The 230,686-nt window shown below is 55.6% G+C and carries 204 protein-coding genes, 7 tRNA genes and 1 riboswitch (2 of these 212 cut by a window edge); of the genes, 83 read left to right on the top strand and 128 right to left on the bottom strand.

Annotation, left to right across the window (positions count from 1 at the left end):
• The 12 genes from mutL to orn form a co-directional block, all read right to left on the bottom strand.
• On the bottom strand, window positions 1-1,096 hold the 5' portion of the coding sequence (gene mutL, locus K0H80_RS02870; RefSeq protein WP_220073032.1) for a DNA mismatch repair endonuclease MutL. 800 nt of this gene lie to the left of the window's left edge; the window shows 1,096 of its 1,896 coding nt (coding positions 1-1,096); its start codon is at window positions 1,094-1,096; its stop codon lies beyond the left edge, outside the window.
• Between the two features lie 9 nt (window positions 1,097-1,105).
• Window positions 1,106-2,425, bottom strand: a complete 1,320-nt coding sequence (locus K0H80_RS02865; RefSeq protein ID WP_220073031.1) for an N-acetylmuramoyl-L-alanine amidase — start codon at window positions 2,423-2,425, stop codon at window positions 1,106-1,108.
• On the bottom strand, window positions 2,412-2,885 hold the full coding sequence (gene tsaE / locus K0H80_RS02860) for a tRNA (adenosine(37)-N6)-threonylcarbamoyltransferase complex ATPase subunit type 1 TsaE (RefSeq protein WP_011864368.1): 474 nt from the start codon (window positions 2,883-2,885) through the stop codon (window positions 2,412-2,414). Before tsaE ends, K0H80_RS02865 begins: the two co-directional genes overlap by 14 nt.
• A 100-nt stretch (window positions 2,886-2,985) precedes the next feature.
• Window positions 2,986-4,464 (bottom strand): NAD(P)H-hydrate dehydratase, encoded by a 1,479-nt coding sequence (locus K0H80_RS02855; RefSeq protein ID WP_220073030.1) that lies wholly within the window; start codon window positions 4,462-4,464, stop codon window positions 2,986-2,988.
• Window positions 4,465-4,899: 435 nt separating this feature from the next.
• Window positions 4,900-5,355 carry a hypothetical protein gene (locus K0H80_RS02850; protein ID WP_220073029.1) on the bottom strand — a complete coding sequence of 152 codons (456 nt, stop codon included), beginning with the start codon at window positions 5,353-5,355 and terminating at the stop codon, window positions 4,900-4,902.
• 408 nt (window positions 5,356-5,763) lie between these two features.
• Window positions 5,764-5,864: transfer RNA gene (locus tag K0H80_RS02845), tRNA-Gly, on the bottom strand.
• 206 nt (window positions 5,865-6,070) lie between these two features.
• Window positions 6,071-6,177, bottom strand: a tRNA-Gly gene (locus K0H80_RS02840).
• Window positions 6,178-6,216: 39 nt separating this feature from the next.
• Window positions 6,217-6,292, bottom strand: a tRNA-Gly gene (locus K0H80_RS02835).
• 44 nt (window positions 6,293-6,336) lie between these two features.
• Window positions 6,337-6,412, bottom strand: a tRNA-Gly gene (locus K0H80_RS02830).
• A gap of 8 nt (window positions 6,413-6,420) precedes the next feature.
• Window positions 6,421-6,496 (bottom strand) — tRNA-Gly (locus tag K0H80_RS02825).
• A gap of 45 nt (window positions 6,497-6,541) precedes the next feature.
• Window positions 6,542-6,617, bottom strand: a tRNA-Gly gene (locus K0H80_RS02820).
• Window positions 6,618-6,803: 186 nt separating this feature from the next.
• Entirely contained in the window at window positions 6,804-7,349 is a 546-nt protein-coding gene (orn, locus tag K0H80_RS02815) for an oligoribonuclease (protein WP_144199752.1), read from the bottom strand.
• Between the two features lie 115 nt (window positions 7,350-7,464).
• On the opposite strand from orn, the gene rsgA reads away from it, so the two are divergent.
• From rsgA to K0H80_RS02780, 7 genes are all read left to right on the top strand, one after another.
• Window positions 7,465-8,520 (top strand): small ribosomal subunit biogenesis GTPase RsgA, encoded by a 1,056-nt coding sequence (rsgA, locus tag K0H80_RS02810; protein ID WP_220073028.1) that lies wholly within the window; start codon window positions 7,465-7,467, stop codon window positions 8,518-8,520.
• A 43-nt stretch (window positions 8,521-8,563) separates the two neighbouring features.
• Window positions 8,564-9,424 carry an archaetidylserine decarboxylase gene (asd, locus tag K0H80_RS02805; RefSeq protein ID WP_220073027.1) on the top strand — a complete coding sequence of 287 codons (861 nt, stop codon included), beginning with the start codon at window positions 8,564-8,566 and terminating at the stop codon, window positions 9,422-9,424.
• Between the two features lie 8 nt (window positions 9,425-9,432).
• A complete protein-coding gene (locus tag K0H80_RS02800) occupies window positions 9,433-10,323 on the top strand; it encodes a DMT family transporter (protein ID WP_011864362.1) in 891 nt (296 codons plus the stop codon).
• Window positions 10,324-10,447: 124 nt separating this feature from the next.
• Window positions 10,448-13,630 carry a mechanosensitive ion channel domain-containing protein gene (locus tag K0H80_RS02795; RefSeq protein WP_220073026.1) on the top strand — a complete coding sequence of 1,061 codons (3,183 nt, stop codon included), beginning with the start codon at window positions 10,448-10,450 and terminating at the stop codon, window positions 13,628-13,630.
• Entirely contained in the window at window positions 13,630-14,337 is a 708-nt protein-coding gene (locus K0H80_RS02790) for a glycerophosphodiester phosphodiesterase (RefSeq protein WP_220073025.1), read from the top strand. The genes K0H80_RS02795 and K0H80_RS02790 overlap by 1 nt, the downstream gene beginning before the upstream one ends.
• Window positions 14,338-14,831: 494 nt before the next feature.
• Entirely contained in the window at window positions 14,832-15,758 is a 927-nt protein-coding gene (locus K0H80_RS02785; RefSeq protein ID WP_220073024.1) for a D-2-hydroxyacid dehydrogenase, read from the top strand.
• 340 nt (window positions 15,759-16,098) lie between these two features.
• Entirely contained in the window at window positions 16,099-16,290 is a 192-nt protein-coding gene (locus tag K0H80_RS02780) for a bacterioferritin-associated ferredoxin (RefSeq protein ID WP_011864358.1), read from the top strand.
• 75 nt (window positions 16,291-16,365) lie between these two features.
• Here K0H80_RS02780 and parC read toward each other — a convergent pair whose 3' ends face one another.
• The 7 genes from parC to nudF form a co-directional block, all read right to left on the bottom strand.
• Complete coding sequence (parC, locus tag K0H80_RS02775) at window positions 16,366-18,633, bottom strand: DNA topoisomerase IV subunit A (protein WP_220073023.1); 2,268 nt, start codon at window positions 18,631-18,633, stop codon at window positions 16,366-16,368.
• Window positions 18,630-19,757 (bottom strand): PQQ-dependent sugar dehydrogenase, encoded by a 1,128-nt coding sequence (locus K0H80_RS02770; RefSeq protein ID WP_258406232.1) that lies wholly within the window; start codon window positions 19,755-19,757, stop codon window positions 18,630-18,632. The genes parC and K0H80_RS02770 overlap by 4 nt, the downstream gene beginning before the upstream one ends.
• Before the next feature lie 86 nt (window positions 19,758-19,843).
• Complete coding sequence (gene parE / locus K0H80_RS02765) at window positions 19,844-21,730, bottom strand: DNA topoisomerase IV subunit B (protein ID WP_011864355.1); 1,887 nt, start codon at window positions 21,728-21,730, stop codon at window positions 19,844-19,846.
• 48 nt (window positions 21,731-21,778) lie between these two features.
• A complete protein-coding gene (locus tag K0H80_RS02760; protein ID WP_220073021.1) occupies window positions 21,779-22,357 on the bottom strand; it encodes a YqiA/YcfP family alpha/beta fold hydrolase in 579 nt (192 codons plus the stop codon).
• Between the two features lie 194 nt (window positions 22,358-22,551).
• On the bottom strand, window positions 22,552-23,391 hold the full coding sequence (cpdA, locus tag K0H80_RS02755) for a 3',5'-cyclic-AMP phosphodiesterase (RefSeq protein WP_220044155.1): 840 nt from the start codon (window positions 23,389-23,391) through the stop codon (window positions 22,552-22,554).
• A gap of 9 nt (window positions 23,392-23,400) precedes the next feature.
• A complete protein-coding gene (locus K0H80_RS02750) occupies window positions 23,401-23,847 on the bottom strand; it encodes a DUF1249 domain-containing protein (RefSeq protein WP_011864352.1) in 447 nt (148 codons plus the stop codon).
• Window positions 23,844-24,452: an ADP-ribose diphosphatase gene (gene nudF, locus K0H80_RS02745; protein WP_220073020.1), complete on the bottom strand. Its 609-nt coding sequence runs from the start codon at window positions 24,450-24,452 to the stop codon at window positions 23,844-23,846. Before nudF ends, K0H80_RS02750 begins: the two co-directional genes overlap by 4 nt.
• Before the next feature lie 284 nt (window positions 24,453-24,736).
• On the opposite strand from nudF, the gene tolC reads away from it, so the two are divergent.
• Complete coding sequence (gene tolC / locus K0H80_RS02740; protein ID WP_041406334.1) at window positions 24,737-26,062, top strand: outer membrane channel protein TolC; 1,326 nt, start codon at window positions 24,737-24,739, stop codon at window positions 26,060-26,062.
• A 66-nt stretch (window positions 26,063-26,128) separates the two neighbouring features.
• On the opposite strand, the gene K0H80_RS02735 is transcribed toward tolC, so the two are convergent.
• Genes K0H80_RS02735 through K0H80_RS02725 form a run of 3 tightly spaced genes read right to left on the bottom strand, consistent with a single transcriptional unit; the run spans window position 26,129 to window position 28,343 of the window.
• Window positions 26,129-26,887 (bottom strand): TIGR04219 family outer membrane beta-barrel protein, encoded by a 759-nt coding sequence (locus K0H80_RS02735; RefSeq protein WP_220073019.1) that lies wholly within the window; start codon window positions 26,885-26,887, stop codon window positions 26,129-26,131.
• 4 nt (window positions 26,888-26,891) lie between these two features.
• A complete protein-coding gene (locus K0H80_RS02730) occupies window positions 26,892-27,863 on the bottom strand; it encodes a DUF2333 family protein (protein ID WP_220073018.1) in 972 nt (323 codons plus the stop codon).
• A gap of 12 nt (window positions 27,864-27,875) precedes the next feature.
• The gene (locus tag K0H80_RS02725) at window positions 27,876-28,343 is read right to left on the bottom strand and encodes a copper chaperone PCu(A)C (protein WP_220073017.1); all 468 of its coding nucleotides are present in this window, start codon (window positions 28,341-28,343) and stop codon (window positions 27,876-27,878) included.
• Window positions 28,344-28,392: 49 nt separating this feature from the next.
• Between K0H80_RS02725 and K0H80_RS02720 the strand changes: the two genes are divergently transcribed.
• The gene (locus K0H80_RS02720) at window positions 28,393-29,130 is read left to right on the top strand and encodes an enoyl-CoA hydratase (protein WP_220073016.1); all 738 of its coding nucleotides are present in this window, start codon (window positions 28,393-28,395) and stop codon (window positions 29,128-29,130) included.
• A gap of 15 nt (window positions 29,131-29,145) precedes the next feature.
• On the opposite strand, the gene K0H80_RS02715 is transcribed toward K0H80_RS02720, so the two are convergent.
• From K0H80_RS02715 to K0H80_RS02690, 6 genes are all read right to left on the bottom strand, one after another.
• Entirely contained in the window at window positions 29,146-29,505 is a 360-nt protein-coding gene (locus K0H80_RS02715; RefSeq protein WP_220073015.1) for a hypothetical protein, read from the bottom strand.
• An 18-nt stretch (window positions 29,506-29,523) separates the two neighbouring features.
• Entirely contained in the window at window positions 29,524-29,730 is a 207-nt protein-coding gene (locus K0H80_RS02710) for a PspC domain-containing protein (RefSeq protein WP_011864344.1), read from the bottom strand.
• Between the two features lie 180 nt (window positions 29,731-29,910).
• Complete coding sequence (locus K0H80_RS02705) at window positions 29,911-30,189, bottom strand: hypothetical protein (protein WP_220073014.1); 279 nt, start codon at window positions 30,187-30,189, stop codon at window positions 29,911-29,913.
• 286 nt (window positions 30,190-30,475) lie between these two features.
• Window positions 30,476-31,465 (bottom strand): tRNA dihydrouridine(20/20a) synthase DusA, encoded by a 990-nt coding sequence (gene dusA, locus K0H80_RS02700; protein ID WP_220073013.1) that lies wholly within the window; start codon window positions 31,463-31,465, stop codon window positions 30,476-30,478.
• A gap of 195 nt (window positions 31,466-31,660) precedes the next feature.
• Window positions 31,661-32,323: a single-stranded DNA-binding protein gene (locus K0H80_RS02695; protein ID WP_220073012.1), complete on the bottom strand. Its 663-nt coding sequence runs from the start codon at window positions 32,321-32,323 to the stop codon at window positions 31,661-31,663.
• A 72-nt stretch (window positions 32,324-32,395) separates the two neighbouring features.
• On the bottom strand, window positions 32,396-33,763 hold the full coding sequence (locus K0H80_RS02690; protein WP_144199796.1) for an MFS transporter: 1,368 nt from the start codon (window positions 33,761-33,763) through the stop codon (window positions 32,396-32,398).
• Between the two features lie 202 nt (window positions 33,764-33,965).
• On the opposite strand from K0H80_RS02690, the gene uvrA reads away from it, so the two are divergent.
• The 3 genes from uvrA to K0H80_RS02675 all read left to right on the top strand — a co-directional run bounded on the left by uvrA (window position 33,966) and on the right by K0H80_RS02675 (window position 39,975).
• Window positions 33,966-36,791 carry an excinuclease ABC subunit UvrA gene (gene uvrA, locus K0H80_RS02685; RefSeq protein ID WP_220073011.1) on the top strand — a complete coding sequence of 942 codons (2,826 nt, stop codon included), beginning with the start codon at window positions 33,966-33,968 and terminating at the stop codon, window positions 36,789-36,791.
• Window positions 36,792-36,974: 183 nt separating this feature from the next.
• Entirely contained in the window at window positions 36,975-37,928 is a 954-nt protein-coding gene (locus K0H80_RS02680; RefSeq protein WP_258406161.1) for a M20/M25/M40 family metallo-hydrolase, read from the top strand.
• A gap of 247 nt (window positions 37,929-38,175) precedes the next feature.
• A complete protein-coding gene (locus K0H80_RS02675; protein WP_220073009.1) occupies window positions 38,176-39,975 on the top strand; it encodes a DEAD/DEAH box helicase in 1,800 nt (599 codons plus the stop codon).
• A 69-nt stretch (window positions 39,976-40,044) separates the two neighbouring features.
• Here K0H80_RS02675 and K0H80_RS02670 read toward each other — a convergent pair whose 3' ends face one another.
• On the bottom strand, window positions 40,045-41,172 hold the full coding sequence (locus tag K0H80_RS02670; RefSeq protein ID WP_220073008.1) for an NAD(P)/FAD-dependent oxidoreductase: 1,128 nt from the start codon (window positions 41,170-41,172) through the stop codon (window positions 40,045-40,047).
• Window positions 41,173-41,405: 233 nt separating this feature from the next.
• On the opposite strand from K0H80_RS02670, the gene K0H80_RS02665 reads away from it, so the two are divergent.
• The 3 genes from K0H80_RS02665 to K0H80_RS02655 all read left to right on the top strand — a co-directional run bounded on the left by K0H80_RS02665 (window position 41,406) and on the right by K0H80_RS02655 (window position 44,086).
• On the top strand, window positions 41,406-42,233 hold the full coding sequence (locus K0H80_RS02665; protein WP_220073007.1) for a tetratricopeptide repeat protein: 828 nt from the start codon (window positions 41,406-41,408) through the stop codon (window positions 42,231-42,233).
• A gap of 79 nt (window positions 42,234-42,312) precedes the next feature.
• Window positions 42,313-43,137, top strand: coding sequence for a tetratricopeptide repeat protein (locus K0H80_RS02660; RefSeq protein WP_220073006.1), 825 nt, complete (start codon window positions 42,313-42,315; stop codon window positions 43,135-43,137).
• 94 nt (window positions 43,138-43,231) lie between these two features.
• Window positions 43,232-44,086 (top strand): tetratricopeptide repeat protein, encoded by an 855-nt coding sequence (locus tag K0H80_RS02655; protein WP_011864333.1) that lies wholly within the window; start codon window positions 43,232-43,234, stop codon window positions 44,084-44,086.
• Between the two features lie 42 nt (window positions 44,087-44,128).
• On the opposite strand, the gene K0H80_RS02650 is transcribed toward K0H80_RS02655, so the two are convergent.
• The 7 genes from K0H80_RS02650 to metB form a co-directional block, all read right to left on the bottom strand.
• The gene (locus K0H80_RS02650; protein WP_220073005.1) at window positions 44,129-44,500 is read right to left on the bottom strand and encodes a hypothetical protein; all 372 of its coding nucleotides are present in this window, start codon (window positions 44,498-44,500) and stop codon (window positions 44,129-44,131) included.
• A gap of 31 nt (window positions 44,501-44,531) precedes the next feature.
• On the bottom strand, window positions 44,532-44,756 hold the full coding sequence (locus K0H80_RS02645; protein WP_220073004.1) for a cysteine-rich CWC family protein: 225 nt from the start codon (window positions 44,754-44,756) through the stop codon (window positions 44,532-44,534).
• A gap of 73 nt (window positions 44,757-44,829) precedes the next feature.
• Window positions 44,830-45,891, bottom strand: a complete 1,062-nt coding sequence (locus K0H80_RS02640; RefSeq protein WP_434086634.1) for a c-type cytochrome — start codon at window positions 45,889-45,891, stop codon at window positions 44,830-44,832.
• Between the two features lie 10 nt (window positions 45,892-45,901).
• Window positions 45,902-46,492 carry a c-type cytochrome gene (locus K0H80_RS02635; RefSeq protein ID WP_258406231.1) on the bottom strand — a complete coding sequence of 197 codons (591 nt, stop codon included), beginning with the start codon at window positions 46,490-46,492 and terminating at the stop codon, window positions 45,902-45,904.
• A 133-nt stretch (window positions 46,493-46,625) separates the two neighbouring features.
• Window positions 46,626-47,516: a methylenetetrahydrofolate reductase gene (metF, locus tag K0H80_RS02630; RefSeq protein WP_011864328.1), complete on the bottom strand. Its 891-nt coding sequence runs from the start codon at window positions 47,514-47,516 to the stop codon at window positions 46,626-46,628.
• Between the two features lie 264 nt (window positions 47,517-47,780).
• Window positions 47,781-50,174 (bottom strand): bifunctional aspartate kinase/homoserine dehydrogenase II, encoded by a 2,394-nt coding sequence (locus tag K0H80_RS02625; protein WP_220073002.1) that lies wholly within the window; start codon window positions 50,172-50,174, stop codon window positions 47,781-47,783.
• Window positions 50,175-50,193: 19 nt separating this feature from the next.
• A complete protein-coding gene (gene metB, locus K0H80_RS02620) occupies window positions 50,194-51,360 on the bottom strand; it encodes a cystathionine gamma-synthase (RefSeq protein WP_220073001.1) in 1,167 nt (388 codons plus the stop codon).
• Window positions 51,361-51,584: 224 nt separating this feature from the next.
• Here metB and metJ point away from each other — a divergent pair, with 224 nt between their 5' ends.
• Both metJ and K0H80_RS02610 read left to right on the top strand, forming a co-directional pair.
• Window positions 51,585-51,899: a met regulon transcriptional regulator MetJ gene (gene metJ / locus K0H80_RS02615; RefSeq protein ID WP_011864325.1), complete on the top strand. Its 315-nt coding sequence runs from the start codon at window positions 51,585-51,587 to the stop codon at window positions 51,897-51,899.
• 78 nt (window positions 51,900-51,977) lie between these two features.
• Complete coding sequence (locus K0H80_RS02610; RefSeq protein WP_011864324.1) at window positions 51,978-52,718, top strand: sulfite exporter TauE/SafE family protein; 741 nt, start codon at window positions 51,978-51,980, stop codon at window positions 52,716-52,718.
• A 61-nt stretch (window positions 52,719-52,779) separates the two neighbouring features.
• Here K0H80_RS02610 and K0H80_RS02605 read toward each other — a convergent pair whose 3' ends face one another.
• Window positions 52,780-53,976: a conjugal transfer protein TraF gene (locus K0H80_RS02605; protein ID WP_220073000.1), complete on the bottom strand. Its 1,197-nt coding sequence runs from the start codon at window positions 53,974-53,976 to the stop codon at window positions 52,780-52,782.
• 512 nt (window positions 53,977-54,488) lie between these two features.
• Here K0H80_RS02605 and K0H80_RS02600 point away from each other — a divergent pair.
• From K0H80_RS02600 to K0H80_RS02565, 8 genes are all read left to right on the top strand, one after another.
• The gene (locus K0H80_RS02600; protein WP_220045201.1) at window positions 54,489-54,818 is read left to right on the top strand and encodes a c-type cytochrome; all 330 of its coding nucleotides are present in this window, start codon (window positions 54,489-54,491) and stop codon (window positions 54,816-54,818) included.
• 64 nt (window positions 54,819-54,882) lie between these two features.
• Window positions 54,883-56,595, top strand: coding sequence for a DUF3373 domain-containing protein (locus K0H80_RS02595; protein ID WP_220072999.1), 1,713 nt, complete (start codon window positions 54,883-54,885; stop codon window positions 56,593-56,595).
• A 44-nt stretch (window positions 56,596-56,639) separates the two neighbouring features.
• Window positions 56,640-58,046, top strand: coding sequence for a tetrathionate reductase family octaheme c-type cytochrome (locus tag K0H80_RS02590; RefSeq protein WP_220072998.1), 1,407 nt, complete (start codon window positions 56,640-56,642; stop codon window positions 58,044-58,046).
• A gap of 252 nt (window positions 58,047-58,298) precedes the next feature.
• Window positions 58,299-59,966, top strand: coding sequence for an ABC transporter transmembrane domain-containing protein (locus tag K0H80_RS02585; protein WP_220072997.1), 1,668 nt, complete (start codon window positions 58,299-58,301; stop codon window positions 59,964-59,966).
• Complete coding sequence (locus K0H80_RS02580) at window positions 59,963-62,062, top strand: peptidase domain-containing ABC transporter (RefSeq protein WP_220072996.1); 2,100 nt, start codon at window positions 59,963-59,965, stop codon at window positions 62,060-62,062. Before K0H80_RS02585 ends, K0H80_RS02580 begins: the two co-directional genes overlap by 4 nt.
• Window positions 62,055-63,380, top strand: coding sequence for an HlyD family type I secretion periplasmic adaptor subunit (locus tag K0H80_RS02575; protein WP_220072995.1), 1,326 nt, complete (start codon window positions 62,055-62,057; stop codon window positions 63,378-63,380). The genes K0H80_RS02580 and K0H80_RS02575 overlap by 8 nt, the downstream gene beginning before the upstream one ends.
• A gap of 9 nt (window positions 63,381-63,389) precedes the next feature.
• Window positions 63,390-65,243, top strand: coding sequence for a hypothetical protein (locus K0H80_RS02570; RefSeq protein ID WP_220072994.1), 1,854 nt, complete (start codon window positions 63,390-63,392; stop codon window positions 65,241-65,243).
• Window positions 65,204-72,787, top strand: coding sequence for a VCBS domain-containing protein (locus tag K0H80_RS02565; protein ID WP_220072993.1), 7,584 nt, complete (start codon window positions 65,204-65,206; stop codon window positions 72,785-72,787). Before K0H80_RS02570 ends, K0H80_RS02565 begins: the two co-directional genes overlap by 40 nt.
• 52 nt (window positions 72,788-72,839) lie before the next feature.
• On the opposite strand, the gene K0H80_RS02560 is transcribed toward K0H80_RS02565, so the two are convergent.
• Complete coding sequence (locus K0H80_RS02560) at window positions 72,840-73,265, bottom strand: hypothetical protein (RefSeq protein WP_220072992.1); 426 nt, start codon at window positions 73,263-73,265, stop codon at window positions 72,840-72,842.
• A gap of 265 nt (window positions 73,266-73,530) precedes the next feature.
• On the opposite strand from K0H80_RS02560, the gene K0H80_RS02555 reads away from it, so the two are divergent.
• Entirely contained in the window at window positions 73,531-74,688 is a 1,158-nt protein-coding gene (locus K0H80_RS02555) for a putative sulfate/molybdate transporter (RefSeq protein WP_220072991.1), read from the top strand.
• Between the two features lie 73 nt (window positions 74,689-74,761).
• Here K0H80_RS02555 and K0H80_RS02550 read toward each other — a convergent pair whose 3' ends face one another.
• Window positions 74,762-75,853 (bottom strand): alkene reductase, encoded by a 1,092-nt coding sequence (locus K0H80_RS02550; protein WP_220072990.1) that lies wholly within the window; start codon window positions 75,851-75,853, stop codon window positions 74,762-74,764.
• 127 nt (window positions 75,854-75,980) lie between these two features.
• Here K0H80_RS02550 and K0H80_RS02545 point away from each other — a divergent pair, with 127 nt between their 5' ends.
• On the top strand, window positions 75,981-76,898 hold the full coding sequence (locus K0H80_RS02545) for a LysR family transcriptional regulator (RefSeq protein ID WP_220072989.1): 918 nt from the start codon (window positions 75,981-75,983) through the stop codon (window positions 76,896-76,898).
• 67 nt (window positions 76,899-76,965) lie between these two features.
• On the opposite strand, the gene K0H80_RS02540 is transcribed toward K0H80_RS02545, so the two are convergent.
• Complete coding sequence (locus tag K0H80_RS02540) at window positions 76,966-78,342, bottom strand: ammonia-forming cytochrome c nitrite reductase subunit c552 (RefSeq protein ID WP_220072988.1); 1,377 nt, start codon at window positions 78,340-78,342, stop codon at window positions 76,966-76,968.
• Window positions 78,343-78,398: 56 nt separating this feature from the next.
• Window positions 78,399-79,610, bottom strand: coding sequence for an NnrS family protein (locus K0H80_RS02535; RefSeq protein ID WP_220072987.1), 1,212 nt, complete (start codon window positions 79,608-79,610; stop codon window positions 78,399-78,401).
• Between the two features lie 259 nt (window positions 79,611-79,869).
• Between K0H80_RS02535 and K0H80_RS02530 the strand changes: the two genes are divergently transcribed.
• The gene (locus tag K0H80_RS02530; protein ID WP_220072986.1) at window positions 79,870-80,211 is read left to right on the top strand and encodes a thioredoxin family protein; all 342 of its coding nucleotides are present in this window, start codon (window positions 79,870-79,872) and stop codon (window positions 80,209-80,211) included.
• 5 nt (window positions 80,212-80,216) lie between these two features.
• On the opposite strand, the gene K0H80_RS02525 is transcribed toward K0H80_RS02530, so the two are convergent.
• From K0H80_RS02525 to K0H80_RS02510, 4 genes are all read right to left on the bottom strand, one after another.
• A complete protein-coding gene (locus K0H80_RS02525) occupies window positions 80,217-80,744 on the bottom strand; it encodes a NifB/NifX family molybdenum-iron cluster-binding protein (protein WP_220072985.1) in 528 nt (175 codons plus the stop codon).
• 9 nt (window positions 80,745-80,753) lie between these two features.
• Complete coding sequence (locus K0H80_RS02520; protein WP_220072984.1) at window positions 80,754-81,038, bottom strand: DUF134 domain-containing protein; 285 nt, start codon at window positions 81,036-81,038, stop codon at window positions 80,754-80,756.
• 202 nt (window positions 81,039-81,240) lie between these two features.
• The gene (locus K0H80_RS02515) at window positions 81,241-82,257 is read right to left on the bottom strand and encodes a DUF2846 domain-containing protein (protein WP_220072983.1); all 1,017 of its coding nucleotides are present in this window, start codon (window positions 82,255-82,257) and stop codon (window positions 81,241-81,243) included.
• Between the two features lie 88 nt (window positions 82,258-82,345).
• A complete protein-coding gene (locus tag K0H80_RS02510; RefSeq protein WP_220072982.1) occupies window positions 82,346-83,698 on the bottom strand; it encodes a M24 family metallopeptidase in 1,353 nt (450 codons plus the stop codon).
• 145 nt (window positions 83,699-83,843) lie between these two features.
• On the opposite strand from K0H80_RS02510, the gene K0H80_RS02505 reads away from it, so the two are divergent.
• Window positions 83,844-84,473, top strand: coding sequence for a flavin reductase family protein (locus tag K0H80_RS02505; protein WP_220072981.1), 630 nt, complete (start codon window positions 83,844-83,846; stop codon window positions 84,471-84,473).
• 5 nt (window positions 84,474-84,478) lie between these two features.
• On the opposite strand, the gene dauA is transcribed toward K0H80_RS02505, so the two are convergent.
• Complete coding sequence (gene dauA, locus K0H80_RS02500; RefSeq protein ID WP_220072980.1) at window positions 84,479-86,176, bottom strand: C4-dicarboxylic acid transporter DauA; 1,698 nt, start codon at window positions 86,174-86,176, stop codon at window positions 84,479-84,481.
• A 529-nt stretch (window positions 86,177-86,705) separates the two neighbouring features.
• A riboswitch (glycine riboswitch) is annotated at window positions 86,706-86,825 on the top strand.
• Window positions 86,826-87,262: 437 nt separating this feature from the next.
• On the opposite strand from dauA, the gene K0H80_RS02495 reads away from it, so the two are divergent.
• A complete protein-coding gene (locus K0H80_RS02495) occupies window positions 87,263-88,636 on the top strand; it encodes an alanine/glycine:cation symporter family protein (RefSeq protein WP_220072979.1) in 1,374 nt (457 codons plus the stop codon).
• Window positions 88,637-88,990: 354 nt separating this feature from the next.
• Here the strand turns inward: K0H80_RS02495 and K0H80_RS02490 are convergent, their stop codons facing one another.
• Together K0H80_RS02490 and K0H80_RS02485 are read right to left on the bottom strand one after the other, a co-directional pair.
• Window positions 88,991-89,653 carry an arginine N-succinyltransferase gene (locus K0H80_RS02490; RefSeq protein ID WP_258406160.1) on the bottom strand — a complete coding sequence of 221 codons (663 nt, stop codon included), beginning with the start codon at window positions 89,651-89,653 and terminating at the stop codon, window positions 88,991-88,993.
• A gap of 224 nt (window positions 89,654-89,877) precedes the next feature.
• Window positions 89,878-90,630, bottom strand: a complete 753-nt coding sequence (locus K0H80_RS02485) for a hypothetical protein (RefSeq protein WP_220072977.1) — start codon at window positions 90,628-90,630, stop codon at window positions 89,878-89,880.
• A 245-nt stretch (window positions 90,631-90,875) separates the two neighbouring features.
• Here K0H80_RS02485 and K0H80_RS02480 point away from each other — a divergent pair, with 245 nt between their 5' ends.
• From K0H80_RS02480 to K0H80_RS02470, 3 genes are all read left to right on the top strand, one after another.
• Window positions 90,876-91,382, top strand: coding sequence for a hypothetical protein (locus K0H80_RS02480; protein ID WP_220072976.1), 507 nt, complete (start codon window positions 90,876-90,878; stop codon window positions 91,380-91,382).
• Window positions 91,383-91,543: 161 nt separating this feature from the next.
• On the top strand, window positions 91,544-93,136 hold the full coding sequence (locus K0H80_RS02475) for a bacteriohemerythrin (RefSeq protein ID WP_220072975.1): 1,593 nt from the start codon (window positions 91,544-91,546) through the stop codon (window positions 93,134-93,136).
• 111 nt (window positions 93,137-93,247) lie between these two features.
• A complete protein-coding gene (locus tag K0H80_RS02470; protein WP_220072974.1) occupies window positions 93,248-93,502 on the top strand; it encodes a DUF2999 family protein in 255 nt (84 codons plus the stop codon).
• 82 nt (window positions 93,503-93,584) lie between these two features.
• Here K0H80_RS02470 and K0H80_RS02465 read toward each other — a convergent pair whose 3' ends face one another.
• Window positions 93,585-95,612 carry a S9 family peptidase gene (locus K0H80_RS02465; protein ID WP_220072973.1) on the bottom strand — a complete coding sequence of 676 codons (2,028 nt, stop codon included), beginning with the start codon at window positions 95,610-95,612 and terminating at the stop codon, window positions 93,585-93,587.
• A 119-nt stretch (window positions 95,613-95,731) separates the two neighbouring features.
• Window positions 95,732-96,145, bottom strand: coding sequence for a hypothetical protein (locus K0H80_RS02460; protein WP_220072972.1), 414 nt, complete (start codon window positions 96,143-96,145; stop codon window positions 95,732-95,734).
• Window positions 96,146-96,422: 277 nt separating this feature from the next.
• On the opposite strand from K0H80_RS02460, the gene K0H80_RS02455 reads away from it, so the two are divergent.
• The 5 genes from K0H80_RS02455 (at window position 96,423) to K0H80_RS02435 (ending at window position 100,140) form a co-directional block, all read left to right on the top strand.
• Window positions 96,423-96,809, top strand: coding sequence for an ArsR/SmtB family transcription factor (locus K0H80_RS02455; protein WP_220072971.1), 387 nt, complete (start codon window positions 96,423-96,425; stop codon window positions 96,807-96,809).
• Between the two features lie 10 nt (window positions 96,810-96,819).
• On the top strand, window positions 96,820-97,068 hold the full coding sequence (locus K0H80_RS02450) for a thioredoxin family protein (RefSeq protein WP_220072970.1): 249 nt from the start codon (window positions 96,820-96,822) through the stop codon (window positions 97,066-97,068).
• Between the two features lie 27 nt (window positions 97,069-97,095).
• Entirely contained in the window at window positions 97,096-98,112 is a 1,017-nt protein-coding gene (locus K0H80_RS02445) for a permease (RefSeq protein ID WP_220072969.1), read from the top strand.
• 92 nt (window positions 98,113-98,204) lie between these two features.
• Window positions 98,205-98,834, top strand: a complete 630-nt coding sequence (locus tag K0H80_RS02440) for an excalibur calcium-binding domain-containing protein (protein WP_220072968.1) — start codon at window positions 98,205-98,207, stop codon at window positions 98,832-98,834.
• 34 nt (window positions 98,835-98,868) lie between these two features.
• Window positions 98,869-100,140 carry a hypothetical protein gene (locus K0H80_RS02435; RefSeq protein WP_220072967.1) on the top strand — a complete coding sequence of 424 codons (1,272 nt, stop codon included), beginning with the start codon at window positions 98,869-98,871 and terminating at the stop codon, window positions 100,138-100,140.
• Window positions 100,141-100,213: 73 nt separating this feature from the next.
• Here K0H80_RS02435 and K0H80_RS02430 read toward each other — a convergent pair whose 3' ends face one another.
• Both K0H80_RS02430 and K0H80_RS02425 read right to left on the bottom strand, forming a co-directional pair.
• Window positions 100,214-101,002, bottom strand: a complete 789-nt coding sequence (locus tag K0H80_RS02430) for a hypothetical protein (RefSeq protein ID WP_220072966.1) — start codon at window positions 101,000-101,002, stop codon at window positions 100,214-100,216.
• A 2-nt stretch (window positions 101,003-101,004) separates the two neighbouring features.
• A complete protein-coding gene (locus tag K0H80_RS02425; RefSeq protein ID WP_220072965.1) occupies window positions 101,005-102,171 on the bottom strand; it encodes a BamA/TamA family outer membrane protein in 1,167 nt (388 codons plus the stop codon).
• A 454-nt stretch (window positions 102,172-102,625) separates the two neighbouring features.
• Between K0H80_RS02425 and K0H80_RS02420 the strand changes: the two genes are divergently transcribed.
• Window positions 102,626-103,282 (top strand): Qnr family pentapeptide repeat protein, encoded by a 657-nt coding sequence (locus K0H80_RS02420; protein WP_220072964.1) that lies wholly within the window; start codon window positions 102,626-102,628, stop codon window positions 103,280-103,282.
• A gap of 95 nt (window positions 103,283-103,377) precedes the next feature.
• On the opposite strand, the gene K0H80_RS02415 is transcribed toward K0H80_RS02420, so the two are convergent.
• Window positions 103,378-103,740 (bottom strand): hypothetical protein, encoded by a 363-nt coding sequence (locus tag K0H80_RS02415; protein ID WP_239869589.1) that lies wholly within the window; start codon window positions 103,738-103,740, stop codon window positions 103,378-103,380.
• Between the two features lie 948 nt (window positions 103,741-104,688).
• On the opposite strand from K0H80_RS02415, the gene K0H80_RS02410 reads away from it, so the two are divergent.
• The 3 genes from K0H80_RS02410 (at window position 104,689) to K0H80_RS02400 (ending at window position 109,222) form a co-directional block, all read left to right on the top strand.
• Entirely contained in the window at window positions 104,689-105,063 is a 375-nt protein-coding gene (locus K0H80_RS02410) for a molecular chaperone DnaJ (RefSeq protein WP_220072962.1), read from the top strand.
• 30 nt (window positions 105,064-105,093) lie between these two features.
• Complete coding sequence (locus tag K0H80_RS02405) at window positions 105,094-105,891, top strand: NYN domain-containing protein (RefSeq protein WP_220072961.1); 798 nt, start codon at window positions 105,094-105,096, stop codon at window positions 105,889-105,891.
• 64 nt (window positions 105,892-105,955) lie between these two features.
• A complete protein-coding gene (locus K0H80_RS02400; protein ID WP_220072960.1) occupies window positions 105,956-109,222 on the top strand; it encodes a P-loop NTPase fold protein in 3,267 nt (1,088 codons plus the stop codon).
• Between the two features lie 460 nt (window positions 109,223-109,682).
• On the opposite strand, the gene groL is transcribed toward K0H80_RS02400, so the two are convergent.
• Window positions 109,683-111,332 (bottom strand): chaperonin GroEL, encoded by a 1,650-nt coding sequence (gene groL / locus K0H80_RS02395; protein ID WP_220072959.1) that lies wholly within the window; start codon window positions 111,330-111,332, stop codon window positions 109,683-109,685.
• A 56-nt stretch (window positions 111,333-111,388) separates the two neighbouring features.
• Window positions 111,389-111,679 (bottom strand): co-chaperone GroES, encoded by a 291-nt coding sequence (locus K0H80_RS02390; protein WP_011864277.1) that lies wholly within the window; start codon window positions 111,677-111,679, stop codon window positions 111,389-111,391.
• 227 nt (window positions 111,680-111,906) lie between these two features.
• Between K0H80_RS02390 and K0H80_RS02385 the strand changes: the two genes are divergently transcribed.
• The gene (locus tag K0H80_RS02385) at window positions 111,907-113,274 is read left to right on the top strand and encodes an MATE family efflux transporter (RefSeq protein ID WP_220072958.1); all 1,368 of its coding nucleotides are present in this window, start codon (window positions 111,907-111,909) and stop codon (window positions 113,272-113,274) included.
• A 16-nt stretch (window positions 113,275-113,290) separates the two neighbouring features.
• Window positions 113,291-113,962 carry a Qnr family pentapeptide repeat protein gene (locus K0H80_RS02380; RefSeq protein ID WP_220072957.1) on the top strand — a complete coding sequence of 224 codons (672 nt, stop codon included), beginning with the start codon at window positions 113,291-113,293 and terminating at the stop codon, window positions 113,960-113,962.
• 2 nt (window positions 113,963-113,964) lie between these two features.
• On the opposite strand, the gene K0H80_RS02375 is transcribed toward K0H80_RS02380, so the two are convergent.
• Window positions 113,965-114,909 (bottom strand): LysR family transcriptional regulator, encoded by a 945-nt coding sequence (locus tag K0H80_RS02375; protein WP_220072956.1) that lies wholly within the window; start codon window positions 114,907-114,909, stop codon window positions 113,965-113,967.
• Window positions 114,910-115,105: 196 nt separating this feature from the next.
• On the opposite strand from K0H80_RS02375, the gene K0H80_RS02370 reads away from it, so the two are divergent.
• From K0H80_RS02370 to K0H80_RS02350, 5 genes are all read left to right on the top strand, one after another.
• Window positions 115,106-116,188 carry an efflux RND transporter periplasmic adaptor subunit gene (locus K0H80_RS02370; RefSeq protein ID WP_220072955.1) on the top strand — a complete coding sequence of 361 codons (1,083 nt, stop codon included), beginning with the start codon at window positions 115,106-115,108 and terminating at the stop codon, window positions 116,186-116,188.
• A 3-nt stretch (window positions 116,189-116,191) separates the two neighbouring features.
• The gene (locus K0H80_RS02365; protein WP_220072954.1) at window positions 116,192-119,266 is read left to right on the top strand and encodes an efflux RND transporter permease subunit; all 3,075 of its coding nucleotides are present in this window, start codon (window positions 116,192-116,194) and stop codon (window positions 119,264-119,266) included.
• Between the two features lie 195 nt (window positions 119,267-119,461).
• Window positions 119,462-119,872 carry a c-type cytochrome domain-containing protein gene (locus K0H80_RS02360; RefSeq protein WP_220072953.1) on the top strand — a complete coding sequence of 137 codons (411 nt, stop codon included), beginning with the start codon at window positions 119,462-119,464 and terminating at the stop codon, window positions 119,870-119,872.
• A gap of 163 nt (window positions 119,873-120,035) precedes the next feature.
• Entirely contained in the window at window positions 120,036-120,431 is a 396-nt protein-coding gene (locus K0H80_RS02355) for a hypothetical protein (protein WP_220072952.1), read from the top strand.
• Window positions 120,432-120,483: 52 nt separating this feature from the next.
• A complete protein-coding gene (locus K0H80_RS02350; RefSeq protein ID WP_220072951.1) occupies window positions 120,484-120,867 on the top strand; it encodes a DUF6677 family protein in 384 nt (127 codons plus the stop codon).
• Between the two features lie 118 nt (window positions 120,868-120,985).
• Here the strand turns inward: K0H80_RS02350 and K0H80_RS02345 are convergent, their stop codons facing one another.
• Window positions 120,986-121,294, bottom strand: coding sequence for a hypothetical protein (locus K0H80_RS02345; protein ID WP_223294754.1), 309 nt, complete (start codon window positions 121,292-121,294; stop codon window positions 120,986-120,988).
• 309 nt (window positions 121,295-121,603) lie between these two features.
• Here K0H80_RS02345 and K0H80_RS02340 point away from each other — a divergent pair, with 309 nt between their 5' ends.
• Together K0H80_RS02340 and K0H80_RS02335 are read left to right on the top strand one after the other, a co-directional pair.
• Window positions 121,604-121,909, top strand: a complete 306-nt coding sequence (locus tag K0H80_RS02340) for a hypothetical protein (protein ID WP_220072950.1) — start codon at window positions 121,604-121,606, stop codon at window positions 121,907-121,909.
• 244 nt (window positions 121,910-122,153) lie between these two features.
• A complete protein-coding gene (locus K0H80_RS02335; protein WP_220072949.1) occupies window positions 122,154-122,408 on the top strand; it encodes a hypothetical protein in 255 nt (84 codons plus the stop codon).
• A 72-nt stretch (window positions 122,409-122,480) separates the two neighbouring features.
• Here K0H80_RS02335 and K0H80_RS02330 read toward each other — a convergent pair whose 3' ends face one another.
• The 3 genes from K0H80_RS02330 to K0H80_RS02320 all read right to left on the bottom strand — a co-directional run bounded on the left by K0H80_RS02330 (window position 122,481) and on the right by K0H80_RS02320 (window position 130,425).
• Complete coding sequence (locus tag K0H80_RS02330; protein ID WP_220072948.1) at window positions 122,481-124,880, bottom strand: zinc-dependent metalloprotease; 2,400 nt, start codon at window positions 124,878-124,880, stop codon at window positions 122,481-122,483.
• Window positions 124,881-125,097: 217 nt separating this feature from the next.
• Window positions 125,098-128,790 carry a response regulator gene (locus K0H80_RS02325; RefSeq protein WP_011864265.1) on the bottom strand — a complete coding sequence of 1,231 codons (3,693 nt, stop codon included), beginning with the start codon at window positions 128,788-128,790 and terminating at the stop codon, window positions 125,098-125,100.
• Window positions 128,791-129,030: 240 nt separating this feature from the next.
• The gene (locus K0H80_RS02320) at window positions 129,031-130,425 is read right to left on the bottom strand and encodes a PhoH family protein (RefSeq protein ID WP_144199915.1); all 1,395 of its coding nucleotides are present in this window, start codon (window positions 130,423-130,425) and stop codon (window positions 129,031-129,033) included.
• Window positions 130,426-130,790: 365 nt separating this feature from the next.
• Between K0H80_RS02320 and rapA the strand changes: the two genes are divergently transcribed.
• Window positions 130,791-133,697, top strand: coding sequence for an RNA polymerase-associated protein RapA (rapA, locus tag K0H80_RS02315; protein WP_220072947.1), 2,907 nt, complete (start codon window positions 130,791-130,793; stop codon window positions 133,695-133,697).
• 135 nt (window positions 133,698-133,832) lie between these two features.
• Window positions 133,833-134,717, top strand: a complete 885-nt coding sequence (locus tag K0H80_RS02310; RefSeq protein WP_220072946.1) for a DUF3530 family protein — start codon at window positions 133,833-133,835, stop codon at window positions 134,715-134,717.
• A gap of 11 nt (window positions 134,718-134,728) precedes the next feature.
• On the opposite strand, the gene K0H80_RS02305 is transcribed toward K0H80_RS02310, so the two are convergent.
• Together K0H80_RS02305 and K0H80_RS02300 are read right to left on the bottom strand one after the other, a co-directional pair.
• A complete protein-coding gene (locus K0H80_RS02305) occupies window positions 134,729-135,226 on the bottom strand; it encodes a YqhA family protein (RefSeq protein ID WP_220072945.1) in 498 nt (165 codons plus the stop codon).
• 171 nt (window positions 135,227-135,397) lie between these two features.
• On the bottom strand, window positions 135,398-136,207 hold the full coding sequence (locus tag K0H80_RS02300) for a crotonase/enoyl-CoA hydratase family protein (RefSeq protein ID WP_220072944.1): 810 nt from the start codon (window positions 136,205-136,207) through the stop codon (window positions 135,398-135,400).
• Between the two features lie 404 nt (window positions 136,208-136,611).
• Here K0H80_RS02300 and K0H80_RS02295 point away from each other — a divergent pair, with 404 nt between their 5' ends.
• Together K0H80_RS02295 and K0H80_RS02290 are read left to right on the top strand one after the other, a co-directional pair.
• Complete coding sequence (locus K0H80_RS02295; protein ID WP_011864259.1) at window positions 136,612-137,607, top strand: response regulator; 996 nt, start codon at window positions 136,612-136,614, stop codon at window positions 137,605-137,607.
• Window positions 137,608-137,620: 13 nt separating this feature from the next.
• Window positions 137,621-138,592 (top strand): GGDEF domain-containing protein, encoded by a 972-nt coding sequence (locus K0H80_RS02290; protein ID WP_220044081.1) that lies wholly within the window; start codon window positions 137,621-137,623, stop codon window positions 138,590-138,592.
• 77 nt (window positions 138,593-138,669) lie between these two features.
• Here K0H80_RS02290 and rraB read toward each other — a convergent pair whose 3' ends face one another.
• From rraB to K0H80_RS02260, 6 genes are all read right to left on the bottom strand, one after another.
• A complete protein-coding gene (rraB, locus tag K0H80_RS02285) occupies window positions 138,670-139,077 on the bottom strand; it encodes a ribonuclease E inhibitor RraB (RefSeq protein ID WP_220044080.1) in 408 nt (135 codons plus the stop codon).
• A gap of 24 nt (window positions 139,078-139,101) precedes the next feature.
• Window positions 139,102-139,836: a 1-acylglycerol-3-phosphate O-acyltransferase gene (locus K0H80_RS02280; RefSeq protein ID WP_011864256.1), complete on the bottom strand. Its 735-nt coding sequence runs from the start codon at window positions 139,834-139,836 to the stop codon at window positions 139,102-139,104.
• 235 nt (window positions 139,837-140,071) lie between these two features.
• Window positions 140,072-140,863, bottom strand: coding sequence for a metal ABC transporter permease (locus K0H80_RS02275; RefSeq protein WP_220072943.1), 792 nt, complete (start codon window positions 140,861-140,863; stop codon window positions 140,072-140,074).
• 60 nt (window positions 140,864-140,923) lie between these two features.
• Window positions 140,924-141,835 (bottom strand): metal ABC transporter solute-binding protein, Zn/Mn family, encoded by a 912-nt coding sequence (locus K0H80_RS02270; protein WP_220072942.1) that lies wholly within the window; start codon window positions 141,833-141,835, stop codon window positions 140,924-140,926.
• On the bottom strand, window positions 141,819-143,024 hold the full coding sequence (locus K0H80_RS02265) for a hypothetical protein (protein ID WP_220072941.1): 1,206 nt from the start codon (window positions 143,022-143,024) through the stop codon (window positions 141,819-141,821). The genes K0H80_RS02270 and K0H80_RS02265 overlap by 17 nt, the downstream gene beginning before the upstream one ends.
• Window positions 143,025-143,101: 77 nt before the next feature.
• Entirely contained in the window at window positions 143,102-143,362 is a 261-nt protein-coding gene (locus tag K0H80_RS02260) for an ABC-type zinc uptake system zinc chaperone (RefSeq protein ID WP_258406159.1), read from the bottom strand.
• A gap of 230 nt (window positions 143,363-143,592) precedes the next feature.
• Between K0H80_RS02260 and K0H80_RS02255 the strand changes: the two genes are divergently transcribed.
• Window positions 143,593-143,790 (top strand): hypothetical protein, encoded by a 198-nt coding sequence (locus K0H80_RS02255; RefSeq protein ID WP_220074045.1) that lies wholly within the window; start codon window positions 143,593-143,595, stop codon window positions 143,788-143,790.
• A 119-nt stretch (window positions 143,791-143,909) separates the two neighbouring features.
• Here the strand turns inward: K0H80_RS02255 and K0H80_RS02250 are convergent, their stop codons facing one another.
• Entirely contained in the window at window positions 143,910-144,245 is a 336-nt protein-coding gene (locus K0H80_RS02250; RefSeq protein ID WP_220072940.1) for a hypothetical protein, read from the bottom strand.
• A 124-nt stretch (window positions 144,246-144,369) separates the two neighbouring features.
• Here K0H80_RS02250 and K0H80_RS02245 point away from each other — a divergent pair, with 124 nt between their 5' ends.
• The gene (locus tag K0H80_RS02245; RefSeq protein WP_220072939.1) at window positions 144,370-145,992 is read left to right on the top strand and encodes a mechanosensitive ion channel family protein; all 1,623 of its coding nucleotides are present in this window, start codon (window positions 144,370-144,372) and stop codon (window positions 145,990-145,992) included.
• A 102-nt stretch (window positions 145,993-146,094) separates the two neighbouring features.
• On the opposite strand, the gene K0H80_RS02240 is transcribed toward K0H80_RS02245, so the two are convergent.
• The gene (locus K0H80_RS02240; protein ID WP_220072938.1) at window positions 146,095-147,789 is read right to left on the bottom strand and encodes a formate--tetrahydrofolate ligase; all 1,695 of its coding nucleotides are present in this window, start codon (window positions 147,787-147,789) and stop codon (window positions 146,095-146,097) included.
• A gap of 173 nt (window positions 147,790-147,962) precedes the next feature.
• On the opposite strand from K0H80_RS02240, the gene K0H80_RS02235 reads away from it, so the two are divergent.
• On the top strand, window positions 147,963-148,853 hold the full coding sequence (locus K0H80_RS02235) for an aldo/keto reductase (protein WP_220072937.1): 891 nt from the start codon (window positions 147,963-147,965) through the stop codon (window positions 148,851-148,853).
• A gap of 133 nt (window positions 148,854-148,986) precedes the next feature.
• Here the strand turns inward: K0H80_RS02235 and K0H80_RS02230 are convergent, their stop codons facing one another.
• Window positions 148,987-149,826: a MaoC/PaaZ C-terminal domain-containing protein gene (locus tag K0H80_RS02230; RefSeq protein WP_220073900.1), complete on the bottom strand. Its 840-nt coding sequence runs from the start codon at window positions 149,824-149,826 to the stop codon at window positions 148,987-148,989.
• A 202-nt stretch (window positions 149,827-150,028) separates the two neighbouring features.
• Here K0H80_RS02230 and K0H80_RS02225 point away from each other — a divergent pair, with 202 nt between their 5' ends.
• Window positions 150,029-150,811 (top strand): methyltransferase, encoded by a 783-nt coding sequence (locus tag K0H80_RS02225; RefSeq protein WP_220072936.1) that lies wholly within the window; start codon window positions 150,029-150,031, stop codon window positions 150,809-150,811.
• Between the two features lie 8 nt (window positions 150,812-150,819).
• Here K0H80_RS02225 and K0H80_RS02220 read toward each other — a convergent pair whose 3' ends face one another.
• Both K0H80_RS02220 and K0H80_RS02215 read right to left on the bottom strand, forming a co-directional pair.
• Complete coding sequence (locus K0H80_RS02220; protein WP_220073899.1) at window positions 150,820-151,452, bottom strand: chemoreceptor glutamine deamidase CheD; 633 nt, start codon at window positions 151,450-151,452, stop codon at window positions 150,820-150,822.
• A gap of 107 nt (window positions 151,453-151,559) precedes the next feature.
• On the bottom strand, window positions 151,560-152,444 hold the full coding sequence (locus K0H80_RS02215) for a TraB/GumN family protein (protein WP_220072935.1): 885 nt from the start codon (window positions 152,442-152,444) through the stop codon (window positions 151,560-151,562).
• Window positions 152,445-152,492: 48 nt separating this feature from the next.
• Here K0H80_RS02215 and K0H80_RS02210 point away from each other — a divergent pair, with 48 nt between their 5' ends.
• Window positions 152,493-152,804 carry a prephenate dehydrogenase gene (locus K0H80_RS02210; protein ID WP_144199949.1) on the top strand — a complete coding sequence of 104 codons (312 nt, stop codon included), beginning with the start codon at window positions 152,493-152,495 and terminating at the stop codon, window positions 152,802-152,804.
• 125 nt (window positions 152,805-152,929) lie between these two features.
• Window positions 152,930-154,702, top strand: a complete 1,773-nt coding sequence (locus K0H80_RS02205; RefSeq protein ID WP_220072934.1) for a bifunctional diguanylate cyclase/phosphodiesterase — start codon at window positions 152,930-152,932, stop codon at window positions 154,700-154,702.
• 14 nt (window positions 154,703-154,716) lie between these two features.
• On the opposite strand, the gene K0H80_RS02200 is transcribed toward K0H80_RS02205, so the two are convergent.
• The gene (locus K0H80_RS02200) at window positions 154,717-155,238 is read right to left on the bottom strand and encodes a DUF3016 domain-containing protein (protein ID WP_220072933.1); all 522 of its coding nucleotides are present in this window, start codon (window positions 155,236-155,238) and stop codon (window positions 154,717-154,719) included.
• Window positions 155,239-155,485: 247 nt separating this feature from the next.
• On the opposite strand from K0H80_RS02200, the gene K0H80_RS02195 reads away from it, so the two are divergent.
• A complete protein-coding gene (locus K0H80_RS02195) occupies window positions 155,486-155,797 on the top strand; it encodes a hypothetical protein (RefSeq protein WP_220072932.1) in 312 nt (103 codons plus the stop codon).
• A gap of 182 nt (window positions 155,798-155,979) precedes the next feature.
• Window positions 155,980-156,279, top strand: coding sequence for a hypothetical protein (locus K0H80_RS02190; RefSeq protein WP_220072931.1), 300 nt, complete (start codon window positions 155,980-155,982; stop codon window positions 156,277-156,279).
• A gap of 21 nt (window positions 156,280-156,300) precedes the next feature.
• Here the strand turns inward: K0H80_RS02190 and K0H80_RS02185 are convergent, their stop codons facing one another.
• The gene (locus tag K0H80_RS02185) at window positions 156,301-156,810 is read right to left on the bottom strand and encodes a DUF4240 domain-containing protein (protein ID WP_220072930.1); all 510 of its coding nucleotides are present in this window, start codon (window positions 156,808-156,810) and stop codon (window positions 156,301-156,303) included.
• Between the two features lie 265 nt (window positions 156,811-157,075).
• Between K0H80_RS02185 and K0H80_RS02180 the strand changes: the two genes are divergently transcribed.
• The 7 genes from K0H80_RS02180 (at window position 157,076) to K0H80_RS02150 (ending at window position 162,740) form a co-directional block, all read left to right on the top strand.
• Window positions 157,076-157,486 carry a hypothetical protein gene (locus K0H80_RS02180; protein WP_144199961.1) on the top strand — a complete coding sequence of 137 codons (411 nt, stop codon included), beginning with the start codon at window positions 157,076-157,078 and terminating at the stop codon, window positions 157,484-157,486.
• Window positions 157,487-157,740: 254 nt separating this feature from the next.
• Window positions 157,741-158,013 (top strand): HU family DNA-binding protein, encoded by a 273-nt coding sequence (locus tag K0H80_RS02175; protein WP_011864236.1) that lies wholly within the window; start codon window positions 157,741-157,743, stop codon window positions 158,011-158,013.
• Window positions 158,014-158,252: 239 nt separating this feature from the next.
• A complete protein-coding gene (locus tag K0H80_RS02170; RefSeq protein ID WP_220044063.1) occupies window positions 158,253-158,945 on the top strand; it encodes a TorF family putative porin in 693 nt (230 codons plus the stop codon).
• 328 nt (window positions 158,946-159,273) lie between these two features.
• Entirely contained in the window at window positions 159,274-159,447 is a 174-nt protein-coding gene (locus tag K0H80_RS02165) for a hypothetical protein (protein WP_011864234.1), read from the top strand.
• A 230-nt stretch (window positions 159,448-159,677) separates the two neighbouring features.
• Window positions 159,678-160,631 (top strand): HlyD family secretion protein, encoded by a 954-nt coding sequence (locus tag K0H80_RS02160; RefSeq protein WP_220072929.1) that lies wholly within the window; start codon window positions 159,678-159,680, stop codon window positions 160,629-160,631.
• The gene (locus K0H80_RS02155) at window positions 160,631-161,653 is read left to right on the top strand and encodes an ABC transporter ATP-binding protein (RefSeq protein ID WP_220072928.1); all 1,023 of its coding nucleotides are present in this window, start codon (window positions 160,631-160,633) and stop codon (window positions 161,651-161,653) included. The genes K0H80_RS02160 and K0H80_RS02155 overlap by 1 nt, the downstream gene beginning before the upstream one ends.
• Window positions 161,640-162,740 carry an ABC transporter permease gene (locus tag K0H80_RS02150; protein WP_011864231.1) on the top strand — a complete coding sequence of 367 codons (1,101 nt, stop codon included), beginning with the start codon at window positions 161,640-161,642 and terminating at the stop codon, window positions 162,738-162,740. The genes K0H80_RS02155 and K0H80_RS02150 overlap by 14 nt, the downstream gene beginning before the upstream one ends.
• 74 nt (window positions 162,741-162,814) lie before the next feature.
• Here the strand turns inward: K0H80_RS02150 and K0H80_RS02145 are convergent, their stop codons facing one another.
• Window positions 162,815-164,188 (bottom strand): alanine/glycine:cation symporter family protein, encoded by a 1,374-nt coding sequence (locus K0H80_RS02145; RefSeq protein WP_220072927.1) that lies wholly within the window; start codon window positions 164,186-164,188, stop codon window positions 162,815-162,817.
• Between the two features lie 203 nt (window positions 164,189-164,391).
• On the bottom strand, window positions 164,392-164,814 hold the full coding sequence (locus tag K0H80_RS02140) for a helix-turn-helix domain-containing protein (protein WP_220072926.1): 423 nt from the start codon (window positions 164,812-164,814) through the stop codon (window positions 164,392-164,394).
• Between the two features lie 77 nt (window positions 164,815-164,891).
• Between K0H80_RS02140 and K0H80_RS02135 the strand changes: the two genes are divergently transcribed.
• Window positions 164,892-165,377, top strand: a complete 486-nt coding sequence (locus tag K0H80_RS02135) for a DUF2938 domain-containing protein (RefSeq protein WP_220072925.1) — start codon at window positions 164,892-164,894, stop codon at window positions 165,375-165,377.
• Window positions 165,378-165,442: 65 nt separating this feature from the next.
• Here the strand turns inward: K0H80_RS02135 and K0H80_RS02130 are convergent, their stop codons facing one another.
• From K0H80_RS02130 to pmbA, 6 genes are all read right to left on the bottom strand, one after another.
• Window positions 165,443-165,691 carry a PspC domain-containing protein gene (locus tag K0H80_RS02130; RefSeq protein WP_220072924.1) on the bottom strand — a complete coding sequence of 83 codons (249 nt, stop codon included), beginning with the start codon at window positions 165,689-165,691 and terminating at the stop codon, window positions 165,443-165,445.
• Window positions 165,692-165,876: 185 nt separating this feature from the next.
• Window positions 165,877-167,106: an organoarsenical effux MFS transporter ArsJ gene (gene arsJ, locus K0H80_RS02125; protein ID WP_220073898.1), complete on the bottom strand. Its 1,230-nt coding sequence runs from the start codon at window positions 167,104-167,106 to the stop codon at window positions 165,877-165,879.
• A 3-nt stretch (window positions 167,107-167,109) separates the two neighbouring features.
• Window positions 167,110-168,120 (bottom strand): ArsJ-associated glyceraldehyde-3-phosphate dehydrogenase, encoded by a 1,011-nt coding sequence (locus K0H80_RS02120; protein ID WP_220072923.1) that lies wholly within the window; start codon window positions 168,118-168,120, stop codon window positions 167,110-167,112.
• A 35-nt stretch (window positions 168,121-168,155) separates the two neighbouring features.
• Complete coding sequence (gene arsB, locus K0H80_RS02115) at window positions 168,156-169,190, bottom strand: ACR3 family arsenite efflux transporter (protein WP_220072922.1); 1,035 nt, start codon at window positions 169,188-169,190, stop codon at window positions 168,156-168,158.
• 3 nt (window positions 169,191-169,193) lie between these two features.
• Window positions 169,194-169,541: a metalloregulator ArsR/SmtB family transcription factor gene (locus tag K0H80_RS02110; RefSeq protein ID WP_220072921.1), complete on the bottom strand. Its 348-nt coding sequence runs from the start codon at window positions 169,539-169,541 to the stop codon at window positions 169,194-169,196.
• 167 nt (window positions 169,542-169,708) lie between these two features.
• Window positions 169,709-171,049, bottom strand: coding sequence for a metalloprotease PmbA (gene pmbA / locus K0H80_RS02105; protein ID WP_220072920.1), 1,341 nt, complete (start codon window positions 171,047-171,049; stop codon window positions 169,709-169,711).
• 149 nt (window positions 171,050-171,198) lie between these two features.
• Between pmbA and yjgA the strand changes: the two genes are divergently transcribed.
• Entirely contained in the window at window positions 171,199-171,738 is a 540-nt protein-coding gene (yjgA, locus tag K0H80_RS02100) for a ribosome biogenesis factor YjgA (RefSeq protein ID WP_041406308.1), read from the top strand.
• 36 nt (window positions 171,739-171,774) lie between these two features.
• Here yjgA and K0H80_RS02095 read toward each other — a convergent pair whose 3' ends face one another.
• The 35 genes from K0H80_RS02095 to K0H80_RS01925 form a co-directional block, all read right to left on the bottom strand.
• Window positions 171,775-172,920 carry an ABC transporter permease gene (locus K0H80_RS02095; RefSeq protein ID WP_220072919.1) on the bottom strand — a complete coding sequence of 382 codons (1,146 nt, stop codon included), beginning with the start codon at window positions 172,918-172,920 and terminating at the stop codon, window positions 171,775-171,777.
• A gap of 2 nt (window positions 172,921-172,922) precedes the next feature.
• Window positions 172,923-174,089: an ABC transporter permease gene (locus K0H80_RS02090; protein WP_220072918.1), complete on the bottom strand. Its 1,167-nt coding sequence runs from the start codon at window positions 174,087-174,089 to the stop codon at window positions 172,923-172,925.
• A 12-nt stretch (window positions 174,090-174,101) separates the two neighbouring features.
• Window positions 174,102-175,073 carry an HlyD family secretion protein gene (locus K0H80_RS02085; RefSeq protein ID WP_220072917.1) on the bottom strand — a complete coding sequence of 324 codons (972 nt, stop codon included), beginning with the start codon at window positions 175,071-175,073 and terminating at the stop codon, window positions 174,102-174,104.
• Window positions 175,063-176,466 carry a TolC family protein gene (locus tag K0H80_RS02080; RefSeq protein ID WP_220072916.1) on the bottom strand — a complete coding sequence of 468 codons (1,404 nt, stop codon included), beginning with the start codon at window positions 176,464-176,466 and terminating at the stop codon, window positions 175,063-175,065. The genes K0H80_RS02085 and K0H80_RS02080 overlap by 11 nt, the downstream gene beginning before the upstream one ends.
• A 202-nt stretch (window positions 176,467-176,668) precedes the next feature.
• Window positions 176,669-178,117, bottom strand: a complete 1,449-nt coding sequence (tldD, locus tag K0H80_RS02075) for a metalloprotease TldD (RefSeq protein WP_220072915.1) — start codon at window positions 178,115-178,117, stop codon at window positions 176,669-176,671.
• A gap of 35 nt (window positions 178,118-178,152) precedes the next feature.
• Entirely contained in the window at window positions 178,153-178,986 is an 834-nt protein-coding gene (locus tag K0H80_RS02070) for a carbon-nitrogen hydrolase family protein (protein ID WP_220072914.1), read from the bottom strand.
• Window positions 178,910-183,244, bottom strand: a complete 4,335-nt coding sequence (locus K0H80_RS02065) for a YhdP family protein (protein WP_220072913.1) — start codon at window positions 183,242-183,244, stop codon at window positions 178,910-178,912. The genes K0H80_RS02070 and K0H80_RS02065 overlap by 77 nt, the downstream gene beginning before the upstream one ends.
• A complete protein-coding gene (rng, locus tag K0H80_RS02060) occupies window positions 183,244-184,746 on the bottom strand; it encodes a ribonuclease G (protein WP_220072912.1) in 1,503 nt (500 codons plus the stop codon). Before rng ends, K0H80_RS02065 begins: the two co-directional genes overlap by 1 nt.
• Before the next feature lie 97 nt (window positions 184,747-184,843).
• Complete coding sequence (locus K0H80_RS02055; protein ID WP_286670256.1) at window positions 184,844-185,431, bottom strand: Maf family protein; 588 nt, start codon at window positions 185,429-185,431, stop codon at window positions 184,844-184,846.
• A 2-nt stretch (window positions 185,432-185,433) separates the two neighbouring features.
• Window positions 185,434-185,922 carry a rod shape-determining protein MreD gene (gene mreD / locus K0H80_RS02050; RefSeq protein ID WP_011864211.1) on the bottom strand — a complete coding sequence of 163 codons (489 nt, stop codon included), beginning with the start codon at window positions 185,920-185,922 and terminating at the stop codon, window positions 185,434-185,436.
• The gene (mreC, locus tag K0H80_RS02045) at window positions 185,919-186,800 is read right to left on the bottom strand and encodes a rod shape-determining protein MreC (protein ID WP_220059723.1); all 882 of its coding nucleotides are present in this window, start codon (window positions 186,798-186,800) and stop codon (window positions 185,919-185,921) included. Before mreC ends, mreD begins: the two co-directional genes overlap by 4 nt.
• A gap of 134 nt (window positions 186,801-186,934) precedes the next feature.
• Window positions 186,935-187,984: a rod shape-determining protein gene (locus K0H80_RS02040; RefSeq protein WP_011864209.1), complete on the bottom strand. Its 1,050-nt coding sequence runs from the start codon at window positions 187,982-187,984 to the stop codon at window positions 186,935-186,937.
• Between the two features lie 165 nt (window positions 187,985-188,149).
• Window positions 188,150-190,894: a DUF8470 domain-containing protein gene (locus K0H80_RS02035; protein ID WP_491572522.1), complete on the bottom strand. Its 2,745-nt coding sequence runs from the start codon at window positions 190,892-190,894 to the stop codon at window positions 188,150-188,152.
• Entirely contained in the window at window positions 190,845-191,282 is a 438-nt protein-coding gene (locus tag K0H80_RS02030) for an MSHA biogenesis protein MshP (RefSeq protein ID WP_220072909.1), read from the bottom strand. The genes K0H80_RS02035 and K0H80_RS02030 overlap by 50 nt, the downstream gene beginning before the upstream one ends.
• Window positions 191,272-192,069, bottom strand: coding sequence for a PilW family protein (locus K0H80_RS02025; protein WP_220072908.1), 798 nt, complete (start codon window positions 192,067-192,069; stop codon window positions 191,272-191,274). The genes K0H80_RS02030 and K0H80_RS02025 overlap by 11 nt, the downstream gene beginning before the upstream one ends.
• Window positions 192,069-192,620 (bottom strand): type IV pilus modification PilV family protein, encoded by a 552-nt coding sequence (locus tag K0H80_RS02020; protein WP_220072907.1) that lies wholly within the window; start codon window positions 192,618-192,620, stop codon window positions 192,069-192,071. Before K0H80_RS02020 ends, K0H80_RS02025 begins: the two co-directional genes overlap by 1 nt.
• A complete protein-coding gene (locus K0H80_RS02015) occupies window positions 192,610-193,059 on the bottom strand; it encodes a type II secretion system protein (RefSeq protein ID WP_220072906.1) in 450 nt (149 codons plus the stop codon). Before K0H80_RS02015 ends, K0H80_RS02020 begins: the two co-directional genes overlap by 11 nt.
• A 145-nt stretch (window positions 193,060-193,204) precedes the next feature.
• Complete coding sequence (locus K0H80_RS02010; protein ID WP_220072905.1) at window positions 193,205-193,723, bottom strand: type II secretion system protein; 519 nt, start codon at window positions 193,721-193,723, stop codon at window positions 193,205-193,207.
• 17 nt (window positions 193,724-193,740) lie between these two features.
• The gene (locus K0H80_RS02005) at window positions 193,741-194,259 is read right to left on the bottom strand and encodes a type II secretion system protein (protein WP_220072904.1); all 519 of its coding nucleotides are present in this window, start codon (window positions 194,257-194,259) and stop codon (window positions 193,741-193,743) included.
• A gap of 89 nt (window positions 194,260-194,348) precedes the next feature.
• Window positions 194,349-194,963 carry a type IV pilin protein gene (locus K0H80_RS02000; protein ID WP_144200151.1) on the bottom strand — a complete coding sequence of 205 codons (615 nt, stop codon included), beginning with the start codon at window positions 194,961-194,963 and terminating at the stop codon, window positions 194,349-194,351.
• Window positions 194,964-195,057: 94 nt separating this feature from the next.
• A complete protein-coding gene (locus K0H80_RS01995) occupies window positions 195,058-195,549 on the bottom strand; it encodes a hypothetical protein (RefSeq protein ID WP_144200020.1) in 492 nt (163 codons plus the stop codon).
• A gap of 32 nt (window positions 195,550-195,581) precedes the next feature.
• Complete coding sequence (locus K0H80_RS01990; protein WP_220072903.1) at window positions 195,582-196,799, bottom strand: type II secretion system F family protein; 1,218 nt, start codon at window positions 196,797-196,799, stop codon at window positions 195,582-195,584.
• A gap of 2 nt (window positions 196,800-196,801) precedes the next feature.
• Complete coding sequence (locus K0H80_RS01985; RefSeq protein WP_220072902.1) at window positions 196,802-198,562, bottom strand: GspE/PulE family protein; 1,761 nt, start codon at window positions 198,560-198,562, stop codon at window positions 196,802-196,804.
• On the bottom strand, window positions 198,559-199,719 hold the full coding sequence (locus K0H80_RS01980; protein ID WP_220072901.1) for a tetratricopeptide repeat protein: 1,161 nt from the start codon (window positions 199,717-199,719) through the stop codon (window positions 198,559-198,561). Before K0H80_RS01980 ends, K0H80_RS01985 begins: the two co-directional genes overlap by 4 nt.
• Entirely contained in the window at window positions 199,716-200,621 is a 906-nt protein-coding gene (locus K0H80_RS01975) for an ExeA family protein (RefSeq protein ID WP_220072900.1), read from the bottom strand. Before K0H80_RS01975 ends, K0H80_RS01980 begins: the two co-directional genes overlap by 4 nt.
• A 4-nt stretch (window positions 200,622-200,625) precedes the next feature.
• Window positions 200,626-202,308 (bottom strand): pilus (MSHA type) biogenesis protein MshL, encoded by a 1,683-nt coding sequence (mshL, locus tag K0H80_RS01970; protein ID WP_220072899.1) that lies wholly within the window; start codon window positions 202,306-202,308, stop codon window positions 200,626-200,628.
• Window positions 202,309-202,635: an MSHA biogenesis protein MshK gene (locus K0H80_RS01965; protein WP_434086633.1), complete on the bottom strand. Its 327-nt coding sequence runs from the start codon at window positions 202,633-202,635 to the stop codon at window positions 202,309-202,311.
• Window positions 202,616-203,272, bottom strand: coding sequence for an MSHA biogenesis protein MshJ (locus K0H80_RS01960; protein WP_220044028.1), 657 nt, complete (start codon window positions 203,270-203,272; stop codon window positions 202,616-202,618). Before K0H80_RS01960 ends, K0H80_RS01965 begins: the two co-directional genes overlap by 20 nt.
• A complete protein-coding gene (locus K0H80_RS01955) occupies window positions 203,269-203,874 on the bottom strand; it encodes a PilN domain-containing protein (protein WP_220072897.1) in 606 nt (201 codons plus the stop codon). Before K0H80_RS01955 ends, K0H80_RS01960 begins: the two co-directional genes overlap by 4 nt.
• Window positions 203,875-204,753: an MSHA biogenesis protein MshI gene (locus K0H80_RS01950; RefSeq protein WP_220072896.1), complete on the bottom strand. Its 879-nt coding sequence runs from the start codon at window positions 204,751-204,753 to the stop codon at window positions 203,875-203,877.
• Window positions 204,754-204,989: 236 nt separating this feature from the next.
• Window positions 204,990-206,900, bottom strand: a complete 1,911-nt coding sequence (gene csrD / locus K0H80_RS01945) for an RNase E specificity factor CsrD (RefSeq protein WP_011864190.1) — start codon at window positions 206,898-206,900, stop codon at window positions 204,990-204,992.
• A 174-nt stretch (window positions 206,901-207,074) separates the two neighbouring features.
• Complete coding sequence (locus K0H80_RS01940; protein WP_144200046.1) at window positions 207,075-208,322, bottom strand: malic enzyme-like NAD(P)-binding protein; 1,248 nt, start codon at window positions 208,320-208,322, stop codon at window positions 207,075-207,077.
• Window positions 208,323-208,501: 179 nt separating this feature from the next.
• Window positions 208,502-209,272, bottom strand: coding sequence for a thermonuclease family protein (locus K0H80_RS01935; protein ID WP_220072895.1), 771 nt, complete (start codon window positions 209,270-209,272; stop codon window positions 208,502-208,504).
• A gap of 227 nt (window positions 209,273-209,499) precedes the next feature.
• Window positions 209,500-209,712 (bottom strand): 50S ribosomal protein L31, encoded by a 213-nt coding sequence (gene rpmE, locus K0H80_RS01930; RefSeq protein WP_011864187.1) that lies wholly within the window; start codon window positions 209,710-209,712, stop codon window positions 209,500-209,502.
• A gap of 180 nt (window positions 209,713-209,892) precedes the next feature.
• Window positions 209,893-210,669 carry a FimV/HubP family polar landmark protein gene (locus tag K0H80_RS01925; protein WP_220072894.1) on the bottom strand — a complete coding sequence of 259 codons (777 nt, stop codon included), beginning with the start codon at window positions 210,667-210,669 and terminating at the stop codon, window positions 209,893-209,895.
• Between the two features lie 277 nt (window positions 210,670-210,946).
• Between K0H80_RS01925 and priA the strand changes: the two genes are divergently transcribed.
• The 3 genes from priA to K0H80_RS01910 all read left to right on the top strand — a co-directional run bounded on the left by priA (window position 210,947) and on the right by K0H80_RS01910 (window position 215,603).
• A complete protein-coding gene (priA, locus tag K0H80_RS01920) occupies window positions 210,947-213,142 on the top strand; it encodes a primosomal protein N' (protein WP_220072893.1) in 2,196 nt (731 codons plus the stop codon).
• 122 nt (window positions 213,143-213,264) lie between these two features.
• Entirely contained in the window at window positions 213,265-215,010 is a 1,746-nt protein-coding gene (gene argS, locus K0H80_RS01915; RefSeq protein WP_220072892.1) for an arginine--tRNA ligase, read from the top strand.
• A gap of 14 nt (window positions 215,011-215,024) precedes the next feature.
• A complete protein-coding gene (locus K0H80_RS01910) occupies window positions 215,025-215,603 on the top strand; it encodes an SPOR domain-containing protein (protein WP_220072891.1) in 579 nt (192 codons plus the stop codon).
• A gap of 99 nt (window positions 215,604-215,702) precedes the next feature.
• Here K0H80_RS01910 and K0H80_RS01905 read toward each other — a convergent pair whose 3' ends face one another.
• Window positions 215,703-217,397, bottom strand: a complete 1,695-nt coding sequence (locus K0H80_RS01905) for a beta strand repeat-containing protein (RefSeq protein WP_220072890.1) — start codon at window positions 217,395-217,397, stop codon at window positions 215,703-215,705.
• A 594-nt stretch (window positions 217,398-217,991) separates the two neighbouring features.
• On the opposite strand from K0H80_RS01905, the gene hslV reads away from it, so the two are divergent.
• The 5 genes from hslV to K0H80_RS01880 all read left to right on the top strand — a co-directional run bounded on the left by hslV (window position 217,992) and on the right by K0H80_RS01880 (window position 221,787).
• Window positions 217,992-218,516 carry an ATP-dependent protease subunit HslV gene (gene hslV / locus K0H80_RS01900; RefSeq protein ID WP_011864181.1) on the top strand — a complete coding sequence of 175 codons (525 nt, stop codon included), beginning with the start codon at window positions 217,992-217,994 and terminating at the stop codon, window positions 218,514-218,516.
• 55 nt (window positions 218,517-218,571) lie between these two features.
• Window positions 218,572-219,897, top strand: a complete 1,326-nt coding sequence (gene hslU / locus K0H80_RS01895) for an ATP-dependent protease ATPase subunit HslU (protein ID WP_011864180.1) — start codon at window positions 218,572-218,574, stop codon at window positions 219,895-219,897.
• Window positions 219,898-219,973: 76 nt separating this feature from the next.
• A complete protein-coding gene (locus K0H80_RS01890; RefSeq protein ID WP_220072889.1) occupies window positions 219,974-220,369 on the top strand; it encodes a gamma-butyrobetaine hydroxylase family protein in 396 nt (131 codons plus the stop codon).
• Window positions 220,370-220,390: 21 nt separating this feature from the next.
• Window positions 220,391-220,825 (top strand): DUF3859 domain-containing protein, encoded by a 435-nt coding sequence (locus tag K0H80_RS01885; protein WP_220059698.1) that lies wholly within the window; start codon window positions 220,391-220,393, stop codon window positions 220,823-220,825.
• 95 nt (window positions 220,826-220,920) lie between these two features.
• Window positions 220,921-221,787: an AraC family transcriptional regulator gene (locus tag K0H80_RS01880; protein WP_220072888.1), complete on the top strand. Its 867-nt coding sequence runs from the start codon at window positions 220,921-220,923 to the stop codon at window positions 221,785-221,787.
• Window positions 221,788-221,911: 124 nt separating this feature from the next.
• Here K0H80_RS01880 and cyoE read toward each other — a convergent pair whose 3' ends face one another.
• The 7 genes from cyoE to K0H80_RS01845 all read right to left on the bottom strand — a co-directional run bounded on the left by cyoE (window position 221,912) and on the right by K0H80_RS01845 (window position 227,936).
• Window positions 221,912-222,838: a heme o synthase gene (gene cyoE, locus K0H80_RS01875; RefSeq protein ID WP_220072887.1), complete on the bottom strand. Its 927-nt coding sequence runs from the start codon at window positions 222,836-222,838 to the stop codon at window positions 221,912-221,914.
• Window positions 222,839-222,848: 10 nt separating this feature from the next.
• Window positions 222,849-223,175 (bottom strand): cytochrome o ubiquinol oxidase subunit IV, encoded by a 327-nt coding sequence (gene cyoD / locus K0H80_RS01870; RefSeq protein WP_011864175.1) that lies wholly within the window; start codon window positions 223,173-223,175, stop codon window positions 222,849-222,851.
• Window positions 223,172-223,798, bottom strand: coding sequence for a cytochrome o ubiquinol oxidase subunit III (gene cyoC, locus K0H80_RS01865; protein WP_220072886.1), 627 nt, complete (start codon window positions 223,796-223,798; stop codon window positions 223,172-223,174). The genes cyoD and cyoC overlap by 4 nt, the downstream gene beginning before the upstream one ends.
• A complete protein-coding gene (cyoB, locus tag K0H80_RS01860; RefSeq protein WP_220072885.1) occupies window positions 223,795-225,783 on the bottom strand; it encodes a cytochrome o ubiquinol oxidase subunit I in 1,989 nt (662 codons plus the stop codon). Before cyoB ends, cyoC begins: the two co-directional genes overlap by 4 nt.
• Complete coding sequence (gene cyoA / locus K0H80_RS01855) at window positions 225,783-226,733, bottom strand: ubiquinol oxidase subunit II (protein ID WP_220072884.1); 951 nt, start codon at window positions 226,731-226,733, stop codon at window positions 225,783-225,785. The genes cyoB and cyoA overlap by 1 nt, the downstream gene beginning before the upstream one ends.
• Before the next feature lie 140 nt (window positions 226,734-226,873).
• Window positions 226,874-227,272 (bottom strand): hypothetical protein, encoded by a 399-nt coding sequence (locus K0H80_RS01850; protein WP_041406303.1) that lies wholly within the window; start codon window positions 227,270-227,272, stop codon window positions 226,874-226,876.
• Between the two features lie 573 nt (window positions 227,273-227,845).
• A tRNA-Ser gene (locus tag K0H80_RS01845) sits at window positions 227,846-227,936 on the bottom strand.
• Between the two features lie 189 nt (window positions 227,937-228,125).
• Between K0H80_RS01845 and K0H80_RS01840 the strand changes: the two genes are divergently transcribed.
• Window positions 228,126-228,617: a type IV pilin protein gene (locus K0H80_RS01840; RefSeq protein WP_220072883.1), complete on the top strand. Its 492-nt coding sequence runs from the start codon at window positions 228,126-228,128 to the stop codon at window positions 228,615-228,617.
• Window positions 228,618-228,628: 11 nt separating this feature from the next.
• On the opposite strand, the gene yjjG is transcribed toward K0H80_RS01840, so the two are convergent.
• Window positions 228,629-229,306, bottom strand: a complete 678-nt coding sequence (gene yjjG, locus K0H80_RS01835; protein ID WP_011864169.1) for a pyrimidine 5'-nucleotidase — start codon at window positions 229,304-229,306, stop codon at window positions 228,629-228,631.
• 162 nt (window positions 229,307-229,468) lie between these two features.
• Between yjjG and K0H80_RS19715 the strand changes: the two genes are divergently transcribed.
• Together K0H80_RS19715 and lepB are read left to right on the top strand one after the other, a co-directional pair.
• Entirely contained in the window at window positions 229,469-229,600 is a 132-nt protein-coding gene (locus K0H80_RS19715) for a hypothetical protein (protein WP_258406157.1), read from the top strand.
• A gap of 251 nt (window positions 229,601-229,851) precedes the next feature.
• Window positions 229,852-230,445 carry a signal peptidase I gene (gene lepB / locus K0H80_RS01825; RefSeq protein ID WP_258406228.1) on the top strand — a complete coding sequence of 198 codons (594 nt, stop codon included), beginning with the start codon at window positions 229,852-229,854 and terminating at the stop codon, window positions 230,443-230,445.
• 28 nt (window positions 230,446-230,473) lie between these two features.
• Here lepB and K0H80_RS01820 read toward each other — a convergent pair whose 3' ends face one another.
• Window positions 230,474-230,686: the end of a hypothetical protein gene (locus K0H80_RS01820; protein ID WP_220072882.1), read on the bottom strand. The gene runs 264 nt beyond the window's last position; the window shows 213 of its 477 coding nt (coding positions 265-477); the start codon falls outside the window, past its right edge; it ends in the stop codon at window positions 230,474-230,476.

Raw genomic sequence — 230,686 nt, 5'->3', positions numbered from 1 at the left:
AGCCTGTGTCACTTTGCTGAGTCTGTAGCGGACGAATATAGGAGGCGGATCTATCCTGGTCAGTGACCTGACTTTTCTGAGCGGTCTCGAAGGCTAACTCGCTCGACTGACGCAGCGCTGATTCCAGCGCCTGCAGGATAAAGTCATGCACATAGCGGCTCTCGTGGAAGCGCACCTCATGCTTGGCGGGATGCACGTTAACATCCACCTGATGGGGATCCAGGTTTAGCATGAGCACGAAGGCGACCTGCTCTCCCTGCAACTGCTGGGCAAAGGCCTGACGCACCGCATGATTGACCAGTCGGTCACGCACCAGGCGGCCATTGACATAGAAATATTGGGTATCACCAACCGCCATCTCGCTAAATGGCGACTGAATGTAGCCGCTGAGGCTAAGACCATTATGGTTACAATCTACCCTGAGGGCATTGTCGGCGAAGGCCTTGCCGCTGACCTGTGCCAGGCGCTGCAGATACTGCGCCTCTGTCTTGGCCGGGCGGTAATTACGCACCTGCTTGCCGTTGTGCTTAAGGGTAAAATGGATCTCGCTGCGCACCAGAGCGATACGTTTAAGCCACTCATCGATATGGGTAAATTCTGTCTTATCGCTCTTTAAGAATCGACGTCTGGCCGGGGTATTGAAGAAGAGATCCGCCGCCTCCACCGTCGAACCGACAGGGTGCGCCGCCGGGATCACCCGAACCGCCATCTCGGAGCCCTCGGCATAGGCCTGCCAGGCCTCGCTCTGCTCCTGGGTGCGGGAGGTCAACGTCAGGCGGGATACCGAACTGATACTGGCCAGCGCCTCACCACGAAAGCCAAAGCTTAAGATGGCATCGAGGTCGTCTAACGAGGCCAGCTTAGAGGTGGCATGACGAGACAGCGCCAGGCTCAGCTCCTCCTTAGGGATGCCAGAGCCGTTGTCAGTGATCTTAATCAGCTTGCTGCCCCCCTTGTCGATCTCGATATCGACCCGGGTCGCACCGGCATCCAAGCTGTTCTCGACCAGCTCCTTGATCACCGAGGCAGGACGCTCTACCACCTCCCCGGCGGCAATCTGGTTAGCCAGTTGAGGAGGCAAAATACGTATGGTCATCTTGGCTCCTTAGGCCCGGGGAATGATCAGCTTCTGACCGATGTAGAGGGTGTTGGACTTGAGCTTGTTGGCCTTCTTGATGCTATCGACCGACACCTGGTAACGGTGGGCGATCACAGATAATGATTCACCTGCGGTCACCTTATGTTTGATGCCGCTCTTATTAGCCATCATGGTATTGGCGGGAGGATTATTCTCGAAATAGCGCACCACGCCTTTGTGGACGGCGTTGGCGATATTGTTCTGGTGATCCCTCTGGGTCAACAGGCGCTCCTCTTTGTGGTTCGAGATAAAGCCAGTCTCCACCAAAATAGAGGGAATATCCGGCGACTTAAGTACCGCCAGGCTGGCCGCCTCAGGCTTATGCTTGTGCAGGCGAGTCACCTTGCCCAGATTAGCCAACACATCTCCGGCGATGTTATGACTGATCGCCATGGATCTGTCCATCGACATATCCAGCAGCGTCATGGCCAGATACTGTTCGTTATCCGCGTTCTGGATAATCTCACCGGCACCACCCAGCAGCTCAGAATGCTTCTCTTTCTGCTCTAACCAACGACCGATCTCACTGTTGGCACGGCGCATCGACAGCACCCACACAGAGGCTCCTTGTGGTTGCGGTGAGGTAAAGGCGTCGGCGTGAATCGACACCAGCAGGTCGGCCTTACTGTTACGGGCGATCTCCGAGCGTTTGTTCAGATTGACAAAGTAGTCACCGGAACGTGTCATGATGGCGCGCATGCCCGGCGTGGCGTTAATCTTGGCCTCCACTTTCTTGGCTATCTGCAGCGCCACCTTCTTCTCATAGATGCCAGAGGGGCCGATGGAGCCGGGATCGTCGCCGCCATGGCCGGCATCGATGGCCACTATGATGTCCCTAAGCTTCTGCTCAGGCTCGACTTTTACCGTCTTAGGACTCTGGTTGCCCCCTTCGAGATCCACCACCAGACGATTGCCGTAAGGCGCCGTGGGCGACAGGGCAAAGAGGTTAGCCTTGGCAGGCTTAACCAGATCGATCACCAGTCTCAGGGTGCCCTTCTTGGGCGGCTTGCTGATACGCACTCGCTTAACCAGCTTACTGTTGTTCTCGATCTTATTGAGATCCAGCCCGGTAGCCGTGGTCGTCAGATCCACCACCAAACGGTAGGGACTGGTGAGGGTGAAGTGGGAATATTTTGGCGGCTCGCGCAGATCAAACACCACCCGCGTCGATTCTGGTGCCGCCCAGATACGCACACCTTCCAATTTATTTGCGCTGTAGGCAAGGGAAGGAATGCATAGCAAGACTATCAATAATAGGCGTTTTATTAGTGACTCAGTTCTTATCATTATTATGTAAACTATCTAACAAAATCTCTCCGGCGCGCGAGTGCGCCGTCAGCATGACCTCTCGGCCCTGTTGATGATACTGAATATGGATCGCCAGATCCGCCTCGGGCAGCAGGCCGACGCCCTTATCGGGCCACTCGACGATACACAGGCTCGACTCGGTAAAGTAGTCTCGAATCCCCATAAATTCGAGCTCTTCTGGATCACTTAGTCTATATAGATCAAAATGATACACATCAATATCACCTAGCTCATAGGGCTCAACCAGCGTGTAGGTCGGACTCTTCACCGCCCCCTTATGTCCCAGGCTCTGAATGAGGCCACGACTAAAGGTTGTTTTTCCCGCCCCCAGTTCACCACTCAAATAGAGGGTCAATGGCGGCTTGATCGCACTGGCCAGCCTTTGACCTAAGCTAACGGTTTCTGCTTCATTTTCAAGATAAACTTTTACTGGTGTCATCGTATCTATCGCTAATTAAGGACAATCCTTTTTTGAGCCAGATACTTTAACCTAAACCGGCGTTTATCTAAACAGACATTACTGTATTTTAATGCTGAGGCTAAATCTTATCGACCAGGGCGCGTATGTGAGCAAACAGATCGCAGGCCAACATGCCTCGCTCGCCATCTTTCGCAGCCAGATCCGCTGCGGCCCCATGCACCACCACTCCGGCGCTTGCCGCCTCCATCTTAGGCATCCCCTGGGCCATCAAGGCCGCTATGATGCCGCCCAGCACATCACCGCTGCCGCCGCTGGCGAGCCCAGGATTTCCCACAGGTGCCACATGACACACCTTACCATCATAGATAAGAGTGCCAGCGCCTTTGAGCACCACCACGCCGCCATATTTAGCCTGCAAGGCATAGACGGCTGCGAAGCGATCCGCCTCCACCTCGGCGATGCTAATCCCCAACAACCTGGCGGCCTCACCGCTATGAGGGGTCAACACCCAATTGCTTTGGCGTGAAGGCTCGAGCGCCAGCAGATTAAGCGCATCGGCGTCCATCACACAGGGCTTGTCGCTCAGGCCTGTCGCCTTAAGTAGGTTGTAGCCCCAGTCGTGTTTACCCAGTCCGGGACCAATCAGCAGAATATCGGCCCAGCCTAAACGTTGGTAAACCTCCATATCCACCAGCTCGCAGCCCCAGAACATGATTTCCGGTCGTCCCGAGTTCACCACGGTCAAATGCTCGGGTCTTGAGATCACCGCCACCAGTCCGGCGCCCGCCCGCAGACAACTCTCGGCGGCCAGACGCGGCGCCCCGGCCATACCGATATCGCCACCAATAACGGTCACCTTACCGCAGGCCCCCTTATGGCTGTTCTGCGCCCTGGCAGGCAATCCAAGATCGGTCAGCCTATGGGCAATGTTAAGCACCTTGGACTCAGGCAGATACTCCTGCAGACCGATATCGGCAAACCAGAGCCTGCCAACACAGTCCCTGGCCTTACCCGTGATCAGTCCCTGTTTCGGCGCGCCAAAGGTCAGGGTCACATCGGCCTTTACCGCTACCTGACCGGCGCCGGTATCCACATCGATACCCGATGGCACATCTAAGGATAAGATCCAGGGCGAATAACGATTGATCGCCACTATCATCTCGGCAAAGGGGGCACGTAGCTCACCCTTGACACCCGTGCCTAGCAGGCCATCGACGACGACCTCGGCCTCCTTGAGCGCCTCTTCATAATCAGATAGCTGATGCCCGCCCGCAGCGAGAAAGGCCGCCTTGGCGTAGCTGATCCCCTCGCCCGGCTCAGGACGCTCCACCGCATAGAGGGCGACATCACAGCCAGATTCGAGCAGCAGGGTGGCGCAGATATAGGCATCGGCGCCATTGTTACCATAACCCGCCAACACCAGAATTTTATTATTGAGCTTGCCCTCTCGTTGTAGCAACTCGAAGGCCGACTGTCCGGCGCTGTCGATCAATTGGCACAAGTTAGCCTCACCGGACGCGATCAAGCGCGCTTCGGCATCACGTATCATCTGCGCCGTATATAAGGCCGATGGCAGCTGCCCGTCACTAAACAACATCTGGATTCTCCTTAACAAGACTCATCACCGGGCGGGTTACCCTAAGCCTAAGCATATTCGATATTTGAGTTTTTAATCGCCAATAGATTCCGCTTAAACGCCAGAGAATGTAAGAAGTTTGATCTGGCACAATAAATTCGCCGACTCAGCGACAAAAAGGCCAACGAGGCGATAACAAAACATTTCATCAAACTGAATCGAACTCGCTAACCAGTCAGTCAAATTACTAAGCTAGATGAGCCAGAAATCGCGATATAGATGCAAGAAAGTGATAATTTCGCTCTAACGTAAGAAGAAAAAAGCGATAAAAAAGAGTTAGCTATAAATACCTAACTGCAATTGTCCTGGCATAAACAAAAAAAGGCGCCCAAGGCGCCTTTTTATTACGTTTCTCACTAGCAACCGGCCAGAAAGCTCAACTTAAATGAGCTCAGATTATATATCTTCCATTCTCAGGCTGCTGTGCACCAGACGTTGCTGCTGGATCTTCTCGACACGCACCAGATCGTTGAGGGCGTTCTTCACATCACCCGGTACAGAGGATTCCGCCGTCTTCTCAAACAAGCCGATCAGACGGTTGTCGAGATCCAGGTGCAGCTCCAACAGATCATCTTCGTTCATGTTGGCCGCAGGGATCACGTCTTGGCAGCGTTTGATGAAATCTTCAAACACGATATCGTTGTACCAGAGTTCCAGCAGACGGCGTGGCGCCTCTTCGATGTAGTCATCGATCTTCTGAGAAACCTCTTTCTCATGTTGTTGCAAATACTCCAGCATCAATTTCACGCGAGACGAGTCTACCGCACTGTGCAAACGCGCATATAAACGGGCCATTTCCAAGCGACACTTAGAGACATATGCCAACTGTTCATTAAGTTGTTGAAATCTCATCTTTCCTTCTCCAATCGATGCCAAGTTTTAGGCGTTAATACTGATTTGATTTCATTATGGGAGTAATTAGCACAGTTTTTTTTGAACAATGTCATAGTTTGCGCACTTCTGAAGTCGCTACATTAGACAAGCTTAAAGAATTTTATCTCACATCACGCAAATGGCATTTTTGTGATCTTCACGCCGATAAAGGGCCAATAATCGCTAGCTTAAGGGCTTTATGGGCAAAACAGACCATGAACGACTCACTAAAATAATCGTCCGAAAATGAATAAAAATTCATCAAAGTAAAAACCATGACGCCGAATCGATTACAGCAAAAAACAGACGACTAGATGACTAGATGACTAGATGACTCTCAGGATACAAACCAAGGGGTACTGGAAGCTGAAACAAGCGGGGGAAATTTGGCACGACATATCGGGTTCGAAACAAACAACCGATGGCCTATACCTTGGCAAGGTATCGCCCTTTTGCTCTATACAAAGAATCAACTGAGCTAATGTCGCAAGGCTGCGGTACATTCAATCAGCAGTAATAAGAAATAACTGATACTGAAAATAGAAACTACTGAGGGAAAATTTGGAGCGACATATCGGGTTCGAACCGATGACCTATACCTTGGCAAGGTATCGCCCTTTTGCTCTATACAGAGAGTCAACAGAGCTAATGTTACAAGGCCGAATTAGATGATTGGTGCTAGCGGGAGAAAATTTGGAGCGACATATCGGGTTCGAATCGGTAAATCTAAAAACTCGACCTATACCTTGGCAAGGTATCGCCCTTTTGCTCTATACAGAGAGTCAACTGAGCTAATGTCGCAATGTCGAATTAGATGATTGGTACTAGCGGGAGAAAATTTGGAGCGACATATCGGGTTCGAACCGATGACCTATACCTTGGCAAGGTATCGCTCTACCAACTGAGCTAATGTCGCAAAATCTGTGAGTCTGGTATTGGTGTAACCAAACTTTTGTAATTTGGAGCGACATATCGGGTTCGAACCGATGACCTATACCTTGGCAAGGTATCGCTCTACCAACTGAGCTAATGTCGCATAAATTTTGGAGCGACATATCGGGTTCGAACCGATGACCTATACCTTGGCAAGGTATCGCTCTACCAACTGAGCTAATGTCGCAAAATCTGTGAGTCTGGATATTGGTGTAGCCAAACTTTTGTAATTTGGAGCGACATATCGGGTTCGAACCGATGACCTATACCTTGGCAAGGTATCGCTCTACCAACTGAGCTAATGTCGCATAAATTTTTTCGAGCTAAATTAACTGTCATTATCAACAAAAGGTATCGTCTTTCACCTTTTATCAACTGAGTTAATGTCGCATTTCAATCTTTACCAGCGCACACGCCAGTAAAAAGTTGAGGCCGCATTATAGGAGAATTTCGCCCCTCTGCAACCCCCTAATTTAAAATTTTCTACCGTTTGGTCAAATTTTAAATACTTTCTCACGATAATATTGGAGTTCGGCGATCGATTCCTGGATATCAACCAGTGCCTGATGTGTGCCCTGCTTCTTAAAACCGTCCATCACCTCAGGCTTCCAGCGACGCACTAACTCTTTGACAGAGCTGACATCTATGTTGCGGTAGTGGAAATAATCTTCCAAAGTCGGCATGTAACGATTCAAAAAACGTCTGTCCTGACCTATGCTGTTGCCGCACATTGGCGATACACCGGCAGGTACATGCTCAGATAAGAAGGCAATCGTCTGTTCGATGGCATCTTGCTCGTTGAAGTCACTCGCCCTGACTCTGTCGATCAGACCCGACTCGCCGTGATGCTTCTGGTTCCAGTCATCCATCGCCGCAAGCACATCTTCACTCTGATGGATGGCAATCACAGGCCCTTCCGCCAAGATGTTCAATTCCTTGTCGGTCACAATCGTTGCTATCTCAATGATTCTGTCGACCTCGGGCTCTAGTCCCGTCATCTCCAGATCTACCCAGATCAGATTTGTTTCATCTGCAGCCATATATCTGCCTTATCAATGCGTGTTTGCCTAAATTCAGGCTTTTTTATTTAAGACCGTGTATCATACTGCTTTTTTAGAAGACACAAAATAACCTTATTTTGACGATGACGACACTGTGAGTAAAAAGAAACCCCTAAGCCAAGGCCAACGCCGCCGCATGCGCGCCAATCATGAGAAACGGCTGCAGCGCAAAGACGCAAAAGAAACAACCATTGAGTTACAGGATAGCTCACTGGGGCCAGAACAGCTGGGCACCGTCATCTCTCGATTCGGCCAACACGCTGATGTCGAAACGGAAAACGGTGAACTGGTTCGCTGTAACATTCGCCGAAATATTCAAAGCCTGGTCACCGGCGATAAGGTGATCATGCGCCAGGCCAGTGAAACCACAGCCACCATAGCCGGCGTGGTCGAGGCCGTTCATCCGAGACACTCCTCACTGTCACGGCCAGATCTCTACGACGGCATCAAGATCATCGCCGCCAATATCGATCAGATACTTATCGTCTCTTCCGTGGTACCTAGCTTTACCACCCAGATCATCGACCGCTATCTGGTGGCCGCAGAAGACACAGGCATAGCCCCCGTCATCATACTCAACAAGATAGATCTACTCAGCGACGAAGAGGCACCTGCCGTCGAGGCCGCGCTGGAGCGCTACCAGGCCATCGGTTATCATGTATATAGGGTCAGCAGCAAGTCTGGCGAAGGGGTCGAGGCGATCAAGACCCTGTTAAAAGATAAGGTCAGCGTGTTTGTCGGTCAGTCAGGCGTGGGTAAGTCATCGCTAATCAATGCCCTACTGCCAGAAGCTGAGCTCATCACAGGCGACGTGTCCGAGACCTCGGGCCTGGGCCAGCACACCACCACCACGGCCAAGTTGCTACACTTCCCAAGTGGCGGCGATCTGGTGGACTCTCCCGGTGTGCGTGAATTCGCCCTGTGGCATCTCCCCGCCGAGCGTGTCGGCTGGTGCTTCGTCGAATTCAGGGATTACCTGGGCACCTGTAAATTTAGAGACTGCAAACACAAGAATGATCCTGGCTGCGCCATCACCCAGGCCTTCGAGGAAGGCAAGATCGCCCAAGACAGGTACCAGAACTACCACAGAATTATCGACAGCCTGGACGAGCAGCGCCACGCCCGTCATTTCAAAAACAATAACGACTAACTAAATTAAGAACAGCCAAACTGGATTTGAAGGAAAACAGACAGTGGACAAATTGAAGATTGCCTTGCAATACATAATGCCAAAACACCTGCTCTCGCGACTCGTGGGTAAACTGGCAGCCGCCGAACTCGGCGCAGTAACGACAAGCGTAATTAAATGGTTTATCAAGCAGTATAAGATAGACATGAGCGAGGCCGCACAGAGTGCACCTGAAGCCTACGCCAGCTTCAACCAGTTCTTCACCCGCGCGCTGAAACCTGGCATCCGCCCCCTGTGTGACGATGACGACTATATCGTTCATCCGGTAGATGGCGCCGTCAGCCAATGCGGGCCGATCGAAGAAGGCCGTATCTTTCAAGCCAAGGGACATGAATATTCGTCACTTGCCCTTTTAGGCGATCAAGCCGATGATGCCAAGCGCTTCGAAGGCGGCGACTTCGCCACCATCTATCTGGCACCTAAGGATTACCATAGAATTCACATGCCGATTAAGGGCACACTGTCTAAGATGACCTATGTGCCTGGCGAGCTGTTTTCGGTTAACCCGCTGACGGCCGAGAATGTGCCCGGCCTGTTTGCCCGTAACGAGCGTGTGGTGGCCATTTTCGAAACCGAAATCGGCCCCATGGCCATGGTCTTGGTTGGCGCCACAATCGTGGCCAGCATAGAAACCGTCTGGGCAGGTACAGTCACGCCGCCGACAGGCAAGAAAGTCTTCACTTGGGACTACCCAACCGAGGGCCCAGAGGCGATCACCCTGGACAAGGGCGAGGAGATGGGCCGCTTCAAGCTTGGCAGCACTGTAGTCATGCTATTTGCCAAAGACGCGCTGGAACACTTTGCCGATGGCGTCGAGCCTAAGGCCGTTACCCGCATGGGTCAGGCCTTCGCCAAAATCGATTAGAGGAAACCTTGAACACAAGTAGCAGCGAACGCTCTGGCTTAATCGAACTGCATCTGGCCGTCCTCCTGTTTGGTGGTACGGCCCTTTTCTCCAAGCTGATTCCCCTCAGTGCCCTGGATATCACGGCACTTCGCTGCTGCATCGCCGCTCTTGCCCTCGCCCTCCTGGTCAAGGTCAGCGGCAAGCACCTCAGGCTCAATCGCGGTAAAGACTACGGCATCGCCCTGGGGCTCGGCATTATCGTCAGCCTGCACTGGGTCACCTACTTTGCCGCCATGCAGCTCTCATCGGTGGCCATCGGCATGATCGCCTTCTTTACCTATCCCGTGATGACGGTCTTGGTTGAGCCTTTCTTTACCGGCAAACGCCTTGAACTGGCCGACATCATCAGCGGCATCTGTGTCCTGCTCGGCGTCAGCCTGCTGATCCCAGAAGCCAACTTGGGTAACGATGTCACTCTGGGGATCATCATAGGCGTTCTGTCGGCTGCCCTGTTCACCGCCAGAAACCTGCTGCACAAGCGCTACTTCGCCAGCTACAGCGGCGCCCAAGCCATGTACTACCAGACAGGGGTCAGCGCCCTGTTCCTGCTGCCTTGGCTCGAGGTCGACCCAAGCGCCATCCAAGCCAACGTCTGGTGGTTGGTGATCCTCTTAGGTATCGTCTTTACCGCCGCGCCCCACGCCCTGTTTACCTCGGCGCTGCGTCAGCTGAGCGCTAAGACGGTCAGCCTGGTCTCCTGCTTGCAACCCCTTTATGGTGCCCTGTTAGCCCTGTTGATCCTGGGCGAGGGACTCGCCATGAAGACGCTGATTGGCGGCGCCTTGGTGGTCTTCACCGCCGTCTATGAGACCCAGAAGAGCCATAAGGCCAACCGCGCCCAAAAGGCGAAATCCTAAGGCATTTTCGTCATTGGTAAAGGAAACGCCACACGGGTCAAATTAACCGATTCATAGATATCATTTTTGAACTAACTTGGTAATATATAAGCGTCCATTGATGCTGGTGTGAACAAAGCGGCTTATGTCTCGTATATTACTGATTATTCTCTGTCTAATCTCATTCTCAGGCGCCGCAAATTCGCCCCTGAATCTCAATAAACGCCTGGGACTAGGACAGGAGCCTCAGGTCGCCAGCAAGAGCACCGCCGAGCAGTTGAGTCTGCTGGAGGAGCAGCTCACCGAGCAACAGGCCCTACAGTCCAGCTTCGACGCCATCATTCACCAGTATCAGAGCCAGAAACAGGCCCTGACACAGCAGCTTAAAGAAGCCGCCACGCCGCTGGAATACAACCCCAATCAAGATCTTAGTCAGCAGGCGTCACTCTCCTACCTGAGACTATCTGAGCTCAAAGAGACAGAGGCTAACCTGGCCACTCAGGTCAACGAGTTGATCAAACGCCAGCAGCAGCTACCTAGCCTGATAAGCCAAGCCAATCTGACCCTGGCCAAGCACAAACAGGCGACCAGCGACGACAATCAGCCCCTGAGCGAGATGCAACGCCGGGTCTATGTTCAGAGCCTATCGACCCTGGAATCTGAGCTGGCCAGCAGCCAGAAACAGATCGCCCTGACCCAGCAGCAGTTGGCGCTGGTGCGCAGCCAGCTAGTACAGCAAGAAGCTCTGATCGAACGCCTCAACGGCGCCATCGCCGAGCAGCGTCACAAGGCCACTGCGGCCACCATAGCTGCCAGTCAGATAGAAACCTCCATCACAGACGATGCCATCGCCATCAAGCTGAACGCGCAGAACCAGGCCTACGGCGAGCAACTGAAACAGCTGACCCATGAGGTCACCAATGTGATGACACTGCAGGAGCAGGCCGAGACCCAATACCAGTTCCAGGCCAAGCAGATCACTAATATTCAGCAGCAGATCGCCTTGGTGAAGCTTAACTCGGCCTTCGGCGAGCGCTTCCTGCGTATCCTCTACTCACTGCCCAAGCCGCCAAGCCAGGACAAGATCAGCAATGAGATCGCCAATGCCCGTCTGGCCCGCTACCAGATAGAGCAAGACCAGACACTGCATCCGCTACTCGGCGCCATCGAGCAGCTCACGCCGCTGCAAAGCAAGCTGGTCGGTGCCCAGAAAGAGCTGCAGCGTCAGCTGCTGGAAAACTATGATCTCTACCTTGGCGAACTGGCCGAGTTAAGGGTGCTGTATGAACAGCTGAGCCAGCAGTATCAGACCCTTAAGACCACGCTTAACGAGCACCTGTTTTGGGTAGCCAATGCCAACAGCATAGACGGCTACTGGCTGGGCGACCTGTATCAGAGCACTCAATGGCTGCTGACCCAGGCACCTTGGCATCAGGTACACGACTCCCTGAGCGAACAGAGCACACTCTGGTCCTGGTGGGTGATCTTGATGGTGCTCTGCCTGGTGATGCAGGACCTGGTCACACCTAAATTTACTCAGCTGATGGCTAAGAACGTCACCTATGTGGGTAACGTCACGCAAGATAAGTTTATCTATAGTTTCAATACCTTGATTGGCTCACTGCTCTATAGCTGCATCAAGCCACTGCCGCTGATCAGCGGCGGTCTGATCTTCTACTTCAGCAATCATAACCTGGTCTCCTCGGTGGGCATGGGCATACTGGCCATAGGCATGTTGTACCAGCTCTATCGCCTCACCTATCTGCTGGCGCTGGACAAGGGCCTGTTGATCGGCCACTTCAAGGGCGACAAGACGATCATACGCGCCGGTCAGCAACGCCTGCGCGCCCTGACCGTACTGGCGATGCCGATTGTCGGCGTGATCGGCTTCACCGAGGTGCTAGAAACTTCGCTGGTGCGCAACAGCCTGGGACGCGGCGCCTTCATACTGCTGGCCCTCATGCTGTTCTGGTTCTACCGCGACATGCTGAGCCTGTCGAAGCAGGAACATCACTATCACCAGGACGATAAGAACAAGCGCCTGTTGCAGAAGCTGCTCTGGTCGATACTCATCCTGCTGCCTCCGGCCTGCGCCGTGCTGGCCTTCAGGGGCTACTACTTCACCGCCTATCAGATGCTGCTGCAGCTACAGCTGTCGCTGATCTTATCCCTAAGCTTCATGCTGCTGTATCAGCTGATTAAGCGCTGGATGTTGATCGAGCGACGCCGCATCGCCTTTAACCGCGCCAAGGCCAAGCGCGCCGAGATCTTGGCCCAGCGGGAGAAAGAAGATGACCCCAACAGTAACGAGCCGCCGGACACCTATGAGGAGCCTGTGGTGGATCTCGAGACCATCTCCAGCCAGTCGCTGGGGCTGGTGCGTTCACTGCTGACGCTGGCCTTCCTGATCAGCCTGATCGGCCTCTGGACTCAGACCCATAGCGCCATCTTCTCGTTTTTGGACGGCATTACTCTGTGGACCAGCTCGAGCACGGTCGACGGTATCGCCCAGCAGATCCCTATCACTCTCAAGTCCCTGCTGCTTGGCCTTATCATAGTCGGCTTCTCGCTGATGATAGCCACCAACCTGCCGGGTCTGCTGGAGCTGATGATTCTGCAACGATTGGATCTCACCCAGGGCACGGGCTTTGCCATCACCACTGTGAGTCGCTATCTGGTGGTCTTCTTCGGTATGCTCAGCGGCTTTTCGACCCTGGGGATGGAGTGGTCTAAGCTGCAATGGCTGGTCGCGGCGCTCTCGGTGGGCTTAGGTTTCGGTCTGCAGGAGATCTTTGCCAACTTCATCTCGGGCCTGATCATCTTGTTCGAGAAGCCGGTGCGTATCGGCGATACCGTCACCATACGCGAGCTGACAGGTACAGTAAGTAAGATCCAGATCCGCGCCACCACCATCGTCGACTGGGACAGAAAAGAGATAATCGTCCCCAACAAGGCCTTCATTACCGAGCAGCTGATCAACTGGTCGCTGTCAGACCCGATCACTAGGGTGATCGTCTATGTCTCGGTCGCCAGGGACTCGGATCCCGCGCGAGTCGAGGCGGCGCTCTATCAGGCGGTTAAGGAGTGTGACGATGCCCTGACCACGCCGGAGCCCGAGGTCTGGTTTGCCGGATTTGGTCAGCATACTCAGGATTATGAGATCCGCGCCTATGCCAAGGATATGAACACCCGCTGGCCGCTACGACACAAGCTGCACAAGCAGGTCAGCAAGAAGCTCAGAGAGAATCATCTGGAGCTCGCCTATCCGCAGCTCGAGGTGCATATTAGTGGTCAAAGTAAAGAGACTCAGGGGATAATTAGAAGCTAATGCGTGTCTATGCTCACCGTGGCGCCAGCGGCTATGGCGCCGAAAATACTCTGGCCGCCATCAAGAAATCGGTCGCCTTGGGCTGTAACGCCGTGGAGATCGACGTCCACTGCGTCGAAGGCGAACTCTATGTGTTTCACGACAGGCGTCTCGACGGCAAAAGCAGTGGCACAGGTCTTATCGAGGCGGTGACGAAGGATTATCTGGACGGCGTTACCGTTGATGGCGAGCCCATCCCTAAACTCTGGGAACTGCTGGAGTACCTGCAACCCTTCGATGCCCTGATCAACATAGAGCTCAAAGGGCTCAACTCCCTCGGCCCCTTCATGGCCCTCTACCCTGAGATCCTGGAGAAGCTCAACTACCGCCCCGATCAGCTGCTGATCTCATCCTTCCATCACGGCTTTCTGTTCACCCTGAGACAGGCCTTTCCCGATGCCGTACTGGCGCCGCTTATCGAGGGGGTGCCAGAAGACCTGGCCGCCATAGTCACTCGGCTAGAGGCCTTCTCATTGCACCTGAGCGTCAACTTCGTCACCCGGGAGTTAGTGGAGGATGCCCACGCCCGCGGCGCCAAGGTGTTTGTCTATACCGTGGATAATCGCGACGATATCCACCATCTGTCGCAGATGGGCGTCGATGGCATCTTCAGTAATTTCCCCGATGTCAGCGCCGACTGCGTCCATCAACTGCTGCTGACCCGCTAGGGTCAGCGAGTGCCTACTCACTCTAAACTGCCCAACAAATAGGCAAAGTTCCCCCTAGCGGTGGACACCTCTGCCATTTTTTGTCATTGTAGAACTAGGGCCTGTTTATCTTTCGCGTTCATTTTTGCAGCATTCTGTATCGATTTTATACAAGGCAGAGTGATTGTAATCTAGTGTGCTAGATCAATGAGCGATAACGCAGTAGAAAAATGATACAGACGCTGCCCGCAGGGTTCGTCTTGAGCACGTTCAACTCTTTGTTACTCGGCTTTTATATAGAATAACTATACTACAAGCCTCATGCCGCGATTTGAACGTGCTCAATTAGAACAAAATTTGTTCTCAAAAGGTCAACAGGCCCTACCCCACTTAAGTACTAAGCCAGGCGGGAGCATCTATAATGACAAGGTGCGAATGAAAAAAGTTCGCCACCAAAATAAACCAGCCATTTTCTGGGTCTCATACAAAAATAATAACAGTCAAAAGGACTCGCTATGGAACACAAGCTACTGCTGCTGACCAGCGATAACGATAGATACCGCAGCCTGCTCGGCTCCTGTCACCTGCCGCACCTGACACTGCTAGGCGACGATCCCCAGAGTATTCTCGATGCCGACATCTGGCTCGCCGAACCGCCATTGGCCGCCCCCTTGGTAGGCCATGCCAAACAGATCAAGTGGATGCAATCGACCTATGCCGGCGTCGATCTCCTGGTCAAACCCAGACTACGCCGCGACTACCAGCTCACCAATGTGAGGGGGATCTTCGGCCCGCTGATGAGCGAGTACCTGTTCGGCTACCTGCTGGCCCATCAGCGCCAGCACAAGCAATATCAGTCCCAGCAGGCAGAGAAGATCTGGCGCCCGGGCAACTTTCGCACCTTGCAGGGACAGGAACTGCTGCTGTTAGGCACAGGCAATATCGCTAAACACCTGGCACAGACCGCCAAACATTTCGGCATGCGGGTGACCGGCATCAATCGCGGCGCTAAGCCAACCATAGGCTTCGACAGCGTCGACACCCTGGCCAATCTGGCCCACCACATAGGTAAGGCTGACGCCATCGCCGCCATACTGCCCAGCACGCCGCAAACCCAGGGGGCGCTCAACCAGGAGCTGCTGGCCATGATGAAGCCGGAGGCGATTCTATTCAATCTGGGCCGCGGCGACGTGTTGGATCTCGACGCCCTCTACACCCAGCTGCTGAGTCATCCCCAGCAGAACGCTATCCTGGATGTCTTCAATCAGGAGCCCCTGCCCCAGGAGCATCCCATCTGGTCGCTGGAGAATGTCATCATCACCCCCCATATCGCCGCCCCGAGTTTCCCAGAGCAGGTGGTGGAGATCTTCGCCAATAACTACCACAAGTTCATCAAGGGAGAACCCCTGAGCCACAAGGTCAACTTCGAGCGCGGCTATTAACCTTAATCCTCCCAGGCGCTATCGGCCAAAGATAGCGCCTCATCTAAGCAGTAAATGCCTCCCCCAACCCATCATAAGCCAGCAAATAAACCATCTTAACTTGGGGTAAGTGAATCTTTCATGCGCGCTTGCGCTCATTACCGCCCTAGCCTACGGCCAGACAAAACGAAGTAAAATACGCGCCACCAATAGGCTAGAGGCCCCGTATTTAGTGGGCTAGCTCACAATTTTTAATTCCCCGCTTAGGCGCCATAATGCACGATCTATAACCAGGAGTTATTAGCAGTGAGAATCGTTTTCATTTATACTTGCATGCATCTGAAGTAGGGGAGTCACCTGTATGTATGTTTGCCTTTGCCACGCCATTACCGACAAGCAAATAAAAGAAGCTGTCGATCAAGGAGATATGTCTCTTGCCGACGTTAAGCGTCGTCTGGGTGTTGGCAATCAATGTGGTAAATGTAGCAAGATGGCCACCGAGATCATCCAGGCTCGCCTCGATGTAACCCCCAACTTCTACGAAGTGGCTTAGGGCCTGCTTACATCAGACATAAAAAAGCTGCCTAAGGCAGCTTTTTTGTATCCGGATTTTATGTCTGACAGTCGGCTAAAGACTGGTCTCGTCCTCGCCAAGCTCCACCTTGTCCACACGTTGCAGGCCACGAGGCAGCTTGGCACCACGACGACCACGCTCGCCTCGATAGTGCTCGAGATCGCTCGGCTTGAGAGTAAGCTTGCGCTTACCCGCCCACAGGGTAACTGAGGTATCCTGCGGCACCACATGCAGATGCACCAACAGCTCTTCACGGCTCTTGGCCCTGTCGCTGGCGATGCCGATGATCTTGTTGCCCTTGCCCTTGGCCAGTTGCGGCAAAGCATCGACGGAGAAGAGCAGCATGCGCCCCTCGTTGGTGATCGCTAAGATAGACTCGCTGCGACTCTTGTCCACGCGTTTAGGCGGCAGCACCTGAGCATTGGCCGGCAGGCTCAACAGCGCCTTACCCGCCTTGTTGCGAGACACCATATCCTTGTAATCGCCGATAAAGCCGTAGCCCGCATCTGAGGCCAGCAGGAAGCATTGTCCATCCTCCCCTAGCAGCGCATGGGCCATAGACTCGCCCGGCGACAGTTGGAAGCGGGTAGTCACAGGCTCACCCTGACTCCTGGCCGATGGCAGGGTATGGGTATCGGTGGCAAACGCGCGGCCCGTCGAGCCGATAAAGACGGTGGCATGATTACTCCTGCCAGACGCGGCGCAGAGGAAACCATCACCCGCCTTGTAGGAGAGCGCCGTTGGGTCGATATCATGGCCCTTGGCGCAGCGCACCCAGCCCTTCTCCGACAGCACTACGGTTACCGCCTCGGCCGGCACCAGCTCCTGCTCCGACAGGGCGCGAGATTCGCTGCGCTCGACCAGCGGTGAGCGGCGCTCGTCGCCATAGGTCTCGGCGTCTTGCTTAAGTTCTTTCTTGATCAGCGTCTTCATGCGGCGATCTGAGCTGAGCAGCTGCTCAAGCTTCTCACGCTCGGCCTCGAGTTCGCTCTGCTCTGTCTTGATCTTAAACTCTTCCAGCTTCGCCAAATGACGCAGTTTAAGATCTAAGATGGCGTTGGCCTGATCGTCGGTCAGGTTAAAGCGCGCCATCAACTCGGCCTTAGGATCATCGTGGTAACGAATGATCTCGATCACCTCATCGATATTGAGGAAGGCGATCATCAAGGCTTCCAGAATATGCAGCCTTGCCAAAACCTTGTCTAATCTGTGCTCTAAACGGCGTCTGACCGTGGTCAATCTAAACTCCAGCCACTCGGTCAGCAGCTGTTTCAGCCCCTTCACCTGAGGACGGCCATTGAGCCCCAGCACGTTGAGGTTGACGCGGAAATTCTTCTCGAGATCTGTGGTGGCAAACAGGTGCGCCATCAGCTGATCGCAATCGACACGATTTGAGCGAGGCACGATAACGATACGCACCGGGCTTTCGTGATCTGACTCGTCGCGCAGGTCGGCCACCATGGGCAGCTTCTTGGCCTGCATCTGGGCAGCGATCTGCTCTAAAATCTTACCGCCACTGGCCTGATGCGGCAGCGCGGTGATCACTATCTCGCCCGACTCCACCGTATAGACGGCTCGGGCCTTGATGGAGCCGCGGCCCGTCTCGTAGATCTTGGCGATCTCGGTTCTCGGGCTGATGATCTCCGCCTCGGTGGGATAGTCAGGGCCGGGTACCAGCTCCATCAGACGTTCTAGATCCGCCTTGGGGTTGTCAATCAGCTCCACACAGGCATCCACCAGCTCGCGGGCATTATGGGGCGGCACATCGGTCGCCATCCCCACCGCGATCCCTGTGATGCCGTTGAGCAGGATATGTGGCAGACGAGCCGGCAACACCATGGGCTCTTTGAGCGTGCCGTCGAAGTTGACGCCCCAATCGACCGTGCCCTGACCCAGCTCAGTCAGCAGCACCTCGGAGAATTTAGACAGGCGCGCCTCGGTATAACGCATGGCGGCGAACGACTTAGGATCGTCCGGCGCGCCCCAGTTACCCTGACCATCTACCAGCGGGTAGCGGTAGGAGAAAGGCTGCGCCATCAACACCATGGCCTCGTAACAGGCACTGTCGCCGTGGGGGTGATACTTACCCAGTACGTCACCCACGGTTCTCGCCGACTTCTTGTGCTTAGATTGCGCCGACAGGCCAAGTTCGCTCATGGCATAGACGATGCGACGCTGCACCGGCTTTAGGCCGTCGCCGATATGCGGCAGGGCGCGATCCATGATGACGTACATGGAATAGTTCAGATACGCCTCTTCGGTGAAACGTCTCAAGGGCATCTGTTCGACGCCATCGAGGCTTAAATCTATCGCATCACTCATTGATTAGGATCCTGTTGTTCACTCGCTTCACTCGATTCAATCTCTTCGCTCGCGTTCTCTTTATAAAACAGACGGTACACATTGCCTTTCAGATCGTCTGAGATATACATGGCTCCATCGGGCGCCATGATTAAGTCATAGGGCCGGGCGACGGGGAACTCTCCATCGAGGAAGCTCACCACCGTCTGGCGCTTGCTGATATTGTCATCTTCCAGGGTCAACATGGTGACCTGATAACCGATCTTACTGGAGCGGTTCCAGGAGCCATTCTCGGCCACGAATAGCTGGTCACGATACTTCTCGGGGAACTGCTCGCCACGGTAAAACTCGAGCCCCATGGGCGCCACGTGGGCCGGCAATTCGAAGACGGGCGTGGTGACCTTGAGCCCCTTGGGCTTCTCGTAGGCGGGTTCCAGCACGCTGCTGGCGTGAATATAGGGAAAACCATAGTGGGCGCCGACGATATCGACACGGTTGATCTCATCCGGTGGCAGCCTGTCGCCCATCCAGTCACGGCCCAAATCCGCAAACCACAGCTTGCTGTCTTTAGGGTCCCAGTCGAAGCCGGTGACGTTGCGTATGCCGGTGGCGATCTGCTCGCTGCTACCGCTGTCGAGGTCGATGGCGATGATACTGCCAAAGGGGGCATGGGCCTCACAGACGTTACAGGGGGCGCCGATGGCAACATAGAGGCGACCATCTGGGCCGAAACGCATGGCGCGGCGGCTCTTGTTGGTCTTGCCCGGCAGACGGTCGTAAACCTCTTTGCCACGGCCGGGACGTTTCAGGCGATTCTCGATATCCACGAAGCGTAGGATGCGCTCCTCTTCGGCAACATAGAGATCCCCCTTATGAAAGGCGATCGCCTCTGGGTACTCGAGCCCCTTGGCAACCACGTAGCGCTTGTCTACACGACCGTCGGCGTTGCTGTCTACCAGGGCCTGTATGGTGCCGGACTTATAAGAGCCCACAAACAGGGTGCCTTCGTCACCCAGTGCCATCTGTTTGGCATCACCGAGATCTGAGGCATATAAGGAGAGTCCAAATCCCTTGGTGACTGTGATCATGATGGGCTGCTCGGCGCGCGCCGTCAGGGGCACGCCCGATGCCATCATGGCAAACATCGCACACAGAAAATAACAACTAACTCTTTTATTATGCATTATATTAAGCTTGTCTAACGATTTGTCTTTTTATTTTAATGACATAGCTATAGCTGGGCTAAGTCGCCTTTGGTTTCAAGCCAGGTCTTACGATCGCCAGAACGCTTCTTGGCCAGCAACATATCCATGATGGCTAGGGTATCCTCGGCATCATCTATGGTTAACTGTACCAGTCTTCGGGTGTTGGGATCCATGGTGGTCTCCCTCAGCTGCAATGGATTCATCTCACCCAATCCCTTGAATCGGGTCACCTGCACCTTACCCTTCTTCTTCTCGGCGCTGATACGATCTAAGATCCCCTGCTTCTCGGCTTCATCCAGCGCGTAGTATACCTCTTTACCCACATCGACCCTAAACAGCGGCGGCATGGCCACATAGATGTGTCCCTTCTCCACCAGCACCTTGTAGTGCTTCATGAACAGGGCGCACAGCAGGGTCGCGATATGCAGACCATCCGAGTCCGCATCCGCCAGGATACAGATCTTACCGTATCTGAGCTCTGAGATATCGTTACTGTCCGGGTCACAGCCGATGGCGACTGAGATGTCGTGCACCTCCTGAGAAGCCAGCACCTGCGAGGCCTCTACCTCCCAAGTATTAAGGATCTTACCCCGCAGCGGCATGATCGCCTGGAACTCACGATCCCTCGCCTGCTTGGCACTACCGCCCGCCGAGTCACCCTCCACTAGGAAGAGCTCGCCGCGCATAGGGTCCTGGCCGCTACAATCGGTCAGCTTACCCGGCAGCGCAGGGCCCGAAGTCACCTTCTTACGCGCCACCTTCTTGGCCGCCTTCAGACGTTTCTGGGCGTTGCTGATACACATCTCGGCCAGGGCCTCGGCCTGATCCGTATGGGTATTGAGCCAGAGACTGAAGGCGTCTCTGACGATGCCCGAGACGAAGGCCGCACTCTGACGGCTGGAGAGTTTCTCTTTGGTCTGGCCGGCAAACTGAGGATCTTGCATCTTGATCGACAAAATGAAGCTGCTGCGATCCCAGATATCCTCGGGGGAGAGCTTGATCCCTCTGGGGATCAGGTTACGAAACTCACAAAACTCTCTCATCGCCTCCAGCAGGCCCTGACGGAAACCGTTCACATGGGTGCCGCCCAGCGGCGTGGGGATCAGGTTGACGTAGCTCTCGTTGAGGGAGTCGCCCCCTTCGGGTAACCAGGTGATGGCCCAGTCGACCGCCTCGGTATTGCCAGCCATGCTTCCGATAAAAGGCTCTTCAGGCAGAGTCAATGCCCCCTGTGTCGACGACTTGAGGTAGTCGGTGAGGCCACTCTCGTAGCACCACTCTTCGACATCGCCGGTCTGCTTGTTGGTAAACTTGATACGCAGCCCCGGGCAGAGGACCGCCTTGGCCCTTAGCAGATAGATAAGCTTGGGAATCGAGAAGTTAACCGAGTCGAAATAGCTGGCGGTTGGCCAGAAATGGACACGGGTGCCCGTGTTGCGTCGACCGCAGGTACCCGTTACCGTCAGCTCTTCCACCTTGTCGCCATGCTCGAAGGCCATCTCATAGACCTGACCGCTGCGCCTCACCGTGATCTCGACGCGATTCGACAGCGCGTTTACGACCGAGATACCTACGCCGTGCAGACCACCTGAAAACTGATAGTTGTTATTGGAGAACTTACCACCTGCGTGCAGCTTGGTAAGGATCAGCTCTACCCCGGGGATCCCCTCTTCGGGATGGATATCCACCGGCATGCCGCGGCCATCGTCGATCACCTCCAGCGAATTGTCCTTGTGCAGTATCACGTCGATCCTGGTCGCGTGTCCCGCGAGGGCCTCATCGACGCTGTTATCGATCACCTCTTGGCCCAAATGGTTTGGACGTGTGGTGTCGGTATACATACCTGGGCGACGTTTTACCGGGTCGAGTCCATTGAGGACTTCAATTGCATCTGAAGTGTATTGGTTAGTCATAGCGCACACAATATATTGTTATTCAGGCCATGTTGCGGCCCTACATGTCTATTTGTCAAGAAACAGGAAATCACAGATCCCCGGCATCTGCTGCTGGTAGCCGACGAAGCTGTGATCGCCACCCGCCTCGATGAGCATCTGACAACATTGGTATTTATTCACGGCTTGCCGATAATCAAGCACCTCATCCCCGGACTGCAGCAGCACCAAGAAACGATCTGGATGCGAAATGGCCGGGGTATCGTACTTAGCCACCTCTAACTTGTGCTCGGGTAGAATCTGATAATCTTCTTCTGTGTAGGGATTGTACTGGGGACCGAGGAACTCATCAAACAGCTCGAAAGGTTTCACCGCCGGGTTAACCAGCACGGCGCGCCCGCCATAACGCTCCGCCAGATAACTGGCAAAATAGCCACCGAGGGATGAACCAATGAAACTCAGGCTTTCTCCCCTCTCCAGTGCCTGCTCGACCAAATCTGTCAGCAGCGCCATGGCCGCCTTGGGTGTGGCTGGGAGTTGGGGTTGTACGAAATTGATATCGGGAAAATGCTTGGCAATATACTGGGCAGTGACCACACCTTTGTCTGAGTGCGGTGAACTATTGAATCCATGAATATAGAGCAGCATATTTCCTCGGCAGCGAATGATAAAACGGCAATGTGTTCCCTACACGACGGCTTAGCGGGCAGATTGGCTCTGCGCCTAACATCTGCAGCCAAGTATCGGGCATCCAGATGCTAACACCGGCGCGGCGATTAACCAAATATTAACCCCGCCAATGCCAAGCAAACTGCTCGCTATCTGCTTGCCAGAGTGAGCAGCTAGTAACCGCTGGAGTCGTGGTCCGGTGAAAACTTGTTGCCGGGCACCCGGTAGACGTTGGCCAAGATGCTGCCGTCTGGCTTTAACTCAAGCAGGCGATAACCTGGCTGCTGGGCATCGAGGGCGAAATAGGGAGACTTGGGCTTAAACTGGATGCAGGTAGAAGGCGTTGCCATCAACTTCACCGGGCCACTCTTGCCCTGGTAGAACTGATCCAGGCTCTGATGTACATGGCCCCACAGCAGGCCCTTAACCTGAGGCATGGCCGTCACTCTGTCGAGAAACGCCTCGCCATTGTCCATGCAGTGTTGATCCAGCCATTTACAATCCACCAAGATCGGATTGTGATGCATCACCAACAGGGTATGCAGCTCGGGATGGGCCGCCACCGCCGCCTCGATTAGCTCCATCTCGCTGTCGGCCATATGCCCGCCAGGCTTCCCCCTAACGGTGGAGTCCAGCATGATGATTTGCCACTTTCCCACCAGGATCCGCCTATCGCCGTAGACTCTGGGGCCCTGCATATGCAGATGCATGATGCGCGGATCATCGTGATTGCCCGGCAGGTAGTGACAAGGAAGGTTTAATTTTTCAATGGCGGCGACGAAGTTATGGTAAGACTGATTGGAATAATCTTGGCTAATGTCGCCGGTGGCCAATAAGAGATGTGCCGGATAATCGACGGCCTTAATGGTGTTCAACACAGCATCCAAGCTATGTGCGGTATTCACACCCAGCAGTTGCGCCTCGGGATCAGCAAAAAGATGAGGGTCCGTCACCTGGACCAGCTTTACGCTCTCATCGTGATCGATGGAATAAGAGATAGCCTCTTTTAGCACATTAAAACCCTAAGATTCGGACTGACAAATGATGCGGGCATGGTTGTCAATCTTGAGTAACTCTTCAAGAAAAGCATTTACCTGATACTTTTCGTCTCTATGGTACATACGTATATTTGGATAATCATATACTGGTCTTAATCGATAAATCTGTCGACTAGTTAACACTTCTGCTAATTTAGCGTCATGGTAAACACGCACTACAACTTTAGGCGTATCAACGTATTGCGCGATTTTCAGCGGACGGGAGATCTCAATTAATTGGGTATATTGGGTGTTTTCCAGCAGCTTAACCTCGAGGCAACCGAAGTCTCCCTCGACCTGCCAGGACTGCCCCTGCTCATAGCCCGCGGGCAGCCAGCGTAATATATTGAAGTAGTTACGACTACACAAGGCGAGAAAACGACTCACGTTTGCCTGATAGTCCGGCTTGCGCTTATTTAACGATAGGCTCACTTGGCGGCCCTTAGGCTTTGGTAGTTGAGCTGCAGCCACTGTAGGCCGATCACCGTCGAGGCATTGTTGATGGTGCCATCCTGCAGCAGTTGAAAGGCTGCCTCTCGGGGCATCACGTGCACCTTAATGTCTTCATGCTCATCATCCAGACCATGCAGGCCATCGGCCTGACTGGCGTCGACCCTGGCCCAGTAGAAGTCGAATCGCTCGCTGGTGCCGCCGGGACTGGAAAAATATTGGCTGATATAGTGCATCTCGCTGGCCACCAGGCCAGACTCTTCGAGCAGTTCACGGTGAGCCACCTGCTCGGCACTCTCACCCTCCTCTATCATGCCGGCAACAAACTCCAGCAGCCAAGGGGTGGTTGCGGCATTCACCACGGGAATGCGTATCTGCTCAATCAGCACCACCTTGTCGCTCCCGGGGTCATAGGGCAGCACGACCACGGCATGGCCGCGCTCGAACACTTCACGCACCACTTCCGGGCTCCAGCCACCGGCAAACAGCCTATGTTTGAATCTGTACTCTTCCATACGAAAGAACCCCTGAAAAAGGGTTCGTTTTCCCAGCATCTGTACATCTTCATTGGTGAATTTCTGACTCATTACCCGTCCCGCGACTCAGTTAGTAAATGCTTATCCCCAAGGGCTCTCAATATACCATGTAGACCACTAAAAAATGCAGACTTACCGTTAAAAACTGTTACACTTCCTAGTTGACTTAAAAATGGTTAATTTCTTAATATCTTAACCTTAATAAGTTTAGATGTATCGGGAAGCGTCGGGAAGCGCAAACCGCTTCGCGCAAATGATTTGCGCTGAAGCATCACTTAACTTTATTAAGTAAATGGCTCCGCCTCGGAGTATTTATGTCTAAAAAAGGACAGCTAATGAAATTTAAGATCCGCACCTTATGTGCAGCGTTGACTCTCGCGGCAACGACTTCTGCCGTGCATGCCGACGATCTACTGCAGATATATCAGCAGGCCCTTACCAATGATCCTATTGCGCTCCAGGCACAAGCGCAGCGCGACCGTCTCTACGAGCAGATCGAAGAGAACCGCGCACCCTTGCTACCTACCATCAGCGCCAGCGTAGGCTATGGAAAGAGCTGGACCAATGTTGATGATGACAAGTACAACAGCGGACTCGATGCAGGAGTGTCACTCAAGCAGGTGATCTATGATCACAGCGCCTGGGTCGGACTCGACCTCGCGGAGCTTGCGGCATCACAGGCCGATGCCGCCTACGCTTCGACACTTCAGTCACTCATCATTCGTGTTACAGGCGCCTACTTCGACGTCTTAGCCGCGAAAGATAACTATGAATTCAAGGGCGCCGAGAAGCGTGCCATCGAGCGTCAGCTCGAGCAGACCAAGCAACGTTTTGCCGTGGGTCTCACCGCGATCACCGACGTACACGAGGCTCAGGCCCAGTATGACTTGGCCCGTGCATCGGAAATCTTGGCGGAAAACCAGCTGATCAACAGCTACGAAGCCCTTCGAGAGATCACCGGCATAGACCACAAGTCTATCGATATTCTGGATACCACACGTTTCACCGCGGTACCGCCAACCCCAGCCATGCCAAACGATTGGTTGAAGATGGCCGAGACCAGCAGTGTGGATCTGTTAACCACGCGTATCGGTAAAGATATCGCCCAGCAGACCATCTCGCTCTACAAGGCGGGCCACATGCCGTCTCTGAGCCTGAATGCCGGTTACACCACCAACCTAAATCAGAAAAATCAGGCAGGTGATCTGAGCGATTACGACAACGCCAACGTGGGTCTGACCCTGAGCGTGCCTATCTTCGAAGGCTTTAAGGTGAGCTCTAAGGTCAACCAGGCGCAGTACCAATACGTAGAAGCCAGCGAGAAGATGGAACAGACCTACCGCAAGGTAGTGAAAGATGTGCGTAACAACTTCAACAACGTTGGTGCCTCTATCAGCTCTATCCGCGCCTATGAGCAATCGGTGATCTCTTCTGAGAGCGCACTGAAAGCGACCCAGGCAGGTTTCGAGGTGGGTACCCGTACTATCGTTGACGTACTCAACCGTACCCGTGACCTGTATGACTCTAAGCGTCAGCTCTCTAATGCCCGTTATGGCTATATCAACTCTATCCTGGCGTTGAAACAAGCGACTGGCACCCTGAGCGAAGACGATGTCATCGCCATCAACAATGGCCTGAAGGCCCCTGAAGTCAGTCAGTAAAAGATCAGGCTTTAGATACAAAAAAACCGCCATCATGGCGGTTTTTTTATGGCTACAAACTAGCGATTAGAAGACTAGCTCAACCCCGGCGAAATAGCCTTTAAACTGCATGTTGGCGGTCACACCGTCGAAGTTGTTCACATCGAAGTTAAAGTCGCGGTAACCGACACGCACCTTGGTATCTAGCGCCACGCCGTCAAACTGCCAACCCAGACCCACTTGATAGTCGTAGACGCTGCTCTCGTCGATGCCCTGCATCACGTCGGCAAAACCATACAGACCCAGGCCAGGAATGCCCACCTCGGCATTGGCATAGGCCATAACGATACCGTCACTAAGATCTTTCTGCGCGTAAGCCCCTACCACACCAGATGGAGAGACCTGATGTACGCGGAAAGAGCCGTGCATCTTCTTATAGGCGGCGCCGAGATCCAGTGCCACTATGTCGTTATCCAGCAGCTCATAGTAGAGCACAAAATCGGTATTGCTCAGGTTGCTTGCCGTGGTAACGTCATCATTAAATACGCGATCGCCGAATGACCAGTCGCCGGTCAAAGTCGCCTTGCCGTCGGCATCCAGACGGTTTTCGCGGATCTTCAGGTTAGGCACTAAAGGAATAGGATGCTCGATGGCGACCCAGATACTACCCTGAGATGAAGAGCTGTAATCAAACTCCTGTTGAGCCTGGCCCTTCTGAGCAAAGGTACCCTCGGTGTCGGCATTCCAGTAGTCGCCGCCAACCTTGAAGCCAACTACAGTAGCCGCCTGTGCAGACGTCGCTGCCAAAGACCCGAGCAGAGCACATGCAAGTAGTGTTTTTTTCATCTAATTAGCCTTGAGTCAATAAGTTAGTTAAATCGATCACCGCGGCATTGGCGCGGGAAATATAATTGGCCATCACCAACGAGTGGTTGGCCACTATGCCAAACCCAGAACCGTTCAACACGATCGGGCTCCACACAGGCTGCTGTGTCTCTTCCAGCTCACGAATGATCTGCTGCAAGCTGACCTCAGCATTTTTCTTCTTCAATACGTCGGCAAAATCTACCTCAATAGCCTTCATAAAGTTCAGCAGTGCCCAGGTGGCGCCGCGGGTTTCATAGAAGACATCGTCTATCTGCCACCAGCCGGTCTTGATCTCCTGGCTGGCCAGATTAGGCGTCGACTGGCTGGCCTCAGTGTCACCGGCGAGATCGGTGTTGATCCGCTCCTGGCCGACACTGGCAGACAGGCGTTGCGACATGCTGCCCAGGCGCTTCTGCACCTCTTTGAGCCACTCGTTGAGGTTATCGGCGCGGGCGTAGAACTGAGCATCGGGATTATTGGTGTCGGCGATGCGGGCGCGATAGAGCTTGAGCAGCTTGATGGCATCACGATACTCGCCCTCGGCGCTCGGCACCAACCAGCTGGTGTGTTCGATATTCAGCTTAGAGTGGGCCGCCAGCAGATCTTTGTCGGCGGTCGACTGCGATTGGGAACGGCTAAATTCCTTGCGCATGATCAGCGCCAGATCCCGCGCCTGCTCGATGGCGCCAAACTCGAAGGCGGGCATGTTATCCATAAACAGCGAGGGAGGCACCACATCGTTAGACAACCAGCCACCGTTCTTATCGAGGAGGGTTTCCATGGTTAAAATCAAAGAAGTAGTGGTCGCGTAGCCCACTATCTTATGGCCCGTCTCATTATTGAGCTGATGGGGCTCTATGCTGTCTGGCTCTACGCTCCACCATACGCTGATGATGTAGCCGATCAAAAATAAGACGGCGGCCGCCAGGCTGACCCGTTTCCATGTTACCTGCATACTCTTACTCCATTAATGGTGATGATGGTGCTCGCCATCATCTTGTGTCGCTATCGCTTGCTTGCTCACCGGCAGCGTTAGCTGCTGCTCGCTGCCATCGCTAAACTTTAGCCTTAACACCACTTCCTGTCCTTCCGTCAGCGGTTTTTTTAATCCCAACAGCATCACGTGCTTACCCGAGGGCATAAGCTCCAGGTTAGCGTGGCTGGCCAGGGTAATTTTGGGGAGTTGGCGCATCTTCACTACGCCTTCTTCTTCCACCAGGGTGTGTAGCTGCGCCTCGGCGGCAACATCGGTGTCGACGCCTACTAGATCGACCTCTGGCCCATGGTTCATCAAGGTGAAATAGACGGCGGTATTGGGCACGCTCGGCGGCATAGCCCTGACATAGCCATCGACAAACATGACGTTTGCCAATACGGAAAATGAAGTGCATGATAGCAGGACAAAATTAAACGCGTGTTTGAAAATCTGTTTCAATGCCTTAAACTCCTTTTTAACCCATCTGCCAAATAAGGATTATTGACCCATGAGTAACATTCAATTTCAGGATGAGCAGGGCGTACGCATCATCACGATTAATCGCCCCGACAAACGCAACGCGCTTAACCTTGAGATGTATGCTCGGCTCACAGAATACCTTATCCAAGGGGAGTCAGACAACGGAATTAACGCCTTTCTCCTCAAAGGCGAAGGTGATTGTTTCACCTCGGGTAACGATGTTGCCGACTTTTTAAAAAATAGTGACTTAGGACCGAATCATCCTACCGTCAGGTTCCTGTTCACCCTGCTGGATCTCACGAAACCTCTGGTCGCCGCCGTGGCCGGTCCCGCGGTCGGCATAGGCACGACCCTGCTGCTGCATTGCGACCTGATATATGCCGACAACACCGCCAAGTTCCAGCTGCCCTTCGTCAATCTGGCGCTGGTGCCCGAGGCCGGTGCCAGCCTTCTACTGCCCCGCCTAATCGGCCAGACCAAAGCCAGCGAATTGCTGCTGCTCGGTGAGGCCTTCGATGCCCACAGCGCCCTGTCGATGGGGCTCATCAACGATCTGCTGCCAAGCGATGAGTTGATGAGTCATGCCCTGAGCCAAAGCATCAAGCTGGCGAAGAAGCCACCTCAGGCACTCAGAGCCAGTCGCCGCTTGATACGCGGTGACAGCAAACTCATCAGAGAGCAGATGCAAAAGGAGTTGGAAGAGTTTGCCGTTCGCCTGCAAAGCGATGAGGCCAAGGCGCAGTTTAACGCCTTCCTGAGCAGGTAAAGAAATTGGGCCCGGCTAGTCGACCCGGCTAGCCTGGCCTACACCCCAGGCCGCCAGCAGTAACAGGAGAATCGGCCAAAACAGCGAAAAGCCGGCAAACAGCATTGCGATGGCGCTTAGCACGCAAACAGAAGAAACCAGGGCGATAAAACTAAAGGCCAGGGTGAGCCAGAGTAGCAGAATCAATAACAGGGCACTGACCAGCGCCGTACTCCACAAGCCTATGTCGATCCACTGGGGCGACTCCAGGCTGATATAAAACCAACGCGCTTCAAAGTAATGTCCCAGCATCATCAGCGCCGCAGCCACTATGAGGATAACCCCCAGGGCCAGCAAGATATCCAGCGCTTTTTGTAAATTCGTACGTCCCTTCACGCTCTTAATTCCTAACGGCTAGTAGCCTGGTTTCCATTTCGGCAGAACGAGTGCCAATACAAAATACACTAACAAGACGAAGGCCGGATTCATAAAGGCTGCCACGGCCCACACGACGCGAGTCCATAGGCAAGACCAGGCAAATTTGTCTGCCGTCATCGCCGCCACACCACACACCATGCTGCGGGGATTTTTTAGCCTTCTTACCAGATCATCGATATTCATAATACTTGTCCTTACTATCAACAAATTGATGAGCCCCGGCTATAACACCTTATGCCATTTCAAGGTACAGACTAAGGTTGCGCAGAGCGCGAAGCTCAATACTGGGAGCAGTAACAGTGCTGCCAACTCAAACAGATAAGTCATAACAATTCCCCAAACTATGGTATTCCTTTACCAGAGTTATTCCTTAACCATCGCACTCTTCATCGGTGCTTCTTCACTCTTGGTCGCCGTTTCTGCCAGCTTAAGGTTAGTGTCGAATAGCGACTCTGACAGCTGCGCCTGCAGTGAAAGTGTCAGTTCTTGCTGAGCAGTCACCATCATCTCCTGCATCTGAGTCGCCAAATGACGCTCCAGCTTGGCGGTGATATCTGTTGGGATAAAGTCATCTGCCGAGGCAGAGAAGCTAGCACCTATAAGTAGAGAGGCAATTAGCGATACTTTAGTTAGCTTGTTCATGATGTCTTCCTTTCCATTTCGTTTATGACATCTTTGACAATACAAGGGGTGTGCCAACTTTATAAGAACAATATAAATACATGATAAATATGAATTTATAAAATTTAATACCGCTGAGGCATTCATTAGAACTGAGGCAGCTGGATAAGAAGATAGTGAGTTTCACTACCGGCTGGTAATTTTCGCCACCTTTGGTGAGAAGTTTAAAAATTAGACAAAAAAAGCCGCTGTGGTATCAGCGGCTTTGTGCAATAATCTTAATCAATACATTGTTTATATTGTGCTTTTATTTGAGTTCCATGCTGGCTCTGGCCTCATGCACCACGGCGATACCGGCACCAGGCTTATGAGCATTCTCGCTCAGATAACGACGCCAGGCCCGCGAACCCGCCTCGCCCTGGTACAAACCTGTCATGTGACGGGTAATATGATTCAGGCGGCCACCGGACACTAGATGTTTCTCTATATAGGGAATCATATTCTCCAAAACGGCATCTCTGCTCAGTACTGGCTTGTCCTGGCCGCACAGCTGCTGATCCACCTGAGCAAGCAGATAAGGATTTTGATAGGCTTCGCGGCCCACCATGACGCCATCTAGCTGTTTAAGGTGCTCGCCGCACTCTTCTAATGTCTTGACCCCACCATTGATGGAGATGCTCAGCTGAGGGTAATCCTGCTTGAGACGATACACCCTGTCATAGTCGAGCTCTGGGATCTCGCGGTTCTCCTTGGGACTCAGCCCCTGCAACCAGGCCTTACGGGCATGAATAATAAAGGTGTCACAGCCAGCCGCGCTCACCTTGTCGACGAACTCGGTAAGAAACTCATAGCTGTCCTGCTCGTCGATGCCGATGCGGGTCTTCACCGTTACCGGAATATCCACTACCTCATTCATCGCCGCCACGCACTGAGCCACCAGAGCAGGCTCGGCCATCAGGCAGGCGCCGAAACGGCCATTCTGCACGCGGTCCGACGGGCAGCCCACATTGAGATTGACCTCATCATAGCCGCGCTCCGCCGCCAGCTTGGCACACTTAGCTAAGTCTTCAGGATTAGATCCCCCCAGCTGCAGCGCCAGCGGATGCTCCTCCTGGTTATAGGCCAGATAATCGCCCTTGCCATGAATGATCGCCCCAGTCGTCACCATCTCGGTATAGAGCAGCAACTCGGAAGACATCAGGCGCGCGAAATAGCGGTAGTGCCTGTCGGTCCAGTCCAACATGGGCGCAATGGAGAAGGTACGATTAATAGCAGTTGGCATAGTGGCAGATGACATAAATAAGGGTAACCCAAGTTTAGCAGTCGCCCTTTTACGGGCTGGGCGCGCATTTTACACCGCATGGCGATAAATGAACACTCCCGCAGGGTGACGCCGACCGACGCATGCTAAGAAGAGCATAGCGCGGCAGAGTCTAAGAAAAGAAAAACCCTGCCAAGGCAGGGTTTTAAGCAAACATTTGTCGACCTAATCCTAGAACGGGATATCGTCGTCCCAACCGTCATCCAGATCCGGCGTGAAGTTCTGCTGTGGCTGAGGTGCTGGACGCTGCTGCGGCGCTTGCTGTTGTGGAGCCGCCTGCGGCTTAGGTGCATAGGCAGGGGCCTGCTGTGACTGAGCGCCATAACCTTGCTGCTGTGGTGCAGCCTGTTGCTGGGCACCGTACCCACCTTGAGGAGCCGAGTGCTGTGGCTGCTGTGGACGCGCAGCCGGCGCCGACTGCTGTGGCGCGTACTGGTTTTGCTGTTGCGGCGCACCGTAACCTTGCTGGCCACCCTGACCGCCTTGGCCTTGGCCACGGCTATCCAGCATCTGCATCTCGTTAACGTTGATCTCTGTCTTGTAGCGATCTTGTCCGGTCTGCTGATCCTGCCACTTGCTGGTCTGCAGTTTACCTTCCAGATACACTTTCGAGCCCTTCTTCAGGTACTCACCGGCGATCTCCGCAAGACGACGGTACATTACAATGTTGTGCCATTCTGTACGTTCTTGCATCTGACCTTGCTGGTCTTTCCAAGACTCACTGGTCGCCACTGTAAAGTTGGCTACGGCGTTGCCGTTTGGCATGTAACGAACCTCAGGATCTTTCCCTAGGTTACCGACCAAAATTACCTTATTGACACCACGACTGGCCATTGAAATCTCCTGCGATAATCTTATAAATCTAAATTAGGTACAGATGCACGGCCGTACTCGACCGCGAATCTGTTAATTGGAAGAGCCTAACACAGCTCGCGCCTGTCTCAAATCGAAATGCTCATCAACTTTCAAATAAGCAACCTTCTCCTCAAGCACCACAATGGCCTCGGCCACGCCGGGCAGTTGCGACAACTCGGTCGCCATGGCGCGGGCCTGCTCCTTACCTTCCACCTCGGCTTCCAAGGTATAACTCTTTAACAGCACGGGGTTTTGCATCCCCAGTGTCAGCAACAGCCACAGGCACATCAGGCCCAGTGCCACGGCGAACACACCGGCCGCTCCCAGCAGCTGATAGGCGCCACCGCCCAGCAGGCCTCCACAGAAGGCGCCGAGGAACTGACTGGTAGAGTAGACCCCCATGGCCGATCCCTTGTCGCCCACGGGGCAGAACTTGGCGATCAGGCTTGGCAGGGATGCTTCGAGATAGTTGAAACCGGTAAAGAAGAGCACCACGGCGACGCTCAGCACCACCAGGCTGTTGGCAAACAGCGCCATGGCAGCCAGGGCGGCGATCATGATAAGCAGGGCAATCTGGAAGGTCGCCTTAGTGTTTTTCTTCTTCACCCCTATGATGATCAGCGGCACCATGAGGAAGAAGGCCCCCACGAAGGCGGGGAAATAGAGCATCCAGTGCTTCTCTTTCACCAGGCCGGCATCCACCAGATCCAGCGGCAGCGCTACAAATACGGCGGTCAGCACCAGATGCAGAATGAAGATCCCCGCATCCAATCGGAACAGCTGCGGATCGGTGAGCATCGCCTTGAGCTTGGCCGGCGCGGCCACAGTATCGCCTTTGGGCGCCTGACCTATGGGGTTAGGCACCAGCAGCTGCACTATCACCATCCCCAGCAAGGCGAGACCGGCCGTCATGGCAAACAGGCCCGACAGGCCAAGATGCTCGGCCACGATAGGGCCCACCAGCAGAGAAAGCGCAAAGGAGAAGCCGATGCACATGCCTATGATGGCCATCACCTTAGTGCGTTGCTCGTCCCGGGTCAGGTCGGCGGCCAGCGCCAACACGGCGGCGGCAATTGCCCCCATCCCCTGCAGGGCTCGTCCGGCAACGACGCCATAGATAGAATCGGCCGAGGCGGCCAGCAGGCTGCCCAGCGCAAACAGGGCCAGGCCGATAAGAATGATAGGCTTGCGGCCATATCTGTCCGATAGGATCCCCATGGGGATCTGCAAGATGGCCTGGGTTAGGCCATAGGCCCCGATGGCTATCCCCACCCACAGGGGAGAGAATCCCTCAAGGTGTTGTCCGTACAACGCAAAGACAGGCATGATCATAAACAAGCCCATCATGCGTAGCCCAAATACACTGGCTAGTGAAAACGCGACTCTTTTCTCAGTCTTAGACAGTCCATTATTGGCCATTATTCGCCCTGATCTGTATTCATAAATAAGTCGCGCAGTTTATCACGAAGCGGAGAAATAGCTCAAAAAGAAAAGTTGAAGATGCGAGCAAAATGCGCAATTGCCCTCCCCCTATGGCCAGATCACAGGCTGGGCTTTTCTATGACCTAACTCAATTTTTATGCGATAATCAGTCTCTTTTTCGGCACATTCAGAGAGACAGATGGACAAGATTGAAGTTCGTGGCGCCCGCACCCACAATCTCAAAAACATCAACCTGACGATCCCCAGAGATAAGCTTATCGTGATCACTGGCCTGTCGGGTTCAGGAAAATCCTCACTCGCCTTCGACACCCTCTACGCCGAGGGTCAGCGTCGTTATGTCGAATCCTTGTCGGCTTATGCGCGCCAGTTCCTCAGCCTGATGGAGAAGCCAGATGTGGATCATATCGAGGGCCTGAGTCCGGCGATCTCAATCGAACAGAAATCGACCTCCCATAACCCGCGCTCCACCGTGGGCACCATCACAGAGATCTACGACTACCTGCGTCTGCTGTTTGCCCGTGTCGGCGAGCCGAGATGTCCGACTCACAACCAACCACTGGCGGCGCAGACCGTCAGCCAGATGGTCGACAAGGTGCTCACCCTGCCAGAAGGCAGCCGGCAGATGCTGCTGGCCCCGGTGATCAACGACCGCAAGGGCGAGCACGTCAAGCTACTGGACAGCCTGGCGGCCCAGGGCTTTATCCGCGCCCGTATCGACGGCGAGGTGTGCGACCTGTCCGATCCTCCAGCCCTTGAGCTGCATGTAAAGCACACCATCGAGGTGGTGGTGGATCGCTTCAAGGTGCGTGACGATCTGCAGCAGCGTCTGGCGGAATCCTTCGAGACAGCGCTGGAACTTTCTGGCGGTATCGCCACCGTCGCCTCCATGGACGGCGACAGCGAAGAACTGCTGTTCTCGGCCAACTTTGCCTGTACCCACTGTGGTTACTCCATGGCGGAGCTTGAACCGCGCATCTTCTCCTTCAACAATCCGGCCGGCGCCTGCCCCACCTGTGATGGCCTGGGCGTGCAGCAATTTTTCGATGCCGACAGGGTGATCACCAACACCGAGCTCTCGCTGGCCGGCGGTGCCATCCGCGGTTGGGACAGACGCAACTTCTACTATTTCCAGATGCTCACCTCGCTGGCGGAGCACTATAAGTTCGATGTCGAGGCGCCGTTTGAGAAGCTGAGCGCCAAGATACGCAACATAGTGCTGCACGGCTCGGGCAAGGAGAGCATAGCGTTCAAATACATTAACGATCGCGGCGACGTGGTGGTGCGCAACCACCCCTTCGAAGGGATCCTCAACAACATGGACAGGCGCTACCGCGAGACGGAATCAAACGCGGTGCGCGAAGAGCTGGCCAAGTATATCAACACCCAGGCCTGTAGCAGCTGTGGCGGCTCGCGTCTGCGTGAAGAGGCTCGCCATGTGTTTATCGAAGACCTTAACCTGCCGAGACTCACTGAGTGGTCTATCGGCGAGGCGATGGAATATTTCGAGCAGCTGAGTCTGACCGGCCAGCGGGCACAGATCGCCGAGAAGATCCTCAAGGAGGTGCGCGATCGCCTCGGCTTCCTAGTCAACGTCGGCCTCAACTATCTGAGCCTGTCACGCTCGGCCGACACCCTCTCCGGCGGCGAGGCCCAGCGTATCCGTCTGGCCAGCCAAATCGGCGCCGGCCTAGTCGGCGTCATGTATGTGCTGGATGAACCCTCCATCGGCCTGCACCAGAGAGACAACGAGCGCCTGCTCAACACCTTAATCCACCTTAGGGATCTCGGCAACACGGTAATCGTGGTCGAACACGACGAAGACGCCATCCGCATGGCGGATCATATTATCGATATCGGCCCGGGCGCCGGGGTGCATGGCGGTCAGGTGATCTGCGACGGTCCACTTAAGGAGATTGTCGCCTGCGACGAGTCGGTAACTGGCCAATATATCTCGGGTAAGAAGCAGATCCATATCAGCGAGAAACGCGCCCAGTACGATGCCAGCAAGGTGATCGAACTCTTCGGCGCCTCGGGCAACAACCTCAAGCAGGTCGACCTCACCATTCCAGTCGGCCTATTTACCTGTGTCACCGGGGTATCGGGCTCGGGCAAGTCGACCCTGATCAACGACACCTTCTACAAGATCGCTCATCGCCAGCTCAACGGCGCCACTGTCGATGAACCCGCGCCTTATCAGAAAGTCTCAGGCATGGATCACTGCGACAAGGTGGTGGATATCGATCAGAGCCCCATCGGCCGCACGCCGCGCTCTAACCCGGCAACCTACACGGGGATCTTTACCCCGATCCGCGAGCTGTTTGCCGCCACCCAAGAGGCTAGGACCCGTGGCTACAAGCCGGGGCGTTTCTCCTTCAACGTCAAGGGCGGACGCTGCGAGGCCTGCCAGGGTGACGGCCTGATCAAAGTTGAGATGCACTTCCTGCCGGATGTGTATGTGCCCTGTGACAGCTGTAAGAGCAAGCGCTACAACCGCGAGACCTTAGAGGTACGCTACAAGGGCAAGAACATCCACGAGGTGCTGGAGATGACAGTCGAGGAGGCGCGCGAGTTCTTCGACGCCGTACCGGCCATCGCCCGCAAGCTGCAGACCCTGATGGAGGTCGGTCTCTCCTACATCGGCCTGGGTCAAAGTGCCACCACCCTCTCTGGCGGTGAGGCCCAGCGGGTCAAGCTGGCCAAGGAGCTGTCGAAACGCGATACCGGCAAGACCCTCTACATTCTGGATGAGCCAACCACGGGTCTGCATTTTGCCGATATTCAGCTGCTACTGGATGTGCTGCATCGCCTCAAGGCCCATGGCAACACCATAGTGGTCATCGAGCATAACCTGGATGTGATCAAGACGGCGGACTGGATCGTCGACCTCGGCCCAGAGGGCGGCTCCGGTGGCGGCACCATACTGGTCAGCGGCACACCTGAGCAGGTCGCCGAGCATCCAAGCTCCCACACGGCGCGCTTCCTCAAGCCGCTGTTAAAGGGCTAGCTCAAGCTGACGGCCTTAAGAAGCCAGCCTCGACAGGCTGGCTTTTTTGTTTCCTTCCCCGGCAAACAGGGGTAGCTTAGGAGTATTCACACCCGAGGATTGTCGTCATTGAGAAGCCGCTACGCCCCTGTCAATAAACGCAACTTGCGACTCCCACCACTGCTGCGGCTGTTAACGCAGAGCATGCTCGCACTAAGCCTGCTCACGTTAGGCCTGGCAGGCTGCGCCGAGAGCCCGAACGATAGGCGCTGCGGCGACGAGTATCGGCTCGCCTGGAGCGATCAAGCACGGCTCCTCACCCACGTCGAGACCCTCAGTAGCGATCAATTCGCCGGGCGCAAGACAGGCACAGACGGCGCCGCCCTGGCCAGAGACTACATAATCGATCAGATGCAGCTGGCCGGCCTCACCCCCTGGCAGGGCCGTTTCGATCACGACTTTGAGTACGACTATCAGTTCGGCACCCGCCTTGGCACCAACATCATAGGCATATTGCCGGCAAGCGAGCCCAGCGACAGTTGGCGTCTGGTGGTCGCCCACTATGATCACTTGGGCAAACAGGGCTATAAGCTCTATCACGGCGCCGACGACAATGCCTCAGGGGTCGCCGGTCTGCTAGAGATCGCTACCCACAGCGCACGCCTGCCAAGAGACGCAAACCTGATGTTTATCGCCACCGACGCCGAAGAGCCGGGTCTCTACGGTTCCAAGGCCTTTGTCGACGGTCTGATGGCGCCGGATGCCAAGCTCAAACCGAGTCAGATCCAGCTGATGGTCAACCTGGACATGATAGGCCGCCCCGCACGCAACAGCCGTATTTACCTGGAGGGACGCCGCGGTTTTAGCCAGTTCGAGCAGATCAAGGCCCGGCTGGAGCAGACGGTCAATCTTTGTATTCGCGCCAATCATCCCCCGGAAGCGGGCAAGACGATACAGAAGGTCGATTGGTTAAGAGCCTCAGATCATTATCCTTTTCATCAGGCGGGCATCCCCTGGCTCTACTTCGGCGTGCCGCCCCACAAGGATTACCACCAACCCAGTGACGAGGCGAGTAAGATAGATGTTAATTTTCTGGCCGCTGTTACGGAAACCGCCTATAAACTGTTAATAATTGACACTTATCTCTTGAATAACTAATACAAAACACAGGGATTTTTGTATTTTTGAAAAATGTAACTCACTGTTAACTAAATGGTTAAATTAACGACACCTGAGTTTACTGCGAAAATTATGCCAGGCGGTGGAAAGATCTCTGGCTTACTGTTATAATAACCGGCTTACTGATTCGTTTTCGGTGCGGGAAGTCGACACGGGGTTGATTTTCTGTCTTTTACATCTTTTGGTGCAGTCTCTGCACTTTAGTTACACCACAAGGCTACAACCCATGTCATCCAGTGAAAAAACTTTCCGCGAACTCGGCCTGTCCGAGCCTTTGTTGCGTGCTCTCGACGAGCTAGGTTATGAAAAACCTACCCCGATCCAGGCCGCCAGTATCGACCCCCTCATGGCGGGTAAAGATATTCTAGGCCAGGCGCAAACCGGTACGGGTAAAACCGGTGCCTTTGCCCTGCCCCTACTCAACGCTATCGATCCTAACCGCAACGTACCACAAATTCTGGTACTGGCGCCGACCCGCGAACTGGCGGTACAGGTTGCCGAAGCCTTCGGTAGCTACTCTAAATTCATGAAAGGCCTGCACGTACTGCCAATCTACGGCGGTCAGAGCATGCATCAACAGCTTAACGCCCTGCGTCGTGGCCCTCAGATTGTCGTGGGTACACCGGGTCGTGTCATGGACCACATGCGTCGTGGCACCCTGAAGCTAGAGACACTCAACGCCTTGGTACTCGATGAGGCCGATGAAATGCTCAAGATGGGCTTTATCGACGACATCGAGTGGATCCTGGAGCACACGCCACAGGAGCGCCAACTTGCGCTGTTCTCGGCCACCATGCCAGAGCAGATCAAGCGCGTCGCCAACAAGTACCTGCAAACGCCGGTACACATCAGCATCGCCGCCAGCCACACCACGGTTGAGTCTATCGAGCAGCGCTTCGTGCAGGTGTCTCAGCACAACAAACTCGAGGCCCTGGTGCGCGTACTGGAAGTTGAAAATACCGAAGGTATCATCATCTTCGTGCGTACCCGTAACTCTTGTGTCGAACTGGCCGAGAAGCTGGAAGCCCGTGGCTATGCCTCTTCGCCACTGCATGGCGACATGAACCAACAGGCTCGTGAGCGCGCCGTCGATCAGCTTAAGCGTGGCAAGCTAGATATCCTGATCGCCACCGACGTGGCAGCCCGTGGTCTGGACGTTGAGCGTATCGGTCACGTGATCAACTATGATATCCCCTACGACACCGAAGCCTACGTACACCGCATCGGTCGTACTGGCCGCGCCGGTCGTACCGGTATGGCGATTCTGTTCGTCACCCACAGAGAGATGCGCATGCTGCGCACCATCGAGCGTGCGACCAAGAGCCGTATCTCGCCGATGAACGTGCCAAGCCCTGAGACAGTGGCCGAGCGTCGTCTGTCGCGTCTGGGAGAGCAGGTTTCGAACACCATAGACAACGAGTCGTTGGACTTCATGCATGGCGCCGTCGCCCAGCTGTGTCAGCAACTGGAAGTGGACACAGAAGTACTTGCCGCCGCACTGCTCAACATGGTGCAGCAGGAGCGCCCTCTGCAGCTGCCTCCTATTCAGGAGCGTCAGCGCGATAACCGTGATGAGCGCAACTCGCGCGACCGTGGCGACCGCTCAGATCGTGCTCCTCGTGGCCGCCGCGAATCGCGTCCGACCCCGGCAAACCTGGGCCAGGCAGATACCCTGAAAGATCATCCAGACGTCAAGATGTGCCGTTACGTGCTAGACGTGGGTCGTGACCATGGTGTGGGTGTAGGCAACATCGTCGGCGCCGTCGCCAACGAAGCCAACATCGACAGCCGTTACATAGGTCAAATCCAACTGTTCGACCAGATCACCTCGATCGATCTGCCAGAAGGCATGCCAAAGGATGTCCTGCAACACCTGAAGAAGGTGCGCGTATGTGGCAAGCCGCTAAACATCCGCGAAGCGGGCAGCGAAATCGTTAACGCCAGCGATGACAACCGTGCACCGCGTCGTCGCAAGCCTGTGGGTGAGCGCAAGTCACACCGCAAGGGCAACAGAGACAACGGCTAACGCCCGTCCCTTGCGCGATTAAAGCGCGTGAACTTAAAAAAGGAGCCTATCGGCTCCTTTTTTATGGCTTCATGGCATGCCTAACTGCTTGGAGACCTGCTCGGCAATGGCCAGACTCGCCGTTAATCCGGGGGATTCGATTCCCAGCAGATTCACCAAGCCTGGTATGCCATGCTGCGCCTCCCCCTGAATTATAAAATCAGCCACCTCGGTGTCATCGGGCCCTTGCAGCTTAGGGCGAATCCCGGCGTAGGCAGTCTGTAGCCGCTCAATTGCTATGCCTGGATAATAGCTCGCGATCGCCTGATAAAAACGCTGGCGCAGCGCTGCGGGCACCCGATAGTCTTCCTGGGAGTCGGGCGTCAGATACTGGGTATCCGGGCCAAACTTAAGCTGGCCGCCGAGATCTAAGGTGGCGTGGATCCCTAAGCCTTTCAGCCCTGGCTCGGGCACGGGATAGATGAGATGCGAAAATGGGCTCTTGCCCTGATAGGCAAAGTAATGCCCCTTGCACCAATAAAGCTGTGGAACGAGCGACTCTGCCAGCCCCTCAATACGCGTCGCCACCTCTGTGGCAAATAAACCTGCGCAGTTGATCAGATAGCTGGTCTCCAGACTCACCCGCTCACCCTGCTGCATCAGCTCCACCCTAAAGCCATTCGCATCGGCCTGGGCGGTGATAAACTCGGTATGAGGGCAGAATATCGCGCCATACTCCTCCGCCTCGGCCAGCAGACTCAGCATCAAGCCATGACTGTCGACAATACCGGTAGAGGGAGAGAGTAACCCGGCAGATGCCTTGAGCGCCGGCTCGAGTGCCTGCAGTTGCCGGCGACCAAGGGGGTTAAGATCGTCGACCCCATTGGCCCGAGCTTGGGCGAGCAAGGCGTCGAGCTGCTCCTCCTGCTCGACCTGAGTCGCCACTATCAGCTTACCCAAGGGATTCACGGCGACACCCCGGCGACGACAATAGGCATACAGCTGCTGTTTACCCTCAACGCAAAACTGCGCCTTGAGGCTCCCCGTCGGGTAGTAGATCCCCGCATGGATCACCTCACTGTTGCGACTGCTGATGCCTGTGCCTATGGTCTCGGCGCGATCAATGATCAACACATTACCAAAACGCCGACTCAAGCTAGCCGCCACCGCGAGCCCAACCACACCGGCACCGATAACGATCGCATCAAGCTTGTCCATCACTCCCCCTTGCCAATCCTGTCCTTCCTACCAGACAACTTGAGCCCCTTAATTCCAACAAGCTAAATATCTGACCTTGTTCTGAATAGATTAAAAACTCCTAAATCGAGCCCGCTCTTAGCCATGCCGGGAGAGGACTAAGAGATCACCAAACATTAGCACTTTAGTACTATGGCACTCTCCATTAGTTACTGATAGTAATAGTTATTAACATTTTACTAAAGGATATCGGCATGCAGCGAATCGTGAATAAGCTTTTGTTAGTAGCAGCTTTGGTCGCGATAGCCCCTCTTTGCAATGCAACTCAGTTAGCCCCTTGTAAAACGGCAGAATGCGAGGCCTATTTTGACGCCTATACTATCTTGACCAAACGGGGTCATTCGAGCGCAATGGCGACGCTTGGTGAGCTCTACTACTCGGGCTATGGCACGGAAAAAGATCTCGATAAGGCCTTTAAGTGGTTTAGACGCGCCGCCAAATTTGGCCACACCACGGCGCAATATAAAGCCGGGATCATGTACTTGCAAACCTCTGCATACCAAGATATCGACAAAGGGATCGCTTTGCTAAAACGTAGCGCCAAGGCGACGTTTTCACCAAGCGCGCTAGCCTTAGGCAAAATCTACCTGCAAGACAAACTGATCCCAAGGGATTTAGCCGCAACGGACAGGTGGCTGACGTTCGCTTACAAGCTCAACAACTTAGAGGCAATGAAATTTGCCAAAACCCTTAGAGAATCGCCCGATACAGCCAAGCTTCCGCTGCCTAAACTGTTTGCACTTGTCGATGCCGAAAAGCCCGTCGCGGCCGACAGTAAATCATCATTGGAAGAGATGGAGATAATACTGGTTGAGGCCCCTGACTATGCCGCCTATTTCGATGAGGAGATAGCACAGCTTAATCAGAGTCGTCCCGACACGGCAAAGGGAACCGGGTCCAGCATCGCCGGACGAACCTGTTCAGATATCTGGGCATGCAGCAGTGAGGGCGACAGCGAACGCATTAGAGATCTACAGTTATCGGATTGGGGCAATATCGCATTGGCCTTAAATGTTAGGTAAATCCATTTCAACGAGTGGTACTTAAAGCCTCTTTCAGGCTTAAAGAGTTGGAGTTTTGTCAGCGCTATCAAAGGACGAGATGATGAAGAAGAGACTCAAAGCACTCTCAGTTGGACTAAGCCTGTTGGCGGTTACCTCCCAAGGCTTTGCTGCCGGGCTTCCCGAATGCGACACGGCTGAATGCCAGGAGTATTTCAAGGCCTATACCATCTTGACCAAGCGAGGGCATTCGGACGCCATGGCGACCCTGGGCGAACTCTACTATGCCGGCTATGGCACAGAGAAAGATATGGAGCAAGCTTTCAAGTGGTTTAGACGTGCCGCCAAGTTTGGCAATACCACGGCCCAGTACAAGGCCGGGATCATGTATCTTCAAGATTCAAAAGATAGAGATATCGACAAAGGCATCACACTGCTCAAACGCAGCAGTAAAGTCGGTTTCTCTCCCAGCGCCTTCGTATTAGGTAAAATTTATCTTGGCAACGAACTCGTTAAACAAGACCTTGCCGAAGCCGATCACTGGCTAGCCAAGGCCTATGAGCTCAACAACCAAGAGGCGCAAAAATTTGCCAAGCAACTTAAAGCGTCCGAACAAGGCCAAACACTCGCCCTGCCAACGCTTTATGCCCTGCTGGATGCGCAAGCCAGCAATAAACCTGGCAGTAATGCACCTGTCGGTGAGATGGAAACCATCACTGTCACTGCGCCTGACTATACCCAGTTTTTCAACGACGAAATCGCCCGTCTCAACAACAGTCGCCCAGATACGGAAAAAGGCACAGGATCCAATATCGCTGGCAGAACCTGTGCCGAATTGTGGGCATGTAGTACGGAGGGAGACAGTGAGCGTATTCGCGACTTCCTGCTGTCTGACTGGGGAAGGATAGCTCTTAGTTTTCGATAATGTTTTCGATAATATCAGCCTCAACAAGATGTACTCTGAGCCGATTGAGGCATAGAGGGTTGAAGCACATCAACCACCAAAATAGGACAATATAATGAAAAGGATAATCAAAACACTCTCAATCGGCTTGACCTTTTGGGCTATTACTTCAACGAGTTACGCTTCGGGATTGCCTGAGTGTGACTCGGCAGAATGTAAGGAATACTTTAAGGCCTATACCATCTTGACCAAGCGAGGTCACTCAGACGCCATGGCAACCCTGGGAGAACTCTACTATGCAGGTTACGGCACCAAGAAAAACCCAGAGAAGGCGCTAAAATGGTTTAGACGCGCCGCCAAGTTTGGCAATACGACGGCACAATACAAGGCAGCAGTCATGTACCTGCAAGAGACCGACTATCAAGATGTCGATAAGGCGATCTCGCTGTTGGAGCGCAGCATGAAGGTCAACTTCTCTCCAAGTGCCTTAGTGTTAGGTAAGGTTTACCTCAACGATACTCTGGTCAAGCAAGACCTTACCGAAGCCGACAAGTGGCTATCTCGCGCCTATGAGTTGAATAATGCCTCGGCTAAAGTTTTTGCCGCTAACCTGAAAAAATCAGAACTGGCCAAGACTCTGCCGCTACCTAAGCTATATGCCATGGTCGACGCGGACAAGGACGCCAAACCGGGCAGCAATGCCCCAGTGGGTGAAATGGAAACCATCACAGTTACGGCACCCGACTATAACCGCTATTTCGACGACGAAATTGCTCGCCTCAATAACAGCCGCCCAGATACAGAGTCGGGTACCGGCTCCAACATCGCCGGACGCACCTGTGCCGAGATGTGGGGATGTAGCACAGAGGGTGACAGTGAGCGTGTTAGAGATGTATTGCTGTCTGACTGGGGAAGAGAGACCATTCCATTTAGAATCGAAGGCCCTAACTACTACCCAAGCTCCCGTTAGCGCATAAGATGAAAAAAGAGGCGAATTCGCCTCTTTTTTATTTTACAGGGCGTCGAAGTCAACGCGATAGGCCAGCGCATCACAACGCAGGTACTCAGGACAATCGTTATTGATTTTATGATCGACACACTCCATGACGACTATGCCGTTTGCCCCCAATTTCTGCGCCTTATATTTAAGGTTGCCAACCAATAATGACTCGGTCGGTTTCGGCTGAGTAGAGCGGGTACGGCACATAGAGGTTGACACTTTTCCCAGAGAGTCCGCCTTATAACGGCCAATTTCGGCCATACTATACTCCTCCACCTTGGAGGTCTTTAACGCTTCTTCGGGTGAGATATTGGTCGTCAGCGTTAAATTGCTACATCCCGCGAGAACAAGCAGGCCTAAGAGCATGATGGCGCTATTTTTCATAAATATTCATCCTTAAATAATTGATTGACCATTAATCGACTCGCTTAACCCCCAACTCAGCCTCCAGCCTGAGCGCCTCGGCGCAGGCCTGGCAGATACAAACATCTGGGGCTATGGCTTGGGACAACTGCGCCTTGGGCACAAACGTCTGATGATGACACCAACAGGTATCACTCTCACGCCCCGCCACTACGGCGCATTTATTGGGCTGGTGACACAGGGGGCACTGACTGGCATTGGTGCGCATAGAATCCATAGAGACTGAGTGTTAGCCGTTAACGTTAACACTCAGTCTCGGGTGGAACAAGCTTAAGGCTTATTGCTTAGGCTTACTGCTTAGCCGGATTGATAGGATAGGATTGAGTGCCGAGAACGGCCCCCTCATCAACACTCTTGCCGTAATAGCCTTGATGCTGGTGATAGCGCTTGCTCAACTCCATCACCTTATCGCCTTCCAGTCGTGGGTCCTGTGGTCGCTCATGGGAGACCACAAAGGCTGCCACGTCCCAGGCCTCCTGATGCGATAGCTGCACACTCTTACCCAGAGGCATATTCTCATAGATGAAATTGGCCGCCGTGTTGACCCTATGCATGCCCGCTCCCCAGTTAAAGCTGTTCGGCCCCCACAACGGTGGCAGGCTATAGACACCACCCATGGCTAGCCCTTCACCATTTTCACCGTGGCAGGACTGGCAATGAGCCCGATAGACCTGCTCGCCGCGTGCAGGCGAATAAGCCTGCTCGGGCTTAGGGATAGCGGGGAAGCCTCTGCCCGGCAGCTTGGCACGCTCATCGAGTGTCGTGGCCTTGGCGATCGCCTCGGGCAAGACAAAATCCTCTCGCTTGCCGCCTTTGAGCAGCTCGGCATCGCTCAGCTCGGGCACGGCGCCTGTCACGCCATACTTATCCATCAGGCCCCCCATGGCTAACCAGTAGGAGTAGGCCGACAGCGCCACCAGGGGTTCGCTGCCCGACTCGGGCGCCTTGCCATTCATCGAATAGGTGAAACAGCCCTGGATCCGTTCCTGATAGCTGTTAACTTTATCGTTCTTCTTGCGATAGGCAGGATAGGCCAGATAGGCGGCCCACAGGGGAGAGGCATTGGCCCTGCGCCCTGCATCCATGTGGCAGTTGACGCAGTTCAGCTCGTTGCCCACATATTGGCCCCTAAGCTGTTGGGTATTAACGAATAGTTGATAGCCCAGGCGTACCTTGTCCCCGAAGGCACCTTCGGGGATGCTGGCAAGGGAGCGCATCTTAAGATAATCCGCATCCTGCGCTGGCTCCGCCAGTTTCAGCTCCGCCTGCTTATCGGGTAAGTCACCCGCCTGTACGTTATTGCCAAGGGCACACAAGAGTAGGCCGCTGAGTGTCATTAGATTCCTGTTCATATCCGCCTCCCTACTTCAACTTGGCAAAATAGTCGGCCAGGGCCGCTATCTCATCTTGGCTCAACTTGCTGGCGATATTGCCCATCATGTTATCGATATCGCCCTTACGCGTGCCCGACTGCCAGGCCATCAGCTGTGTCTTAAGATAGCTGGCCTGCTGCCCCGCCAGACGCGGGAACTGGCCTCCGCCTATCCCCGAGGGGCCATGGCAAGAGACACAGGCCGGCAGGGTGCGCTGCCAGTCCCCTTGATAGACCAAGGTTTCCGCCGCGCTCTGGTAGCTAGTCTGGCTGCCACGCACCACGGGGATAAAGGCTGGCAGTGGCTGAGCGGCAAAGTAATCCGCCACCTGATTGATGGCCTCTCCCTGCACCGTCATCGCCATGGGCGTCATGCTGGGGTTTTGTCTGTCGCCTTGCTGAAACAGGTGGATCTGCTTGGCAATATATTCGGAAGAGAGTCCGGCGATACGCGGCGCGATAGGCTCTATGCCCATCCCGGTCGGGCCATGACAACTACCACACAGGGCGGCGGCCGGTGGCATCTCGTTGGCGGCCATCGCCTGACTACTCAGGAAAAGCGCTGTTACTCCGATAAGCATTCTATACATATCAACCTCCTTATTGGCTGTGGTCAATCATAGAAGAAAAACCACACTAGGACTATTGATAATAGGAATAAAAAAGCCCCACCTATCGAGGCGGGGCTGAGCATCTATTCTAGCTAACGAAGCGCTACTTACCGGGTCTTACACCAAGGGTATGGCAGATGGCATAGGTTAATTCGGCGCGATTCAGGGTATAGAAGTGGAAGTCTTTCACCCCTTCACGAGACAGCACCTTGACCATGTCGATGGCCACGTTGGCCCCTACCATCTGGCGGGTCGATGGGTCATCGTCGAGCCCTTCAAACTGCTTATGCAGCCAGCTTGGGATAGACACATTGGTCATGCCGGCGAAGCGTTTCAGCTGAGTAAAGTTGGTCACAGGCAGAATGCCCGGCACTATCTCCACGTCGATACCGGCGGCCACGCAGCGGTCTCTGAATCTCAGGTAAGACTCCACATCGAAGAAGAACTGGGTGATGGCGCGGTTGGCCCCCGCATCTATCTTCTTCTTGAGGTTGATCAAATCCGCCTGGGCATTGGGCGCATCCGGGTGCACCTCAGGATAGGCCGCCACCGAGATATCGAAGTCGGCCACAGACTTAAGCAGGCGCACCAGGTCGTTGGCAAAACGGGTCGGCTTAGGACTGCCCGCGGGTAGATCGCCTCGTAGCGCAACTATGTCACGTATGCCCGAGTTCCAGTAGTGCTTCGCCAGCTCGACCAGCTCTTCGTCACTGGCATCGACCAGGGTCAGATGGGGCGCCGCCACCAGATCTGTCTCCTTCTGAATACGCTCGATCACCCCGTGGGTACGATCGCGCACGCCAGAGTTAGCACCATAGGTTACCGAGACAAACTTAGGCTTGAGCGGCTCCAGGCGTCTGATGGAGTTCCACAGAATGGTTTCCATCTCGGGAGTGGCCGGCGGGAAAAACTCGAATGACACATTGATATCACCATTAAGCTCAGACAAGCTTTGATTCAATGAATTGGCGTGTTGTGCGTGATGAAAAGCCATCTTAATTCCCTCAGACCTAGAGCAAAAAATATTTTAGACGTTTGGACGTCTATATGTCCATATACTAGAGAAACTCAGAGTGATGTCAAGCCCAAAAATTGACTCAATGAAAAACAATCTGTTTATAAGATAGTCCGAAAGTGAAACGGCAGGCACAGGCAGGCCTATCTCACCAATTCATCCGGCGAAATACACTGAAAGAGAGATATAAAGAAGAAGAGAAAAAGCTATAAAAAAGGCCGATGCACGCATCGACCCTTTGAATCACTCTTGCAGGAGATCCCGGCAGATCTGCGCCAGATCCGACTGCACCGCGGCAGCCGTCACCTCGCGCCCGGCACCCGGACCACGTATGATCAGCGGATTGTCCTGATAGAAATCACTGCGAATGACGAAGACATTATCGCCCGGCGTCAGATTGGCATACGGGTGGCTCCTATCGACCCACTGGATCCCCACCTTGGCCTTGAGCTGACCCAGGTCTGAATCCAATGACGCCACATACCTGAGCACCTTGTTCTGCTCGGCCGCCGCCTGATATTGCTGCAACATCTCGCCATCGAGCTCCGCCATACGCTTGATGAAATCATCCAGCGGGATCTCGGCCAGCTTAGTCGGCACCAGAGACTCCAGCTCAATATCGTCCAGCTCTATGTCGTAACCTATCTCACGGGCCAAGATCAGCAACTTGCGCTGCATGTCCCGGCCGGAGAGGTCGTCGCGGGGATCCGGCTCGGTAATGCCCAGCCCCTTAGCCTCCAGCACCAGCTCGGAGAAGGGTTTCTTAGCGTCATAGTGCTCGAACAGCCAGCACAGGGTGCCAGAGAAGATGCCGCCGACCGCCTCTATGCTGTCACCGCTGTTATGCAGATCGTTCAGCGCATGTTGCACCGGCAGGCCCGCACCACAGCTGGCGTTATAACGCCAAAACAGACGACGATTGCCCAGCTGCTGTTTCAGCTCTTGATAGAAGGCCAGCGGCCCAGAACCCGCCAGCTTGTTGGCGCTGACGATATGGATGCCGCGGGCAAAAAATTCGGGGTATTGCAGGGTGAGATCGGCGCTGGCGCTGATGTCCAGGGCGATCAACTCATCGCAATTTAGTGCCTGCAACTGCTCAAACAGATGGGTGTACTGCCAACCGGTACCGCGCTCCTCGAAGGCCTGCTGCCAGCTGCTTAAATCAATATCTGTCTCGCTCAGCAGCGCCTTCTTGGAACTCAAGAGTCCCACCAGCTCGACGCTGACCTCAAGCTCCTTATTGAGCACTGGGCGAGCCCGCTTGAAGAGATCGATCCAGGCTTCGCCTATGTTGCCTATGCCCAGCAGCAGGACACCGATACGCTTGCGCGGACCGGCGCAGCGTCTGTGCACCTTCTGGGTCAACAGGTTCACCTGCGCCTTAGGCACCAGAGTCACCAGGCTAAGGCCATCATTACACAGAGGATGGGCCTCACGGCTCAACAGACGCGAGAAGCCGCGGCGATAGAGGCTGGCATCGGCGCTTACCAGGGCCACCAGGCCGAGATCGTCACGCAGCTGTAACTCATCGATTCCCAGTTCGCTGCGCTTGGCCTCGAAGATCGCCTGGGCCTGCTTCTGATTCTCATGGGTAAAGGCCAGTTCGGCGCGACCGTGGGCCAGCGACCAATAGGCCAGTGGCGTCAGGCCTGACTGGGCAAAACAGGCCAGCAGCTGCGGCAGCTCGACCCCTATGGTTAGGCTAAACAGGCTGACGCTGGAGAGGCTGGTCACCACAGGGGCACTGGCCGACGAGCTCTTAGGGGCGATCAGGGTAAAGTCTGTATGGGGTGCGTAGCTTGAACGCACCGCCAGGCTAACTTCGGTGTCGAACAGTGGCTGCAGTGTACGGTTATGCAGCACTGGAGAGCCAAGGTGCGCCAGGCGGTTCGCCTCGGTGAGCGACATGCTCTTAAGCAACTTGGCATCGTTAATTCGGTTAGGATCGGCGTTGAACACCCCTTCCACATCTGTCCAGATGGTGACACGTTCGATATCCGCCAAGCTGGCCAGCAATGTGGCGCTAAAATCTGAGCCGTTACGGCCCAACAGCAGGGTGTCGCCCTGCTCATTGGCGCAGATAAAGCCAGTGATCACCAGACGCTCTTGAGGATGGGCCTCTAGCAGCGCCTGCACCTTCTGGCGCGACTCGCCAAGGCGGATCTGCGGTACAGCGCCTTCATCGGCGACCAAGAGGGTGCGGGCATCGACATCGGTCGCCGCCACGCCAGACTCGCGCAGCAGCGCTGCCAGCAGACGGGAAGACCAGCGCTCGCCGAAACTTACTACCTGGTTGCGTTGATAATCGTTGAGCTCATCGAGCGACAACAGGCTGGTCAGCTGCGACTTGTCGGTGGCCAGTCGCTCTCTCAGGCTACGGGCCTGCTCGTTGGAGAGCAGCTGCTCGATTAGATTCTGCTGGTAACTCACCAGCACCTGTAACTCTTCCTGCCACAGCTGATCTGTGTCGCACAGCTCCAGCAGGCGATATAGGAAATTGGTACTCTTGCCCGCGGCCGACACCACGATAAGATCATCGCTGTGGCCATGGGTCAGTAAAATGTGGGCGACGCGGCGGTAACAATCTGCATCCGCTAAACTAGAACCACCAAACTTATGCAAATGACATCGTGTCATTATCTGCTCCTCAAACCCTTTAACTACTTACCGCGATAGCCGCTTCTAAACCCGCAAGAATATCTGCCACCAGATCCTCGCCATCTTCTATGCCCACTGACAAACGGATCAGGGTATCTTTCACACCCGCCTCACGGCGCGCCTCCGGGTCCATGGCTCTGTGGGTCATGGTCGCGGGGACCGCCACCAGACTCTCTACGCCTCCCAGACTCTCGGCTACCGAGAAGTATTGTAACGCATCTAAAAAGGCAACGAGTGCCGATTCGCCACCTTTTAATTCAAAACTCAGCATAGCGCCGAAGCCCTTCTGCTGTCTGGCCGCAATTTCATGGCCAGGATGCTCGGCAAGTCCCGGATAATACACTTTTTCCACCGCATTGTGGTCACAAAGCAATGCCAATACCTTCTGAGCGTTGGCTTGGTGTTCACGAATGCGCACCGCCAGGGTTCTCAGCCCCCTCAGGGTCAGGTAGCTGTCGAAGGCCGACCCGGTCAGACCAAGGGTGTTCGACCACCAGTGCAGCAGCTCGCCCACCTCAGGGTCTTTGGCCACCACGGCGCCGCCTACCACATCGCTGTGACCATTGATATATTTAGTGGTGGAGTGCACCACGATATCGGCCCCCAGCAGCAGTGGCTGTTGTAACACGGGAGAAAGGAAGGTGTTGTCCACCACCACCTGAGCGCCCACCTTATGGCTCGCCTGGGCGATGGCCTCGATATCGACTACTCGCAGCAGCGGGTTAGAGGGGGTCTCCAGCCAAACCATCTTGGGTGACTGGGTCAGCGCCTGCTCAAGCGCACGCTCGTCGGTTTGATCCACCGCCAATAGCTTAAAGGCGCCCTTCTTGGCCAGGTTGGTGAAGAGGCGATAGCTGCCGCCATAGCAATCGTGGGGCACCACCAGCAGATCCTCTGGGCCTAACAGGCTGGTCACCAGGGTGATGGCCGCCATGCCGGTACAGGTCACCACACCGGTCGCCCCTTGTTCCAGTTCGGCAATCGCATCACCGAGAATAGAGCGGGTCGGATTGCCGGAACGGCTGTAATCGAATGCCCGCGGCTGTTGATGCCCTTCAAACGAGTAGTTTGTCGACAGATAGATAGGTGGCACCACGGCACCGTGCTGAGTGTCTGACTCTATGCCTCGTCGTACGGCGGCGGTGGCTAGTTTACGCGCTGTCATCTTCAACTCCTCAATATGGATCTGGGCAGGCACCTCGGATAAAAGAGATGTCTGGACGTCTAAATGTACCTAAGCCGGTAGTGAGCGTCAACAACTTTTGGACGTTTAGACGTCCAAACATTTAGAAATCTATTTGCATTTGCCAAAAATTCGAGGCAATAATTTGACTGTAATTTGTAAGGGTTTAAAATCTGCACCGAATTTTAGAATTTACAGGTGAGTCAATGACTGAGTGGAATGGCGATTATATCAGCCCCTATGCTGAACATGGTAAGAAGAATGAGCAGGTAAAGAAGATCACTGTCTCTATTCCTCTTAAGGTGCTTAAGGTGTTAACCGACGAACGCACCCGGCGCCAGGTCAACAACTTGCGTCACGCCACTAACAGCGAGCTGCTGTGCGAGGCCTTCCTGCACGCCTACACCGGTCAACCACTCCCCCAAGACGATGACCTGTCTAAAGACAAGCCAGATAGCATCCCAGCCGAAGTCAAACGTCTGATGACCGAGATGGGCATAGAGTGGGAAGAGATGGAGTGATCCACTCACACACGAATCGATAGAGGGATCGCTAGGCGGTCCCTCTTTTAGTTTTCAACCTTAGCCTGGAACATTGCAGTGCCTGCACTTCCGCTCGATCCCCATATTCTGGCGCTAGCCTCGCTTATCGTCTTCGTCGGCGCCCTCACCCAGAGCCTAATCGGTTTCGGCATGGCGGTCGTCGCCGCGCCCCTGCTCTACCTTATCGAACCGTCACTTGTGCCTGCGCCCGTGATCCTGATGGGATTCTCTATCGCCCTGCTGACTCTGATCCGCGAGCGTGGCGCCCTGGAATTCAACGGCCTGCAATATGCCTTGCTGGGACGCATCCCCGGCGGACTGATCGGCGCTGGCCTGCTCATGGTCGCCCCCCAGGACGTGCTCGGCATGACCATCGCCATCATCGTTGCCATCGCCGTACTGCTAAGCCTGATGCGGCTCAACCTAGTGGTCAACCGACGCAGCCTGTTTATCGCCGGGGTGATCTCGGGGATCTTCGGCAACATCGCCGCCATAGGCGGACCACCGCTGGCCATACTGCTCTCGGGTAAAGATGCCAAGCAGTTTCGCGCGGCCCTGTCGGCCTTCTTCATCTTCAGCTCCACTATCGCCATAGTGATCTTAGGGCTTACCGGTCTGCTGACCCTGCATCACTTCTACTGCTCGGCGCTGCTACTCCCCTCTGTGCTGCTGGGTTACCTGATGGCCAATCGCCTGGTGGGACGCATAGACAAGAATAAGACCCGCATCATGACGCTGGTGCTCTGTAGCCTGAGCGCCATCTTGCTGGCCGCCAAGTCCTTAAGTGCCCTGCTCTAACACCTAGGCTCAAAAGAAGGCCGGCATCATAGCCGGCCTTCTTGTTTCTAAAAAACCTATCCTAGAAATGATAGGAGGTCTGAATCACCCCGCCCACGGCGTCATCTGTGCCCACCAGACCGGTGAGATCCAGATTAAAGGAGCGGCCTATGGTAATGCCTGTGCCCAGGGTATAGAGATTACTGCTGGTATCTTTCATGTCGTGGCGATAGCCGACACGCAGGGCCAGCCAATCGGTCGCCCTCATCTCGCCGCCCAGGCGCCAATACTGGGTCTCGCCTATCTCATCGAATCGCTTATGACCATTAAGATCCACATCTGTCGTCAGGCTGAAGTTATCCCAATCATAGGCCACACCTAAGGTATAGAGGGCCTCGACACGGTAGGTAAACTTGCGTCCCATCGCCTCGACGGTGTCCAGTTTCTGGCTCACCAGGTTACGTCCCGACAGGCCTATGGTCATGCGTTCGAGTGGCTGAATGGCCACGCCAATATCCAGGTTTGCCACGGTATCATCGTTGCGGTACTTGTTGTCGTCGAAATCATCGGCGTCAAAGTTGTTGGCGCTGACCACATAGTTATAGGTGTCGATGCGCTGCAGCTTGGGCGAGATACCGACGGCGACCGGCATGTTGACGATCGACAGCGGGAAGCTGAGGGCCACACCAAGATCTGATATGGCACCGGCCACCACGGCCCCCTGCGAATCCAGATCGGAGACGGCAGGCGGATTGTTAGGATCGAGATTAGTCAGGGCGTCTATGTCGCTGTCCTCGATCACCGCCACGCTCACCGCATCGATATAGGTCTTGTAAAAGATCGACATAGGCATGCGCTTGGTCGGTAAAACCACGGAGAAACCTAGCCCCACGCTGCCATAGGCATTCTCACCATCAAGGGACTTGAGATCGGCGACCAGCATGTCGCGGTAATTGGTGATCCCAGTGACGTCGCTGGCATTGATGGCCGCCTCCAGACCGTCATAGGAGGCCTGCAGGGCGTCGAATTTGTCGGTCAGATTATCGATATTGGCAGCCTCGGCACCCAGCACGGGCAACATCACGGCGCCGCCGGAATACTTGGGGGCATGAATGGCTAACAGGGCGGGGTTGATAAAGGCGGCACCTTCGCGGTTAGAGGCCGCGACCCCGGTTCCGCCCATGGCATCACTACGGGCCTCGATGTAGAGGGAGGCGGCAGATGCCTGTGAGGCACTACCAGACAATAACACTGCGATGACCAAGCTAAGGTATTTCATCTCATTCACCCCGTTCATTATTTTTGTTCTCGCTCGAGAATCTACCCGAGTCGTCTTTAAAGATAGACTAAGACGGCTAAAAAGTGCTCTCAAAACAGCTCGATCAGACACTTTTTTTTAAATCATTTTGCTGCCCCTTCCCATTGCCAGAGAAACCTGCCGATTCAGTTAACCGCCCTACCCGTTAAAACAGGCCCATTTGCAATACAAAAACAAGCAAAAATACCTATTTAGAGAGAGCTGAAATAATAAAGTGTGATCTAACTAGGTGGTTTCTCCCCGAGAGCAAGATCACAAGATAGCAAAACCTTAAAAATAAAAACCATTAAATTTCATTGCATTACACTCCATTCATTAGATTTTTATCCATGATATTTTTATCAATTAGATTTTTTTCATGAAGGTGATCAACATCAAATTTACAACTACCCCCTTTTGGTAAATTTTCCAACAAGAAACAAGCATTTTGTTTCAGGTTAATAAATCGCTCAGAGTAGCGATTAAGGAAAATGATGATGAAAAACGTTGCCAAAATAGCTACATGCTTACTCCTCGCCTTCACCGTAGGCGGACAAGTCTACGCCGTCGACGGTGGTAACCCTAAGAAAGGGAAACACCTTTATAAAAAAGAGTGCAAAGCCTGCCACAGCAAGGGCGATGCCGCCGGTGAACTCACGCCCATGAGCAAGACCATGAGCCAGTGGGATCGCTTCTTCAAGCGCGACATGCACAGCGCCCAACCAGACGTATTTAAAAAGCTCTCCGATAAAGAACGCCTGGATATCCAGCAGTTCTTATACGACCACGCGGCCGACTCAGATCAGCCACAGACTTGCGGTTAACCACAGCTTTCGTAATCGAAGCGCTCATTCACCGCTCCCGATGAGCGCCTAAGGAGAGATTCACATGCGTACTCTACTGTCTATATTGATCGCTAACGCCCTGGCTATGTCAGGCTCAGTCTATGCCGCCGATAGCGATGCGCAAAAAATAGCCGAACTTAAACAACAACTTGCCGATCTCACCGAAGAGATTGACAATATCAACAGCCGCGTCGATAAGAACGAGCGCCACACCGCTCTCGACCGATTAGAGATCACCGGCGATTTCCGTACCAAGGCCCATTCATTGCATTACCAAAATGTCACCTGGAACCCTGCAATCAAGGTGGACTTCAACGATTTTGGGGCTAAAGCCATGTCTGGTGCCTTTGGTATGCCTAACGATCCCAACTCCCCCCTGGGACAGATGATGACGGCCAACCCGGATCTTGCCGCCGCCTTCCAGAGCGGCATGCTACAAGGCGTGATGCCTTACGTGCTGGCCCCCAAGACCACCCAAGATATCAACAACGACATCTTCTACACCACGCGTCTGCGACTCAACCTCAAGGCCAAGGTTTGGGATAATGTCAGCTTCGCCGGCCGTCTCAGCATGTACAAAAACTGGGGTGACTCCACGGGTGTTCAAGTCTTCGATTCATGGCGTTCATTCACTATGGATGGCACCAACAGTGGTAACACCAGCGGCGACTGGCTCAGGGTCGAACGCGCCTACTTCGACTGGAAAAACATAGGTGGCAGCAACACCTACCTCTCTATCGGTCGTCGTCCATCTACCTATGGCCCACCAACCCAATATCGTGAAAACGAGAAACGCGGCGGTACACCATCGGGTCACCTGGTTAACTTCAACTTCGATGGTCTAACCCTGGGTTACAAGCTGGGTGAGCTCACCGGCATCGAAGGTCAGGTGGTGCGTTTCTGTTATGGCCAGGGCTTCGAGTCACAGTGGGGCAATGGTGAGATGTTTGGCGATATCGTCACCAAAGACACCCACCTGGGCGGCTTTAACATAGATGCCATCAACGACGGTAACCACTTCCTGCAATTCACCCTGTTTGGCGCCAAAGATATCAACGATGGCTTCAAGGGCACCATGGCCTTCCCAACACAGCTGGCCGGCATCTTTGCCCCGACCATGTACCAGGACATGCAGAAGTTCAGCAACTTCAACTTCCAGACCCGAGTACAGCCTAGTGGCGTGATCGGCGACATGTACCTGGGCGGCATTGGCTACGCCTATGAGAGCGATGAAGACTTCAAAGCCTTCGCCTCTTTCGGTTGGACTCGCGCCGAAGGCAACGGTAATGCCGGTATGTTTGGTGGCATGCTCAGCGACGCAGTATTTGAAGCCCAGCTCAATGCCGACGGTAGCGAGATCATCATGATGCCAAGCGCCGCCGACGACAATGACACTAAAGATGGCTATGGCATCTATGTGGGTATTCAGATCCCGGCGCCATACGGCAAGTTCGGCCTCGAGTATAACTATGGTTCCAAGTACTGGACACCGTTCACCCAGGCACAAGACGATCCTATCGGCAGCAAGCTGGCTACCCGTGGTCATGTGGCCGAGGCCTACTATATGTTTGATATCAACCCAAGAATGTTTATCAAACTGGCTGGTCTCTACTACGACTACGAATATACCGGCAGCGGCACTCCGGTGGGCGCCCCACAAAAAGTGGATGATGTGATCGCTGGCTCTGCCTTCTCTATGTTGCCAGTAGTCGATACCGCCTATGACATCAATGCCTCACTCGTCGTCAACTTCTAACTAAGCTATCTCCCCCGGCCTAGGCCGGGGGTAGGGAACAGACAATGAAACACACACATTCTCTCACGGCGATGTTTGCTGCAGGGATCTTCGGCTTGGCCAGCCTCAATGCCATCGCCGAAAACCCGCATAAGGAAGCCATTCAGGGGCCCTTTACCCAGGGCTCTCAGGTGACCGCACAGTGCATCGAGTGTCACGAAGATCACGCCAAAGACTTTATGAAGTCTTCTCACTGGACCTGGGAACTGGAGCAGAAGCTGCCCGGACGCACAGTTAAACGGGGTAAGAAGAACGCCATCAACAACTTCTGTACTTCTATCGCCGGCAACGAGCCCAGATGTACCAGCTGTCACGCCGGCTATGGCTGGAAAGACAACAACTTCGACTTTAGTGACATGACCAAGGTCGACTGCCTGGTGTGCCACGACACCACAGGTACCTATGTTAAAGACCCTGCCGGAGCCGGTGAGGCCCTGGCTAAGGTCAATCTGGAACGTGTGGCACAAAATGTCGGCATGCCAGTACGTGACAACTGTGGCTCTTGCCACTTCTACGGTGGCGGCGGCGACGCGGTGAAGCATGGAGATCTCGACTCCTCCATGGCCTATCCCGACAAAGCCACCGACGTACACATGGACAGCGATGGCAATGACTTCCAGTGCCAGACCTGTCACACCACACAGCAGCACCAGATCACAGGTAATGCCATGGGCGTATCGCCAGGCGGTGAGAACGATATCGGCTGTGAAAACTGCCACGATAGCGCGCCACACGCCAACAAGCGCCTCAACACCCATACGGCCAGCGTCGCCTGTCAGACCTGCCATATTCCTTTCTTCGCCCGTAACGAACCCACCAAAATGAGCTGGGACTGGTCGACCGCGGGTAGCGATCAAGAGGAAACCGTAGACGAGTATGGCAAACACACCTTCATGAAGAAGAAAGGCAGCTTCGTCTGGGGCAAGATGGTCAAGCCTGAATATGCCTGGTACAACGGCAAGGCCGACGCCTACATGGTGGGTGACAAGATGGATCCATCCAAGGTCACTAAGTTGACTGCACCACTGGGTGATATCACAGACAAGACCGCCAAGATCTACCCATTCAAGGTGCATCGCGGCAAGCAGATCTACGACAAGAAGCAGAACATCTTCGTTACCGCCAAAGTCTATGGCAAGGGCGGTTACTGGAAAGAGTTCGACTGGGATAAGGCCGCCAAGCTCGGCATGGAGGCTAACCAGGCACTGGCCCAGCAAGGCATCAAGTACAGTGGTGAGCATGGCTTTGCCGAAACCGAGATGTGGTGGCGCATCAACCACATGGTTTCGCCAAAAGATCAGGCGCTCAAGTGTAACGACTGCCACAACAAGGGCACACGTTTAGATTGGCAAGCCTTAGGTTACGAAGGCGACCCAATGAAGAACAAGAAAGGCGCTAAACACGCCAAGTAAATTGTAATCCCCTTTCGTCATCTCCCTGCAGCAAAGAGGTCTAGTCCACCAGGCCTCTTTTTTTTTGCCCATCGAACTCACCCATTTAGTCTGCCAATCCGCACGATAGGATGACGAGGCAAGCTTTGCAGCTAAATCAAAAGTATAGAAATTTGTCTTATATCTAACCCTTGTCTTAGCTGCTAGCTTTAGTCCTAGCAACATTGAACTACACTCTTGTTTAATCACCAATTATTCCAAGGGACGGCATAGATGGTTAAAACCTTTCGTTTGCTCGCACAGAATCAGTCGTTCAACGAACTGCTCCTCACCTCTGTGTTTATCAATCTGCTTTCACTCGCCCTGCCTTTCACCATGTTACAGATCTACGATCGTATCTTGCCCAACGAGGCACACGGGACGGCAACAGTTCTAGTGATTGGAGTCGCTATCGCCATCCTGTTGGAGCTAATACTCAGGTACGCCCGTAGCTGGCTGCTGGGCGCTTCGGCGGCCAACTATGAGCTGCACACCATCACCCGGGTGGTGAAGCGTCTGCTCAATGCCGATTACCACCACATAGAGAATCTCGGCGCGGGCAAGATCTCCCACGGCATCCACAGCATAGCGGCCATGCGCGACATCTACTCTGGCCAGGCCGCCGTGGCACTGATGGATTTCCCCTTCGTGATCATCTTCCTCGCCCTGGTGGCCTACATAGGCGGGCCGCTGGTGTTTATCCCCCTGATCGTCTGGCTGATCGCCGGCGTGAGGGTATGGCAGCTGGGGCAGAAACTCTCTCTCGCCACTAAGGAGCTGAGCCTGAGCCAGGATGAACGTACCCGCCTCTTGATGCTGGTGCTCTCAGGGCTCACTACCACCAAGGCGATGGCCCTCGAGTCCCGCATGACCTACGCCTACAAGAAGATCAATCATCAGCGTCTCGCCCAGCAGGAAGAGGTCGACTGGCTGTCGGCGAAACTACAGGAGCTGATACAAGGCACCGCCCAGGCCACCACCCTGTGCCTGGTGATGATAGGCTGTTTCGAGGTGCTCAACGGTAACCTCACCACGGGTGGCTTGGCGGCCTGCTCCATCCTGGCCGGTCGCGCCGTCGCCCCCTTAAGCGCCATCGGCAGCCTGAGGGCCAAATATGTCAGTGCCAAGGAGGCGATGGATCAGGTCAACGTTTTGATCGCGACGCCCCAGGAGACCTTTAACGGCCAGACCCGCTATCAACAAAAACTGCCCCTCGGCCCCATTCGCTTCGAGGGTGTCAGCGCCGAGAAGACCAGCGCCCGGCTCGACAACATCAGCCTCACCATCCCTGCGGGCTGCATAGTTACCGTTACCTCCAACCCCATGACCCATGCCAGCCTGCTACTGAGCACCATAGGCGCCTATCACCAGCTAGATAGTGGGCAGATCGCCATCGCGGGTGTGCCGCAGCAGGATCACGACGGCTTCGAGTACCGTCAATCCATCTGCTATGTTCCCCCCTGGGCCAGCCTCTTCAGCGGCTCCATCTTGGAGAACATGACGCTGTTTCGCCGCGAGCGCGAGGCCAGCGCCATGCTGATCGCCGACCAACTCGGCCTATCGGCCACCCTGGCGCAGCTGCCGGCGGGTTATCAGACCCAGGTAGGCAGCAATGAGAATCAGGTGCTCAACAAGGGGGCAATCAAGCTGATCGCCCTGGTACGGGCCCTGGCACAGTCCCCCTCCATCCTGCTGCTGGATGAGCCCATGGTCTCACTGGATGCCGACTCCCAGGCCCGCCTGCTGCAGGTGTTAATGGAACGGCGCGGGCAGATGACGGTTGTCATCGCCTCCTATTTCGATGAGGTCGCGACGTTGAGCGACATGCAGATCGCACTCGGCGAGCACGGCGAGCTGGCCGGGCAAGGTCAAGGCCAAGGCCAAGGAGGAGCGCGCCCATGAGTCAGCACCTAGATCCGATACATCTATCCAAGTCGCTGCTGATCGCCCTGTTCCATCAGCTGGGCCTTAGCGTGCAGGCCAGCAACATAGACAAGAGCGATCTCCACGACAGGCTCACCCATCTCGAAGCCTATATTCTGCTGAAGAAGCATCATGTAGGCATCAAGGTACAGGCACTGGATGCTAACCTCCTGGTCCACAGCGTCTACCCCTTCATCTTGCTGCCTCAGGATGGCGAGCCTATGGTGGCGCGGCGCAGCAACCACAGTTTTCAATACTTAAGCCAAGATAATCAATGGCTCACACTCGACAAGCTGCCGAGCGCCGGCCACGTGTTTCTGGTGGAGAGCCTGCCGGCCCAGAGCCGAAGCAGCAGCGTGTTCGCCTCCCATCTCGCCAAGCTCAGGCCCTGGTACCGCCCCATCTTCTGGCTGAGTCTGTTATCCAGCCTGAGTGGCCTCGCCATTCCCCTCTTTACCATGGCGGTGTACGACAGGGTCATCGGCGGACAGGCGCCGCAGATCCTGCCCAGCATAGCCCTGGGGGCGGCCCTGGCCCTAGGGATATATGTCGCCAGTCGGCTGCTTAGGGCACAGGCTTTGGCCAATGTCAGCAACCGCTTCGCTAGGGATCTTTCCGGCATCACCTTCAACCGCCTGCTGAGCATGCCCCTTAGCCTGCTCTCACGGGTCGGTCTCTCCAGCCATATCGCCAGAATGCGCAACGCCGAGAAGGTGCGCAGCCTGGTGGCCGGCCCTGGCGGAGCCGGTCTCATCGATCTGCCCTTTACCCTCATCGCTCTGGTCGCCATTACCCTGTTGAGTGGTGTTTTGGTGCTGGTGCCGCTGGCCATGTTGCTGCTCTTCTATCTGGTGATGAAAGCGCTGGACAAATTTACCCAGGCCGCCGCGCCCACCATCAGCGGCGAGTATCAGAACAGCCTCAACGAGCTCTCGACTCACCTGCTACCGCTTAAGAGCGCCGGCGAGAGTGGCGCCTGGTACGAGCAATTTATGCGCCGCGCCCGGGAACATTGCCGGCAGAACTTTCTCTACAGCAAACGTGCGGGACTCAACGCGGCGGTGGCCCATGCCATGGGGCTGTTTACCGCCCTCGCTACAGTGTTTACCGGCATCTTCCTGGTGCTCAACCAGAGCATCACCCCGGGGGCGCTGATCGCCTGCGTCATGTTGATCTGGCGGATCACAGGCCCGGCGCAGCTGGCCTTCGCCTCGCGGCAGAAGTTTACCCTGCTCAAGGGCGCCGTCGATCAGTTCGATCGTTTCATGGGCGTAACCACAGAGTTCAATGAGCTCAGGCTCGACTCGCCAAATCTCAACCAGACACCGGCGCTCTCTTTTAAGCATGTGACCCTGAGATACAGCGCCGACAGCGAGCCCGCCCTCTCCGGTGTCACCCTCGACATCGAAGCCGGCGAGACGGTGGCCATCATAGGTCCCAACGGCAGCGGCAAGACCTCGCTGCTGCTCACCGCCATAGGGGTTATCGAGCCCCAAGCCGGCTTCGTCACCGTCAATAGCAAGAACCTAAAACAGTTCGACCCAGAGATCTTCCGTCAGTGGGCCGTCTACAGCCCCACCAACAGCGAGATCTTACCCGGCACTCTGGCGGACAATCTGCGCCTGGCCAAGCCAGAGGCCAGCGACGAAGAGCTCAAGCAGGCCCTCAAAGATGCCGGCGGCGCCTCGCTGCTGCAGGCGCTGAAACAAGACATAGATGCCAACCTCTTCTCCCGCGGTACCAGCATGTTCTCGGCAGTGGAAAGCAGCTATATCAGCCTGGCAAGGGCCCTGTTGAAAGGCTCCCCCCTGCTGGTGATGGATGAGCCGATAGCCAATCGCAATCCCTTTGCCAGACAGGCCTTTATCCAAACCCTCAGGCGCCTCAAGGGCAAGACCACCATCCTATTCACCACTCACGATCAGGCACTGATCCAACAGGCCGACAAGGTGGTGATCCTCGACAAAGGCACAGTGGTCTACGCAGGGCCTCTGCCTAACCAAGACAGTGTGACGACACAAGGTGCAACCAACCAGGACTCAACCCCCAGCATGGAGGCCTCACAAAATGAATGACAGCCAACTCACTCAGCGTTCATGGCCTGAACACGAATTTACCGAGGCCGTCGAGGCGCCCGCCGAGAAGCGCGCCATTCGCCGCATCACCTTCTTTATCGCCACGGCCGTCTTCATTCTACTGATCTGGTCTATCTTCACCAACATTGAGGAGATCGCCAAGGCCAAGGGCCAGGTGGTGCCTCTGGGGCACAGGCAAGTGATCCAGAGCCAGACCGGCGGCACCCTGGCATCGATCGCCGTCGCCGAGGGAGATCTGGTCCAGAAGGGCGACCTGATCGCTAACTTTGTCGCCACCGACAGCCAGGCGCTGAAGGAGGAGCTACAAAGCAAGCAGGCCAACCTGGAGCTGAAGATAGAGAGATACACCGCCTTCCTCGAGGAGCGCGAGCCTGATTTTAATGCCTATCAGCTCGGCTTCCCCGCCTTGGTGGCTCAGCACATCAACGCCTTGGCACGTATGAATCAGGAGAAGCAGGCGATCATCGCCCTGTCCGAATCTGACGTGGCAAAGTCTGAGGCTGAGCTGGCCAGTGTCGAGCAGGAGATTACCCCGCTCAAGGATCAGATCCGCTCGGTAGAACAGACCCTCAAGATGATGAACTCAGTTAAGGAGCAGCAGGCAGTTTCTAAGCTTAGAATGTTGGAGTCACAACAGAAGCTCGACGCCTATATCCGTGAGCTCAAGGTGCTGGAGGGGCGTCTCAGAGTGCTGCAACGCAACATAGACAATCAAGAGAAACAGCTGGCCCAGAAGCAGGCGAGCCTCTTCAACGAGGTGGGTGAAAAACGCACCGACGCCCAGGCCGAACTGCTGGGCATAGTTGCCCGGCTCAAATCCTCTGACTCCCTGGTGCAGCAGAACCGGGTTACCTCGCCGGTGGATGGCATCATTCAATCTATCCCCAACAACTCCGCGGGTAGCGTGATCCAGCCAGGCGGCACGGTGGCGGTGATCGTCCCTACCACGCCCACCGCGCTGCTAGAGGCCAAGCTGTCCCCAAGAGACATAGGCTTCGTCACCGTCGGACAGAAGGCCCGCATCAAGATAGATGCCTTCGACTACAGCCGCTACGGCGCCATCGATGGGCTGGTGAAGAAGATCTCCCCCAGCACGGATGCTGACGAGAAAGGCGGCGTCTTCTACAAGGTACAGATAGCCATCGACAAACCCTACTTCGGCGACCAACCCGACAAGCTGGCGTTGATCCCCGGCATGACGGGAGAAGCCGACATAGTGACAGGCGACAAGACAGTCTTCCAATACCTGTGGAAGCCCGTTTTTACCAATGTGACCGAAGCCTTTGGTGAACGTTAGGAGAACGCCATGAGCCAAGATAAGCGCCCCAACACGCCACCTCAGGACGAGTCTAATCAGGCTACTAATCAGGCTAAGCCGCAAACCAATTCGCAGCCGGCGAGCGAGCCGGAGCCGTTAACAGAGGCTCAGCGACGTGAGCGCGAGGCGAAACGTGTCGCCAGGGCGCAGGATAAGGCGGTCCAAAAGCTCAAGGCCGAAGAGTATCGCGATGGCAAGACGGCAAGCCGCTTCAATCAAGATCTGGTGGCAGATAAGCCTTGGCACACGGCCGCCGGCGCAGGCGCAGAGCCAGAGCAACTAGACGCAGATCTGGCAAATAGTGCAGATCAGGACCCAATGGCTCAGGGAGATCAGACACCAAGCTCAACAGAATTAGACGAAAAGATAGCGTCAGCGGCTCAGTCACAGCAAAGTCAGTCTCAAGAGGTTCAGCCACAAGAAGCCCAGACACAGGAAGCTCAAACGCCAGAAGCACAAGCAAATGCGGCGCAGCCGCATAATAAGCTGGCCCACCGCGCAGCGCAGACAACGGGAATAGAGGAATTTAGCGGCTTCGAAAAAGGCACAGCCCAGACCCCAAGCCTGACGCCTCTTGCTCACGCCCTCACCTCAGGCGGCACGCCGCCCGCCTTTCAGGTGACCCTGACGAGTAGCGAGACACAAGCTCATAAGCCACCACAGCCGAGCACCGGCTCGACACAGCAGCCAGGCACTCAGCAAACAGGCACTCAGCACCCAACAACTGACCGCCCCACTACCGACCCTCAGGTCTCGCTGACAGGAACGAGTACTGGCACTGGCACTGGCACTGGCACTGGCACTGGCACTGGCACTGGCACTGGCACTGGCACTGGCACTGGCACTGGCACTGGCACTGGCACTGGCACTGGCACTGGCACTGGCACTGGCACTGGCACTGGCACTGGCACTGGCACTGGCACTGGCACTGGCACTGGCACTGGCACTGGCACTGGCACTGGCACTGGCACTGGCACTGGCACTGGCACTGGCACTGGCACTGGCACTGGCACTGGCACTGGCACTGGCACTGGCACTGGCACTGGCACTGGCACTGGCACTGGCACTGGCACTGGCACTGGCACTGGCACTGGCACTGGCACTGGCACTGGCACTGGCACTAGCACACTGGCACTGGCACACTGGCACTGCACTGGCACTGGCACTGGCACTGGCACTGGCACTGGCACTGGCACTGGCACTGGCACTGGCACTGGCACTGGCACTGGCACTGGCACTGGCACTGGCACTGGCACTGGCACTGGCACGGCACTGGCACTGGCACTGGCACTGGCACTGGCACTGGCACTGGCACTGGCACTGGCACTGGCACTGGCACTGGCACTGGCACTGGCACTGGCACTGGCACTGGCACTGGCACTGGCACTGGCACTGGCACTGGCACTGGCACTGGCACTGGCACTGGCACTGGCACTGGCACTGGCACTGGCACTGGCACTGGCACTGGCACTGGCACTGGCACTGGCACTGGCACTGGCACTGGCACTGGCACTGGCACTGGCACTGGCACTGGCACTGGCACTGGCACTGGCACTGGCACTGGCACTGGCACTGGCACTGGCACTGGCACTGGCACTGGCACTGGCACTGGCACTGGCACTGGCACTGGCACTGGCACTGGCACTGGCACTGGCACTGGCACTGGCACTGGCACGCATGAAAATCCGTTACATATTGATAGTCAACAAGATTTTCAAACGATTAAAGAAAATAGTGTTATCGATACGGTATCGGGCAAACTCGCGGCCAGCGGCGACACCAAAGATACCGTCACCTGGACGATGGAGACCAGCAAGGGGCAATATGGCGATCTTGTGCTGAATCCAAGCACGGGTGAGTGGCACTATCATCTCAACAACTTCGATGCCAAGACCAATGCCCTGTTCGAAGGCGAGCACCACAATGAAACCTTTACCATTACGGCCACAGACAATTTGGGCAACAGAGTCAGCAGCGTCATATGCGTCGCCGTCGAGGGCAGTAACGATCTGCCGGTGATCTCCGGCGTCCATCATGCCAGCCTCAACGAGCTGGGCTCGGTTGATCGGGTATCGGGCCAATTGATCGCCACGGATCCTGACACGGGAGACGGCGTCCATTGGGCTGTGCCCCATTCATCAGGCGTCTATGGCGAGCTAGTGATCGACCCAGATACAGGTGTCTGGCAGTATCGGATCGATAATAGCTCGCCCAACACCCTGGCCCTACATGCAGGCCAGGTGGCCACGGAAACCTTCAGAGTCACGGCAACCGACAGCTCGGGACAACCCGTCAGCCAGATAGTGACAATAGAAGTTCACGGCGCAGATCAGCGAGCCATCATCCATGGCATGGCCAGCGGCTCGGTGACAGAAGACAGAGACCTGGTCGCCGGGCAGCTACAGACATCGGGGCAACTGACGGTGATCGATCCCGATGACGGCGATGCTCACTTCATTGCCACCACACTCCAAGGGCAATACGGCACTCTGACTATTAACGATCTCGGCCACTGGACCTACACCGCCGACAACTCTCAGTCCGCGATACAAGGGCTCAAGTCTGGCGAGTCCCTCACCGAGACCTTGTTTGTTCACTCAATTGATGGCAGCGATCAGAAGGTCACGGTCACCATCAATGGTACAGACGACAGGGCGGTGATTGGCGCCACCACGGGAGCCGTGACCGAAGACAAAGACCTCTATCAGGGCCTACTGAGAGTCGATGGCGCGCTGACGGTGACCGATGCCGATCATGGCGAGGAGCAGTTTGTCGCCACCAGTCTCCAAGGCCAATACGGCACTCTGACAATCAATAACTTAGGCCACTGGACCTACACAGCAGATAACTCACAGGCCGCGATTCAAGGACTCAAGTCCGGCGAGTCACTCACCGAGACCCTGTTTGTTCACTCGGTCGACGGTACAGAGCAGAAGGTGATCGTCACCATCAATGGCACAGACGACAGGGCTGTGATTGGCGGCACGGCCACGGGCACAGTGACCGAAGACAAAGACCTGTATCAGGGACAACTCCGCGTCGATGGCGCGCTGACGGTCATAGATGCCGACCACGGCGAGGCGCAATTTGTCGCCACTAGCCTCCAAGGTCAGTACGGCACTCTGACTATTAACGATCTCGGCCACTGGACCTACATTGCGGACAACTCACAGGCCCCGATACAGGGGCTCAAATCCGGTGAATCCCTTACCGAGACTCTGTTTGTTCACAGCATCGATGGCACCGAACAGAAGGTCACCGTGACCATCAATGGCACGGACGATAAGGCGGTCATTGGTGGCGCTTCAATGGGGGCGGTTACTGAAGACAAAGATCTCTATCAGGGTCAGCTCAGGGTGGACGGTGCCCTGAGCGTAACCGATGCCGATCATGGCGAGTCGCAATTTGTCGCCACCAGCCTGCAAGGCCAATATGGCACTCTGACCATCAACAACCTCGGCCACTGGACCTACACAGCAGATAACTCACAGGCGGCAATACAAGGGCTCAAATCCGGTGAGTCACTCACCGAGACCCTGTTTGTTCACTCAATTGATGGCACAGAGCAGAAGGTGACCGTCAGCATCAATGGCACAGACGACAAGGCGGTCATTGGCGGCGCTTCAATGGGGACGGTTACCGAAGACAAAGATCTCTACCAGGGTCAGCTCAGGGTGGACGGCGCGCTGAGGGTAACCGATGCAGATCATGGCGAAGCGCAGTTCATCGCCACCAGCCTACAGGGCCAATTCGGCACCCTGACCATCAACAGCCTCGGCCACTGGACCTACACTGCCGACAACGCTCAAACCACCATTCAGGGGCTCAAGTCCGGCGAGTCACTCACAGAGACTCTGTTTGTTCACAGCATTGATGGCACAGAGCAGAAGGTAATTGTCACCATCAATGGCACTGACGATAAAGCTGTGATTGGCGGCGCGGCCACGGGAGCCGTAACCGAAGATAGAGACCTCAATCAAGGCCTACTCAGGGTCGATGGCGCCCTGACAGTTACCGATGCCGATCATGGCGAGGCGCAATTTGTTGCCACCAGCCTGCAAGGCCAATACGGCACCCTGACCATCAACGATCTCGGCCACTGGACCTACACCGCCGACAACTCACAGGTGGCGATACAAGGGCTCAAGTCCGGCGAATCACTCACCGAGACGCTATATGTCCACAGCGTCGATGGCACAGAGCAGAAGGTGACGGTCAGCATCAATGGCACAGACGACAAGGCGGTGATTGGCGGTACTGCAACGGGGATTGTTAATGAGGACAAAGACCTCTATCAGGGACAGCTGAGAGTGGACGGTGCGCTGATGGTCACAGATGCCGACCACGGCGAGGCGCAATTTGTCGCCACCAGCCTACGGGGCCAGTATGGCACCCTGACAATCAACGATCTCGGTCATTGGACCTACACGGCAGACAACTCCCAGGCCTCCATTCAGGGGCTCAAATCCGGCGAATCCCTTACTGAGACTCTGTTTGTTCACTCGGTCGAAGGCACAGCGCAGACAATCACGGTCACCATCAATGGCACGGACGACAAGGCGGTGATTGGCGGTACTGCAACGGGGATTGTTAATGAGGACAGAGACCTCTATCAAGGACAACTGAGAGTGGACGGTACACTGACGGTGACAGATGCCGACAGCGCCCAAAACCAGTTCATTGCCACCAGCCTGCAAGGCCAATACGGCACTCTGACTATTAACGATCTCGGCCACTGGACTTACACAGCCGACAACGCTCAAACCGCCATTCAGGGGCTCAAATCCGGCGAGTCACTGACTGAGACCCTGTTTGTTCACAGCATTGACGGCAGCGAGCAGAAGGTAACTGTCAGCATCAATGGCAGCGACGATAAAGCGGTAATAGGCGGTACGGCCACGGGAACTGTAACTGAGGACAAAGATCTCTACCACGGACAACTCAGGGTCGATGGTGCACTCACCGTCACCGATCCCGACAGCAGACAGAACCAGTTTGTTGCCTCCAGTCTACAGGGCCAATACGGCACACTGATCATCAACGATCTCGGCCACTGGACTTACACAGCCGACAACGCCCAAGCCGCGATTCAGGGGCTAAAGTCCGGCGATTCACTCACCGAAACTCTGTTTGTTCACAGCGTCGATGGCAGTGAGCAGAAGGTGACCGTCACCATCAATGGCACAGACGATAGGGCGGTAATTGGCGGCGCGGCAACGGGAGCCGTAACCGAAGATAGAGACCTGTACCAAGGACAGCTGAGAGTGGACGGTGCGCTGACGGTCACCGATGCCGACAGCGGGCAAAACCAATTCATTGCCACCAGCCTGCAGGGCCAATATGGCACCCTGACTATTAACGATCTCGGTCACTGGACCTACACAGCGGATAACGCCCAGCCCGCGATACAAGGTCTCAAGTCAGGCAAGTACCTCAGCGAAACCCTGATGGTGCATAGCCTCGATGGCACAGAGCAGACGATCACCATCAAGATCTCAGGACAAGACGACGCTGCCGTCATCACGGGAGAAGACAAGGGCAACCTTAAGGAAGATTATTATCCTGCCGGCGATGCGCACAATACCCTGCACTACACGGGGTCCCTAGACGTCCATGATCCAGATAAGGGGGAGAGCTATTTTCGAGCGACTCACGACGCTCAGGCAATCTCGGATCCCTTCGGTGGCAGCCTGGATATCGAGAAGCACGGAGTGTGGCAGTACGTGGTCTCAAATAACGCCCTCCAACACCTGGGTAAGGGACAGTTTGAGCAGGTCGTCTATCGCGTCTACAGCGCCGATGGCACAAGCAAAGATATCACGATCACCCTAGAGGGCACCAACGATGCCCCCGTGGTTAGCGCCACCAAGATACTTCCAGCCGGCCAGGAAGATACCCAGATGCGGCTCACCCCGGCGCAGCTGCTAGCCCACGCCAAAGATATCGACGACAACGACGCCGGCCAACTCACGGTCGCCAATCTCCAGGCCGATCATGGGACTATCACCACCAACCCCGACGGCAGCTTCACCTTCACCCCTGAGAAGGACTACAACGGCGCGGTACACTTTACCTATGACGTCAAAGACGCACACGGTGGTATCGCCCACGCACAGGCCAGTACCACGCTCGCGGCGATGAGTGACCAGGCCCAGGTCTCAGGTGATACCCACGGCGAGCTAGTCGAAGATCAACACCCGGACGCCCACAACCAGATAGCCATCTCGGGCCAGCTCAATGTGCAGGATCCCGACGCGGGACAGGCGGGCTTCCAAGCGGGCACGGCGACACAAGTGGACGACCCCTTCGGCGGCAGTCTGCATATCGGCGCCGACGGCAGCTGGACCTACGACGTCGACAACGCCAGGCTACAACAGCTGAGCGAACATCAGGAGGTCTTGGTTACCCACAGAGTCTATACCTTAGACGGCACGGCGCAGGATATCGTCATCAAGATAACCGGCACCAACGATGCTCCCAAGCTAGGCGTGGCGCAGCTCTCAAGCACCACTGGGCATCTCACGGTACAAGACCCCGACAACCAAGACAGCCACAGCTTCTCGGTTGCCCAGCAAACGGGACAATTTGGCACCCTGGTTGTCGACCCAGACACAGGCGCCTACAGCTACCACCTCAATCAGAGCGTGGCCGGCATGCATTACGACAAGGCCAGCGGTCAGTACCAAGGCACAGACACCTTCGAGGTGCGGGTCAGTGACAACCATGGCGGCAGCGAGACCAAATTTATCAGCTTCGATGCCAGGGTTAGCCTCACCATGCCAACCGGCACAGGCCTACAACCCCAATTGCATGCCACAGTCACCAGCTCATCGCAGCTGGTGGACACTAAGCCACAGCTGCCACCAACACAGACCATAGGCAACGCCATTACTCTCGCACTGAGTCATGCCAGCGATACCGGCGCCTCCGACAGCGACGGTATCACCCATGACTCCCACCCTGTGGTCGAGGGGCAGACGGACATCCCCTTCTCCCTGGTCACCCTATATGAGCAGGGCAACAAGCTCACCAGCCTGTTAAGTGATGCTCAGGGGCACTACAGCGTCGCACTCAGTGGCCTTAGCGAGGGCGCCCATCAGATCAGCGCCAGTGCCCAGGCCCCCGGCAGTCAACAAACGGTGCAGGCCACACCGCTGGCGCTCACACTCGACACCCAGACAGATATAGCCGTGCATAGCGCCTCTCTGAATGGTCATGGCGAGTTGGTGGTGCAGGTCTACCTGCCCAAGGATAGCGAGCTGACTCAGCTGGTGATCAGCAGCAGTGGCGGCGGTCAGCCCCTGGTGATCGACCCTCAACACCACGATGCCATTGGTGGCAGCGTGAGTCATCCCGATCATCAGTATATTAATTTCGAGCATATCGACCTCTCATCGCTGCCCGATGGCGAACTCACCATCAGCGTGCGCGGGCAAGATGTAGCGGGCAATCAGGCATCAGCCAGCAGTAGCCAATTTAACGGCTTACCGCTCAGCCTCAACACCAATATACCGCCCCTCACCCTGGCGCTGACCCATGATACCGGCAAGTCCAGCAGCGATGGCATCACCACAGACGCCAGCCTGACCATAGGTGGCCAGCTCGCCGGCATGCGGGTGGAATATTCGATCGACGGCGGTCAGCATTGGCAGTCGCAATTCACTCCGGTGCAGGGCCACAACCAGCTTTGGGTGCGCCAGACCGACGCCTTCGGCCACGCATCGCCCCACGCCCAACTCGACTTTGAGCTGGATAATCAGGCGCCGCTCCCCCAGATACGACTCGACGCCATCACACCAGACAATCTGGTCAATGCCGTCGAGGCGGGCAGAAGCATAGCTGTTACGGGCAGCGTCAACAGCGAAGTGCCCGGAGGTACGCCAATCACCCTGGCCATAGGGCAACAGACCTATCAGGGACAGGTGGACAACCAAGGGCATTTCAGCGTGCAGGTGCCCGGTAGCGAGCTGGCCGGCGCCCATGAGATAAATGCCTCCCTGACCACCACAGATCTTGCCGGTAACCAGGGAAGCGCTACGGAGAACCATCAATATCAGGTCGATACCCAGGCCAGCATAGACATGAACCCCATCGCCGGCGACAACATGCTACAGGCCGGCGAGCAGCATCAAGCCCTCACCATCAGCGGCACGGTCACTAATGTCGAAGAGGGGCAGAGGGTGACCGTCTCCATCGGTGGGCAGCAATACCATGCCAACGTGCACAACGGTTGCTGGAGCACTCAGCTAAGCGCCGCCGAGGTCGATGCCTTGCCGGGCGGCAGCCTGGAAATCAAGGCCATGGTCAGCGATCTGGCGGGTAACCAGGCACAGATGAGCAGCCCCCTGTATGTGGTCGACCACGCCAACCCTATCCCCAGCATGAGTTTTCTCACGCCGCCTACGCCGACGGGGACTGGCGCCATAGGCTCCCACATCTCGGGCGATCTGATTGCGCCGCCGCTACTGCAACAGCTTACCCCCAACGCCCCTACCACTGGCGCCTGGGCGATCGATGACGGTCATGGTCACCCCACCCTGAGCCTCAGAGGTCAATACGGCACACTCACCATAGATCCAGATACCGGCCATGTGGATTATGTCTATAACCAGGCACCGACACCTGGCGATAAGGCTGCCGGCGGCACCCACTGGGCGGGGGAAACCACCTCGGAAACCCATCACGATATCTTTCATATCCTCTATCACGACAGCCACTCCTCCAATGTGGATGTGGAAGTAAATTTGGATATCACCTATGTTCACGGCCACAGTGGTCACAACCAACTATCGACCCAGTTGGTAGATATGACGGTCACCCCTGTCACCACTAGCCCTGCCCCGCCGCCACCGCCGCCTGAGCTGCACGATACTCCCCAATGGGATGACAACCAGGAGGCCAGTGATGACGCCCAGGTCATCGTCATTCAGGCAAGCGAAGGCGAGGCAGAGGATAGACATGCTCGGCACCCGGCAGATCAAGATGAGAAGCCTGTAAATCATCCCCATGAGTTGGCGGCGAGTGGCGCCGAACCCTCTCATACAGAGGCGGACGCCCGCCCACTGGCGGCTGCGGCGCTCGCCCCCGTGGACCACTACCTGCAGATGGTGGGGCTGAGTCAGCAGGATCTGGCGCAAGTCGAGAGTCACACTAAGCCTCAGCCTGATCTGGAGACGCCCCTGATGGCCACGGAGCACTTCGACGCCGACGATCTCACCCTGACCCCGGCAGATCAGTTCGACAACCCGCTGCTGGAGGAGCATGAGAAAGAGAAGCCTCATCCATCGCTTGTGGATATCGACGATCCCAGAGACGATCAGCATGCCAGTGCCCATGACGACGAGCTGCTACACAACGCCTTAAACGATATGCACAACCAGTTTTAAGGCATAAGAAAGGCCCGCTCGCGGGCCTTTGCATTTAACCTAAGCTTAGCCGCTAAGATTGAGACAGGCTCTTCAGGCCGCTGGTGTCTATCCCCTTTAGCGCCTCGCGCTCCATCGCCTTCTTCTCTTCCCAGGCATTATGTTTCTTCTGCTCGTCGAGTTTCTGCTGCTCCAGATTCAGCTTCACCTGACGCTGAATCGCTTCCTGCTCAGACTCGCATTGCTTGAAGCCGTCGGACCATCCCTGAGCATACTGCTTATCGGCGTCGAACTTGGCGACATCCTTCTTGAACTGATCGAAAAGGCTGCCGCCCGCCTTATTGCCACTATGGCATCCATCGTCGTAACCATCGGCATAGGCGACCGGATATCCTTGGTCTATCATGATGTCTCTCTGGCTGGCACAGGCCGACAGCAAGAATGTCGTCGCCACCAGCAAAGGCACAATCCCCAATTTGATTAACCGCTTCTCTTCCATCACTTGACCCCTTTTTCATTTGACAGAAGCGAAACACTAACACACACGTCCGACCAGAAATCCTCAGCAATCGCACACTTTTTGAATGATTAGCAATAATTAATGTTGAGATCTCTTGACCCAGTGGCGACCGAGAGTGTGACAACTTGTCTCACCCACTTTAGCCAAATGGCCCATTTTGCCTCGGTTTTACCGATAAAAGCATACAAAAAACATGGCATTAAATTTGCCATGAAATGAGTGATGATTTCCCACGGCAAGTAATATGAGATGTAACACCCAAGACGTTAACCAGCTAAACAAACACATAGGAGAATTCAGCGGTGCCTTCGCCGATCTCGGCACCTTTCTGCCACTGGTGCTCGGCCTGATCGCCATCAACCATTTCTCCCCTCAGGGGATCTTTCTCGGCTTCGGCCTGTTCGCCCTCTTTACCGCCTACTTCTATCGACGGCCCATTCCTGTGCAGCCGATGAAGGTGATCGCGGCGCTGGTGATCGCCCAGGGACTCACGCCCGGCATGCTGCAGGCCAGCGGTATCCTGATGGGACTCATACTCTTGCTGCTGGCCTATAGCGGCGCCATCGGCTGGATGGCCAAACAACTGTCCCCCGCCGTGAGCATAGGTATACAACTGGCTATCGGCCTGCAACTCATCTGGATGGGCGGGCAGATGATGAGCGGCACCTGGCTCATCGGCATACTGGCCTTCAGCGCCCTGTTTATGAGCCGTTTCATGCCGCTTCCCTACTTGGCCATGCCCCTGGTATTGGTGCTAGGCGTGCTGTGGCAGGCAAACCAGGGCTCGGCCCCCAGCTTCACCCTGTCGGCCACCACTGACTGGCAACTGGGCTGGCCCAATATCGACGAGTGGCAATCTGCCGCCCTGCTGTTAGTGCTACCGCAACTGGCACTCACACTCACCAATGCGGTGATCGCCACTTCGGCCATGGCCGGAGAGAAGTTTCCCCAAGATAGGCTAATCGATGACAAACGTTTCGCACCGCGGCGCCTGGCCACCAGCTCGGGCTGGGCAAACCTGCTGCTAGCACCACTTGGCGCAACACCCATGTGCCATGGCGCGGGCGGCCTAGCGGTGCAATATCACTTTGGTGCCCGCAGCTGGCGCGCCCCGGCCCTGTTCGGTATCTGCTGCCTGCTGGTCGCCCTATGCTGGGGCGATACCATAGCCCAGGTGCTATCTCTGATCCCCTTGGCGATTCTGGGGAGCCTGCTGGCGATCGCCGGCCTGCAACTGGCTTGGTCGAAACGCTTTCTCGATGGCAAACCCTTCTGCATCTTTGTGATCTTATCCACGGCCGCCGTCTGCCTGACCATCAATACCGCCGCAGGACTCGCCGTTGGGGTGATATTGGAGATGGGCCGCAGGCAGTGGCACCTGATCTCTGATCTCAGGCACTGAGTCGATTAATCCCCTAGCCCTTGTACTAATCCTTGGGGCTAAGGGAATACCTGCCATCAGATTTTTATTATGCCTAACGCGCGGCGGGATAGTCCGTATATCCCGCCGCACCACCGCCAAACAATGGGCCCTTGTCGAAGCTTGCCAGCGGCAACTTGTGCTGCAACCTGTGGGGCAGGTCAGGGTTGGCGATAAAGGGACGACCGAAGGCCACCAGATCCGCATAGCCCTTGCTCAGCACTTCGCTGGCCCTGGCAAGATCGTAGCGTCCTGCCACGATAATAGTGGCGTCGAACAGGTTACGTAGCTGCACCCTGAAGGACTCGGGGATCTGCGGCGCATCATCCCAATCCGCCTCTGACAGGTGGATATAGGCGATCCCCATCTTTGACAGCGTGTCGGCTGCCAGCAAGATGGTATCGACAATCTCGGGGCAGTTCATGTCCTTGAAGGTCACGAAGGGAGCAAGGCGCACGCCGACCCGCCCGGCGCCTATTCTTTCGCTCACTGCCGCCACCACCTCAAGCAGGAAGCTAATACGTTTCTCACCGCTGCCGCCGTAGGCATCGCGGCGCTTGTTAGAGTTGGTGCGCAGGAACTGATCGATGAGGTAACCGTTACCGCCATGGAGCTCGACTCCATCGAAGCCAGCGGCCACCGCATTGCTCGCCGCATCGGCAAAGTCCTTGACCACACGATCGATATCCGCCTGGGTCATCTCTCTGGGCGTCGGGCAATCCAGCATCTGCCCCTCGGGGTGCGCAGCATCGACCACCCATACCTGGGTTCCTTCTGGCTTGATGGCCGAGGGTGCCATGGGCGCCTCGCCGCCCTGAAAGACAGAATGAGACACCCGGCCCACATGCCAGAGCTGATTGAAGATCTTGCCGCCCGCACTGTGCACCGCATCAGTCACCTGACGCCAGCCGTCGATCTGCGCCTGGGTATAGATGCCAGGGGTAAAGGAATATCCCTGGCTATCACCTGAGATCTGGGTCGCCTCGGTCACAATCAGCCCCGCCGAGGCGCGCTGGGCATAGTAGGTGGCCATCATCTGGTTGGGCAGATTGCCTGGCTGGCTGGTGCGTGAGCGGGTCATGGGCGCCATCACGATACGGTTGGCCAAGGTATGCTGGCCCATCTGGTAGGAGTTAAAAAGTTTCATCGGGTTTCCTTATGCCGACAGGTCGCGGCAGATGTAGTTCAAGTTGTTCGATGAAACAGAGTCTATTACCCGTTACATAATTTGATAATTAGGCTAGTATTGAAATCATTTTCAAAAAATTTTTGATATGTATCATCTCAAAGATCTGCAACTGGCGATCCGCATCGCCGACCTGCACAGCGTATCGGCCGCCGCCCGCGAACTGGGCATGACACCTGCCTCCGCCAGCGCCGCCCTGCAGCGTCTGGAACATAAGCTTAACTGCCAGCTGTTCGCCCGCTCGACCCGCAACATGCAGCTGACCGAGGAGGGCCAGGCCTTCATCGACACCGGGCGTCAGGCCCTCAGCCTGCTGCAAGGTGCCAGCGACGCCCTCGCCGACAAGCGAGGCGAACTCAGGGGCGAGCTGCGCATCGCCCTCCCCTCAGATCTTGGCCGCAACCGGGTAAGAGCCTGGCTGGATGAGCTAGCGGCCCAGGCCCCCGAGCTGACCCTGAGGCTCTATTTCGGCGATCAGCTGGACGACCTCATCGCACAGAATGTCCATCTGGCGCTGAGATACGGTGAGCTACAGGACTCCTCCCTGATGCGCAGGCAGCTGGCGCGCATGCACAGGGTGGCGGTGGCCTCGCCAGGCTACTTAGCGCGCCATGGCCGCCCGAGCCATCCCCAGCAGCTAAGCCAACATAAAATCTTATTGCTCAATCGCGGTAACACCCCATGGCACAAGTGGCGTTTCGCCGACAAACAACAGCCCCTCGAGGTCGAGCTGACGGGCAGCAAGAGTTGCAACGACGGCGCCGTGATAAAAGAGTGGGCCCTGGCGGGGGAAGGGATCGCCTACAAGAGCTGGTTCGATGTGTCCCAGGAGGTCACAGAGGGCAGGCTCGAGCTGGTGCTGACCGACTATCTGGCCGACCCCATCCCTCTGCAGCTCACCTATCTGCAGACGGAGTATCCAAGCCACAAGGTCCGCACCTGTATCGAGTTTCTTAAAGAGAAATGCCACGCCTTCGACAGCCAATATCCGCTGCTCAGGCGCTAGCAACAAAAAACGCCGACCCGGTATCCAGGCCGGCGCTTTTAATTACGTAAACTTGAAAGCCAGTAGATTAGTAACCAGTTCGGCTCACCGCGGGCCAGTGTTTATCCACCTCTTGCTTGATAAAGGCCTGCTTAGCCTCGGTCAGCTTATCCAGCTCGATCCCCACCGCCTGCTGCGCCGCCTCCTTGGTGGAAATGTCCGGGTAGTTCACCTGGGTAACAGACAACATACTGAGGATTTCGCTAAGCGCGCGGCGGGCATGTTCGGCCTGAAGGATCGCCGTGTCCAGCAGGGCGTTAGCCTCCTGGGGATTATGGGCATAGCTGCCGTGGGATGACATGGCGAAATCCCAGCGCCACTGGGCATGGCGGATCGCCATGATGGCATCGTTCATGATTGCCCAGCTCGCGCCCGCATCCCAAGCGGCTCCCGCCTCATAGTGAGCCTTGACCAGCAGCTGCTCCACGCGTCTCGCCTTCTCGGCAATCTGCGACTTGGCCGAGTTGAGCTGTTTCATCAAGGCCTGTTTATTCTCATGACAGCCCTTGCACACGGCGTCATAGTTTGGCAGCGCCTTTCCCACCTGATGATTGGTGTATGCCTTGCCCTCGCCATCGGTCGCCGCCGGCATGTGGCAGGTCACACAGGTGACGCCCACCTTGGCGTGTTCGCTGCGGCTCCAATGCTCAAACTCAGGATGACGCGCCTTGAGGATGGGCGTCTTAGAGATAGGATGGATCCACTCGTAGAAGCGGCGGGTGTCGTAATATTTTTCAATAAGATCCGCGCTGCTGCCGAAGATCCAGGGAATGTTAACCTTGTTGCTGCGCTCCGGCTGAAAGTAGTAGGTCACATGGCACTGGCCACACACCTGCGCCCCCTGCATCGCCTCATCTTGCTTGTCGAAGGGCAGATGGACCTTGGCCATGGCGTCGCGGGCGTGAGGACGCGGCAGGCTCAACTCCGCCTTGCCCTGCTCATGACAGTCACTGCAGTAGACCACACTGTTCATCTCGGTGCCGAGATCGGTGAAGTTCTTCGCCGAGAAGCCTTCGACCCCCAGCTCATCGATAAGCCTCGGCACGTCGGGGGACTTACAGGTCCAGCAGCTCGCCGACAGCCCCTTCTTGCCCTCTCCTGGCGGTACACCTGTGCGCAGGGTATGGGTCACGTCGGCCACCGCGAACTGATGCCCCCGAGGGCTATGGTACTCCTTGGCATAGGCCGAGCCCGCCCAGAGGATAATGGCGGCGGGATAGCTGGCCAGCATGTCGCTGCGCGCCGCCTGGGTCGAGGTCGCCTGCCAGCTGGCATACTGATTAGGATATTTGGCCTTCATGGTTCTCATACTATCCATGGCCTCGGGGCTAATATCTGCGGCGAGCGCCTGACTCATGGTGCACCAGCCTAGCAGGCTCAATGCGATGGCAGTTAGTTTCTTCATTACACTTCCACACTCATTTAAATGACTACTTGTGTCTGGGATAAATTGTCTCTGGGCTAGCCCGGACGTCCGTCGACTCTGGGCCGGGTTAATATGGGCGCGTAGCACCAGACAAACCAACCGAAGGCCAGGCTCCAACAGCTGCCGGCAATCCACAGCCATAGCTCGCTATATTCGGGAAACCACAGCGGCATCACGGCCCGGCACAGCGCCGCCAGCGTGATGCCCATAAAGGCCAGTGACATCTTGGGGCCCTGATAGATATTACGGCTGGTATGGCCCAAGGAGACCCGGGAGATCATCGACAGGCAGAGCCCCGCCATGGTGCCTATGGCAAACAGATGCAGCAGATGGCGATAGGCATTTTCATCATCTATGTTCCAAGCGAGCGCCGCCAGGGTCAGGGGCAAACAGAGATAGGCCAGCTGCAAGGACCAGAGCATGGGCTCGCCGAGCGTCTTGTGGGGCAGCCAGCGACTCCAGCGCAGCAGGTGTGCCAGCGCCGTCACCGCCAATAATGCCTGCTCGCCCCCGGGCGCGAGGTATTTAGTGATCCCCTGGGCAATCAACAAGATCATCAAGGCAATCAGGCTGAGATCCAACGCCTTAATCGGCTCGGGTTTGGCCTGTTTGATACGCACAGCGGTAAAGAAGGGGATCACCCGGCCGCCCACTATGGTGATCAGCAGTCCCAGCCACCAGAGCATGCCCTGCCAGATATGGTGGCTCAGCACGAAGTCGCGCTGGCTCAGGGCGTAGTAACTCAGCAGGTTGATCCCCGTGGCCACCAGCAACATGATGGGAAAACCTATGTTGCGCCACTGCTTGACCCGGTAGATGCAAGACCAGAGCTTGGCCGCCGTCAGCAGCAAGAAGAGGCTGTCAAACAGCCCGGGCAGCCACACCGGCAGCTCAAACGGCGACAATAGCAGCACCCGCGCCAGTAACCAGCAGACAAACACCAAGGCCAGGGACCAGCCCTTGAGGCTAGGCTGATTGGTCCAGGTCTGCACCGAGGTGAGCAGGAAGCCAGAGACGATCGCCATGGCAAAACCGAACAACAACTCATGAGGATGCCACCAGAGCGGCACCACCTTGACCCAGAACTGAGATCTCAGCAGGCTCAACTCAGGCAGATACCAGGTGATCAACCACAGGGGCACATACAGGGTCGCCAGCAGGGCGCCACCCAGAAAGAAGGGCCTAAACCCCAGACGCCAAATCGCCGGTGTCTTGTCGACCACGCTAGGATCATCGATATTTAACATCTGCTGCGCCTCAGTCTGAATAAGGGATTAAACAAACATCTTGAATATAGCTTTATTGCCGCCAGTCTACTCAGAGCAGAGATAGCGGACAACGGATATTCGAGCCGAACAAAAGAAGTGTGAACCAGGTAGGTAAATTAGGCTATGATATTGAATTTAAATACCTCTTTAGAGGCATAATCTCTATCTGGCGTAACGCTTGCGAAGCCTCTCAAGAGCATCGAAGCGAAAGAGAGCATGAAAGACAAGGGTAATGCAGATGGCACAGTTAATTGCAGATAACATAGAGTCTAATGACGCCTTGGACTACTACTTAGCCACCCATGAGGCCGTGCTCCTGCTCTTTGGCAGCGCCCACTGCGGCGTCTGTCAGAGCATCAAGCCCAGGCTGCTAAAGATGCTGGCCGAGGAATTTCCCAAGATGCGCCTCTGCTATATCGACTGTGAGCAGCAGGGCGATATTGCCGCCGCCCACAGGGTGTTCAGCCTCCCCGTCGTCGAGCTCTACTTTCAGGGTCAGGCGTTCGCTCGCTTCATGAAGGTGTTTGCCATGGCCGAGGTGAGAGAGGCGATCGCTCGCCCCTATCAATTGCTGGACTGATGGGCCTAACTCAGGGGTCGAAAGCCGCTATAGGAGACTGACGCCTGTTCACCCTGGGCTGACTCAGGCTTTTGTAGCAAACTCGATACCTCAGACATAGGCTTATGACCGCCGCAGCCACATCCGCCCTCGGCCGAACCACAGTCTCCCCCGCTGGCACAGCAGCCGCCCTTCTTGGCGTGATTGAGGGAAGCCCGTCCCTGTGAAGCGTCCAGCAGACGACGCTCCAGCAGCTGAGTCTGACTGAGCAGCACCTCGATACTCTCAGCGTTGTCACCCTGGCTGACACTGATCCCCGCCGCCAGCAACTTACCCAGCATGCGCTCGCCGATATGCTGCACTATCACTATGTCTGTCTTCTGCGCCTTGATCAGGCTGAGCAGCTCACTCTTGGCGCGACAACCACCGCCACCTATGGCCGGGTTATCGAAGCTAGTGATCAGCTGGTGATATTCGTTGAAGAAGCCGATGCGCTGCGCCTTGGTAAAATGCGCCGCCAGACGGCCCCTGCTCATGGGCATAGCAATTATCATGATGATTCCTTATTGGTTCGATATCGGCAGCACTATGGCCTGCCCCTGAGTGATGGCCGTCGCCACCTTTTGGCGGGCACTGGCCAGTAGATTGCCGAAGGTCTGGCGGGAGATCCCCATGGACGCGGCCGCCTCCAGCTGACTCAGACGCTGCACATCTCCCAGCGCCAAAGCCTCAAACTCGTCGGCCTCCAACTGGATCTTCTCCAGCTCCACGCTTGGGATCCCATTAGGCTTAAACAGGCTGCAGGGCGGACGGCACTGCAGACGGCGACATTTTTTGGGTCTTGGCATGGCCATTCCCTTTATCGATTAAATGTTGATGAGTTATTGGCGCACGCCAATAACTGAATTGTGGGAGATCTTATGAAATGAAACTGAGGGCTGGCTCACACTGGCTTATATTCGCGGTGGCTAAAAAACAAAAAGCGAACCACCTAAGAGTGATTCGCTTATGAGAGGCAAGGCCTAGTCCCTAAAGACTAGAGCCTAGAGACTAGAGCGCGTGCTGCTTAGTCAAGGCACGAGTGCTCATCTCACCAGCATCTATGCTCTTAAATTTTGGCGTCAGGTATTCCTTCGCCATCTGAACACGCTGGGCAAACTCGGGCTGCTGCAACACAGTCTCATCCAGCACCATCAGCCTGGCTTTCTCCTGCCACTTCTTGATGGTCTTAGCCGACTTGACGGGATCGATCGGCAAAATCTGCACATGGGCCTGGTTCCATCCCATGTCGACATCGTACTCGACCACATACTCCTTGCCAGCCTCGACCTCGGCTTCGAGCACAGAATAACGCTCAGAGAGTGATACGAAGGTGTGCTTGCCCGGAGTGACTCTTACCTGAAAATAGGTGCCCGCCTTGGTACTGCCCACATAACCGGTTTCAGACCAGACATCGAAAGGCACCTCGCCGATCAGCGTCTCCATGCGATAGAAGTTGATCACCGCCGAGTGCTCATCGGGTTTAATCGGCTCGACACCAGTCTTCATCACGGGAAAACCCAGCAAGGCGGGATTGGCCAACAGGTTATCGTAGGCATCGTTCTTTCTCGGCGCGCCGATATCTTTGGCCTTCTTGGTCTGCATGATCATGGAGACACCAAGGTCACGCTCGACCTCCTTCATCTTGCCCGTGGTGTAGTCTATGGTCAGGTATACCGTCTCACCGGGACGATTATCTACCCGGCTATAACCGAAGCCCACCAGCCCCTGCACCAGATGCACAGAGTTAAGCCCGGTTGCCAGCTTTAACAGGGTATGACTGCCGTTAGAGAGATCGGCAACCACATCTTTGTTAGCCGCTACCCAGGCACCGCGGGCGCCCCCCTGAAAGTTAGCACCGCGGATCACATAGACGAAGGTTTGCTCCTGAGTCGGCGTCGCCTCAGGTTTAAACTGGCTCACCAGCTCAGGGTTCACCTTATAAGAGGTGGCACAACCTGTGGTCAGGCCTAATAAAACAACCCCTAAAATTAACGAAAAATGTTTTTGTATCTTGTAGTTAGTCACGATTTTTGTTCCCTCAAAAAAAAGAAACTAGAAGCTACTGCCAGGCCAACCGAGTGTCAACAAAAATACAACAAATGTATTAGTCCGCTCACTTACCTCCCATACTTAATTCCGGTTCGATTAAGATCAGTGCCGTTTGGCGGCCATCCAGATACCAGACGCCGCTGGCGTCAAACATGGCATCTTCCTCCAGCATGATACGGATCTCGCGCTCCCATTCGGGGATAAACACGGCGTTATTGAGCTCGATGGAATAGGCGGTGTTGAGATGCAGGGGGTGATCCCCGGATCCCGCGATCCCTTGCTGGGCATCCCACATCCCTAAGCTAGTGCCGGCGCCATGACCGTGATAGCCGATGGGATGAGAATAGATGGTGGGTTTCAGCCCAGCGGCGATGGCCTGTTCACGCGCCGCCTTGAGCACCTCATTGCCCGTCCTGCCCACGGCAAACTGAGCCGTGAGTAAGTCTTGCAGTTGGTTGCCAGAGTTAAACGCCCTTACCAGATAGTCGGGCGCCTGGGTCTCGCCATCGCGCAGTACATAGGCGAGTTGCTGAGTATCGGTATTCAATCTCAGGTAGGTGATACCAAAGTCCACATGCAGGAGATCACCCGGCAGAATGACGCTATCGCCGGACAGGTCTTGCTGCTTAGCCCTCTGAATGGTGACGCTGGGTTGAAACCAGGTGTCGAGCTTCAACTCACGTACCCGCTCCCTAAACCACCACACCAGATCCTCGCTGGTCGTCTGCCCCACCTTAATCACCCGATTGGAAAAGCCCTGGGCGATGATCTCATGGGCCATCTTGACCAGGCTGGGGTAGAGCTCAACCTCCTCTGGGATGCGGCGCTCAAGCCAGCCCACCGCTAGCGGCTCGGCAGACACCAGCGCCTGTCGATAACGCTCGGGCAGATGACTCAAGAGCCGCTGCTCGTCTCCCGCTACCAGGCCATCGGCGTGGGCCCAGCTGCCGGAGCGGTTCACCCCGATACGCTTGGGTTGATAGCGCTCCACTAAGGCGTTCAGCGCCTGCCACTGACTGGGATGCGCCTCCTTATCCCAGGCCTTGGTAAACAGATTCCCCACACTGTAAGGCGCTATTGCATAGGCGTTCACCTCGCCCGCTTTATCGCGGGCAAATACCAGTATGGTGGTGCGCCGCGCCGACAACCAGGTGGCAGGGAGCAGGGTTTTCAGCACAGGATCTTCGTTATATTCACGGCTGATCAGCAGCCACATATCGATATTGGTCTCGCGCATCAAGTCGGGCAGCAATTGCTGCACACGCTTTTGAGTCAGGCTGTCGATCATCGCCGCACGCTCGCGCAGCGGCAGTATCTCGTCGGTAGCGGCCGCCTGACCAAGCTGAGGTGCCAGTAGGCAGACGAGCGAGATAACAATCGCAAAGAGGCTTAAATTATTATTCTTATTGGCAAGCATTCGAGCTCTCACTGTTAGGTAGGGGATTTTTTAGACTAATCAAAAACTCAGCCCAAGACCAGAGAGTTGTTTTTCTAGCTTAAGCGGCGTTAAATAACCTTATCGACTAACCTAATCGACGGCAGTCTTGGCAGAGGGTGATGAGATGAACACACAGGCGCGTTATTACTATGAACCAAGCAAGGGCCATGGGCTGGCGCACGATCCGCTCAATGCCATCGTCGGGCCCAGACCGATCGGCTGGATCGCCTCGCGCAGCCCCGAGGGCCATAGAAATCTGGCTCCCTACAGTTTCTTCAACTGCTTCAACTACCATCCACCTATCATAGGCTTCGCCAGTGTCGGCTATAAGGACAGCCTGGCCAACATATTGGCTACCGGCGAATTTGTCTGGAACCTGGCCACCCGGCCGCTAGCCGAGAAGATGAATCTCACCTCGGCGGCCCTGCCAGCGGGCAGCGACGAGTTTGATTTTGCCGGGCTCACGCCTGCGCCGGGTAGCATTGTGGGGGTCGACCGAGTGGCCGAGAGCCCGGTCAACTTCGAGTGCAGGCTGACCCAGTCGCTGCAGCTGCAATCGGCCGCAGGCGAGAAAATTGAGACCTGGCTGGTGCTGGGCGAAGTGGTCGCCGTGCATATCGACCCCAGCCTGATAGAAGATGGCAGCTACCAGACCGCCAAGGCCGAGCCTATCCTCAGGGCCGGCGGCCCCTCTGCCTACTATGGCATCTCTGAGGCGCTGCGCTTCGACATGCAGCGGCCCCAAGTACCCTAATCGCTTTATGCCTGCGCCGTCATCCGCTGGGCCAACGCGAAGCTGTCGTCCATAGTGCGGGCGTACTCCACCTGACCACGGCGCTTGCGGATCCCCGCCCGTCTGAGCTTGAGCAACATGCGCGGCTGCAGGTTGTTGATGATCAGCGCCACCTGCTTGCCCGAGAGATCTTGGGCGATAGATTCCATGGCGACGATCGCGCTCATATCCAGCAGAGTCACCTCCGACATATCCAGGATCACCACCCGCACGTCGGGACGCACCAGGGCGATGGTCTTGAGCGCCTTGTGAGCAGAGCCGAAAAACAGCGGCCCATTAATGTCGTACACCACCACACTCTCAGGCACCTCATAGGCCTGATGGTTAGTCTCCACCGCCCTGGCATCGGTCAGGCTGATGCTGCGGCGAATAAACAACATGGCCGCCAGCCCCATGCCCACCGCCACGGCAATCGTCATGTCGAACAGCACGGTAAGAGCGAAACAGAGCACCAAGATCAACACATCGTCCCTCGGCGCCACCTTGAGGGTGCGGGCAAAGTGTTTGGCCTCGCTCATGTTCCAGGCCACCACCAGCAGCAGCGCCGCCATGGACGCCATGGGAATGTATGACAGCAGCGGCGCCAGCAGGAGGATCCCCGCCAGAATAAACAGGCCATGGATCACTGAGGCCAGCGGCATGCTCCCCCCGGCCTTGACGTTGGCCGCAGTGCGGGCGATGGCCGCCGTCGCCGGAATACCACCGAACAGAGGCACCAAGATGTTACCCAGCCCCTGGCCGAACAGCTCATCATTGGGGTTGTGTTTCTTGCCCGACATGCCGTCGGCCACCACGGCGCACAGCAAGGATTCCAGCGCGCCCAGGATGGCGATGGTAATGGCCGAGGGCAGCAGCTCGCGCACCAGCTCGAAACTCATGCCTATGGGCTGACCATCGGCGCCCGGCAGATTCCAGGGCCACTCGAAGCTAGGCATGATGGGCGGAATACCGCTGCCCAGCAGGCCATCGAGCTCATAGTGAAAGCGGCTGCCTATGGTCGCCACCGAGAAACCGCCGATCATCAGGGTCATGACCCAGGCAATGAGTGCGCCCACCAAGAGCGCCGCCAGATGCGCCGGCACCTTAGACTTGAGCTTAGGCCAGGCCAGCAACACGGCCAGGGTCAGGGCGCCGATCAGCGTCTCCTGCCAACTGATGCTGGTCAGTGCCTGAAGGATGTAGGAGAGCTTCTCCAGGTAATGCTCGCCACCAGCGGCCACCTCGAGACCGAAGAAGTCTTTTATCTGAAAGGTGGCTATCACCACTCCTATCCCGGCGGTGAATCCCACGGTCACGGGATAAGGGACTATTTCGATCAACTTGCCCAGCTTACCCAGTCCCATCAGCAGCAGTATCACCCCGGCCATCAGGCCGCTCAGCAGGAGGCCCCCCAGGCCAAACTGCTGCACTATGGGCAGCAGAATCACCACGAAGGCCGCCGTCGGCCCAGAGATGTTGACCTTAGAGCCGCCACACAGGGCGATCACTATGCCAGCGATCATCGCCGTGTAGAGGCCGTGCTGAGGCGGCACACCGCTGGCGATCGCCAGTGCCATAGAGAGTGGCAGGGCAATCACCCCCACGGTCAATCCCGCCAAGATGTTGGTCTGTATCTCCTGAAAAGAGGGTTTAGCGCTGATGCTTTTTTTGACTGCTGAAAACATGTTGATCCCGATGAAATAATGCTTGCGGCCGCAACACAGTTGCGAACATCTGAGTGTAACGAGTCGAGATCAAGGCTTGTCTGCACTTGGCAAAAAATGGCAAGTCGTGAGGTGACGATACACCTGAAGTTTCTGTGAGCGTAGAGGCTGGACTGCTAAGCAATGAATGCCAGTATAACCACAACGTGATTATGAGCTTTTATTCTAAACCCTGGGCGGGCGCCAAGGTAAGGGGCTGGGCGAAAAAAATCGTACGCCTTTGGTCTAAGCCTGGCATTCATCCCCCTCCTCTCTCTTGGCGACCATCCTTGCCACTCTCTCAACCAAAAGTGTGACTCACCCCCTTGAGCTGGCGCGGCGTTTGGCGCATGCTATACGGCCCCGGGGGCTGCCGCCCCCGGATTCCGTTCGGATGAAGGTAGCAGGAGAGTGGGGAGTCAACCCCACACCGACGAGGCAAGTTTGTCGCCAGGCGTTATCGGCGAGAAACCACTCTTTCAGGTGCCATATTGTGGCGTGGACTGTTACTGGACGAGCCTCTGGAGAGACTGTGAGCCCAGGATAACCCCTAGGTATCACGGCGCCGAAGGCGAAAGTGCAGCCCCAATGGCTGCGCGAAACGCTCAGGCAAAAGGACAGAGGAGAGGATGACTGTAGCGGTTATAGCCCCGGCTATATTCAGTCACTGTCGTTTGTGCTTTTGCCCAGTTGGTATCCACCAATGTAAATGCTTGTCACAGCTAATAGCCACAAACGCCGGTCTCCACACAGACATTTCTTTTCCTCCTCCATATTTAGGGTCTGCTGACCTTTTCTGTTTGTTTTTTGCAGCAGTTTGTAGGTGATTTATACAAGGCAGAGCCGGTGCGGTGTAGTAACTCTACACAAACTGGCGATAACGCAGTTGAAATAGCCTACAAACGCTGCCCGAAGGGTTCATCTAAACGCACCCTGCTCATTGTTGTACGCAAATTACATAGCTCACTATGTCGCATTGCTTACGCCTTGATCAGAACGCGTTTAGATTGAACAAAAATCAAACCATAAAGGCCAACAGACCCTTGAGTTTAATATTCGAGGAACATCATGAATTTTCACGCGTTACTAAGCGAGATCAACGCCATCGTCTGGGGCCCTATCACCCTGTGCCTACTGGTCGGTACCGGCCTCTATCTCACCCTGCGCCTCAGGCTGATCCAGGTATTCAAACTGCCCCTGGCGCTTAGGCTGCTGTTCAAACCCGCCAGCGGCCAGGGGGATCTCTCCTCCTTCGCCGCCCTGTGCACCGCGCTGTCGGCCACCATAGGCACGGGCAATATCGTCGGCGTGGCCACCGCCATCAAGGTAGGCGGCCCGGGCGCCCTCTTCTGGATGTGGCTGGCGGCCTTCTTCGGCATGGCCACCAAGTATGGCGAGTGTATGCTGGCGCTCAAGTATCGCACCACAGATGCACGCGGCAATATCGCCGGCGGCCCCATGTATTACATAGAGCGCGGCCTGGGTCTGAGCTGGCTGGCCAAGCTGTTCGCCCTGTTCGGCGTCGGCGTCGCCTTCTTCGGCATAGGCACCTTTGCCCAGGTCAACGCCATCAGCGATGCCATAACCATCGCCTTCCACGTGCCCGCCTGGGTCACGGCCCTGGTGCTCACCCTGCTGGTAGCCGCTGTTACCCTTGGGGGCGTCAAGCGGATCGCCAAGGTGGCACAGAAGCTGGTGCCCAGCATGGCGCTGGGGTACGTGCTGGCCTGCCTGTGGATTTTGGTGACCTTTAGCGAGCAGATCATCCCGGCGCTGCAGCTGGTGATCCACTCGGCCTTCAGCCCCATCTCCGCCGCCGGCGGCTTCCTGGGTGCCACGGTCGCCCAAGCGATTCAGATAGGGATCGCCCGTGGGGTCTTCTCCAACGAGTCGGGTCTGGGTAGCGCGCCCATCGCAGCGGCCGCCGCCAAGACCAAGGAGCCGGTAGAACAGGGGCTGGTGAGCATGACGGGCACCTTCTTCGACACCCTGCTTATCTGCACCATGACGGGACTGGTGCTGATCATCACTGGCGTCTGGAGCGGCGATGCCGCAGGTGCCGCCATGACCAGCGCCGCCTTCGCCACCGGCGGTTCGGCCGTCATCGGCCAATATCTGGTGACCATAGCCCTGGTCTGCTTCGCTTTCACCACCATACTGGGCTGGCACTACTACGGCGAGCGCTGCTGGTACTATCTCACCGGCCACAAGTTAGGTGAGCGAGGCATTAAGATCTACCAGTTTATCTTCCTCAGCCTGATCGCCGTGGGTGCCTTCATCCAGCTGGATCTCATCTGGCTGCTGGCCGATACCGTCAACGGCCTGATGGCGATCCCCAACCTGATCGCCCTCATCGGCCTGCGCAAGGTGATCATAGCCGATACCCTGAGCTATTTCGCCGCCCGGGATAGCCAGGGCGCGCAGCAGGAGCTGACCGCCTGAGATCTTAAATGCTCACCAGAACGCTAAAAGGATCACTGCCGAGCGCGGCGGCGATCACAACAAGTCGAAAAAAGCTGATCGAGATCAAATACCCGAGTAATTTAATCAAGTACTCTGTGACCAGTTAATCGAACCAACAGGAGTTGTTATGAGTTGTTGTGGCGGATGCGGCGGACAGGCCGAGAAACCTAAACAGGAAGAGAGCAAACAAGAGAAGGCAGCAGAGCAGGAGGCCGACACCCAGCAGAGCAAGGACTAGGCGCCATCTCACCATCTCCCTACACCACTGCATCGAAAGCCGGCCCTCATCACCGGCTTTTATTTTGCCTCCAATGCAGCTGAGGCCGGGCGATTCTAGCGGCGTAATTTAAGATAGAGTTCGCCATCGCGGATCTGCAGATCTTCGACCCCGTCGGCGAAGGCGGTCCAGAAGCCGCGATCGCCAAACTCCCCGACCAGATTGACGTTCTTCATGTTACCCAACCAGGCATTGGGGATAGGCACGCCCATCAGGCTCACGCCAACCAGGGCAACCACTGGGCGACGGCGGGCATCCAGATGGATATCCAGCCCGGCGTTCACCCGCAGGATCTCACCGGCCATGATGGGAAAGTCCTGGGGAATGGGAATCAAGATCTTGGCGCTGGCCAGATTGTCGGAGAAGTCTATCGCCACGCGCTCTGCAAAATCAGGGTTACGGCCAATCATGGCGTTGACCTCCTTCTCGCTGAAGGTCACCCGGCGGTCGGCGTCGCGCTCACGATAGGGTTCTGGCTCGAGTTTACCTGCGCCGCCGTGACGATCATCCTTGCGCTCCACCTGCCAGCCCAGCTGGGACAGCTTGTTATCCAGCCGCTGCTCCTCCTTCGCATTGAGGGTCACTGGGGTAAAGGGCGAGGGAAAGATATAGGTCTTGATGATAAAGAAGCTGGCCAGCGCGGTCAGCACCATTGTCAGGAGCACGATCAAGAAGATCTGCATTCCACTAAAGCCTCGCTGACGGCGCATCGCGGTCATGGGGCCTCTTTTTCTGGCAAGCAATTTGTTAGCAAGCATCACGCCTTCCTTTGGCCGCCGAACTGGGTTGGTTCGCGGCGCTATAAATCAGTCTGTTGCAGGCTATGGTACTTGGCTAAGGGGAAGAAGAAAACCTGGGCCACACCCTAAGGGTGGGCCCAGGCGGAGATCGCCGACACCAGGAGAGAGGGTAGTGTCGGCAAATTTGTAGGCAAAAGTTTGATTTAAAACACGTAAAAATAACGCAGCTTCAGGGTCGACTCGGTACCCACCACATAACCGCCGAAGGGAGAGTTCTCGCCTATGTAACGGGTCCGGTGGTCGGTAGAGGCGTTATTGACCAGAAAATGTTCGTTCACCAGCATCAGCTTATGACGCTTATCGTCCGTCAGGTTAGCGGTCAGGTTGAACTCCAGCTTAAGGGTCTGCCCCAGCTCGTCGTCGTTCCAGCTGGCATACTGGGGATGAAAGGTGGCGCTGAAGGTATCGTTAAACTGATAATCAGCCTTGAGGTTGAGCTGGGCACCATTATCTTTAAACACCTGACCATCGGCGCCCTTCATGTCGATCGCCGCCAGGGTCGGGTTAACCCGCAGGCAGAAATTGTCCCAACAATCCTGATAGGCGAGACCCACCGCGGCGATATTGGGGCCAGCGCCGAGCCAGTCCCCCTTGATAAGATCCACTGAAACACCGAAATTATCGTTCCAGAAGCCGTAGGCCCAGTTGCGCGCCACCGTCATGTCGCCGTTACGGTTTATCTTGGCGGCCGTGGTGTTGCTCCAGTTAAGTCCGAGAAACTCCACATTCACCGCCTGTAAGATGGCTTCGACCTGCTGTTTCTCCTTCTTCTCCGTGGGCTGCACTGTGCGCGCCGACTCGAAGCCTAGGCCACCTATGATGGTCGCCGCCGATGCCGGCGTAACGGCGACTAGGGCGCCAGAGATCAACGCCGGAACAAGGAGTAATTTTTTCATGGGCCTTCTCTTATTGGTTATCACAGAGGTAATGGGGCGCCATCTTATCCCCGCAGGGACGATCCGCCTTGGCAGTTAATATGCGAAAAACCAATAGATACTGGCGTGCTAGCGCTAGCCTGCTATGAGGCGGCTATGGTACGAGCTCGCTTGTCGCAAGCATTGCCCCACTCCTTGGGCTAGGCATTCCTGGGGATTCTGTTAGAGTAATTAAGATAAACATAAAGTGCATGAGGAACTTACCTATGGGTGTAATCACCAAGCTGTCACTCCCCCTACTCGCCGCCCTGGCGCTCTCGGCCTGTAACCAGGAAGAGCAATCAGCCCCCGCGCAGCCACCTGCGGCAAAGCAAAGCGCTGAAGAGACAGTCGCAATGAAGGCCGATGAGGCCGAGACGCCTCAAGCCGAAACGAGCAAGGCTCAGCCCAAGGCCGAGGATCTTAAAATCGTCGCCGATGGTTTATCTAAGGAGACCAGCGACTCACTGCAGAAGGCGATCACCATGACACAAGGCACGGTTAGGTATTTCAATCTCGAGGGTGGTTTCTGGGGCATAGTTGCCGACGATGGCCGCCACATACTGCCGCAAAATCTCCCCCAGGAGTATCGCAAGGATGGCCTGCGCCTGAGTTTCAAGGCCCAGGAGGTGAAGGATATGATGACCATACAACAGTGGGGCATACTCTCTAAGCTGAGCGATATCGAGGTGATCGGCAAGGTCGACAGCAAGTCCGGCGATCCCCGCCTCTAGGCGCTCACCTTCCCTACCCCCACATTCAGCCCGCATTCGACCAACATTCGGCCCGGCTAAATCAGCGCCGGGCCGAGCGGTTTTAATTAGCGGATACAGATAACCTATTTAGTGAATTTGGACTAAATTTTATAGAGTCACACTCAACATAAGGTTTGGGAATGATTGATAAAATTGCGAAAAGGATCGCTTCGCTGAGCGCCCTGCAGTGGAGTCTGCTGACCGGCCTGCCACTGGTGCCGATAGCCTACCTCTTGATACGCCAAGGCGCTTGGGGCTGGCTGGCCCTGTTAGTTATCGATTACCTGTTTATCCTCTCTGTGCTACTAGCCCTGAATAGCATGTTCGGCAGGCTGCGCAGCGCCGCCATCCATCTCTCCGAGGGCGATCTCAGGGTAAGGCTCGACACCCAGGAGGCCCTCGGCGGCCCATTGTTTAAGGCCTTCAATCAGATAGGCGAGGATGTGTCGCGCACCGTCTTCTCCCTGAGCAAGTCTGCCCAGCAGCTGGTCAGAGTGGCCGATACCGTGCAGGCCGACTCCCAAGTCTCCAAAACCGGCGCCCTCAGACAGAAGGGCGATGTCGAAGAGGCCAAACAGATAGTCTCCAAGCTGTTTGAGACCACCGCCGAAGTATCCTCCTTCTGTGAGTCCACCTCACAGCTGGCCAGCGAGTCCAAGCGTCAGGCGGATCGTGGTAAGCAGGAGATGCGCTCCCTCGAGACGGCACTGGAAGAAGTTGGCGAACAGTTTGCCGCCTCGGACCAGAACTTCGAGCAGCTCAAGCAGGAGAGCCTGCAGATAGGTCAGGTGGTAGAAACCATTAAGGGGATTGCCGAGCAGACCAACCTACTGGCGCTCAACGCCGCCATCGAGAGTGCCCGCGCCGGCGAGCTGGGCCGGGGCTTTGCCGTGGTCGCCGACGAGGTTCGCTCCCTGGCGCTACGCACTCAGGTGGCCACCGAAGATATCAACAACAAGATAGTTAACCTGCAAACCCAGATAAATGGTGCCATCGCGGCGATGCAGAAAAACCGCCAGAGCGTGCAACACTCCCAGAGCGTGGCCAACGAGGCTGAATCCCATTTCGAAAAGTTGGTGAGCCAGATAGACGCCATCGATGCCCTGGGCCAAGAGATCGCCGTCGCTTCCCAACATCAGGTAGAGCAGACTCAGGTGCTGGAAACCTGTCTGGTGGAGGTCGACAAGGTATCCGATGAAAACGTCAAGGCTACCCAGGAGACACTGCTGGCCAGCATCACGGTGCGTAATTTAGCGGGTGAGATCGATTCCCTGCTGCACCGCTTTGCCACCGACAGCGAGCAGATCGGCCGTGAGGATAAACGCCGCGACAAGCTGATCGAATGGAGCGACGCCCTGGATCTCAACCTCGCCGAGATCAACCGTCAGCACCAGACCCTGGTACACCTGATCAACGAGCTCTACTATCTGCTCAATAACAACTATGGCCTGGCCTCCATCAAGCGGGTGGTACAGGGGCTGATCGACTACACGGCCAATCACTTCAAGTATGAAGAGACGCTGTTCGAGCAGTTTGGCTACCCCCAGGATAAGCAGCATACCGACTCTCACCACCAGCTGGTGGGCAAGGTGCAGGCGTTTCAGCGCCGGGTCGAACAGGGCGAAGATATTGGCGCTGAGTTGATGGCATTTCTTAAGAGCTGGCTCAGCCAGCACATCCAGAAGGAGGACAAGGCCTATGTGGACTGCTTCAAGCGCAATGGCATGAACTAGAAACTGTGGCATGCGCTAGAAGCTTTGGCATTAGAAGCTATCGCTTGAGCTGGTCGTGGAGGATGCTACACTTGCGGCCTGTTTTACTTTCAACCGAGATAAGGTAGTGCAATGAATCCGATTATTGCGATCTTAAAAGAACACAACGTCAGCGACGCGCAGATCCAGGAGCTGTTTCAGGCCCTGACCGAAAACCCTCTGATGGCCATGGGCACCATTGGTCAGCTAGGGATCGCCCCGGAAAAGCTACAACAGCTGATGGCGCTGGTGATGCAAAATCCCGCCCTGATCAAAGAGGCGGTGAGCGAGCTAGGCCTGGATTTCGCCAAGGTCGAGGCGGCCAAGGCCCAACTTCAGAAGTCTTAAGCTTTTCATCTCATCAAAAAAGGCTGCCCTCAGTAAATGGGGCAGCCTTTTTTATTGCTGACTTAACGGCCAGATTAATCGCCTACTTGCCACCCGGCTCGGCGAAGCGGGTCATCCAGTCTTTCACCTGGTGATACCAGTAAATGGAGTTGTTGGGCTTCATGATCCAATGGTTCTCGTCGGGGAAGTAGATCATGCGCGACTCCACGCCGCGGGTCTGCAGGGTTCTGAACAGCTCGAAGCCCTGGCCCACAGGCACGCGATAATCCAGCTGACCATGGATCACTAGGGTCGGGGTGTTGAAATTGCCCGCGCCGTAGTGAGGCGAGATCGACTGGTAGATCTCTGGGTTATCCCAGTAGTTGCCAAAGCGTGGGCTGTGCACCGAGAAATCCGCCGCCATCTGCGAGTACATGTTGTATACGGCGGCGTGGATCAGCAGGGCGTTGAAGGGATGCTTCTGCCCCAGGATGATAGAGGTCAGGTACCCGCCATAGCTGGCACCACCGGCCACCATGCGCTTGTCGTCGATCCAGGACTGCTGCTTAAACCAGTCGGCTGCCTTGAGCACATCTTCCAGTGACTTGTTCTTCCAGTCCGGATTGATGCTGTCGGCAAACGCCTGACCGAAGCTGTTGGAGCCGTGGAAGTTTGGCCAGGCGGTGACATAACCCCAAGAGGCAAAGGTCTGGGCGTTCCAGCGGTAATGGAAACCGTCCGATATGGCGTTGTGCGGCCCGCCATGAACCAGCATCATCAGCGGATATTTCTTGCTGTGATCAAACCCTGGTGGGTAGTGCACCCACATCTGGATCTCTTGGTCGTTATAACCCTTGTAGGTCACCGACTCATAGCTGCCCAGATCGACATCCGCGAGGATCTCGTCGTTAAAGCTGTCCAGACGGCTGGTCTTGCCGTTCTTGCCATTCACCTTCACCAGGCGCGCCGGGTAGAGGAAGCTGTCGTTAGTCGCCACTAGTGTGCCATTGTTGGCGATGGCCGGCTGACCGAAATTGGTCGCCTTGGTGATCGCCTTCACCTTGCCACTCTTGGCATCGATATGGAACAGGCGCCTGGTGGCCGCATCGTCGATGGCGGCATAGAAGCCCTTGCTGTCTGGGGTCCACACGAAGCGGGCCACAGAGCGATCCCACTCCTTGGCAAGCATCTTAGTGCTGCGCTTCTTCAGATCGAACAGCATCAGCTTGGCGGTGTCGGCATAGAAGCCCTGAATGTGCTGGCGGGTGAAGGCCAACGTCTTACCGTTGGGGCTGAACTGCGGGCTGGCGTCCGGCGCCAGGTTGTCTGGGGTGATGTTCTCAGCCTTACCGCTGCCGATGGCCGCGAGGAAGAGATCTAGCTTAGGATTCACCTGATTGTCGCTGCCGTTGGCGTTGAAGGCGATCCAGGCTTCATCCGGGCTGATGTCATAGCTGCCCGCACCTTGAGACGAGCGTGGCAGCTCGATATTCAGGGGTTGAGTGATCGCCTCCACCTCGCCGCCCTTAGCGGCAATACGGAACACATGGGCCTGACGGCCTTCGTCTATCCAGTGATCGAAGCTCGAATAGGGCAGCGCGTTCCACTGATGGGCCGACACCTTGTTGTCCTTATCGGCCTTGAGCTGCTCGCCGATCTCTTTCCAGTTCTTACCCGGATAGACAGAGCTGATAAAGTAGAGGTGCTCGCCCACCCACTTGAGGCCATAGACGCCGCTCGGCACATCGGTCAGGCGCTGGGCCTCGCCCGGTCCATCCATAGGCAAGAGATAGATCTGCCCCGCCTCATCCTTATCGCGCTTGCTGATAAAGGCCAGGGTCTTGCTGTCTGGCGAGAATACCGGCTCACTCACCCGCATCCCCTTGGCGGTCAGGGCCCGCTGCTGCTTGCCGTCCTGGCTAAACAGCCACAACTGGGTATTGCCCTTATCTTCGGGCACATCGTACTCGGTGACTGGGGCGATGATGTAATCGCCGTTGGGGGAAATGCTGGGGTTACCTATTCGGCTGAGCTGCCACAGCACCTCCACCGACAGGGGCTTGCCCGTCTGGGCAAAAACCGTCGTCACCGGCATCAAGATGCACAGCAACAAAATGGCTATCTTCTTCACGCGTCCTCTCCTTCAAGTTGTTTTTATTGTGATTTGGCCAACATGATCGGCCCTAACACTTAAACCAAGCTTAATCTGTCAAACGCCATCCAGGCGTCAGTCACCAAAGAGGGACGGCGCTAGAAACGAAAGGAGAGATCCACGCCCACATAACTGCCGCCCGGCTCGGGCTTGACCACGGGGCTAAGCAGATAGCCGTCGGTCACATAGGCGCCGATGGCAGCCCCCAGGGTGTGAGAGGCGGCGTCCAGCAGGGCTTCGCTGGCGGTGTTGGTGCCCTTGTCGTACTCATGATATTGCACCAAGATGCCGATGGCGGCGCTGACGGAGAAGCCCACCCAGGCCCTGTCATACTGAGGTGTCCAGGCATCCGATGCCCACACCAGCGCCCCGGCCATGGCGGCGCCTCCGGCGGCGTGACTCGCCTCACTGTTAAAACCATTGCTGGCCGACGCCTGGGCGCTAAACAGGCCAAGCCCTATTAACAGAGCAGGCATCAATGCCAGCCTCTGGGATAATTTGAGTGCCTTCATCTTAATTCCTTGTGATCAGCATCTGTTCACTCTATCACCAAGTGGCCGAAGTACAAATTTTCGCCACATCATCAAACGCACTCACACAGTGGGCCAGGCAGAGTTGCACAAACTGCAAATCTACTTCACTCAGATTGCAAATCAGCCAAGGCTCACAAAGCCTTCTGCAGTTGACAGGCCCATCACAAACCCGAGCTAAACCCTTGATATAAAGCTGACTCACTCCAGAACATTTGGCTATTATGCCAAATGAAGGCTCCACTTTTTGAGGCGCACCATGAAATCAACGACGGCACAGATCCAGACTCAAGCTCAGGCCCAGCAGCGACTCAACAACCGCGCCGCCCTGCTCAAGGCGCTGGCCCACCCGACCCGGCTCTGGCTGGTTGAACAGCTGGAACATCAGGAGCGCTGCGTCTGCGAGCTGACCGATGGCGTCGACGCCGACATCTCCACCGTCTCCAAACATCTGGCGCTACTGCGGCAGGCGGGCATAGTCGCCAGCCGCCGCGAGGGCAAGCAGATCTACTACCGGCTGGAGACGCCTTGCCTGCTCGGCATGCTGAGCTGTATCGAGACCGCTCTTGCACAAACACCCGGCTGCTGCGCCAAGCCATTAGCAGCCAAAACAGATAAAGCCAAACCTATTCAATCCGTTAGATAAGGGGAAACAGATGAAGATAGAAGTACTCGGCAGCGGCTGTAAACGCTGCACTAACCTCGCCAGCGACATCGCCAGGATCGCCGATGAACTCAGCCTAAACATAGAGCTGACCAAGGTGACCGACATGACGCAGATCGCCGCCTATGGCGTGATGTCGACCCCGGCCATAGTGATCGACGGCGAGGTGCTGGCCGCCGGTCGTCTGCCCAGCGAGGAAGAGCTCGCCCAGCTGCTAAGCAAGATTAACAAGGTGCAATAGCGCCTCAGTCACCTCTAGGGAGACCCCATGCTAGCCTGGTTTACCCAACTCGCCGATCTCCTGGTCTACGATCTGCTCGGCCTCTCCAGCCAGAGCGCCGCCGGACAGGCGCTGCACTTCTTCGTCGAAGACACCAGCAAGATCTTTGCCCTCCTGTTGGTGATGATCTACCTGATCGGCTGGCTGCGGGCAGCGCTCAATGTCGAGCGGGTGCGCGACTATCTAGCGGGCAAGCCTAAGCTGCTGGGTTATGGCTTGGGGGCCGGCTTTGGCGCCATCACCCCCTTCTGCTCCTGTTCCAGCATTCCCGTGTTCCTCGGCTTTACCACGGCGGGGATCCCCGTGGGGATCACCATGGCGTTCCTGCTGACCTCACCGCTAATCAACGAGGTGGCCATCTTGCTGCTGTTTAGCCTGCTGGGGGCCAAGATCACCCTGCTCTACGCCCTCACCGGCATCACCATTGGCATGCTTGGCGGCGCCCTGCTCGACCTATTGCATGCCGAGCGCTGGCTACAGCCCCTCGCCGCCAACGCCTATCGACACGGCGCCACCCAGACGCAAGCCAAAACTTCTGTGTCTGACACTTACACGCCTAACGAGAGCACGCCCGGCATGAGCTGGCGCCAACGTCACCAGTTCGCCAAGGAGGAGACGCTCACCATCTTCGGCCGGGTGTGGAAATGGGTGATTATTGGGGTAGGTATCGGTGCGGCGCTACACGGCTTCGTGCCCGCAGGTTATCTTGAAGCCAACCTGGGCGACGGCCAGTGGTGGTCAGTGCCCATCGCCGTACTGATGGGCATCCCCCTGTATGCCAATGCCACCGGGGTGATCCCGGTGCTGGAGAGCCTGTTGATCCAAGGCGTGCCCCTGGGCACCACACTGGCCTTCTGCATGAGCACGGTCGCCGCCAGCTTTCCCGAATTTGTCATGCTCAAACAGGTGATGCAGTGGCGCCTACTGGCTCTGCTGTTTGCCCTGCTACTGGTCGCCTTCACCCTGATGGGCTGGGTGCTGAACCTGGTCACCATTAGCGGGTGACAAAGGATGAGAATTCGCGATAGCATAGGCGAATAATATTGCTTAGCCGCTGAATCAACAGGCAAATAATTCATAAAAGGATAATCTTAGCCATGGAAAGAGGCACACTGGTTCGCTGGAACCATGACAAAGGCTTTGGCTTTATCAAGCCCAACACGCCTAATGCCCAAGATGTGTTTATCCATATCTCAGCCCTGAAGCAGATGGCCAGAAAGCCTGTCGTGGGCGACGAGATCATCTACCAAAGCCAGCAGCAGAGTGACGGCAAGATAAAGGCTGTCAAGGCCAGCATTGAAGGCGTCGCCGTGATTTCAGGCATAGCTTCGGGGAGGGCTTCTGGCCTTGCGAATAAATCGACTCGCTCCCAATATAAAAACCATTCGTCCACGTCCCACTATTCTCACCGCCGCTCCGGCTCTCGCCTGCAGCGGATGATCTTCATTGTCATACTCGTGAGTATCGGCAGCTTTGCCGTCAAGCAGTATCAGGCACTCAATGCCACTCCGATGATCACCTACGAGGAACTCCCCGCAGTCGAGCCCCAAGAGTGGCAACCGGCTACCCCCAAGTTTCGCTGTGAGACAGGCAAGACACATTGCAGCCATATGCGCTCCTGTGAGGAGGCAACCTACTACATACGTCATTGCCCAGGCACAGAGATGGACGGTGACGGCGACGGCGTACCCTGTGAGCGACAGTGGTGCCGCTGGGATAAAACATAAAACACATTTAAATCAACAACTACAAGGAAGCTTCATGAAACAAGGATTGGTATTTCTCGGTCTGACCCTGGGCGGCCTAGCCCTCAACGTCAACGCTCAGCAGTGCGATCTCACCATTACCGGTACTGTACCCGAAGGGATTAGCCTGGATAAGCTGGTCGTCTCCACCTACAACAAGGAGCTGCCTGTCACCAGCCGGGACTATTCCCTGTGTGCCAGTAAGCAAGATCTTGAGGTCGTCGGCCGCCATAGTCCCAACAACACCATCTACCTGATGGACAAGAGTGGCGCCATCCCCAGGGGCATATATACCGCCGAGGTGTTTGTGCAGAGCAAGGCGATCACCTTAGGCCCTGCCTCCAGCCTGACTAAGCAAGCCTGTAACCTGCGCTGTGGCTACTATGCCAGCCAAAGAGTGCAGCACTCAGACAAATTGCAGCAACTGGCAAGCCAGTACCAACAACTAGCCGCCACAGATGGCAAGGCGATTGGCGCCTTCGTTAGCCAGCATAAGACAGAGTTAGCCCAGCTCTACTATGGCGATATGCAGCCCAAATCCATGGCGCCTATCGATACCGGCGATATCTGGGTCGATCCCTACAGCGGTGCCGGACTCTACTTCGATTCGCCCGATAACCTGCTCAACAGCACCTTTAGAGATACTGTGGGCACCAAGGCCAGGGAGGCCCGCAAACAGGATAAGGCCGTCGCCGAGATGATGAAGCAACATAAGGCCTCGCTACAAGGACTTATGAAAGGCTTCGACAGCTGGCAAGAACGTGTAGAGGCAGTCGACAGGGTCAGCGGCGAGCTAAAAGCCACCCAAGATCCGGCGGCAGCACAGGTGGCACAACTACTGGAAGACGGCATAAAAACGGCCGAGGAGACACTTAACAACTACCTTAGCAACGACAATAAGACGCCCGTCGCAACCCTGACCCAGGCCGATAAGACGTTCGACCTCTTGTTGGCCGACTGGACCATTGCCGCCTATACCCACACCAAGGACAAGCAGGCCTTCTCGGCGCTATTCAGCGAGCACTTTAAGCAACAACTACCGATACGGGATCGCGAATTAGACAAGGCGCTGAGCCGCCTTATCGACCTGCCACAACATCTGGGTAAGATGTCACTAAACGATGGCTATCAACACATTCAGGTCGAGTTTAACCATGCCCTGCCAGCTTCGAACAAACGCTACGAGTTTAAGGATGCACTGCACAGCGTCAGCTTCGTCTACGAGAAAGGCGCCTGGCGACTCGACAGTGTCAGCCAGCTGCCCATTAGCCACTATAACCAGGGCTAAATCAGGGTTAAAGCAGGGCTAAGCGTCTTGACCCTAAAAGCCTTACCAAAGTGAGGATAGTTGCGGCTCAGCCCTATGAGGCCGAGTCGCAACTCGAGCTGTAGTGATTCAGCTCGATAAGCCCCTGCAGCAAGATGCCGTGATAGCGCGCCTTGATGAGCTGATAATCCAGCTCGGGGGCGAAGTAGTAGGTCACCTCTTCGGCGCCTGTCTGCTCCACCGGCACTAAAGTCAGCTTACCCCAAGGGGTCTGCTGCGACGGCTGAGGGGATTTGACGTAGAATTGATAAGGCTCCATGGCATCCGAGGCCTGACGAACCAGGGCAAACTGATGTCGCCCCTTTAGCAGCAAGCGGCGCATCTCTATAGCCAGTGTGTCCACATCCCGCAGGGCCTTGTCTTTAGAGCGATAGTCGGTCACCTCACCATCCAGAACCACCCGCGCGGCGCGGCCATTGTCGCTAAACTGTACCTGCATGTCGCGGGCGCGAAAGCCGCTCACCTGTTGATGAAACGCCTGGGTGATCCACTCCTGTGTATCCTCCGACCAGCTTAGTTCGGCCCGCTGCCGATAGCGGGTGCCTATGCCTAAGATGCTGGCCTCGCTGTCTGATGTCACCACGGCGCTTTTGCCCTGCCACTGTTCGGTGCGGCTCATGGTGCCCGTGTGTATGCCGCTGAGATAGATGTCGTAATCCGAGCGGCGAGTGCACTGGGCCTTTTTATCTTGTGCATCACGGATCTGAGTCTCGCCCGCCTGCACAGGCTGGCTCGTCGCCAGGGCGGAGATAACAACCGAGGCGCCCAGCACAAACTTGGCGCTGAGACGCAATCGGGCAGGCAGAGCGAGCGGCTGTTGCATCACTAGAAGACTTCGTTGACGTTGAGGTAGAAGTTGGTCTCGTTCTCGCCGACACCAATATCCAGACGCAGGTTAATCTTATCTTTGAGCTTGAAGCGGAAGCCTGTGCCATAGGTGGTCAGCAGTTCCTCGTTAAGCTCGCTCACCTTGTCGGCCACGCTGCCCACACCACCCCAGAACACCATGCCATAACGCTGGAAGATAGGCAGACGGTACTCGACCTGTCCCATCATCATCTGCTTGTCACGGTAGCGGCCCTTGATGTAGCCGCGCATGGCACTTGAGCCGCCGAGGTCCGGCAGCATGTTCCAAGGCACATCGCCACTGGTAAAGTGACCCTGCACCTGCCAGGCGATAAGGCCAGGCATGCCGCTCAGTAAAGAGGTGGTGCTGAGATCGATATAGTTGGCCAGCTCTAGGTCATACTTGGCGAAGCTGTCGTATTCGCTGTTTTGATACAGGCCCGCGTCCAGCTGCAACAACCAGCCCTTGGTGGCGTTGAGGCGATAGTCACGGGAATCATAGATGCTGGTGACCACCAGGCCAGAACTGAAGTTGTCCGGCAAGATGCCGTCGGATGGCAAGGGGATGTCGCCCTCTACCCGAGTAAACTTGTCGGCTTTGGCGTAGGTAAAGTCGGCGCCCACACCAACAAAATAGTTGTCGGCCACATGGGTCATCCAACGCGGCGTGAAGCTGTAGAGCTGCTCGTCGAACTCATGGTGATTGCTGTCGATGTTGCCGTCCGCTATGCCGCGGCCGTAATAGACAGACGCCTCGTTATGCAGCTCCAGGCCCAGCAGCAGGCGTTGCTTGCCGCCGTTGAAGAAGGTCATGTTTTCCACTTCGACGCCGTAGGAGTTGTTCATCGACACGAAGGAGTTAAGCACCAGGGAAGAGGGTTGCTCCTCGGGCGCGGCGCCATCTGCCTTGTATAGGCCGACCATCAGCAGGCCCACGCCAAACTTCTTCTCCGGCGTGTAATAGGCGGTCGGCAGATAGCTCATGTCTATGGTCTTGCTGTCGTCAAACTCACCGTCGGCACCGAAGACGTCCAGGATCTCATCGACCCAGGTAGGCTGCATATCTTTTGGCGTTTCAATCAGGGGGTCGACCGCAAAGGCCATTTGAGAAAAGGCCAGCAGGGACAAGCATAAAATCCGTTTCATAAACACTCTAATGATTAGTCAGGAAAAATAGGATGTTAGGAGTCAAAGGCAAGCGTATTTGCAGCTCTCGCTATCAGCAAAACGACTCTAGCAAGGATTCAAACAACTGCGGCGACCGCAAGCCGAGCGGCATTTTAACACCCCAGCGGGTTTCAACAACGACTTTTCGATTAACAAATGTTCAAAAATAGCCCCAATGGCTCAATTAAAAGTGCCGCGAAGATGCAACTGGCCCCTGTGATCGGTCCAAATTTAAACAAACTCTCTGGGGCTAAAAACTTTTTTCATCATCTGTTCATACCGATTCGATGACGAAAGTGGCTTACAGCGCCATTTACCCCCCTTAAAATCGCGATTTAGGCATAGTTTAAACCGCTGATTTTCAAGGAGTTAATTTTAATGAAAATCAAGGTCTTGGATGCTAAGGTGCAGGCGATTTATTTGAGGAGTAAGCATGGATCTTATTGACAAAGTTTTTACACAACAGGACTTTTCGCACCAAGACTTGAGCGACAGACGTTTTCGACGTTGCCACTTTTACCAGTGTGATTTTCGCCACACCAAGCTGCGCGATGCCAGCTTCGAAGAGTGTTATTTCATCGAACCCGGCGCCATAGAAGGCTGCCACTTTAACTACGCCGATCTGCGCGATGCGAGCTTTAAGGCGTGCCGACTCTCTCTGTCCAACTTTGCAGGCGCCAACTGTTTTGGCATCGAATTTAGAGAGTGTGATCTCAAGGGAACAAACTTTTCACGCGCCCGGTTTTACAACCAGATCAGTCATAAAATGTATTTCTGCTCCGCTTATATCTCTGGCTGTAACCTCTCCTATGCCAACTTGAGCGACCAATGCCTGGAGAAATGCGAACTATTTGAAAACAACTGGCGCAACGCCAATCTCATCGGTGCATCGCTAATGGGATCCGATCTTAATCGCGGCACCTTTTCTAGAGATTGCTGGCAGAACTTGAACATACGCGGGTGTGACCTCACCCATGCCGAGCTAGAGGGACTCGACATCAGAAACGTCAACTTGGAAGGCGTGAAGATCTGTGCCTGGCAGACGGAACAATTACTGGAACCGCTAGGCATAGTCGTGATGCCAGACTAACCGCGATAGGGATAACCTTATACTCATAAGCGATACCCATATTACGCGAGCCAAGCCATAGCTCCCGATAACTATTTACGGGAGCGGAGGGTTCATTAGCGTACCCAGCGCATTAGCTGATTGGCGTCTTGCACCGCAAACTGACGCTTAATCAGCTTGCCCGAGCCATCGAACAGCAGGAGTTCGGCGGCGCCCGCCCGGTATTTGGCGATAAGCTTATCCCCCTCTGGGGTGCCGACTCTGGCCAATAAGAACACCAAGTTATCGCCCAGATGACCACGCGCCTCGTTCATCTGCTCTGTCTGGCTATGGCTCACCGCCAGGTTAGGGTCGTAGACAAACACTAGGGCAGGCGTGCCTTTACCTATCTCCTCATGGGTCGCCTTAAAGCCCTTAGGCATCATCATAAGCAGCAGCGCAATCAGGCCCAACACGCCTAGGCTGACCCCGATAGCCATCCAAGGCCCCCGCTTAGTCCCGTTTAAATGCCGCTCTCCCATGATGCTAGCTCCCTTGATAACCATTCCAGATACACAACAGTCACCATGTTACCTAGGCAAGCTGAGGCAAATCTTAAAAATGGGTCAATAGACAGGGAAAGATTGCGACTAGCTGAAATGCAGGCTCGAACACTGGCCATACACGCCTCTCAGCCCCCAGTTATCCCCAAGCGATACCTTATTCACTATTGCCTTGCTCGGCGGCGATACTGTAGGATAAGTTAATATTTTGTTGTTAAAACAACACTTAAGCACTCACTAAAGTATGTAAATAGGCGTTAGCTAAAGTACGCGAACGAATGTCAGGGATGGCGTCGCTCTCATAGAGAGTCGGCATAAGGCAAGGATAGCTTTTTCAATCCTCACCTCAAACTCCCCCTCTCAGGCTCTCAGGCTCGCAGGCTCTGGCTCTGGCTCTGGCTCTGGCTCAGCCAACTTTAGCGCGATAGCAAAGCAGATAAGTAAACTGTGCAGTTTGTGACCTTGGATAAGGTTTTATCCGCAGCAGCTTGATAGCTTTAATCTTGTTTTTATTAGCTTTAATTGGATTTAATGCGCTCTGGAATAGCTAGAATTTCGGGCGGTAGCTATCGCCAATGATAGGGATGACAGCCCAGATGCTGTTTTGATACCTGATGCCAAGCTGCGCTTGGCGAAAGTCGTGGTGTTCCACACCACACCGGGGGAAAGGGGACCGTTTCGACAGGCAATTGCGTCCATGCAAAAGTGCCAGCTCACCATCCATGGTTCGCGCTCATGAGCGCTCTACGAGCAATCGCCCTTATCAATCCCCCTGCTAGCCGCTTCGAGCGGGAATTGGGCAATCTGAATCCCGTACCCTTCATGTAAGGCTACCTGCATCTAATCAACAAGTCTTAGAGATGCATTGTCAAAGGAATGAGTTTGATGCAAGAAGTCAAAGTAAACCTGTATGACTGTCAACACTGCTTGGGTACAGGTACCTGCACCAACGGCAAAGATAATTGTTCATGTGAAGCCTGTGCCAAGAAGAACGAACTCCCTTTCTGGCGTAGACAAAATCAGCATGGACTGATGTGTGGCTCATGTGGCGGCATAGGTAAAGCTGAGCCCCTAACCGAGAGAATGAACAAACGAATCGCTCCTTTGCTAGCGATGGCTATCGTCGCAAGCCTATTAGTCATCATTGCGACGGCAGCAGTTTTTGAAAACAAGTACTTCTCTGAAATTCTTGCATTTTCGAGCGCCATCATAGGTTCTATCTGTGGCTTTTACTTCTCTGCCATTAAGAGTCAAAGCTAATTCTAATAAAGACTAATTTGGGGCTAACGGATGCAAGACGTAGCGAAAATAGCGGTGTTTATCGACGCAGATAACGCACCGGCAAGAAAGTTTGATGTGATCTTGGCTGAGCTTGCCAAACATGGTGTGGTGAGTATTCGCAAAGCCTACGGCAACTGGAAAAGCCCAGGCCTGAAGCATTGGGAAGAAATACTGCACGAATATGCCATTCAACCGATTCAGCAGTTCGACCTGACCAAAGGAAAGAACGCCACCGATATCGCTTTGGTGATCGATGCGATGGACATCTTATACACCAAAGACATAGATATTATGTGCCTCATCTCCTCAGACTGCGACTTCACCCCCTTGGTCACCAGAGTGCTCTCAGACGGCAAAAAGGTATTCGGCTTTGGCGAACGTAAAGCCCCCACCGCATTCGTTAACAGCTGCTCCCGCTTCCTCTACTTAGATGCAGAACCCGAGGTCGAAACCGAAGCAGAAGTGCCTATAGAGAAAGTTACTGAGTCAGCAACAGAGAAAGAACACAAAGCAGCCACGACAACCACAAAAGCCAGTACCCCCCGAAAACAAAACCTTAAAGGTGACACCAAGTTAATTCACCTACTGCGACAAGCAATTGAGGCAACAGAAGAAGATGACGGCTGGTCACGCCTCGGCCCAATTGGCTCTCACATTTCGAACCACAGTTCATTCGACCAAAGAAACTATGGCTTCAAGAAACTCAGCGATCTCTTCGCCGCCATCGACCTATTCGAGATGCGAAAAACCAACGGCTCAGTCATGTGGATCAGAGAAAGCAAACGAGCCAAGAAAAGTGGGAAATGAAACACTTAATAACCCTCGGTGATTATCTATATCAAACCGTAGATTAACGCTACAAAGGTGAAGAATGAAATATCAAATTGAATGCCCATCGGATGAAGACCTCTTTGAAAGTAGCGGCCATAGCAATGCAGCTAAAGCTATCGAGAAAGTAATACTAGAACAAAGTTGTATTCATTCAATTGGTCTTGAAGGAGAGTTAGGTTCAGGTAAAAGTACCGTTCTTAAACTGCTAGAGAAGAGACTACCTAATGATAAGTATAAATTTATTACATTCGATGTTGAACAATATCACCATTCATCTACCAAAGCTGCGTTTGTCAAACATTTAAGAGATTCTGTCATTGAATTATTTGGAAGTGATGACTCGCACAACTCTGAAAAAATTAGAAACAGTGTCATTAGCGCAGCAGATAGGGCACTAGGAAATGAGCTAACATATACAAAAAAAGTAAAAAGTAATATAAGTTGGTACACCGTCTCTTTTGCTATCTCGTTGATGTTATCCGTAAAATATGCAAAAGAATCATTGGAGAATATTTTTTATACCGCTGGAACAATATGGCCAGGATATAATTCATATAACTTTAGTTCAAGCGAAACAATCACCACTTTCCTAGGTTTATCACCGTTTATAGTAGCCTTAGTAATGTTATATCAAAAGAGGAAAGAAGCTAATGCCCCTCTAGAAGATAGAAACGTGCCTAATATAGGTGACATTTTCAAGCGAAATTCAGAAGATAAAATTACAGAGAAACTACAGGTTACGCGAGAGGTCGGCGCTAGCGAACTTAAAAAAGCCTTTCAACAAATAGTATCTGCCATTCCAAAAAACCAATGTGTAATACTAGTAATTGATAATCTTGACCGTGTAGATAAAGCAAAAGTAAGAGAGGTATGGAGTGATTTGGAAATATTCACTTCTTTTGGAGGTGATAATTTAAGAGTGATTGTTCCTTTCTCAGAAAAACATGTATCAATTGCTCTATCAGAAAGTGATCAAAATGATGGGACTGAGTTCATCTTAAAAAGATTACCCGTTAAATTCAGAACACCGCCAGTTGTATCAGCTGGATGGAGAAAGCCATTTGAATACTATTGGAATGAAACTCTGGTTGGAAACCATGGGTTTGAACTATGTGCAGAACTAATTGACATCTGGATCGCGCCGAAAAAACATATTACACCTCGATTCTTAAAAACACATATAAACGAAATAGCTGTCGCGTTAAACTCCACTCCAGAAAAAATATCTACTGTATCTTGTTCAGCTTATCTTCTTTCTCAGCGCTCCTTTGAGTTTAACTTTAAAGACTTAATATCAAGTGAAAATAAAGATGATGAAAAACAAAATACAATTTCACTAACTCGAAAAATTTTAAGAAAGAATCTTTCAGATGAAGAATGGTCCTCAGAGATTATGTCAATTCATTATCAAACCAATATTGAAATTGCAAAAAGTGAATTATTAGAGACACCATTAAAAAGTGCAGTTAATAGAAATGATTTTGATGATGTAGTAGAACTTTCTCATCTATTTGGTTTTGAAATTTCCTTCCAAAGGCTTCTTGGAAACACAGATCCATACTCAATGGTTATACTAGCAGCTAATTATGACGAGGACATAGAAAGCCATTTTGACTGGCTAGACAAATGGGTTAGTCAAATAAACTTATACCTTGAACAAGAAAAAAACAACCCTCAAGGCTACAACCAAGAGTTACTAAACTCTTATAAAAAATTGAAATCGGTAGGATATGAATTATCTAGTAGCCGCTTAATCACTGAACACACAGAAATTGCAAAAACAGCAAAATCTCACATGGCTATAGAGAAATCTCATGTCAACCTATTGCACAACCTGTATGACATTGAAAGTATAATTGGATATGAACACACTCCAAAATTTATATCAACACCAAGCGAAAGTTATCTTGTGAATGAACTGTGGGAATTAAGAGAGTCATTTCCTAAATGGATGATTGAAGAAAAACCTGAAATATTGTCCGTAGAAAAACTTATAACCGAACTCTCAAAAATGGATTTTGAATCAACTAACAGTTTAATATTAAGGATTTCCGAGTACATAAGACTAGGAGATATTTCTTACTCTAAACCTTCATCATTACCATTACCTAAAAGAAATTTTGAAGATTTTGACTATGATGATTGTGATTATCCACAAGTTCTTTTAGCATCAGATTTTTCAGACAGTTCCACATCGAATGAGTTAATTAAGTATATAGAAGAAAACAAAGAGTCTGAATACATTCAGGAATGGGCAGCATTAACATTCACTTCATGCCTAGCATCAAATAGTCTTATGGTTACTCATAATAATTCAACATATTTAGATTATTTATTGGATAACTTTTATGACAGTAATCATGTTTTACCTCTTATTGAAAACTTTTTAGCATTCTCCAGAAGCTTTGAAAACTTACTAAAATCAACAGAAAACGAACTACCTATTGAAATTAAGAAATTAGTCTACAGTTACATCGGAATGGGTAGGGTTAACGCTCTAAATATCAAAGTCATTTCAAATAACTACTACACAAAAATCCTTAAACACATTGATAATGAAATGATAGATAAAACAGTAAACCAGCTTATCAGATGGAAACGATTCGTTAACTTTAAAGACAATGATATTTTTCAATGGCAACCAGAGTTCATAACGGATACATTGAATTATAGCCGGGAGTGGCGAGAATTAATAACAACCTGGTTTGATTCGGGGGAAAATACTGAAGAATTTTGGGAGCATGCGATATCACAGGGAACATCTCAACTTGAAGCAATTATCGAATGGTATATATTAAGAAGAAAAAAAATAAAGAACACATCTAAACTCACATCTGTTTTACTAGAAACATTAGACAGTCTTATATCTGACAAAAACTCTTCTAGCATAGTCAAACAGATAGTAAAAATATTACCAAAACGAACATCTGGAAAAATTGAAAGAGAGGCATCAAAAAGACTTATTAGTGAACAGACATCACTCGAACACAAACTAAACTTAATCGGAAACTTTGGAGACCACATACACTTACCAAACTTCAAAAGTAATGCATCAATAGAAATAGTCATTCATCTAATAGAGAACCTTAAATCTCAAATAATGGTTGACTGGTTCTGTGAGCAAAAGCCTATTTTAAACTCTATCGACTGGGGAAAATATACGTCAGATTTTAGCCAGGCGTTAAAAAATATTGAAGAGCACTTCGACATAAAAGAGTTAAGTGATTTTATAATTGAAGAAACAGACTTAGAAGCTGATAAATTAGACATAGAAGATGAAGAAATTGAGATAGCGTTAAAAGCATAATCAATCTTACTCAATTCATGTGAGCCCCCTAGTCACTCATAACTCCTGCCCATAAAACTTTAGCCACAATGAAAGCCCTGATTCCGCTAATTATCGGGGCTTTACTATTTAACTAACTTGATTTCAGGCTGTTAAACTTAATACCTGCAGAGTATTTTACGAGGGATAAATCTTGTCAAAGCCAGGCGCTTTACCGCGACGTTTAGCTGTCTGCTAACACCTTACAAGCATGTGGCAACACAAAGCCGCTTACTCTCTCACCACAAATAAAAAGCCCCGATACCGTTAGGTATCGGGGCTTTACTATTAAATTAACTTGGTTTCAGGCTGTTAAGCTTAAGACCAGCAGAGTATTTTACGTGGGATAAATCTTGTTAGAGCAAGGCGCTTTACCGCGACGTTTAGTGTACTAAACGAGTGGTGAAGCAACGCAGCTATCACAGATTTAGGCCCGTAAAATTTACATCATGCCGCCCATTCCGCCCATACCACCCATACCACCCATGCCGCCCATATCGCCAGCACCAGCTTCTTGTGGAACTTCACCCACCATAGCTTCGGTGGTGATCATCAGACCTGCGATAGATGAAGCGAACTGTAGTGCGCTACGAGTCACCTTAGTTGGGTCAAGGATACCCATCTCTAGCATGTCACCGTATACGTCGCTACCGGCGTTGTAACCATAGTTACCAGAGCCGTTCTTAACGTTGTTCGCTACAACTGAGGCTTCTTCACCTGCGTTGGTTGCGATTTGACGCAGTGGCGCTTCCATGGCGCGCAGTGCGATAGTCACACCGTGCTTCTGGTCTTCGTTAGCCACGTCCAGCTCGCCAATCTTAGAGGCAACACGGATCAGAGCAACACCACCACCGGCAACCACACCTTCTTCAACGGCGGCGCGAGTCGCGTGCAGCGCATCTTCTACGCGAGCCTTCTTCTCTTTCATTTCAACTTCGGTAGCGGCACCAACTTTGATCACTGCAACACCGCCGGCCAGCTTAGCCATACGCTCTTGTAGCTTCTCTCTGTCGTAGTCTGAAGTAGACTCTTCAGCCTGGATCTTGATCTGGGCAACGCGGGCAGAGATCTGCTCTTGCTCGCCGGTACCGTCGATGATGGTAGTGTCATCTTTGGTGATAACCACGCGCTTAGCAGTACCTAGGTCTTCCAGAGTCGCTTTTTCAAGCTCTAGGCCGATCTCTTCTGCAATTACAGTACCGCCAGTCAGGATAGCGATATCTTGTAGCATCGCCTTACGACGGTCACCGAAACCAGGTGCCTTAACCGCAGCTACTTTAACGATGCCGCGCATGTTGTTCACAACCAGAGTCGCTAGGGCTTCGCCTTCAACGTCTTCTGCGATGATCATCAGTGGCTTACCGGTTTTCGCCAGACCTTCAAGGATTGGCAGTAGCTCACGGATGTTAGAGATCTTCTTGTCAACCAATAGGATGTAAGGGTTTTCAAGTTCAACGCTGCCGGTTTCTGGCTTGTTGATGAAGTATGGAGACAGGTAACCACGGTCGAACTGCATACCTTCAACCACGTCCAGCTCGTTCTCCAGCGCCTGACCTTCTTCAACTGTGATCACGCCTTCTTTACCGACTTTTTCCATCGCAGTTGCGATGATTTCGCCGATTGACTCGTCAGAGTTAGCAGAGATGGTACCTACCTGAGCGATAGCCTTAGTGTCGCTACACTCTTGAGACAGGGTTTTCAGCTCGGCAACAGCAGCCACAACCGCCTTGTCGATACCGCGCTTAAGATCCATTGGGTTCATGCCAGCGGCAACGGCTTTCAGGCCTTCGGTTACGATGGCTTGTGCCAGTACAGTTGCAGTAGTGGTACCGTCACCGGCGGCGTCGTTGGCTTTAGAAGCAACTTCTTTCACCATCTGCGCGCCCATGTTTTCGAACTTGTCTTCCAGTTCGATCTCTTTAGCTACCGATACACCGTCTTTGGTGATCAGCGGCGCGCCGAAGCTCTTGTCTAGAACTACGTTACGGCCTTTAGGGCCCAGGGTAACTTTAACTGCGTTAGCCAGTACGTTTACGCCCGCAAGCATTTTTACGCGAGCGTCATTGCCAAATAAAACTTCTTTAGCTGCCATGTTCTGTATCCTTTAATAAAATTCTGGTTAAACGGGATATTGAGTAACTTAGTGGATTATTCCACTACAGCCATTAAATCTGATTCAGAAAGGATCAAGACCTCTTGGCCATCGATCTTCTCTTTCTTCACGCCATAACCTTCGTTGAAGATCACTATGTCACCCACTTTCACGTCCAGTGGCTGCACAGTGCCATTTTCAAGAATTCGGCCATTGCCTACTGCAAGAACTTCACCGCGAGTTGACTGCTCGGCTGCACTACCTGTTAGTACGATGCCACCGGCTGATTTTGATTCAACTTCAGAACGCTTAACAATGACGCGGTCATGTAATGGACGAATATTCATCTACGGACTCTCCTAATGATTTTTTTGCCCAACAAACGTTGGCGGTTTATCAAATTAAAAGTGCGGCGAGATCGCTTTCGCCGCGGGATGTTCGATATATGGGGATAAGGTTTAGCAGATCCAAGGGCTTTACAAAAAAAATCTGATTTTTTTTAACTGGGTTTTATAAAAGATCAGCCTTTCCTGATAGAATTGCCCTCCTTCTGTTACCTAGGCATTCCACATACATGAGAGACAGACACGGGCTGCTCAGTCAGCCAATCGGTCGTGTACTGCTAAATATGAGCCTCCCGAACCTGATTGGTATTCTCACCATTCTTGGGTTCAGCCTTGTAGACACCTTTTTTATCAGCCAGTTGGGGACAGAAGCCCTGGCGGCTATCAGCTTTACCTTTCCGGTCACCCTGATCGTCTCCAGCATCGCCATCGGCATAGGTGCCGGGGTATCGACTAATCTCGGCCGCCTAATCGGCAGTGGCAACAGCCCCAAGGCCAAGGTGTTTCTGCACGACGCCCTGCTGATCACCTTCTGGCTGATCGCCGCCCTGTCACTGCTGGGCAGCCTGTTTATCGGCCCGCTGTTTACCCTGCTGGGTGCCAACGACGACAGCCTGCCGCTGATCCGCGACTATATGTTTCTCTGGTATCTGGGGGCGCCGCTACTGGTGCTCTTGATGGTGGGCAACCAGGGGCTGCGCGCCACCGGCGATACCAAGTCGCCGGCCAAGATCATGGCCCTGGCGGCGGTGATCAACCTGGTGCTGGACCCGCTGCTCATCTTCGGCCTCGGGCCCTTTCCCCGCTTAGAAATTCAGGGCGCGGCCATTGCCACCCTGATCTCCTGGGTGGTGGCGCTGTCTCTGTCTGGATACCTTTTGATCATCAAGCGCAACCTGGTGGACTTTGCCGAGTTTAACCTTGAGCGCATTCACTGCAACTGGCGCCAGCTGGCCCATATCGCCCAGCCTGCAGCGCTGATGAACCTGCTCAACCCTGTGGCCAATGCCATCATAATGGCCATGCTGGCCCGCATCGACCACAGCGCGGTGGCAGCCTTCGGCGCCGGTACCCGCCTTGAGTCCGTTTTGCTGATCGCCGTGATGGCGCTCTCCTCCAGTTTGGTGCCCTTTATCGCCCAAAATTTGGGGGCGGGACAGACGGAGCGTGCCCGCGACGCCCTGATGCTGTCGCTGCGTTTCGTGCTGGTGTTCCAGACCCTCATCTATCTGCCGCTGGCACTCATGGCAACCCCAATCGCCCAGCTGTTCAGTAAAGATCCCCAGGTGATCGAGTGGCTCGCTTTTTACATCATCGCCCTGCCCGCCGCCTATGGCCCGCTGGGGATGGTGATCCTTACCGCCACCTCGCTTAACGCCTATCACAGGCCGATGAGCTCCTTGGTGCTTAATGTCTGCCGCCTGTTTCTGCTCCTGCTGCCGCTGGCGGCGCTGGGTTCCTATCTGGGCGGCGTGAAAGGGCTGCTGCTGGCGCTACCTATCACCAACGCCGTGATGGGGATCGCCTGTTATATCCTGGCCAGTCGCATCACAGAGCCAGACACCACGCCCAAGCATGTCGAGATCTACAAGCGTTAACAGAGAGCTAGCCGCCATGGATGATTTACAACACGAGACGCTTGAACAGGATTACTTTGAGCATGACTTTAGCGGTGAGGATCTGCAGGGGCTGAAGTTTCGTCGCTGCCGCTTCGTGCGCTGCAGCTTTAACCGCGCGGACCTGACCGACTGCCACTTCGAGCAGTGTCAGTTTGTCGAGCCCGGCGATCTGCTGGGGTGTGATTTTAGCTACGCCACGCTGATCAACGCCAAGTTCAGTGACTGTCGCCTCAACCTGGCGCGCTTCACCGGTGCCCGCTGTTTCGGCGCCGAGTTTCGAGCATCTAACCTGCAGGGCGCCGACTTCTACCGCGCCAGTTTCGCCAATCAGATAGGCATCAATCACTACTTCTGCAGCGCCGTATTCACTGGCTGTAACCTCGCCTATGGCAACCTGTCTCAGGTGATACTGGAAGAGTGCGAACTGACCGACAACCGCTGGCGCGGCGCCAACCTGACCGGCGCATCGCTTAAGGGCAGTGACCTCAGCGGCGGCGAGTTTAGCCCTGAGCTGTGGGGCGAGTTCGATCTCAGGGGCGCCAACCTGACGAGGGTGGATCTCGAGGGGCTGGATCCCCGCGAGGTGGCGCTGGAAGGGGTGATGATAGACGCCTGGCAACAGAGTCAGCTGCTGGCGCCCTTTGGCTTAATCGTCTGCGGCGAATAGCGTTAAATTAACGGCTTAATCGCCCCCTTGGTCCTGGCTTCACGATCGCAGGCACCATTTTGAAGACACTCATCCAACGCCTTCAACACATGGTCGATAAAGCGTTGACTGGCGAGGCTAATGAAACGCCGCGACGGATAGACGAGGAAGCACTTACCCTCATAGGGCTCGATATCTTCAAATAGCATCACCAGCTTGCCATTTTCCACATATTCCCGGGCGATCGGCAGCGGCATCATGGCGATGCCACGCCCCATCAAGGCGGCCTCTAGACAGGTACTCAGGCTGTTGACACACAGGTTACCCGTTACCGACAGTATCCTGTCTTTGCCGAAGGGCACCTCGTTGAAGATCCTACCGTTGGGATAGCGAAACAAAATGGAGTTATGCTCGGGCAACTCCTCCGGCTTGGTGGGTTTACCCGCCCTCTCCAGGTATTCCGGGCTGGCAAAGAAATGCACGAATTCGCTGATGATGTGCCGCGCCACCATCTCATTCTCGTTAAACGCATCTTCGAGCATGAAGGCCAAGTCGATATTGTTGCGGATCATATCCTTGGGCTCTGAGCTGACGATGATCTCCACCGTTAGCGCCGGATTAAGATCCATAAACTCGAATATCGCTTGGGTGATATACAAGAGCTCAGGGATCGGAAAGATCAGTATGCGTAGATGGCCGGTAACCGCCGCTTCCTTCCCCGACAGCTCGGAGAAGGTCTGCTCCAGAGTCGCCAGCAAGGGCGTGGTTTTATTGTAGAAATGGCTGCCCGAGGCGGTGAGAGTCATGGCGCGACTCTGGCGATGAAACAGCTTAACATTGAGCTCATCTTCCAGCGTCTGCAGGCGCCGACTCAGGGTCGATTTGGGCACGTTGAGAATATCGGCAGCCTCGACCAGGCTGCCTGTCTCGACGATGCGGTGGAACAGGGCAATATCTTCGGTTTTCATCACAGTCTCACTTCAATAACAGGCGGCAGACCCGATTCTGTTATTACTTTGCACACAGTCACCAGGGTAAATCAAGTTAATACAGTTTCAATTTTTGGAACTCACGGTTCCACATAATTCCATTTTAATAGATGTATCGCGCTGCTATCTTAGCCGCCATGAGATACACCTTGTCACAAATGATGGAGTTTACGATATGAAACCCCTTACAACGTCACTTTCACTACTCGTATTAACTCTAGTACTTGCCGGCTGCAGCACAGAATCTGCCGAGATCGCTCCCGAGAGTGTTCGTCCCGTTAAGCTGCTGGAGATCACCGAGTTGGGAAGCGGCACCCTGAGAAGCTTCCCAGCCAAGGTCGCCGCCACCAAGCAGGCGGAACTGTCGTTCAGATTATCGGGCCAGCTGGTCGAGTTTTCCCTGGTGGATGGCCAGCGCGTCACCAAGGGCGAGGTGCTGGCGCGTCTCGACGACAGAGACGCACGCAACCAGCTGCTCAACCGCGAGGCAGATCATGAACTGGCCCAGGCCGACTTTAACCGTAAGGGTGAGCTGCTGCGTCAGGCGCTGATCTCTCAGGCGGAATATGACCTGGCCAAGGCCCAGCTGAAATCCAGCGCCGCCAACCTGGCCAGCGCCCAGGATCAGCTGAGCTATACGGTGATCAAGGCGCCCTTCAGTGGCACGGTCGCCAAGACCAAGATAGAGAATTTCCAGATAGTACAGGCCAACCAGCCGGTTCTGGTGCTGCAGAAAGATCGCTTCATCGACGTGGTGATCCAGGTGCCCGAGTCGCTGGCCAGCCGTGTGACCTCCTTTAACCCACACTCGCCTTCGCTGCCCATGGTGACCTTTAGCAATCACCCGGAGCAGCAGTATGCCGCGCGTCTGAAAGAGTTCGCCACTCAGGTGACGCCGGGCACCCAGAGCTACGAGGTGGTGTTTACCCTGCCGACCCCGACCGAATTTAGCGTGCTGCCGGGCATGAGTGCCCAGCTGATCTTGGATATCGCCGGTCCCGATGCCAAAAAGAAGAGCGCCATAGTGCCGCCGAGCGCCGTGCTCAAGCGAGATCAAGACGGCACGCCTATCGTCTGGACCTATGATCTAGGCACGGGCCAGGTGAGCGCCCGCAAGGTGAGCCTAGGTAAGGTGACCAGTCAGGGGATAGAGATCACCCAGGGCCTAGCGGTAGGTGACCGTGTGGTGGTTGCCGGTGTGGCCCAGCTGCACGAGAATCAGCAGGTCAAGCCTCTGCGCTGGCAACGAGGTGTTTAACAGATGAATTTTGCCGAGTATTCGATCACCCACAAGGTGGTCAGTTGGATGTTTGCCCTGCTGCTCCTCATAGGTGGCAGCCTGTCGTTCATGAGCCTGGGGCAGCTAGAATTTCCCGAATTTACCATTAAAGAGGCACTGGTCGTCACCGCCTACCCTGGCGCCTCGCCGGAGCAGGTGGAGGAAGAGGTTACCCTGCCCCTGGAAGATGCACTGCAACAGCTCGATGGGGTGAAACATATCACCTCGATCAACAGCGCCGGCCTGTCGCAGATCCAGATTGAGATGGAGGACAAGTACGACGCCGAGAAGCTGCCGCAGATCTGGGATCTGGTGCGCCGCAAGGTAAACGATACCCAGGGGAGTCTGCCCAGCGGCGCCATGACGCCTCAGGTGATCGACGACTTCGGCGACGTCTATGGCATTCTGCTCAACCTCAGCGGCGACGGCTACAGCGAACGCGAGCTGGAGAACTACGCCGACTTTCTGCGCCGCGAGCTGGTGCTGGTCGATGGGATCAAGCGCGTCAACATCGCGGGTATCGTCGACCAACAGGTGGTGGTGGAGATCTCCACTCAGAAGATCAACGCCTTAGGCCTTAATCAGGACTATATCTATGGCCTGATCAACAGCCAGAACGTGGTCTCTAACGCGGGGAGCATTCGCGTGGGTGACAATCGCATCCGCATCCACCCCACGGGCGAGTTCGACAGCGTCGAGGCGCTATCACGCCTTGTGGTGAGTGCGCCCGGTAGCGCCAAGCTGATCTACCTGGGGGATATCGCCAACATCTACAAGGCGATGGACGAGACCCCAAGCAACCTGTATCACAGCGGCGGCGATATGGCGCTGTCTGTGGGTATCGCCTTCTCCAGCGGCGTCAACGTGGTCAAGGTGGGCGAAGCCGTCAACCAGAAGATGATGGCACTGAGCGACGAGCTGCCGGTGGGCATGATGCTGACCACAGTCTACGACCAGAGCAAGATGGTGGATCAGACCATCAACGGCTTTTTGGTGAACCTGGCGGAATCGATCGCCATCGTCATCGGCGTGCTGCTGATCTTCATGGGGCTGAGATCTGGCCTGCTGATGGGACTGGTGCTGCTGCTGACCATTCTCGGTACCTTCATCATGATGAAGGTGCTCAATATCGAGCTGCAGATCATCTCGCTGGGGGCATTGATCATCGCCCTGGGGATGTTGGTGGATAACGCCATCGTGGTAACCGAAGGGATCATCATTGGCCTCAAGCGCGGCCAGTCGCGTCTGGAGACCGCCAAGCAGGTGATCACTCAGACCCAGTGGCCACTGCTGGGGGCGACGGTTATTGCCATCATCGCCTTCGCGCCTATCGGTCTGTCGGATAACGCCACTGGCGAGTTTTGTATCTCTCTGTTCCTGGTGCTGCTGATCTCCCTGTTTATCAGCTGGATCACCGCCATGACACTGACCCCCTTCTTCTGCGATCTGCTGTTTAAGGATGGCGAGATCCCCGATGAGGCGGATAGCGACCCCTACAAGGGTTGGCTATTCCAGCTCTATCGCGGCAGCCTGAGCCTGGCGATGCGTTTTCGCGGCCTAACCCTGCTGGTCGTGCTGCTGGCCCTGGTGGGCTCGGTGATGGGCTTTAGTCAGGTGAAAAATGTCTTCTTCCCGGCCTCAAACACCCCTATCTTCTTCGTGGATGTGTGGATGCCGGAAGGCAGCGACATCAAGGCCACCGAGGCACTGTTGGGTCGTATCGAGCAGGATCTGATGGCGGAGCAGGAGAAACAGGATCTCGGCCTGGTAAACATCACCAGCGTGGTCGGCCAGGGTGCCCAACGCTTCGTGCTGCCCTATGTGCCGGAGAAGGGCTACGCCGCCTACGGTCAGCTGCTGATCGAGATGACCAATCTCGAGACCCTCAACGCCTATATGCGTAAGCTGGAGCAGGATCTGGTACAGCACTATCCAGAGGCGGAATATCGCTTCAAGTATATGGAGAATGGCCCCAGCCCGGCGGCCAAGATCGAGGCGCGCTTCTACGGTGAAGACCCAGAGATGCTGAGACAGCTGGCCCAGCAGGCAAGCGAGATCTTCCTCGCCGAGCCGAGCGCCACCAGCGTGCGCCACAACTGGCGTAACCAGGTGACCCTGGTGCGTCCACAGCTGGCACTGGCTCAGGCCCGGGAAACCGGCATCAGCAAGCAAGATCTGGATAATGCCCTGCTGACCAACTTCAGCGGCAAGCATGTCGGCCTGTATCGCGAGAACAGCCATCTGCTGCCGATTATCGCCCGCGCGCCGGCCGATGAGCGTCTCAATGCCGACAGCATCTCGGCGCTGCAGGTGTGGAGCACGGAAAACAACGTCTTCGTGCCCATCTCTCAGGTGGTCAGTGACTTCACCACAGAGTGGGAAGATCCGCTGATCATGCGCCGCGACCGTAAGCGGGTGATCTCTGTGCTCGCCGACCCGGTGAACGGCGGCAACGAGACCGCAGACTCGGTATTTAGAAAGCTGCGACCTAAGATCGAGGCCATCAGCCTGCCTGCCGGCTATGAGCTGGAATGGGGCGGCGAATATGAAACCTCCAGCGAGGCGCAGCAGTCGGTATTTAGCTCGATCCCACTTGGCTACCTGGCGATGTTCCTGATAACCGTGCTGCTGTTTAACTCGGTCAGGCAGCCACTGGTGATCTGGTTTACCGTGCCGCTGGCGCTGATCGGCGTGGTCTCTGGCCTGCTGCTGTTCGATGCCCCCTTCAGCTTCATGGCGCTGCTGGGCCTGCTGAGTCTGACCGGGATGATCATCAAGAACGGTATCGTCCTGGTGGATCAGATCAACCTCGAGCTGAGCCAGGATAAGGACGCCTACCGCGCGGTATTCGACTCCTCGGTGAGCCGTGTGCGTCCGGTGTTGATGGCGGCGATCACCACCATGCTGGGGATGATCCCCCTGCTGCCGGATGCCTTCTTCGGCTCCATGGCGATCACCATCATCTTCGGCCTGGGCTTTGCCTCTGTGCTCACCCTGGTGGTGTTGCCGGTAGCCTACACCCTAGTCTTCGGCATCAAGGTGCCTAAGGCGCAATAACCCCTTTCCATTTCGCTTCCCGGCGTGCCCGGCTCGAGAGAGTCGGGCTTTTTCTTTGGTTCATCTCGGATTAGCGGCAAGCTGGATTTACACCCGCTCACCACAGCCGCCTTGTCTCACTCACCACACAGGAGGATTAGGCGCGGCGGGACTATACTTAAACCGTACATATTACAAGGTTATTGGGAGGATACTATGTATGCTCATCACTCCATCGACAGGCGCCTGTTACTGGTGGCAGCATTGGCCGCCACGGCGCTACTGGGCTGTGAGCGGCCGGTGAGCTTCTCATCCGAAGTACAGCCCATACTCAACGCCTCCTGCATCAGCTGTCATTCGGGTGCAGGCGAAGGCATGGCAAAAACCCATCTGGCACTGGATAGCTATCAGGGCGTGATGCGCGGTACCCAGCTTGGCCCCGTCGTGGTCCCCGGCAGCGCCGCCTCCAGCACCCTCTATCTGGCGATCGATCATAAGGTCGACAGCAAGATCCAGATGCCGCCCCACCACAGTGATAAATTTGCGCAAGGCGAAGGAAAGCCCCTCAGCAGCGAGCAGATCGCCCTCATCAAGCGTTGGATAGATGAAGGCGCGAAACAGAACTAAGATTCCACCTGCTGACCACCGCCCCGAGGCGGTGGTTTTTTTCTGCTTCACAAATAAACAGCGCGGGTGTAGCTTGCATAAAAATTAATCCATAAGGCTAAACAGGCCCAAAAGAGCTGTTATTATCAGACTCACTTATAGGCCACTTATGTTGGACACGCCCATGGCTCGTCTGTTTTTGCTCACCCTATTTGCAGCCAGCCTGCTCATCACCGGAATACTGTCCGGCTGCGCCAATCATCACGGCCAGGCCCAAGATCCGTCCCAGTCTCAGGCTCTGGCTCTGGCTCAATCTCGTCTCCAGGCACAGCAGCAAGAGTTAGGGGCCATGGTGCAGGCGCTGCAGCAGGCGATCGCCAGCCCATCGCCCGAGCAGCTAGAGGTGATCGCCCGCTACGGCACGGATTCGCGCTACTATGTGATGGTGCGTGGCTGGCTGGCGCAGGAGCTGAGTGGCATAGAGAGTCAGCTCGCCGCCCATGGCGACAGGGCGCCCGAGACAATGCGGGCCAAGGCCGAACACCTCAGGGCCGCCATCAGGCGCATCGACCTGGAATAATTCAGCCGCTAATGTGTAGAGGCTGAAACCAAACAACTCAGAAGCGAACATTATGAATAAAGCCATCATAGCCACCCTGCTTTCGGCCTTCGTCTGCCCGGGGTCGGGCCACTTCTACCTCAAGCGCTATAACGCCGGGACACTGATCTCCTGCATCAGCCTGAGCGGCCTTGCCTACCTGCTATATCAGGCGGTCAACCGCGCCGTGACGGTATCGGACCAGATACTGTCGGGAGAGCTGCCGCTGGACTATGGCGCCATCTATGCCGCCATCAGCCAGGCGCCACAGGGCGGCGAGGCCTTCTGGATCGAGGCCGCCACCTGGGCCTTCATCCTCGGCTGGCTCATCGGCATCATAGACGCCTATCGCCAGGGTAGAAAGTTGATGCGCCAGGAGGCGCTGCAAGACGAAACGCACGCCGAGGCTAACCGCTAAGGTTCAAGAGACTGGCTCAAATGACCGACTCAAATCCTTAGCTAACTCTGCAAAACAACCGCAAAAACAGCCATAAAAAAAGGAGCCTAAGCGGCTCCTTCACAAGATCAAAAATGCTTTAGCTCTGTTTCCTGGCCGCTTCCGTGCGCGAGAAATCGTGCTGAGTCGTTCTCGGCTCAAGCTCAGTTTCATCGGCGGGAGGATTGTCAGCGAAGCGATACTCACTGTTGGCGGCGGTCGTCTTGGAAAAATCATGACGACTGCTTGAACGCTGCACCTGATCCAGCTGCGCACTTGGGTTGTTGGCAAAGAGATAATCGGCTCTTGCCGCGGCGGTCTTTGAGAAATCCGGTCTCTCGGCAAACGCCTGGGTAGTAAGTAGTAGAGAGGCTAAAGCTAAGGTCGTGCTGGCTAACAACTTCATCATGTACTCCAATCTTATTGACCACAATTAGCTAACAAAGATACTAACCTAAACCCCACATTTTTTGAACAAGATCACAGTAAGGCTTGCAAATTGTTACACTTTTTGCGTGGCAAGCCACCCAGCAGCAAATTTGCTATTTGGGTGATTTGCTGGGTAAACTGACTTGGTTGCAGCGGCCCCCAAGTCTATTTGCATGGCAAGTGCGCAATGCACAGCAAATATGGCAAGTCGGGCAGATATGGCTAGCAAGACCCAATGACGCGTTACGGATAACCCTTAGCCCCAGGCTAAGCAGACAAGGAAACAAACATGTCGCACCTGATCAAACTGGCGGCCCTGGTGGCTGCGCTCTACTTTGGCTACCAACACTGGTTTGCCCCCTACCCGCTACAAACCTATCGCCTCACCTCTGTGCCCGTGAGCCTCAAGCTGTTGCCGGATCCTAAGGTGCTGCACAAGCAAAACACCCAGGTGGAATTCGAGTCCCTCAATACCCAGAAAAAAGCCGATGACAAGCTCACCATGTTCGTGATGACCTTCAAGTCGTCGATGGAACGCTTCGAGCCAGAAGACTTGGAGTTCTTACCCAAGGGTCTGTTTATCTTTCAGGTTTAATTTCTGTTCAATCTAAACGCGTTTTGTACACGGCGAGAGCCATGTAGCATAGTGGTGCTATGCGAGTGGCGAACAACAAAGTACAAGATGTGTTTAGATGAACCCTAGGGGCAGCGTTTGTAGGCGATTTTTACTGCGTTATTGCCTGTTTATGTAGAGTAACTACACCTCACAGGCTCTGCCTTGTATAAACCGCCTACACACTGCTGCAGAAATAAACAGGAAAGGTCAACAGACCCTTTAGATGGACAAATACACCAGCATGGCGGGGCCTGAAGTGGCCGCCATTCTCGAGGAGTTGATCCTCAGCAAGGGCTATATCAACACCAATGGCATGCGCGGCTACGAAGTTGAGATGCGTCTTCCCAAGGACGATACCCGCATGCTGCAACACATCTATATCATCGACGACCACCTACTGCTGTTGATGGCCAGCTATCAGTCCAGCCGTGAAGAGCAGACCGCCCGCAACTTCCTCGATTCGGTGCAGCGTCTCTAGCCCGCCGGCTCGGGCAAATTTAGACCATAAAAAAGCCCCGCGATGCGGGGCTTTTAGCTAATGTAACAGAGCTTAAATCGGCGAACCCGGCGGCATGGCCAACGGCTTGTGGATCAGCTTGTACTTGCTGTCCTTCAGCCCCTTCTCCAGGCCATCGAGCAGCCACTGATAGTGGGCCGCCTCATAGTCGCTGCTGCGCTTCACCAGTCGGCTGAGCTGCTTCTGAGCAAAAGCCAGACGGCCCGCCAGCTGCGCCTTCACCTCGGGCGAACTCGCCCCGTCGTGGTAGCTAGCCAACAGGGCGTCGAGCACCACGGCGTTGACCCGCATCCATACCCCCTGGCTTGGGCCGTTAGGGGCATCGGCAAACACTGTTTTGGCCAGCAGCTTGTTTACCAGAGTGACGACGGAGAGCTGCTCCTTGTCGGCAAAGTAGCCCTGATTGACGCGATTTAGTCGCATCGGCTGCAGCAGCTGCCCACAGGTGTGACGACTCAGCACCTCGGCCATGCCGATAGGGTCGATCACCACGCCGGTGGCGCTATCGAAGCTTTCGCGGGTGGCGCCATAGTTGCCCGACTTAGGCACCAGGGCATCGGTCACCTTGGTTGGCAGCGCCAGGGCATCCACGCTCAGGCCCTGCAGCAGGCTCTCCAGGGCATTCTTTTGCAGCTCAGGCGCCATATAATGCCAGCTACGCCCGCCCTCCTGGGTGGAATAGGTATAGTCGGTGCCGCCGATAAACTTGGCCGCGGCTTCTATCTGATAGCGGGTTAGCAGATAGATGGGGACGAAGGCGTCGCGCAGCTCGCCATAGGGCTGGCCTTTCAGCAAGGCGGCATCGCTAAAGCCGTCGATGGCCGCCTCACGCACCTTGGCCAGGCGGCTCAGCTCGGCCACAGGATCCTGGCCATTGTCCCAAAGACTGGCGTAGGCATGGCTGGCACCGGCGCGGCGCGAATCTGCCTCGCCGATATATCTCAGCCCCTGACGCTCCACCGCCTGCATCAGCTCAGTCAGCTTAGCCTGTTGATCTTCCGGGCTAAACTGACCATAGCCATAGGCTACGGTAAACTTGTCCCAGGCGCCGACACCTTCATCATAGGGGGCGGAGATATCTATCTTGTCGCCCTTGAGGGTCGCCTTTGGATGCGGGTAATCCATCACAGAGGCGTTATCGTTACTCGACGCCGCAAAGTTATGATCCAGGCCTAAGGTGTGGCCCACCTCATGGGCCGACAGCTGGCGAATACGCGCCAGGGAGAGCTCCGTCACCGCCTGGGCGGCCGCCTCCCTGTCTTGCCAGCCTGCGGTGAGGCCGCGGGCGATGAGGTGATCTTGCCTGACGCGCTGACTGCCCAGGGTCACATGGCCCTTGATGATCTCACCTGTGCGGGGATCGGCGATGGCGCTACCGTAAGACCAGCCGCGAGTCGCCCTGTGTACCCACTGGATCACGTTGTAGCGAATGTCCTGAGGGTCGGCATCTTCCGGCAGCAGCTCTACCTTGAAGCCGTTGATGAAGCCCGCCTCGTTGAAGGCGGTCTCCCACCAGCGAGCGCCCTCTAGCAGGGCGCTACGAATAGGCTCGGGCACACCGGGATCCAGATAGTAGATGATAGGTTCCACCACCTCACTGGGTGCATCGCCCGGGACGACCTTCTGCAGGCGGTGACGCAGCAGATGACGCTGCACTATGTCTTTGTCGATTGGCGCGCCGTAATCCAGATACTCGTCAGACAGGTAACCACTGTTGGGGTGATAGGCCCGTGGCTGGTAGTTGTCGTCCGGCAGCTCGACGAAAGAGTAGCGCATCCGCAGCGACATCTGTTTGCCGTCTGGGGTGACCTCGGCCACCTGAGGCCCAGCCTTGGCGCCCTTGAAGGTAAGCAGCACGTCGACATCGCTGTTACGCTCGAAGGATTTCACTCCCTGAGGCAGGATGAGCGAGGTCTCTTTATCCAGCTGATAATGGCCTTGTTTGGTCTGCTCTAGGGTGTCGGCTATGCCGTGCAGGTCGCGCAGTACCAGGTCGTTGATCGATACCAGCGCCTGCTTGCCCTCCAGCACCTTGCCGCGCCAAAGCACAGATTCGGCGAAGGCCTCTTTGACTGCCCGCTGCTCGGCGCCGTTATCTGTGGTCGCCCGGTAGCGGGTGTTAAGCTGTTTCAAAATGAGATAGGGGCCGTGGCGCTCAAACTGCACCAGGCGGGTCATCCCCAGCTGGCCGCGATCCAGGCCGATATCGTTAGAGCCCACGCCATGGGGTAGGCTGGTGACCAGCAAGAAAGGCTGATTGAGGCAGGTCGCCTCCAGGTAGAGATCGCCCGAGCCTTGCTGATAGAAGAGGTTGATAAAGCCTTTAGCGGCCTGGCTGCTCTTGATCACCTTAGCGCTATTTTCGACGGCGAGCAGGGGGCCAGTCGGGACCAGAATGAGGGCAAGGGCCAGCGCGAGTGTAGAGGGTCTCATGTTATCTCCTTGCTGAGACTTTTAATGGGAGACTGAGTTGTTCAAATATTATGCGTCTCGTGAATATCAGTCACTTAGCTTAACAGGTCTCAATTCAGGCTCAAGTGCAAATAATTCACGCCGTATCATTAGCCTCTCCGCCTTGTTAGCCAGCGGAGCGATAGGCACAAAAAAGGGGCCTGGGCCCCTTCTGTTCTCTCACATGCGCATTGTCTGATTAGTGACGCACTATCCACTGGGCCAGGGTGTCGAACAGCTCGTTGAGCACGATAGGCTTAGTGATGTGGGCGTTCATGCCCGCCGCCAGACTCTTCTCGCGATCCCCCGACATGGCGTGGGCCGTCATGGCGATCACCGGCAGCTCCTCCTTGGTGTAGCGCTTACGCAGCTCCTTGGTGGCCGTCAGACCGTCCATCACTGGCATCTGAATATCCATCAGCACGGCGTCGTACTGCTTGGCGTCCACCATATCCAGGGCCACCTGACCATTCTCGGCCACGTCCACCTCGTAACCTGCACTCTTGAGCAGCTCGGTCGCCACCTGCTGGTTGATGAAGTTGTCTTCCACCAGCAGGATCTGCCCTGTGCCCGTGGCGTTGCCTTCCACCGGCAGCGCGGCCGCCGGATTGATCTTAGGCTTGTCGATGAAGGCGGCGATGATCTCGTCGAACAGGGCCGAGGCCTTGAACGGCTTCTGCAACATGGCGTAGATGTCGAGATCGTCCAGATCTTCCTTGAGCGGCTCCGAGGCGTAGGCGGTCATCATGATGATCACCGGGCGCTTCTCCAGGCGGCCGTCGGCCACCATGGCGTCCAGCGCCTTGATCACCTCGACCCCATCCATCTCTGGCATCATCCAGTCCAGCAGCAGGAGATCCACCGGCCTGTGTTCCAGCTTGTATAGCGCCTCGGCGCCGTTGGATGCGGTGTCCACGTCGAAGTGGAAGTCGCGCATGGCGGTAGAATAGATCTGCAGCGCCGTGGGGTTGTCGTCCACCACCAGCGTCTTCAGGTTGCCGATCACCTCGGGCACGATAAGCGGCTTCACCTCGGCCTCTTCGGCGATCTCGAAGCTGATGGTGAAGCTAAAGGTACTGCCGACCCCCAGTTCACTCTGTACCTGCATGGTGCCACCCATCATGGAGACCAGATGTTTACTGATAGAGAGACCCAGACCCGTACCGCCATACTTGCGGGTGGTCGAACCGTCGGCCTGGGCGAAGGCGTCGAACAGGCTCTCCTGCTGCTCCTTGCTGATCCCTATGCCGGTGTCGCGCACCCAGAACTTGAGGGTGATGCGATGATCCCGCTCGCCCACGTCTTCACAGCCCAGCTCGATCTCGCCGCTCTGGGTAAACTTCACTGCGTTGCTGAGCATGTTGATCAGCACCTGACCCAGACGCAGGGGATCTCCTTCGAGGATAAGCCCGGCGGTGACCGGCGCGTACAGCAGCAGCTCGACCCCCTTCTCCTGCGCCTTGAGGGCGTTGAGATCCAGGGCGTGATCCAGCACCTTATCCAGCGGGAAGGCAACCCGTTCCAGCTCAAGCTTACCGGCCTCGATCTTGGAGAAGTCGAGGATATCGTTGATGATGCGCAGCAGTGACTGGGCCGAGAAGCCCGCCTTGTCGAGGTAATCCGCCTGCTGCGGCGTCAACTGAGTCCGGCTGGCCAGCTGCAACATACCGATAATGGCGTTCATCGGCGTGCGGATCTCGTGACTCATGTTGGCCAGGAACTCACTCTTATAGAGGTTGGCCGATTCGGCGTCCTGCTTGGCTTCCAGCAGCGCCACCTCGTTGCTCTTATGGCGGGTAATATCCTTGTGGGTACCCACCATACGCTTAGGCTGATTGTCCGAGGTGAACTCCACCACACGGCCACGGCTGAGCACCCAGTGGTACATGCCGCTCTTGCCACGCATACGAAATTCGACGTCGTAGGCGCCGATAGGATCCGCCAGGTATTGCTCGCGATACTCCTGTACCCGGATACGATCGTCCGGATGCACCAACTCGTCTATGGTAGAGACCAGGGCCGGGAATTCGTTGCTCTTATAGCCGAGCATAGAGTAGTAGGCCGGGTTACAGATGATCTGCTCCGAGTCCAGATACCAGTCCCACAGGCCATCTTCTACCGCGTCCATCGCTAGGTGATAACGCTCCTCCGACAGCCTGAGCTGCTCGGCAGATTCATACTCTCTGGTCACGTCACGCCACACGGCAATCAGGCCCAGCAGCTCGCCGCGGCGGTTATAGAAAGGCAGCTTGAGGGTATCGAGCAGCACAGGCTTGCCCGCAAGCTCCACCTTCTCCTGATAGCGCAGCGGCGTCCGCTCGGACAGCACCCGCTCATCCTCGGCGCGGATCCGCATCGACTGCTCGTTGCTGGTCATGGTCTGGGAATCCTGGCCTATCATCTCGCTCTCGGTATAACCCAGCATGCGCTCGGCTGACTTGTTACAGCCCAGGTATTTACCCTCTTTATCCTTGAAGATGATCGCCTCTGGGATGGAATCCAACAGGGATCGCAACAGGGCGTATTCCCGCTCGCGCCGCTCCGTGGTCTCCTTGAGACGCTCGGTACGCCGAGCCACCAGGTTATCCAGGCGACGGTTCTGCTCCGCTAGGTGACGGGTATATTGCTGGTTCTCTTCGAAGATGCGACTCACCAGCTGGAACCAGGGCTCCCAGCCCTGGGTGATCTTGGCCGGTGGCTTGCGCGGCTCCTGAGAGCAACCCTCCAGGTGCGATAGCAGACGCGACGCCGGGTTAACGAAGGAGCGGCGGGTCTGCCAGTGCACTATGGTCACCAACACAGACAGGGCGATCACCACCAACAGGAAGGTCAGCTCAAGCTTCTCCCAGGAATCCTTAAACAGCTCGTTCTCATCCTGCAGATAGAGCAGGCGCCAGGGGGCGTTTTGCAGCGCCACCGAGTGGATATAGTAGCCGTTGCGCATGATCCCCTCGTGGGCATCGAACAGCTCAGACTCGGGCACCGAGTGCAGCGCCGAGGGGATCTTCTGGCTGATGTGGAAGACGCGGTTGATGTCGGCGGCGTCAATATCGCTGTGAGAGAGAATGTTGTTCTGCTGATCCAGCAGGATTACCGTGCCCGGCATCTTGAAGTAGAGGCGGATCTGCTTATCCAGTGAGGAGAGGGTCATGTCCAGGTTGATGGAGCCGATAAACTCATCTTCCAGATAAATGGGCACACCCACAGTGGTCAACAGCCCCTTGCCATTGGGCTCCACATAGGCCGGGCTCCAGGCCACGCTGCGCTGTGGGTTCATCGCCGGGGTGACCAGCTGGAACTGCTGCTTCTTCAGCAGCTCGTCGCGAAAACGCTGTTCGTCCGAGGGCCAGGGGTAGTAAGACATCATCCGATGTTTGGAAATGTAGTAGATAGAGGAGGCCTTGGGCGCCGCCTGTCTGGCGACCGGGAAGGAGAGGGAGAGCTCGAACAGCATCTCCAGCTCCTGATAAAACTTGTCGCTGCGGCCATTGAGCGAGCCCGCACCCGTGATCCGTCCCATGTTGGTGAAGGGCTTGCCGCTCTGGGCATAGCTGGGCTCAAGAGTAAAGAACTGGCCGCTCTCGTTAAACTTCTCATACTGGGGCAGACGGTCGGTACGCACCAGCTCGCCCAGACGCAGGTGATCCACCGCCACGTTGCGCAGGCTCTTCACCGCGCGGATACTGGATTCCAACAGGAGGTCGATCTGCAACACGTGACGCTCGACCAGCTCTTCGCGCTGATCCATCATCTGGGTCTTTTGACGCTCGAAGAAGATCCAGGCCGTCAGCAACGCCATGATGATCACGCCGATATAGGTATAGAAAACCGCGCGATTGTAGTTTTTTTGAATCGGAGACTTAAGCTGTAAGTCCGGCTCTGTCGACTTCATTGATTACCTTTGAAAACAAGCATCTGCCCTTGGACTAACCCGGGGCGGCGCATCATATTCTGCATATAGTATCAGGAAGCCAGCCCAATGGAATACAAAGGGGAGTCGCTTTTGCCAGAATGATCTCAGTCGTCAGGCTGGCACCGGGCCGGCGCATTGGCGCAGACCCACAAGATCGCCCTTACTTTAGACAAAAGACTCCGCCAGGGAGTCTTTTGCCGTCGGTGGCCGCCTAAGCGGTTAGAGGTTTTCCTCGGCAAACTCTGCCAGGCGAGAGCGCACCACGCCGTTGAGGTAGACATTGGCACTGCCATCGAAGTTTTTAAAGCGCTCGACGATATAGGTGAGTCCCGAGGTCACCGCTGTCAGATAGTTAGAATCGATCTGCGCCAGGTTGCCGCTACAGATCAGCTTAGTCCCCTCACCCATACGGGTGATCATCGTCTTGATCTGCGAGGCGGTCAGGTTTTGACACTCATCCAGCAACACCACAGAGTTCTGTATCGAACGTCCACGCATGAAGTTGATCGACTTAAACTGAATGTTGGCCTTGTCCATGATGTAGTTCATGCTGCCGCTGGGGTTAACATCGTGCTTGTGCAGCACCTCCAGGGTATCGGTAATGGCCGCCAGCCAGGGCGCCATCTTCTCCTCCTCTGTGCCAGGTAGGAAGCCGATAGACTCGGCGATCTCCGGCGTGTTACGGGTCACGATAACTTTATCGTAGAGGCCGCGCTCCACCACCATCTCCAGGGCCGCCGCCATAGCCAGTAGCGTCTTACCACAGCCGGCGGGGCCGGTGAGGATCACCAGATCGATATCGGGATCCAGCAGCGCCTGCATCGCCATCCCCTGGTAGACATTCTTGGGCTTGATGCCCCAGGCATCGAGGTTAAGCAGACGGTCGCGGCCGAGATCCAATATCTCCAGCTCTTCGTCGTTGTTGCTCAGTACCCGGCCGCAGAAGTTGGAGTCTTCGTCGATAAGGTATTGGTTGGTATAGAAGTTCTCTTCACCCACCTCCTTAACTGGCACTCTGTGTACCGTATGACGCCCCTGGGTCTCGGTATTGACATGTTCCTTGCGCGCCCAGAAATCGCCCTCAAACTGGTGGAAGCCTTTGGTGAGGAAGCGAATGTCGTCGATCAGCTGGTCGGTGCGATAGTCTTCGACCAGATTGATACCGGCGCCCTTGGCCTTGAGACGCATGTTGATATCTTTGGTCACCAGCACCACATGGCGTGGGGCAAACTGATTCTGCAGATGCAGGGCGGTGTTGATGATGCGGTTGTCGTTGTTGTCGCCGGGCAGGGATGCCTGGGTAAATTCGAGTTGATGGTCGGGGAAGATAGAGAGGGAACCTACTGCGTCACCGTGTCCTTCGCGTTTGGGCAAGGGCACCCCGCTGACAATCTCTTCTGGGGTGGTCTGCCCGCCGAGTATGTCTTCCAATGCGCGAATGGCGACTCGGGCATCTCGGCTAACATCTCGTTTCCTGTCTTTGATCTGGTCCAACTCTTCAAGGACAGTCATGGGGACTACGACATCATGCTCCTTAAACGAATAGATGGCTAAGGGTTCATGCAGTAACACATTGGTATCCAGTACAAACAACTTCTTGTCGTCTTGTTCCATGGCGCCTCCACTTGTGCGTAGGGTGTTATATTTGTAGTCAAGCGAGCTGAGCGGGTAATTAGCCTCCTTCTCTGTCAGTATAGTGACGCGCAACAAAGCACTTAGGGATTAAATCCATACTGACACCAAAATCTCACGGCTTCAACGGAAACTTGTCCAGAAAATCGCCCGACCCAATTCGAGACTGGTGGCCTAAAATGACATTAAGATGACAAGGCGGGCGGCGGCCGATCTGATTGGATAATTTGTAATCTAATTAGTATTTTTAACGAGGCAATTACGGGTCAGATATGTTCGACATCATAGTCTCGATTGGATAACATACGCGCCCTTTCGTGATTCACCCTGTAGATGAGAATTTGTAAATGCCCTTTTCCTTAGGTCAACGTTGGATTAGTGATACCGAATCGGAACTCGGTTTAGGTACTGTCATTGGACTCGAAGGCCGTATGGTCACCCTGATGTTCCCCGCCACTGACGAAAACCGCATGTTTGCCCGCGACGATGCCCCGCTAACCCGAGTGATCTATAACCCCGGCGATATCATTGAGAGTCACGAAGGATGGAGTCTCAAGGTCAGCGAGATCGAAGAGAAGAACCAGCTGGTGATCTACCACGGTATCCACACCGAGACCGGCGAAGAGGTCAGCCTCAGAGAGACGCTGCTTAACCACAATATTCGTTTCAACAAGCCCCAAGACAGGCTGTTTGCCGGCCAGATCGATCGTCTGGACAGATTCGGCGTGCGCTATCAGAGCCAGCTGCTGCGTCATAAGCTGGCCACCTCAGATCTGCTGGGCCTACAGGGTCCCCGCGTCGGCCTGATCCCCCATCAGCAGTGGATCGCCCATGAAGTGGGCCAACGCTTCGCACCGCGCGTCCTGTTAGCGGACGAGGTGGGCCTGGGTAAGACCATCGAAGCCGGCCTGATCATCCACCAGCAGCTGCTGACCGGCCGCGCCGAGCGTATCCTGATCATAGTGCCAGACACCCTACGCCATCAGTGGTTGGTGGAGATGCTGCGCCGTTTCAACCTGCGCTTCTCGGTGTTCGATGAAGACAGATGCGTCGAGGCCTACGCCGATCACGACAACCCCTTCTACACAGAGCAGCTGGTGATCTGTTCACTCGAGCTGCTGCGTAAGAAGAAGCGCCTGGACCAGGCCCTGGATGCCGACTGGGATCTCATGGTAGTCGACGAGGCCCACCACTTGGAGTGGACCGAAGAGGAACCGAGCCGCGCCTATCGCGTGGTAGAGGCCCTGAGTGAAGTGGTGCCCGGCGTGCTGCTACTGACGGCTACCCCGGATCAGCTGGGCCACCAGAGCCACTTCGCCCGTCTGCGCCTGCTGGATCCAGACCGTTTCTACGACTATCAGGCCTTCCTCAAAGAGGAGGAGAGCTATAAAGAGGTAGCCAGCGCCGCCGATGCCCTGGCCAGCGGTAAGCGTCTGCCCGACGAGGCCGTTGCCAGCCTAACCGAGCTGCTCAACGAGAAAGATATCACCCCGGCGCTGCGTCTGATTGAAGATGAGAGCGTCGATAACGAACAACGCGACCAGGCCCGCAGCGAGCTGCTGCAGGAGCTGTTAGACAGACACGGCACCGGCCGTGTGCTCTATCGCAACAGCCGCGCCTCGGTGAAAGGCTTCCCGACCCGTATCTTCAACGCACACCCACAGACTATGCCGGCTCAGTATGAGACCGCCGCCAGGGTGTCAGACATGATGGGTGGCCAGACAGATCTGACCGCCAAGGTGAAACAGGCCCTGAGCCCAGAGAAGCTGTATCAGGCCTTCGAGAGCGATAGCGCCAGTTGGTGGAAGTTCGATCCTAGGGTCGACTGGTTGATCGATTTCCTCAAAAACCATCGCAGCAAGAAGGTGCTGATCATCGCCAGCCAGGCAGAGACCGCCCTGAGCCTGGAAGAAGCGCTGCGTACCCGTGAAGGTATTCAGGCCACCGTCTTCCACGAAGGCATGTCTATCATAGAGCGCGACAAGGCCGGCGCCTACTTCGCCCAGGAAAGCGGCGGCGCCCAGGCGCTGATCTGTAGTGAGATCGGCTCGGAAGGTCGTAACTTCCAGTTTGCCAGCCACCTGGTGCTGTTCGACCTGCCGCTGAATCCGGATCTGCTGGAGCAGCGCATCGGCCGTCTGGACCGTATCGGTCAGGCCAACGATGTCGAGATCCATCTGCCTTACCTGGCCAACACGGCCCAGGAAAACCTGATGAACTGGTACCACAAGGGACTGAACGCCTTCGAGCAGACCTGCCCTACCGGCCATATTCTGTTTAACGAGTTTTCCGAGGAGCTGCTGACCCAGCTGGTCTACCGCGACGAAGACAAGTTCACCCAGCTGCTCAACCACACCCAGAGCCGCTACAAGGCGCTGAAGAAGGCGATGGAACAGGGCCGCGACAAGCTGCTGGAGATCAACTCCCATGGCGGCGACAAGGCGCAGAAGTTGGTGGAGAGTCTGGCGGCCCGCGATCAGGACACCCAGCTGATCGGCTCTGTGATCCGCCTGTGGGATATCATAGGCGTCGAGCAGGAAGACAGCGGCGAGAATGCCATAGTGTTGCACCCGAGCGAGCACATGATGTTCCCGACCTACCCGGGTCTGCCGGAAGATGGCATTACCGTCACCTTCGACCGCGAGATGGCGCTGTCACGCGACGATATCGCCCTGATCACCCAGGAGCACCCGCTGGTGCAGACGGGGCTGGATCTGATCACCTCTTCCGAGACAGGCACCACCAGCGTCGCCGTGCTCAAAAACAAGGCACTACCTGCGGGCACCATCTTCTTGGAGCTGATCTATATGGCCGATGCCTCGGCGCCGCGCTCGAGCCAGCTCTACCGCTACATGCCACCGACGCCAGTACGTGTGTTGCTGGACAAAAATGGTAACAACCTGTCGCAGAACGTCAGCTACGAGAGCTTCGACAAGCAGCTGAGCGCGGTCAACCGCCATATTGCCAGCAAGCTGGTGAACGCCTCGCAAACCCTGCTGCATCCACTGTTTGCCAAGGGGGAAGAGTTTGCCCAGGCGGCGATGAAACAGCTGACCGAAGAGGCCAGCAACAAGATGACCCAGCAGCTCACCGCAGAGCTGGAACGTCTGGAGGCCCTCAAGGCGGTCAATCCCAACATTCGTGACGAGGAGCTGGAACACCTGAGAAATCAGATGGTCGAGCTGGGCAACTACTTAGATGCCTGTCAGCTACAACTGGACGCCGTGCGTCTGGTGCTAGTCAGCCACGCCTAATCTGCCCTTAGCGCTACACCTCTTCCACTGGCACCGACCTCTAGTCGGTGCCAGCTTCTTCTGCATTTTGTCGCCAATGGCAAGCACTTAGGCTTATACTGACGCCATAGCCGAAGTAAACGCCCAATGACTTAGATGCCGATGACTCTACGCTCCACACAGCTTAGCCTTGCTCTACTCGCTCTGATGAGCCTGGCCCTAATTCCCGCTATTGCCATAGCCCAGCGCAGTACCACGCCAGAATATGATTACCTGCCGCCTGCAGAGGTGGCAAAGATCACCCTGGGCGATGCTGAACAAGCGGTATTGGTGCGTCCCTGGCAGGGGCGAAATCAATATGGTGCGGCAGTCTTGTTAGGAGATTTAGGCGAGGACGCCGACCCAGAGGGACTGCTGGCGTTTCTCAGGCGCGAGCTAACACCCAAGGGCTGGGCGACCCTCAGCATAGGCGCGCCTCAGGGCGCGGCGCAGCCTAACCATATTACCGACGCCGGTGAGATCCCTAAGCCGGGTGAGCAGCAGCTTAGCCAGAAGAGTAATCAGAGTCTGCCTAAATACAGCCAGGAAGAGTGGGCGGCGCTGCGGGAGCAACAGAAGACGGTGATGAGTCAGACCCTGGCTCAGCTCGACTCTCTCGGCAAGAGCTATCCAGGTAAACGCATACTGATCGTTACCGGCCAGAGCGCCGGCCTGATTATCGAGATGCTGACGGCCTCGGCGCTGCCGAGCCCAGATCTACTGGTGGTGATCAACCCTTATCTTGAACAGGATGAGGAGAATCGCGATCTGCCGGGCAAGCTGGCCAAGCTGGCGCTGCCGGTGCTGGATATTCAATCGCCGGACGGACTGCCCGCCTCGCTGGCGACCCAGAAGGCCCGCAAGGCCCTCTCCCCCATGGGGGAGCCGCTGCGGTATGAGCAGCAGCAATTGGCGTTAAACTTGGATCAGCCCAGCGCCTGGCAGGATGTGCTAACCCTGGTGCAGGGCTTCGCTCAGCGCATCCTGCGGGCCTATCCCTAAGGCTTAGAGGTTTACTTCTTGTCTTTACTCAGCATCAGGGCCAGGGCGATCAGCACGACGATGACGCCCATGTAGAGCAGCTCGAGCATTGAGGTGGGCTTCATCTCGGTAAAGTAAGAGAACACCTTGATGATCAACATCATGAGGATCACTTTACCCAGCTTGCTCTTGAGCGAGTCTATGCTGCTGATCACCAATATCTTACCGCCGGCGACACTGTCTTCCGCCGCCTGCAGGTTACTGATAAACAGCTCATACAGACCGAAGGCGAAGATGAGCAGTACAGATCCCAGCAGGAAGGTATCTAAGATCTCGACCACCACCATCACAAGATCGTTACGCACCTCGTAGCTGCCGGTCAGCACATAGTCCCACAGCAGGGCGACCATGTGGACCACGTCCTTCATCCCCATGATAAACACCACAAAGGCCGCCAGCACACAGGCAAACACCCCAATCATCACAGAGAGGCGGCTACTCCAGAGAAATCGTTCGAACCCTTGTCGCATTATCATGCTTTCCTTAATCAAAAATTTGGCAGCGGGATACTAGCGGGCCTCGGGGGCTTAGTCGCGCCTAGGGAGGCGGAGTGTGAAGCAGATCACATTGAAATTTACTTATGACTCATTCGCTTAGCGGCGACATCTCTATGTCGCCGACCTTAGCGATAAGGGTTCTGGTTAGCGCCACCAGGGCTGACGCGGCCGGTAGCACCGCTCGGGATCTTTGGTCTGACGCAGGGCGGCAATCACCCGGTTCTTACCCAGCAGCAGGCGTACCTGGCTCAGGGATTCCCGGGCCAGCAGGCTGCGCTCACCGGCGCGCCAACTCTTGTTAATGCTGAACTTGATCGCGGCGTTAGCATCGGGGGAGGTATTCGCCAGCCGTAAGGCCAGCGCCTCGGCGGCCTCGCGCGGCGCCTCACTCACCTGGGTCACCAAACCATAGGCCTTGGCCTGCTCGGCATCGATCACCTCGGCGGTCATGCTGAGCTGCATGGCCACATCCTTACCTACCAGCTCCCGCAGGCCGACCAGGCCAGCCATATCTGGCACCAGGCCCCACTTGGCCTCCATGATAGAGAGGCGGCAGTCTGGCGCGGCGATACGCATGTCGGCCCCCAAGGCTATCTGAGTGCCGCCGCCATAGCAGATCCCCTCGAGCACGCAGATCACTGGCACGGGCAGGCGGCGCCAGCCGATGGAGACCCGCTGCGCCAGGTTGGCATTGCCCGGCAGCCATTTAAACAGCAACTTAAACGCCTGCATGGGTGACTTCATCACGCTGGCCACATCCAGCCCGGAGCAGAAGTTGCCGCCACTGCCACTGAGGATCACCGCCCGCACGTCTCTGCGCCCGGCGATAACCTTCTGCACCTTCACGATAGAGTCGAACAGCGCATAGTTGAGGGCGTTGTACTTTTCCGGCCGTGACAGTTCTACCCAGGCGATGCCTTCGGCTATGGTCAGGGTGACGTGGGGATGTTGCATTCCTTTACTCCTCAATCGCTGCAGTTAAACTCTGCTACTGGTCAGTCCAGAAGGAATGTAACACATTTGGCAAATATCCCTAAAAGATATAACATAAGTCCGTTTTTTGACTGGCGTCAAAATATTGCCACTTAAGAGTTTACGGTTGTTAATCAAGCTGATAGATAATAACCTTTGGGCAAAGCTTGTCATTTACCTGCACCGACATACCCGGCGACCCGGCCTGGATGCCTGGGATTGGGGTAGATGCCCCGGCAAAGAGACCAACTGCAAGTCCCATTAAACCCTGTCGTTACCACAGACAAAACCGATGAAAACTGCCTCAGGACGAAGCTTTTAGCCACCAAGCAAGTGATTTGGTGTTATCTTCTAATAATGAAGGCAGATTAGGATGTTATAACTAGATGTCGATTCCCGTACTCATATGCGATGACTCCGCACTCGCTCGCAAGCAGATGGCCAGGACCCTGCCCAAGGAGTGGGATGTCGAGATCACCTTTGCCAACAATGGTGCCGAAGGTATCGAGGCGATCAGGGCCGGCAAGGGCGAAGTGGTGTTTCTCGATCTCAACATGCCAGTCATGGATGGTTACGAGGTACTGGAGACGATTCAGAAGGAAGATCTTCCCGCCCTGGTGATCGTGGTCTCCGGCGACATTCAGATCAAGGCCCACGAGAAGGTGAAGGCATTGGGTGCGCTGGACTTTATTCAGAAGCCGGTGAGCGCCGATGCCATCAGCAACATACTCCAGGAGTACGGCATACTCACCATAGCCCTGGGCGAGCAAGACAACGACAACCCCATGATAGAGGTGGATCTGCGCGACGCCTGCCAGGAGGTCGCCAACGTGGCCATGGGCCGCGCCGCCGATCTGCTGGCCAAGCTGCTGGATGTCTTCGTACTGCTGCCAATCCCTAACGTCAACGTGCTGGAAGTCAGCGAGCTCACCATGACCCTTAAGGCCACCGAGCGTTACAGCACGGTATCGGCCCTGTGCCAGGGCTTTATCGGCGCGGGCGTGGCCGGCGAGGCGCTTTTGCTGTTTCACGACTCCTCCTTTCAGGACATGGCCAAGCTGATGGGGCTGGCAAATCCCGAGGATGCCAACACAGAGATAGAGGTGATGATAGACACGGGCAACGTGCTTATCGGCGCCTTCCTCAGTGGTATCTCGGAGCAGCTGCACATGAAGTTCAGCCAGAGCCATCCCGTGGTACTGGGGCGTCACTGTACGGTAAACGACCTTATCCACGACAACTCGGAGAAATGGTCCCGCACCCTGGCGATGGAGATCAACTACCGCATCGAAGGCCATGATATTCAATGCGATCTCCTGCTGCTGTTTACCGAAGACTCATTGCCGACGCTTAACTATAAGCTGGGCTACCTGCTGGATTAAGTTGGACCAAGATATGCCATATGACCAAAGCGCGATGAACGAACTCCACTGGCTAATCGATATGGTGCAGACCATAGAGGTGGGCCTGGTCGTGCTGGATCGCGACTACAACATCCAGCTGTGGAACGGCTTCATGGAGAACCATAGCGGCATCTCACCCAACTCCATCAAGGGCAAGAATCTATTCGATCAGTTCGACTACCTGCCAGCCAACTGGCTGAAGCAGAAGATGGAGTCTGTGTTTCTGCTGAAGAACCGCGCCTTCATCAGCTGGGAGCAACGTCCCTATGTGTTTAAGTTTGGCAACTATCGCCCCATCACGGGCCGCGCCGACTTCATGTACCAGAATGTGACCCTGCTGCCCCTCTCCTCCCTCACGGGCCAGATCACCCATATCAGCATGATCATCTATGACGTTACCGATGTGGCGATCAACAAGCTACAGCTCAAGGCCGCCAACGAGCGCCTGGAGCATCTGAGCCAGACAGATGGCCTGACCCAGCTGCATAACCGCCGTCACTGGCAGCTGTGCATGCAGAAGGAGTTCGACCGCCATGCCCGCTACGGCGAGCCCACCACACTGGTGATGTTCGACATAGACCATTTCAAACGGATCAACGACACCTATGGCCATATCGCCGGCGACAGGGTGATCCAGCATGTCTCCCATATCCTGCGTCAGTCACTACGGGACACAGATTGCGCCGGCCGCTACGGCGGTGAGGAGTTCTCCGTAGTGCTGTCGAACACCAATGCCGAGGCCGCACTGCATTTTGCCGATCGCCTGCGGGAGAAGATCGAGGCCTCAGAGCTGAGGTTTGAGAGCGCCATCCTCAAGGTGACGGTGAGTATCGGCATCTGCGGCATAGACGAGCACCTGAGCAACAGCGCCCAATGGCTAGGCCAAGCCGACAGCGCCCTCTATCAGGCCAAGCAGAAGGGGCGTAACTGCTGCGTCATCTTCAATCCCGATGAAGCCGAATAGGGTCAAACCCAAGCCGTGACAGATACGAAAAAGCCCATCTATGATGGGCTTTTTGTTAGGTGCGAGATACGCGAAGATTAATGGAAACGAGAGTCTTCCTCTTCGTACTCCTCGTCATCATCTTCCATCTCATCGCCTATGAAATAGGTACCCCAACCGTCGTAATCCACCTTGAGCTTAGCCGCCAGTTGGATCAGATCTTCACAGGCCTTGTCCAGCAAAGCCACGTCGAGTTTGTGGTAGGCGATGGCGTCGAAACAGAAGAGCACTGAGCCGTCTTCCAGCTCCATCTCTTCGGCATCGTTCACCTCAAAGCCCATCTTAAAGGCTTCCACCGCCGCCTTCTCCAGACGGTCGAAGTTAGAGGCCGAGAAGTGGTGTTCTATGGTGTATTCGGCATCTGGCTCAGAACCATCGGCAAGAATCGCATCCACGATCTCCTGGTTTTCCTGTTTCTGTTCCTGCAGCTGACGTTCTGTAGACATGGATCTCTCCGAATAAAAATGTTCTTAATTAATTGCTTTCTTGGCCATCAGGGCACTGGCTTCCTGATTAAGCTGAGCCAGCTTTTCCGCCATCATGGCATGAATCCGGGTAGAAAGCTCTTTTACCTGAGACTTAGCCAGACCTTTGGTCTCTATGGGATCCATCACCTCGATGATCACCACGCCGTTGTTCCAGCGGTTGAGCTTAATATGTTCCTGATTCGAGGCCAGCACAGGCACCATGGCGACACCCGCCTCGATGGCGGTATGAAAGGCGCCCGCCTTGAAGGGTAGCAGCCCCTTGCCCCGTGAGCGTGTACCCTCAGGGAAGATCCAGATAGAGAGGCACTTATCTTTAATCTTCTTCGCCGTCTGCGCCATGGTCTCGAAGGCGCGGTTACGGTTTTTACGGTCGATCAGTATGTTCCCCGACAGCCAGTAGATCTGGCCGAAGAAAGGGATCCAGGCCAGGCTCTTCTTGCCCAGGCTAACTGTGCCCTTTGGCACGGCGGCCGTATGGGTGAACATGTCGAAATTGTTCTGATGGTTGGCCAGGAAGATACAGGGCTCGCTGCGCTCGACCTTGGGTTTGCGCACCACCACCTTGACCCCCAATACTGGCGCGGCCCAGGAAAAAATCTTAGCAAACAGATGGACATTGTCTCTATGACGGGGGCGCAGCAGACAATAGAGGCCGCCGAAGACAAAGGCCAACAACAACATGATGGCTAAGATCAGAGATCTGAAGATTAACAGCACAACTTACTCCTGTGATTTCAGTGGCGACATTATAGCAGCAGGCCTTTTGACTTACACCTGTCGTCTTAGGCCCCTAGCAGCTTTACAGGATACAGGGCAAGTGTTAACGATATAAGTCATGGAATTAACAGTAGAAAAACATCACCGCAATCAAATGCAGCTAAGAAAAAAGCGGGCGAGAGCCTGCTGCCCCCTACCCGCTCAACTCACAAGTGCGTCGTTTTTATCGACTTTTCTAGTTAGTCTCGACCTTTGTAATCGAACTTTCTCTAAGTAGTCTGGGCAGCAGCAGACGAAACGCTATCGTGCTGACCGCCAGGGTCGCCACAATCGCCGCGCCGCTAGGCAGATCGAAGCTGGCCGATAGCAACAGACCTATGCCATAGCCCAGCAGGCCCACCAGATAGGCCAGCGGCCACTTACCCTTGCCACGCAGCTTGTTGACCGCCAGCGCCGGCAGGATCAGCGAGCTGAACACCAGGTAGACGCCCACCAGCTCCACCGACAGGGTGATCACTAAGGCAAACAGCAGGTAGAAACCGGCACCGTTGAGTATGGCGGGGCGCAGGGCGATGATCGCCAGCACCAGGCTCGACACCACAGCCGGTAGGATCAACTGTGACCAGTTCACCCAGAGGATCTGCCCAGACATCAACTGCTTAAGCATCTCTGCGCCATGGGGATCGTTTGACAGCAAGAGCATGGCCGCCACCGCCGACAACACATAGAAGCAGCCGATGATCGCCTCCAGCTCATCGGCCATCCGCTTGGCCAGCCAGGCGATAAACCCTGCCCCCAGCAACGCAAACAGGGCCGGCATCCAGACCGTGGAATAAGGCAGATGCTCCAGCTCATGGTTGGTGTGGGCAATAATCGCCCCCAGCGCCGCCACCTGGGCGATCGCCAGGTCGATGAAGATGATGCCCCGCTTGAGCACCTGACTCCCGAGCAAGACATGGGTCGAGAGCACCAGAATACCCGCGGCGAAGGCAGGGAGTAGAATTGATAAGAGATCGAGATCAAACATGATTGAGTACCCAAAAGCGAACAACGGCGCCCCCAAAGAGGGCGCCGGATCTAAACCAGGCTAGCGATTCACGCCCAGCAACAAGTGGATAACGCTGTCGTACAGGCCAAAGAGGTCCTGGGCGTCATCGTTGCCACCGACCGACATAGGCAGATTCACCACCGGCAGGTCGGTGCGCTCACCGAGCCAGTTGGCGCCGCGCTCATCCTGATAGGAGGCGACAATAATCGCCATCACATCGCCCTGCCCGGCGCGCCCCTGCAGGCTGGCCAGGTGCCCCGTGCTTGGCGGCAGGCCAGGCTTAGGCTCAAGATCCCCCACCTGCTCCATGCCCAACCAGTTAAACAGGTAGCGGAAGCTGGTGTGATAGGCGATCACCTTCTTGCCCTTAAGCGGCGCCGCCTGTGATTGCCAACGGCCAATCGCCGCCTGCCAGCGCTGGCTGAAATCGGCCAGGGCCGACTCGTAGGCCGCGCGATTGTCCGGATCCAGCGACACCATCTTGGCCGACAGCGCCTTAGCCACCTCCAGCAGACGCTCTGGGTCGAAGTGCAGGTGTGGATTGCCCTGAGCATGGACATCGCCCATGCTGCGATCCACCTGAGCCAGCTTGTCCAGGGTCTGAGTATGCTCGGCGGCATAGAACAGCCCCTTGTCGGTCGAGCGCACCTGGGCGTTAGCCGACTTCATCTGCAACATGGGCAGCCAGCCCACCTCGAGATCGGCACCGGCGCAGACCGCCAGATCTGCCTGGCGCATCTTGGCGATCAAGCTGGGTCTGGCCTGCACCTGATGGGGGTCCTGCATCGCCGTGGTCGCGGCGTAGATCTTAGCATCCGGTGCCAGCTCCTTGGCCAAGGCAGCATATTCAGGCTCGCAGGCGAAGATATTCAATTTCGCCTGTGCACCACAGGCAAAGCTCAGCGCCAGCGCCGCAACGCCAGCTTTTAAGTAGTTAGAATTGATGCGCACCGTGAGCCCCCAGAGTCATGACATATTGAAGAGTAATGACGTTATCATCTGTGATGCCGTCAAAGTTAGTGCCTTGCTGATTGGTATATTGCAGGCGCACGGTGGAGAAGTGGCTGTGATGCCAGGCCAGGCTCACCTCAGTCTCTTTCAGCTTCTGGGCATCGAAGTGCTCATCGTGCATCAGGTGCGTATCGACCTGACCGTAACGCAGACCTGCCGACCAGTTTGGCGAGAACTGATACACAGAGCTTAGATACCAACCCGTGTGGGCATCCGGCTTAGCGGTATCATGATCGTCGACCGCCTCGTGGTCATGGTCGTCCAGCGGCGCATAGTCGCTCACACGGAAATACTCGCCGCTCAGGGTCAGATGCTGATACTTGTAGTTGCCCTGGGGCGCCCACTTGTAGACGAAGTCCGCCATATAGGTGTTCTCACCCGTGTATCTGGCGGCATGGCTATGATCATGGCCATCCTCGGCCACCACGGCTTCTTCATGCTCCTCATGGGCGGTGAGACGACCGTTTTCGTTACGCAGATAACTCAGGCCCAGCTGCCAGGAGCTGCTGACGCCGATATCTCCACCCAACTTAGTGTAGGCGGTGTAGACGCCGACGCTCTTAAATTCGCGCTCGCCGTGTTCATCTTCGGCGCGCATGCTATCGCCCTTGAAGGCCTCGACGCCCATGCTCCAGTAGAGATCGGTCGGTGCGACATAGTCCAGACGCACACCGTCATCGAAGTAGTGACTGCCCAGGAAGGCACGATAGGCCGCCGGACGATCGGAGAAGGCATCGCTGTGCACATGCTGATTGTTGAGGTAACCCACATCCGACAGGAAACGACCGCCGCGCATCGACAGACCATAGGGCATCGCCAGGGTCTGGATGAAGGCCTCTTCGAGTCCCACCTCGGTCTCGCCATCGTGCACCTCGATCACCGAGGTCAGCTTGCCATAGAACATGTCGTCTATGTTGGCGCTGAGCGCCAACTCGGTGTGACCCAGGCCAAAGCCCTCGACACGCTCAGACATGGGGCGCTCGGCGTTTTGATAGTAACCGTCGAGCACCGCACTGATGGCAGGGTTAGTCAGGCTAGGATCCGCCGCGAAACTTAGGCTTGGCATTAGGCTAGGCAAACAGGCACAGGCAAGTGCAACCGCCGACAGGCGGGCATTGAAATTCATCATAATCTCTCCAAAAAACAGCTAAACGACTCCGCCGCCAATGGGGCGCAGAGTATTAATTATCTTGAGTTTTTGAGGTATTACGACTGTGCGGGCGGGGCGCGGCTCTGAAAGTAATCGACGTGGACGGCGGCAAGGGCCGTGGGCTCACGTAGCGGCACTTCCACCGTGAGGCTGGGCAGGCTAAAGCTAAACTCGCCGACCGGCAAGACGCTATTGAGTTGCAGTTTTTGAATACACAGGGTGCAGTGTGTGGTGGCGCCCTCATCCAGATGTTCCAGGCTATGGGCAGGCGCAAGCACAGACAAGCAGAACAATATAGCACTAAGCCATATCGCCACTCCTCTAACTTTTCCTTTTACCTTTATTGCCATGGGATCTACTGGACACATTCAAATTCCGACCAAGTTTAGGGATACGAGTGATGAAGTCAAGCCAGAATTGGCGGTGGCTCAGGCTGGAATGTAACAAAAGTTATTCGAAAATTTTACTTATGCGCCGACCCAAAGCGTGGCCCACATCACGGCCAGATTGGCTAAAATTAAGTCTGACTTAAGTTAGTGACACTAAGATGACAGCTAAATTGAGCGGCGGCTCTGAGCTACCGACTCTCACCATTCAAGGTTTAAAGGAAATGCTCTCTATGAAGGAATTTTTTCGCGAAAATTTCAAAATGCTGTTCTGGACCGCCATCTTCTTTGTCGCCATTCTCGGCGGGATCTATTACGTCGAAGCGGCGCTCGAGGCTCAGGTTCAGGTCGTCGAATAACCGATTTGGCCTGAGTCTGCTTTTTAGGAACAAGGCACAAATATCATATTTCAGATGAGCTAGGCGCCAGGCCTAGCTCAAGCGCATCATCATCTAGCAGGCTCACACGGCCCGCCCCCTCAACGATACTTCTGTCTGTGCTCGCTGTCGTCCACCTCTTGCCTCGGCGGCGCCTGGGTCACCTTGAGGTGGTCCATCATATGAGTCACCAGCAGAATCATCACGGCAAATATCGCCACCGGCGCGGTCAAGTTACGCCACTCTGGTAGGAAATAGCCCACGACCAGCATCACCAGCCCCAGATAGAAACCCAACATCTTCAATCGCATCAGGTTGGCACTTCGACCCAGCCAGGCCTCGCAGTGGGGACATTGGATCTGAGCATCCAGCCCCTTGCCCCGCTGGGCAGCAACCTGTTGGGCGCGAAAGGGGTGACTACAGTGAGGACAAAGCACAACAAACTCTCAAATAACGGCAAAGAGTGCTAGTCTATCAGATTGCGCCGCCACGCGTTGCGAATTTACAGCGCAATTGGAACAGATTATGATCCCAGCCATTAGCTAACACAGGACGGATAATATGTTACGCAACTTAGCCCTGGCGCTGGTGACTATGATGGCCCTAGCCCATCTTCCCACCACCGCCGATGAAGCCCTCCAGACACCCCAGCCCCTGACCGAACTGACTCAACTGCAACAGACCATAGATTCAGATATCGCTAAACTAGGCAATGCCAACGGCGAGATGAAGCAGTTTATCGAGTACCGTATCAAGGAGCACGCCAACCAACTGCACGACAAGTTCAAGCTGATGATGAACCAGCAACCGCTGGATAAGGCAAACCTGCTACCACTGCTACAGAAGCATCTGGCCTTCATCGACAAGGTAGCCGATTACTACGCCGCCGATATTGACCAATTTAAACAACAGCTTGGCAGCGATAATGACACAGGCGTCATGTATAAGCTCGCCATGCGGGATCGCCAGCGCGACGAGATCCTCAGCGCCAAATATGAGACCCTCACCTGGCTGGACGCCTTGGGCGAAGATACCCAAGCCATCAAGACCCAGCTGACGGCTCAACTGCTGAAACGCTCAGACATGCTCAACAGCCTGGTGCATTTCACCCAGGACAAACTCAAGCTGGCGGTGGATGAGGCGGCCAAGGCGGGTAAGGATGTTACTGCTGAGCAGACCGCCCTGGTCACCAACCTCAACGAGCGACTCAGCCTGACCAGCGCCAGCCTGTCGGTGGCGATCGAGCTGCTGGATGCTATGAGCCAGGATACCACGGTCCTCAAGCAGACCCTGTTTAGCATCTCAGGGGATATCACCCAAGACGTGCTCAACGTCGATGTGGCCAGTAACCTGCTGGACCAGTGGTGGAACCAGGCCAAGAATCAGGCGCTGGACAACGGCCCGGGCCTGCTGTTCAAGTTGTTTGTCTTCCTGCTGATCCTCTTCCTGGCCCATCTGGCCGGCAAGGCAGTGCAGCGCATCGTCAAGAAGATGGTGAGCAACTCAAAGCTTAAATTCAGCAAGTTGCTGCAAGACTTCTTCGTCTCCCTCTCGGGTAAGACAGTGTTTGCTCTGGGTCTGATGATCGCCCTGTCACAGCTGGGCTTCGAACTTGGTCCACTGCTGGCCGGCTTCGGGGTCGCGGGTGTGATCATAGGTTTCGCCCTGCAAGATACCCTGTCTAACTTCGCCTCGGGCATGATGATCCTCATCTATCGTCCCTACGACGTGGGCGACCTGATCAACGCCGCGGGCGTAACGGGTAAGGTGAGCCAGATGAGCCTGGTCTCCACCACCATCAAGACCTTGGACAACCAGCGCCTGATCATCCCCAACAACAAGATCTGGGGCGATACCATCAACAACATCACGGTAGAACATCAGCGCCGCGTCGACATGACCTTCGGCATAGGTTACGGCGACAACATAGAGAAGGCCGAGCAGGTGCTGCGCGGTATAGTCGACGAACATCCTAAGGTGCTCAAGCAGCCTGAGCCGACGGTGAAGCTACACCTGCTGGGCGAGTCTTCGGTGGACTTCGTAGTGCGTCCTTGGGTGAAGCCGGAAGATTACTGGGATGTGTATTGGGACATCACCCGCGCGGTGAAGATGCGCTTCGACCAGGAAGATATCTCGATTCCTTTCCCACAGCGCGACGTGCATATCTACCAGACTGGCAAGTAAGGGCTCAAAGACAGCTCTTTATAACAAAGCCCTTCACAAAAAAAGCGCCTGCAACTGCAGGCGCTTTTTTATCTCTCTATAGCAAGGAATACCCCGCCAGCCTTAGGCCAGCCCTGTGATCTCGCCTCGCTCATCGATATCTATGTTCAGATATCCGGGACGTATCCCCAGCCCTGGCATGGTCATCACCTTACCCACCAGCGCCGTGATAAAGCCGGCACCGGCATTGAGTTTCAGCTCGGCGATGGGCAGCTCAAACCCTTGTGGCGCCCCCTTGAGCTTAGGATCATGGCTAACCGACATGGGCGTCTTGGCGATGCAGAGCGCCAGCTTATCAAATCCCTGGCGTTGCAGCTGAATCAGCTGAGCCTTGGCCGTATCGGATAAACTGATGCCGCTAGCACCGTAACCTGCCTCGGCGATGGTCAGCAGCTTGGCCTCGATAGACTGCTTGGTCTCGTAAAGATAACGGAACTGACTCGGCTGCTCGGTGGCGCGTACCACGGCCCTGGCCAGTGCCACCGCGCCCTCGGCGCCTTGAGTAAAGGCTTCGCAGACTTCGCAGGCAAATACGCCCTCTTGCAGCACGCGGGCCTTGAGCCACTCTAGCTCCTCCTGGGTATCCTCGGCGAAGCGGTTGATGGCCACCACCAGCGGCAGGCCATACTTGGCCACATTGCTGATGTGCCAGCGCAAGTTGGCATAGCCGGCGGCGAGCTTATCCATCTCGCTACCTGCGTCAGGATTATGAGACTTGAGCGCCTTGACCGTCACCACCAATACCGCCGCATCCGGCGCATTGCCCGACTGACGGGTCTTGATATTACAGAATTTTTCGAAGCCCATATCGGAGCCGAAGCCCCCCTCGGTCACCACGATATCTGCCAGCCTGAGGGCGATATCGTCGGCGATGATCGACGAGTTACCATGGGCGATGTTGGCGAAGGGACCGGCATGGATCAGACAAGGGGCACCACTTAGGGTCTGCATCAGGGTCGGCGAGATGGCCTGACTCATGATGGCCGTCATGGCGCCGGCCACGCCAAGATCTTCGGCGCTGATGTAGTCGCCCTGTTTGTTCTGCGCCAGCACGATACGACCGATGCGGGCACGCAGGTCCTTAAGATCCCGGCTCAGCGCCAGAATCGCCATCAACTCGGAGGCGGCGCTGATATCGAAGCCGCCCTGATGCACTGGACCATTGACCTCGCCAAGGCCGACAGTGATGGTGCGCAGGCTGCGCTCATTCTGATCCACCACCCGGCGCCACAGGATCTTGTCGGGATCGATATCTAAGGGTGCTAGCCCGGATTGTTCGCGAAAGGCATCATTGCCCAGGCGTTGCTCGTGATAGAGGCGGGCATCGATGGCCGCGGCCGCCAGGTTATGAGCACTGGTCACCGCGTGTATGTCGCCGGTCAGATGCAGGTTGAGATCTTCCATAGGCACCACCTGGGCCAGGCCACCACCGGCGGCGCCCCCCTTGATACCAAATACCGGACCCATGCTGGGCTGGCGGATACAGGCGCAGCTCTTCTTGCCGATCGCCTGCAAGCCCTGAGTCAGGCCGATACTGGTCACTGTCTTGCCTTCGCCGAAGGGAGTCGGCGTTACCGCCGTGACTATCACTAACTTACCATGTTTGTTATCTTTAATTCGGTTGGTGATAGCCAGATCGACCTTGGCCTTGGTTCTGCCGTAAGGGCTTAATTCGTGGGGCAAGATCCCGAAAGCAGTAGCTATGCTTTCTATGGGTTGTAAGCTGGCTTGGCGTGAAATTTCGATGTCAGTCAGCATATAGCGCTCCTACAATAAATAAGCATGAAAAAAAGCGAGCTGGTGCGAATATAGAGCAAAAAGTGGTCACAACAAACCTATTCATTGTCGGCGAAGGTATTAATTAAGGATTTATGAATCTAAATCAATAAAATGATTATTAATGGAAAAAATTAATCCAAACGGAGCGGCCCATGAGTCAGCAAAGCTTTACATTCTCCCCCTTTATCGCCGGCTTCTGGCGCCTGGATAGCTGGCAACAGACACCGCAGCAGACCCTGGCGTTGATCGAGCATTATCTCAGTCTGGGCGTGACCTGTATGGACCATGCGGACATCTATGGCGAGTACAGCTGCGAGGCGCTGTTTGGCCGCGCACTGGCCCTCAAGCCCGAGCTGAGACAGCAGATGCAGATAGTCACTAAGTGCGGCATCAAGCCCGCCTTTGCCTCGACAACTGAGCGCTACGTCAACCACTATGACACAGGCTATCAGCACATTCTCACCAGCGTCGATAACTCGCTTAAGGCGCTGCAGGTGGATGAGATAGATCTACTGCTGATCCACAGACCAGATCCCCTGATGAATGCCGACGAGGTCGCCCAGGCCTTCGAACAGCTCTATCAGACCGGCAAGGTGCGCCACTTCGGCGTCTCCAACTTCACCCCGGCTCAGTTCGACCTGTTGCAGTCCAGGCTGGATCGCCCCCTGGTGACCAACCAGCTGGAGATCTCCCCCATGGCCATGCATACCCTGAGCGATGGCAGCCTGGATCAGGCGCAGCAGTATCGTTGCCCGCCCATGGCCTGGTCCTGCCTAGGTGGCGGCGAGATCTTTAGCAGCCAGAGCGAGCAGGCCAAGCGACTTCGCCAGACGTTAACCAAGATAGCCGCCGACCATGGCACGGACGATATCAGCCAGATCATCTATGCCTGGGTGATGGCCCTACCGAGCCAGCCAAGGCCTATCATCGGCAGCGGTAATCCTGAGCGGATCAGCGCCGCCGTCGCCGCCGGCGAGATAACGCTCGACAGGCAGGAGTGGTTTAGCATCTGGCAGGCCTCCACCGGCCACAGCGTGCCTTAGGACGCTAAAATCTGCATCAGAAACGAAAAAGCCAGCAATCTGCTGGCTTTTCTCTATCCATCTAAAAACTAAGGCTTAGCTATTTAAGCTAGCTTTTGAGGAGTTAGCTTTTAAGATTTTAGCTTTCAAGGATTTAGTCGTGAAACTTCACCTGACCCGTCAGGTGCGGCCTGCGCCCCTTGACGTCACGCAGTTCGAACATCAGTCCTTCGGCACTCTCGGTATCGAAATCGAAACTCACCTGGGCCGGCATGAGTAGCGGCAGCTTGAAGGCCACCTCCACAGTACAGGGCTTGTCGCCAATTTCTGGCATCAGCTGAGCTACGCTTCGTGCCTTAGACCACATGCCGTGGGCCAACACGCGATCGAAACCAAAACGCTTAGACAGCACGGGATGCAGATGAATCAGGTTGTAGTCGCCCGATGCCTTGGCATAACGGCGGCCGAGATCTTCACTCAGCTCCCAGCTAACCGGATTCGACCAGCTCATTGGGCTCGCCTTAGGCGGACGCGCGCGCTTGCCGCTTTGCTCGATACGGTAGAGATAGGTCGACAGCGACTCCCACACCAGCTCGCCGCCGACGAAGGCGCGAGACACCAGCTCAAACTCCAGCCCTGAGTCTGTCATTTGGCTGCTGGTCAGCTCACACTCGAGATCATAGCGCTCATCGACACTCGTGGTGCGGTAACGGGTAATACTGTTCTTCAGGTGGATCATGCCCAGCAAGGGGAAGGTGATCGCATCTAAGGTAAAGATGCTGGCATGCAGGCGAAACACCATGACATAGAGATAGGTCAACGGCAGCTGCTGGCCATCGAACTCGAAGCCACACACCTTGGCATATTGGGCGACCTTATCGGCGCGCACGGCCACCTGTGGACAGGTCACCTTAACATGGGGCAGAGGCTGTTCGTCCCAGCCTGGCTTTCGGCCAAAAAAGATCTTGCGATAAAGCGATAACAGCGACGGCATCGCCTTAAGTTCAACACAAATTTCTTTATTCACGCTATCCAAACCCTTCACACTTTACTCAGCCTAAAAATTGCAAGCCCGCGAGTATACCCCAAAATCACGCTTTTTACCTAAACCTTAAGTCTGTTTAATGCGCGTCGCCCCCGCCTATGGCAAAATAGCCCTCCTAAATTCAGTCAGCTTTTCCCATGGGCGTCACTCAGTGCAAGACAAAAACTTCGATGCATTAGCCGGTAAATTTGCCAAGAACATCTACGGCACGCCTAAGGGCGAGGTCCGCGCCGCCGTGCTGTGGCGGGACATCTCTCAGGCCATGACACAACTGCCCGAGGGGCCACTGCGTATTCTGGACGCCGGCGGCGGCTTCGGCTTCTTCAGCCAGAAGCTTGCCAAGCTTGGCCATAGCGTCACCCTGTGCGATATCTCCAGCGAGATGCTGGCTCTGGGTCAGGCGCAGATAACTGAGTATGAAAGCAATAGCGGTGAGAAGCTGGACATCACACTGCTGCACGCACCGATACAATCCCTGACCCGGGAAGAGCTTGGTCAGTTCGACCTCATCCTCTGCCATGCGGTGGCCGAGTGGCTCAGCGATGCCAAGCAGACCCTGGCCGGTCTGACCCAGCTGTTAAAACCCAAGGGGCTGTTTTCCCTCATGTTCTATAACAAGGAGGCGATGCGCTTTCACAGCCTGATCTCGGGTAACTTCGATTATGTGGCGGCAGATTTCAAGGTGAAGAAGAAGGTCGGCCTGACCCCAAGCTATCCCCTGTATATCGACGATGTGCGCGCCTGGGTGACAGATTGGCAGATGGAGCTGGTGACGGCCTCTGGCGTGCGGGTGATCCACGACTATCTCAAGACCCACCAGCCCCCTAATTCAGATTTCAGCCAGCTACTGGAGATGGAGCTGCAATACTCGACCCACCCCGCCTACATAGGCCTGGGGCGCTACGTTCACTTCATCACCCGTTGGCAAAAATAGCTAGCTCACTAATCGAACAGCTCCACCTGGCTCTCCCCCTGAGCGGTGACTATCTGTTTCAGATAGCGCTGCTCTTCGCTCATCATCTTACTAATCCGCTCAGGTGACAGGCGCATCAGCTTGACCTTGCCGCTGTTAGGATGAAACAGCACCTTACGCGGCCAGGGCCCGCCAAGATCTTCGCTCACTATCTCTATCCCCTCAGTCTTGAGGTAGTTCTTCACGAAGCTGATATTGGACTCGCCGACGTTCAGCACACTGGTGGCCGTCATCTGCGCGCCGCCGAAGACCTTGGCCTTGAGGCGATTACGCATGCCCCCTAGGCCCAATATGCTGTTGATCAGCTGCTCCATGGCCCAGTTGCCATAGCGGCAGGTATAGCTGGTCAGCTGATGCCAGTCTTCATGCAGTTGCCGCTCGGGCAGCAGGAAATGGTTGAGGCCGCCTATGCCCAACAAGGGGTCCCAGATGCAGGCAGCGACGCAGGACCCCAGGCGGGTGAAGATCAGCTCATCGTGGGCAGTGACATAGAAGTTGCCGGGATCGACCCGGGCCACCACGGCGTCGTGGCGGCTATCCCAATGGCGGGGAATCGCCTCAAATTCGGGCCGAACGGGGAAAAGGGTCGCCTCTGCCTGCATCTTGCCTCCCTGCATCGATGGACTTGGCGTCCATCGATATCTCTCCAAGGTTTATCCTGCCTATCAGTATAGCCAAACGGGAGAAACCGGTGCAGAGCAGAGAAAGGTTAGTTACAGGCCGTCTGCCAACAGTTTTGCACCTTGGCTCCTTCTACATCTGCAAACTTGGCGGGTATCCCCTTATCCCCCACCACGTGACCTGCGCCAACCACCACAAACAGTGGCGACGGGCCATCTTGTTGCATCATCAAGGATCTGATCTTGGCCGTCATCTGCTCGTTACGCTGCCATAGCATCTTGTCGATAAGTTCCTTATCGCCATCGTGTAGCATCTGCCCTTGCATCAAGGCATCGAGCCCGGCCTCATCGCCACTTCGCCAGGCCTTGATCAGCTGCACCATCTCCTCGTCCGGCGCATCAATCGCCTCGAGCACCATCTCCCACTGCATCTGCGGGCTGAAAGAGGCCATCAGCTTAAACTGATACTCTGTGCTCTCAAGCTCGATCACAGGGCGCTGGCCGTTCTTGCTCAGCAGCATCTGATCCACGCCCCACTGGGCCTGATAGCCCAGGGAGGCGAAACGCATCACGCTAAACTGCATCGCCTGCATCCAGGGTGCGTAAGGCTGCATGGGGGTGCAGATCTCACTGCGGGTACGGCAGTATTCTTCAAGGCGCGCCTGGGTCTTGGCATCGGCTGGCACCTTGGCCAAACCATACTTACGGATAAGCCCCATGATATCCGCCTTGTTGGTATCGGCCTCGACCGCCAGGGCGCCCGCCTTGGCAAAGGCCGCTTCGATCTGCTCCGCAATGGGGTAAAAATCGGCCTGGCCGATATGAATCGATCCCAATAGATAGGTCTGTTTGCCTTGGTAAGTGATCTTATAGAAGGGCGGCTTGTCATCACCGGCGGCCATCGCGCTGAGTGACATGATCCCTGTCAGTAGTAAAATCCCTATGGTTAATAAACGCGGTCGACTTGTTGCCATCTAGCTTGCCCCTTATAATTCGGCTAAATTTTTCAACACGAGGCTGTTATGCCACATAGTCACCTAATAGAGCAACTGAAAGAGAACCTGCAGTTGGCCTATCGTCAGGCCATCGATGCCGATGCCAAACTGGATGAGTTAAAGAAGGCCGGCCACGGTAAATTCACCACCATCTTCACCCAAGATGAAGGCTTTACTTCGCGCAGCAACCGCTTCGGCCCCTATGTACAGGAGCTGGCCGACGAGATGACCAAGCTGCCAAGCCAAGGCGATGGTCTGGCCCCGGCGCTGGAGAGTTTCGTGCGTAAGCTAGGAGTGCTGCTACAGACCCTGCAGGCATTTAAGAGCCAGGCCAAGTAACTAATCACCTAAGTAACTAAAGTAACTACGCAACTGAATGAGCGGGTAAGCTCATACTTTAGTGTCATATTGCTGTCATGGCCTGGCCATAGAATCGCCCTACTTTTCGTACGAGGCGGACCTAGATGACAGCAATCGACCTGAGCAGTGAACTGGATAAGATCATCGAGAATGAGAAGATCCACGTGCTGTTTCAGCCCATCTTCAACATCAATAGCCAGCGGCTACATGGCTTCGAGGCCCTGAGCCGGGGGCCCGAGCATAGCGCCCTCTTCTCTCCCGTGCCCCTGTTTCAGACCGCGGCCCACGAGGGACGCCTATCCGAGCTTGAAGAGATCTGCCGTCGTCACTCCATCAGACAATTCGACGCCCGCGAGTTGCCGGGCAAGCTGTTTATCAACATCTCCCCCAAGGCCCTGCTGGAACCCAGCCACGCCAAGGGACTCACCCTCAGCCTGGTGCAGGAGCTGGGACTGTCGCCGGATCAGATAGTAATAGAGCTGTCGGAGCAATATCCCGCCGACGATATCGATCTCCTGAAGGAGTGTCTCAACCACTACCGCAGCCAGGGGTTTCTGACCGCCATCGACGATCTCGGCACCGGCTATTCAGGGTTAAGGCTCTGGTCCGAACTGGCACCAGACTATGTCAAGATAGACCGCCACTTCATCCACCAAATCGACCAATCGCCGGTGAAGCAGGAGTTTGTCCGCTCCATCATAGATCTCTGCCAGAGCCTCAGCTGTAAGGTGATTGCGGAAGGGATCGAGACACCAGCTGAACTGGCGTTACTGACTCAGCTAGGCATAGTCTATTGTCAGGGCTACCTACTGGGCCGCCCCCAAACGCAACCGACACAGACCCTAACGGAACTGGCGCCCCAGGAGACCAAGCAGCGACAGACCCGTTACGCCGAATCGGCCGAAAGCCTGTCGACCCGCACCATATGCGTGACACCCGAGACCAAGCTCAAGGCCCTGAGCGCCCGCTTCGTGCGCTCGCCGCACCTGCAGGTAGTCGCCATCGTCGATGCCGAGCAGAAGCCACTTGGAATCGTCGACAGGGCGCAGTTGATGGAGCTGTTCAGCACCCCCTATGGCCGCGCACTGCACGAGAACAGCCCTGTTTTAGAGGTAATGAACGACAAGGTGCTGAAGGTGCCGGCCTGCATGCCGATCTCCGAGGTAAGTCAGTGCCTGACCGCAGAGCACGGCACGGTTGCACAACATTTCGTGGTGATGCGCGAGCAACAACTGTTAGGAATAGGCCACACCAAAGATCTGCTGCAACAGATCACCGAGCAGCGCATCAAGATGGCTCGTCACGCCAACCCCTTAAGCGGTCTTCCTGGCAACATCCCCATACAGGAGGAGCTGCAGCGCCTGCGCCAACAGGGCCGCGCCTTCTATCTGGCCTACTTCGACCTATGCCACTTCAAGCCCTACAACGACATCTATGGCTTCTGCCGTGGCGATGAGGTGATCCAATCTTTGGCGCTACGCCTGCAGCAGCAACTGAGTAGCGAGCATTTTGTCGGCCATGTGGGCGGCGATGATTTTGTGGTGATAGGCACAAGCCAGGCGATCGTCGATGAGTGTCGCCGCCTACTGCTCAGCTTTAACCAAGACAGAGAAGCCTTCTATAGCCCGGACGACTGGCTGGCCCAGTGCGTGATGGCCGAAGACAGACAGGGCCAGAGGGTGGCTCACCCCTTGATCAGTTTGTGTGTCGGCCTGCTGCCCCCCGAGGTGACGCGCTTTTGCGACGAACAGGGGCTATCGGCCTATAGCGCGGCGGCAAAAAAACAGGCCAAAGCCGCATTGAATGGCTTTAGCCTGTTTACGCCCGCGCCCAACGACGCGGCAATTGCCATGTATCGGCCGCTCAAGTTCGCCTGAGAGGCCCAGCAGCCTTAGAGTTTGGGCTGCACCGTCTTCTTCAGCCAATCGCTCAGCATCTTAGACTCGTGTCTCAGGGGCTTGTCGTTCATCACGCCTGTGGTGTGCATGAAGCTCATGTCTCTGAGCTTCTCGTCACCGGCGATCACCACTTGGTCACCGTCGAGCACCTGGTAACTAAAGGTCATTTGCGGCGGATAGATATCTTTGATCACACGGATATCGTTAGGGGTCGCGCCAAAGGTGGGGCGCACATCACCGGCCAGATCCACATCTGTCACCACCAGCTCCAGCTTCTGATTCGGCTTAAGCGTCTTCTCGGCGGCCTTGTTGAGGTTCTTGGTCAGAGTGTCGAACACACGCAGCTCATAGCGAGACTGAATGTCGCTCACCGCCTTCACATCACGGTAGCTGTCGACATCCTGCCAGGTGATCTTAACCACCCCGGCCTCTGTGACTGGATTCTCTTTGGCTTCTTCGGCGGCAAGGTTAAGTGACACCAGTGCTCCCACCAAGAGTAGAGATTGAAACTTCATATTATGCCTCCTTAATCGCCCAAGCTTGGGACACCTACTGAGTCTAGCGACTGCATTGAGTGTACAAAAGCTAACCTGAATATAGGCTTAATGCAAAATCCTGGCGAATCTTTTCGCCATCATTTACTTATTGGACAAGCGCAATTAACCCTTTTCTCCCCAGCCCACAGTTTTTGGCAGCCTTTGTATCAATTTGCTTCGAGCCTGGGGTAGACTCACAGGGCAAGGGAATCAACTAAGGTAAATCATGCAAAATCGATCTTCTCTGCTGTTCGTCGTCATCCTCTTTTCGTTGCTGGCCGGCGCCCTCTATTGGATCACTTTAGAGGAGGAGACCCAGCAGGCCCCAGAAACCTGGTCGGCCTTCGTCTATGCCCATGGCTACAACTCGGGCCGCTACAAGAAAACCGACGACTTCGAGGATTACCAAAGCTGTAAGGCCTTCGCCACCGAGCAGGCCAAGGAGCTTGGCGATGTCTTATGGGAGTGTGGCCTCAGGTGTCGCTTCGATAACAGCCGTCAGGGCTTTCAGTGCGAGACCATGCAGAATCAGGAGTGAGTCAGCCGCCTTTCATCGCTCATCGAGCCAATTTTACTTGTTCGTTTTTTATTCAGCTTCTGTTCAAGCTATTGCCATTAACATAGGTATCAATGAAACGGCAGCAGCACTCGGGCCGCAGCAAACACAGCCCCAGATGCCGACAACAGATTGAATTTAAGACACCGACAGGAGCTATGACAATGAGCAAGCTAACCCACAAAAGATTCTCAGGTAGATTCGCCCTATTGGCCTCGCTAATCCTTGGTTTCGCCTTTATCTCAGGCGCCAACGCCAGTGAGCTTAGCGACAGCGAACGCGCCGCGGTAGAACAACACTTCCAGATTCTGGATCAGCAGCAAGAAGCGAGCGATAACCAGACGCTCGACGGCTTCCAGGCCGATCTCGACAGTCAGCTGGAACAGGCCGAAGAGGAGTTTATGGAAGGTGCCTGCGCCGAGCATGAACTAACCTTCGATAGCGATAGCCAGGTCTGCTACTAGAACAGGCTTAGTAAGGACTCGCTAGAAAGGAAATAACTGAAACAGCTGAGGGTAAGTCGCCTTCAGCTGTTTTTTCTTGGGCGAAAACTTCTTGCCCTGAGGCGTCGCCTGCCCAGAAGGCACAAAGGGCAGCTCCTCGCCGGTGCGATCTTCATAGATCTGCCCCGCGATCAGATCGTAATCCTCCACGAAGGGATAGGCATAGCCATCTTTCTCCGGCCAGGCCGGCAGCTCGGCCAAGGCATCCGGGTTAAGCAGTATTTGCTCGAACCACTCCTGCCCTAGGGAGATCAGAAAGGCGCGAAATTCGGCAAAGCCATATTCGCTGTCACACCCGGTCACTATGTAGGCGGCGCCCCACAGCGACCAGAGGTAAGATCGGCGCATCTGCTGCGAGAAGAACTTATCGAAGGCCGCCAAGTCTTGGTTGTCGAGTTCGTTCAGCTTCCCCTTAAGCTCTACCGCCAGGCTCTCCTGATCTTGCTCTGGCTTGCTGCGGGTGACTAACTGCCAAAATTCATTCTCGTTCATGCTCTTCTCATACCAAACGTGGTTTATGGTTAACGATTGCCTTCATATTTACTCCTGCCCTGCGTATCTTGACTCACTTGTACCAAACGACAGGCCAAACAGAGGCCACATCTTACCCTAAGCCAGCCCGGCTGGCAGCATGGCATTTGCAATTTAGCCAAAGCAATAGACATTTAGGTAAAGCATTAGACATATAAGCAAAGCGTTGGACTAAATCGCGCCATTTTTCTACACTGCGGGGCAAATCATTCACCCAAGAGCCAAGATGAACCGACCAAGTCCCAGCATACTGCTACTGATCGCCCTCTATATTGTTATCGCCATCCTCGCTGGCTGGCGCGCCCTGGACAGCCAGACCCTAGATCTCTTTACCCTGGGCGTGATCCCTGTGCTCATCGGCCTCATCGCCCGCACCAGCTGGGCAAGCCTGGTGCTGAAGATCTATATCGGCATACAGACCCTGGGCTTCACGGCACTGGGTGCCACGGCGGTGATCGCCTATCAGATCACCCCGGAGGACGTTAAGGTGGTGGTGCGCGGTCAGGAGCTGCCTATCTGGGCCATCGCCCTAGTTGTCACCGCACTGCTGAGTTTCCAGTGGTATATGGCCTTCTCTAAGGGGCTAAAACAGTATCTGCCGCAGGCGGCTCAAACCAGCGACGAGACCAAGGCTTAATCCCTCTATCGGGGAGGTTTACATCCCATCTCCTCCCCAGCCCTTATCTGACAGGCCTTCGTGCCAATTCAGTCAAATCCAGGCCGCTTTCCTCTGTCACAGGGTTAAATTTTTACTGAATTTGACTGAAAGCACCCTTTGAGCGCATAAAACCGCTTTCATTATAGGGATGCTTGTGGCATGTTAAGTCCAGCAATTGCAAGTATCTAATGTAATTGGTATTACTAAATCTACGGAAAGAAGAGACTATCCAAATGAATAAAACTGAACTTGTTGCAAAAATAGCGGAAAGCGCTGAACTCACTAAAGCTGAAGCTGCTCGCGCCTTAAAGTCTTTCGAAGAAACGGTAGCGGAAGCGATGAAGAACGGCGAAAAAATCTCTATTGTAGGTTTTGGTTCTTTCGAAACCACTAGCCGTGCAGCACGTACAGGCCGCAACCCACAGACGGGCAAAGAAATTCAGATCCCAGCGGCTGTAGTACCTAAGTTTAAAGCCGGTAAGACGCTAAAAGACAGCGTAAACTAAATCGGTATTTAATCCGTCGAAAAAACCTCCTCCATGGAGGTTTTTTTATGCACCCTCCTAGTGCATCCTCTGCCTCATTTTTAACCAATTCGTTGCCTACTTCTGATGCAAATAATATAAATACTTGAAAAATAACAGATAAATATTTGGCACGCTCTTCGCTATAGCTTGTACGCGGCCTGACAATACTCATAACAACAGGCAGGGCCGCTCCCATAGACCAATAAGAAGGAATGAGTATGAAACAAGCATTGCGAACCCTAAGCCTACTCGCGGGCACCTTGATGGTTGCCCTACCGGCCAGCGCTAGCGTCACGGGCAACATAGGCGCAACCTCCAACTACTTGTGGCGCGGTGCCACACAGACGGGAGACGCGCCCGCGGTTCAAGGCGGCATAGACTTCGAACACGACAGCGGTCTCTACCTCGGAACCTGGGCGTCTAATGTGGATTTCGGCGACGACACCAGTTACGAGATCGACTTCTACGGCGGCTATGCCGGCAGCATAGGGGAAGACTTTGGTTATGACATCAGCTACCTCTACTACGCCTACCCAGACAGCGATTCGAGCATAGACTTCGGTGAAGTCACCCTGGCCCTGAGCTGGAAGTGGTTCAGCATCGGCTATTCAAAGGTGGTCAATGCCGGCAGCGACGTGGCATCGGATCCTTTCGATGAGAAAGATCTCAGCTATATCAACGCAGGCGTCAGCTTCCCACTGTCGGAGACACTGTCTATCTCGGCCCACTATGGCTACTCCAGTGGTGATGTCGTCAACGCCTGGTTCGATACCGACAACTATGCCGACTACTCTTTGTCTCTGGATAAGGAAACCGACTTCGGTACCATCTCCTTCCTGGTCAGCGATACCGACCTCGAGGGTGACGATCCTAAAGTGGTCGTTGGCTACAGCTATAGTTTCGATTTGTGATCTAAATTTAAATGAGTTGCCACTAAATTAGCTGGCAACTCACTATTACTCTAAAAATATTTCAATTAAAAACAATCAATTAAAAACACTTCACCCGTCTATTCGCTCGCATTTTGTCTAAATCAACGACAAATACAATAGTGTTAACTCGATCAAACAAAAATCGAAAATCCCCTGCTATTTTTCTCATTAGCGCTCGCTAATGTGCTCACACCTTAGGACGCTAAACTAGCTAACGCTTTGACTCAGTTAACTTTATGTTAAAGCGGCTCAGTGCTAAGCGGCACCAAATGAGTGCACAAGCACTTTATTTGACGAGGATTTCACTATGGCTCAGTTACTCGATGTTATTCCGAACGATGCTGAAATCGAAGCGATCACAGCCCCCAAAAACCCTAAGGCGGCCTGTGAGCTGCAACACAGACGCGAAGTCAAACGTCGCCTGGAAGAGTTACTCGAAGAGGCGGCACTCAAACGCGCCATGGGGGGAGATTTCTACTAACCCCAGACTCCTTTGCCTCCTTCGCGCGACCACTGCATGGGGCCAGGCTCCATGCAGACGTTTGCTCTCGACCTTGAGCATAAGCCTTGAGTACATCAAGGATATAGCACTCAAATTCAGGACTCAAAGATTCCCCTTCTACCCAGGTTAAATTGGTGTAAGATTAAATTCAGCACATAACTTATTGATAGTCATAATTCTTCCAAGCGGTTTGTCTGCAAGAGGTCACCATGACGCTGAGTAAATCCTTACGCCTTCTCGCCCCGCTACTCCTGCTGCTTAGCGGCTGTCAGGGCGCCGAACCTCCCCAGGCCCTGGGCACACTGGAACGCGACCGGGTACTGCTGCGCGCCACCACCTCAGAGATCATCACGGCACTGCCCAAACGCGAGGGCAGCCAGGTCACCGAAGGCGAGTTGCTGCTACAGTTCGACACCCGCAAGCAAACCGCTCGTGTCGCCAACGCCCAGGCTCAGTGGCAGAAGGCCCAGGCCTATCTCCTTAGGCTCACCAATGGCGAGCGCCCCGAAGATATCGCCAGTGCCCAGGCTAATCTGGAGCGCGCCACCGCCGCCATGGTGCAGGCGGAGAAGACCTACAGGCGCATCGATAAGCTCAAGGGGCAGAATCTGGTGAGTCAGCAGGATCTGGATCAGGCCGTTGCCAGCCGGGATCAAACCATAGCCGAACACAACGCTGCCAATGAGGCCCTGAGCAAGCTGATTGTCGGCGTGCGCCAGGAAGATATTCAGCAGGCCCAGGCCGCCCTCGATGCCGCCGCGGCCGAGCTGGATCTGGCGCGGCAATTGCTGGATGACCTCAGCATCACGGCGACCCGCAGCGGACGCCTCGACAGCCTGCCCTTTAACCTGGGGGAGCGGGTGCCCGCCAACGCCGTGGTGGTGGCAATTCAGGCCGACAAGGCCGCCTATGCCAGGGTCTATATTCCCGCCCCCGCCATGGCCAAACTCACCATAGGAATGCAGCTAAAAGTCCATGTCGACGGTCAGGAGCGGCCCTTCAGCGGCACACTGCGCTGGCTCAGCAAGGAGCCGGCCTTCACCCCCTATTACGCCTTGAATCAGCAGGACAGGTCTCGCCTCGTCTATTTGGCGGAGTTCGATCTCGACGACTCGGCCCAGAGCCTGCCCACGGGGCTCCCCGCCCAGGTGGAGCTGCCCTGATGCAGCCAAATGCGGATCTGGCCATAGATGCCCGCGGCGTCGATAAGCAGTTTGGCGATCTCTTGGCGGTGGCCGAGCTGGATCTGCAGGTGCAGAAGGGTCACATCTACGGCTTTCTTGGTCCCAATGGCTGCGGTAAGTCCACCACAATACGTATGCTCACCGGCCTTCTGACCCCTACCCGGGGCGAGATCTCCGTGCTCGGCATGGCTATCCCCCAGCAGGCCGAGGCGCTCAGGCGGCGCATCGGCTACATGACCCAGAAGTTCTCTCTCTACGAAGACCTGAGCGTCAGGGAGAATCTGCAATTTATCGCCGACATATATGGTCTGGGTGCCAGAGAAAGCAAACGCAAGATAGATGAGCTGATCGATACCTATCATCTCGACGCCCAGCGCCAGCAGCTAGCGGGCACCCTCAGCGGCGGGCAGAAGCAGCGCCTGGGGCTGGCCTGCGCCTGTATCAACGAGCCCGAGTTGCTGTTTCTCGATGAGCCCACCTCGGCGGTGGATCCCCAGAATCGGCGCGACTTCTGGGAGCAGCTATTCGATCTCTCCGACCGCGGCACCAGCATACTGGTCACCACCCACTACATGGACGAGGCGCAGCGCTGCCACCAGTTGGCGATCATGGAAAGCGGCCACATTCGTGCCAAGGGCAATCCTCAGGCCCTACTCGAGGCGATGCCGCTGCATGTCATAGAGATAGCCGGCCACAGACTGCGCCAGCTAAAGTCACACCTGAGCCAGTTCGGCGAGATCCCCTCCGCCGCCCAACTCGGCGACCGTCTGCGGGTTCTTGTCGATAAGCAGATAGCAGATCCCATCCCTTGGCTGCTGGAAAAGAGTCGCACCATGGCAGGGCAACCAACACCTGAACCGCTGAGCCCAAATCAATTTAACGCTAGCCAACTAAAGCCAAGCCAATTAAGCCTGGTCTCGCCCAACCTGGAAGATCTCTTCGTATCCGTCACAGGCAAGGGACTCAAAACCTCTCGGGAGGCTGAAGATGTTACTGGCTAGCCTGAGACGGATAAAATCGATCACCACCAAGGAGATCCGCCAGCTCAAGCGGGATCGCATCACTTTCGGCATGGTGGTGATGATCCCCCTGATCCAGCTGTTGCTGTTTGGCTACGCCATCAATACCGATGTGCGTAACGTGCCCGTGGTGGTGGTGGATCAGAGCCACTCCGCCGCCGGGCGCTGGATCGTCGAGGCCGTCAAGGTGACGCAGGTGGTTAGCATAGAGAAGCACTACGCCAGTGCCGAGGAAGCTGAGGCCGCCATCACCCGTGGCGAGGTACGCGCGGCGCTGATATTGCCCCCCAACCTTACCGAGAAACTGGCCAACGGCGAGACACTGGGCCAATGGGTGGTCGACGGTTCAGATACTATGGTGGCCTCGGCCATCAGCCAACTGAGGAACATGCCGCTGGATCAGATCACGGGCCAAGACACCCAGCGACTGCCCACCTTCGAGGTCGCCCTCTTCTACAACCCAGAGCAGCGCTCGGCGGTCAACATAGTGCCAGGGCTGATCGCGGTGATCCTCACCATGACAATGATCCTCTTTACCTCGGCGGCCATAGTAAGAGAGCGCGAACGTGGCAACCTAGAGCTGCTGATCACCACCCCCATCAAGCCGTTAGAGTTGATGCTGGGTAAGATAGTCCCCTATATCCTGGTGGGGCTGGTGCAGATGACCATCATCCTCGGCCTTGGGCATCTTATCTTCGATGTGCCTATCAATGGCGCCATCGCCCAACTGCTGATGGGCACCCTGCTCTTCATCGCCGCCAGCCTTACCCTGGGGCTTATCATCTCCACCATCGCCAAGACCCAGCTGCAGGCGATGCAGATGACCATCTTCATCATACTTCCCACTATCTTGTTGTCGGGCTTCATGTTTCCCTTCGAGGCCATGCCCAAGCCGGCCCAGTGGATCGCCGAGCTGCTACCCGCCACCCACTTCATGCGTATCATACGCGCCATCGTCCTGCGGGGCGGCGCCCTGAGCGACATGCAGTTCGATGCCCTCTGGCTTATCGGCTTCACCCTAGTTGGTATCTTGGTCGCCTCGCTGCGCTTCAATAAGCGCCTCGATTGATTCCAGAACTGAGGTACAAAAAAGCGCCCGAGGGCGCTTTTTCAATTCAACAAACACAGGCTTTAGCTGTTGGCTTAGCTGCTGGCTTCTGCTTCCTGCCGACGCTTCTTGATGAAGTATTCACGGGTCAATCCAAAGACCACTGGGCTAAGCAGCGACAGGGCGATCAGGTTTGGTATCGCCATCATGGCGTTCAGGGTATCGGCCAGCAGCCAGATAAAGTCGAGCGAACTGACGGCCCCTAGGGGAACAACAATGACCCAGATGGCTCTGAAGGGTTTTACCGCGCGCACACCAAACAGGTACTGCACACACTTCTCGCTATAGACGCTCCAACCCAGTATGGTGGTGAAGGCGAAGATAGAGAGGGCGATAGCCACGATATAGTTGCCCATAGGCAGGGCGTGAGAGAAGGCGTAGGAGGTCAGCGCCGCGCCATTCTCACCCGATGTCCAGGCACCGGAAACGACGATCGCCAGGCCGGTAATGGTACACACCACCAGGGTATCGATGAAGGTACCCAGCATAGCCACCAGGCCCTGAGCCACAGGGTTGTTGGTCTGCGCCGCCGCGTGGGCAATAGGCGCACTACCTAGACCCGCCTCGTTAGAGAAGACGCCGCGGGCCACACCGAAGCGCACCGCCGCCCATACTGCCGCCCCGGCAAAACCGCCCTGGGCCGCCACAGGATTGAAGGCGCTGTGAACGATAAGGGCGATAGCATCTGGGATAGCTGCGGCATTAACCACTATCACCGACAGACCGGCGGCGATATAGAATACCGTCATCAAGGGCACCAGCTTACCCGCCACATCGGCGATACGCTTGATACCTCCCATCAGCACGGCGCCCACCAGCACCATGAGCACCAGACCCGTCACCCAGGTTGGCACGCCGAAGTTACTGTTAAGGGCATCGGCCACAGAGTTGGCCTGTACCGTGTTGCCGATACCGAAACCGGCAAAGGATCCAAACAGGGCGAAGGCGGTACCCAGCCAGGCCCACTTGCTGCCCAGACCATTCTTGATGTAGTACATTGGGCCGCCGATATGGTTGCCGTTATCGTCAACTTCACGGTATTTCACCGCCAGCACAGCCTCGGAAAACTTAGTTGCCATACCGACCAGGGCGGTACACCACATCCAAAACAGGGCGCCAGGACCGCCGATAAAGATGGCGGTCGCCACCCCTGCGATGTTACCCGTGCCTATGGTGGCCGACAGCGAGGTCATCAGGGCATTGAAGGGGCTGATCTCCCCCTTCATCTGCTTATCCTTGTCAGGAATGCGTCCGGACCAGAGCAGCTTAAAGCCGGTACCCAACTTGAGGATCGGCATCAACCGCAAGCCAAAGGAGAGAAAGAGTCCCACGCCTAAGATCATCACGAGCATGGGAGTACCCCATACGAACCCGTTGATCGTACTGACAAATTCAGTAATACCTTCCATTCAAACCTCGTCGTTTTTATCGTTATTTTGGTGATCTACGCCACGCTCTGTTGATTGCATCCCAGAGTACAACGAAAAGCGTTCAAAATGAAAGCAGCGATTGTTAACAAATTGAAACAAAGAGAGATGTTAGCCAAAGCGGCGAGCCTAACGCCGAAGAATAAGACTCAAGGGGTGTCAGGGCGTTAGACGCAAGCGAGCCGCTAACTCCTTGGCAGAGACGGTTTATCCTGCGGGTCAAATGCACCGGCGGCAGCGGCCTTCATCAGGCGGCGAAACTTGGGGCACTCCATGTGACTGGGCGCGGTGCAGTTGGCGGCGTGTCTCAAACCGTCACGCATCGCCTGCATCCTCAAGATGGTGCGCTCCAGCTCGTCGGCCCGGCGCAGCAGCAGCTCCCTGTCTATGAGGGGATCGCCACCTGTAGCTAGCATGCTGCCAATCTCATCGAGGGATAATCCCGCCGAGCGGCCAAGGGCGATCAACGCCAAGCGCTCTAGCACCTCGGCGCCAAATTGGCGACGAATGCCATGACGTCCCAGCGAGCGGATCAACCCCCGCTCTTCGTAATAACGCAGAGTCGACGCCGGCACGCCCGAGCGCTTGGCGACCTGTGAAATATCCATATCCTTCCCTTGACCTCAAGTCGACTTGAAGTTGTAAGCTAACAATATCAATGGCTTCACACAACAAAGGATTGAATATGTCTCCCCTTATCGACTGCCTCCTCATCGGCCTGGGCGCCACCCTCATCATGGATCTCTGGGGCCTGCTACGTCATCCCCTGTTGGGTATGCCCCTGCCAAGCTATTATCTGGTGGGGCGCTGGCTGGGCCACATGCCCAAGGGTCAATTTCGTCACCAGGCGATCGCAAAGGCCGCCCCTGTCGCGGGAGAGACCCTCATAGGTTGGCTGGCCCACTATCTTATCGGCGTCAGCTTTGCCGCCCTCTTGCTGCTCATTACCGGCTCAAAATGGCTCACCAGCCCAAGCCTGACCCCCGCCCTCGCGGTGGGCCTAATCACCGTGCTCGCCCCCTTCTTGCTGATGCAACCCGGCATGGGCGCAGGCATCGCCGCCTCACGTCTGCCCAACCCTGGCCGGGCTCGACTACACAGCCTGCTCACCCATAGCATATTCGGGCTCGGCCTCTATCTCTCGGCCCTAGGCCTCCGACTCTTTCACTGAGACGAACGACTATAACTTGAAGGGAGTGAACAGAGACACAAACGCATAATTGCAGGATCGGCCAATCAACGAGCTTGGCTGGCCTTTCGCTGCAACTGACGGCGCATCGCCTGAGTTGTGGGATATTTGGGCAATACTAACCAGCACACCAGATAGACTAAAACCGGTAGGAAGAAAAATAGGCTGCTAAGAACAAAAGCAACCCGCAATCCGTTGACTCGCCAACCGAAATAGTCGGCTAACCCGGAACAGACTCCGGCAACAACGCCCCTTTCACCCCGAGTTAATATCTTAATACTCTCTAAATCTGTCATGAAAATTCCTTTTAAATTCAGATTACTATTAACAAGCGGTCACGCTTGACCCTAGAGTCACTATAACCAAATTCTCTTGATTTTGTTACACCAAGAGTCTAAGTCGTAGTATATGAGTTCTTAAGCAGCTCCCGCTGTTGCTAGAATATTTAGCAACCTCAAAGCATTCAGTCTTCATTCCAAGGCTAGCGCCTAGGCAGTCCTACGCTTATTACAGCCGTCAGCCCGAGCAGCCCTGTGGAGATCCACAGGCAAGCCCCCAGCCCATAGGCCTGGTACACCCAGCCAGAGAGGATAGTGCCCAGCAGGCGCCCCATGGCATTAGCCATGTAGTAGAAGCCCACATCCAGGGAGACGCCATCGTCGCTGGCATAGCTGACAATCAGGTAACTGTGCAGGGAGGAGTTCACCGCAAACACGGCGCCAAACAGCATCAGGCCGAGCAGCAACACGCCGAGATTGAACCCGGGCGCCAGTGCCGCCAACTCACCACTCATCAAATAGGCGATCAGCGCGGGGATCAGGGTCAGAGCGCCAGCCCACCACATGGCGCTGCGCCCGTCGGGCACCTGGCCACTGGCCTTGCCCGTGACTCTGGGCGCCAGACTCTGCACCGCGCCATAGCCGATGATCCACAGCGCCAGGAAGCCGCCCACCTGATAGTGATCCCAGCCAAACTGGCTGGCGAGATAGACAGGCAGGGCCACCACAAACCAGACATCGCGGGCGGCAAACAGGCACATGCGAGCCGCCGAGAGTATGTTGATCGCCCGGCTCTTGGAAAACAGCTCGGTAAACTTAGGCTTGTTCTTGGCCTTGCCGAGATCTTGCTTGAGCTTGATGATGCTCACCAGCCAGACGATAGTCAGCAAAGCCGCCATCAGACCTATCGCCCCCCTGAAGCCCAGCAGCGCCAACAGGGCGCCGCCGAGGAAGAAGCCCGCCCCCTTGAGGGCATTCTTAGAGCCGGTCAGCACGGCGATATACTTATACAGCCGACCCTCTTCCCCCTTAGCTACCAGCATCTTCACGCTGCTCTTGGCGCTCATCTTATTGAGATCTTTAGCAATCCCAGATAGCGCCTGGGCCGCCATCACCCAAGGCACGACAAGCCAGCTACTGGGCACCAAGAGCATGGCCAAGGCCGCCACCTGCAGCCCGAGGCCGATATTCATGGTGCGATTGAGCCCGAGGCGAGCCCCCAGATAGCCGCCCACCAAGTTAGTGACCACACCGAAGATCTCATAGAAGAGAAACAGCATGGCGATGGACAGCGGCGAGTAGCCAAGCTGATGAAAATGCAGCACCACCAACATGCGCAGGGCGCCGTCGGTAAGGGTGAAGGCCCAGTAGTTGCCGGTTACCAAGAGATACTGGCGCATCTCGCTCGGCAGGGCGCGCAGGCTGGCAAGCATCATTTAGGCCTTATCCATGCGGCCGACCATGCGCGCCAACTCGGCGGTGCGGTTGGCATAGCCCCACTCGTTGTCGTACCAAACATAGAGCTTGAGTTGAGTGCCGTTGATCACCATGGTCGACAGGGCATCGACTATGCTGGAGCGGGGATCTGTCTTGTAATCCACCGACACCAGCGGACGCTCCTCGTAGCCGAGAATATCTTTAAGTTCACCTTCGGCGGCCGCCTTAAACAGGGCGTTGACCTCCTGCTCAGTCACCGCACGCTGCATCTCGAACACACAGTCTGTGATGGAGGCGTTGGCCAGGGGCACACGCACCGCGTGGCCGTTTAGCTTACCCTTGAGTTCGGGGAAGATGTGGGTGATGGCGGTAGCCGAGCCCGTGGTGGTGGGGATCAGCGACTGGCCGCAGGCGCGGGCGCGGCGCAGATCCTTATGGGGCGCATCGAGTATGGTCTGGGTGTTAGTGATGTCATGAATAGTGGTCATGGAGCCATGCTTGATACCTATCTGCTCATGCAGCACTTTCACCACAGGCGCCAGGCAGTTGGTGGTGCAGGAGGCCGCGGTGACGATAGGATGTTTATCCTTGTCATACAGCTGATGGTTAACCCCCATGACGATGTTGAGTACGCCTTCCTCTTTCACTGGCGCGGTCACCACCACGCGCTTCACGCCTTGATCCAGATAAGCCTGCAGCAGTGCCTTAGACTTCATCACCCCAGAGGCCTCGATCACCAGGTCGCAGCCCGACCAGTCGGTGTCGCCGATGGCGCGATTGGCGCTGGTGTTGATGCGCTTGTCACCTATGATAATCTGCTCGCCCTCGGCGACGGCATCATGGCTCCATCGACCGTGGATGGAATCGAAGGTCAGCAGATGCGCCAGGGTGGCGGCATCGCCCGCCGGGTCATTGATCTGCACAAACTCGATATCGTCCCACTCCCAGGCGGCGCGCAGCGCCAGGCGTCCCATGCGGCCAAAGCCGTTAATTCCCACTTTGATTGTCATCTTATCGTCCTATTCGTTAGATTCGCGTTAATCGCCTAGGCCTTGCCCAGACCGCGCAGGTAATTGGTTTTATCCCGATTGACGAAGGCCACCAGGGAGAGCATCACAGGCACCTCCACCAGCACCCCGACCACGGTTGCCAGGGCAGCTCCTGAGTGCAGACCAAACAGGGAGATGGCCACGGCCACCGCCAGTTCGAAGAAATTAGAGGTGGCTATCATGCAGGCGGGCGCCGCCACATCCTGCTCTAGCCTCATCCGCTTGGCCGCCAGATAGGCAATGAAGAAGATGCCATAGGTCTGCAGCAGCAAAGGGATGGCGATCAGCAAGATGTTTTGCGGCTGAGCCAATATGGTGTTGGCCTGCAGGCCAAACAGCAGCACCACGGTCGCCAGCAGGCCCAGGATAGACCAGGGCTTGAGGCGGGCGACGAAGGCCTCGACACCCGAGGTATGACCCTTTTTATTCAATACCTTGCGCGTCGCTATGCCCGCTACCAGGGGCAGCACCACATAGAGCACCACAGAGATCAGCAGGGTCTGCCAGGGCACCTGAATATCGCTCACCCCAAGCAGAAAGGCGCAGATGGGGGCGAAGGCGAACACCATGATGATGTCGTTCACCGACACCTGCACCAGGGTGTAGTTAGGGTTGCCCTTGGTGAGCTGACTCCAGACAAACACCATGGCGGTACAGGGCGCGACGCCCAGTAAGATCATGCCGGCGATATACTCGCTGGCGGTCTGGGGATCGACCCAGGAGGCGAACAGCACACGAAAGAAGAGCCAGCCTAGCAGCGCCATGGTAAAGGGCTTGATCAGCCAGTTCACCACCAACGTCAGCAGCAGCCCCTTGGGACGCTTGCCCACATCCTTTACCGCCGAGAAATCGATCTGCACCATCATGGGGTAGATCATCACCCAGATCAGCACAGCGATCAGCAGATTGACGCTGGCGTACTCAAACGAGGCGATCAGGGCAAACTGCTCCGGCAACAGATAACCCAGGCCGACACCGACCACTATGGCCAGTCCCACCCAGACACTCAGATAACGCTCAAATAATCCCATGGTTTATCCCTTACAGCAGACTTGTACCCGCTCGGGGCGCTGACCCATCTCGGCCAACCTGGCCTGGGCCTGACTCAACAGCCGAGGGTTACCTGCCAGCGTCTTTTGGATCACCTCGCCCGCCCAGTCGGGCAGCTCAGGATTGATTCGGTAGAATACCCACTGACCCTGGCGGCGATCGCTCAGCAGCTCGGCCTTGCGTAGCTGCGCCAGATGACGCGAGACCTTGGGCTGACTCTCGTCCAGCGCCACCATCAATTCGCACACACACAGCTCGCCCTCGGCCTGGATCAGCAGCAGGCTCAGCAGACGGGTCTCATCAGACAGGGCTTTAAAGATTGCGACAGCCATTAGTGCTTCCTCAAACAAACATATGGCTAAGCATATATATGGATTTCCACATATACAAGTCGTGATGACCACATTTAGCCTTGGCAGATTAGTTTAACGCACAAAAAAGCGAGCCATCGGGCTCGCTTTAAGGTCGCTAAAAACATCAGGCTAATTAGGCCCGAGGATTAGTTACCGGCAATCTTCATCTCGTCGAGCAGAATAGCGCCGGTGCGGATAGAGGAGCGCAGGTCCTGCTCCTTACCCACGGCAACCATGTTGCGGTACATCTCCTTGAGATTACCGGCTATGGTGATCTCTTCCACTGGATAGAGGATCTCGCCATTCTCCACATAGAATCCGGCGGCGCCGCGAGAATAGTCGCCGGTCACGCCATTCACGCCCTGACCCATCACCTCGGTGACGATAAGGCCTGTGCCCATCTGTTTCACCAGCTCATCGAAGGTCTGGCCAGTATGGGACAACGTCCAGTTGTAGATGCCACCGGCATGGCCTGTGTTAGTCAGCCCTAACTTGCGCGCCGAATAACTGGTCAGCAGGTAAGTCGAGAGTATGCCGCTGTCGATGATGTTGCGATCGATTGTCGCCACCCCTTCGCTGTCATACCAGGCACTGGCCAGCGCGCCCTTGAGGTGCGGCTGCTCGGCGATGGTGAACCACTCGGGGAAGATCTGGGTGTCTATGGCGTCGAGCAAAAAGCTCGACTTGCGATACAGGCTACTGCCGCTGATGGCGCCTACCAGGTGCCCCATGAGGCCGGTGGCCACATCGGGTGCGAACAGAATCGGCAGCTTAGTGGTGGCAATCTTACGAGCCCCCAGACGACTCAGTGTCTTCTTGGCTGCCTGTTTGCCCACGGTCTCTGGCGTCCACAGGTCATCGAGTCGGCGGGCGACCGTATAGTCGTAGTCACGCTGCATATGACCATCTTGCTCGCCGATCACCACACAGCTCAGGCTGTAGCGTGAGCTGACGTAACCGTTGAGGAAGCCATGGCTGTTACCATACACCTTGGCACCCGTATGGGCGTTGGCGCTGGCACCGTCGGAGTTTTTAATGCGAGCATCGGCATCCAGGGCCGCAGTTTCGGCGCGGGCCGCCAGGGCTTCGAGCTCGGCGGGCGTGGTCTCGTGAGGATAGTAGAGCTCAAGATCTTCGATCTGCTTAGCCATCAGCTCGGCATCGGCCAGGCCATTAAATGGGTCTTCCGAGGTGAAGCGGGCGATATCATCGGCGGCCTTCACGGCGCGGCGAATCGCCTCAGGGCTCAGATCTGAGGTCGACGAGCTTCCCTTGCAGCCATCTCGAAACAGGGTGATCCCCAGCGCACCATCTTTATTAAACTCAACTGTCTCAACCTCTTTCAAGCGCGTCGAGACAGAGAGTCCCTGCTGCTTGCTGATGGCCACTTCGGCCCCCGAGGTGCCCAACTTGGCGGCATATTCCAATGCCATAGACACGGCGTCTTTCAATGAATTCAATTCGGTTTCGATGCTTGGAGAAGCCACAGATCTACTCTTTTGTTATCAATCGTGGCCGTAGCATAGCAAACCCGTCGGGCTTTCACATTAAATAACTGAGTCGTTTCGTAGGCGATATTGGCCGGAAATGTTATGATTAGGGGAGTTATGGCTTGGACCCCAGAGATTTTTTAATGATGAATATTGTTGGCGACTCAGAACACTTTAAACAGCCCTTCGATCATGACGATGATTACGTCAGTAGAGCCGATATAAAGCGCGAAATTGCCATTTACCAAGAGCTAGGTAAGAAACTGGTCTCCCTCAGCAAGAGTCAGCTGAAGAAGCTTGAGCTGGATGAGCTGCTACACGACAACATCTTGAAGGCCAAGACTATCCGTATCAACAGCGAGGCCCACCGTCGTCAGCTGCACTATGTGGGTAAACTGATGCGCAGCGTCGATATCGACGAGCTGCAGGAAAACCTGAAGAACGTACTTAACCAGAACCGCAACGAAAGCTCTAAGCAGAACGTCGCCGAGAAGCAGAAAGATCATCTGCTGACAGGTGGTGATGAGGCGATTCAGACTCTGCTCGAGCAGCATCCCGGCCTTGAGCGCCAGAAGCTGCGTCAGCTGGTGAGACAGGCCAACAAGGAGCTGGCTAAACAGCCTGAGACGGCCTCTAAGTCAGCCGCCGAGCTGGTGAAGTACTTGCGCGCCGAGACCGGCGAATAGCCACCAGCCAGAAACGAAAGATGAAACAGCCCGCCACTAGTGCGGGCTTTTTCTTGTCTCGAGTCTGAGTCGCAGCCCGAGATAGGCCAGCAGCAGATAGAAGAGCACCAGGCCCCACAGCTGCCACCATAGCGGCGCGACGCTCTGCCAGTCCGCCCCCATCTGATTAAGCTTTAACATCCCCTTGATGGTCACCACACCAGGGATCAGCTGAGACACGGCCTGCAGCGGCGCGGGGATCAGCTCCACCGGCCAGACGAAGCCCGACACAAACAGGATAGGCATGGAGATCAGCAGTAGCACCTGGGTCGGTAGATCCCGGCGCACAAACAGGCTGCTAAAGGCGATACCGGACAGGCTAGTGGCCAGCAAGAAGGGCAGTAGAAACAGACAGACCTGCCCCAGGTTGCCCTGCACGCCCACCTGATACCAGTAGTGGCAGTAGCCTATGTAGTAGGCGGTAAACAGGCTATAGATAAGGCCGAAGGTGGCTACCCTGGCACTCAGCAGCTGCCCGAGTCCCACGCTGCGCCAATACCCCTGACGCCGCCACTGGCCGGCGCCCAGGATGCCGGTGCCTATCAGCAGGGTCTGATGCAGCACTAACAGGAGCACACCGGGCACCACGTAGGAGGTATAACCCAGGCTGGGATTGAAGGCTGGCACGCTGTTGAGATGAATCGGATCGAGCTCGCGCTGAACCTGCTTGGCCGCCTCGCCTCTGGCCAGCAGGCCCTGGAACTGAATATATTTACCCGCATCTATCCCCACAGACACCAGCCCCTCGAGGATTGCTGAGTAGACCAGAAAATAGTTGGCATCGCCGCCATAGGCCAGGGTGACGCCATGCTGGCGCAGCAGATCCCGGCGAAACCCCTCGGGGATCACCAGATAGCCATGGGCCTGCCCTGAGTTAACGGCGGCCTGGGCCTGGGTCAGGTCGGCCACCTGAGCCACTACCTCCAGCTTAGGGCTGGCCTGGGCATGGCGGATCACCAGGCGACTCAGGCTGGAGTGATCGCCATCGACCACCACTATCTGCTGCCGGGTCGGCACCTCGTTGAGGTAAGGCAAAGGATAGAGTACCGAATAGAAGATCACCCCGCCAAACAGGGTGATGGCGATCGCCTTGTCGGTAACGATAGCCTTAAGCTCTTCAAACATCAGGGCAAAAAAGTTCATCCCTACCCCTCCGTTATCTGCGCCTGGTCCAGCTGCTCGCCAATCTGTTCCCGGCGCATCTTAGCCAGCATCAAGGCGATCACAGGCAGCAACAACAGGAAGCCCCAATAGCTCGACAGCTGTGAGAATAATGCCTGAATCTCCTGACCATAGGCGATGACGCCGATATGGGTATCGACATAGTGGCTCGAGGGCATGATCTGTCGCCACCACTGTGCCAGAAGCGGCATCTCGTGGGTGGGGAAGGTCACCCCCATGAAGGCGAATGAGGGCGCAAACAAGGCGGTGCAGAAGCTGATCACCCGGGCCGAGTCTTGCAGCAGGGCGAAGATGGTCAGCACGATCAACCACACCGCCAGGAGCATCACCAACTGGGCGATGAGCAACTGACCCAGACCGCCGCGCATCGGCAATCCCAGATAGCCATAGAGCCAGGCGTAGACAAGCCCCAGCTGCAACATCAGCAGTGGGGTATAGACCAACACCTTACTCAGCAGCACCCGGTAGGTCCCCAGGCTAAACCACTCGGCAAGGGTCTCGCGCCTCAGCTCCTCGGTAAGGGCATTGGCAAACACCAACATGGCCACTATCTGCACCAGGGCGATCAATATCGGCGGCACAAGGAAGGCCACATAGTTGTTGTTGGCGTTATAGAGCGCACTGCTCTGAGTCTTTATCAGATTCAGGTTAATCTCCGCCTGCACCGGCGGCACGCCAGATGCCAGCTGCTTCAGCCGCGCCTTCTGTTTGAGGCCATCGGCCAGGCTGAGCTGGATCTGGCTGGAGAGCAGCTTGCCCACCAGCAGAAACTGGGCGTTGTAGCGAATATCGATACTGGGCTGATGCCCTATCATCAGGTCCTGATTCAGCTTGAAGGGGAGCACCACTATGGCATAGGCCTCGGCCCTCTCCATGGCGGCCTGTGCCTGACCGATATTCTGATAGCTCACAGGGCTGATCACCGAGTTGGCACTCAGCTGACGCACCAGCATGCGACTCAGTTGACTCTGATCCTGATCCACCACGGCAACAGGCAGGGCGCGAGGCAGCCCTGCACTAAACAGCCACCAGAGGGCGAGCGTACCCAGCAAGGGCAGATAGCTGACCAGGGCGAGCTGCCAGGGCGACTGCCACAGCCGCCTGAGTTCCCGCGTGATGAGGTGCCCCATGGACGCCAAGGCCTACTGTACCAGCAAACTGGTCATGCCCACCCTCAGGTCGGCGATGGGCGACACGGGTCTGAGCTCCATCTCGAAGGTGCGCATATCGAAGTCGTGGCCACTCTCGGTGGAGCGCCAGGTGGCGAAATGGCCCATGACGCTGATGTGCGCCACCTTGAAAGGATAACGCTCGCCGAGCGCCGGGATCTCCACCTCCAGGGTATCGCCCACTTTAAAGCCCTTAAGCTGATCTTCACGCACCTGAAACACGGCCCAAGCATCCTGCATGTCGATAACGCTCACCACAGGGAAGCCGCTTGGTGCCAGCTCACCTGGGCGCAGCAGCACCTCGCTGACCTCGCCGGACTTGGGCGAGCGCATCTGGCTGTCGGCCAAAATGGCGCTGACCTCTTTCACCGCCCCCTCGGCCATGCGGGCATTACCCTCAGCCGCGGCCTTGGTCTCTTCACGGGCGCCCTCTTCGGCCATCTGATACATGGCATAGGCCGCCTGCTGGGTGTACTTGGCCGCCTGCCACTGGGTAAATGCCTCGTCGCGTTTCTGACGGGCCAACACACCTTCGCTAAACAGGGCTTCTACCCGCTTGTAGGTGGTCTCGGCCAGGGTTTCCGCCGCCTTCGCCTTTAACCATTGCTCCTTAGATGCCGCTACCTGCTGCTTACGGGCGCCGTTATCCGCCTCCTGTTGCAACGCCTTGGCGGCGTCGCGGCCCCCTTGGGCCTGCATCAGCTTGGCATTGAGCTCTGGGCTGTCGATGGCAAACAGGAGATCGCCTTCGGCCACCTGGTCGCCGCGACGCACCATGACCTGCGCCACACGCCCAGGCACCTTGGAGGAGATGTTGTACTCTCTAGCCTCGATCTGCCCCTGCAGTCGCTCGGCCTTGGGCGTATGAGCCAGCATCAGGCCGTAGGCCAGGATGGCCACCAAGGCGATTAGGGCGACAATAGCTAGGATTCTGTTAGTGCGCATCAGCTCTCTCCTGGGCGGTGCGTGAACGACCGATAAATTCATCTAACTGGCCACTGATGGCCATCAATCTGGCGTAGGCCTGTACGTAGCGGTACTGGGCCGCCAGCTGCTGGGTCTGCACGCCGCTCAGCTTAAGCTCGGCGTCCACCTTTTCGATAGAGGTCGACAGCCCCTGGCTGAAGGCGAGATCCCTTAGGCGTTTGTTTTCTTTGGCAAGCGACAGCGACAGGTCGAGGGACTCAGTCTCCTCTCTGGCCTGCTGCAGTTGGCGATAGCTCTGATCCAGCAGCAGGCTAAGATCCTGCTGGGTCTGCGCCTTGGTGTAGCGCGCCTGCAACAGGGCGCTGCGGGCGGCCTCGACCTTGCCGCTACGACCATCGCGGCTGATAAGCGGGATCTTCACCCCGACGCCAACCATCCAGTCGGGCTCCATCTTGGCCAGCAGACTGTCGTCTTCATACAGTGTGTAGTTACCGTAGAGAAAGACTGTAGGATAATAACTGCCCTTCTCCACATCGATAAGGCCGTTGGCCTGGGTCTCCTTGGCCTCAAGCAGCTTGAGCGCCGGATGACTAGTCAGGGTCAGCTGACTGAGTTGGCCGAGGGAGGGCGGGTTATCGAGGAGGAACAGCTTTGAGGCGGTATCGACATCACTCTGATGCAGCATGCGTGAAAGGGCGATCTGGCTCATCTCCAGCTGACGCTTGGCGCTGGCATAATCCACCCGGGCATTTTCCAGGGCCACCTGGGCGTTGAGTCGCTCAACCTTGGCGATCTGTCCCTGCTGCTCAAGCTTGACCGCATGCTCGGCATGCTCGGTGAGGGCATCCACCAGCTGACCTCGGGTCGCCATCAGGGCATGGCTCACCGCCACGCCATAGTATCTGTCCACCAGCTGGACGAAGAGATCCCGGGTAGACAGCTGATGCTGCTGCTCCTTCTCGGCCACCTGGGCCTCATGGATCCCCTGGGCGGCGCTGATCCGGCCGCCGGTATAGATGGGCCACATCGCCTGCAGGCTGGAGCGGAAGACATCTTGCTCGGTAAAAGGGGTGACAAACAGCGACCCCGGAATGGCGCCCAGGGCACCGCCGAGTGCCGGTGGCAAGCTGGCGGGGTCGAGACTGGCTAAGGGGTTGAGATCCCTCAGATCAAGCTCCAGGGGTTTCTCTAAACGTGTGTAGCTGCCGTTGATCGACAGCGAAGGCAGGTTGAGGTCTTCCCCGGCGGCCTGCTCGGCCTGGGCACGGTTAACCTCCTGCTGGCTGGCCTGTAACTTGTCGCTGACCTGCAACAGCTGCTGCCAGGCATCGCCGAAGCCGAGCTCCTTCGCCTGGGCGGCATTACCCGCCAGGGCTAACAGCGACAGCCAAACAATATGTGAATATCTCATCGACACCTCTAGAGCTAAAACTCTATTTCCTTGGCAAATGTTAACACCCTATGGGGGCGTTGAGAAGCTGGCCTTGTTGGCAAGCCGCTTCACAAGCTGTCGACAGCCTTTCCTAAACTCTCTCTTGCACCACCCTGCAACCACTCCGGCAGGGCGGTACTTGCCTCTAGCGGCTCAGCCAGAGGCGAGGCCCACGGCTGAATTACGCCGTGCCGCCTACCGTCAAGCGGTCGAGTTTCAGACTAGGCTGGCCCACACCCACGGGCACACTTTGACCATCTTTGCCACAGACACCGACACCCTTGTCGAGCGCCAGATCGTTCCCCACCATGGAGATCTGCCCCATGGCCTCGGGACCATTACCTATCAGGGTCGCGCCCTTGATCGCCTGGGTGATCTCACCCCTCTCGATGAGATAGGCTTCAGACGCCGAGAACACAAACTTGCCCGAGGTGATATCGACCTGACCGCCACCGAAGTTAGGCGCATAGATCCCCTTGTCCACCGACTTGATGATATCTTCAGGCGAGCTGTCGCCGGCTTCCATATAGGTGTTGGTCATACGCGGCATCGGCAGATGGGCATAAGACTCGCGGCGACCGTTACCGGTTGAGGCCTGGCCCATCAGACGGCCGTTGAGCTTGTCTTGCATATAGCCCTTGAGGATGCCGTCCTGAATAAGCACAGTCTTCTGGGTCGGAACCCCTTCATCGTCTATGCTGAGCGAGCCGCGTCGATTCTCCAGGGTGCCATCGTCCACTACAGTCACTAGGCTAGAAGCCACCTGTTGGCCCACCAGGCCGCTAAAGGCGCTGCTACCCTTACGATTGAAGTCGCCTTCCAGGCCATGACCCACGGCCTCATGCAGCAGGACGCCGGGCCAACCCGCGCCCAGTACCACAGGCATCTCACCGGCAGGCGCATCGATGGCGGTCAAATTAACCGAGGCCTGACGCACTGCTTCGCGGGCAAAGGCGAAACAGCTAGGCAGACCATCGTCGCCCGACTCGAAAAACACTTGATAATCGTGGCGTCCACCGCCACCGCTGGCGCCGCGCTCACGCTTGCCTTCCTGCTCCAGCACCACGCTACAGTTGAAACGTACCAGGGGACGAATATCTGCCGCCAGGGTGCCGTCGCTGGCCGCGACTAAGATCTCTTCATGCACGCCCGACAGGCTGATCACCACCTGTATGATGCGCGGGTCCAGGCTGCGCACATAGGCGTCGGCCTGTTTGAGCAGCGCTATCTTCTTGACCTCTTCCATGGCGGCGATAGGGTCGGCGCTCTGATACAGAGGCGTCACCTTCTGCTGTTTCCAGGCCTGAACGTGGCCGCTATTGCCCACCGCAGAGATGCCGCGAGCCGCCTCGACCGCCGCGCTCAGCGCCGCAGGGGTGATCTCGTCGGCATAGGCGAAGCCCGTCTTCTCGCCGCTGATGGCACGCACGCCCACACCGCGCTCGATATGGAAGCTGCCCTCTTTGACTATGCCATCTTCTAACACCCAAGACTCGTGGCGACTGCCCTGAAAATAGAGATCGGAAAAGTCCACCTGATGCTGATGAATGCTATTGATATAGCCTTGCAACTGATCCAGTGACAATCCGTCTTGCAAGAGGCTCTGTTCTACTTGGGTTAAAAATGGCATTAATTTTCTCTCTATGGCGCTTGGAAGGCGCGATTTTATAATCTCTTTAATTTGGGTGGCTCGAAACGATTATGGGCGACCACAGGGATGTTGCGGCGTATCCCCTCTGTGGCCTTAAGGTCTATCTCTGCCGACAACCAGCCACAGCCTTCCGGCTTAATCGCCTGCACATCTCCCCAAGGAGAGATGACACAGGTGTGTCCCCAGGTTTCACGTTTACCCTGGTTGTGCTCGCCCCACTGGGCCGCCGCCAACAGGAAACACTGGGTCTCAATTGCCCTCGCCTGTAGCAGGGGCAGCCAGTGCGCCCGCCCGGTCACACGGGTAAAGGCCGCCGGCAGGACGATGATCTCCGCCCCCTGCAGGCGCATGGCGCGAAATAGATCGGCAAACCTAAGGTCATAGCATATCGCCATCCCGACCTTACCGAAAGGCGTATCGACGACGGTTACCCCCTCACCGGGGCAAAAGGTGTCGCTCTCCCGGTAAGACTTAGTGCCGTCGTCCACATCCACGTCGAACAAGTGCAGCTTGTCGTAGTGCCCTAGGGCCTCGCCGCTATCGTTAAACAGGTAGCTGCGGCTAAACACCCGCCCCTCATCGGCCAGGATAGGAATGGTGCCCGCCACCAGATAGATACCATATTGTTTCGCCAGCGCGGCCAGGGTCTGCTTGAGGTCGCTGTCGGCATCATTGCCGGCGTAGGCCAGCTGTTGACGCTCATGGCCACCAAACAGCAGGCAGCACTCGGGCAGCACCACCAGATGGGGGCGCTCGCCACCGACTAGGAGATCAAGCTGCTCGCGAATAAAGCTGAGGTTCTCCTCGACGTCGCGACCACTCTGACATTGTAATAGGCTGACCTGCATCGCTTGACTCCTTGTTCACTGGCTTTTCCTGTGACTCTCGCTGTTGCGGCGTCTCAGTTTTTTGCTCCACTGGCGCCTGCTGCCCGGTGGGCGTCTCCTTAAATTCTGGCATGGCGACGACCGCCGGCTTAGGGATCTCCACGTCCGATGGCATCACCTGCTCACCCGTCGCCGCTGCTGGCAGAGCGTCTGCCCCAGACTGCGCCGGATTCTGTTCTTGCTGCTCTTGTTTTAGTTGCGCTGGTTGTTCGCTCGCAGGCTGTTTGCTTTCTGGCAGATCGCTCTCGGACTGTTTATTTTCGGGCTTAGCTTCTGCGCCAGGCGCTTGTTGACGCGGCAAGACAGACTCGGGGATCTCTATCTCCTTGCTCTTACGCTCCAGCTCCTCCAGCTTAGGCTCAGACATGGTGCCCGTCAGCCTGAAGCGGATCTCGGAGATCACCTCGATCACCGGCTCCAATACTTTGGTCAGGGCGAAGGCGCCCAGACCCAGGGTCCAACCGCCGGTACTGAGCAGCACCACGGTGGGCACGCTGGAGGCCAGTTGCGGCACGAAGCGTATGTCGTAGTTCAGGCTCTCGGTGGTGAGGTCGGTATAGCCCCGCACCCTCATGTTACCGGCCACCGCATCCATCTCGGAATCTGTGGTCTTGACCACGCCGTTATCCAGCTTAAGGGTGCCGGTAAAGGCATTAAAGTAGAGTCCCTTGCCGAAGACGTCAGAGAAATCCAGCGACAGCTTACGCAGCAAGGAATCCAGGCTGAACAAAGAGAAGATGCGCGCCCCCTTGTCACTCACCTCAGACAGGTGTCCCTTACCCAGCTGGTAACTGATCTGGCCGTTGAGGGTCTCCAGCGAGAAGGCATAGGGCGCCCCCTGCCAGGACAGCTCGGCCTGCAGATCCAGCGGTGCCTCCTTGAGACCTGGGTCTATGCCCAGACGCTCCGAGACCTCATCGAACTGCTTGGCCTTGAGATCCACCTGAAACTCGGTCAGGTTCTGCCCGTCACTGTTGGACCAGGCGCCCTTACCCTTGAGGGAGATCCCCAGGGTCGTGATGGCGATAGTCTGGATCTGATAGTCGCCATTCTTGGGCGTTGCCTGCAACACCAGGTGGCCCAGCGGCTTGCCATAGACGCTGAACTGATCCACATCCACCGCTAGCGGCGGCAGTATGCTGAGCACCTCATCGCTTGCAACCTCAGACGCTTCGCCCTCCTTGCTCTCAGGCGCAAAGTTAAACCGGCTCGCCACCAGCTTTAAGCCCTGGGTCGACCAGTCTGGGTAGAAGTCCACCCGGCCGCTAAATTCGTTGGCGTTGCCCTCGAAGCGCCAACCATGTTCTGTGGGATGCGCCTCAAGATTCAGCTCGGTCAGCGGTTGCCCATAGAGGTTCAACTGGCGTACCTGACCATCGACCGCGATCAGCGGCGGGAAGAAGCTGCTCTTCTTAGGCTCGACTTCTGCCTGTACCAGCGGGGCTTCAGGCGCCTGCTCAGCTAAGGCTTCCCGCATGGCCAGGTCCAGTGAGGATTCCAGCGCGGCATCGCCCATGAATCCCTTGATGATTGGCAGCCAGGGGGCGAATTCGGTAGCAGGCATATCCAGCTGCAGATGACCGGCCTGACGCTTGAGTTGGTCGCCAGGCTTAAACAGGCGTCCCAGCAGCAGATCGAAGTGCGCCAGATGGTCGCCCGACTCCTCGTCGAAACCACCCCAGAACTCCATCTGATCCCCAAGCTTGGCCCCTAACGAGGCCTGCTTGTTGTCACCGATCAGCTCGAAGGAGAGGGCTCGCTGGCTGTCCGCCGTCTTGGCAAACTTGCCCGGCAGGCTCAGTTCGACGCCCTGCATGTCACTCTTCACCTGAGCCTGAATACGATAACCCAGTTCATCGAAGATCAGCGTCATGGCGCCCTGCCAATCCAGCTCGCCGCTGTAGTAATCCTTGAGGGGGTTGTCCAACATCGCCGGCAGCGAGGCCAGCGCCCACTGCCCCTGCATATCTAAGTTCAGGCCATAGTGCTTGTTGGTCTTGCCTGTGTCGAAGGTGAAACTCACGGGTTGCTCGAACAGACGCGCCTGTATCTTCTCGCCGGTGACCACCTCGTTGGCAAAGTAGACCTCGCCGGTCACCCCATCTAGCTGTACCCCCGGCTCGCTGATATAGACAGGGGTATTGTCGAACTTCACCTGTCCCAGTATCGCCTCTTTGCCACCATGATAGAGGGGGATGCTGAGATCCAGCTTGCCCGAAACCTCACCCTGCACCTGCACCACCTCTAGCGTGGCCCCGACCGTATCGGCCAGGGGTGAGCGTTGCAGCACCTGTTTCGCGGCCTCGCCCTGAGTGCGCAGATCCGCCTTCACCGTCAGCAGCGTCTGATGGCTCATGCGCGGGATGGCTACATGGGCGCCGTCGGCCGGCACCTGCATCAACATCCCCTTGTTCACCCAGATATCCATAGCCGCGTTCTCAAACAGGGCATTTAGGCTCAGGTCGGTCACCTCGGGCCAATCGGGCTGGAACCTGTAGCGGGCCTGATTCAATGAAAAACCGGCCTGGAACACACCGCTGTTGTCATCGTAGGGGAAATGCTTCAGTGGGCCGTTCCACACCACCTTGGCGTCCTGGCTCTGCCCCGCCTTGATGGCGCCGCTGAGGTAATCGACCAGAGATTCGGACATGGCATGCTTAGGGAAATAGTACTTGGCCCTCGCGGCGTTCTTCACCTGCACATCGGCCAGCAGGTTGAGGCTGGCCTCACCGGCAAAGCCCAGCTTCATGGCCGCATCGAGATCCAGGTCGGCATTATAGAAATGCAGCTTAGGGGCGATCAGCGCCGCCTCGCCCAGGGCATATTTCACCGTGAAGGCGTCACCCGCGAGGGACAATGCCTCCTCGAAACCGCCGTTAAAATCCAAGTGATACTGCTGCTCGGGCGCAGACAGATAGAGGTCGCTGCCCTGCATGCCGAGCATAAGGTCGATCGGCTCAGCCCCAGGGATGGCACCGCTGCCTTGCCAGGCAAACTGCTTGAGCTGCGCCGACAGGGCAAAGCCCTGCTGCGCGCCGTAACCCAGCTTGAGCTGCTCTATGCTGCCCTTGGGATCCATCGACTGCCACAGGTAGAGGCCATCGAGATCCATGCCGGGCACCAGGGGCAACAGAGGCAACAAGACCTCGGCATCCAGTTGATTGATACTAGCCATCAACATATCGTCACGCTTGCGCGCGCCGATATGCAGCGCCGGCCAAGCCTGACCATTGGTGACGAAGGCCAGATCTGAGCTGGTCAGTTGCCAGCCCGAGACCTGCGGCTGCCAGTTAAGCTGGCCAGCCTTAATTTCAAATTTTTGCTGCTCGCCCTTAAGCTGCCACTGTAGCCAGCTCGGCTCGAAGGCGACCGTCGCCGCGGTAAAGGCGCGGTTAGAAAACTCTGCCCAGGCCTGCAGGTTCACCACTCCCTCGAGCGGCAGCTTCTTGCCCGAGGCATAAGGATTTTCCTGGCGCGACGCCCACTCACCGAGATCCAGCGAGTTGGCCGCCAGATAGAGCTGACCGGTCAAGGACTCTGGGTTATGGCCATCGCCACGAATATCGACGGAGAGAGAGAGACGCTCAACCTCAGAGGCCTGCTCGTCGAGGAATAGCGCGCCCTCGGCTCTGTGGCGACCCGCCAGGTTGCGCCAGCGCAGATCCCTGATATGGATAGGTCGGTATTTGTGAGAGCGGCTGATCAGCTGCATGGTCACATCTGTGATGGCGAAGCGATCGAACTGCTCCAGCATCAGGGCATAGAGCCAATCGGTATTCTGCTCCACCACTGGGGTATCGCTGCTCTGCTGACCGTTACCGGCTTGACTGATACGGTCGAGATCCAGGGCAATCTTGACCCCCTCGAAGATCACATTCTCTATCTGGGGTGACGCCGAAACCAGGCTATCCCAGAAATCCAGCTTGAGGTGGACATTGTCTATGATGAAGGTGACCGGCAGGTTTTCCTGCACCGGCAAGACCAGATTCTTGATGGTCACCGCAGGGCCGAACGCCTGCCACTCGGCGGTGAGCTCGCTGACCTCGACCTTGACCTGATACTGCTCATAGATATAACTCACCAGCTCCTGACGGACCTGATCCAGCTTAGGTAGCAGGCCTCTGAACAGGCTGACGCTCAAGGCAAAGAGCACCACTATGATGGCGATCATCTGCCAGCATAGCCGGCCGAAGGTGCGGGGACAGAATGGGCGTGACACTACATTATCACCACATCGAATTTGTTTTGCGCATACATGGGCTCGTTTTGCAGGCGAACATGCTTGCCGATATAGGCGCCGAGTTCAGCCACCAGATGGCTCTCCTCGCCGGTGAGGCTGTTGTAGACACTCGGGGCACAGTAGACCAGAAACTCGTCGGCATCATAGCCGCGATTGAGGCGGATAATTTCGCGGAAGATCTCGTAAGAAACTGTCTCGACCGTCTTCAGGCTACCTGTGCCGAAACAGGCCGGACACTCACCGCACAGCACATGCTCTAGGCTCTCGCGGGTACGCTTACGGGTCATCTCCACCAGGCCGAGCCCCGAGAAGCCGCTGACATTGGTCTTCACCCTGTCGTTGGCCAGCGCCGCCTCCAGGGTGCTGAGTACACGCTTCTTATGGTCTTCGTTCAACATGTCGATGAAATCGATAATGATGATCCCCCCCAGATTGCGCAGGCGCAATTGGCGAGCGATGGCGTGGGTCGCCTCCAGGTTGGTGTTGAATATAGTCTCTTCCAGGTTGCGATGGCCGACGAAGGCCCCTGTGTTGATATCCACAGTCGTCATGGCCTCGGTCTGATCTATGATCAGATAACCGCCTGACTTGAGCTCCACCTTACGTCCCAAGGCGCGCTGCACCTCGTTCTCCACATCGTAGAGATCGAAGATGGGCACCCGGCCGGAATAGTGTTCTATCTTGTCGGCGATCTCGGGCATAAACTCCAGGGTAAACTGCAGCAGCTCCTCATAGGTCTGGCCGGAATCCACCTGGATCTGATCCAGCTCGGTACCGACGAAGTCGCGCACGATACGCACAGGCAGGGCGAGATCTTGATAGAGCAGAGAGACGCCCGGACGCTTGCGACGCTCGCACACCTTGGCCCAGACCCGGCGCAGGAAGGCTGCGTCTTGAATCAGCTCCTGCTCACCGGCATTCTCGGCGGCGGTACGAATGATGAAGCCACCATCTTCGTCGACGAAGGGCTCGGTCAGTCCCTTGAGACGAGCACGCACCTCTTCGGATTCGATGCGCTGCGATACGCCCACGTGGCTGGAGCCCGGCATGAAGACCAGATAACGCGAGGGTAAGGTGATATCTGTGGTGAGGCGCGCGCCCTTGGTGCCCAGGGGATCTTTTACCACCTGTACCATGATGTCCTGACCCTGGCGCACTAGCTCGGCGATATCACGTACCACGAAGTTGCCCTTCTCGACGTCGGCGACACACTCGGTATGGGGCACGATATCTGAGGCATGGAGGAAGGCGGCCTTGTCCAGACCGATATCCACGAAGGCGGCCTGCATGCCAGGCAATACCCGGCTGACCTTACCCTTGTAGATGTTGCCCACCAAGCCACGCTTCATGCGGCGCTCGATATGCACCTCTTGCAAGATGCCATATTCCACCAGCGCCACCCGCGCCTCGGTAGGCGTCACATTGATCAATAACTCAGAACCTATCTTCTTCTGTACTCTGTTTTTGACTATGTGACTCATGTTTACTCACTCAAATATGATTAATGCATTAACGGCCTAAGGACCGTTAATTTTAGAACAACTTAGACCTAAATGGCTCAATCTATTGGGTAAAACGCTAAACGGGTAACAGCTGCATCTCGACCAGAAGGGCCCGGGTTTCCACCAGAGGCAGTCCTACCACCGCCGAATAACTGCCGTCGATGGCCTCGACGAAACAGCCGCCTAAGCCCTGAATGCCATAGGCACCGGCCTTATCCATGGGCTCGCCGGTGGCGATATAGGCCAAGATAGCCTGTTCTGTTAGGCCGCAAAATTGCACTTTAGTTTCAACTAATCGAGACAGAGTCCGCTCACCGTCGGTAACCGCCACCGCGGTCATCACGCTATGACGCTTGCCCGACAGGGCGCTAAGCATCTGCCTGGCGTCCTGCTCATCCTTAGGCTTACCTAAGATGTCACCGTCCAATACCACTATAGTATCTGAGCCCAGCACCACGGCGCCCGCCTGTCCCCAGAGCGCCAGACCAGCTTGCGCCTTCTCGATCGCCAGACGTACCGCGAACGCCTCGGCACTTTCCCCAGCCCTATGGCTCTCGTCGATGTCGGCGGATAGCGCCTCGAAAGCAAATTCGGGGTCGCCAAGAGCCACTTGAGCCAGCAGCTCGCGACGACGAGGAGAGGAAGAGGCTAATACCAGTTGCATCATTATCTCACTTTATAAATACGGCGAATGCGTCTCAGCATCCAAAATACCCAAGGCCAGATGATCAGGCTCGACAGAGCCGGCAGGAACAGGCTGACATCGAAGCTCGCCACGTTCACCACAAACTGTACCCAGAACACCAGCAGATGGTGCAGGCACACCAGGCTGGCCACCATCAGGGCCTGTTGCCACATGGGGAAGTTACGCAGGCGCTGGAAATGCAGTACCACCACATAGATCACCAGCGACATAGAGAGCGCACGTATGCCGAGGTGGGCCCCCAGCAGGATATCCAGCAAGACGCCCAGCACCCAGGCTGAAAGGATGTTGTAGCGGTGCGGCAGCGCCATCGCCCAGTAGATCATCACCAGCAACAGCCAGTCGGGGCGCCAGCCCTCGACTAGGCCGGGCAGCGGCATGATCTGAAATAACATGGCCAGGAGGAAGCTTAACCAGACCACCCAACGACCGTGGGGAATATGCATGCTCATGGCGTCTCCTCCGCTTGCGGCTGGGCATCGGCTTCAGCTTCGACCGGCTCGGCTTGCTCACTCTGATTGCCGTCAGGCCAGATCAACAGCAGGTAACGGATACGGTCCAGTGCCGCCAAAGGCTGGGCCGTGACGGTGGCATAGCTCTGGCCATCGTCGCGCTCGACCGTCATGATGCGCGCCACGGGGTAGCCTTCGGGAAAGCGTTTACCCAGACCCGAGGAGACCAGCAGATCGCCAACCCTGAGATCTGTACTCTTGGCCACGTGACGCAGCTCCAGCTCGTCGAGCTCGCCAATTCCCTGGGCCACCAGGCGCACATCGTTACGGGTCACCCGCACAGGGATGGCGTGGGTCACGTCTGAAATCAACAGCACCCGGCTGGTCAGCTCGCTGATCTCCACCACCTGACCGACGACGCCATGGGCGTCCACAACGGGCTGACCGACGAAGACGCCGCTGCGGGCACCATGGTTGAGCACCACATAGTGACGAAAGGGATCGCTGGCCACTTCCATCACCTCGGCCACCATCTTCTTGGAGTCCATGTGTACCGGAGAGCCCAGCAGGGCGCGCAGACGATCGTTTTCCTGTCTCAGGTGCTCGAAGCGCTGCAGACGCTCGCTCATCAGGAGTTGTTGCCGCAGCAGCTGCTTGTTCTGCTTGGCCAGCATGTTACGGGTGGCGATACTCTCGGCGGACCAATCCAGGATGGCACCGGGGATGTTAGCCACGTATTGAAGCGGGCTGAGCACAGAGGAGATAGATTGGCGCACCGGTTCCAGCCTATCGTTGGCCACCAGTAAGATCACCGACAAAACGATTGCCAATGTGAGCCTGAATTGATTCGAAATACCGCGGGCAAAAATAGGTTTCATAAAACACTTAAGGCAGCGAACCCGGTACCCACTTTTTACCCATTCACCTTGTGGTGTCTGGGCGGCGAGCCATCATTTACTATGCCTCGCCAGGGGTGTAACCAGAGTCTTGCTGCCTATTTTCTTGAGCCGAATTAGTTTTCGTCAGAGAAGAGATCACCGCCATGCATGTCGATCATCTCTAATGCCTTACCACCACCACGGGCCACACAGGTCAGCGGATCGTCGGCCACCATCACAGGGATGCCGGTCTCTTGCATCAACAGACGGTCGAGGTCACGCAGCAGCGCGCCACCGCCAGTCAGTACCATGCCGCGCTCAGAGATATCTGAGGCCAGTTCTGGTGGAGACTGTTCCAGTGCAACCATCACGGCACTAACGATGCCAGAGAGTGGCTCTTGCAGTGCCTCTAAGATCTCGTTGCTGTTCAGGGTAAAGCTACGTGGTACCCCTTCGGCCAAGTTGCGACCGCGCACTTCGATCTCCAGCACTTCGTCACCCGGATAGGCGGTGCCTATGGTGTGCTTGATGCGCTCAGCCGTGGCCTCACCGATCAGGCTGCCATAGTTGCGACGCACATAGTTGATGATGGCATCGTCAAACTTGTCGCCACCGATACGCACAGAAGAAGAATAAACCACGCCGTTTAGTGAGATGATGGCCACCTCGGTAGTACCACCACCGATATCCACCACCATAGAACCTGTTGCTTCCGACACAGGCAGACCGGCACCGATAGCGGCCGCCATTGGCTCTTCGATCAGATAGACTTCGCGAGCACCTGCGCCCATGGCCGATTCACGAATCGCACGACGCTCAACCTGAGTGGCTCCCACTGGCACACACACCAAGACGCGTGGGCTTGGGCGGAATACGCTGTTGTTGTGTACCTGTTTGATGAAGTGCTGCAGCATCTTCTCGGTCACATAGAAGTCGGCGATCACACCGTCTTTCATTGGACGAATGGCTTGAATGTTGCCCGGCGTACGACCCAGCATCTGCTTAGCTTCTGTTCCCACGGCGGCAACCGATTTTTGGCCGCCGCTGCCGCGTTCGCCTCGAATTGCAACAACCGAAGGCTCATTTAACACTATGCCCTCTTCGCGAACGTAAATTAAGGTGTTAGCCGTACCCAAATCGATCGAAAGATCGTTAGAAAAAATGCCACGCAGCTTCTTGAACATGTAACCAGCCTGTCTCAGTGGAGTCGGAAAAATAAAAATCAGGTAACTTTATCAATGCCCCCCGCATTCCACAAGGATATTATGCTGATCCTTAGATAAATATCTGTTCATCATTGGGGCTTGTGTCAGCCTAAGTGAACACTCGCTCAGCAATTGGTTGATAGGCTATTTCACTTCCCGCCAATAGATGATCTTATCGTGTCCGCGATAGGTGCCAAAATAGGCATTAGCCCTCGGGTCAAACAAGCTATCGGCAGCGTTCCCCGGATAGTTCCAATATCCCTTGAGCCAAGGTTCAACATGCAACTTAAGGGGCACCTCGCCCGCCTGATTGGGGATGGCGAAATAGAGATTGCCCACGCCATTCACCAGAGCGCCACTGCGCAGCGACAATCCACTATCGCTATAGGCCTGCAGATCGGGGAAGCCCGAAGGTAGGATGCGATACAGGCCAGAGGTTGCCGACTCGCCGGCATCTAAGGAGGTCTGGGTATTAAAAATCGAGCAATTATCATCGCCATTTAATGTCCAGGTTGGCACGCCAGCAGTCACGCTTGAAACATATTCGCTATGCATTGGCAGACGCAGGCTCTCCGACTGAGGACCATAGCCGTTTTCCAGCACCAGACGGCCATAGCGCAGCTCGAAGGCCTTACCGTCGCCGATATCGCTGAAGGTAAATCCGTGGCAAGGGGCCGAGGCGCTGTCGCGATAACAGATGCCATCTTCATCGCTGACATCCAGCGCCGACAAAACCAGATCAAACTTGGCATCGAAGGGTTCCAGTGGCGTCTTGGTGCGCAGGTAACTCGGCTGGGCGCCGATCAACTCAGCGACATTGGGTGAGCCGCGATAATTGACCCGGCCTGAGAGTGCCGGCGCCTGACTGTCGCCAATCACAGCTAGCCCTGTGCTGTCTTGATAGCTGCGCTCAGCCCACTGATTGCGCTCTGCCTCATCCCTGTGTTTGTAACGCCACCAATCGCCGATCTGGTAATTGCTGGTAACCTTATCTTGGGCATTTAACCCCGCCACCTGAATGTTTGGCTCGGCGCCCGTTTTAAAGCCGAAGGGCTGATCCAGATAGGTAAATGCGCCGCAGCTCTGGGCCGCCTCAGGGGTATTGCCTGTAATGCTTAGGTAGGCTGGCGTGAAACGGCCAAATACCTCGCTGCTGGACTGGCTGGCGGGAATGGCTACTCCCTCGTAACTAACGTCCGCGCCAAGCGCCACCTGCATGGTGCCCACCTCGCTCCAGCTTTGATCATTAATGATCTGGGCGCTAACGCCAGATGATAGCGAGAACGACAGGCTATCATGGCCTAACACGCCGTTTACCCCGGTATCGGGCTGCACCACCTGTGACACCACAGACAGGCCGCCATGCTCGAAATTTTGCAGCGCGCTATTGTCACTGAAATCCTTATCGTCATCGCTCTGCCAACAGGCCGCAGTCACCTGCATGCTAAAGGGTTCACCCGCCGCGGCCAGTACCTTACAGTCAGCGTCATAGGGATCACTGGCATCACAGCGCCCATTGGCACTGACATTGGCAAAATGAAAACCGGCGGGCGCCGAGGTAAAGCTATCGCTATGGGTGAGCACTAGCGTCTCTGAGCCTCCGGCAGGACGCGAAACAGTGTGGTTATGTTCGGCGCTAAGCGTCACCACGCCCGCCTCTGGGTAGTTGGCCGACAGACTGGCAACTCCATCACCGTTAAAATGCACCTGCATTGTCTGAGTGCCGCCACCAGCGATCGCTATCGAGTCAGTCGGCGATAACAGGCTATTCAGGGTAAGCTTAGCCGGGTTGTTGACCACGGCCGGGCGCAGATAATCGAAGCCGAAGCTAATCGTCTTGGTCTGGTTGGCAAACAGGGGCTTACACTGCTGCGTCTGAGTATCTTTGGTCACAGCAAACAAATTAAAGCTGTTACCCATCTTACAGGCCGTGCTGTCGGGCACATCGAAATAGAATCCCGTATCGGCAAAGTCGAGCAGGCACTGGGCATTAGCCACCAGAGCACCGTCGATATAACAGCGATAGGGCGCGGATGGTGCCGTGGCACCTAGCCCCAGGAGCACGCTTCCGCCATCTGGGTGCCAGACCTGGGTTTGAGCCGAGCCGGTAAAGCCGACATCGGCATATTTCACGCCGTTCTTGGTTAACTCGACGCTCGAAGAGACACTCGCCTGGGTCGAACAGTCATCGTTGACACAGGCACGCAGCAGGATATCTTTGGCGGCACAGCTCAGCGCATCCGAGGTAAATTCGAGCCGGTAATGGTCGACACTCACACCGCCCTTGTCACACATGCCGCCGAAGTCGGCATCATCCACAGCTCCCAGGTCGACATCCGCTCCACCATTGCCGCCAAAACTCAGGCTCCCCCCTGATGCGATGGCGCCATCTATCCAAGCATTGCCGGTAAAAGTCACAGTGCCGGCAACATAGAGGATGCCGTTGATATAGTTCTGCCCGGCGACAGAGAGATCGCCCCTGACATAGATGATCAGGTTTTCGGCATTGCCAGATGCATTGATGCTGGCATTATTCATCGACAGGTTATCGAAGTAGAGTCGAGCCGTTTTCCCCGTGGTGCTCATATAGGATTTATTTTGAAAATCACCAGTAGCAAAGTCGTAATCCCCGGGAGCGAACCGTGAACTGTGCCCAGAACATCCCCACTTAGTACAAGTGAGGTTGCCGAGTCTAGGCCCAATATCATCGGGCGGCACCAGGCCGGGATTATGGTTTCCGGTTGGCGGGTCGGTAAAGATCGCATCACACTGAGGCACGGCGAAAACCCCTGTGGAGAAGACTAGGTAAAACAAACTAGCAAGCAAGGTTAGCAAGAGTCTATTCACGGGCCTCGACCTCCACCTTACGATTGACGCGCAGACAGGCATCACCGTCGCAGTTGCCCACGGCGCAGGTCGCCTCACTGCCGATAAGATATTGGGTCACGCTGTCACTCCCTGTCGCCACTGTGGTCTGATTGCAGCTTAACACCACACTACAGCCATGAAAGCCCACCACATTCGGCGGCGTCCAACTAGCAGAGACGCTAGAACAACCGACCACAGCACCGCTTAGGGGAAACAGCTGCGCCAGGGCGACATCGGCGCCGCTGTTCGCCGCGGCGAAGGCGCGGGTTGCCAACACCTCCAGGTTTACCCCCTCGTCGGCATCGCTGACGATATTGATCAGCGCCGCCGCCATCAGAAACATCACGGTAATGATGAAAATGCCTATCACTAGGGCGCTGCCTCGCTGGCTGGCTCGATTAGGGAACATTGATCACCTGCACCTGATGTTGATATTGAAAGGTCTGGCCATTCACCTCGAAACGGGGCGACAGCTGCACCACGGCATTGTTAACCAGTGTACCCGGCGTGTAGTGAATCGGCGCCTCGCTGCCTAAGTTATTGACCACATGCTGGCCCATCAAGGCCCCCGTCCCCATCTGCGCCGGTGTCGGCTGGGTGGTCTGAACCCCGTAGCCGTCGTAACGCCTGATATCGCCACTGCTTAAGAAACAGTAACTCACGGCGCCATTGACCATAAAATAGCGCTTCTGAGGTGATGCCTCATCGAAACGCAGCGCATTGTTAAACTCGATCTGATTGCCACTCAGCTGTTTAACATCGAAGATACGCCCCTGTGTGGTCGACGGACTGTCTTGATAGAGCTGAGCAGGTGAAAGCGGATAGATCACCATCTTGTGGGTCAGATTGATTCCCTGGGCCGGGAGCATCACGCTGCCGCTGTCTGCGGCGCTGTCTGGCGCTATCGGCAAACTGATATAGCTGGCGCTAGCTGTGATAGGCATAAACTCTATGCATTGTGCATCGCTTGAGCCGGCCACCCGGATGCTATTTGGCAGGGCATTACGCAGCTCCCGCGTCATACGCTCAATCACGAAACGGCTCTGGCTCAGCACCTGATCCACAGAGCTGGATTCGACGAAGATACGGGTGCCCAAGATCACGAAGCTGCTCACCCCGACCACCAGGATGCCGAGTATGATGATGACGGTCACCATCTCGACCAGGGTGAAGCCCTTGTTAGTTTGCAGCCGCATCAGTAGTTACTCCGCAGCGCATGATAGGTGATCACCTCGCCACTGGGTGTGGTCACATTGATCGCCACCAGCTTGCTGTTCTTGTCGCTGCCGGGATAACTCACGCTGACCGATATTAGGTAGTTAATATATTCCTGAGCATAGGTGCGATCCGAGTTGAGCATCTTGCTGGTCTGAGTCAGGCCATGATAGTCATCCACATCGCGATAGGCGTTGCGATCGAGTCCGCCCGCGCCAAAGTTGGCCTCATCGGTACAGGGCAGCCCTGCTGGCAATCCAAGGTCTGGCCTGGCCGCTGCGCCACAGGCGGGCACGCCGCCATTGGGATTGCTGTTCTGATCGTAACGCTTGCCCCAGATCTCGTTGAGCAGGGAATGGGCCAGCTCGGCAGAGCGCACCCTGTGAAGGGTTTCGGCGGCGCGATCCGCCTGGGGAAACAGCATGCTGGTGAGCATAACCAGGGCGATACCAAGCACTATCATGCCCACGACCAATTCGATCAGGGTAAAGCCTGAGGCGCGCCTTGGTAAGATGGCTCTGCTAGCGTCCATGAATATACCCCTGGCTCTCTATGCTGAGGTCTAAGGTTTCATCGGCGGCGACCTTAATGGTGCAGCCCGTAGCGCAGCTGCCCGTCACCCTGCCATCACGATCGAAGGTAAGGGTAAAGCTGTTTAAGCCACCTAAACTCAGGCTGGTCTGGCGGGGGAGCGACTGGGCATTGCCAGTGACCGTCAGGCTGTTGCAGTCGGCGCCAAAGATGTCGGCACGATAACTTGTCTCCGTCACACTTACCTTGTAGCAGCGATCCAGATTATTCAGCGCCATCAGCTGGACTCGTCTGAGCTCGCTAATCAGTTCGTCTCTCAAGGTATAGGCGCTGTAGCTAGAGGCGGTAAAGAAGCGCGGCAAGACCACCACAGATAAAATGGCAATCAAGATGATGGTAGTGACCAGCTCCACAAGGGTAAAACCTTGTTGTTTATTCATCGACACCCCAGCCGCAACACGCTGATAGCGTTAAACTTTCTAATAACCTACAGAGTATGGCAAATATTGCCATCGATTTCAGTAATTAGTCTCTCGCCACAGACAAAAAAGGCCTGCATTGCAGGCCTTTAGAAACAAAACAGGCTTAACAACCTGTAACGATCGTATTGACTGTAATTGCGCCGTAAGCAGTTAACCCATTTACATATTGCACATAACAAGTGCCTGCATCTTGGGCAGCTTTAGGGCTAGTTTGGCCCTGTGGATAAAAGTAAATGCTGTTTGTTGCCGAATCTTCAACATACAACCATTCGGCAGTGGTACCTGAAGACGCGGCATTAATGTCTAACGCATTGGCCAAGCTACCGGTCCAAATAGCCTTTGCATGACCATAGTTCAATGCCACTGTTGTACCCGCAGCATCTACCGTGACTGTCGGCGCAGGAGTTGCGGTACTTGCTTGAGTTTCGTTGCCTGCAATCAAGGATTTAGAATGCACTAAGCTATCCGCTCCTTTTATTGTCGCTTCCAATCCAGAGACTGTCGATTTACGGGCGTCGCTCTGCAGGTTAATAAACTTAGGTGCGGCGGTCACAGCTAAAATGCCTAAAATGATGATGACCACAACTAACTCGATTAATGTAAAACCTTTTTGATTACTCATTTTTGCTATTCCCTAAATTAACAACCTGATTTTTCTACTTTATATTGAGGTAATGCACCGTTAGATGCAGATTGTTTATACTCCACCCAACATTTAGACGTATCAGATGGTGTTTTGTCACCTGGATGAATAATAATTGCTCCAGTTAAAGTCGTGGTTACATTTGGAGAATCGACTATCGTCCACTCAGGCTGAGATGAAGTCGTATCGATATCCAATGCTAAAACTAAATCGGCCGATGCTTGTTTTAAGTAACCATATACTGAGTTGATAGTTACATCGTTACTCGTATCGCTATCACCCTTATCATCTAAAATCACGGTGCCAGCCGACTTCGACTCTTGCCCTTGGATAGCAGCTTTGGAATAAACTAAGGTATTGGCGCCTTGCAACGAGGCTTTCAAACCTTCCAACGTCGATGCTCGCGCATCGCTCTGTAAGTTAATAAACTTAGGCGCTGCGGTCACGGCCAGAATCCCTAAGATGATGATCACAACCACTAGCTCGATCAGTGTAAAGCCGTTTTGCTTCTTCATGTCGTACCCTTGTTATTTTCGCTTCTGCTAACTTTTAACATTCAACTTTTATAAAATTCTGTTGGCCTCGCCGAGGGCAAGGCGCAAGATTAATTGGTAAAACTCAACACCTGGCCAGTACCTGGGTTGTAGAGAATACCTTTGGCGTTGGCGGTGGCCAGATCAGGTGTAGGTGTCGGCACGCCCGTGGTTGGGTTTAATGCCAGCGAGGTCACCTGATGGTAGACACAGAGATCTAAGTTGGTCACCTGAGTGCCATCGATGGCAACTCCATTACCACCGGCGCCATCCAGTACCCGCGCGGTAAAGCGCTGATTACGGGCATCCTGATTAAAGAGCACGTTACGCGGCGCCCCCTGGAGAATATTCTGGAATACCTCCTGACAGGCGGCATCTGTCATACCGGTCGCACTCACGATACCACTGCCCGAGGTCAAGCCCGTTGGAAAACCGAAACGGGTATCCAGGGAGATCTGCGTACCATCGAGCACCACATTGGCATTATTACGACCATCCACCTCCCATTGGGAGCGCACGAAGCTTACCGCAGTGGCTAAACCACCCGCTACGCCGTCTACGCTAGCATCTTCTGCATCGTCGGTCACATTCAAAAAACGGGGAATGGCAGTGGCCGCCAAAATTCCCAGGATCACAATCACGATCACCAGCTCGATCAGAGAGAAACCGCTCTGTTTGGTTGGCATGTTTTGGGCTCGCATTTTCATAAAAAACTCCCTTAGATAATCCTGATAATTCTAGCAGTTACAGCAAATTATAAAACCTTAGAAGTCGCTAAATTCAGCGATCTGTCAAAAAAATAACGCGTCCACTAGTGAGTTGGTAACTCAATCGATCACCGTTATTAGCAATATAACTACAAACCTCTCCAGCCTGGTCCGCTTGTGTAACAATTTTGGCTAAATCATCCCGGCCACCCAACAGCTGCCACCAGAGGGTCTTGCAGTTCTCCTCTGTGATTTGCGCTAAGGTTGGCCAACCCTGTTCGCTCATCTTGATCAGGGGTTGCTCGCCGTCCCTGAGTTCCATGGCCGTGGACCAGTCGAGATGCATCTCGGCAGGGCGCCCCTGCACCAACCATTGAGAGCGCACCATGGCCAGCACATTCAGCAGGCGGCTGTGCTCCAGCTTCAGCCCCTGAGAAGAGACCTGATCCACCTTGGCAAAATAACCGTAACCCAGTACCCCCAAGATGAGCAAGAGCACCACTATGGCGATCATCTTGCCGTAGGCCTGCATCAGCTCGCTGTCGACCCGTGTCTGGTTCTCCATCAGCAATGCTCCCGGCTCATGACTGCCATGAGTTATCCCCCCTTGACCACATTGAGCATATCCCACATCGGCAGGTAGATGCCCAGCGCCAGGATGAGGACGATCACCGCGACTATGCCGATCAAGATAGGCTCCAGCTTGGCGGTCAGGTTCTTGAGGTCGTAATCGACCTCCCCCTCGTAAAAGTCGGCGGCGTCGTTAAGCAGTTGATCTATCTGGCCTGTCTCTTCACCTACGGCCACCATCTGCAGCACCAGCGGGGTAAAGAGCTGACTCTGGTTCGACACCCGCAGCATGGACTCGCCGGACTCTATGCCCCGGCGCATGGCCACTATGCGGTCATGCATATAGGCATTATCCACGGCATCGGCTACCAGGCTCAGGGCCTGTGTCATGGGCACACCTGCGCTCAGCATCATGGAGAAACTGCGGCAATAACGCGACAGGGTCGAGCGCTCTATGATGCTGCCCACCGCCGGGATCTTAAGCTTCCATCTGTCCCACTGCTGCTCGCCCTTCTCTGTATTGTGCCAGTAGCGGATCCCCACGAAGCCCCCCACCAAGGCGAGGAGCAGCAGGTACCAGTAGTTGACGAAGAAGTTAGAGGTGCCGATCAACAGCTTGGTGGCCCAGGGCAGATCCGCGCCGAAACGGGCGAACAGATCGGCAAACTTAGGGATCACCATGATATTGAGCACTACCATGGCCAGGGCCACCGCCATCAAGACGAAGATGGGATAACGCATCGCCGCCTTGATGCGTCTGCGGGTCTCCTGCTCGCGTTCGATATAACCAGAGAGCTGAATAAAGGCATCCTCCAGCTTACCCGTGTTCTCACCCACATGGATCATGGAGACAAACAGGGCATCGAACACATCCGGGTGATGGTTCATCGCCGATGAAAGCGGACGACCAGATATCAGCTGCTCTGAGATATCGTTGAGGGCATCCTTCATGCGTTTGGAGTGCGAACTCTCCGACAGGCCGGCGATGGCCCGCAGAATAGGGATGCCCGAGCGAGTGAGCGAATACATCTGCCGGGTAAAAATCTGCAGCTCATCCAGGCCGACCTTGCTCTTGAACAGGCTGCCCAGGTGAAACTCGCGCGCAACTTTGGCCTCCACCAGCTCAAGGGGGATCACGGCGCGAGACAGCAGCTGATCGGCGGCGGCGCTTTGGGTGGTCGCATCGAGTCGCCCGCTGACCGCATTGCCCTGTGCATCACGCCCCTTGTACTGATAGACAGGCATAGTTAGCCCTCAATCTCATGTTGATGGATCATCTCCTGCGAGATGGGTACCTGGGCATCGCTGGCATCTTCGATAAGCTTGGCCACCTCTTCCATAGTGGTCATCCCCTCAGCAAGGTAGTTGAGCGCCGACTCGGCCAGCGGAGTAAAGTTCGGGCTCTGGTAGGCCGCCTGGGCAAACGCTTGGGGATTGCCACTACGCATCGCATCGATCATCTTCTCATCCAGCTCCAGGATCTCGAATACACCGATACGGCCACGATAGCCGCTACCGTTACAGCTCTGGCAGCCGGTGCCGATACGAAACTTAGCCTGGCTGAAGTCGCGGCCACTTATGCTGCTAAGCCAGGCATGATCGGCGGCGCTAGGATCATAGGGCTGGGCACACTTGTGACAAACCCGGCGCACCAGACGCTGGGCAATGATCACCCTAAGCGCACTGGCCACCAGATAGCTGGCGGCGCCCATGTCCAGCAGACGCAGGGCTGAGGTAACCGCATCGTTGGTATGTAGGGTCGACAGCACGAAGTGACCTGTCAGCGCGCCCCTGAGGCCAATTTCCACCGTTTCCTGGTCACGCATCTCACCCACCATGATGATATCGGGGTCCTGACGCAAGGTGGTACGCAGTACGTTGGAAAAATCTAAGCCTATCTTATGGTTAACTTGTACCTGATTGATACGCGGCAGCTGATACTCCACGGGATCTTCCACCGTGATGATCTTGCGATCGGCGGTGTTGAGCTCACTCAACACGCCATAAAGCGTCGTGGTCTTACCGCTACCCGTAGGCCCGGTCACCAGCAGCATGCCGTGGGGGCGCTTGATCTGTCTGCGTACCCGCGCCAGCATCTCGGCCGGCATGCCGGTCTCATCTAAGGTCAGCAGGCCCGCGGACTGGTCCAGAAGACGCATAACCACTGACTCGCCGTGATAGATGGGCATGGTCGACATACGCACGTCTATCTTGTGTCCCTTGATCTCCATGTGGAAACGACCATCTTGAGGCAGACGCTTCTCTGAGATATCCAGCCCCGCCATCAACTTGAGGCGCAGCACCAGTGCCGAGGCGATGTTCACCTCCTGCAGGGTATTCTCTTGCAGCTGGCCGTCGATACGCTGGCGGATCCTCAGCACCTTGTCACCGGGCTCGATATGAATATCTGAGGCGCGCATCTGCACCGCATCTTCGAAGATCGACTGCAGCAGCTTAACCACAGTGGTCTCGTTATCGCTGTCGGCATCGGTCAGGCTGGCTAGATCGAACTGATCGTCGGCGGCATATTCCTCCTCCAGCTTACCGGCGATCTGGGCGATCTCCCCGGTGCGGCGATACAGGTTGTCAAAGGCCTCCAGCAGCTGGGTCTCTGTGACCACGGCAATCTTAATCGCCTTGGGCGCCAGCAAGACCTCGATATTGTCCATCGCCTGCAAATCGGCAGGGTCGCTCATGGCCACCAGCACATGGTCGCCATTATCTTCCACCGCCAGGGCCCGATAGCGACGGGCCTGAACCTCGGGCAGAAGATTCACCACCTGAGGCGGAATAGCCCGGCGGCTGATATCCAAAAAGGGAATATTGAGCTGCTGCGACAGAAACTTAAGCAGCTGCTCTTCTGTTATGCAGGAGAGATCGATCAGGGTGCGACCCAGCTTCTTGCCGGTATTTCTCTGCTCGGCCAGGGCTTGGCCCAGCTGCGCCTCGCTGATGATCGCTTCCTGTACCAATAAGTCGCCGAGACGCATCTTTAACTTGGGTTTCACTCGATATCTCCTAACTGGGCCAGTCGCTGCTGAATAAAATCGCTGGCCTGCTGCGACAAGCCGGATAAGCCTAGGGCCTGAGCGTAGGCCTGCTTGGCGCTGGTATATTTTTGCTGGGAATCTAAGGCGTAGGCCAGCCCCATCCACCACTTGGCCTGCTTAGGTTCGACCCTGGCCAGACGGCGATAACTCTCTTCGGCCAAGGCAAATTGCGATGCCTGCTGGGCAAGATGACTCTGCAGCACCCACTTCTGCTTGGCGAGCAGGTGACCATCTGGGATCGTGCCAAGCGCCGCCAAGGCCCCTTGGCTATCCCCCTGCGCCTCCAACACTTTGGCCAGCATGAGGGCATAATCAAGTTCCTGGGGATAGCGGGCGAGGCCCTGTTGCAGCACTGTCTTAGCCTCACCCAACTGCCCCTGACCGTAATAGAGGGCCGCCAGATGTTGACGCGCGCCGTGCAAGGCGGGATCGAGTCTTATCGCCTCGCTAAAGTCATCCACTGCCTGAGACAGCAGCCCGCCTTCCTGGGCCGACTTGCCCTGACTGAAACGTTTCTCGGCCAGCGCCTCGGGCGATAGCTTCACCTCGGTCACCGCCATGGAGCCGGTCGTTTTTACTGTGTTGGCGTCTGATGCCTGCTCGACCCGAACCCTCTGAGGCTTAGGAACAGGCTTGCTCTCAACAGCTGGCTTGCTCTCGCCCTTAGGCTCAGCAACCGGGTCAGTATTAGATGTCGTCATGAGCTCAGCACTAGCATCGGTAGTAGACTCGGCCTTAGCTGTGACCTGAGCATCTGCTGCCAGTGAAGCCTCAGCCCTTGGTTTCTCGGCAGGCGCTTCATCTGCTGTCAGTGCCGTTTCATTCGAAAGGGTTGTCTCTACGCTCGGCTGTTTGAGGTCGCCGCTGGCGATCTCCTGGGCCAGATTCTGATTATCCTGTTGCAGTGCCAGGTTAGTGCGCTCAAGAGCCGCGTAGCGATCCCACGCCATATAGCCCATGGCCAACAGCAGCAGAGCAAGCAGTGCGAGCAGCAACCAGGGCAGACGCGACTGAGGCGCCTGACGATATTGCAGTGGCGGCACGGGCAGCTCATCCAGCCCGAGGGACTGCTGGCGCTTATCCAGATCTTTGAGCATGGTATTGATGACGCTCATGCCAGCCCCCGGGTAAGCCAAAACCATAGCGCGCCAGCGCACAGCGACACGGCGCCAAAAGTGCCCAGCCACCAAGAGGGAAACAGCCCGCTGTAGGCATCCTGAGTATCGATAATCGCCCCCTTCACGTGGCGCATGCTCACCTTGTCAGCTCCTTCACCATAGGCGAGCAGTAGCGCTTTATGAGACAGGATATTGATGAGTCTCGGAATTCCTCTTGCTGCGCGAGCGATTCGTTTACTCTCGCGGGCGCCAAACAGCCCCTCGCCGCGATACCCCGCCACCTCGAGTCTGTGGGCCTGGTAGGCTCGGGTCTCGTCGGCGGTCATGGGCCGCAGTTGATAGCTGAAGGTGATCCGCTGTCTGAGCTGACGAAACTGCGCCTGTTGTAGTCGGGTATCCAGCTCAGGCTGGCCAAACAAGACAACCTGCAGCAGCTTGCGACTCTCCGTCTCCAGATTGGTGAACAGCCTCAGTGCCTCCAGGCTCTCGTCCGGCAATGCCTGAGCCTCGTCCAGCACCAGGACGATGGAATGTCCATGGGCGCTCAGTGCAATAAGCTGTTGCTGAATAAGGCTGGTAAGGCGCTGCTGATCCAGATCGGCGCTGTATTTTAGCCCCAGCTCCAGCGCTAGTGCCCAACGCAGCTCGCTGGGACTCAGATAGGGATTGGGCAGATAGGCGCAATGAAAACGCTCGGGAATATCGTTAAGCAGCTTACGACAGATCAAAGTTTTACCCGTCCCGACCTCGCCGGTGACCTTGATAAACCCTTCACCCGTCTGCAGGGCAGTTTGCAGCACTTGCAGCGCCTCGACATGGGGCGCCAAGCCGAAGAAGAAGCCGGTATTTGGCGTCAGCGAAAACGGAGGCTGCGCCAAATAAAAGTGCTGCAGATACAAGCGCCTACTCCTGTTTCTCTTCTGGGTACCAGCGATCCAACAAGGCCTTGGAGCGTTGCAGCTCGGTCTGCCAGGTCTCGGCGCCCACCACGGTCGGCTTGAGCAGGATCACCAGCTCAGTCTTGCGTAGCGAGTTCGAACGGTTGGTAAAGGCTTCGCCAAGAAACGGAATATCCCCCAGCAGCGGCACCTTAGAGACCAGCTCGATATTTTCGCTCTTCATCAGGCCGCCGATCACCACCACATCGCCGGTATTGGCCTTGATGACAGTGTCCGACTCGCGGATCTCGCTCTGGGCCAGTGGCAGCTCGAGTGTGCTGTCTGATACCTTGATCGACTTGTTCTGCTCCTTGATGTCGATAACCGATGGGTGAATGTGCAGCAGCACATTGCCTTCTTCGTCGATCTGCGGGGTCACGTCCAGTGCGATGCCAGAGAAAAACGGCGTCAGCTCCACTTCCGGCGTGGTGACAGGCGTGGTGCCCGCTACCGTGGTCGAAGACACATCTGTCACGAAATACTCGTCACGGCCCACCTTGATCACCGCCTTCTGGTTGTTCGAGGCCGTCACCCTTGGGCTCGATAGCACATCCACATCACCCTGGGTATCGAGCAGGTTAATCATGGTGCTGAAGTCTTTGCCCTTGATCTGCAAGGAGGTGATGCCACCAATGGCCGAGGTGATAACATCCCCCAGACCATCGGGCGCCTGCGAGGTACCAAATTCGACGCTGTTGTTGCCGCTTTGGCCCAGCACGCTTTCCCAATGGATCCCCTGCTGATAACCGTCAGACAGGGTCACCTCGAGCACCTTGGCCTCGAGGATCACCTGACGCTGCAGATGGCTCTCGGCGGTCTTGAGGAAGGTCTTCACCTGACGCAGCTCGTTGGGATAAGCCCTGATGGTCACTAGGCCCGCCTGCGGGCTGACCACCACCTGACGGCCGTCACCCGTGGTGCCTATGATAGATTCCAGTGTCTCTTTCAGCTCACCCCAGAAGTCTGTCTTGGTCTTGGAGCGGATAAAGGTGCCGTTGGTGGTCTCGTTGCTATTGTTGCTATTGCCGTCGCCACCATTGTTGTTCGAGTTATTGTTGTTGTAATTATTGCTGTTGTTGCCGTTGTTATTTCGGTTGTTATTGTTGTCCGAGATCCGCCCTGAGTTCACCGAGGTCAGCGACAGGCCCTGACGCTCCATGTAGAGATAGTTGAGCGGGAAGGTCTCGGTGCGCATGCCAGCAGGGAAGACACGCAGGATACGTCCTTCTCGGCTCACCTCGTAACCATAGATATCTTCGACCACCTGCAGCGCCTCGCTCAGGGTCACCCCCTTGAGGGACAGAGAGACTGTACCTGTCACATTAGGGTGCACGGCGACGCTCAGCGGCGTGCCCTGTACCAGGCTAGGGAAGAAGACCTTGGCATCGACATCCTTGGCCGACACATCGAAACGTCGCTCGCTCGGCTGGCTTGGGGTCAAGGAACCTAGCAGGCTCGATGACTGCAGCTCACGCTGCACCGAATCTGGCATCACGGCCGCCGGTGGTGGCGTTTGTGGCTTGTTCTGCGCCGCGGCAATCGATGTATCGATCGCCGATTTCGACTCGACAGGCTGGGGACGATCCGTTGTCTGACAGGCGGCTAACATCAGCACGAGCAGAGGTGTTATGGTTTTCATCGCAGTCATTTATTGTCCCTTTGTCGCAGTTACTTCTGGGTAGAGCTTGAGCTGGCGGCCATCGGCGAGCCAGACTCCCTGTGCCGTGATGCGAGTGATCCTCACACCTTGTACCCTGTCACCCGTGGTGAATGTCTTGTTATTGATAATGGCCGTCGCCGATTGGTCGGTGATCATCAGGCTGTTGAGCACCAACTTACTTCCGCCTTGATGCTGCGCCGAGCCTGGGGCTCCAGCACCTGGACGGGTCGGATCCCTCAGGGTCTGCGCCGAGGCCTGAGTCAGCCCAAGGCTAAGCAGCGCCAGCAGGCAAACACTAATCTTGATTCGCAACACTGATAAAGTCCTTGTTAATACTGAGTGTGTAGACCTCTAACGTCACCTCGGCCTTAGGATAATCGCCCACCACATAATCCAATTGGCGCCAATAGAGCTTATTGGGCATCGCCTCAACCGCCTCGATAAACTTGAGGGTGGCAAAGTAATCTCCCTCGAACGCCAGCTTGATGCCGTGGCTATAGAGATTGAGCTTGTTCTCATCCCCTAATGCCAGCAGTGGCTTAGGCGCCAGAGACTCGAAACTTTGCAGGCGTATCCCTTTCACCCGGCCCAGCAACTCGCCTAGCATGGTCGGCATCTTATCGGCGGGCACCATGTCGACCATCTGAAACGACAGCTGCTGGTCGAGATCTTTGGCTTGCTGTTGTAGCCCCGCCAGACGCTGACGATATTCCTGATCGGGGTCGGTCGCCAATGTCTGCTGGTACAGGTCAATCTGTTGCTCTGAGATTCGGTTCTCGGCCGTTAAGGCCTTGATATTACTCTGCACGCGGCTGCTCTGGGTCAGCAGAGACTCGAGCGGCAGATAGAGCAACATGCCGATCACCACCACGACCGCCACGGCGATCATCACCCGCTCGCGCTGACTCAGCTGATCGAAGGCTTCGCCCCAACGGGCTATCTGCTGTTTCATTTCGCCTGCTCCTCATCACGCTTGCTGCGCAGCACAAATCCCAGCGGCTGCTTGTCGCCCCGGTTCATGGTGAGCGTGCTAAAAGCCTGGCCCTTGAGCGGCTCGACCCCTTGCAGGCGTGCCAGCCAGAGGGGGACAGCATTCGGCGCTGCGCTAAAGCCCTCGAAGACAAACTGATCTTCCTGCACTTGGATGCGACTCAGCCAGAGTTGATCGTCGGTCACCCGCGCAAGGCCAGTCAGCAGGGGCGAGTAGCCCTTGCTGGTGAGGGTCTCCACATGGGAAAGTTCGCCGAGCAGCAGACGCTTGAGTTCCACCTGCTGCGATAGGAGATCCACCTGCTGCACCAATGCCTGAGAGGCGCTGCGCTTGGCGATGGCCTGCTCGAGCTGCGCCTTCTGTTGGTCGAAGGCGGCCTTGTCGCTGAGTAGCTGATGCTTGTCGGCCTCCAGGCTTCCCAGATGCAGATAGGCCAGTAGGTTGGCGACCAGCAGCAAGACAAAGAGGCCGAAGCCAAGTTGTAGCAGGCGCGTAAAGGAGAGGCGCAACCTGGGCGGTAACAGGCTGGCAGTAAAGAGATTGACCCGCAGTTTTGAATTCATCTAGGCAGGCTCCTCCGTTTGACGTTCAAGCTCGGCCAATGCCCATTGGGCTAACTTATCCTGCACCTGATCACAGGCGATCACCTCGACGGCCTGATCGAAGTTCCGACTCAACAGCTGAGCCAGCATCTGACGCTCGCCGCCCATCAACAGGGCAATAGAGGCTACCGGCGCCTGGCGCAGCTGGCTCTCGAAATAGTCCATAGAGCGCTGCAGCTCCAGGCTGAGGTTATCGGCGACGTTAAGCTGCAGATCTTCGCTGGAGACTCTATCTAACTGACTGAATCCACGGATACGGCGCTGCATATAGAGCTGCCCCTGTTTCACCACGGTCAGTAGCAGCTCGCTCCCCGGCTTATGACAAAGCACCATGTGCGCCAGCTTATCTTCGGCACCATAGTTGCTGATGGCCATCTCTTCGATGCTGATCCCGGCAATGGTCACCTGGTGCTTATCCGCTGCCTTAACCAGCGCCTGCAGCATGGCCTTATTAACCGCGACCACAGTCACCTTGTTGTTGGTGGACTCTGGCGACTCAAAATAATCCAGATGCAGGGACTCGACGGGCTCTGACACCATATCCTTGATCGACCAGACGAGCGCCTGATGCATCTCTTCTGGCTGCACCATGGGCTTGTCGACGACCAGCAGCTGGTAGAAGTCCTCGCTGAGCACGAGTTGCAGATGAGGAGCGGGGATCTTGTCGGTCAGCGACTCGAATACGCCAGACCAGTCATCGCCCGACAGGGGCAGTGAAAATGAGGTGTCGCTGTCGCGCTTAAAGAAGGTCACTGCGGCGGCGTTGAGGTATACGCCTAAATCGACTCTATCGTGCTTGGTTTGCCAGAAGGCAAATTTACTCAAAAGACTATTTTCCATTTAAGGCATATCCACCAATTTGATACTCACGCGCCATGAGTGTCCCAAATCGCTCTACCTCAAATGCCGGATGGATATTGCCTCGAGGAAAGCGTCAAAATAATAGCGTTATTGTAGCGACTAATCGCCTAATTTTATAGAAAAAATCTAACATCAATCAGATACACTCAGATAAACATAGAACAGTAACCCTGCCCTAACAAGCCCTTATCAGGCCCAACAGAGAGATAACAAAATCACGCGGCCTCTAGGGGATCGCTAAAGAAACTGCCCTGCCCAGCACTCACCCCTAAAATCTTCAACGTCTGCCACTCCTCCAGCGACTCGACCCCTTCGGCAAAGACCTGCACCTCGGTGCGATAGAGTCCACCGATAAGGCTTCTGACAAACAATTGATTCTCTTGGCGTAAATGTATCTGCCGCACGATAGATCTGTGCAGCTTAATCAGATCCACACGACAGGATTGAAGATACTGGGTACTCACCACCTGCTGCCCTACCCGGTCGACACACAGGCTGGCCCCCATCTTGGCGATCATATCCAGCGGCGCCTTCAGTTTCGCCAGGTTATTCACCAGGATATCTTCGTTGATCTCGAAGATCAGCCGCGGCGTCAGGTGACGATACTCCAGCAGGGTCGTCTGTAGCCAACGGATAAAGGCGCGGCTGGTCAGTGTATCCAGAGAGAGATTAATACTGTATTTCCGCTGGTCCTTGGGTGACTTAGGTAACAAATCGAACAACACGGCCTCGATCACCTGACGCTCGATCTGGGGGATCAGGCCGCACTTGATCGCCATGGGCAAGAACAGGGTGGCGCGCACCAGATTGTCGCTACTGTCGCGAAGACGACAGGAGACCTCGCTGTGGTGCTCCTTGCCATCGCTGTCGAGTATCGCCTGGGTGAAAGGTACCACGCGCTTATTGACCAGGGCATACTCGAGAAAGCTGCGCCAACGCACCGAGCCTCGAGCAAACTCCTCATCCACCGCGCCCTTGTCATACATAAACCAGCCGCTGTTGCCTTGAAACTGGGCCGCCCGCAGCGCCATCTCGGCCTCTTCGATCAGCTGCTCCTTGCTCTCGCCCACCTTGAAGTAGGCGACGCCGATATGAAAGAAGTCGTCGCGATTGTTCACCCCTTCCAGGGGCTGACTCAGGCAGACCTTGAGCAGCCTGGCGGCCAGCTTCTCGGCATCGGCCAGGGAGATCTGCGGCACGACTATGGCAAACTGATTGTAGGAGCGACGGGAGAAGATGCTGTTGGCCTGGCTGTCCAGCAGGTGACTGATGCCGCCTATGGTCTGGGTAAGCAGCTCCTGAATGCTGAACTCGTCTGCTTCCTGCTGTAAGAGATCCAGATCTTCCATCTCCAGCAGTAGCAGTACCCCGGGGGCCATCATGCCATCCTTGTTGCTCAGGGCGTCCAGGCGGTTCTTGAGGAATAGGCGATTACCTATGCCCGACTCGGGGTCGAGGAAGGTGTTGGAGCGAATAAACTGATCGAACCTGGCGCGCTGCTTCTGGGCATCATCGAGCTCAAGCAACATCTGGGTCAAGGCGCGGTTGATAAGCCTTGGACGGCCATGGCCCGTCTCGGCCAGCGCCTTGTCATAGTCTCCCGAGAGGATCAGATGACTGCGCTTAGCCAGATCTTCTATGCCCTGCAGCTGTAGCGCCAGCCAGAGGTAGCCACGGCGGACCAGCAGGCCTACCGCGATGCATCCCACCAAGAACACCAGACCGCCGTGCCAGCTGATGTTATGCAGCAGGAAGGGCTGAGGCAGGCTGATATGAAAATGCAGGTCTAAGGTTTCGTTGAGTACCCTGTCGTAGTTGACCACACTCTGATCATGGTTACCCCGGTCGAAACGGTACAGCGTCTCGTCACCCCGGATCAGGGTAAATTTTTGTGCATCGTAGGCGGCCAGGATCTGCGGCAGCCAGATATCCAGGTGCTGAAGCTCGTGCCTCACCTGATGCTGCAGCAGCATCTCCTCCAGCTCTGTCATCTGTTGCTGTTGAAACTTATAGGTGAGCTGAATGAAACTGACCAGAGCGGTAAGCAGAAAGATGAAGGCGACCGCAGCGAGGGAAAGCAGCCAAAAGCCGGTTAACTTCTTGGTGAGGAGTTGTGTCAATTTCATTTCCGCTTCCTGCAGGATTATTATTATTTTTTACGTCTGAGACCGCTTTATCATCTAGGATCCCGAAAGGCTTTATCACCTAGGCTGAGCAACACCACTTACCATACAAATAAAGCGGTAATGGCACAATAAAAAAGGGCCCTGAGGCCCTTTTCTTATCATCACCATCGCCGATTAGGCCATGTAGTGCTCAGGCAGTGTTGGCAAGGCCGCAACACCCGAGTCGATAGCCGCTTGGGCAACGGCCTTGGCCACGTTTGACAGCAGGCGTGGATCCATCGGCTTAGGGATCACGTAATCTGGGCCAAACTTCAGCTCGGTCACGTCTGGATAGGCAGCCAATACCTCGGCTGGCACAGGCTCTTTCGCCAGGGCAGCGATGGCGTGTACCGCGGCAATCTTCATCTCGTCGTTGATCTTTGCGGCGCGTACATCCAGGGCACCACGGAAGATGAAGGGGAAGCAGAGCACGTTGTTCACCTGGTTAGGGTAATCGCTGCGGCCGGTTCCCATGATCAGATCTTTGCGTACATCGTGAGCCAGCTCAGGCTTGATCTCTGGATCTGGGTTTGAACAGGCGAAGATCACCGGCTTCTCGGCCATCAGAGCAACGTCTTCAGCACTCAGCACGTCTGGGCCAGACAGACCCAGGAAGGCGTCGGCGCCCTTGATCACATCCTGCAGGGTGCGCTTGTCTGTGTTGTTGGCAAACAGCGCCTTGTATTCGTTGATATCTTCACGACGGGTGTGGATAACGCCCTTACGATCCAGCATGTAGACATTCTCACGCTGCACGCCACACTTCACTAGCATGGTCATACAGGCGATAGCCGCCGCACCTGCGCCCATACAGACAAAGACCGCCTCTTCCAGCTTCTTACCCTGGATCTCCAGGGCGTTGATCATGCCAGCCGCGGTCACGATAGCCGTACCGTGCTGATCGTCGTGGAATACAGGAACGTTACAACGCTCGATAAGCGCCTTCTCGATCTCGAAACACTCGGGCGCCTTGATATCTTCCAGGTTGATGCCACCGAAGGTATCGGCAATCGCCTCGACCGTGTTAATAAACTCTTCGGCGGTGCGGTGCTTCACCTCGATGTCTGTGGCATCGATATTGGCGAAATGTTTGAACAGCAGCGCCTTACCTTCCATCACAGGCTTAGAGGCCAGTGGGCCCAGGTTACCCAGACCTAAGATGGCGGTACCGTTAGAGATCACGGCAACCGTGTTGCCCTTGGCGGTGTAACGGTATGCGTCGTCAGGATTGGCAGCAATTTCACGCACCGGCTCGGCCACACCCGGACTATAGGCCAGCGCCAGATCCATGCTGGTCTCTGCGGGCTTGGTCAGGCTAACGGCGGTTTTGCCTGGTACGGGGAACTCATGGTAGTCAAGGGCTTGCTGACGGAAATCGGCCATTTTAGTAATCCTGCAAAAAATGCGACAAGTGTATTCAGAGTAAGGTCTTATTTGCCCCGCCTCGCTCCCCCAGATGTGGCGAAAATCGACGCAGGTCATTAGAGCGCTAAGATACTCGAAATTAGGCGATTTTTAAACAAGATATTAGAAAATTTCAGTTTATTATGAAGCCAAACGGTCTAAGGCTTATTTTGCAAACTTATCTGCGAAGGATGATGGGCAATCATCTGCCATTTTTTGTAGGAATAATACAACTCACCACGCACAATTACCGGACTTTCAAGCAGGTTTAGGGTTAAAATATTGCTAAATTTACCAGATTCTTCTCTAGGTATACCCACATAAAAGATTTCATCGATAATCAGCCACAATTGCTGACCTTTTCTTTCAAAACCCGTCACCACTCCTCTGACCTCTCGCCAGCGATTGCGATCGTCACGATTTAGCTCATCCGGCGACTTGGCCTGATAGCTTTTATGGCTCCATAATCCACGTCGATCCTGGCGGGCCTGACGCTCGATATTGGCCAAACACTGCCAGAAATAATCGTTCTGATAGACCCTCGCCTTGGCATAGCCCTGACTCAGCATCATCTCCTGCAGGTGTTCTCCCTCCTGGGTATAGGCATAGGCTAAGGTTTTCCCTTGGGGATCCAGACGTTTACGATCGAAGGCCAGTTTGAGTTTCTGCCCAGGCAGCAGGCGCTCGGCGAGGAAATTGCGCGCGCGATTGGCGAAGGGCTCAGACAGCTCTGGGTAGTGCCTGTCTATCTCGGGCGAATCGATGCCGATAAGCCTGAGCTGACGACCATCTTCCAGCATCAAGGTATCGCCATCGATCACCGAGGCGAAGGTAACAGTCTCATCATAATGGGTCGGCGCGCACAGGCTGCCAGCGGCGGTCGCCAGGAAGGAGCAGAGAGAAAGAGAGAGGGCCAGAATCTTGTCCATAATGAATCGCTTCCCTAAATTAAACGCTCAGTCATCAGTAATATCATCACCTTACAAGTATGTTAGACCGAGCGCCAACTCTGTTCAAGAAAGCCCACTTGCAGGCCCACTTGCAAACTCAGTGACGGGATAAGTGGCAGGCTGAGTCCATAGGCACAGGGCAACAAAAACAGGCCAACAAAAAAGGCGCCATATAGGCGCCTTTTTCAGGGTTCTTTGCAGAAGTATTACTTCTTGCCAAGCATACCGAAACGCTTGTTGAACTTGTCGATACGTCCACCGGTATCCATAACTTTCTGAGTACCAGTGTAGAATGGGTGACATGCACCACATACGTCCAAGTGCAGTGGCTTACCTGCAGTTGAGTTTACTTTGATAACGTTACCACAAGTACAAGTTGCAGTGATTTCAGCATATTCAGGATGAATGCCTGGTTTCATTGGGATTACCTCAAGTTTAAGGCCATGTCGCACTTCCAACCCGAAGTCGGACACCACATGCAGTTAATAGAATATTTAGGCGCGAGATAGTACAGGATACCATCAATAGTTACAAGCATAGCCTGCAACTATTCTCCTGCATTATCTGATTTTCCTTCCAGCGGCGATCGGCCGCCATGCTTATTCTGCCGCCAACGCCTCGAAGGCTGCTCGTGCCGCATCGGCGCTTTGGTATCTCAGCTTGAGGGCCGCCGACGGACACTTAAGGGTCACATCTGCCCGCAGGCCATTGATCTTGCCGCCATTAAAGGCATTGGGGTTCGCCTCGAAGATGGCCAGCATGGCGCCATAGGTGCTCAGCTGCCACTGCTTGGCGTAGGTGCTGCCGAGGCGCCACAGGGTTTGAGGCGGGGCATAATCCAGCTGACATCCCTGCTGCACCCGATCGCCTACATCGACAGGCGGCAAACTTGCTAGTGACTGCTGGGCAGCGGCAAGGGGTTGCGACGGCTGCTTGTTGGTCTTGGCTGTTTTAACCGGCGTATTTGATTTGACAGGCTTTGGTTTAACCGGCTTGCTCTGCTGATAAGCCGTGGCGGCATCAAACAGGGGCATGCGCTTCACCTCCTGCCAGTTGTTGACCAGATACTCCTTGACCACCAGCTGCGCCTCGCCATCTTCCACCTCTTCGACGCCACTGAGCAGCAACATATAGGAGTTCATCGGCTTGACCATCAATCGCTCGCTGCCGGAGCGCTGCTCGACGATAAACTGCACCTTATCCAGGTTGACCGATTGGGCAACGATATTGACCCTGAGCGTCGGGCGCTGCCCCAGATCTGACAGCCTTTGATTGATACTGACGTGGGTAAGCTTAGCCCAGGCGGGCAGACTCATTAGCCCGGCTTGCCCTAGCAGCACTAGGCACAGCATGACCAGATATTGCACTCTCTTCATCGCAACCTTCTTATCCCTGATTGGGTGGATCGATTCGACTCTCAGACGCTCACCTCAGGGTCACACGCATCCGCCATCAGGCCGGTCGACAACCCCGAGTCTCACTTAGCTATTAAGCAACAAGCTCTTTGATGTTTCAACAATTTTGTCACAAGTCTTAGATCTGAATAGCCTAAGCTTTCCACCGACTTGTGACAGATTCTGGTAGCCCTCGTCAGGCTGTCTGGTTACACTTGCTCTACTATATATTGCTGCCAGCCGAGTCCCAGCCGAATCTATGTCCCTGTTTGTCGAAGTCGCCCTCCCCGTCCCCATGCGCCAGGCGTTTAGCTATCGCGTCAAAGAGGCCGATCTCGACAAGGCTCAGGTAGGCGTCAGGGTCAGAGTCCCCTTTGGCAGGCAGCAACTGATCGGGTTGGTGACAGGCCTAAGCCAGAGCTGCGACCTGGCGCCGAACCAGATCAAGTCGGTTATCACCTTCCTCGACCATGAAGGGGTATTGCCCCCCTCGCTGTACAAGCTGACCCAATGGGCCGCCCGCTACTATTTTTGCAGCCTGGGGCAGATGTTGTCTCAGGCCCTGCCGGTCGCCCTGCGTAAGGGGGCCGAGGTAGAGGCGCAGCAGCTTCAGATCTGGCGCGTGACCGCTGCCGGACAGGAAGCGGATATCGATCTGCTAAAGCGTGCACCCGCCCAGCGCAAGCTGCTGCTTGCCCTGTTAGAGACAGAGCTCAGCCAGGATGAACTCAATGCCCTGGAGCTGAGCAAGACGGCGCTGAAGGCTCTTGTTGAACGGGGCTGGATAGAGTGTATCGAGCGGCGTATCGCATCAAATCTCAGCTGGCGTGACGGGCTCGAACTCGATGAGACGCCCCATCAGCTCAATCCCGAGCAGGCCATTGCGGTTGCCACCCTCAACCAGCAGCAGGGCTACCACTGTACCCTACTCGAGGGGATCACAGGTTCGGGCAAGACAGAGGTCTATCTGGCGCTGCTGGAAACGGTTCTTAAGCAGGGCAAACAGGCGCTGATCTTGGTGCCCGAGATTGGCCTGACACCCCAGACCATCAGCCGCTTCAAGCGTCGCTTCAAGGTGCAAGTAGCGGTGATCCACTCTGGGCTCACCGACAATCAACGCCTGAGCGCCTGGCGCCTGGCCAGAAGCGGCGAAGCCGCCATCATCATCGGTACCCGCTCGGCGCTGTTCACCCCCATGCGCTATCCCGGCATCATCATATTGGATGAGGAGCACGACGCCAGCTTCAAGCAGCAGGAGGGGATCGGCTATCACGCCCGGGACCTAGCCGTGATGCGCGGCCATCTGGAATCGATTCCCGTGCTCCTTGGCAGCGCCACCCCCTCCCTGGAGACGCTGCAGAATGCCCTCTCCGGGCGCTACCAACACCTGAGCCTGGGCAGCCGCGCCGGCGCCGCCGAGAAGGTGCGACAGGGGATCATCGACATCCGCAATCAGCCGCTGAAGAATGGCCTCTCCCACGGCCTGCTCAACGAGATGCGTATCCATCTGGATGCGGGCAATCAGGTGCTGCTGTTTCTCAACCGTCGCGGCTTCGCCCCGGCGCTGCTGTGTCACGAGTGCGGCCACCTGCACGAGTGCGATCGCTGCGACGCCTTCTTCACAGTGCATCAGTCCCTCGGCGAGATCCGTTGCCACCACTGCGGCAATCAGTACGCCATCCCCCGGCAGTGCCACCAGTGCGGCAGCACCATGTTGATGGGCCAAGGGGTGGGCACAGAGCAGCTGGCCGACGCTCTGGCTAAGGAGTTTCCCAACTACCCTGTGGTGCGGATCGACCGCGACACCACCAGCCGCAAAGGGGCGCTGGAAACCCACCTTAACGCCATCCATAAGGGGGAATATAAGATCTTGGTCGGCACCCAGATGCTCGCCAAGGGCCACCATTTCCCCGACGTCACCCTGGTCGGCCTGTTAGATGTGGATGGCGCCCTGTTCAGCGCCGACTTTCGCGCCCCCGAGCGTTTCGGCCAGCTCTATACTCAGGTATCGGGCCGCGCCGGACGAGCGCGCAAGCCGGGCACTGTGCTGCTGCAGACCCACCAATGTGACAACCCCATACTGAGAGAGTTGATGCACAAGGGGTATGGCGAGTTCGCCCGCGGCCAGCTAGAGGAGCGTAAACAGGCCCTGTTGCCGCCGGCCTGGCACATGTTGCTGCTGCGCGCCGAGGCCCACAAGGCAGAGGACGCCGACGCCTTCCTGGCCCAGGTTGCCCAGTTACTGCCGCAAGACGAGCAGTGTGAGATCATAGGCCCCATGCCCGCGCCCATGGACAGAAAGGCCGGCAAGTTCCGCCGTCAGCTGATGTTCCAGACCAAGACCCGCGGGCTGTTGCAGCAGGCCTTCGAGCAGGCATTGCCGCAGATCGAAGCCCTGCCCCTGGCCAAGCGATGCCGCTGGAGCCTAGATCGCGACCCGCAGGATCTCCTGTGATCAAAAAATGCAAAAATAGCTCATAAAAATCCCGCCAGAGGATAGCAATTGGCCACCACAAGCGGCTAAAATACGCGGTTATCCCTGAATCTTTTTATTTAGCAACTGTCGATTAAACGCCAATGAAATCACATATTCAATCTTTGCTCGAACAAGCCACTCAAACCCTAAAACAGCAGGCGATCATTCCTGCCGATTTTGAGGCTCGTATTCAGGTTGACCGAACCAAAGACAAAACCCACGGTGATTTTGCCACCAACCTAGCCATGATGCTGACTAAGGTGGCTCGCAAGAATCCTCGTGAGGTCGCACAGCTGATAATCGATAGCCTGCCACAAGACAGCCAGGTGGCTAAGGTGGAGATCGCCGGCCCAGGTTTCATCAACTTCTTTATCGATGAGAACGCACTGACCAACCAGCTGATGGCCGCCCTGAATGACGATCACCTGGGCGTGGTTCTGCCAACACCGCAGACTGTGGTGGTTGACTACTCGTCGCCAAACCTGGCCAAAGAGATGCACGTAGGTCACCTACGTTCAACCATTATCGGTGACGCCGTGGTACGCGCGCTGGAGTTCCAGGGTCACAAGGTGATCCGTCAGAACCATGTCGGCGACTGGGGTACTCAGTTCGGCATGCTGCTGGCCTACATGGAAGAGCTACGCGCTCAGCAAGGCGAGCAAGCCCAGGTTGAACTGGCGGATCTCGAGAGCTTCTACCGCGCCGCCAAGGTACGTTTCGACGAGTCGGAAGAGTTTGCTACCCGCGCGCGCCAGCTCGTGGTTGAGCTGCAATCGGGCGACGAGTACTGCAACAAGCTATGGCGTGAATTCAACGATATCTCCCTAAGCCACTGTCACGAGGTTTATGAGCGTCTGGGCGTGAGCCTGACCCGCGCCGACGTGCGCGGCGAGAGCGCCTACAACGATGACCTGGAGCAGGTGGTACGGGATCTGGATGCCCAGGGCCTATTGTCTGAAAGTAACGGCGCCAAGGTGGTCTTCCAGGATGAGTTCCAAACCAAAGAGGGTGAACCACTGCCGGTGATCATCCAGAAGGCCGACGGCGGCTTCCTGTATGCCACCAGCGATCTGGCGGCGATGCGCTATCGCTCAAACGTACTCAAGGCCGACCGCGCCCTGTACTTCGTCGACCTGCGTCAGGCCCTGCACTTCCAGCAGGTATTCAGCCTGGCCCGCACCGCTAACTTCGTCCGTCCAGAGATGAGTCTGGAACACATGGGCTTTGGCACCATGAACGGCGAAGATGGTCGCCCATTCAAGACCCGCTCTGGTGGCGTGGTGAAGCTGGTCGACCTGCTGAGCGAGGCCGAGACCCGTGCACTGGAACTGGTTCGCAGCAAGAATCCAGATATGGATGAAGAGGAGCTGGCCAAGATCGCCAAGGTGGTGGGTATCGCCTCGGTGAAATATGCCGACCTGTCGAAGAACCGCGCCAGCGACTACATCTTCAGCTTCGAGCAGATGCTGAGCTTCGAGGGCAACACGGCGCCTTACCTGCTCTACGCCTACACGCGTGTGTCGGGCATCTTCAAGCGTGCGGCCGACATCGACCTAACCGGTGCCAGCATCAAGCTGGAGCACGACAAAGAGAAAGAGCTGGGCAACAAGCTGGCCCAGTTTGCCGAGGTGCTAGGCCGCATGGTGGCCAAGGGTCAGCCTCACGCCCTGTGTGGCTACCTGTTTGAACTGGCTGGCGCCTTCTCAAGCTTCTACGAGGCCTGCCCAGTGCTGGCGGCCGACTCAGAAGATGAGAAGAAAAGCCGTCTATTGCTGGCACAGCTGACCGCTAAGACGCTGAAACAGGGTCTGGATCTACTGGGTATCGAAACCTTAGAACGCATGTAGTATAGGGCGCCAGGATGAGCAATCGCGATTACGCCAACAGAAGACCAGCCTCGAAAGGACGTAAGAAGAGCACGGGTGGCCGACGTCAGCCGGCACCAGCGCCGAGACGCTTCCCCTTCGTGCTCTCTCTGGTGACCCTGGGGTTAGTGGGCGGTTTCGGCTACTTCCTCTGGAGCATCAACGACAGTGCCGACAAGGTAGAGACTCAACCCGAGGTGCAAGCGGTTAAGCCTAAGGTGGTCAAGAAGGACCCCAATGCGCTACCGCCTAAGCCCAAGGAGGAGTGGACCTACCAGGAGGAGCTGGAGAATAAGCAGGTCGAGGTGGATATCCCGGAAAACACCGCGCCGACCCGCCCCTACCAGATGCAATGTGGCTCATTTAGACAGGAATCTCAGGCCAATGAGATGAAGGCGGTGATCGCCTTCCAAGGCCTGGAGGCGCAGGTGCGTAAGGTCAGCGGCAGCAACGGCACCTGGTACAAGGTGGTGCTCGGCCCCTACGAGCGTAAACGCCTTGCCGAGAAACATCGCCACATACTACAACGTGGCGGCCTCAATGGCTGTCAGATCTGGTTCTGGGAAGGCGGTTAATCCTATCGACCAAAAAACGGGCCTAGGCCCGTTTTTTTTATGTTTGAGGCAATAAAAAAGCCAGCTTGATGCTGGCTTTTTGTTGTCTGCGTAAATCGCTTAGTTCTGGGTGATGGTCGCCGTGTTACCGAAACCACCGGCCTGCATGATAGAAGCGCTATCATTCATGCCCAGCTGGTTGATGGTCGCCAGGTTGTGTGCGCCATCAAGACCCAGGCCAGATTGCTCGATCATGGCGTAGTTGTCATCGCCCTGTTGTAGCAGCACGGCGTCATTGTATTCGCCACCGGTCTGGTTAAGCCAACCTTCGTTGTTGTTGCCTGTCTGGTCGATATCGGCGGCACCGAAATCACCCATCTGAGCCACAGTCACGCGGTTTAGCGAGGCAGTCTGGTTGATGTCGGCCATGTTGTCTGTGCCGCTCTGGCTCACCATGGCGCCTTGATCTAGGCCATCTTGATTGATGTTTACGATACCGCCCACGCTAGCAGTTTGGTTCACGTTGGCATTCAGCTGGCTACCTGGACCCTGGGCCACAAATACCGCCGAACCATTAACACCAGACTGCATCACAGTCGCAGTAGAGTCGGCAGCCTGATCCTGCGCCACAACAACATTACCGTTTTCGCTGGCATCGATCTGGTCGATGAACACCTTGGAATTATCAGACTCGTTAAGCTGGCTCACCAGGGCGATGTTACCGTTACCCACCTGGTTTACGCTGGCCTCAGCCATGAACGAAGTATCCTGATTGATGTTCACGTTGTTGAAGTTACCCACAGTCGTTACGGTCGCCGACGCTGGTTCATGGTAACCGAAGCCATACTGACGCACTGTGGTGGTGTTGGTGTCACCGGTCACATTTACGGTCGCGACGCTGTCGTTCACATGCTCTTGATTAACTGAGGCGATGTTAGACTCACCGTTTTGCATCACGCTCAGGCTGGTGTTGATGGCATGCTGTTGCAGTGTATTCACCTGGTTGAAGCTGCCAGTTTGCGACACGCTCGCAGTGGCATTCAGGCTGTTATCATCCTGAGTCACGCTCGCCAGGTTTTCGCTGCCGTTGCTTTGGGTCACATCGGCGGTGCCGATAGAGCCGTTGATCTGGTTGATGGTGATGCTCGAGTCGGCAGAGCCATCCTGAGTCGCCGTTGCCACAGAGCTATTAGTGATCTGATTAATCGCAACAACCGAACGTTCGGCGTTGTTCATCTGGTTAACGTTGGCAATGTTCTCGGCGCCGGTCTGTACTACGGTCGACAGGGCGTCGGTAGAGGTATCTTGATCTGTATTAGCGCTGTTGTTGTTGCCAGTCTGCAATATGGTTGAACCGGCTGGGTTATGGATGCCGAAACCATACTGTCTGATGTTGGCGTTGTTGGTGTTACCCTGTTGCACAACGATCGCCTGTGAGTCGTTAACATGCAGCTGGTTCACATCGGCGTTGTTGCTCTCACCGGCCTGGGTAACCGTCGCATGGGTGTTGTCCATGTGCTCCTGGTTAACGGTAGCGTTATTTGACGACACAGACTGAGTCACCATGGCGCTAGAGTTCGCGACGCCGCCGATCTGGTTGATGGTGGCCGTTTGCGCGTCACCGGCTTGGTCGATAGTCGCCGAGCTGTCGAAACCCAGGGCGGTGTTGATGGTCGCTGTATGATTAGTACCAGTCTGCACCGTCGAGGCAATGTTACCCGAACCATTTTGTGAAGTGGTCGCCGTGCTGTCGGCAGCGTGGGCGGTACCTATTGTCATCGCAATGGCGGCGGCCAGTGGAAGTAGCTTTGTCATGAGTAATATCCTTTACTAAATTTATCTGTCGGGGCGCTCGCCTGAGGCAACCCCTGTGCACACCACCTAGGTGGTGCAATCCTGTGCAAGTCTCAGCAGTAACATGAAACTGCGATTACCAGATGCCGAATCTTCTTCGCCCATCACTCGATGTTGGCGCATCCTGCGAAGATCCCGACAAGCGTCACCGTGCAACCTCCGGCCTGTCGACCCCTACACCGCGAACCGTTTTCCTTTCATCCCCATGTTTGAAACAAGCGGCTTAGAAACAAGCGCCAGCCTGTGCTGGCAGGCAAAAGTATGCGGACAAGCCCCTTCCCCTTCATCCGGCTAAGGTATGAAAGCCCACCACCAAGCGGCTAGTTTTGCCCAGACAGGCCCCCTCTTTAGTATTAGCCACGGCGTAATACTTGAATGAGTAAGACGATAAAAATAAACGGCTTTTAGGTCGCAGAGGCACAAAACTCGGCTTTTCGCGAATTGCATGGGTAAACCTATGGTTGATCTCCCTTGAAAAACAAAATGCCATCCCCATATCTAAGCTATTGTCCACCGATGAGTTTCCTACTCGTCGGCTTGAGAAGAGGAAATACCGTGACCACAATCGTTTCAGTACGTCGCAACAATCAGGTTGTCATTGCCGGAGACGGCCAGGTATCACTGGGAAATACAGTGATGAAAGGAAACGCCAGAAAGGTTCGACGCCTGTATCACAACAAGGTCCTCGCGGGCTTTGCCGGCGGCACCGCCGATGCCTTCACCCTATTCGAACGCTTCGAATCTAAGTTAGAGATGCATCAGGGCCATCTGATGCGCGCCGCGGTCGAGATGGCCAAAGATTGGCGCTCAGACAGGGTGCTGCGCAAACTTGAGGCCCTCTTAGCGGTAGCCGATACCGAGTGCAGCCTGATCATCACAGGTAACGGCGATGTGGTGCAGCCAGAAAACGACCTGATCGCCATAGGCTCAGGCGGCAACTTTGCCCAGGCCGCGGCCACGGCACTGCTGGAAAATACCGATCTCAGCGCCAAGGAGATCGCCGAAAAGTCTTTGACCATTGCCGGTGACATCTGTGTATTCACCAACCAATTCAAGACGATAGAAGAACTGAATTACTAACACTGAGCCCGCTCACTGTTACCAAACGTATGCACCCAAGCATTAAGGGATACTTATGTCTGAGATGACTCCACGCGAGATTGTTCACGAGCTGGACAGCCACATCATAGGCCAGCAAAACGCCAAGCGTTCGGTCGCTATCGCCCTGCGTAACCGCTGGCGTCGTATGCAGCTAGATGCCGCGCTGCGCCAAGAAGTCACCCCAAAAAACATTCTGATGATAGGCCCCACGGGTGTAGGTAAGACAGAGATCGCCCGCCGTCTGGCCAAGCTGGCCAAGGCGCCTTTCATCAAGGTCGAAGCCACTAAGTTTACCGAAGTCGGTTACGTGGGTAAGGAGGTCGAGCAGATCATCCGTGACCTCACCGACGCCGCCGTCAAGCTGACCCGCGAAGAGCAGATGGCCAAGTGTAAGTTCAGAGCCGAAGAAGCGGCCGAAGAGCGTATTCTCGATGCCCTACTACCTAAACCCAAGGAAGACTGGGACACTGAGAAGAAAGATGACACAGGCACCCGTCAGGTGTTCCGCAAGAAGCTACGCGAAGGCCAGCTGGACGACAAAGAGATCGAGATCGATATCGCCGCGCCTCAGGTGGGCATAGAGATCATGTCGCCACCCGGCATGGAAGAGATGACCAGCCAGCTCCAGAGCATGTTCCAAAACATGGGCCCTGGCGCCAGCAAGCGTCGCAAGATGACCATCAAGGAAGCCTATAAGCTGTTGATCGAAGAGGAAGCCGCCAAGCTGGTGAACCCTGACGATCTTAAAGAGCAGGCGATCGAACTGGTCGAGCAACACGGCATCGTCTTCCTAGATGAGATCGACAAGATCTGTAAGCGTGGCGACACCTCGGGCCCAGACGTCTCTCGCGAAGGGGTTCAGCGCGACCTGCTGCCTCTGGTGGAAGGCTGCACGGTCAACACCAAGCACGGCATGGTCAAGACAGACCATATCCTGTTTATCGCCTCGGGCGCGTTCCAGATGTCTAAACCATCGGATCTCATCCCCGAGCTGCAGGGCCGTCTGCCGATCCGCGTCGAGCTGGAAGCCCTGTCTGCCAACGACTTTAAACGCATCCTCACCGAGCCCCATGCCTCGCTCACCGAGCAGTATGTGGCATTGATGGCCACCGAAGGCGTTAAAGTAGAGTTTAGCGAGTCGGGTATCGAGCGCATCGCTCAAGCTGCCTGGCAGGTCAACGAGCGCACCGAAAATATCGGTGCCCGCCGCCTGCATACAGTGATGGAGCGCCTGATGGAAGATCTCTCCTTCGAGGCCTCGGACAAATCGGGTAGCACGACTGTGATCGATGCCGACTATGTCAACGCTCACCTGGAGAACTTGGTACAGGACGAAGATCTCAGCCGCTTCATCCTGTAAACTTAAAGGGCCCGTCAGTTCCCCTGCGGGCCCTCTTTTTTAACCAGGGATACCCTCCCACGAATAGGCGAAGCATATGACCCCCCAAAGCGATACGCCCAAGGTCACAGGGCTCAAACTCAAACGCAAGTCGCGCCAGCTGGAGATAAGTTTCGACAGCGGTCAGCAATATACCTTGAGCTGCGAACTCCTAAGGGTCTACTCCCCCTCGGCCGAGGTCCATGGTCACGGCAATCCCGTGCTGGTCACCCACAAGAAGAACGTCAATATCAAGGCCATCACCCCTGTAGGCAACTATGCGGTCAAGCTGGTGTTCGACGACGGCCACGACACAGGCCTCTACTCCTGGAAGGTGCTCTATGATCTGGCCACCAATCAGGTAGATCTGTGGGAGAACTATCTGGCCAGACTACGCGCCGCCAAGGCCAGCCGCGAGCCGCTGATCGACATGGCCGTGAAGTATCACACCTAACGCCTAAATCACGCCCCCCTTTTGTCTAAGCTCAAAGCCGATGTCACCATACTGCAAGCCGGACTCTTCAGCCGCTGGGATGAAGAGAGCCCGGATCTGCCCAAGTTTCTCAAGGCCACGGTCCATGTGCCGGCAGAGATAGACATAGAATTTGGCTTCATCGCCCGTATCCGTAAGGCAAAGAATCAAAGGCTTAGCTACTGTATCTATCATCCCCATATTCCAGACCAGCAGGGCAATGTTCGCCCGCCCTTCGAGGGTGAGCTGTTTGTCGAGTCCAACGACTGGAAGTTCTATCTGGGTGACACCATCTGGGCGCCCGAACATGACAAGGTGGGCAGGTGGCGCATGACACTATCCCTGGGTAACAAGGTGGTTGCCGAGAAGACCTTTCATGTGCATCTTAACGATGAGGAGAGTCAGGTGGCCAACTTTTGGAAACGCAGGGGCTTTTAAGCACAAATGCTCGGCCAATTGCCATTGAGCAATATGAGTCAGGCAAAGCAAGCCCTCTCGTCGCACAATGGCCGCTCACTTGAAAAGGGATGCATATGAACCGAGCAGCGCACCAGGCCTACAGTCAACGAATCCAGACGGTTTGTGACTATATCGCGAAACATCTGGACCAGCCCCTGACGCTGGAACAACTGAGCCAGAAGGCGCACTTCTCCAAGTATCATTTTCATCGCCAGTTTCAAGTGTATACCGGCATAACCTTAGGTAAATACATCAGCCTGCTCAGGCTAAAGCGGGCCTCATACCGATTGGTGTTTCATCCCGAACTCAAGATCACCGACATCGCCCTCGATGCCGGGTTTGAGAACGGCGAATCCTTCTCGCGAGCCTTTAAGCAGGTATTTGCCCAGACGCCAACCCAGTTCAGGTTAACGCCTCAATGGGAGCAATGGAGTCAACAATATGCCAAGGTGAACTATACAAGGAGAGAAACTGTGCAGATCAAACTCACGCAAAGAGACGATATCAAGGTCGCCGTGCTGGAACACCAAGGCAGCCCGGCCGCACTGAACGACTCGATTCAACAATTTATCAACTGGCGTAAGCAGAGCGGCGAATCCCCTGTGGCCAGCAGCCTGACCCTGGGCGTGCCCTTTAACGACCCTAACACGGTAGCGCCAGAGGCGTTTCGCTTCGACATCTGTGGCTCGGTAACGGCCGAGGTTAAGGCCAACGACTTTGGGGTGATCACCAAGACGATCCCCGGCGGTCGCTGCGCCGTGATCCGCCACCAGGGGCCGCATGATCAGATGGACGATAAGATCTATCAGTTCTACCGCGACTGGCTGCCCCAGAGCGGCGAGGAGCTGAGGGACTTTCCCCTCTACTTCGAGTACCACAACTTCTTCCCCGAAGTGGCGGAACATGAGCTGGTAACAGAGATCTATTTTTCACTGAAATAGCCGTCGGTGAAACAGAGCCATACAAGATGCCAGGCAATAAAAAAGGCGACCCTGATGGGTCGCCTTTTGCTTTCTTCTTAAAGCGCGACTAACGCTACAGATAGTGCAACTTCTAGCGCAACTTCTAGCCCAACATGGCCAGCAGGGGCGCCTGGCCGGCCACCTGAAAGTCCAGCGCCATGGTGAGACTTAAAATAGCTATGGTGAGTATCGAGAAACCGAACACCTGGCGCGACCAACGCAGCAGGTTCACATCACTGCGATAGCCTTTCAGCGCCATCAGTAGCCACCAGAAACTGGTCACGCAACTCACCGCCATAAAGCCCACCCCGGTATAACCCGCCAGGGGTAGCAGGGTCGATACCAGGGCGAACAGGGCAATGTAGAAGACGATATGCAGCTTGGCCTTCTCTACACCTTGGGCCACGGGCAGCACAGGTATATTAGCCGCCTCATAGTCCTTAAAGCGAAAGATGGCGATGGCATAGGAGTGCGGCATCTGCCACAGGCTGAACATGGCCAGCAGGATCAACGCAGCGCCATCTATCCTGCCGGTCACGGCGCAGTAACCCACCACGGGCGGCACGGCGCCCGAGAGGCTACCGACCAGGGTGCCATAGACGGAGTTACGCTTCATGTAGAGGCTGTAGAGCCCCACGTAAACCAGGTAGCCGAAGGCGGCAAACAGCAAGGCCGCCAGGTTGGTAAACCAGGCCAGCAGGCCAAAGCCGAGTACGCCCAGGGCTATGCCTAAGCCAAGTACCTGCTTTAGTGGGATAGCGCCGGTCACCGTCGCCCTAAGGCAGGTGCGCTGCATCTTGGCGTCGATATCCCGGTCGATATAGTTGTTGATGGCGCAGCCTGAGGCCACCACCAGAGAGAGCCCCACCAGCGTCGCCAGCATCAAGACGGCATCGACCTCCCCCCTGGCGGCCAGGAGAAACCCGCCCACCACGGCGATTAGGTTTCCCATGATAATCCCGGGTTTGGTCACCTGAAGATAAGCCCCCAAGGGCGCGGCCACCTGAGTTGAGGTCGAATGCCTGATCATGCAGCCTCTCCTACATCATGAGGTCGTTGGCGGCGTAGATGATCCACACCGACAGGCCAACCACCATGACAATCACCAGGGCGGTAAACATAAACGACAGGGTATTCACCTTACCTTCCTTGGAAAAATCCAGGTGCAAGAAATACTTAAGATGCACCAGGATCTGCACCACGGCCAACACCAGCACTATGGCCAGGGTGGTCGAGGTCTCCAGACTGTGAGTCATCACCGCCCAGAAGGGAATGCCGGTCAACACCACAGAGAGCAGGAAGCCGGTAAGGTAGGACTTGATGCTGGCGGCCAGATCGTCCTGACCATGGGTAGTGGCTTGGCTCATAATAAGACCCCCATCAAATAAACCACGGTGAACACGCAGATCCAGACGATGTCCAGGAAATGCCAAAACAGGCTGAGGCAGTTCAGGCGAGTCAGGGTGCGTCCGCCCGTGCCGCGCTTAACCACCTCAAGCATCATGATCGCCATCCACACCAGGCCAGCACTCACGTGCAGACCATGCATGCCCACCAGGGCGAAGAAGGCGGAGAGGAAGGCACTACGCTGCGGGCCATTGCCCTCGAGGATCAGGTGATGAAACTCGTTCACCTCCATGCCGATGAACACACAGCCTAAAGCGAAGGTCACCGCCAACCAGGCCAGGGTCGCCCCCTTGTGATGACGCTTGGCAAAGATCAACGCCAGACCATAGGTGATACTACTGAGCAGCAGCGCCGCGGTTTCAATCAGGACAAAGTCCAACTCGAAGATATCCTTGCCCGACACGCCGCCGTCTGTGTTCATGTAGAGCACAGCATAGGTGGCGAAAACCGAGGCAAACAGGATGCAGTCGGTCATCAGGTAGATCCAGAAGCCCAGCAAGGTGTTCTCGCCGGTATCATGGTGCTCCTCATGTAGGGTCTCGATCTGGGTAACACTCAGGTCAGCTGGGATAGCAATACTCATATCTGCCCCTTAGATAAGTTGTTCAGGTGCGCGGTTTCGATACGCTTAACCTCATCGCCCTGCACGTAGTAGTCGGTGTCTGTGTCGTAGGCACGCATCAGGAAGACGATGAAGGCGCCCAGGAAACCTGCGATGGCTAGCCAGAGGATGTGCCAGATAGCGGCAAAGCCGGCGGCGGTGATCCCAAGGGCCATCCAGACCCCATGGCCGGTATTTTTCGGCATGTGGATCGGCTGGTAGCTCTCCTGCATCTGATAGGCCTGGCCCTGCTCCTTGGCATGGGTGAAGGCGTCGATATCGACGACCTGAGGCAGACGGGCAAAGTTATAGAACTGAGGTGGCGAAGCAGTCGACCACTCCAGGGTGTGACCATTCCATGGGTCGCCGGTGGTGTCACGGTTCTGCTCACGATCGCGGATGCTCACGTACAGCTGAACGAACTGCAGCACTATGCCGACGAAGATGATGCAGGCACCGACCGCCGCCAGATAGATCCAGAAGTTCCAGTCCGGGTTATCAGTCTGATTGAGACGACGTGTCATGCCGAGGAAGCCCAGCACATACAGCGGCATGAAGGCGACATAGAAGCCCACCTGCCAGCACCAGAATGCCGCCTTACCCAGACGTTCGTTGAGGTGGAAACCGGTCGCCTTAGGGAACCAGAAGGCAAAACCTGCCAGGTAGCCAAACACGGCGCCGCCTATGATGGTGTTATGGAAATGCGCAATCAAAAACAGGCTGTTGTGTAGCACATAGTCGGCGCCGGGCACCGCCAGTAACACGCCTGTCATGCCGCCTATGGTAAAGGTCACCATGAAGCCCAGGGTCCAGAGCACGGGCACCGTCAGCTTCAGGCGTCCACGGTAAATGGTAAACAGCCAGTTAAACAGCTTCACCCCGGTCGGCACGGCAATCACCATGGTCATCACCCCGAAGAAGGCGTTGACGTTGGCACTCGAGCCCATGGTAAAGAAGTGATGCAGCCAGACGATGAAGCCCAGAATCGAGATGGCGCCGCTGGCCCAAACCATTGACTTGTAACCAAACAGACGCTTGGCGGTAAAGGTTGAGATCACCTCGGAGAAGATACCGAAGGCCGGCAGGATCAGGATATACACCTCTGGGTGTCCCCAGGCCCAGAACAGGTTGATATACATCATGGCATTACCACCGCCTTCGTTGGTGAAGAAGTGGAAATCCATGTATCTGTCCAGGGTCAGCATGGCCAGCACGGCCGTCAGAATCGGGAATGAGGCGACGATCAGTATGTTGGCCCAGGTACAGGTCCAGGTGAAGATCGGCATCTGCATCAACTTCATGCCCGGCGCGCGCATCTTAAGCACAGTCACCAGGAAGTTGACCCCAGTCAGGGTCGTCCCTATGCCGGAGATCTGCAGCGCCCAGATATAGTAATCGACCCCAACTCCGGGACTATAGGCTAGCTCAGACAGCGGCGGATAGGCTACCCAACCTGTTTTGGCAAACTCACCCACCCCCAGAGAGATGTTGATCAGCACGGCGCCGGAGGCGGTCAACCAGAAGCTGAGGTTATTCAGAAACGGAAAGGCAACGTCGCGCGCGCCTATCTGCAGCGGTAACACCAGGTTCATCAGGCCAATCATAAAGGGCATCGCCATGAAGATGATCATGATGACGCCATGGGCGGTGAAGATCTGGTCATAGTGCTCGGGCGGCAGGTAGCCGGCGGCGCCATTGGTGGCCATGGCCTGTTGAGTACGCATCATGATGGCATCGGAGAAGCCACGGATCAGCATGACGAAGGCCAGCAGGATATACATGATCCCCAGGCGTTTATGGTCGACTGAGGTCAGCCAGTCACGACACAGAGGGCCCCATTTCTTATGCTTGGTGATCAGGGCCGCGATAACAAGGCCTATCACGGCGACCGCAGCCAGGGTCACCATGATGATGGGTTCGTGGAAGGGAACCGCATCCAGTGTTAATTTTCCAAGAAAAGACGACATTAGTGTTCGCCTCCCGTCGTGTTAGATGACTCAGATGCATGCACCTGCTCATGTGACTGCCCGTGTAAAGTGGCGGCCGGCATCGCCATGCCCTCATGGGCTGGCATCTGGTGGTGATGCATGTACTGCATAACGATCTGCTCAAACAGGCCGTCACTGACCGAGGCGTAGTAGCTCACGGGATTATTGCTGCTCTCTTTCGCCAGCTCGCGATAACTCTCTGGGCCGAGCGCCGCACCTTCGCGCTTCACCTTGGCAACCCAGGCGTTAAAATCGCCGCGGGTTGGTGTGGCGATGGCATTAAACTTCATGCCGGTAAAGCCCGCACCACTGTAGTTGGCCGAGATCCCCTTGTAGGTACCAGGCTCGTTGGCGATCAGATGCAGCTTAGTGGTCATGCCCGCCATGGAGTAGATCTGGCTACCCAGCTGGGGAATGAAGAAGGAGTTCATGGCCGTGTCGGAACTTATCTTAAAGTTCACCGGCACATTGGCAGGAAACGCCAGCTCGTTGACCGAGGCGATGCCCTGCTCAGGATAGATAAACAACCACTTCCAGTTGAGTGACACCACCTCGACGGTGATCGGCTCGGCCTCATGCTCCAGCGGTTGATAAGGGTCCAGCTTATGAGTCGAATGCCAGGTGATCACACCCAGAATGCCGACAATGACGATAGGCACGCACCAGACCACCAATTCGATCGTCTTAGAGTGCGCCCACTTAGGTGCATAGATTTCATGATCGCGACCGTCGCGATACTTCCAGGCGAAGTACAAGGTCATGACGATCACAGGAATCACCACGATCAACATCAACAAGGTGGCAATCACGATCAACTGCTTCTCATCGATCCCCACCTGTCCCTTTGGATCGAGTACGCCACCTTCACAGCCTGCCAACATCAGCGCCGCCATGGCACAACTTGCTTTGGCAAAGTTTCGAATTAACACAAGGAATATTCCTCTAACCCTAGTTTATGAGATTGCCAAATGGGCTTGGCAAGGGTATCCGGGCCAGCAAGGGGCAAGCATAGAGCGCAAAATAGGGCTCAAGCTGCGAAAATTAAGCGGCTAAGGATACTTAAAGTATTTTATAAACAGAGTGTTAGGCTTGGAGGGGCGCGACAGCCGTGAGCGTCATGTTCGACGCTCTTAAGATCGCATGTCAGCAGTGGGTAGCCTGGCCCTTGGGAAGCCAGGAGGCAAAACAGCTGATAAGCGATGAAACAGAGACAGAGATACGGATAGATGAATAGCGGGCTGATGAACACAGGCCCCATCATGGAGAGATCGAAGGACTCCCAAAGCAGCCAGTCTGACAACAGCTGCATCAGCTCACGGCTATCTAAATAGCTGGAGATCACCACCGAGAGGCAATAGCAGAGCAACAGCAGGCTTAACAGATAGGCCAACTGTTTCTGATGACTAATTGCCAGCCGGGCGAGGTCACGCTGTGCGTCGGCCAGAAAATGACTAGGAGTAGGTTTCAATAGATCAGTCCAAAATTGGAATGCGATCGACAGCAATTGAAAAAATGCGAATCATTTACACTGTATTTTTATGCTGCGGGAGCATAGCAAAAAGCGCTCGGTAAAAGAAAGCGGGGATCCAGCCTGATGTTTAAAATTTATTCAAATTAGCGATAAAAACGCCACATTTAACAATTTTCAAACCTTAAAAACACCAAAACTGATCACAAAAGCCGGCAATTTTGTGAGTCGTAAGCCTATTAGCGCCTACTTATCTACTCGCAAACTCCCAGTAAAACCGGCCCCCTCTTCCCCGATTAACGACCACTTGCCTATTCACATTGGCGAATAATTATGCATGGTATTTGCAACTGAGGTTGGGTTAGACGGAATTAAAGCAAGGAAAGGAGAACTAGGGTTAACCCCTAGGCACAGATGCCGATGGGCTAGCAAAATGGAATAGATAGGAATCCAGACCTAAATATTAAGAACCCTGGGTTCAAAGTGCTTATGTTTGCTTAGTCGCTTAGGTAGAACTTAGCTAGGGTTAGAACGAAAAAAGGCTTCCATTTCTGGAAGCCTTTTTTCTTAATGTGGCGGAGAGATAGGGATTTGAACCCTAGACGGGCTATAAACCCGTGCCGGTTTTCAAGACCGGTGCATTCGACCACTCTGCCATCTCTCCGAACGCCGAGAATAGTAAGGAAATGGACTTTAAATGTAAAGCCTAAATTTCACTAACTGAGCAACAAATAATCCATTAAGGCATTTTTCGATGACAAATGCGTTAAAAACAACCTTTTCGGACCTATTTTAGGGATCAAATGCCTGCTCAGGGTGTAGTATAGGCACAAAGCCAACCCCAGGTAGCAAGATGAAACGTAACGGATTTACCCTGATTGAACTTGTCATCACTGTCATCATACTCGGCATTCTGGCCACCATTGCCTTGCCACGTTTCATCAATATCCAGTCCGATGCCCGCATCGCCGCCCTACAGGGACTCAAGAGCGAGATGAGCGGCACCCTGCCCCTGGTGTTTACCAAGGCGAGTCTGGAAAACCTGCAGACACAGGCCAGTACAAACATAAGCCTCAACGGCGATCAGGTAGAGCTCGCCTATGGCTACCCGGCCGCCGACTCAGCCCACGCTTGGGATCTCTTGCTCGAGGCCAGCTTTGCCGATGCTGTGTTCAACGCCGACGACCCGGCCGACTGGTACTTTCACAATAACAAGGCCGAGCCCTTTATCCGCTTCATGCACCCGAGCAAGAAGTCCAGTAGCCAGAACTGCTACCTCAAATACACACAGGCCCTGAGTACTACCCAGGGCCCAAGTTTCGAGATTGTGGATTCGGGCTGCTAACCCTATTGGCATTAGCCCTTGAGCAGCAGGTGTTGCAGCTCGGTGAGTGATGCCACCTGATAGTGGGGCGTGATCCCCTCGGGGACTGGCTGACTGGCGCGGTTGAGCCAACAGGTATCGAAGCCGGCGTTAAGCCCGCCTTGAATATCCGAATGGGGATTATCTCCCACCATCAACACATGCTCTCTGGGCGGATGCGCCATCTGCGACAGGGCGTGTTCGAAGATCGCCACGTCGGGTTTAGCGACCCCCACCTCTTCTGAGATCACCACGGGTGAGAAGGCATGCAGCAAGCCGGTACGCTCCAGACGCACCGTCTGCAGGTCGGTAAAGCCATTGGTGATGATCCCCATCTTCACCTTGCCATAGAGGGCATCCACCAGCTCGGCGGCGCCAGGCAGCAGGGTGCAGATGTCGGCCATGGCCGTGAGAAACGCCGAATTAAGGTGCTCGGCGGTCACAGAAAGCTTCTCGGCCCAACGCTCAAAACGGGTCACCTGCAGGTGACGGGCGCTGATCTTGCCGTCTTGATAATCCACCCACAATGGCAGATTAACCGTTTGATACTCTTCGAAATCGGCTAGGGTGAAATCCACACCGAAGCGCGAAAACATCAACTGTAATCCTTTAAAGGCGTCGAAATGAAACAGGGTTTCATCGGCGTCAAATAATATCCACTGGTACTTCATTCTCTCTCCATGGGTATGGCCTTAGGACAACAGGCAGCACTATATCAATGCCGAGCTCGGCAGAGCAAAAATATTTGCTTACGCTTCTGGGATAACACAGCAGGAACCACTTGGTCGATGCGGCGTCTGATGCTAAGACACTTTACTTTCCAAGGAGTTGGTATGCTAAAAAAAGTGATGCGACAAGTGAAACACCACCGCCAGTTCATTCTGTTTATCGGCCTGATGCGAGGGCCTGTTGATCTTTCAGGTTTAATTTTTGTTCAATCTCACCGCGTTATGCTCAAGGCGTAAGCAATGAAGCATAGTTATACTATGGCAATTGCGAACAACACTGAGCAGGGCGCGTTGAGATGAACCCTTTGGGCAGCGCTTGCAGGCCATTTCTACGGCGTTGTCGCCAGTTTGTGTAGAATAACTACACGGTACAGGCTCCGCCTTGTATCAACAACCTGCAAACTGCTGCAAAAACAAACAGGAAAGGTCAACAGGCCCTAATATTTCGTAGCGCGGTGGCCGACTGGAACCATGTGCCCAGCGGCTCCATGCTGCCCACCATAGTGCAGGGCGACCGCATACTGGTGAACAAGATGGCCTACGATCTGCGCCTGCCCTTCACCCATGTCAGCCTGATGAAGCTGGCCGACCCGGAGCGTGGCGACATCATTACCTTCGACTCGGCCAAGGCCGACAAGAAGCTGGTCAAACGCATCATAGGCCTGCCCGGCGACACTCTGGCGATGCGCAACAACCGCCTCTATCTCAACGGCGTGGCCCTCAACTATCGCGCCGAGCCACTGGCACTTACAGAGAATACCGAAAAAGCCTTTAGCCAAGGGAAAGATGCCCTTAGCGATGGACAAACAGCCTTTAGCGTTTGGCAAGAAGCCCTGCCTGGCAAATCCCACGCCATCAGGCTGAATGACCAACCCTCGAGACTGGCCAATTTTGGCCCGGTAACTGTCCCCGAGGGGCACTACCTGGCGCTTGGGGATAATCGCGACGCCAGCGCCGACTCACGTGTTATCGGCTTCGTTCCGCGCGAAGAGATCACCGGCAAGGCCTACAGGGTTGCCTTCTCCAACGATCCCGAGCGCTACTATTGGTTTAGAAGCGAGCGCTGGCTGCTACCCATCTAATCGCTAAAGAGAAGCAACAGAATGACAGCTACTTAAGCTTGATGTAGCTGTCGCTATTCCAGTCGTAGATATACTCCACCCCTTGCCATTCATATACAGTTCTGCCCTCTTTCACCCTCACCCTGGCGTTTGCGGGTAGGCTCTTAATGGCATCGCTCTGGGTGAAACTTGTGGTGACTTGCTGGGGTGGGGCGAGCGGTTTCGGCTTGCGGTATTTGCGCGGCTGGTAACGGTAGGGGTA

Origin of the sequence: Shewanella aegiceratis, from assembly GCF_019457495.1 — a bacterium.
Lineage (GTDB): Bacteria > Pseudomonadota > Gammaproteobacteria > Enterobacterales > Shewanellaceae > Shewanella > Shewanella loihica.
This window is presented reverse-complemented; position numbering and strand designations above follow the sequence as displayed.

Bases quoted from the DNA above. Each gene is read 5' to 3' on its own strand.
- K0H80_RS02340 (WP_220072950.1), top strand. From the start codon at position 121,604: ATGTCGCACCTGATCAAACTGGCGGCCCTGGTGGCTGCGCTCTACTTT.
- K0H80_RS02485 (WP_220072977.1), bottom strand. From the start codon at position 90,630: ATGAAAAAATTACTCCTTGTTCCGGCGTTGATCTCTGGCGCCCTAGTC.
- K0H80_RS02535 (WP_220072987.1), bottom strand. From the start codon at position 79,610: ATGTTAAATATCGATGATCCTAGCGTGGTCGACAAGACACCGGCGATT.
- K0H80_RS02160 (WP_220072929.1), top strand. From the start codon at position 159,678: ATGACGCTGAGTAAATCCTTACGCCTTCTCGCCCCGCTACTCCTGCTG.
- K0H80_RS02120 (WP_220072923.1), bottom strand. From the start codon at position 168,120: ATGACAATCAAAGTGGGAATTAACGGCTTTGGCCGCATGGGACGCCTG.
- mreC (WP_220059723.1), bottom strand. From the start codon at position 186,800: ATGAAACCTATTTTTGCCCGCGGTATTTCGAATCAATTCAGGCTCACA.
- K0H80_RS02170 (WP_220044063.1), top strand. From the start codon at position 158,253: ATGAAACAAGCATTGCGAACCCTAAGCCTACTCGCGGGCACCTTGATG.
- K0H80_RS02195 (WP_220072932.1), top strand. From the start codon at position 155,486: ATGCAAAATCGATCTTCTCTGCTGTTCGTCGTCATCCTCTTTTCGTTG.
- K0H80_RS02000 (WP_144200151.1), bottom strand. From the start codon at position 194,963: ATGCCAACCAAACAGAGCGGTTTCTCTCTGATCGAGCTGGTGATCGTG.
- K0H80_RS02625 (WP_220073002.1), bottom strand. From the start codon at position 50,174: ATGACACGATGTCATTTGCATAAGTTTGGTGGTTCTAGTTTAGCGGAT.
- yjjG (WP_011864169.1), bottom strand. From the start codon at position 229,306: ATGAAGTACCAGTGGATATTATTTGACGCCGATGAAACCCTGTTTCAT.
- metJ (WP_011864325.1), top strand. From the start codon at position 51,585: ATGACTGAGTGGAATGGCGATTATATCAGCCCCTATGCTGAACATGGT.
- K0H80_RS02030 (WP_220072909.1), bottom strand. From the start codon at position 191,282: ATGTTCCCTAATCGAGCCAGCCAGCGAGGCAGCGCCCTAGTGATAGGC.
- K0H80_RS02520 (WP_220072984.1), bottom strand. From the start codon at position 81,038: ATGCCAAGACCCAAAAAATGTCGCCGTCTGCAGTGCCGTCCGCCCTGC.
- tldD (WP_220072915.1), bottom strand. From the start codon at position 178,117: ATGCCATTTTTAACCCAAGTAGAACAGAGCCTCTTGCAAGACGGATTG.
- K0H80_RS02330 (WP_220072948.1), bottom strand. From the start codon at position 124,880: ATGAGACCCTCTACACTCGCGCTGGCCCTTGCCCTCATTCTGGTCCCG.
- K0H80_RS02190 (WP_220072931.1), top strand. From the start codon at position 155,980: ATGAGCAAGCTAACCCACAAAAGATTCTCAGGTAGATTCGCCCTATTG.
- K0H80_RS02650 (WP_220073005.1), bottom strand. From the start codon at position 44,500: ATGAAAAATAGCGCCATCATGCTCTTAGGCCTGCTTGTTCTCGCGGGA.
- K0H80_RS02510 (WP_220072982.1), bottom strand. From the start codon at position 83,698: ATGCTTGCCAATAAGAATAATAATTTAAGCCTCTTTGCGATTGTTATC.
- K0H80_RS02035 (WP_491572522.1), bottom strand. From the start codon at position 190,894: ATGCCTGTCTGCGCGTCAATCGTAAGGTGGAGGTCGAGGCCCGTGAAT.
- K0H80_RS02600 (WP_220045201.1), top strand. From the start codon at position 54,489: ATGATGAAAAACGTTGCCAAAATAGCTACATGCTTACTCCTCGCCTTC.
- tsaE (WP_011864368.1), bottom strand. From the start codon at position 2,885: ATGACACCAGTAAAAGTTTATCTTGAAAATGAAGCAGAAACCGTTAGC.
- K0H80_RS02210 (WP_144199949.1), top strand. From the start codon at position 152,493: ATGCCACATAGTCACCTAATAGAGCAACTGAAAGAGAACCTGCAGTTG.
- K0H80_RS01995 (WP_144200020.1), bottom strand. From the start codon at position 195,549: ATGGAGAACCAGACACGGGTCGACAGCGAGCTGATGCAGGCCTACGGC.
- K0H80_RS02455 (WP_220072971.1), top strand. From the start codon at position 96,423: ATGAAATCAACGACGGCACAGATCCAGACTCAAGCTCAGGCCCAGCAG.
- K0H80_RS02365 (WP_220072954.1), top strand. From the start codon at position 116,192: ATGAATTTTGCCGAGTATTCGATCACCCACAAGGTGGTCAGTTGGATG.
- K0H80_RS01960 (WP_220044028.1), bottom strand. From the start codon at position 203,272: ATGAAACAGCAGATAGCCCGTTGGGGCGAAGCCTTCGATCAGCTGAGT.
- K0H80_RS01935 (WP_220072895.1), bottom strand. From the start codon at position 209,272: ATGGACAAGATTCTGGCCCTCTCTCTTTCTCTCTGCTCCTTCCTGGCG.
- yjgA (WP_041406308.1), top strand. From the start codon at position 171,199: ATGAATATTGTTGGCGACTCAGAACACTTTAAACAGCCCTTCGATCAT.
- K0H80_RS02470 (WP_220072974.1), top strand. From the start codon at position 93,248: ATGAATCCGATTATTGCGATCTTAAAAGAACACAACGTCAGCGACGCG.
- K0H80_RS02305 (WP_220072945.1), bottom strand. From the start codon at position 135,226: ATGCGACAAGGGTTCGAACGATTTCTCTGGAGTAGCCGCCTCTCTGTG.
- K0H80_RS02450 (WP_220072970.1), top strand. From the start codon at position 96,820: ATGAAGATAGAAGTACTCGGCAGCGGCTGTAAACGCTGCACTAACCTC.
- K0H80_RS02380 (WP_220072957.1), top strand. From the start codon at position 113,291: ATGGATGATTTACAACACGAGACGCTTGAACAGGATTACTTTGAGCAT.
- K0H80_RS02580 (WP_220072996.1), top strand. From the start codon at position 59,963: ATGAGTCAGCACCTAGATCCGATACATCTATCCAAGTCGCTGCTGATC.
- K0H80_RS02355 (WP_220072952.1), top strand. From the start codon at position 120,036: ATGGCTCGTCTGTTTTTGCTCACCCTATTTGCAGCCAGCCTGCTCATC.
- K0H80_RS02460 (WP_220072972.1), bottom strand. From the start codon at position 96,145: ATGAAGGCACTCAAATTATCCCAGAGGCTGGCATTGATGCCTGCTCTG.
- K0H80_RS02530 (WP_220072986.1), top strand. From the start codon at position 79,870: ATGGCACAGTTAATTGCAGATAACATAGAGTCTAATGACGCCTTGGAC.
- K0H80_RS02140 (WP_220072926.1), bottom strand. From the start codon at position 164,814: ATGGATATTTCACAGGTCGCCAAGCGCTCGGGCGTGCCGGCGTCGACT.
- rng (WP_220072912.1), bottom strand. From the start codon at position 184,746: ATGAGTCACATAGTCAAAAACAGAGTACAGAAGAAGATAGGTTCTGAG.
- priA (WP_220072893.1), top strand. From the start codon at position 210,947: ATGTCCCTGTTTGTCGAAGTCGCCCTCCCCGTCCCCATGCGCCAGGCG.
- K0H80_RS02155 (WP_220072928.1), top strand. From the start codon at position 160,631: ATGCAGCCAAATGCGGATCTGGCCATAGATGCCCGCGGCGTCGATAAG.
- K0H80_RS02235 (WP_220072937.1), top strand. From the start codon at position 147,963: ATGAGTCAGCAAAGCTTTACATTCTCCCCCTTTATCGCCGGCTTCTGG.
- nudF (WP_220073020.1), bottom strand. From the start codon at position 24,452: ATGAGTCAGAAATTCACCAATGAAGATGTACAGATGCTGGGAAAACGA.
- K0H80_RS01880 (WP_220072888.1), top strand. From the start codon at position 220,921: ATGAACCGAGCAGCGCACCAGGCCTACAGTCAACGAATCCAGACGGTT.
- K0H80_RS02670 (WP_220073008.1), bottom strand. From the start codon at position 41,172: ATGGACAAGCTTGATGCGATCGTTATCGGTGCCGGTGTGGTTGGGCTC.
- rraB (WP_220044080.1), bottom strand. From the start codon at position 139,077: ATGTCTACAGAACGTCAGCTGCAGGAACAGAAACAGGAAAACCAGGAG.
- K0H80_RS02070 (WP_220072914.1), bottom strand. From the start codon at position 178,986: ATGCAGGTCAGCCTATTACAATGTCAGAGTGGTCGCGACGTCGAGGAG.
- K0H80_RS02135 (WP_220072925.1), top strand. From the start codon at position 164,892: ATGTCTCCCCTTATCGACTGCCTCCTCATCGGCCTGGGCGCCACCCTC.
- K0H80_RS02780 (WP_011864358.1), top strand. From the start codon at position 16,099: ATGTATGTTTGCCTTTGCCACGCCATTACCGACAAGCAAATAAAAGAA.
- K0H80_RS02090 (WP_220072918.1), bottom strand. From the start codon at position 174,089: ATGGGGCACCTCATCACGCGGGAACTCAGGCGGCTGTGGCAGTCGCCC.
- K0H80_RS02435 (WP_220072967.1), top strand. From the start codon at position 98,869: ATGAAACAAGGATTGGTATTTCTCGGTCTGACCCTGGGCGGCCTAGCC.
- K0H80_RS02165 (WP_011864234.1), top strand. From the start codon at position 159,274: ATGGCTCAGTTACTCGATGTTATTCCGAACGATGCTGAAATCGAAGCG.
- K0H80_RS01950 (WP_220072896.1), bottom strand. From the start codon at position 204,753: ATGGAAAATAGTCTTTTGAGTAAATTTGCCTTCTGGCAAACCAAGCAC.
- K0H80_RS02215 (WP_220072935.1), bottom strand. From the start codon at position 152,444: ATGGCAACAAGTCGACCGCGTTTATTAACCATAGGGATTTTACTACTG.
- K0H80_RS02025 (WP_220072908.1), bottom strand. From the start codon at position 192,069: ATGCGGCTGCAAACTAACAAGGGCTTCACCCTGGTCGAGATGGTGACC.
- K0H80_RS02130 (WP_220072924.1), bottom strand. From the start codon at position 165,691: ATGACAGATTTAGAGAGTATTAAGATATTAACTCGGGGTGAAAGGGGC.
- K0H80_RS02015 (WP_220072906.1), bottom strand. From the start codon at position 193,059: ATGAATAAACAACAAGGTTTTACCCTTGTGGAGCTGGTCACTACCATC.
- rpmE (WP_011864187.1), bottom strand. From the start codon at position 209,712: ATGAAACCAGGCATTCATCCTGAATATGCTGAAATCACTGCAACTTGT.
- K0H80_RS02185 (WP_220072930.1), bottom strand. From the start codon at position 156,810: ATGAACGAGAATGAATTTTGGCAGTTAGTCACCCGCAGCAAGCCAGAG.
- K0H80_RS02415 (WP_239869589.1), bottom strand. From the start codon at position 103,740: ATGGCTATCGGGGTCAGCCTAGGCGTGTTGGGCCTGATTGCGCTGCTG.
- K0H80_RS02205 (WP_220072934.1), top strand. From the start codon at position 152,930: ATGACAGCAATCGACCTGAGCAGTGAACTGGATAAGATCATCGAGAAT.
- K0H80_RS01955 (WP_220072897.1), bottom strand. From the start codon at position 203,874: ATGAATTCAAAACTGCGGGTCAATCTCTTTACTGCCAGCCTGTTACCG.
- rapA (WP_220072947.1), top strand. From the start codon at position 130,791: ATGCCCTTTTCCTTAGGTCAACGTTGGATTAGTGATACCGAATCGGAA.
- K0H80_RS01910 (WP_220072891.1), top strand. From the start codon at position 215,025: ATGAGCAATCGCGATTACGCCAACAGAAGACCAGCCTCGAAAGGACGT.
- K0H80_RS02425 (WP_220072965.1), bottom strand. From the start codon at position 102,171: ATGAAACGGATTTTATGCTTGTCCCTGCTGGCCTTTTCTCAAATGGCC.
- K0H80_RS02175 (WP_011864236.1), top strand. From the start codon at position 157,741: ATGAATAAAACTGAACTTGTTGCAAAAATAGCGGAAAGCGCTGAACTC.
- mshL (WP_220072899.1), bottom strand. From the start codon at position 202,308: ATGACTGCGATGAAAACCATAACACCTCTGCTCGTGCTGATGTTAGCC.
- groL (WP_220072959.1), bottom strand. From the start codon at position 111,332: ATGGCAGCTAAAGAAGTTTTATTTGGCAATGACGCTCGCGTAAAAATG.
- K0H80_RS02505 (WP_220072981.1), top strand. From the start codon at position 83,844: ATGAACACACAGGCGCGTTATTACTATGAACCAAGCAAGGGCCATGGG.
- K0H80_RS02245 (WP_220072939.1), top strand. From the start codon at position 144,370: ATGTTACGCAACTTAGCCCTGGCGCTGGTGACTATGATGGCCCTAGCC.
- K0H80_RS02525 (WP_220072985.1), bottom strand. From the start codon at position 80,744: ATGATAATTGCTATGCCCATGAGCAGGGGCCGTCTGGCGGCGCATTTT.
- dauA (WP_220072980.1), bottom strand. From the start codon at position 86,176: ATGTTTTCAGCAGTCAAAAAAAGCATCAGCGCTAAACCCTCTTTTCAG.
- K0H80_RS01940 (WP_144200046.1), bottom strand. From the start codon at position 208,322: ATGGCCGATTTCCGTCAGCAAGCCCTTGACTACCATGAGTTCCCCGTA.
- K0H80_RS01980 (WP_220072901.1), bottom strand. From the start codon at position 199,719: ATGAGCGTCATCAATACCATGCTCAAAGATCTGGATAAGCGCCAGCAG.
- K0H80_RS02240 (WP_220072938.1), bottom strand. From the start codon at position 147,789: ATGCTGACTGACATCGAAATTTCACGCCAAGCCAGCTTACAACCCATA.
- K0H80_RS02735 (WP_220073019.1), bottom strand. From the start codon at position 26,887: ATGAAAAAAACACTACTTGCATGTGCTCTGCTCGGGTCTTTGGCAGCG.
- K0H80_RS02360 (WP_220072953.1), top strand. From the start codon at position 119,462: ATGTATGCTCATCACTCCATCGACAGGCGCCTGTTACTGGTGGCAGCA.
- K0H80_RS02730 (WP_220073018.1), bottom strand. From the start codon at position 27,863: ATGCAGGTAACATGGAAACGGGTCAGCCTGGCGGCCGCCGTCTTATTT.
- K0H80_RS02695 (WP_220073012.1), bottom strand. From the start codon at position 32,323: ATGGCCAGTCGTGGTGTCAATAAGGTAATTTTGGTCGGTAACCTAGGG.
- K0H80_RS02345 (WP_223294754.1), bottom strand. From the start codon at position 121,294: ATGATGAAGTTGTTAGCCAGCACGACCTTAGCTTTAGCCTCTCTACTA.
- K0H80_RS02325 (WP_011864265.1), bottom strand. From the start codon at position 128,790: ATGAAGTCGACAGAGCCGGACTTACAGCTTAAGTCTCCGATTCAAAAA.
- K0H80_RS02390 (WP_011864277.1), bottom strand. From the start codon at position 111,679: ATGAATATTCGTCCATTACATGACCGCGTCATTGTTAAGCGTTCTGAA.
- K0H80_RS02020 (WP_220072907.1), bottom strand. From the start codon at position 192,620: ATGGACGCTAGCAGAGCCATCTTACCAAGGCGCGCCTCAGGCTTTACC.
- K0H80_RS02055 (WP_286670256.1), bottom strand. From the start codon at position 185,431: ATGCAACTGGTATTAGCCTCTTCCTCTCCTCGTCGTCGCGAGCTGCTG.
- K0H80_RS01990 (WP_220072903.1), bottom strand. From the start codon at position 196,799: ATGCCTGTCTATCAGTACAAGGGGCGTGATGCACAGGGCAATGCGGTC.
- cyoC (WP_220072886.1), bottom strand. From the start codon at position 223,798: ATGAGTATTGCTATCCCAGCTGACCTGAGTGTTACCCAGATCGAGACC.
- K0H80_RS02040 (WP_011864209.1), bottom strand. From the start codon at position 187,984: ATGTTCAAGAAGCTGCGTGGCATTTTTTCTAACGATCTTTCGATCGAT.
- K0H80_RS02410 (WP_220072962.1), top strand. From the start codon at position 104,689: ATGCAAGAAGTCAAAGTAAACCTGTATGACTGTCAACACTGCTTGGGT.
- K0H80_RS02680 (WP_258406161.1), top strand. From the start codon at position 36,975: ATGCTCGCACTAAGCCTGCTCACGTTAGGCCTGGCAGGCTGCGCCGAG.
- K0H80_RS02770 (WP_258406232.1), bottom strand. From the start codon at position 19,757: ATGTTTGCCATGATGGCATCGGGCGTGCCCCTGACGGCGCGCGCCGAG.
- K0H80_RS02445 (WP_220072969.1), top strand. From the start codon at position 97,096: ATGCTAGCCTGGTTTACCCAACTCGCCGATCTCCTGGTCTACGATCTG.
- arsB (WP_220072922.1), bottom strand. From the start codon at position 169,190: ATGGGATTATTTGAGCGTTATCTGAGTGTCTGGGTGGGACTGGCCATA.
- K0H80_RS02255 (WP_220074045.1), top strand. From the start codon at position 143,593: ATGACAGCTAAATTGAGCGGCGGCTCTGAGCTACCGACTCTCACCATT.
- K0H80_RS02585 (WP_220072997.1), top strand. From the start codon at position 58,299: ATGGTTAAAACCTTTCGTTTGCTCGCACAGAATCAGTCGTTCAACGAA.
- K0H80_RS02145 (WP_220072927.1), bottom strand. From the start codon at position 164,188: ATGGAAGGTATTACTGAATTTGTCAGTACGATCAACGGGTTCGTATGG.
- cyoD (WP_011864175.1), bottom strand. From the start codon at position 223,175: ATGAGCCAAGCCACTACCCATGGTCAGGACGATCTGGCCGCCAGCATC.
- K0H80_RS02710 (WP_011864344.1), bottom strand. From the start codon at position 29,730: ATGAATATCGATGATCTGGTAAGAAGGCTAAAAAATCCCCGCAGCATG.
- K0H80_RS02560 (WP_220072992.1), bottom strand. From the start codon at position 73,265: ATGGAAGAGAAGCGGTTAATCAAATTGGGGATTGTGCCTTTGCTGGTG.
- K0H80_RS02675 (WP_220073009.1), top strand. From the start codon at position 38,176: ATGTCATCCAGTGAAAAAACTTTCCGCGAACTCGGCCTGTCCGAGCCT.
- K0H80_RS02180 (WP_144199961.1), top strand. From the start codon at position 157,076: ATGAACCGACCAAGTCCCAGCATACTGCTACTGATCGCCCTCTATATT.
- K0H80_RS02665 (WP_220073007.1), top strand. From the start codon at position 41,406: ATGCAGCGAATCGTGAATAAGCTTTTGTTAGTAGCAGCTTTGGTCGCG.
- K0H80_RS02010 (WP_220072905.1), bottom strand. From the start codon at position 193,723: ATGAGTAATCAAAAAGGTTTTACATTAATCGAGTTAGTTGTGGTCATC.
- hslU (WP_011864180.1), top strand. From the start codon at position 218,572: ATGTCTGAGATGACTCCACGCGAGATTGTTCACGAGCTGGACAGCCAC.
- metF (WP_011864328.1), bottom strand. From the start codon at position 47,516: ATGGCTTTTCATCACGCACAACACGCCAATTCATTGAATCAAAGCTTG.
- K0H80_RS02375 (WP_220072956.1), bottom strand. From the start codon at position 114,909: ATGAAAACCGAAGATATTGCCCTGTTCCACCGCATCGTCGAGACAGGC.
- K0H80_RS02660 (WP_220073006.1), top strand. From the start codon at position 42,313: ATGATGAAGAAGAGACTCAAAGCACTCTCAGTTGGACTAAGCCTGTTG.
- K0H80_RS02475 (WP_220072975.1), top strand. From the start codon at position 91,544: ATGATTGATAAAATTGCGAAAAGGATCGCTTCGCTGAGCGCCCTGCAG.
- K0H80_RS01840 (WP_220072883.1), top strand. From the start codon at position 228,126: ATGAAACGTAACGGATTTACCCTGATTGAACTTGTCATCACTGTCATC.
- arsJ (WP_220073898.1), bottom strand. From the start codon at position 167,106: ATGCTTGCCAGCCTGCGCGCCCTGCCGAGCGAGATGCGCCAGTATCTC.
- K0H80_RS02095 (WP_220072919.1), bottom strand. From the start codon at position 172,920: ATGAACTTTTTTGCCCTGATGTTTGAAGAGCTTAAGGCTATCGTTACC.
- K0H80_RS02080 (WP_220072916.1), bottom strand. From the start codon at position 176,466: ATGAGATATTCACATATTGTTTGGCTGTCGCTGTTAGCCCTGGCGGGT.
- K0H80_RS02590 (WP_220072998.1), top strand. From the start codon at position 56,640: ATGAAACACACACATTCTCTCACGGCGATGTTTGCTGCAGGGATCTTC.
- K0H80_RS02370 (WP_220072955.1), top strand. From the start codon at position 115,106: ATGAAACCCCTTACAACGTCACTTTCACTACTCGTATTAACTCTAGTA.
- K0H80_RS02595 (WP_220072999.1), top strand. From the start codon at position 54,883: ATGCGTACTCTACTGTCTATATTGATCGCTAACGCCCTGGCTATGTCA.
- mreD (WP_011864211.1), bottom strand. From the start codon at position 185,922: ATGAGCATGCATATTCCCCACGGTCGTTGGGTGGTCTGGTTAAGCTTC.
- K0H80_RS02850 (WP_220073029.1), bottom strand. From the start codon at position 5,355: ATGAGATTTCAACAACTTAATGAACAGTTGGCATATGTCTCTAAGTGT.
- K0H80_RS02550 (WP_220072990.1), bottom strand. From the start codon at position 75,853: ATGAAACTTTTTAACTCCTACCAGATGGGCCAGCATACCTTGGCCAAC.
- csrD (WP_011864190.1), bottom strand. From the start codon at position 206,900: ATGAAATTGACACAACTCCTCACCAAGAAGTTAACCGGCTTTTGGCTG.
- K0H80_RS02785 (WP_220073024.1), top strand. From the start codon at position 14,832: ATGGAACACAAGCTACTGCTGCTGACCAGCGATAACGATAGATACCGC.
- K0H80_RS02545 (WP_220072989.1), top strand. From the start codon at position 75,981: ATGTATCATCTCAAAGATCTGCAACTGGCGATCCGCATCGCCGACCTG.
- K0H80_RS02405 (WP_220072961.1), top strand. From the start codon at position 105,094: ATGCAAGACGTAGCGAAAATAGCGGTGTTTATCGACGCAGATAACGCA.
- K0H80_RS02265 (WP_220072941.1), bottom strand. From the start codon at position 143,024: ATGATGAATTTCAATGCCCGCCTGTCGGCGGTTGCACTTGCCTGTGCC.
- uvrA (WP_220073011.1), top strand. From the start codon at position 33,966: ATGGACAAGATTGAAGTTCGTGGCGCCCGCACCCACAATCTCAAAAAC.
- K0H80_RS02640 (WP_434086634.1), bottom strand. From the start codon at position 45,891: ATGAACAGGAATCTAATGACACTCAGCGGCCTACTCTTGTGTGCCCTT.
- K0H80_RS02335 (WP_220072949.1), top strand. From the start codon at position 122,154: ATGGACAAATACACCAGCATGGCGGGGCCTGAAGTGGCCGCCATTCTC.
- K0H80_RS02690 (WP_144199796.1), bottom strand. From the start codon at position 33,763: ATGGCCAATAATGGACTGTCTAAGACTGAGAAAAGAGTCGCGTTTTCA.
- dusA (WP_220073013.1), bottom strand. From the start codon at position 31,465: ATGTCATCTGCCACTATGCCAACTGCTATTAATCGTACCTTCTCCATT.
- K0H80_RS02555 (WP_220072991.1), top strand. From the start codon at position 73,531: ATGAGATGTAACACCCAAGACGTTAACCAGCTAAACAAACACATAGGA.
- K0H80_RS02480 (WP_220072976.1), top strand. From the start codon at position 90,876: ATGGGTGTAATCACCAAGCTGTCACTCCCCCTACTCGCCGCCCTGGCG.
- K0H80_RS02085 (WP_220072917.1), bottom strand. From the start codon at position 175,073: ATGCGCACTAACAGAATCCTAGCTATTGTCGCCCTAATCGCCTTGGTG.
- K0H80_RS02430 (WP_220072966.1), bottom strand. From the start codon at position 101,002: ATGCAACAGCCGCTCGCTCTGCCTGCCCGATTGCGTCTCAGCGCCAAG.
- K0H80_RS02635 (WP_258406231.1), bottom strand. From the start codon at position 46,492: ATGCTTATCGGAGTAACAGCGCTTTTCCTGAGTAGTCAGGCGATGGCC.
- K0H80_RS01905 (WP_220072890.1), bottom strand. From the start codon at position 217,397: ATGACAAAGCTACTTCCACTGGCCGCCGCCATTGCGATGACAATAGGT.
- K0H80_RS02760 (WP_220073021.1), bottom strand. From the start codon at position 22,357: ATGCTGCTCTATATTCATGGATTCAATAGTTCACCGCACTCAGACAAA.
- K0H80_RS02110 (WP_220072921.1), bottom strand. From the start codon at position 169,541: ATGGCTGTCGCAATCTTTAAAGCCCTGTCTGATGAGACCCGTCTGCTG.
- K0H80_RS02005 (WP_220072904.1), bottom strand. From the start codon at position 194,259: ATGAAGAAGCAAAACGGCTTTACACTGATCGAGCTAGTGGTTGTGATC.
- K0H80_RS02320 (WP_144199915.1), bottom strand. From the start codon at position 130,425: ATGGAACAAGACGACAAGAAGTTGTTTGTACTGGATACCAATGTGTTA.
- K0H80_RS02400 (WP_220072960.1), top strand. From the start codon at position 105,956: ATGAAATATCAAATTGAATGCCCATCGGATGAAGACCTCTTTGAAAGT.
- K0H80_RS02220 (WP_220073899.1), bottom strand. From the start codon at position 151,452: ATGCAGGCAGAGGCGACCCTTTTCCCCGTTCGGCCCGAATTTGAGGCG.
- K0H80_RS02440 (WP_220072968.1), top strand. From the start codon at position 98,205: ATGGAAAGAGGCACACTGGTTCGCTGGAACCATGACAAAGGCTTTGGC.
- K0H80_RS02290 (WP_220044081.1), top strand. From the start codon at position 137,621: ATGCCATATGACCAAAGCGCGATGAACGAACTCCACTGGCTAATCGAT.
- K0H80_RS02605 (WP_220073000.1), bottom strand. From the start codon at position 53,976: ATGAAATACCTTAGCTTGGTCATCGCAGTGTTATTGTCTGGTAGTGCC.
- K0H80_RS02705 (WP_220073014.1), bottom strand. From the start codon at position 30,189: ATGAACAAGCTAACTAAAGTATCGCTAATTGCCTCTCTACTTATAGGT.
- cyoB (WP_220072885.1), bottom strand. From the start codon at position 225,783: ATGTCGTCTTTTCTTGGAAAATTAACACTGGATGCGGTTCCCTTCCAC.
- K0H80_RS02855 (WP_220073030.1), bottom strand. From the start codon at position 4,464: ATGTTGTTTAGTGACGGGCAGCTGCCATCGGCCTTATATACGGCGCAG.
- K0H80_RS02720 (WP_220073016.1), top strand. From the start codon at position 28,393: ATGAGTAACATTCAATTTCAGGATGAGCAGGGCGTACGCATCATCACG.
- K0H80_RS02230 (WP_220073900.1), bottom strand. From the start codon at position 149,826: ATGCCGTCGCTGTTATCGCTTTATCGCAAGATCTTTTTTGGCCGAAAG.
- K0H80_RS02645 (WP_220073004.1), bottom strand. From the start codon at position 44,756: ATGGATTCTATGCGCACCAATGCCAGTCAGTGCCCCCTGTGTCACCAG.
- K0H80_RS01925 (WP_220072894.1), bottom strand. From the start codon at position 210,669: ATGAAGAGAGTGCAATATCTGGTCATGCTGTGCCTAGTGCTGCTAGGG.
- K0H80_RS02490 (WP_258406160.1), bottom strand. From the start codon at position 89,653: ATGACCGCGATGCGCCGTCAGCGAGGCTTTAGTGGAATGCAGATCTTC.
- K0H80_RS02275 (WP_220072943.1), bottom strand. From the start codon at position 140,863: ATGTTTGATCTCGATCTCTTATCAATTCTACTCCCTGCCTTCGCCGCG.
- K0H80_RS02310 (WP_220072946.1), top strand. From the start codon at position 133,833: ATGCCGATGACTCTACGCTCCACACAGCTTAGCCTTGCTCTACTCGCT.
- argS (WP_220072892.1), top strand. From the start codon at position 213,265: ATGAAATCACATATTCAATCTTTGCTCGAACAAGCCACTCAAACCCTA.
- K0H80_RS02570 (WP_220072994.1), top strand. From the start codon at position 63,390: ATGAGCCAAGATAAGCGCCCCAACACGCCACCTCAGGACGAGTCTAAT.
- K0H80_RS02790 (WP_220073025.1), top strand. From the start codon at position 13,630: ATGCGTGTCTATGCTCACCGTGGCGCCAGCGGCTATGGCGCCGAAAAT.
- K0H80_RS02865 (WP_220073031.1), bottom strand. From the start codon at position 2,425: ATGATAAGAACTGAGTCACTAATAAAACGCCTATTATTGATAGTCTTG.
- K0H80_RS02350 (WP_220072951.1), top strand. From the start codon at position 120,484: ATGAATAAAGCCATCATAGCCACCCTGCTTTCGGCCTTCGTCTGCCCG.
- metB (WP_220073001.1), bottom strand. From the start codon at position 51,360: ATGACAGCGCGTAAACTAGCCACCGCCGCCGTACGACGAGGCATAGAG.
- K0H80_RS02495 (WP_220072979.1), top strand. From the start codon at position 87,263: ATGAATTTTCACGCGTTACTAAGCGAGATCAACGCCATCGTCTGGGGC.
- lepB (WP_258406228.1), top strand. From the start codon at position 229,852: ATGCTGCCCACCATAGTGCAGGGCGACCGCATACTGGTGAACAAGATG.
- K0H80_RS02385 (WP_220072958.1), top strand. From the start codon at position 111,907: ATGAGAGACAGACACGGGCTGCTCAGTCAGCCAATCGGTCGTGTACTG.
- tolC (WP_041406334.1), top strand. From the start codon at position 24,737: ATGAAATTTAAGATCCGCACCTTATGTGCAGCGTTGACTCTCGCGGCA.
- cyoE (WP_220072887.1), bottom strand. From the start codon at position 222,838: ATGATCAGGCATTCGACCTCAACTCAGGTGGCCGCGCCCTTGGGGGCT.
- K0H80_RS02795 (WP_220073026.1), top strand. From the start codon at position 10,448: ATGTCTCGTATATTACTGATTATTCTCTGTCTAATCTCATTCTCAGGC.
- K0H80_RS02300 (WP_220072944.1), bottom strand. From the start codon at position 136,207: ATGCAACATCCCCACGTCACCCTGACCATAGCCGAAGGCATCGCCTGG.
- K0H80_RS02295 (WP_011864259.1), top strand. From the start codon at position 136,612: ATGTCGATTCCCGTACTCATATGCGATGACTCCGCACTCGCTCGCAAG.
- parE (WP_011864355.1), bottom strand. From the start codon at position 21,730: ATGACTAACCAATACACTTCAGATGCAATTGAAGTCCTCAATGGACTC.
- K0H80_RS02565 (WP_220072993.1), top strand. From the start codon at position 65,204: ATGGAGACCAGCAAGGGGCAATATGGCGATCTTGTGCTGAATCCAAGC.
- parC (WP_220073023.1), bottom strand. From the start codon at position 18,633: ATGAGTGATGCGATAGATTTAAGCCTCGATGGCGTCGAACAGATGCCC.
- K0H80_RS19715 (WP_258406157.1), top strand. From the start codon at position 229,469: ATGCTAAAAAAAGTGATGCGACAAGTGAAACACCACCGCCAGTTCATT.
- K0H80_RS02200 (WP_220072933.1), bottom strand. From the start codon at position 155,238: ATGAAGTTTCAATCTCTACTCTTGGTGGGAGCACTGGTGTCACTTAAC.
- K0H80_RS02150 (WP_011864231.1), top strand. From the start codon at position 161,640: ATGTTACTGGCTAGCCTGAGACGGATAAAATCGATCACCACCAAGGAG.
- K0H80_RS02540 (WP_220072988.1), bottom strand. From the start codon at position 78,342: ATGAAGAAACTAACTGCCATCGCATTGAGCCTGCTAGGCTGGTGCACC.
- K0H80_RS01890 (WP_220072889.1), top strand. From the start codon at position 219,974: ATGACCCCCCAAAGCGATACGCCCAAGGTCACAGGGCTCAAACTCAAA.
- orn (WP_144199752.1), bottom strand. From the start codon at position 7,349: ATGGCTGCAGATGAAACAAATCTGATCTGGGTAGATCTGGAGATGACG.
- K0H80_RS02655 (WP_011864333.1), top strand. From the start codon at position 43,232: ATGAAAAGGATAATCAAAACACTCTCAATCGGCTTGACCTTTTGGGCT.
- K0H80_RS02420 (WP_220072964.1), top strand. From the start codon at position 102,626: ATGGATCTTATTGACAAAGTTTTTACACAACAGGACTTTTCGCACCAA.
- K0H80_RS02575 (WP_220072995.1), top strand. From the start codon at position 62,055: ATGAATGACAGCCAACTCACTCAGCGTTCATGGCCTGAACACGAATTT.